Raw genomic sequence first — 230686 nt, 5'->3', positions numbered from 1 at the left:
AGGTGTATTCACCGGCGCTTATGCAATCAATCCCGTTAATGGCGCGAAACTGCCGATCTGGATTGCTGATTACGTTCTTGCAGGTTACGGTACAGGTGCGGTTATGGCTGTTCCGGGTCATGATGCACGTGACTGGGAATTTGCGAAGCAGTTCGGTCTGGATATCATCGAGGTTATTCAAGGTGGGGACGTTACACAAGAGGCGTACTCGGGTGATGGCGCGCATGTGAATTCCGATTTCCTCAACGGATTGAACAATGAAGAAGCGGTTGCCAAGATGATTGCTTGGTTGGAAGAGAACGGCAAAGGACAAGGGAAAGTGACCTATCGTCTGCGCGATTGGCTGTTCAGCCGTCAGCGTTACTGGGGTGAACCAATCCCGATTCTGCATCTGGAAGACGGAACGATGAAAACAGTACCGGAGGATCAACTTCCACTGCTGTTGCCTGATATCGACCAGATCAAACCTTCGGGTACTGGAGAATCACCACTGGCGAATGTTACGGATTGGGTAAATACAGTAGATCCGGAAACGGGAATGAAGGCACGTCGTGAGACCAACACTATGCCACAATGGGCGGGTAGCTGCTGGTATTACCTGCGCTTTATCGATCCGCACAATGACAAGGAACTGATCTCCAAGGAGAAACAGCAGCAATGGCTGCCAGTTGATCTGTACATTGGTGGAGCAGAGCACGCGGTGCTTCACTTGCTGTACGCTCGTTTCTGGCATAAAGTGCTGTATGATCTGGGTGTTGTGGAGACCAAAGAACCTTTCCACAAACTGGTGAACCAAGGTATGATCCTGGGCACGAATAATGAGAAAATGAGTAAATCCCGTGGTAATGTTATCAATCCCGATGAAATCGTCAATGAATTTGGTGCAGATACATTGCGTCTGTACGAGATGTTCATGGGACCATTGGAAGCGACAAAACCGTGGAATGCAAACGGGGTTGAAGGCATGCACCGCTTCCTGTCACGTGTATGGCGTCTCTTCATTAACGAAGACACAGGAGCCATCAATGACAAGATTACGGTGGACGGTGGAACGGATGAGTTCAAACGGACTGCCCACAAAACGATCAAAAAAGTTACGGAAGATCTGGAACACCTGCGCTTCAACACATCTATCAGCCAGCTGATGATTTTCATCAACGATGCATACAAAGCCGACACACTGCCTCGTGAAGCGATGGAGAACTTTGTGCAGTTGTTGTCACCACTGGCACCGCATATGGCAGAGGAACTGTGGAGCCGTTTGGGTCATGAAGGTGGCATCTCTTACGTGGCTTGGCCTGAATATGATGAGTCCATGACAGTGGATGCGGAAGTAGAAATCGTTGTTCAGGTAAACGGTAAAATCGTAACCCGTGCTACGATCGCGAAGGATCTGGATGCACAGGGTATGCAGGACTTTACGATGGAGCTGGCACCTGTTAAGCAGGCGCTGGAAGGCAAGACCATTCGCAAGGTCATTGCCGTTCCAGGCAAACTCGTTAATATTGTTGCCGGTTAATCTCACCGGCTCGGAATAGTTCATCCAGCTTTAACAAATCTTCATCATATTTGTCATGTGTCGTGTGGATCAGGCTGTCGAAAACACCGTCGAGACTAACCTTCAGCAGTGCAAGTGCCTGAGCGGTAATACCGCCAGGTACAGCGACACGAGCCTGAAGCTCTTGCGGCGTGTATCCTCCTTCGGTGAGCAGCTTGCCTGTTCCCAGAAGCATTTCGCCAGCCAGAGCACAGGCATCTGCCCTTTTGATACCTGTCAGCTTCACGGCGCTTTCGATCCACTGTTCCAAAAAGAACGATATGAATGCAGGTCCGCAGCTAGAGAAGTCGGATGTGATTCTTGTACAGGCTTCATCCACCTGGTACGGCCTGCCTATATGACTGAGCAGACTTTCCAACACAGCGCGGTCTTCACTGGTCATTCGTTCGCCATGTATGCAGAGGGACGCTCCACTGCCGACTTGGTGTGTGACGCTGGGAATTACCTTGGAGACTTTGCAAGGAAGTGAAGATTCCAGATGTCGCAGCTGCACGGGACTGGTGATCGAGACAATTATATGATTGGGATTCACGACAGGTAGGATGTCGTCAATGACATGTTTGAATTCAAGCGGCTTCACGCACAGGAAGATGATATTGCTTCGGATCACCGTTTCCCGATTGCTCTGGGATTCATGCAGACCGGGGTAACGGAGGGATAACTGACGTACTTTGGACGGGGTTCGATTGCTGGCGGCGATCTGCCGGGGCTCGAGTGCACCCGATTGGATCAGGGCATAGATCAACAGGCTGCCCATGCTGCCGGTTCCGATAAATCCAACCTTCATTGTTTCAGGCCTCCTTTCATGCTTTACGGTACTGGCGCAGTTCATTCCCTCTATTCTATGCGTGAGGACCTGTTTCACATGACATGAAAAATGCATAACTTGTTTCATCAGGAAAAGTTCAACGGTTCGGAAGCACCGCCCGTGTTCGAAATGAATAATTTTGAATTCAGGGAGAGGTGTGGAAGAATGAGATGGAATAAAGGAATGACCATTGCTGTTGCGGTGGTTGGAAGTATACTTATATTATGGTCGGGCAAAAGTGAACAACCACCTAGTGGCTGGGAACCCTTGCAGCTCGGCACCGAGAAGCCGACGATAGAGCAGGAACTCCCTGCTGTACTGTCGGCTACTTCGGTTCAGGGCAATACAGGAGCATCTTCTGGATCGGATGCAAGTGAGTTGCAGATTGGGAATGATGCAAAGGCAGATAAGTCTAAAGAGCTTGCGAGCGCTTCAGTTGAAGGTGATTCGGGAGTTCAAACTACAAGTCATGCAAATGATAATCCACCAGACACCTCAAATTCGATTGAACCAGTTGCGCAAGGTACGAATTTGAATTCTTCGGCTACCTCGGAGACAGGTTCGAGCAGTGATTCATCTGTAGTTCGTGAAGAATCTGGCGACAATGGCAAGATTGATGTGAATACCGCTCCTGTCTCCAAGCTTATAGAGCTTCCCGGAATCGGGGAGAAGAAAGCTCAAGCCATTGTGGACTATCGGAATGCACATGGTCCTTTTGCGAAAGTTAGTGATCTGACGAAGGTCAAAGGAATCGGCATGAAGATGCTGGAGAAGATGGCACCGTATGTGCAGATCCGGTAATATTAAAATAAAAATTGTGTTGAGCGGGAGGAAAGCAGCATGAGTACAGTAGAGGTACGCAAGGACTGGGACACGTATTTTATGGACATTGCATATATGGTCTCGACCCGTTCCCGCTGTTCGCGTCGTCACGTGGGTTCCGTTCTTGTTCAGGGAAAGAAACTGCTGGGAACAGCCTATAATGGTGCACCCACCGGCGTCCCGGATTGTTCTGAAGCAGGTTGCATGATTTCGGAAGAATATGAGTTGGTCGTGACCGATGGTCGGGAAGAAATGGTCAAAAAGCAACGCTGCATTCGCACAATCCATGCGGAGCAAAATTTGCTTTTATTCACAGACCGAATTGACCGCGAAGGCTCATCTGTGTATGTGACCGACGAACCTTGCTGGACATGTGCAAATATGCTGGCGAATAGTGGAATTACAGAAATCGTCTTTCATCGTTCTTATCCTAAAGATACCGGTAAGGTTACCAACATGATGCAACAGAAGGGCATAACGTTCCGCAGACTGGAGAATTACCAGCCCCCGCGGGAAACGATGATGACTGTGAGCAATTAATGTGAATATGGTCGAATACGCGAGGGAGAACCTCCGGCAAGCCTGAATTGGCTTTCCGGAGGTTTTTCTGCGTTCATCGGGTGAAATGAAGGAGACGGGATAAATGAAAGGTAGACCTTTGCTAAGCTTTACGATTTGCTGGTTATGCGGTAGCGGGATGGCATGTGCTTTAACAGGCTGGACATTGATCTGGGGAATGATTGGAGCGCTGGCGTGCCTGCCACTTCTACTTCGTTTCATAGATGTACGTGGTTGGTCCATTTTATTTTTACTCGCTGCCTTTATTGGAGGTGCTGCACATTGGGAATGGAATGACGCACGCAATCATAGCAGACTGCCTGAGACTACTCATATTTCTGCTAGAGAGTTGGACGGTTTGGCAGCCGAAATTCAGGGTGAGCTTGTGTCAGATGTACGCATTGATGGAGATCGGGCAGACTTTAAGATACAGATGTCTTCAATATTGCCCATATCGGATTCATCAGCAGATACAGATCTGACAGCATCATCTGTATTCAAAATAGATGAACAATTGATGGTGCAAGTCAGACTTATGGAGGAAGAGGAACAGCAAGTAGCAGCAGGTTGGAAGAGGGGCGATTCAATCACGCTTAATGGTTCTTTTGCCCTTCCTGGTGAAGCCAGGAACTTTGGCGGGTTTGATTATCGGAGTTATTTGCGAACATTGCATATCCACTGGTTGTTCAAAGTGAAGGGAGCCAGTTCAGTTACAGCAGCTCCCCCTGAAGGGCTTGGACTATTTAACGTACTACGATGGACGGATTGGACGAGGCATACGTTGGGTTCGGCGGTTGAGCAGTTATTTCCTGAACCTCATGCAGGATATATGAAGGGTCTTATTATCGGGATGGATAATGATATCGATCCAGGCACCTATGGTCAATTTTCACAACTGGGTCTAACGCATATTCTAGCAATCTCTGGAACCCATGTCGCTGTATATGTAGCTTCGCTGCTACTCATTCTATCTTGGTTAAGGCTTACCAGAGAGACGGCACTCACAATTGTTCTGATCCTGGTGCCAGCTTATGTACTGCTATCCGGTGGTTCACCTTCAGTGATTCGGGCAGGAATTATGTCCATGATTGGGTTGTATATGGCACGTCGTGGCCTCGCCAGAGACGGCCTTCAGATGATTAGTGCAGCAGCATTACTGATGATGTGGTGGGACCCGTACTTTTTGCTGAGCGTCAGCTTTCAGTTATCCTTTCTCGTGACCGCAGGTTTGATGATCTATATGCCATTGATTAATCGACTGTTCAGTAATTGGCCAAAATCTCTTGCCGCAACAGCATCGGTTACGGTGACCGCTCAGTTGATTTCGTTCCCAGTAACCATTCTGTATTTCAACCAGTTCTCACTGCTCTCATTTGTAGCTAACTTTCTTCTGGTTTCTTTGATCAGTGCCATTGTACTGCCTCTTGGGACGGTCGCCATGCTATTGTCATTCATATGGGTTCCCTTGGCGAGACCTCTGGCATGGATTGCGATTCAACTGAACCAACTGACATTTGTAAGCGTGGAGTGGATGAACAGCCTGCCAGGTTTTGTGCTGATCTGGGCGACACCTTCCCTGTTATGGATTGCCGCATACTATGCTGTGTTGTATGCCTTACTCTACCTATTGTATCGTGGCAATGGGGAGCAGCGAGAAACAGCGTTTATTGAGGAGGAGACGGCTCCTCTTGTGAGGCGACAACCTCCAGTTTCAATGGGAAATGTGGGCATTCGCTCTTCGATGTCTAGCGTGGCACAGGATCAAGGTAAGAACCGTGTAGGTGAAAAAGAAACTTGTATAACGACATTAGGAGCCAGTATTGCCTGGCCGGAGTATACAAGTGCGTTTACCGCACGAGGTGCCGGATATTATGCACATGAACGAATGAGTAAAGCTCAGCAATGGTTGTGTGGGTTGCTCGCGCTCAGCTTTATTGCTGGATTGTGGTGGGCATACCAGACTCCGAAGCCTGCTGGAGCTGGCATCGTGCAGTTTTTGGATATTGGGCAAGGGGACAGTACATTGATTACAACCCCGGAAGGCAAACACATTTTGGTGGATGGTGGGGGAACGGTGAGCTTTGGGAACAATGAACAGTCATGGAAAACAAGGCGTGATCCGTATGAGGTAGGAGCCAAGGTGGTTGTTCCTTTATTGAAAAAGAGAGGCATCCATCAACTGGACGCTGTCATTGTAACGCATGCCGATCAGGATCATGCCGGAGGACTACAGGCTGTGCTGGAACAGATTCCGGTTAAACGTTTCATGTTTAATGGCACAACCAGTGGTAAAGAAAACTTTGATAAATTACTGGACACAGCCATGGAACGCAAAATTCCTCTATACGCCATTCAGCAGGGCATGTCCTATAAGGCTGATAAGGAGACGAGTCTACATTTTATAGCTCCAGATCTGGCACATGTGGATGTAAATGTATCGGGTAGTTTGCCTGTGTCTGAACACCAAAATCATGAATCCGTTGTCTTTTTGCTAGACATGGCTGGGACTTCTATGTTGTTTACTGGCGATATGGATGCTGCTGCCGAACAGGACCTGCTCTATATGATTCAAGATGGCTCATTAGCGGCCCAGTTTGAACAGAAAGGTGTAGATCTTGGAGTTACAGAGGGAGTTGTACAAAGGGTACTTACACGCCCGTTGCAGGTTAATTTAAATGATGCTTCAGCGGTGGCGTCTGTCTCCATTGACGTTCTAAAGGTTGCTCATCATGTTATATTCACTTTGTTAACACTATTAAATAAAGCACAGAAATAACATTATACATATAGTAAATTTGTCAAAGATATAGTGAAAAAAATAATTAGTTTACTATAGAAAGAGGTGTAAATATTTGTTCAATGTGAAAAAAGCTATGGTGAAAATTAATAGTGAGTTAGTTTACCGTTACTTTATTCTAGATCAGAATATGCCTGTTAATGAAGTGAACTTTTATTTAGATTATAAAAGCTTTAGAAGTCTAAATACTGGAAGGCAGTATGCATATTACTTATGTAAGTATTTAAATTTCTTAGAAAAATCTAATAAAAACTATTTGAAAGCAACAGATAAAGATTTTAAAAGATTTCTTGATTATATATTGTGGGGAAATTCAAACCAAACTAATGTATCTTCAATAAATGGTGCTATATCCTATAACACTTTAAAAGAATATGTAGTTGTAGTAACTGGTTTCTATCGTTTTCTGAACGATGAAAGGTCAGATGAATTTTTGGATAAGCGACATAAAACGAAGATGCATAGGAGAATAGATCGATACCAAAAAATTTATTGTTTTAATTATGGGAACTATATTGATAGCAGATTACGAATTTTAAAGAAAAAGAGAGTTAAGATAAGGTGGCTTGATGATGAGTTAGTTGAAACAATATTAACAGGATTTAATACTTTAAGAGATAAAGCTATTTTTCTTATTACTGTGTTATGTGGGGCTAGAATTGGAGAAGTACTGAGCCTACATTATGATGATTTTGTAGAGTGTAGGCGTCAAAATTTAAGATTCATTAAGCCACACGAATCTAAAGGTTTATCAGAGGGGGAAGCTAGAGACCTTTTATTGCCAGAAAACTTATGTCGAATAATTGACTCGTATATATTATCAGAAAGAGCAATTGCAGAACAAGAATCAGGTGCATACTTTACAAAAGAGTTATTTATTACACTAAGGAAAGGAAACAATCAAGGTAATAAACTTACTTACAATTCCTATCGAAAGGCATTCAAACAAGCTGTAAAACGTAGCGGACTAGATTCAAGTTTATTTGCAACTCATGATGGTCGAAGAACTAAGGTTATGTCTCTATTAAAATATCAAAGTGAACATGGGGATCTAACAGATGAAATGATAAGACAAATCATGGGATGGACAAATCCCGCAACAATCAATTCTTATAAAAATATGAAAGATATGAGTTATATGAAAAGTATTCTAATGAAAGTTTCATCGTTTGAAAAATAAATGTATATCCAGCAGGAGTGAATATCAGTGGCTTTAATGATAAGTTGTGTGAAAGGGAGAATAGGTTTAAAGAGAGTAGAGTACAGAGGTATAGAAGTGATAATAAATTGGAATAAAATTAAATCTGTCGATGTTAAGAAAGTTGAGTTTAACTTTTATAAACTTTTGGAATGTTTGAATAAAGGAGAGAGTTTGAAAGAGGTTGTGAATTTTTTTAAGATAGGTAATACATTGAAATTAATATTTGCTTTTGCATCACTTCTAATGGATGAATATTTTGATGAAATAATAAAAAAACAAATAAAGGAAATGAACACAAGTAGTATAGATTTAATTACACAAGAGGTTTTTGGGCTTAGTAAATTAGGCATAAGAGAAAATAATAATAAGCCTGCGATTGAGCTGGAGAAGATCATGGAGAGACTACTATGTGCTAACGCTAGTGAAAATGTTGATTCAAAACATATCTATGTTTGCCTTAGTAATAAAGTTAGTGAATATTACATTTCTAACCAAGGTACAGTTGTACCCATAATCTTAATCAATTTTCCACACAAAGATGTTGCGAATAATATTAAATTTCTTGTCATGACAATACCCGCAATAGAAAAAAAGATTTTAAATTTCGAGGGTCTAACTGAACAAACACAAGTTTTAGGGCGTACGAATATATTTAATATTTTATTCGGTTTTTTTAAACATGAAACCTTTAAGTATTTTGAATATTGTGCATCGCTTTTTACTGAACAGAGAAGACGGATTACTCTCGTTAAACTGATTAAAGAAACTATTGATCCTTCTGTTAAGGGTTCATGGCAATCTTTCAAAGGAATAGAAGAAGATATAAAAGCAAGATTAGAGAATCTCGTTAATAACGAGTATGATAAACAACTTAAGATTCTTCCTTTAACAAATAATAGCCACATGGAGAGATCTAATTTAATTTGGAAGTATTACTGGAGAGAAAACCATATTTTAAGTTCAGTGTATTTTGATTTCTCATTTATAAAATACAAAAAAATTCGAGAAGGCTTTATGGCGTTTATGAAAAATTCTCTTCTCATTAATAATGTTCCGAATGCAAGGCATAAATTTTTCACAGTAGCAACCGGCATAAGAGGTTTAGAATTAGTTAAAACAAATTTCACCGATTTTAGTGAGATTCAGAAAAGTGATGTTCGATTACTAAAAATTCATTTAGAAACCTCATATAAAACTAAATCAGGAAAAAATGCTTCTATATCATTTATATCAAAAATCTTTACACATATGAGTCAGTTAATTGATTTTATAAAGGCTTATAATACTGAACAAAATGAGTTTAATCCAATAAAAGTACTTAATGTTCCACAACATAATTATTTTGATGACTTTAAATTTACAAATTTAAATAACATGAAAAATAATACAAAATTCATTCCAGAAGTAGTTATGGAAGCGTTAAATAAATACAAATACGAGATGAGTGATACTTACCGTCTTATTTTCGATATTTTCAATTCTACTGGTCTTCGGGCAAAAGAAGTAAGTTTACTAGAATATGATGCTTTGAAGTACGATACCAAAAATGAGATGTGGTATATGCTTGTCAAGAATTATAAAACTGAAAAAAGTAAAGTAAAAAAAGGTTTAGAGGAGAAGCGTATTGTTCCAATTCCTAATCAACTAGCTCAAAGAATAAATAAATATCAAGAAGAAACCCAAAAATTCCGCGATGAAGTTAAATCTATCTATCTGTTCATTAAGAAAGCAAAAGGGTTCGGTCATAATTATGGTATTGTCAATCCTTCAGATGTTATGAAAGCAATGAAAACTCTAATCAAGAATAAAAACATTATGGATGATAATGGTGATTTATGGAATATAACAACACGTCAAAGTCGAAAGACTTTTGCTGTTAATTTAGTTTCCAATGGTGCCTCCATGGAAGAAGTATCGACCGCACTTGATCATGCATGGCTTGAAACTACTGCTTTGTTTTACACAGAAGTAGATAAAATGAGAGTTGCTGATATGAATAGTGAGTTCTTTCAGAAAAAATTTGAAGTTCAGCTTACTGATGAACAGTGGAGTAAGTTCTCTGAAAAAGAGAGAAAGCAGTTGTATATTGACTTTTGCCTTGGGACTCGTACTGTAGAATTGGGACAATGTTCATTGCATATCTCTGAGGGGGTTTGTAATAAAATTGAATGTGCTACATGTAGTAATTTGTGTACTGGAAGGGATTATATTGATAAGTGGGAAGAGATGTTCCGAGATCAAAGTAATCAGTTAAATTCATTGAAAACGTTTTACGAAAAAAATCACATAACAGATTACAGTGAGTATGTTGAATATAAAAGAATGAAGTATCTAAGTGAGGTATATCGAGAAGTTATAAAAAATATTTCTTTATGATAGTTAGGAGAAATCATGAAAACTCAAAGTTCAAATATAACAGATATGCACCCAAATCATAAAGAAATTGATGTGTCTAAACTAAAAAAAGTTTTGCAGGTATACAGTTCTTTGAGTGAGTTTAAGGATAATACTTGGTATTTGAACATTGTACAAAAACCAGGGTCTTCATTAACTAACACAACCTTATATTTCAGTAAATGTCCCTCATCGTACAGATCTATGATTAAAAACTTTGCAATAATCTTACTTGCTGAAAAATATGCTTCAGCAAGAACTATTTCATCAGTAGTTTTCGAAACTATAACTTTCTGTAAATATCTTGAAAATTTTCACTCTTCAATCAAATTATCTAAAGTGAAAAAGAATCACGTTGCAGAGTATATAAGTTTCTTGGATAAAAAGTATGCTTATGAAACAAAAATAAAACTCTATAGATCTCTGAGAGTCTTCTTCAAGACTATGAGAGATTTCGAAGAAATGCCGTCTAATTCACCCTTACTGGTTATAAATCCCTATCCAAGATTAAGAAAGAATATTGTAAATAATACAGAAAAAATGATACCGGAATATGTTACTAATCAAGTTGATCAAATTTTCAGAAACGAAAAAATCCCTTTACATGTTCGTTTGGCATATTGGATTCTGCGTAGCATACCGTCGAGAATCTCTGAGATAACAGGGATGCAGTTAGACTGTATCTTGCCTGCATTAAGACCCAATTGTGCAATTTTAAAAATTCCAACTTGGAAACAAAATGGAGGTTATCTAGAGCCTGAAAATAGACTTATAGAAATCAAAAATGAAGGACATGGTGCTTATTTATTGAGCTTACTGAAACAACAACAATATATTGCTAAAGAATATCAAGAAGCAATTAGAAAAGTAGAAGATAAAGACTTATTATTCATCTATAAAGTAGAATATATGGAAAAATCAAATACCTTCCATTTGGATAAATCTACTCAATTAATTCAGCGCAAAACACCAATAGTATGTACAGAGAGAAATCTAACTTTACATTTTAATAAGGTATGTAAAGATTATGATGTGAAAACGGAAGACAACATAAGCTATAAGTTTAGTTCACATCAGTTAAGGCATAACGGTATTACTGATCGTATATATTTCGGCTTCAATTTAGACGATGTTAGAGAAATGACTAATCACAAAGGTTCTGAAATGCTAGTAAGAAACTATATACACATTAACAATGAAGAACTTCAAAAAAAACAAGATAAAATTTATGAGATAACAAATGATCTACAAGTTAGTCAAAATGTATTCTTCAAAGGTAATATTTTAAAAAGTGTAGATCAAGAACAACGTGTGTTAAAAAGTCCACGTGCAGGAAGACTTGGGGGGATAGGAATTTGTTCAGATATGCTTGGGTGTTCGAATCCTTCCGAGTGTCTTCAATGTCTTAACTTTATGCCTGATTCTACGCAGCAGGAGTACTTTGAAGCCCAAATAGAGTTGTGGTCAAAAAAGGCTCATTTATTTTGTCGAAATCCAATTTGGAAGGATCATGCTATAAATAATATTAATGCTTATCAGAATATTGTTAATAAAATAAAGATGAGGGAGAATTGATTTGAAAAAAAGAAGTTTACCCGAAGAACTTTTATTAAGACAAGAAATTGCTAGGCAGGAAACATTAACGAAATTGCAAAATGCCATAGATGACTTGAATTCTGAAGGAGCACTAGTAACTTTAAGTAAATTGGTAGTAAGGACAGGATTAAGTCGAAGTACCTTAAACAAGTCTCACGTTAAAAAATTCTTGATGAAGAACAAAATAGGAAAGTACAATTTGATGTCTGTGCCTAACGAAGAACTGACAGAAGATACCGAAGAGCTGAAAATGAGAATTGTTAAATTAACACAACAGCTAAAAAAAGAGACAGAAAGATATAAAATTATCAAAGAGGAGCAAAAACTCCTCTCTAAGAATTATGAATTTTTATTGGGGAAGTATCACCGTGCTGTAATGATTGCATTCAATCATGGTATTCCTATAGACATACCAGATATAGAAAGCGAAAAAGAGTACTAAGATCTGAAAAAAAAGTGAAAATATCTGTAGATATTATAATATAATTTAGGTTTTTTTGAAGGAGTTCATACTAGTTCAACACCATGTAAGGTGATGCTAGTAGAGTATGTTTGGAAAAACCATAGGGGTCTTTTAGAATCATTGATTAAGTGTCACACGGATTTAGTACATGAAAAGTTATCAAAAACTTATCTGTTCTCAACGAATAGTTATATGTGCCAACATTTATATGAATTGGATTAGGGCTGTTTTCTTTAAATTAGTGTATCAGCGTTTGGATTTATAGCTGAGGACAGCAACTGAGAAGCAGTCAACTAGTAGTAAAACAAAAAGGCGACTCTAATTTCGACAACCTAAGATAGTCCTAGGGAGCGAATGTGAAATCGTGTAACATTCATTGAGCTAATGAATGCTACACGATTGTGCTTCCGATAGTACACAATCTGCATTCAGGTCATCTAACGTTTAGCGCTGGTCATATGCTTCTATGACACTGTCAAAACAATCTTTCCTATGTGATTTCCGGCTTCAAGATAACGGTGAGCATCACTAATGTCTTCGAGTGGGAAGGTCCTGTCTATTATCGGTTTTAGGTCACCGGATTCGAGACCTTTACGGATGAAATCGACAGCCTCCATGCGGCGGTTATTGTCACTAGTGATCTCTACCATATCGTAGCCACGGATAGTGAGTTGTTTGAACAAGACTTGGCCGACATCCAAAGGTGCTGGATCAGGGTGAAGGCGGCCATAGAGCAAAATTTTTGCATGGCGAGCAGCTACTGTGATTAGATCCGCCAGCACTGGACCACCAACTGGGTCGAAAATCACTTCTGCACCCGAACCATTGGTGATTTTGCCAACTCGTTCTACGAGATTTTCTTCATTTGTTGCGATGACCTCGGCGGCACCAGCGGCTAACAAAGCCTTACGTTTAGTGCTGGTACGCGTTAGTGCAATTGGGCGTGCACCGACCATATTGGCAATCTGAATCGCTGCAAGTCCGACACTGCTAGAAGCTGCAGGGATTAGTACGGTTTGGCCTTGGCTAAGGCTACCAAATTCAATCAGTCCACCGTATGCGGTTGTAAACATCATCCATACTGCCGCTGCTTCTTTAAATGACAACTTATCTGAATGAGCTACGACAGCATAGGCGGGAGCCAGGACATGCTGACCATGTAGGGGGTATTCAGTAGCAGGGACACAAGGTATCACGCTTACCTTATCTCCGACATTAAAACCAGTAACCCCGTCTCCTATCGACTCAACTACTCCAGCAGCCTCTAATCCAATACCCGAAGGAAAGACAGGCTTCGCACCGTGCTCTCCTGAACGAAACATGGACTCCGCCCGGTTTAAACCTAGCGCATGAGTTTGGATTAATACTTCTCCCTTACCTGGAGAAGGGACGGGTACTTCTTCAAGCGCCAGCACTTCTGGACCGCCTGTTTGATGAAAACGGACAATTTTGTTCATCATATATCCTCCTCGATAATGTCTTGATCATACAGAATTTATTAACAGAGTGAATTTGTGAATCTAACACACTTTTATTCTGTACTTATATGATATCAAATCAATTTAACAAAAAACATAAGGTAACAATGGTATATCAATAATATTGCTTATGAATAAAATTTATTTATCATATAATGCATTTAATGTATAAGTTGAGTTTTGCATAATTAAAATATTGTAAATTACATAAGAAAACTTGATCATTGCTACAAAAATACCGATTGGGGAATCACTTTCGAAAAATAGAGTAATGGTGACGGTTGGTAGGCTAATAAAAATTCAATACTCTTTACATGTTATAAGTAGAGTTCATCATTGAATAGCAGACGTTTATGGGAGCCACAGAAGTTGTTAACTTGCTAGTAGGCACAACCAGTCCATTGGCAGAAAAGACATAATACGCCTCATAGCAACAAAACTACCGACTAAAGTCAGTAGGTAGCATAAGGTTAAATCTAGATATTGAAATTTGGTTTATAACGCGTTAGTATTGTGTATCCAAAAAACCAAAATACAATAGGAGGCACAGTATGAATGACATACTCGCTTTTTCAATCTTACTGATTTTCATTGTGATGTCACCGGGTGTCGATTTTGCATTAATAACAAAACGAACTTTGACCGATGGTAAGAAGGATGGTATTAAAATTGCATTAGGTCTAGCTAGCGGAGCCCTAGTGCACACAATGGCAGCAGCTCTAGGGCTTTCCATTATATTAATGAAATCGGCTGTAGCCTTTGAACTAATCAAATACGCTGGCGCTGCTTATTTGATTTACATGGGTTTTTCTTCCTTCATTACTAAGCGAAAGAGTGATCTAAATCAAGATGAGCCTGAGAATATAAAAAGATCAGCTTTTGTGCAAGGACTGGTTTCCAATGTTCTTAATCCAAAGGTAGCTATCTTTTTTCTTACTTTTCTACCTCAATTTGTGGCAGCTGACCTAAATGCGAGTCTACAATTCCTGATCATGGGTTCCTTTTATGCATTGCTTTCAATATTATGGTTTTCTACAATCGTATTTTTATTAAGTTATGTAAGGCAGTGGCTAATGTCGCCAAAGGTTCAAAGTATTATAGACAAAACCACCGGGATAGTCTTAATCGCATTCGGGCTAAATATGATTTTCAAAGTACAAAAAACAGGATAGTAAAGTTATGAAGAGGGGACTCTTGGAGCTGCCCTTTTTTTGTATGACAACATAGATTTAACATCATTATCTGCTTAAAAGGGTATTCACTTGCTTTGGCTTAAAGCGAGTGGATACCCTTTTTGATTTTTCTTAAGAAAATGGTTGAACGATGTTAATCATGAGTTACATCACCTGACGGCAACAATGGTTTATTTTCAATGGGCGATGATAAAGTAATGACAGTGGTAAAGTTCCCATACATGATACTTTCATTTTCAAATAACTCAAGTTCTTTAGTGGACTCAACGATGACTTTGATCAAATAATTATGTTCCCCACTAACCCGGTAACACTCCATGACTTGTGGAGATTTCTCACAATAGTCAACAAACTCAAGACATTGGTTAGTCCGGAAAAGCAAAAAGGCGGTCATCGGTTTTCCGACCTTTTCATTTGAAACAAGTGCTCTGTAACCCGTTATAACTCCTTGTTCTTCTAGTCTCTTCACCCTTTCAGTTACTGCAGGCTGGGATAATCCTATAAGTTTACCAATGGAAGTCATTGTTAAACGGGCATCTTCCTGTAAATGCATGATAATATCTTTGTCTATATTGTTCATAAATACACTCCTCACTCTATATTACGTTTTTCATTATAATACCTTGATTATAAAGAAGAAATTCCTGAAATCACATGTATCTTATCATAAATAGTCTAAATTACATTATAGTTTCTAAGTATGAAATCGGTTGCAAACACCGATATTATGATTCCAAAGTAAAATCAACTAAAAAAAATGGTTTCATCACGGAATGAGTGTATAAACCATGGTTTTGCCATGTAAAATTTTCGTTCAATTTATTAAAATTTTATGTGTAAAAAATATAAGTACACAATCATTGTGAATGAGGTCATGAGTATTCTCTTTCATAGTGAACTTGGAAACATAATCCTTAAGCTTAGTAACAGTTTAATGTGCTTATAGAAAAGTGCATCAACAAAGAAGAACTCATAACTCGTAAAGGGGATCGGTTGAAATGACTCAAAATAATGTGTGGTTTGTAACAGGTGCTTCAAAAGGTCTTGGGTTAGCTTTGGTGCAGAAATTGCTATCTCAAGGATTTAGTGTAGCCGCAACGTCAAGAAATAAAGACGATTTAATTGCAGCGGTAACAGTTGATACAGAAAACTTTTTGCCATTACAAATGGACCTAGTCGATGAATTGAGTATACAAAAGGCGATTAGTGAGGTTAAAGAACGGTTCAGAACGATTGATGTGGTAGTGAATAATGCCGGGTATGGACAACTCGGGGCCATTGAAGAAATATCCGACATGGAGGTTCGAAACTGCTTTGATGTGAATGTCTTCGGAACCATAAATGTTATTCGTGCAGTACTACCTATCATGCGTCAACAACAATCAGGCCATATTTTAAACGTAGCTTCTATAGCTGGTTTCCGAGCAGGTAATAGGAATGGTATTTATGCAGCAACAAAATTTGCAGTAGATGGTCTGACTGAATCGCTTGCAGCAGATGGAGCTCCTTTTGGAATAAAAGCAACTTGTGTACTACCAGGATATTTTAGAACAAAATTCTTAAGTGAAGGTTCATTGCGTCTTGCTGAGAATCCCTTGGATGCATATAAAGATGATGAATTCACGAAATTCCTAAATGGGCGCGATGGAGCACAAATGGGAGATCCAAATAAAGCGGCAGATGTGTTTATTGAATTGAGTCGTGCGGAAAACCCACCAGTTCATTTGTTTCTAGGAAATGATGCGCAAGTAGAATTTCATAAAAAAATGGAAGATTTGAATTCACAAGCAACTGCGTGGAAAGAGTTATCAACATCTACGGATTTCGAAGAGTAATATATATCCTTATATTGGTGAACGTTTTATCCTCGTAGATTTAAATGAAATACAACCAGCTTAAAACTACACGAAGGAGGCAATTCATATGATGCTAGAAGGAAAAAAAATCATCATTACCGGTGGAGTTACAGGATGTGGAAGGATATCAGCAATTGAGTGTGCTAGAGAAGGTGCTTCAGTGGTTACAATGTCTCGAGCGCGGCCGACCGATGAAAGAGCTGTTAAGGTCATCGAGGAATGCAAAAAAGTTGGATCAGGCTCCTATAAACATATCCAGGTTGATGTCAGCGACAAAAAGGCAGTCTTCAACGCTTTTGAAGAGGCTGTTGACTTTATGGGCGGCAGTTTGGATGCTACGGTGAGTTCCCATGCTATTGATGCTCATACTTCAAGTGAAGAAGTTGATGAAGAAGAACTCCTCAACGTGATTGCTGTAAATACATTCGGGACAATTTGGGTGGACCAAGCTTCCTTTAAGTATATGAAAGAAAATGGGGGTTCCATCATTAACTATGCTTCTGTCGCTGGTGTAACAGGCATTGAAGGTATGCCGGCTTATACAGTATCCAAAGGTGGCATTGTTTCTTATTCACGCCTGATTGCGAAAGAGTGGGGGAAATATGATATTCGGGTCAACATGATGTTACCTGTTGTTATGACCGAACTCGCGATGATTGGAAGAGATTCGCTTAAGCAAGATCCTGAGGCGTTATCTGGATTTGAAAAATGGCTCGATGATAACATCCATTTAGGTAAAGGCAAACGCGGGTTCGAAAAACAAGCCGACGCCATTAACGCCGCATATCTAACGGCATTCCTTTGTAGTGATAAAGCTAGTTTTATTACGGGACAGATGATTGGTGTGGATGGTGGTATGACATTCCCGCGTTAATAAATATCTAACTATCGATTGGGAGGTAGCGAACATGGAACAACGAAAACTTGGAGAATTGGAAGTCTCAGCACTCGGATTAGGATGTATGAGTATCAGTACCAACTATGGTCCCCCTGCGGATAAAGAGCAGGGTATTAAAACGATTCGTGAGGCCTATGAAAAAGGTGTTACATTCTTCGATACTGCGGAAGTTTACGGTCCCTATGTTAACGAGGAGTTGGTTGGAGAGGCGCTCGTCCCTTTTCGTGATAAAGTAGTTATCGCAAGTAAATTTGGGTTTGACATCAAAGGGCCTGAGGGCAGTTTAATCAGTCGGCCAGATCACATCAAGAAAGTAGTTGAGGACTCACTTCGACGACTTAGAACGGATCGCATTGATCTTTATTATCAGCACCGTGTAGATCCTCAAGTACCTATCGAAGAAGTAGCTGGTGCGGTAAAAGACCTTATCCAAGAGGGTAAAGTTTTACACTTCGGTCTCTCTGAGGCAAGTGTAAATACAATCCGACGAGCTCATGCAGTGCAGTCCGTTACTGCAATTCAGAGCGAATATTCATTTATGGAACGAACTCCAGAACACAATGGAGTGCTTGATGTGTGTGAGGAATTAGGAATCGGCTTCGTTCCATGGGGGCCAGTTGGTCTCGGTTATCTCACCGGAAAAATAGATGCACACACACAATTAGACGTTGAAACGGATGTGAGAGCTGGGTTCTGGCGCTTGAATTCTGAAAACATTACAGCAAATATGCCGATTATCGATATACTTAGAACGTTTGCAGAAAAGAAGAACGCTACACCTGCTCAGATTTCTCTTGCGTGGCTCCTTGCACAAAAATCATGGATTGTACCTATCCCAGGAACGCGTAGCATAGCTCACCTTGACGAAAACTTAGGAGCAGTGGAAGTTCAGTTAACGCCATCTGAAGTTCGTGAGCTTGAAACTGAATTCTCTAAAATTAAAGTTCATGGTGCTCGTATGTCTGAAAAGCACATGCGGACAGTAGAGCAATCGATTTAGGCAATTCATAGAACAACAATCAAATGGTTTATAATTTTGTAGCCCCATTGATGATGGGGCTGCATTTATATTGTTCTGTAGTTTGCAAATTGCTGATGGGGGATGCTTGTTCGATGAATTCAAAATTAGAATCTATCTCACATAAAAATAAGGTTATACAGCAATCAGATCGACTTCCATTGGCCGGATTAATCGCAATCGCTATGGCTGGGTTTATCTGTATGCTTACTGAAACGATTCCAGCTGGTTTGTTGATACCGCTTAGTCGTGACCTCGGCATTTCAGAATCCCTTGCTGGCCAACTCGTTACTGCATATGCGTTTGGCTCTCTAATCGCTGCTATCCCTTTAACCACAGCAACACAAGGATGGAACAGGAAACCGCTATTGCTTTCATGCATTTTCGGTTTTCTGGTATTTAATACGATTACAGCACTTTCCTCTATTTTCATCATCATGCTAATTGCTCGCTTTTTTGCCGGTGTAACTGCCGGAGTGCTATGGGGGATGTCTGCCGGGTACGCAAGGCAGATGGCACCGGAATCACTTAAGGGTAAGGCTATGGCAGTTGCAATGGTTAGCGTTCCCCTCGCACTAGCAGTAGGTGTTCCTCTTGGAACATTCCTTGGTTCATTCACAAGTTGGCGCCTTGTTTTTGGCATTTTGTCACTATTAGCATTGATGTTAATGGTTTGGATTCTTTGGAAGCTTCCAGACTATCCTGGACAAGCAGTTGAGAAGCGAATACCTCTTCTGAAAGTTCTTGTTACTCCAGGGGTGCGCTCTGTGTTATTGGTTCTTTTAGCATTGGGACTTTCCCATAACATTCTTTATACCTATATTGCACCATACCTTTCCGAAGTAGGGCTAGTTCAACGAGTGGATTTGGTTCTACTTATTTTTGGTGTTGCTTCGCTGGTTGGTGTTTGGATTATAGGCGTATTTATTGACCGTAAGCTACGCTTTTTGGTTCTGATCAGCCTGGGTGGATTCGCGTTAGCATCCACGACATTAGGTATAGGGAGTAGTCAACCCATCGTTGTTTATCTTGCCATAGCTATGTGGGGACTAACGTTTGGGGGCGCACCTACGCTTCTTCAAACGGCCATTGCAGATGCAGCAGGCGAAGGTGCAAATGTGGCTCAATCTATGTACGTTACAGTATGGAATTTAGCGATCGGTGGCGGGGGTGTGGTTGGGGCCATTCTTTTGATGACCGTTGGGGTAGGTTCTTTTCCATTGGCAATATGTATATTACTTCTTCTTGCCTTCATCGTTGTATATCGAGCGCATGAGCACGGATTCCCTTCTAAGAAATACTGAAAGAACAAGGTAAGTAATGAGATGTGCTGTACGAGTATTTAAATATCAGTTGATGAAATACGTTGAAGTCATAAAAAGAGATCATTATGTTTTAGATGGATCACAACGGAGAGGCGGAAGAACAATGAGTTTACAATTCCCAAAAGATTTTTTATGGGGGGGTGCAGTGGCAGCCAACCAATTAGAAGGAGCTTATGATATCGATGGAAAAGGTTGGTCGACCCAAGATGTTATGCCAAATGGGATTAAAACGCCACCTACAGAAGTTCCTACTGAAGATAACATGAAGCTCATTGGAATCGATTTTTATCATCGTTACAAAGAAGATGTCAAGCTATTCGCTGAGATGGGTTTTAAGGTGTTCCGGACATCTATTGCTTGGTCGCGGATTTTCCCTAAAGGTGACGAGCTGGAGCCTAACGAAAAGGGATTACAATTTTACGATGATTTATTTGATGAATGCCATAAATATGGCATTGAACCACTAGTAACCATCTCTCATTATGAAACGCCACTACATCTGGCCCGAGAATATGATGGATGGGTGAATCGTAAACTTATTGGTTTCTATGAGCGCTATGTGCGTACCATCTTTACTCGATACAAAAGCAAGGTTAAATATTGGCTCACCTTTAATGAGATTAATTCCATTTTGGAATTACCATTTATGAGTGGTGGCATTAACACACCAAGAGAAAAACTTAGTAAGCAGGATCTGTATCAGGCAATTCACCACGAGTTTGTTGCAAGTGCACTAGCGGTGAAGATTGGTCATGAAACTAACCCTGATTTTAAGATTGGTTGTATGGTACTCAGCATGCCGATATACCCTATGACTCCTCATCCAAACGATGTCATTAAAACGATGGAGAGTGATCACAAAAATACGTTCTTTGCTGATGTTCATGCACGAGGTTATTACCCGGGATATATGAAACGTTTCTTCAAGGAAAACGGCATTACCATTCATTTTGAACCAGGGGATGAAGAAATCCTAAAGCATACCGTCGATTTCATATCCTTTAGTTATTATATGAGTATTTGTGAAACCGCAGATCCGAAGTTACAAATTAGAGGGGAAGGGAACATGATCGGTGGGGTAGCCAATCCATATCTTGAAGCTAGTGATTGGGGTTGGCAGATTGATCCTCAAGGACTACGTTACATTCTTAACGCGTTTTATGATCGATATCAGAAGCCTCTATTTATTGTGGAAAACGGATTGGGAGCGATGGATCAGTTAGTTACAAATGAAAAAGGCGAAAAAACGGTTGAAGATGATTATCGGATTAATTACATTAAAGAACATTTAATTCAAGTTGCAGAGGCGATAGAAGATGGCGTGGATCTGATGGGTTACACGACATGGGGTTGTATTGATCTCGTTAGTGCTTCGAATGCGGAGCTGAAGAAACGCTATGGTTTTATTTATGTAGACCGTCATGATGATGGATCAGGAACGTTGGAACGATATCGTAAAAAGTCGTTTTACTGGTATAAGGATGTCATCTCTACCAATGGTAATAGTTTGTTCGAGTAGATTGATCTGGATATACCAAGGGGACTAAGGTGTAGCTGTTTGTTGTAGACGTTCGAAAAATTAGAGTAGACGAAAATTTAAACAAATGAAAAAGTGAGGAGATTTTTTATATGTCTAATATACAAGGTAAGGTAATCATTGTTACAGGCGCCTCTAGTGGGATTGGTGAAGCCACAGCAAAAGAACTTGCATTAAAAGGTGCGAAGCTAGTGCTAGCCGCTCGACGTGAAGATCGCTTGAAAACTCTACAACAAGAAATTCAAAAAAATGCGGGGAAAGCAATATACAAAGTTACTGATGTTTCATCTCAAGAAGACATGAAAGCATTGGCTAATTATGCGATTCAAGAGTTTGGCCAAATTGATGTTATGGTCAACAATGCAGGAATCATGCCATTGTCACCAATCTCTGAGCTCAAGGTAGATGAATGGGATAACATGGTTGATGTAAATATAAAGGGTGTACTTTATGGTATTGCAGCGGTCCTTCCAACCATGAGGGAGAGAAAAGAAGGACATATTATTAACGTTTCCTCCATCGCCGGTCACTTGGTTTTCCCTGCAAGTGCAGTGTATAGTGGAACAAAATTCGCTGTACGTGCGATTACAGAAGGTCTCCGTATCGAAGAGCACTCTAACCGAATCCGCACTACAATCATTTCACCAGGATCTATTGCCACAGAGTTAACAGAGGGAATTTCGGGTGAAGAGTTAAAGAGCGCAATTAATAAAAATATGAATATTGCCATTGAACCTGCTAGCATTGCACGTGCTATTGCCTTTGCAATTGAACAACCAGCCGATGTAGCAGTAAATGAGATGATTGTTCGCCCAACAGTTCAGCAACTCTAATTATTTTTGGAAGCAAACAATTAAGATATAAATCTTTCTAAATAAAGCAGCCTCACACTGGGGGCTGCTTCTATCTTGTTAACTTTAAAAGTAATATAACTGGCTGCATTTCACAAAAGCAATAGTGATTCAGGAATTGGATTAATGGAGACTGTATACCAAATAATTTGGAGGAGATACTCAATATTGATAAAAGTTAATTGATCACAAGAATTAGAATTCAAAAAAATACATTAGAGAAATGAAAGGAGAAATAATGGAGACGAAGGAGTTATATACGGAGGATAGTTATTTAAAAGAATGCTCGTCAGAAGTTGTTTTAATGCAAGATCAATTTATTACATTTAATAAAACTATTTTTTATCCTGGTGGCGGGGGCCAGCCTTGTGATATAGGAGTGATTAAGCAAGGTGATGAAATCTACCGGGTCTTAAATGTAAATAAAGTTGAGGGTAAAATTATTCATGAACTAGATCGCCCATTGCATGACATAAGTCAACCAGTAGTGATGCAGATTGATTGGGACTGGCGATTCAAGAACATGCAATACCATACATTGCTTCATGTTATTTCAGGTTATATGTATCAGCATTACAATGGTCTAGCTACAAGCAGTCAAATTGAAATGGATTATGCTAGACTAGAGCTATCTTTTTCTCCCGATATCATCGAGGAAATACCTTTTGATCGATTAGAAGAATCAATAAAAAAGATACTTTCAGACTCTCATGAAGTTATTATAAGAACAATTAGTAGGGTTGCAGCTGAGCAAAAGGAAGGAGCTATAAAGACGGTAATTAATTTACTACCAGCTTCTCTTAATGAGATTCGAGTTGTCCAAATAAAAGATATTGATGAACAAGCTTGTGGTGGGACTCATGTCAATAATACAACTGAAATTAATGATTTTTCTATTGTGAAAATTCAAAATAAAGGGCAGACAAAAAAAAGAATTCGAATTCAACTGACTAGCTAATGCTTTCTAAGCTGTTTTAGCTCAAGAGTATCTTTTATGACTTTGGGGAATTGTTTTATTAAGAAAAATGTGCGGTACATGATTTCGTTGGGGATACAGAAGAATTGAGTGCACGATCCCAAAGACTGTCAAAGGAAATTAGGAGAGGAGGAAAAAGTGATTTCATCACATGCTGCTTAACATTAAGCAACGTTAAAGAAGGGATATCAGCAAGTGGTAGCAGTAGGACTGTTGGAGTTATTCTTGTACCTGAGGTGCAATAAATAAGTGTTGAAAAATGGTATGTTTATATGAACTACTGTAGGTGGGTATTCTGTTCTCTCTTCGTAATAAATTTAATCGTTGACTGATATATCTGATTATAGATAGGCAAATAAGATATATTAATACATGTTATAATATTCCTATTGTGTGATCTGAAGAGAGATAGAGTATAGAATCACATGCATATAAAATTATGAACGAGCTATGTAGGATTGAAAATATAATAAATCAAATTGGAGGGGCGGAATGGTTAAAAATTCAAATGAATTACTCATGTTCGAAATAGAACAGCTTATCATGAGTAAACGAGAAGACGAATACTGGGATTTTAAACAATCACATCATTCGAATACAGCTAACTTATTACATGATATTATCTGTATGGCTAACAACAAAGCTGATCGCGATGCTTATATAATCTTTGGTGTAATGGATCAAACTGGAGAAATCATAGGTGTAGAGCGAGATGAACAGCGTAGAAATCAACAAGAACTTATTAATCAATTGAAAAGTAAAAAGTTTGCAGGTGGTGTAAGACCGAGAGTTGAATTACGTACTCTTTTCATAGATAAACATGAAATAGATGTTTTGATTATAATGAATTCAATGGAGACGCCTTATTATCTTACCGAAAGTTATGAAGATAAGAAAACAAAGAGATGTGTTAGGGCTAATCACATTTATACCAGGGTAGGGGATACAAATACGGATATTGATAAGAGTGCTGATATCAACGATATTGAGTATCTATGGAAGAAAAGATTTGGCCTACACCTGTCTCCTTATGAGAAACTAATGCACAAATTGAGATCTAAGGAAACTTGGATCGGAGATGAAGACCAGTTTTACAATCGGGAAAACCCAGAGTTTACTTTGTCTTTAACTGATGACAGTGATCTAAGAAATACCCCAGAGTTTTACGCGTATACCATGACAGACAGTTCAGTTTCATACAAAGTTATAACAGCAAATTACTATGGTACTACCCTTTATAGTAAAGGAATCGTTTATTTAGATGGAGCGAGATATTTTACTACGACTCCGGACTGGGGGTTTATAGATTTAGATGATTACCACCAGGACACTATCCCATATAAATATTTTATCAATAACGATATAAACTACCTTCTGCATAACTTTTTATTTCAAGAGGACCAACATGAGGCACACATAGCCAGAAGGAGATTTCTAGAAGTGATTTTAATTTTTCACGACGAGATTGAAAGAGTACAGTTTGAAGACTATGTCTTCAATAATAAAGATATCATGATCAATTATATAGGTTCAGATATCAATGAGTATGTATTAGATGAAAGCAGACCAGGGGAGGTTGCAGCAGAAAGAATTAAAGCCTCTATAGCATTAAAACGTATGCTTGAAGAGTACCGTGAACTGACTATATAAAACAAAGGGGTAGTTTGAATTGAAGAAAGTGTTAGCTACAATATTGATTTTTAGTATTACGTTTGTTCTATTCATACCTAATAACATCGTATCAGCAGCTAAACCGCATACTGTAAACACGAAGATCCATACGTATAAGGGTCAAAAATATGTCCAAATCACCGGTGGAAATCAACAAGTAAAGGACAAAATCAATAAGGTCTTGAAGATTTATGCTGTAAAAGCATCCCAAGAAAACGTAGAATTAAAGAAACAGCAAAATTACTTTTATAGACAAACGACATCCGAGACGAAATTTAATAATAATCAGCGATTATCCGTTGTATTTAAAGATTATTACTACAAGGGTGGGGTGCACGGATATGAAGAAGCGACTACATACAATTTTGATTTGAAAACAGGATCACAACTTTTTTTAAATAACGTTGCTAAGACGAACCAACAGAGTGTTAACCTTTTCGACGGTATTGAGTCTGGATTAAGGGTTAAGAAGGAAGTGTTCGACGATAAGATTAGAAATTTCCCGCTAAGTAAAAAATCCAGTTTTTATTATTATAATGATGGGATTGTCATAATTTTTGACCCGTATCAAGTAGGCCCTTATGTAGCTGGGTTTATAGAAGTAAAAGTACCCTACACAAGAATCCAGTCCAACAATACTTTGCCCTTTTTAGATTTAACAAAAGACTCGGTTAAATATTTAAAGCAGGGAAAATTACCTGGTTTCAAAGAAATAAGCTTTGGAAAAACCATAAAACAAGTATCTGATGCACTGAATAGCAAAGTGAGAGAATCCTATTATGAGAGTGGAGGACTATTCTGGATTTTTGAAGGATGGAACTATGCTTCTTTCAATTTCAGTGAAGAATCTGGGCGACTGGCTTATGTATATTTAAGTGCTAGGGCTTTTCCTATGAAAGGGTTCGATGATATCGAGAAGATCTTGGGCAAAGGCACAAGGTTTGAAAGTACAGAGTATGAAGGAGAATTTGTCCTCACGTATCAATTTGATAATGTATATCTTGAATTCACATCTGAATCTCCTAAAGAGTCCGTTAATGCAATTAAGATTTCAAAAAGATGAATTGGTTTGGTTTAAGCTGACTACTATGTATAAATCAATTTATTTAACTGGAAGGTGCTTACCAACTATTATTTACTAGATCAGGAGGATTGTCCGATCTTTTTATGAATTCTTGTTAGATTTGGAACCTACTGATGTGATCAGAAATATCCAGATCTAACAAGAATATTTTAAGGTTTCAATCTAAGGAGGATGAACTAGATGTTAATTGAATGGATTAAAATAAAGGGTCTTCGAAATTTTGGTGATGAGCTTATTAACTTCTCTAATCAAACTTTGATAATTGGAGCAAATGATGTGGGGAAATCTAATTTGATTTTTGCGCTTAGAATATTATTTGATCGAGGGTTGAGTGATAAAGATCTAGATTTACTGGATAGTGATTATAATGTTTATACAAAAGCTAACTCAATAGAAATTACAGTGAAGATCAGTAATGTAACGGAAGACTGTTTGATAAGCACATTTAAAGGTGATATCCAAAATGGAACTGTTTATGTTCAATATAGGAACTCCAAAAATGGCGAGTTCAGCACTTATGCTGGTCATTCAGTAGATGCATTGGAACTGAAGTCGCCTCGTTTTTATATCAAAAGACTTAATATGGAATGTGTTAATTCTAATAGAAATCTATCATCATTCATAAAAAGAGAAAAAAATCAAATATTAGAGAATGCGAAGTCACAACTCTCTGCGGAATTAGCAGAAGAAGATAAGATCTCCATTGATAAACTAAAAGTGGTACTAAACGATGTGAGTTCAGGAGTGGATGAGTTAAATTATATAAAAAAATCCTTGGCGAGTGTGAATCAAGAATTGAAAGATTTAGCTATACATAATGAGAATCAAGACTTGAGTTTTAAAAACGCAAACTCCGACGTAAAAACGATGCTTGAAAATTTAGAATTAACTTACGCATCTGAAGGTGAAACTCTCACATTAGGTGGAGATGGAAGAAATAACCAAATTTTCTTAGCCACTTGGGTAACTAAGCAAAAAAGTAAAATAACACTTGAGAGAGTTACCTTTTTTGCTATTGAGGAACCGGAGGCACATTTACATCCTCACCAACAGAGAAAACTCTCTAGCTATCTATTAGATAATTTCAAAGAACAAGTTTTTATAACTACTCATTCACCTCACATAGCTGCTGACTTCCGTCCGGATAAAATTGTTAAATTGAAAACAAATAATAAAAAAACTAGTGCTGCAAACGGAGGATGTAGTGAAGACATAAGCCTGAAATTTGATGATTTTGGGTATAGATTAGATGCTATTACTTCGGATATATTTTTTGTGAACGCCGTGTTTTTAGTTGAAGGTCCCTCAGAGAAACTTTTTTATACAGCTGTGTCTAAGAAGAAGGATATAGATCTTGATCGTCTCAATGCTTCAATAATTTCTGTAAATGGAGTTGGATTTAAACCATATATAAAAATATGCCAAGCATTGGATATACCATTCGTATTTAGGACTGATAATGATATTTTCAGTAAGAAAAAGACTATTGGAACTAAGCCTCAGGAGTTTTCGTTTCAAGCGGGTGTGTCACGAATAATGGGGATATTTAAGGAAGTGTTAGATAAAGACGAAAATGCTGTCCTTCTTGAATATTGGGGGAAAAATGAGTCATACAACGAATGGCCTAAGGACTCTAAGATTCCCCAAAAAGCAGTTGATATTCTAAATCATATTACACAGGAAGTAGAAAAAAAGAATATTTATTTGTCACATAAAGATTTAGAGAATGATTTAGTAGAAAGCAATCTATATAGTAACCTGAAAAGTTTCTATAACACGAGAGCAAAAAGTAGCACGGTTAAAATTATGCAAAAAGCTAAAGCAGAGAATATGTTTGAATTTTTGAAAAATAATTATGATGCTTTGGATTGCTTGGAAAAAGACGATATTGTTAAGCCCTTAAAAAAAATTAAAGAATTAGCTGAAAAGGTCGTGAAGGAGAATGGGTAATTCTTTTCCTCCCACTGATGAGCAAAATATAATCATTGAAGAAACTGGAAATCTAGTTGTTACTGCAAAACCTGGAAGTGGTAAAACATTTACGGTTGTAGAAAAGATAAGTGTGATTTCTAAGACGTTATTAAATTATCAAGGTGTAATTGCAATTTCATTTACGAACAAAGCAAGTGACGAATTAGAACTTCGATGCAGAAAAAAAGGGGTTAAAAAGAATAATAACTTCTTTGGAACAATTGATAAATTCTATATTTCCGAGATAATTATTCCTTTTGCAAAGTTGTTAATTGGAAAAAATGTTACATGGGAAGTAAAAAATTCGGTGGATGATTTTCCGAAGTATGCGAGACTAAAAGATCTTAATAAAAAATTTAATGATGAAGAATTATTGGAACTACTTCAAAAATCACTGAGTGAAGGGTATGTATTTTTAGAAATATGTGCTGAAACGGCTCAGTACATTTTAAATGTTGTTCCTGAATGCATATCATACTTGTTAGCGCGTTATACTCATATCTTTATAGATGAATATCAGGACTGTGGCAAATTTCAACATCATATTTTTCTGAAGTTAGTGGACGCTGGAATGGTTGGTATCGCTGTTGGAGATCTAAATCAAGCAATTTATGCATTTAGTCAGAGATACTCGAAGTTTTTATTTTCATTAATTTCAAACGAAGATTTCAGATATTTAGAAATAACTAAGAACCATAGGTGTCATAAAAGCATTTCAGATTATTCATTAGCTCTTATGGGAATTCCTAATATTAACTTATCGGATGATCCAAGAGTCTTCAAAACGTATATTCCAGGAACAGATCATAATATTTTTGAATCGATAGATTTTAATTTACCTTTACTAAAAGAGAGGTACAATCTTGAGAATAACAATGATTTTGCAATTCTATGTAGAGGGAATGAGACAGCAAAAAGAGCAGCAGAATTTCTTCGTACTCCGAATAAATTGTTTGTTGAGACTGCCTTAGATAGAAGCAATTCACATTGGGGAATTATATTTAATGATATGTTATCTTCTTATTTTATGTTTGGAGGTGGACTCACGACAAAATTAGATTTTGTACAGAGCTACTTTAATGAGGATTTAGATATGCGGAAATTTGAAAGAGCACTTAATGTAATTCATGCAATTTTTATATTAGGCGAAGAAGAATTAATCAGTAATATTGATTTATTTATATGTTTTGCAGAAATGGTTCATCCAGACGATAGAGATTTAGAAGTATGTAACGAATTAAAGCTTATTCTAGGAGATACTCAAAAACTAAATAGTTTTAAGCCGGCTACAGAGAATGAGGTTAATATAATGACGCTCCATAAATCAAAAGGATTAGAGTTCAAAGTTGTATTTCATTTGGATTTATACAGATGGATACTACCCTTTGAAGGAGCTAGGACGTCAGAAGAAGAGTATATCCAAGCACTTAATTTACATTATGTGGGTGTAACTAGAGCAGTTGAGGCTTGCTATATTATGCAAGCTACTCTCCGCTATCGCCCAGCGCAAGGAGATCTTTGGTCAGCGGAGGAATCACCCTTTTTACATCTACACAATACATCTAGTCTTAGGCAAGATATTTATTGTTCAATCCCTCAAGTTCCTTTTCATACTGCAATCAGTAAGATTCTAGTCAAATAGTTGCTTCAGACACGGAAGTATCAGAGTATCAAAGAGGTATCAAAAGTATAATTAGTATTTACGATATTATTGTTGTATTGGAGCGATACTATAGTATCATAAAATTTTTTGTCATGATGGAGAGACGCTTTGAAAAAAAATGAGTTCCATGTGTTTTAAAATGTAAGGAAGTTGGGATAACATGTTGAATTTCGAAATAACAAGTCAAATGGAGAAAGAAATTAAACAATGGGACTCTTGCAAACCTCTCGACGTATCAGGAGCAAAGTTTGCTTATACTTTCATTCCTACGGGGATTGGTTTGATTATTGAAATAGAGTGTGACGTTTGTAAAAGGAAAATTTCATTTAATGAGTTTTAAAACACAAAAGGAACCAGTGCACTAAAAAATGCAACTGGTTCTTTTACTTTTTACATTTGATAGTAAGATTGAAAGACAGCTTGGACTAGATCAATATATCGGGCTATCGGATATGCATTATGAAGTATCCTCAAGATTACACAAATTATCCTTAGGTTTTGTTAGTTGGCTTAATCCCATATTACAGAATGCCTTCAAATTGATAGGGTGTATTTGTATCAGATTTAGATGATTTTGATATCTTAAACCAGTGTTAATCGAGGCTAGAAGGAGCGTTGTAGGAGATATTACAGAAGATGTAATTCGGAAAAATGTAAAAGATAGACGGAAATAAATATCTGGAGAAGAGGAAGATCTCCTTTTGAGGCGATTTTTCATTTTATCCCCTTTTCTAAAATATAAATTTCCGTAGCAATTTTATGTAAGGCTTTTTTGCCAGCATGGCTTAATTGTTGATGTAATCTGATAAGAGAAGTACTTGCTTCGTCCTCTGGAGTCATCAGATGGCCAAATAAGATATAATCTGTACTCACTTCTAGAGTTAGAGCCATTTTAATAAGGAGGTCAATACTGGGTAAACCTTTACCACTTTCAATTCGTTTAATATTCTCATCCGAAGTTTGAAGAGCTTGGGCAAAAGATACACGGTTATGAAATCGTGTCTTTCGAAGTTCTTGTATTCGGTTTCCCGTATCTTTGAAATTCATGCGATAATCACCCCTTGCCCAATAATAGCCAAATTAAAATAAAACAAGAAGGGTATACAAAGTACCTATAATATAGGTATAATCAATATCGGATCTTCTCATTCCTAAAGGTAAAGGAGTAGCCATGTATGAGTAATAACAATAAGGCGAATATCCTTGTTTTAATGGATGAGCATAACTGTCGAAATGTGTATAGAATTGAAAAATTCATCTTATATCAGAAGTGTTATTTCATTTTGATAACGGACGAAGAGCGGTTCGAATTGCTGAAAGAAGAATTTACTCCGAGAGGAAAGGAATGGATTAGTGCGGTCCATGAAGAAATAATAGCCATATCTGCCGTGGCTCAATTACCTTTTCCAATCGTAAGCTCAGATAAGAGATATCGAACAGTAGGTCTTATGTTTACGGAGGATTTAAAGGCTAATGTTGCTAGATCGTATCAGTTCATTGTAGCAGGGGATGATGAAAACATTGATGTAATCCTCTATCTTCCACATATAATTGACCCCAATTTATAGGACAACCTGGACAAACAACAAGGAGTATGATGACAACTATGAATTCCAGTTTAGCTAGACCCATCGTGATAGAGAATGTTCTTTTAAATAAAATACGTGGGAAAATAACATATCAAAGTTCACTTTCCGCACATGATTCTTTTTTGTTAACTTTCGTAAAATCGTATGATGATCCATCGGGTAAGGGATATCAACGTCCAGTTGATATCAGAAGATGTAATGACTTTGCTTTTTATTTATCTAGGGGAGACGAAGCTCTATTCACTCCTTTATTATTAAACGCGTCCTCAAATTGGGAGTTTACAGCATATGACAAACAACGTCCAACATTTGGTCGTCTCATTTGTAAGGCCAAGGCGTCTCTAATGGATGGGCAACATCGATTAGGGGGAATAAAACGCTATATTGAGGAAACAAATTCCGATTTGGCTGTTCCTTTTGTAGCGTTTCATTATTTAGATGATGACGAAGAAATCCAATTGTTTAATATTATAAATACCAAAGCTAAAGGAATTGCCCCTTCTCTAAGTAAATACCTTACTAGAGCCTCAGATGATATTAGTTGGATTGCAACGGAATTACTCGTAAGAGCAGATAGTCCGTTTCATCATATTGGCAGCATCGTTGGTAAACGAAACAAGGGAAGACACATTACCCTTCAAAATTTGTACCGGACATTGAAGTATCTGACAAGGAAACCGCAATGTTCAGCTTTGACCAAAGAGGTCAAATTACATGTATCTTTGCTTTATTTCAACTCAATCAAAGAGAAGTTTTATCCACAGTGGATTGACTATAAAGGACAGCGATTAACTCATATTGTTTGTCTTGATGCTTTATCTATGGCAGGCTCGGATCTCATTGAAAGCTGTATCAATGAAGAGGGGAATATTGATTATAAGATGATTCCTAAAAAGATTGAAAAATTAAAGGGTATAGATTGGTCATCAGATGGTCATCTAAAGTATATCAAGGGGATTTCAGGCTCTAAAGCCCTTGCAGAGGATCTTACAGATCTGATGCTGGTTTAGGTCTCCACCTGATTAGATTTACACGGAAATGAACGGAGAAAACCATGGTTGGCGTGGAAGCTACATTAACAGTGAAGTACAGCCCAGCTATTGGGGCAATAGTGGATTGCTTCATGAGAAACCCAGACCACATATTTAAGTCTTTATACAGATAAATATAGTGCTCGCAACACGGAAAGTGACAGTATGATTCACTTATAAGGACATAAACTGGGAGACGCAGCTCTGGTAGTAACGTGACCTTCCAGAATTTATATACGCTTATTGAGTTATTAACAAAATCTGCAGCGAGCTGAACAAAGAATTGAAACTAACGCTGAGTCTGATGTATTTTGATGCTGTTAAAAAAGTAGATGCTTACATCCTAGCTGCTAACAAGCGGTATTCGAAATTTAATGAAATAATTATAATATAATTTTATAGTATCTCATAGATAGTCACTATTCCTAGTGGCTTTTTTGTTTTCCACACTTAGCAAGTTAGATACATGTATCCTTGTGGAAACCGGGAGGAGAGAAGACGCTAAAGATAAGTTACTTTGTAGTTCTGAAGAGTGATCAACTCTAAAAGTAATTAATACATACTATAATTGATGGTGAAGAAGCACTCGAGTAAAAACCATGTGTTATATGACAAGGGCATCTTAACAAGATGTGCTTTCAAAAATCTTTAGTGTCTTAGTAGAGTTGTATATATCAGTTGCTTTGAGCTGTCTTTTCAATTATTCCTTAAACGGAAAGATGAGCAGTAGGAACGTATATCAATTAAAACGGTCGTTGGTAAGATAATTATTTCAATTTAAGATAATACCTATTTAGTTTTTATTCTCAGATGTCGATATAAAAAATAAACTGGATTCTATGTTATAGAAATGGAGATTTTCAGGGGAGGCTGCTATAGTGTTGGTGAAAGTTGTTGGGAATGGAGGACATATACGAGCGAATCCAATAAACCAGTTTTATCTTGTGGAAGACGAATGGAATGACTGGTTTGAATTCAAGACTATGTATTCTTTACGATATGTTAATCATTCTGGTGAGGTTGAATATATCGGCAGTCTAAAAATTGGTCAAGTTAATATGTCTAGAGGTCAAAAAAGGCCTGACTTACCAGAGGAATTTGATCAATTAAACGATGAATTTTTCTCAGTAGGACAAGATGTATCTTACTACGAATATCTAAATAATCTTGGAGATGATATTCGGGAAGGTATTCTAAAATCATTAAATGACATGGCTCTATTGTCATCTGCATATGAGAGAGCGATGTCACAAAGAGTTACTGGACAATCTTTAATGAGAAGTGTGCAAAGAACTTCAGTACTAGGACAATATCGTCGATTGGCTAAAGGAGATGCAAGACTCACTCCGTATGAGTTTAAATATGTTGGCCCATATTATACAAACACTGAGCGTCTCGAATTGACTTTTGAAGTAGGGCCTAAATCAAACCCTCCAACCAATATTCATATCTTAATTGGTCGAAATGCTGTTGGGAAAACTTTCTTAATGAATAATATGATTGATTCTTTAATAGATAAAAAAAATCCTTCAAAAGTTGGGTATTTTAGTCCTATTTCTGAAGAAATAACCTCTGAGAATTTATTCGCAAACGTAGTTTCGGTATCATTCAGCGCGTTTGATCCAGCAGAGCCACTTCCAGAACGTAGAAATAAGTTAGAAGGTACCCCGTACTCTTATATCGGCTTAAAACAATTTAAGAAACCTCCTAAAAGTCCAGATAACTTGAAATATGAATTTGCAAATAGCTTAAATGCTATAGTCAGGAGTAGTAAAACAACTAGATGGCTCAGAGCAGTAGAGATGCTTTCATCCGATCCAATCTTCATGGAGTCAGATGTTCCAAGTATTCTACAGTCTGAAAACGAAGATGGAAGTCAAACAGAATTAGATGAAACAGATTTAATGGATCAGGGTACAGACGAGGAAAAAAAATTAAAATCTAGAGCCCAAAAGTTTTTCCATCGGTTAAGCTCTGGACACAAAATTGTGTTACTCACTCTAACTAGACTAGTTGAGACGGTAGAAGAAAGAACTATAGTTCTATTAGACGAACCCGAAGCTCATTTACACCCCCCCTTACTTTCGGCATTTGTTAGGGCTTTATCCGATCTATTGACTCGGAGAAATGCGGTAGCGATCATTGCGACGCATTCCCCAGTTATTCTGCAAGAAGTACCACGTAGTTGTGTTTGGAAGCTTCGCAGACAAGGAAAAACTCAATGGTCCAGCCGTACTGATATTGAGACTTTTGGTGAAGGGATTGGTGCATTAACGAGAGAAATTTTCGAACTAGAGGTATTTTACTCAGGATTCTACAAGATGTTAACTGAAGCAGTTAAAGAACATAGTGACTATGTTTCGATACTGGAACATTTTAATAATGAGTTGGGAATAGAGGCACGTGCAATTGTACGAGGACTTGTAGCTTCTATTGAAAAAGAGGAGGAATAAGTATATGCGTTCCCTCCCTAAGCCATCAATCAAAGTAGAAGATGTTTTTATTCAAACCATTAGTAAGGTGAAAGATAAATCATTGAAAAGAAGATTAGAGAGATGCTTGCCAGAGATCATTATAGATTCAAACGAATTTGATCTCAAAGCAAGTAATGCAAAACTACACGAAATTGCAGAGAAGTCCCATGTTAATGGTGATATTACTAAAGATGAAATGATTAAGGTTTATGATGGTAGGCTGGCTAAAAAAGATAGTCCTGGTAGAGAGTTTTATATGACATTAAGATATCCTAAAGGTATTGATAAATGTCCATTATGTGGGCAGTTGCCTATTAAAACTTTGGATCATTATTTGGCAAAAACTAAACATCCATCTTTGGCTATTGCCCCAAATAATTTAGTGCCTGCATGTAGTGATTGTAATAAAATTAAGGGTTCAGTGAATCCAATTAATAGTGAACAAGAAACCCTACATCCTTATTTTGATAACATTGATGGAGATCAGTGGCTATTTGCAGAGGTTATTCACACGGATCCAGTGTCGTTAATTTTTTTTATACGATCTCCTGACAATGCAACCAAACTTATGGAAAAACGGGTGAAGTACCATTTTGAACTGTATGAATTAAATAATTTGTATAGTTCTGAGGCTGCCTCTGAAATTTCAGATATTTCTTACCAGATTGGAAGGTTGTTCGATTTGGGTGGGGCAGAAGCGGTACGACTGCATCTAACTGAAACTGCAGATAGTTGTTTGAGTTCTCGTAAAAATTCTTGGAAATCAGCAAGTATCAAGCTCTCGCAGCAGATTCATGGTATTGTAGTCAACGTACATCTTCGTAGTTTTAATAGACTGTTGAAGGAATACCTTATATAAAAAGTATACAGAAAGATGCCTTTATATTAAATCATCTATAGAGGGTCTTTCTGTATTTTTATTTGTGAGTCCCTAAAAATCTAGTTTTCTAGTCACTGAGAATGATTTTATAACTATAGAATCACTAACATACCTTATTTATTATAGCTTGAAATAGTGTACATATTTTGTTGCTTTAGAAGTAGCACTATAAAAAGTATTGAACTGGTAAGGGGTAGATTATAGTGAAGTATTGACAAGACAATATAAACCACGGGAGTAAAACATCATCAACCGAAGCCTGGCTCCAATACTGGAATGCCAAAACCGCTGTGATATCTGCAGGAGTTAACAATACATATGGGCATCCCAATCCAGGAGTGATGGAACGTCTGGAAGCTACCGGGTCAGATATTTATCGGACGGATCAGATGGGTGAGGTCCAGATGAGAGTGAAAGATGGGAAGATTGATGTTCGATACAAGTTGTTTGGAGTTGAGTGACGGCACGCGATCTATTTATCGGTGTGAAGATGAGTGAAGAAAACTCCGATTTAATACCAACTGGGAAGTTAAAAAGACAAGAGAACATACAACAATGTGGATAGTCTGAGCGGAAAAAGTATTGAAGTTACGTGTAAATATCGAGTAGATGATTCCACCTATGAAACCTAATAGAGCATATGCGGCAATAGCAACGAGCAATCTCATATGCGTATTATCCTTTTTTCTGTATAAAAGTAACCCATCAACCAATATAGAAAGTGGTGTAATTAAGAAAAGTAAAATAGCGAGGTTAATCAATAAGCCAACCGTAAATTTATACCCGAATGAATAATAGTGAGTATTCTCTATTCTTTCATCCAAGGGAACGTAGTGATATATCCCCATTACAAGTGAAATTACAATTGCAGTTAATAAAGCTGCAAGTATTTTTCCGCGCGGCCTATTGATTCTATGGGTGTTTGTCATTTGAATATTGACCTCCATCTTGAATAACTATATTAACAAAAGATAGGTTAAGGTAGTTGATATAGTTTAACATACAGAGGTTGGAGGAAAATAAGTAAAACAATTTTTATTCTGATCGAGATGACAGGGATTCCTCACTTCATTTGATTGCAAAATACAGCACAGCAAAAAAAAGCCCGCTTTCCGTTACACTCCAGAAGGGAGAATATCGGAAAACGGGCCATTTTTTCAAAGTGTAGAAGAAATATAAGAACTACTCCACGCCATCCTTAAAGTGTTTGTTCCAGTGTTTGTCGCCTTTGTGCAACAGATCTTCTACTGTTTTCTCAAGAGTCATCAACAACTGTGCTCTGACATCAAGTACGGTTTCTCTGTACAAGCGTTCTTCCGATCCAACGATTTTATCGCCGTATAATGCCTGTGCAGCTACGTACTTCCGATGTTCCTCGACCAGAGTATCGATGGACTCCAATGCGTGTTCCACAAAGTGGGAAATGCTTTGGTATTCTTTGGGCATTTGTTCTTTTAAAGCTTGAATTTTCGCAAGAGCTGGCATGCTCATCACCTCGTGTTTATGAATGTAAATTTACAATACACTATTTTCATGAAAATTGCATTAAAAATAGCTTAAATTTGGACAAATTTCGACTTTTTTTTATTTTGAGGACCAAATAAGTGGTTAGCTATAATGTATGCCATTGCATTTGAATTGAGTCGTGTAAGTAATGGAATCCCTTTTAGACTCGTTTGGTGACTCGTTATGCGATTTCTGTTATTCTAAGAGAAGATTTCAGCGGCCCTAATACATACGCCGTTATTTTGTTATGGCAAATTAAAAAAATACTTAACTTTGCAACAATTTTATTGATGATCACGTCTGTAAGGTTGCAGGGAGAGGGGGATCCTTTGTGGTAGAGCCGGAACTCATCAGAGCCGCTCAATCGGGCGATCGCGACGCTCTAATTACCCTATTGCGGGAGATTGAACAACACGTCTATCGGACCGCATATTACATTCTAAATAATGAACAGGACGCTTTGGATGCTGCTCAGGAAGCGTTGATCCGAATTTACACCAAAATCAATTCATACGAAGAAAAGGCCCAATTCAAAACATGGGTACAACGCATCGTCACGAACATCTGTATTGATAAATTCAGAAGAACCAAGCCGTCCGTCTCCATTGACGAACATGACATGGTTTTTCAGGATAATCAGGATGTGGAGTACGAGGTCATGTCTACATACGTGGCCCAAGACATTCAGGATGCAATCAACAAGCTTCCCGAGCATCATCGTACCGTTATTGTTCTAAGATATTTGCAGGACTTATCCTACAATGAAATTGCGGATTGTCTCGATCTTCCGTTGAATACGGTGAAATCTTATTTATTTAGAGCCAGACAGCAATTACAGAATCTACTACAGGAATATCAGAAAGGTGGTGTGACAGGATGAAATGCGAAGAGGTGGTGGAATGGATGCACCGCTATCTGGATCATGATCTGGGCGAAGCGGAAACCGCGCAGATGCTACAGCATGTGGCCAAGTGTCCGGAGTGCGCCGAGAATTTTAGTTTACTCAGAGCTCTTTCCAGAGAACTGGAAGAATTACCGCAAGTAAGCCCGAAGTTTAGTCTGGTTGATGCGATTATGCCACAGCTTGATGCTATAGACGAAGCGCGTAGGGAGCAAAGTAGCACCATACAGGAAATGAATCCTGTCCCCGCTGCATTTGAGAATTTACAACGTTCAAGTGAGCGGAAAACGAAGCAGAAACAAAAATGGCTTAACTCGATGGCAGGACGAATGTCCATGGGGGCAGCGGCTGCGGCAGTTGTATTGGGATTCGCCATCTGGGGATATGAGCCTGAACAGATTGAGAATGCCGATTCTATGTTGCTGAGCTCTGGAGCTACTCAAGAGAGCGGTAATGTGGATCAGAATGCATTGAGCAAAAATATTGAGAATTATGATCCTTCAACTTCATCCCAACCAAGCAGCAACGATGTATTTGTGGATGATTCAAATGCTTCCTCATCGGAAGGAGATAACCTGGGATCTGAAACAATGCCTGAAGAGAATGGTGGAGATCAGGTGCAGGAGCCTGAAGTTCAGACAGATCCGACACCTCAACAACCGGCTACCGAATCGACGCCTGCTCCGAATAAAGGAACTCAGGATAATTCATCCAGTTCTCCTTCGACCGATAGTCAGAAGAGTCAGGGTCAGAGCCAAGACGCTGAGCAGAGAAATCAAGAATCAGGCAGTGCTCCTACATCTTCTACAGATGGTGAAGAGGATGGAACAACCGAACCAGAAAATGGAGATGCGAAATCCTTCGCTTCTCAAGATACAGCTCCGAACACAAATGAAGATGCTCCGGTTGAAGGCAATGCTGCCACTGATTCCGGTACAGGTGCAGATACCTCTGGAGGAAACAAAGGATTGGCAGGACCGGATCAAGGAATGGCTACAACGGCAGCACCAAAAGAATGGAATTCACCTGACGGCTCCTATGTAGTTATGCTTCTTGGTGATCAAATCAGCATATACTCCAAACCTGCCAATGAACCGGATGTTCTTAATCTGGTTGAGCAACGTAGTATAGAGGGGACGCTGAAGTCAGCAAGTTGGTCGAAGGATGGTACCCTATTCAACTACGAAACGGACAAGGACGGAACAACGGCGAAGAACTCGTTTAATGTAACTTCTGTTTCAGGTGGAGCTTCTGCGAAATAAGTGGAATTGGGATTCAACGCCACTAAATGAAAGAACATTTTCAGTATGACAAGCATATATTGGAAGTAACAAAACGTCCTATCTCAGTTCAAACAACTGACGTCGTATGACCGCGCACCGGCTTTTTCTAGAACTGCTGGTGTCTGCGTTTATATAGATGTAGGACAGGGGACCTTCATCCGTAAACTGGATGTAAGGTCCCTTTGTTGTCTTGCGTTTTTTCTGGTAGGATAAGAGGGATAAGGAGGCACCGTGAATGGATGTAAAGAGTGCAACAAAGGCAATACGTAGTGGAGAACCGGCTCCGATCTATGTGCTGTATGGAACGGAAAAGTATCAGATACAGCAGTTTACGGATATGTTAAAGGAACAGGTTATTGAAGAAGAACATCGTGATTTTGCGATTATTCCATATGATTTGTCTGAAACGGCTGTGGAGGTCGTTATTGAAGAAGCGGAGACTGTACCTTTTCTAGTTCCGCGCAAATTGATTATTGTAAGGGATGCTAGTCTGTTTACCGCAGGTAAAGAATCCAAGATTGAACACCAGGTTGATCGTCTGCTTACATATATGGAAAATCCGGCAGAGTACAGTACGATTGTTTTCCTGGCCCAAGGGGACAAGCTGGATGAGCGTAAGAAACTGGTGAAGGCTGTCAAGAAACAGGCGGTAGTTCTTGCTTTTGCTCCACTGAGTGGAGATGAGCTGTTGAATTGGATTGTGAAACTGGCGAAGCAGCGGGATGTCTCCTTTGAGACGGGAGCAGCGGACACGTTGATCAGCTACGCGGGAACAGGTCTGCAGACCCTGTCTGCTGAAGTAGACAAGTTATGTTTGTTTGCGGGTAATGGGGGGACAATTCGTCGCGCTGATATCGAGTCATTGGTTGCCCGTAGTACAGAGCAGAATGTATTTTCGCTGGTGGAAGAACTCGCTAATTTGCGACTGGAGAAAGCACTGGCTCTTTTCTATGAGTTGCTGAAACAACGGGAAGAACCGATTAAAATTGCAGCTTTAATCGCACGTCAGTTTCGGATCATGATTCAGGTGAAAGAGTTAGGCCAGCAAAGTTACTCCCAGCAGCAGATCGCCAGTCAGCTTGGTCTGCATCCATATGCCGTTAAGATTGCGGGTGAACAAGCGCGTAAATTTCAGCCGGATCGTCTGAGAATGATCTTGAGTCACCTTAGTGAACTGGATTACCAGATGAAAACAGGAGCGGTGGATAAAGTGCTGGGTCTGGAGCTTTTCTTATTAAGACTTGGTGCGTGAATGAGTACGTAAACGTAATAGAATACTATTATGATACAAACAAAGCGACCTTTGCTCCATGATGGTTAGATCATCGGATTAAAGGTCGCTTTATCTGTGTCTTATACTTAACGAATCAGATACTAAAAAATCCTGAAAGCCTATGCTGTTCAGGATTTTTCCATTGGATCGTATAAGTAACGCTTCTTACGCTTGTGCGGAAAGAGCGTTCAGTTTTTTCGCCAAGCGAGACTTTTTGCGTGCTGCAGCATTTTTATGAACCAGACCTTTAGTTACAGCCTTGTCCAGCTTTTTGGAAGCAGCTTGAATCGCAGCTTTTGCAGTATCAACTTCGTTACTTACCAGAGCAGCATCAGCAGCTTTAACAGCTGTACGGAGTGCAGACTTCTGGGAAGCGTTGAGTGCGCGGCGCTTGTCGCTCGTTTTTACGCGTTTAACAGCGGATTTGATGTTTGGCATTACATTCACCTCCTGTAAGGCATTTGCATGAATACAAACGTTTCACAACTTAAAATATTCTATCACGCTAGCATGTAAAATGCAACAGATATTCCTACGATGTTCGACATGCTGCATAAAGAAACTCTTTTTCCCACACAATATGCTCAAATGCGGTAAGGGAGGCAGGGACAGAATGACACTGGATTTGCAAAACTATACAGTTCGTACCGATTTGGCAATCGACTCCAAGGAAATGGCGCAAGGTGGACAGAAACAGACGATTCCCGGACTACGGGAAGACGTAGAGAAAAAAGAGGGTATTACGATCACACGTATTGATGTACTTAATGATGAAGCAGCCAAAGCCATTGGTCGGGTGAAAGGCCACTATGTCACTTTGGAGGTGCCGTCACTACGGAATGGGGATACGGAGTTACAGGAGCGCGTTGCCGCCGAGTTCACACGTGAGATGGAAGATTTTATGGTTAAGGCCGGAATCAACAAAACATCCAAGGTCTTGATTGTTGGCCTGGGCAACTTAAATGTTACCCCGGATTCACTCGGTCCACTTGTTGTGGAAAATCTGATGGTGACCCGTCAGTATTTCGAATTGGTGCCTGATCAGGTTGCACCAGGGTATAGGGAAGTCAGCGCGATCGCTCCCGGCGTATTAGGTACAACGGGCATTGAGTCCAGTGACATCGTACAGGGGATTGTAGACCGGACCAAGCCGGATGCGATTATTGCGATTGATGCTCTGGCCTCCCGTTCCTTGGAACGTGTAAACACAACGATTCAGGTAGCCGACATTGGTATCCACCCGGGTTCAGGTATTGGCAACAAACGACGTGGTTTGACCCGTGAAATATTGGGCGTTCCTTGCATCGCCATCGGCGTACCGACTGTATGTTATGCTTCCACCATTGTGAACAATGTCATTGAGATGATGCGCTCACACTTCCGCCAGGAAACGGATCAGACGAAACAGATCATGGGTATGCTGGACGACATCGGTGAGCAAGATCGACTAAGTCTGGTGAAAGAGGTACTGGAGCCACTGGGTCATGACCTCATTGTTACTCCCAAAGAAATTGATGAGTTTATTGAGGGAATCGCCAATGTTATCGCTACAGGACTTAACGCCGCACTCCATGATGCAGTGAATCCAGATAACGTAGCCGCCTATACACATTAAAACTTAAAATTGCTGAGAAGGCTGAGAAGAAGGTCCGAATCTATCGGACTTTCTTTTTTGTTCCCGGAATCTTTCATTTTCCTGTTCTATCAAATTGGGCGGGCTCATAGAGTTGAAGTATAAGAGTTGTCCAGCAGGGAAGGAGACAGCAGAATGAACAAGATATTGGCCTGGAATATTGGGAAGTGGAAAAAAAGATGTCTGCACGTGCTGGCCATGGGCCGTACGTTGTTGTTGCTTATGATCATATCTGCCTTGTTTTTTGTCGTACTTGGTCTCGGAGGAATAGCAGAGAAACGCTTAAATAATTCACCCGTTTCTTCCATGAAAGGATTTGCAAGCGCCGTATCAAGCCGCTTTTTCGTCGATATGCTTGGTATGGAGATGCCCCATCTCACCCAGAAAGAACAGACCTCTGCCATATCCGGTGAGAATCTCACCTCTTTTGTTTTCCAATTGCTGACGAATGTAAACCCTCAAGACCCCAAAAGCCTGATTGCGAGAGAAATGCCGGGCATGGGTTCGAACCAACCTGTACTGCTCCGGCCAGGCTCGGGTAACGAAAAGGCTGAGGCTCCCGAAGATTATCAGCCCGGTCCTGGTCTTACGGATACAGCTTCAGCGGATGGAGGAAAACCCGGTAGTGAGCTGCATGTTCCACCAGGTCAGGACAACACGGACCCACCTGATTCGAGCGAGCCTGGAGATGGAGAAGTTAAAGAAGATCCCCCAGCGAAGGATGGCGAGAAAGACAATAGCGGTTCACCGACAACAGGTAAAAAATCAGTTCTCATCTATCATTCTCATCCACGGGAAGGTTACAATCCACTGCTAGGTACGAAGAGTGATAACCCATCATCAGGCAAATCAACAGGAAATGTGTTTCAAGTGGGAACCTATCTCTCAGACAGTCTGGAGAAGCTGGGAATCGGCGTAGAGCACGCCAAGGATGATTACCCTACCAAAGTAAAGGATTATAACTGGAACTATTCCTATAAATATTCCCGTCAAACGGTAAAAGCGGCACTCGCTCAAAATGATGATTTGACGTATCTCATAGACATTCATCGTGATTCACAGCGTCATGGCAAAACAACGACTACTATTAATGACTTGGGCTACGCCAAAGTATATTTCATTATTGGACATGAAAATCCGAATTGGCGGCAGAATGAAGCTTTTGCTGCAAAAATTCATAAGAAACTGGAAGCCAAGTATCCTGGGGTATCCCGTGGTGTCTGGGGCAAGGACGGTGGAGGAGCCAACAACGGAGAGTATAACCAAACCCTTTCACCCAACAGCATTTTGATTGAGATTGGTGGGATCGATAATACAGGGGCGGAGTTACAACGGACATCCAAAATTCTCGCTGACATGATTGCCCAAGTGTATTGGGAAGATCAGAAGGTGGACAAAGCCAGTGCAGAAACGTCATCACAGGGTGGATAGGGACTATATATGTATGAAGACCAAAATAGTAGAGAGTGACAGGAGGCAAAGCATATGTCCAGATTCGGTAAAAGACTGTTATCCATCGCTGTATTAATGTTGCTGGGTGTGCTGTTTGGAATGCAGCTGGCTGGCAGCAACTTTCATATGGGTAATCCATCAGACGGCACGTCAACCGCTGTGACAACAGAGCCAACTTCACCGGTTACCGAATCTGTTCCGACTGCACCTGTCCAAAAGGAAGTCAAAGAACCAACGTTTGTACCTGTTCAGTCACCAAGCCAAGTGCTTGGGGCAGATCAGAGTAAGGCTCCGGTGGATGTGTTGGCAGACAAAACAGCTGGACTATTGCAAAATCTCTCTCATAGTGGAATCAAGTGGGTGGTCTCTCTTTTTAGCGGAGTTGCTGAATAAAATACCATGATTTAAAGGTACAATATAACCTCTGGGAGTTTCATGATCACACTTTATTATAAAGTTAAGACATCACGGGATTGATGCACTCTGCATCAACTGTTATAATGAAGTGATTGACACTAGGCTGTTTCTGGGGGTAAGGAATGACTGATATTCGGGCAAGACAACGTAAAATTCGTAACTTTTCTATTATTGCACATATAGATCACGGCAAATCAACACTTGCGGACCGGATCTTGGAGTACACAGGTGCGCTGACAACACGAGAAATGCAAGAACAAGTTTTGGATCAGATGGATCTCGAACGTGAACGTGGAATTACGATCAAGCTACAAGCAGTAGCCCTGACTTACAAAGCGGATGACGGTGAAGAGTATCTATTGAATTTGATCGATACACCGGGACACGTAGACTTCACGTATGAAGTATCACGGAGCCTCGCGGCATGTGAAGGCGCTCTACTCGTTGTGGATGCGGCTCAGGGAATTGAAGCCCAGACACTCGCCAACGTGTATCTGGCATTGGACAATAATCTTGAAATTTTACCGGTTATCAACAAAATTGACCTTCCAAGCGCTGATCCTGATCGGGTGAAGCAGGAAGTGGAAGATGTTATTGGTTTGGATACGAGCAACGCTGTTCTGGCTTCGGCTAAGGCAGGTATCGGAATCAAAGAAATTCTGGAGCAAGTTGTGCAAAGTGTTCCTGCACCGACTGGCGACCCGGATCAGCCGCTGAAAGCGCTGATTTTCGACTCACATTATGACCCGTACAAAGGTGTAATCGTATATGTACGTGTTGTTGACGGCAAAATCAAATCCGGTTCTAAAATCAAAATGATGGCAACAGGTAAAACCTTTGAAGTCATTGAAGTTGGAGCGTTCAAACCTCGCATGACCATCGTGGACGAGCTGAACGTGGGTGATGTTGGATTTATCGTTGCTGGTATTCGGCATGTAGGCGATACACAAGTCGGGGATACGGTAACGGATGCCAAAAATCCAACACCGGAACCTTTGCCGGGTTATCGCAAAATTAATCCAATGGTTTACTGCGGTCTCTATCCGATTGAAACATCGGACTATGTTGATCTGCGTGAAGCGTTGGAGAAATTGCAATTGAACGATGCTTCTCTCAGCTTTGAGCCGGAAACTTCCAGTGCCCTAGGTTTTGGATTCCGTTGCGGATTCCTTGGACTGCTTCACATGGATGTTATCCAGGAGCGTATTGAGCGTGAATTCAACATCCCGCTGATCACGACTGCACCAAGTGTAATCTATCACGTGACGCTGACCAATGGTGAAGTAATGCAAATTGACAACCCATCCAACTACCCTGAGGTAGGCCGGATTGATTATGTCGAGGAGCCATACGTGAAAGCAGCCATCATCGTACCGAATGATTATGTAGGTACCATTATGGAATTGTGTCAGAACAAGCGTGGCGAATATGTGAATATGGAATATTTGGACACAACCCGGGTTACGATTACGTATGAGATCCCGTTGTCCGAAATTGTATATGACTTCTTCGACCAGTTGAAATCCAGTACCAAAGGATATGCATCCTTTGACTACGAGCTGTCTGGATATCGTCAGTCCAATCTGGCTAAAATGGATATCTTGCTCAATGGCGAACAAGTCGATGCCTTGTCCTTTATCGTTCACCGTGACCGTGCGTATAACCGCGGACGTATTATCTGTGAGAAACTGCGCGAGCTGATTCCACGGCAAATGTTCGAGGTGCCAATTCAGGCATCTGTGGGTACTAAGGTTGTTGCTCGTGAAACGGTAAAAGCAATGCGTAAAAACGTACTTGCCAAGTGTTATGGTGGTGACATCTCGCGGAAACGGAAACTGCTTGAGAAGCAGAAGGAAGGTAAGAAGCGGATGAAGCAGGTTGGTAACGTTGAGGTGCCGCAAGAGGCATTCATGGCGGTACTGAAAATTGATGACTAGGACGTTTGCTTGCAAACGTCACGTGAATCCTTTTGGTACAGCAATAATTTGTGTATGAAAGGATAAACAAAAGTTTGTCTCGGGTACAACACAGAATGTGTGTATTCAAATTAGATTAGGACGTTTGTTTGCAAACATGGTACAACACAGAATATTAAATAACTAAGCTGAAAGGGAAGCCGGATGGCTTTCCTTTTTTCAAATAGAGGGGGACTTGCCATGACATTGGCAGCACACAGCCGGAAGACAGGTGCGCCCCAAGCGGTGTATCTTCACATTCCCTTTTGCACGAATAAATGTTTTTATTGCGACTTTAACTCCTACGTTTTGAAAGATCAGCCCGTGATGCAATATCTCGAAGCGCTGGAACGGGAGATGGAACATACAGTTAAGGCCAATCCACCGGGTGAGATCAAGACCATATTTGTAGGTGGTGGTACGCCAACGGCTTTGAAACCGGATGAGATGGCGGTGTTTCTTCGTTCAGTCAAAACGTATTTCCCGAATTGGGCGGACGATATTGAATTTTCGATGGAAGCCAACCCGGGAACAACGGATGCGGAGAAGCTCGCTGCCATGAAAGAAGGCGGCGTTAACCGCGTCAGCTTTGGCGTACAGGCTTTTCAGAATGATTTGCTGACAGGCATTGGGCGTATTCACAACACGGATGATGTATATCGTAGTTTGGAGAACGCTCGTAAAGCGGGCTTGAATAACCTGTCCATTGACCTGATGTTCGGGTTGCCGAACCAGACCGTAGAGATGTTGAATGAGAGTATCGACAAAGCGCTGGAACTGGATCTGCCGCATTACTCCATTTATAGCCTGAAAGTAGAAGAGAATACACTTTTCCATACCCTGTATCAGAAGAACCAGTTACCTCTTCCTCATGAAGATGACGAGCTGGAGATGTATCTTCTATTAATGAGACGTATGAAAGAAGCAGGCTACGGACAATACGAGATCAGTAACTTTGCCAAGCCAGGCTTCGAAAGTCGTCACAATATTACCTACTGGCGTAATGAGGACTACTATGGTCTGGGTGCAGGTGCACATGGATATGTGGGCCGCGAACGGCATATGAATATTAAAGGTATAAATCCTTATGTTGAAGCTTCACGCGCAGGGCTGCCTCGTCTGGATCATTTCGAGATTGCTCGCCCGGAGGCCATGGAAGATTATCTGATGGTTGGACTGAGAATGTTGGAGGGAGCTTCGGCCTCACGGTTTAGCGAACAGTTCGGAGAGTCCATGGAAGACGTGTTTGCGAAGCCTTTGGGCAAAATGCTTAACGCAGGACTGCTTGAGCGTACGGCAGACGGCTTCCGACTGAGCGAGCAGGGTATCCTGTTCGGAAATGACGTTTTTGCGGAGTTTATCGGGTCCATATCGCTGAATTCGTAGCTTGAAATTCTATACGCTTTGTTGTATATTTATTCATATTGATTTTACAGAGCGTGTTAATTTAACAACTACGAAGTCAGCTTTCCTCTGGAAAGCTTGGTAATAGGAGGAGAGCAGGATGTCGGTAATATGCAGAAAAGCCGTGCCGGAAGATGTTGAACCACTGTATGAAATGATTAAGGGCTATGCAGAGCGTGGGATCATGCTTCCGCGATCACGGGAAATACTGCACCGACAGCTGGAGCACTTTGTTGTAGCCGAAGTCGATGGTGAAGTCGTGGGTTGCGGATCGCTTTGTCGTCTGGGGAATGATTTGGTGGAAGTCAGATCACTCGGTATCTCGGAAGGACACAAAGGGCTCGGTATTGGCTCCCGATTGCTGGACCGACTGGTAGAAGAAGCGGAGAAACAACAAATCCCTAAGGTTATGGCGTTGACATACGAAGTGTCCTTCTTCCTCAAAAACGGCTTTGCCGTGGTGGAGAAAGAGATTTTCCCCGAGAAAGTATGGACCGACTGTGTTCATTGCAGCAAGCAGGATTGTTGTGATGAAATCGCGGTATTGAAAGAGCTTAACGTTTCGGCCTAACAACTGAATGGACTGCATGGATCGAGCCGAGTCAACCTCTGCCCTACATGCAGTCCTTTTTACTTCAAAGGATGTTCAATAAAGTTGTTAGTACTCGCCGACATTGGTCTATACTATAAATAGATGAGCCCACTCATCAAACTCACTTGACAATGATCACGTCAGTTTGGTATTTTTGTATTACCGCTTAGCACTCATCTAACCGGAGTGCTAACGACATGGGACAGTACAGTCAGAAGGAGGGAATACTCACCATGTTAACAGAGCGTCAACGAATGATTCTGAACGCTATAGTGGATGACTATATCCGTTCAGCTGAGCCCGTAGGGTCCCGGAGCATTTCCAAAAGGGGAGATGTTGGATACAGTCCGGCGACGATCCGTAATGAAATGGCGGACCTTGAAGATATGGGCTTTCTGGAGCAGCCGCATACATCAGCAGGACGCATTCCTTCCCATAAAGGTTATCGATATTATGTCGATCATTTGGTTCCCTGGAATCAGGTGGAGCCTCAAGAGTTAGATGATCTGAAGTCGTTCTTCGCCGAAAAGCTGAACGTCATGGAACAAGTTATTCAGCATGCATCCAATATTTTGTCACATATGACGAATTATACTTCGATCCTGCTTGGACCGGAAGTATTCCATACGTCCCTTCGTCACTTTCAATTGCTTCCGCTGAACGAGAGTGAAGCTGTGGCAATCATCGTGACCAACACAGGTCAGGTAGAGAATAAGACGGTCCAGATTCCACCAGAAATCTCGGTCGCCGAGATGGAGAATGTGGTTCGCCTGTTAAACACCAAGCTTGTGGGCGTACCAATTTACAAATTAAAATCCCGTCTCTATACCGAACTTGGGCAAGAGATGGAACGGCATATTACACGTTATGAGGAAGTTATGCAGGTGCTGAACAGTGCCTTTGACAACGAACATGACAATCGTCTGTTCCTCAGTGGTGCCACCAACATGTTGACTCAACCGGAGTTTAAAGATATCGAAAAGGTAAAAGATATTCTTGATCTGCTGGAAGAGACACCAACACTCATGAAATTGATGATGCCCGTGCCGGGTGGATCTGGTATTCAAGTGCGAATCGGCACTGAGAATGATCATGAAGCCTTTGCTAACTGCAGCCTGATTACAGCCTCCTATTCATTGGACGGCGAGGCTTTGGGTTCGATCGGTATTCTGGGACCCACGCGGATGGATTACGCACGTGTCATTCATATTTTAAATACACTATCCCGTGATTTGACGGCGATGCTGACGCATCGTTTCAAATAAGAGACGGGAATGAACCATTTCATTCGTATAAGGAGGTGAACATCTTGAAAGAGGAGCAATCATTTACAGAAGAACAAGAAGTAACAGCAGCTGAGCAGGAGCCTGTCAATGAAGCTGGCGCTGCAGAAGCACAAGCTGAAGAGATTGCTGATCAGGAGCAGGATGAGCTTGCACGTCTGAAGGCAGAAGCTGAGGAGCAACAGCAGCGTTATGTCCGTGCACAGGCTGATTTTGACAACTTCCGTCGTCGTACACAGAAGGAAAAAGAAGAATTGGCTAAATACGCTTCGATGAAGCTGGTCACCGAACTGGTACCGGTTATTGATAACTTCGAGCGCGCCATGGCTACTGTACCGGAAGGAACAGAGTCCGAATCTTTCTCCAAAGGCATCCAAATGATTTTCCGTCAATTGGAAACTGTGATGACGAATGAAGGACTGACAGCAATGGAATCGGTAGGACAACCGTTCAATCCTGAATTCCACCAAGCAATCATGCAAGTGGAGAGCGACGAATACGAAGAAGGTATCGTTGTTGAGGAAGTCCAAAAAGGCTACATGCTGAAAGATAAAGTGCTTCGTCCAGCTATGGTTAAAGTCAGCTCATAATTTCCGTATTGGAAGGAATGAGTCGGCTCCTTGGTTGAACAATGTGGGCGAAGTTTAATATAAAGGTTTGTACACATAGAGCACGATTAGCAACATGAACATCTAATAAGGGTCAGATCAGACCCATTCATTTTAAATTGTTGAGGGAGGAAATTTTCGGATGAGCAAAGTAATCGGTATTGACTTAGGAACAACAAACTCATGCGTAGCAGTAATGGAAGGCGGCGAGGCTGTCGTAATTCCAAATCCGGAGGGCGCACGTACAACTCCATCCGTAGTCGGTTTCAAAAAAGATGGAGAGCGCGTTGTTGGTGAAACAGCAAAACGTCAAGCCATCACAAATCCGGATCGTACCATCATGTCGATCAAACGTCACATGGGTACTTCCCACAAGGAAACAATCGATAGCAAAGACTACTCCGCACAAGAGATCTCTGCAATCATCCTGCAAAAATTGAAATCCGATGCTGAAGCTTATCTGGGTCAAACGGTAACTCAAGCAGTTATTACTGTACCAGCTTACTTCAATGACAGTCAGCGTCAAGCAACTAAAGATGCGGGTAAAATTGCAGGTCTGGAAGTTCTGCGTATCGTCAACGAGCCAACAGCAGCAGCTTTGGCATACGGTATGGAGAAATCCGAAGACCAAACGATCCTCGTATATGACCTGGGTGGCGGTACGTTCGACGTATCCATTCTTGAACTGGGTGATGGCTTCTTCGAAGTTAAAGCAACTAGCGGGGACAACCAATTGGGCGGCGATGACTTTGACCAAGTGATCATCGATTACCTCGTAAGTGAATTCAAAAAAGATCAAGGCATTGACTTGAGTAAAGATAAAGCAGCGGTTCAACGTTTGAAAGATGCAGCGGAAAAAGCGAAAAAAGAACTTTCCGGCGTATTGACTACAACGATCTCCTTGCCGTTCATCACAGTCGCTGATGGTGTTCCTCAGCATTTGGAGTTGAACCTGAGCCGTGCGAAATTTGAAGAAATCTCTGAAGGTCTGGTTGAGCGTACGCTTGAACCAACTCGTCGTGCATTGAGCGATGCGGGTATGACAGCTAACGATATCGACAAGATCGTATTGGTTGGTGGTTCCACACGTATTCCAGCTGTACAAGAAGCGATCAAAAAACTGACGGGTAAAGAGCCTCACAAAGGCGTTAACCCAGATGAAGTTGTAGCTTTGGGTGCTGCTGTACAAGCGGGCGTACTGACAGGTGATGTGAAAGACGTTGTATTGCTTGACGTAACTCCATTGTCCCTGGGTATCGAAACAGCGGGTGGCGTATTCACTAAAATGATCGAGCGTAACACAACGATCCCTACAAGCAAATCTCAAGTGTTCTCCACATATGCAGACAATCAACCAAGTGTTGAGATTCATGTTCTGCAAGGTGAGCGTGAGATGGCAGCGGGTAACAAATCGCTTGGACGTTTCATGTTGGGTGATATTCCACCAGCTCCACGTGGCGTTCCACAAATCGAGGTTAGCTTCGATATTGATGCCAACGGTATCGTTAACGTATCTGCAACAGATAAAGGTACAAACAAAACTCAAAAAATCACAATCACTTCTTCCAGCGGTTTGAGCGATGCTGAAGTTGAGCAAATGATGAAAGATGCTGAGTTGCATGCTGAAGAAGATAAAAAACGCAGAGAACTCGTTGAAGCGAAAAACAGTGCAGATCAACTGATCTATTCTGTTGACAAAACGATCAAAGATCTTGGCGAAAAAGCAGACGCAGGCGAAGTTGAAAAAGCGAATGCAGCCAAAGAAAAACTGCAAGGCGTTCTGGCTTCCGACAACCTGGAGGATATCAAAGCTGCTACTGAAGAACTGACAGAGATCGTTCAACAACTGTCTGTGAAACTGTATGAGCAAGCACAGGCGCAAGAGCAAGAAGCACAAGGCGCTGAAGAGCAACAAGGTTCCGCAAAACGTGACAACGTCGTAGACGCTGATTACGAAGTTGTGGACGAAGATAAAAAACAAAACTAATTCGTAGTTCTACGCGAATTAAACATCGGTGACGTTCGAATTAGAGGGAAAGTCATAGCCGGGGCTCCCGTGCTTTGGCTTTCCTTTTGTCACGATGTGCGATATGGTGAATGATATGGGGGTGGAAGAGTGGCTGAAAAGCGTGATTATTATGAGGTGCTTGGCGTTAGTAAAACGGCTAACGACGATGAGATTAAAAAGGCTTACCGTAAGCTTGCCCGTCAGTATCACCCTGACGTAAACAAGGCTGCTGATGCGGAAGCTAAATTTAAAGAAGTTAAAGAAGCTTACGATGTAGTGAGTGACGGTCAGAAGCGTGCCCAGTATGATCAATATGGTCATGTCGATCCGAATCAAGGTGGATTCGGTGGTGGCGGTGATTTTGGCGGCGGCGGATTTGGCGATATCTTCGACATGTTCTTTGGCGGCGGTGGCGGTGGACGACGTGATCCAAATGCTCCGCAACGGGGGAATGATCTGCAGTACACGATGACGATTGAGTTCAAGGAAGCGGTATTCGGCAAAGAAACCGATATTACGATTCCGCGTACCGAAGGCTGCGATACGTGTCATGGCTCAGGCGCCAAACCTGGAACGAAACCGGAAACCTGCTCGGTCTGCCAAGGTAGCGGTCAGCAGGAAGTCGTTCAAAATACACCGTTCGGTCGTATGGTTAATCGTCGTGCATGTTCGAACTGTAGCGGTTCGGGCCAAATTATCAAAGAAAAATGTACAACGTGCAGTGGCAGCGGTAAAGTCCGCAAGCAACGCAAAATCCATGTTCGCATTCCAGCGGGTGTAGATGATGGCGCGCAACTGCGTATGACAGGTGAAGGCGAGGGAGGCCTGCGTGGCGGACCAGCGGGAGATCTGTATATTGTCATTCGCGTGAAATCACATGATTTCTTCGAGCGTGAAGGCGACGATATTTATTGCGAAATCCCACTTACCTTTGCTCAGGCAGCTCTGGGAGATGAAGTTGAGATCCCGACATTGACTGAGAAAGTGAAGTTGAAAGTACCAGCTGGTACACAGACGGGAACGTATTTCCGACTCAAAGGCAAAGGCGTACCACGCCTGCGCGGTATGGGGCAAGGGGATCAACATGTGAAAGTGGTTGTGGTTACACCTAGTAAGCTGAATGACGAGCAGAAGGATCTGCTTCGCCAAATTGCTGCACTGGATGGAGAGCAAACACATGAGCATGAACAATCCTTCTTTGACAGAGTAAAACGCGCCTTCCGCGGCGACTGAGAATAAAATAAAGCAAGTCCCAAAGGACACCACACCGGTTTTTACCGTGGGGTGTCCTTTTTTTGTACGCTTTTTTACAGATTCAGTGGTTTTCGCAAAATCCATGGATTTATGCTGCGAAGAACGACAGCAATTTGTGGGAGCATTTCGGTATATTCTGAGCAAATTTGCGGAAAGATAGCATGGCGAGAATGATATGCATAGCTGATATGCGAGAAATTAGGGAAGCAGGTGAAGCGGATGACCGAGAAAAATATTTTGGCGTACTTTCATAGCCCGGAGCAGGCGCAAGGGGCAGCCAAAAAACTGGAGGCATTGCGAGTGGAAGACCTGTCAATTAATCGATTCAGCCGATATGCAGGTGTAGGACCAAGCGGGGCTTCCTACAAGCCGGGCGTTTCCGGCAGTTTTTCATCATGGGTGCCCGATTCGATGCAAACGAATGCGAGCGCTGGAATCATGGCTGCGGCGGACCCTTCTGCAAGCGGCATGAGTGATGGTGGACAAGGTGGACCTACGGGAAGGGATGTATTGCTAACGGTCATCGTAGATGAATCGGTACATCACCGTGCTATGTCCATAATCGAACAAGCCGGTGGAATGATCTAGTTTCAAGAAATCCATATAAGATGGACAGATAATTACACTTTAACGGAGAGTGTAGAACCAATCTGAAGAAGCGAAGCGTGCGCCTTTATCCCCGGATTTCTCCCTTTAAGGAGGGAGTTGAAGAAATCTGGGGATAACAGCGATCGGAGGATGGGACTACAATCGGAGTGTTACAGTGTACACGTATTAGTTCATTTTAATTTGAAGGAGGAGCATAACAATGGCAGAACATGAACGTCCAGGCAAGATTCTCACGAAAACGGAAAAGATGAAACGATTGCAGTCCGCTAAAAATGAGGACGTGGAATTCAGCGCTGAAGCTGCGGATCATGAGGATATCGAAGCACTACGCCGCAGTGAAGCGGCTGATCGACGTCAGGGACGGGAGCTTCATGACTGAAGATCGCTCGGCGGTTACCCTCGAAGCTGTATTTACAAGCTGGGCTGAGGCCGAGTCTGCACGCAGAGCCCTGGAATTGTTACACCCGAACCAATTGAGTATCGAGAGTCTCGGCAATGAAGCGTCTGCCTTAAACTCACACGATGTTACGGGCTCCGATAATTCTCCTACGGCTGTCGTCGGAGGATTTAGTGGCGAATTGAATGTACTTGCCCTGATTAGTGATGAAACGGAAATGTTATCCAATGGTCAGGTGTATGATACGCCCGAAGCGGATTCGGCCGACAGGATAAAACAAGAAATTTTGCTGACCGTGTCCATATCCAACGATTCGCTCCCGCAAGCCGCAGAGATGATCACGCAGAACGGTGGACGTTTTTGTTAAGTGAGATTCAAATTATGCAAAATGCTTAAGTAAATGATATAGATATGGTTGAATAGATGACAGGATATTCGAGCAGCTAGACTGCGGATATCCTGTTTTGTTTTTCTTTTCGTGGTCGGCTTTGTGCTCCGGCTCGCTTGTGTAGTACAATAGTTGGGATGTTTGAAAAATGAGGAGGAAAAACCAAGTATGTTATGGCATGAACTAACAATACATACCACAGAAGAAGCTGTGGAGATGATTTCGAATTTTTTACATGAAGCGGGTGCTGGAGGGGTTTCGATTGAAGAGTCCGGTACTTTAAATAAAAAACGGGACACAACGTATGGTGAGTTATACGATGTTCCTTTGAATGATATTCCTGAAGGCTTTGCGGTCATCAAAGGGTACTTCTCCGAAGGTACGGATATGGTTGCACTGCAGTCCGAAGTTCATCCGAGAATTGAGGAACTCTCTGAATTTGGAATTGATACAGGTGAGGTTCGTTATGAGACGCGTACAGTGGATGAAAATGACTGGGCAACAGCTTGGAAGCAATATTTCAAGCCGGTACGTGTATCGGAACGTCTGACGATCAAACCAACGTGGGAGGAGTATACGCCTGAAAGTCCGGATGAGAAAATCATTGAGCTTGATCCAGGTATGGCTTTTGGAACAGGAACACATCCAACGACCTCCCTCTGCTTGCGCACATTGGAAACGGTTATTCAGGGCGGCGAGGAAGTTATTGACGTAGGTACAGGTTCGGGTATTTTGGCTATCGGAGCGATCAAGCTTGGGGCAAAACATGTGCTGGCGCTCGATCTTGATCCGGTTGCGGTAATCAGTGCCAGGGAGAATGTGGAACTGAATGGGCTGGAGCAACAAATTACGGTTAAAGAGAGTGATCTGTTGTCCGTCCTCGGGAGTCAGGACCCTGCGCTTGGTGTGCAACTGCCAGTTAAGGTTGTCGTGGCGAACATTCTGGCTGAGATCATTTTGTTATTCGTAGATGATGTCTATAATGCGCTTGAGTCTGGTGGTACCTATATTGTATCGGGTATTTGGAAGAACAAAGAGCAGGTTGTACATGATGCACTGGTAGCCTCCGGGTTTGAAGTGAGTGCGATCCACCGTGATGAGGATTGGCTGGCGTTTGTAGCCAGAAAGGGGTAACCCATGGACTTTTGGAATTCGTTCTTTCGTTATCCGATCGATCAGCTTCCGTTTTTCCTGCTGACCATTCTGATCGCATTTACGGTGCATGAATTCGCGCATGCATATTTTGCAAACAAATTCGGTGATCCGACAGCCAAGCTGTTGGGTCGGGTTACACTGAATCCGGTTGTTCACTTTGATTTGTTTGGTGTGCTCCTGCTCATTATTGCCGGTTTTGGTTGGGCACGTCCGGTTCCGGTTAATCGGGCTAACTTCGACAAGCCTAGATTGATGGGCATCATCGTATCCGCAGCAGGGCCTCTAAGCAATTTATTACTCGCGATCATCGGTACAATCATCTATGCCTCACTGGTTGGTTCAGGAGCACTCGGCGGGATTGATAATGAGCGGCTGCTGACAGCAATTACGACGTTCTTCGCTATCTTTAACTTAACAAACTTTTTCCTGTTCCTGTTTAACTTGATTCCGTTGCCTCCGTTGGATGGTTATCGGATTCTAGAAGATGCACTGCCACCTTCAATCAGCCGCAAGCTGCAAGGTGTGGAGCAATGGTCCATTTTTATCTTCCTATTAATTCTAGTTATACCTCCTTTGCAAAATGTAACGATTCAACCTTTGTATGAGTTCGCGCAAACGATGTATGTGGATCTGGCAAAGGTGATTATTGAAATATATCGCTAAAAGCGTATCGTGTTTGGACGGATATACTGGTCAGAAACATGTAAAAGTTGTATGATCATCTGTGGCGATTGGATTCACGCCTGTCATTGGGCGGGGTGAATTCCAGTCATAACAGGACAGAATGGGTGGATTGACTTATGCAGCGATATTTTGTATCTGCAGAACAGTTTAATGAACACGCTGTGATCATCACAGGTGATGATGCACGCCATATCGGTAAGGTTATGCGTGGTAAGCCTGGAGATAAACTGATTGTCAGTGACGGAAACTCCAGAGAAGCACTCGTGGAGATTGAGACGATTGAAGCTGGCCAAGTGACGGCCAATATTGTAGAGTCACTGGTTATGGACCATGAAGCGCGGATTCGTGTAACCGTGGCACAGAGTTTGCCCAAAGGTGACAAGATGGAAACAGTCATCCAGAGATGTACTGAGATCGGGGCGGTATCATTTGTACCCTTCCTATCAGAACGTACGATTGTGCAATATGATGCCAAGAAAGAAGGCAAACGGTTGGAGCGGTGGCGAAAAATTGCCAAGGAAGCTGCCGAACAGAGTCACCGGAATCGCATTCCATCCGTTGAGCAGCCACTTTCCTGGAAAGGGCTGTTATCTTCTTTTGAGGGCTATAGCCTGGTATGTTATTGTTATGAGAAAGAAAACGGTAAACAGCTGAGAGATGCGCTGAAACCGTTTGTTGAACAGCTTGCACCTGGTGCGAGTGCAGAAGTATTGATCGTTGTTGGACCGGAAGGTGGATTTTCTGAGAAGGAGACGGCAGAAGCTGATCAGGCAGGTGCTGTATCTGTTGGACTGGGCAAACGCATTTTGCGTGCTGAGACAGCTGGAATGGCAGCACTAACTTGCGTGCTATATGAATCCGGAGAAATGGGAGGAATGTAATTATGCCATCCGTGGCGTTTTACACCTTAGGCTGCAAAGTTAATTTCTATGATACAGAGGCGATTTGGCAATTGTTCAAAAACGAAGGATACGATCAAGTGGACTTTGACGAACAGACAGCGGATGTATACTTGATTAATACTTGTACAGTAACCAATACCGGCGACAAAAAGAGCCGTCAAATTATTCGTCGTGCCATTCGGCGCAACCCAGAGGCGATTGTGGCCGTTACAGGCTGCTATGCGCAGACTTCTCCGGCAGAGATTCTGGACATCCCTGGCGTGGATCTGGTTATCGGTACACAGGACCGTGACAAGATTTTGCCATATGTCAATGAAATTCAGGAGTCACGTCAACCCGTTAACGCGGTGCGTAATATTATGAAAACCCGTGTATTTGAAGAGATGGACGTACCGGATTTTGCTGACCGTACCCGCGCTTTCCTGAAGATTCAGGATGGTTGCAATAACTTCTGTACATTCTGCATTATTCCGTGGTCTCGTGGTCTCTCACGCAGCCGGGAAGCGAACAGCATCGTTCAACAGGCGCATCAACTCGTACACGCCGGATACAAGGAGATTGTTCTGACTGGTATTCATACAGGTGGGTATGGGGATGACATGGAAAACTATGATCTGACCGATCTGCTGTGGGATTTGGATAAAGTAGAGGGTCTGGAGCGTATTCGAATCAGCTCGATTGAAGCGAGTCAGATCGATGACCGCATGCTCGACGTGATCAAACGTTCGGACAAACTCGTTCGTCACTTCCATATTCCGCTGCAAGCCGGGGATGATACAGTATTGAAACGCATGCGTCGCAAATATACGACAGAAGAGTTCTACAACAAAATGCTTCGCATTCGGGAAGCGATGCCAGATGTGGCGATTACGACTGACATTATTGTTGGATTTCCGGGTGAGACGGATGAGATGTACCGTAATGGCTATGAGTTGATGCGGAAAATCGGTTTCTCCGAAATGCACGTATTTCCTTATTCCAAGCGTACGGGTACACCAGCAGCACGAATGGAAGATCAGGTGGACGAAGAGGTCAAAAATGCACGTGTGCATGAACTGATTGACTTGTCCGAGCAGATGCAGCTGGAGTACGCTGAGCAGTTTGTCGGACAGGTACTGGATGTCATTCCTGAAGGCGAAGCCAAAGGCCGCGAGGGAAGCGGCAAGCTGCACGGTTATAGCGACAACTACATTCAGCTGGTCTTTGAAGGAACCATGGATATGGTCGGTAAAGTGTGCCGAGTCAAAGTGGTTGAAGCTGGCGTCAATGAGAGTCAGGCTACGCTGGTACGTGTGTTGGAAGAGAATCTTAAGTCCGCCGCGATGTGATCGAGGCGTCAGAAACAAGGATTTCATTTCCTTGGGGAGCTTACCCGGGAGATGAGGTCCTTCTTTTGCAAAAAAATAAGATATTGAAGTCGATGGGGGAGAGCACGATGAACAAAAAAGAAATTTCAGCAGGCGGAGTTGTCTATAGAACAGGGGAAGACGGACGTCTTCAAATTCAGCTTATCGTAGATCGTTATGGTAAAACGACTCTCGCCAAGGGCAAAATGGAAGATGGAGAAACAATTGAACAGACGGCATTGCGCGAGATTTTGGAAGAGACAGGTATGGTCGGTCGTATTGTGGAACCAGTCGATATCATTGCATATACGTACCAACATGCAGAGTTCGGTCCGGTAGATAAGGAAGTCCATTACTATCTTGTTGAAGCCGAGAGTGGTGATTTACAGCCTCAGATTGAAGAAATCAAGGGTGTGGATTGGTATGCTCCGGAAGAAGCATGGTCCAGACAGCAGCAGAGCGGATATGATAATAACGATGACATCTTGCGTGTAGCACTGAACAAGTTGGGCATTAACGTATAACGAGTGGCTGTCTTGTCCAGTTATCGCACACGTTCCTCAGGTCTGGATAGACAGATCATCAAGCCACGGGTGACTTCGCCGCGGGGGCGTGGACCGGTGGTTTTTTGTGCCAGATTGGCAAGTAACAGAACGGTAAGGCAAGCAGTGAACTGGTGATGTTAAAAAGGGTCTGGGCATGCGCAATCTGTGCCCCGTTGTCCGCTGACAGCCAGGCCGAAGCTGCATGCAGCTGGCCGATCAGCGGCATAAACAGCAGCGCTCCCGCAATGTTTAATACAACATGGGAGGCTGCGACAAATTTGCCTGCGGATGCTCCGCCCGCGGCAGCGATCACGGCGGTGATGCAGGTCCCCACGTTGGACCCGATCACAATGGCGATGCCGATCTCCACAGGCAATACCCCTGTGGCTGCGAGCGTAATCGCCATGCTAATGACAGCCGCGCTGCTGTGAATGAGCGCTGTCAGACAGGCACCTGCCAGGAAGCCCCACCACAAGCTGTCGGCCGAGCGGTCGAGAAACCATTGAAATACGCCCATGCTCCGTAAGGGTAAGGCAATGGATTGCATCACCTGAATGCCTGTCATAACAAGTGCAAATCCCGCAGCTGCGAGGAAGCTGTACTGGATGTTGAACAGAGTCCGGCGCGTGCGTTCAGGAGCGGCCAGATTGCGTTCACCAAGAACAACAAACATGGCCCAGCCCGTCAGCGACAGGACGAGTAGCGGTAGGGAAGCACGTCCGATCTGCAGTCCTACCAGCTCCGTCGTCAGACATGTCCCGATGTTGGTGCCAAGGATGATGCCGAGTGTGCGTCCATAGGTCAGCAATCTGGCGTTAGCCAGTCCAATGGTGAGTACAGTGACCGCAGTACTACTCTGCAACAGGGCCGTTGCACCCGCGCTGAAAGCCATGCCTTTCCATGGAGCAGAGGTAGCACGATTGAGCCAACCTGCCAGCATGGGCCCAGCCATGCGCTGCAAGGCAGTCTCCATCAGCTTCATGCCACCAAAAAAGATAATAAGCCCATAGAGTAGGGGCAATATCACATCTCTAAACATAGAAACATCATTCCTTCCGTCCGGTTCCTTAACTCATCCTATGAGTAAACAAAGACAACCATGACAAGCCTAAAGGAATTCAGAGGGAAGCGACCTAAATTACCCCACCGCAATTCGAAAGATACGGTGATTCGTGCAAGTGTAGCGAAGAAGACGAAATTGTTACCGAAGAAGCGAAGCGCTCGCCTTTATCCCCGGATTTTCCCTTTGAGAAAAGGGAGTTCAAAAAATCTGGGGATAACAGCGATCAGAGGAACAAGTCGTCGCCGTAGCGTCACTCATATAGCGCTTATAGTAACAACTTAGCGCCAACATGCTCTCAACTGCCCCATCTCAATTCGAAAGATACGGTGATTCGTGCAAACGTAGTGGAGGGGACGAAATCGAATCTGAAGAAGCGAAGCGTGCGCCTTTGTCTCCGGATTTTCCCTTTAAAAAAGGGAATCAAAAAAATCTGGAGACAACAGCGATCGGAAGATCGATTCGTAACCGAAACGCCATCTACGCGCCGCACCAAACCTATCTTTTGAACTATTAAAGTAAAGGAAGTGGATCTACCTTGCCATCAGTTACACTCGAACGCAGTCGCAAAAAGCGGCTTGAACATGCGCATCCATGGATATTTAACAATGAAATTGCCTCTGTTGACGGAAACCCGGAACCGGGAGATCTGGTCAATGTATTGAATCATCAAGGTCGCTATTTGGCGACAGGTTATTACAATCCTGCATCTCAGATCACTGTAAGGGTTGTATCGTATCAACCGCTGGAGTCCGAACAGATGGACACGGCGTTCTTTGCAGCTCGTTTCCGCGATTGCTTGCGTCATCGGGAACGCTTTATCCAGGATGGAGAGGCGTACCGTCTTGTATACGGAGAAGCTGATTTTCTGCCAGGATTGATCGTTGACCGGTTCGGCAGCATTCTCGTTGTACAGTTGCTTACACTCGGCATGGATCATTGCCGTGAAGCCATTGTACAAGCACTCATTGAAGTGATGCAGCCGGAAGGCATCTATGAGCGCAGTGATGTCTCGATTCGTGAACTGGAAGGTTTGGAGCAGACCAAAGGTCCGCTGTATGGAGAGTGTCCACGACATGTCACCGTTACAGAGAATGGACTACTCATTAAAGTGGATATCGTGGAAGGACAGAAGACAGGTTACTTCTTCGACCAACGCGAGAATCGTGCAGCGATCGAACCCCTCATGAAGGGTTGGGGCTATAAGAGTGGAATTACACTTCAACAGACCGAGCAGGATGGCACAGAGCAGCTCTTGCCTGTGAATAAAAGCGGTAAGGTGGTTACATTCCCTTATTGGGATGGTGCTACCGTACTGGAGTGCTTCTCACACACGGGCAGCTTCACGTTGAATGCTTGTAAGTATGGAGCCAAAAAAGTGACTTGTCTTGATATTTCGGAGCATGCCATTGAGAGTGCACGAACAAATGTGGAGCTGAACGGTTTCACTGACCGGGTCGAGTTCGTAGTTGCTGATGCATTCCAGTACTTGCGTGAACAAGTGAAGGGGCTGGATGAACGTACCGCACGTGCGCGTGCAGGCGAACAGAAAGTGGATACATCCAAAGCGCTGGCAGCTGGCGGTAAAACATTTGATGTGGTCATCCTTGATCCTCCTGCATTTGCCAAAACGAAATCAGCAGTCAAAGGTGCATGCCGTGGATATAAAGATATCAATCTGCAAGGAATGAAACTGGTCAATGAGGGTGGATATTTGGTAACAGCGAGCTGTTCATATCACATGCGTCCAGACCTCTTCCTGGATACGATTGCGGATGCAGCGGAAGATGCAGGCAAAGTGCTGCGTCTAATCGACTGGAAAGCAGCTGGTAAGGATCACCCGCAAATTTTGGGCGTGGATGAGGGACATTACCTGAAATTTGCTATTTTCGAAGTGCGTAGTAAAAAGAATTAGAAGAGTCTCTTTTCACTTTTTTTAATCTCTCGTAAGGTAAAGTAAAGTTTAAATGAATGATACTTTCAGTCAAAAGTCCACAGTGTGAACAGCTGCGGGCTTTTTGCCGTGTTAACGGAGATGTTCTCCGGTTTTACCGGATAGTGGCAAACGTATGTTCCGAACCAAGTCAGATATGTTATACTGGGAATTAAAATCTTGTACGTGTGGTTTGGAGGATTAGACATGTCCGTTCGTTTTGTTATTGGTCGGGCAGGCAGCGGCAAAAGCTCGCTGATTACCCGGGAAATTACATCCCTGCTGCAAAAGGAGCCGCAAGGTAAACCTTTGATTTTACTTGTTCCGGAACAGAGTTCTTTTCGAACGGAGCAAACATTGGTGTCTTCAGGAGCAATTAAAGGTACAATGCGCGCAGAAGTGCTTGGCTTTCGCCGGTTAGCCTACCGCGTAATGCAGGAAGCCGGCGGTTCTGCTCGTATTCCGATCGGAGCCGAAGGCAAGAAGATGCTGCTATACAAAGTCATCCAGCGCCGTAAGGAAGAATTGAAGCTGTTTGGTGCATCCGGCAGTCAGCTGGGTTTTATAGGCGAATTAAATGACTTATATAGTGAATTTAAACGTTATGAAGTTGATCCATCATTGCTGGAAGAAGGGCTGTCTGGAGGGAATACCTCATCCTCTTCGCCAATTCTGGAGGACAAGTTGCATGACTTGAATCTAATATATCGTGACTATGAACAGGAACTGACCCAATTATATATTGATGATGAAGACACGTTGACCGAGCTGACAGAGCGTTTGTCGGAAAGTGCATTGCTGCAGAATGCCCAGATCTGGATTGATGGTTTTCAGGGATTCACGCCACAGGAGATGAGTGTGATTGGTCGGCTCATGTTGCAATCCTCTTCCGTGACGATTGCACTGACATTGGATCGTCCTTATGATCACGGCGCACTGCCTGGAGAACTGGAACTGTTCTATCCCACGGCAAGTGCCTATGCGCGCCTGAAAGGGATGGCTGACGAACTGGGTGTAACGAGCGATATAACCGTGCTAGATTCGGAGATTCCACCGAGATACAAGGATCGTCCGGGACTTGCTCATCTGGAGGCTGGTTTCGACCGCCGAATCCGGTGGAAAAGTGATGGCTGTGATTCCGGAATCCGACTGGTTGCAGCGGAGAACCGACGAGCTGAGATGGAGGGAGCACTGCGTGAGATGCGGCGCCTGGCGCAAAACGAGGGTGCGCGTTATCGGGATATGGCGGTACTTGTCCGTCAGTTGGATACCTACGCTGATATAGCTGAACCGCTATTTAGGGATTATGGCGTACCCGTCTTTCTGGACCGCAGAAGAAATGAACTTCATCATCCATTATCTGAGTTTATCCGTTCCGCACTGGATATTGTTCGTCGCCACTGGCGTTACGAGGATGTATTTCGCTGTGTCAAAACGGATTTGTTGCTTCCGCGTGATGGTTCCATCACCCGAGAAGATATGGACCAGCTTGAGAATTATGCACTGGCCTGTGGTATTCATGGATATCGCTGGACTGACGGCAAACCGTGGAAGTATGTTCCTAGCTTATCACTGGAAGATAACGGTCAGGATGGCCGTAGTCGAGGACGGGACCAAATGCTTTCTTTAATGGAGAGTTGTCGAACGGTCATTACAGATTCCTTGGGTGCTTTTGAGAAACGAATGAAAAAGGCAAAGACAGCCAAAGCCCAATGCGAAGCATTATACAGACTGCTGGAAGATGCCGAAATTCCTTGGAAGTTGGAACATATGTCTGCTGAAGCTAAAGCTCAGGGAGATCCCGAACGTTCGAGAGAACATCGGCAGATGTGGGGAGCTGTGCTCGATCTATTGGATCAGATGGTAGATATGATGGGGAATGAACGGCTGGATATCACGCTGTTTGCCGGGATGATCGAGACCGGTTTGACCGAACTGAAGCTGGGTCTGGTACCACCAGCACTGGATCAGGTATTGGTCGGTTCCATGGACCGTACACGTCTTCAGGACATCAAATACGTATTTATCCTTGGTGCAGTTGATGGTGAATTGCCCGCCGTACCTCAGGATGATGGCGTATTAACGGAGCTGGAAAGATCGTTGCTGACAGAAAGAGGCGTGGCGCTTGGACCAGGTGCAACAAGGCAGATGCTGGATGAACGTTTTCTGATCTATACGGCACTTACAGCGGCAAGCAGCCAGTTGTGGCTGAGTTACCCGGTTGCTGATGATGAGGGGAAAGCACTGCTTCCTTCCGAGATTGTCCGCCATGTACGGAAAATGTTTGGTTTACAAGAACAGCCATTGCTTGCTCAACCACCGGTTGCGAACTCGGAAGAAGCTCATTGGTCCTATGTTACACATCCAGGGCAGAGTTTGTCTGCGCTCATTGGACAATTGCGCAAATGGCGCCGCGGAGAAGACATTCCTGAAATGTGGTGGGCAGTCTACAACTGGCATGCATCTAGGGAGACAAGCAGACCTCAGTTGGAGCAACTGCTGGGATCAATCTTTTATCGTAATCGGGCATTACCACTACGTACAGCTACCAGTCGCAGATTGTATGGCACAGAGGTGAGGACGAGTGTTTCGCGAATGGAGCGGTTCGTAGCTTGTCCGTTCTCCCATTTTGCTTCGCACGGGCTGCGTCTCAAAGAACGGCAATTGTATCGCCTTCAGGCTCCTGATATCGGACAACTGTTTCATGCTGCACTTAGCCAGCTGGCTATGCGGTTGCGTGAAGAAAATCGTAGTTGGGGCAGCTTGACTCCAGACCAATGCCGCCAGGAAGCCGAGCAAACCGTGGAGCAGATTGCACCACAGCTGCAAGGGGAGATTTTGCTCAGCACCAAGCGATACGGTTATATTTTCCGAAAATTAAAGGACATTGTTAGCCGGGCATCCGTTATTCTTGGTGAACAGTCCAGACGCGGAAGTTTTGAACCGATTGGGCTGGAGCTTGATTTTGGACCGGATAAACCGCTGCCCCCACTCCGTTTTGAACTGGAGAACGGCTGTGTGATGGAAATTGTGGGTCGTATTGACCGTGTGGATGTGGCAGAAGGCGAGAATGGTCTGCTCCTGCGTGTCATTGACTATAAATCAAGCCAGACGGACCTCAAGTTACATGAAGTGTACTATGGTCTGTCATTGCAGATGCTCACCTATCTGGAGGTGCTGCTTAGTGCTGCCGAGGAATGGCTTGGGGAAACGGCGATGCCGGGAGGAACGTTGTATTTCCATGTGCATAACCCGCTGTTGCAATCCGCAAACGGCATGACATCGGAGCAGGCAGGGCAAGAACTGCTGAAACGGTTCAAAATGAAAGGTTTGCTGCTGGCGGATCGGGACGCAATTGCTCAAATGGATAACACTCTGGATAAGGGGTATTCAGCCATTATTCCAGTTGCCCTTAAGGCAGACGGAAGCTTTTATAGCAGCGCCGCTGTAGCTACGCCAGAGCAATGGGATACGCTGCTTGCTTCGGTTCGCAGTAATATCCGTGAGATTGGTACCCGAATTACGGATGGGGATGTGGCCATTGAGCCTTATCGTATTCAGCAGGAAGTGGCGTGCACCTTCTGTCCGTATAAGCCTGTTTGTCAGTTTGATGAGAATATTGAAGGAAATGAATATAATCTGTTGTCCAAACCGGGCAAACAGCAAATCTGGGATATGTTATCTCACACCAAGGGAGGGGAAACATCATGACGAATATGCCAAAACCGGAAGGTAGCTTCTGGAGTGATGACCAATGGAGTGCTATCTCCGAAAGCGGAGAAGACATTCTGGTTGCCGCTGCGGCGGGATCGGGCAAGACAGCCGTATTGGTTGAACGAATTATTCGCAAGATCGCAGATCCCTCCCAAGGATTCAGTGTGGATCGTTTGCTAGTAGCTACGTTTACCAAAGCCGCCGCCGCCGAGATGAAACAACGTATTCGGGAAGCGCTGGAACGTGCGCTTGAAGAACAGCCTGGGGAAGAACATTTGCGTAAGCAGCTGTCCCTGCTTGGGCGGGCATCTATTACAACATTACATTCATTCTGTATGGAAGTCATTCGCCGGTACTATCAGCAAATTCCGTTGAACCCGGCTTTCCGTATCCTGAATGAAAATGAAGCGGAAATCATGCGCCAGGAACTACTTGAAGAACTATTTGAGGAAAAGTACGGTGAAGAAGATGAGGGTAGTACATTCCGCGAATTGGTGGACTGGTTCAGTGGAGAACGAAACGATGATGCCATGCACCGACTTGTGCAACGGTTGTATGATTTCTCCCGCAGTCACTCCTGGCCGGATCATTGGCTCTCAGAGATGGCATCCGCTTTTCAGGTGGAAAGTGTGGAGGCGCTTGGACATTCAGCATGGGTTCAGAGTATTTTGCGTGATGCGGCTCTTGCTTTAAGTGGTGCAGCAGGACTGCTCCGTCAAGGTATCCATATTTCCATGCAGCCTGAAGGTCCGGCACCTTATGCAGATACGTTAAAAGAAGACCTGGTGATGGTGGAAGAGCTATTGTCTGCGGTCCAGGTTATGCCATGGGAGAGGTTGCCTGAAGTGTTTCAACCCGCTGCATTTGGCAAACTGAAACCCTGCAAAAAGGATCAGACGGACCCGGCTTTACAGGATCAGGTGAAGGAACTCCGTGAGGCTGCGAAAAAGGCAGTTACGGACCTGAAAGGATCATTGTTCGGAAGAAGTGCGTTTTCGTTCTGGCAGGAGCTGGAGCAGGCGGCACCACTCATGCAAGAGTTGTCGAGATTGGTTAGTACATTTGGAGAACGTTATCGGCAGGCCAAACAGGAACGTGGGCAAGTTGACTTCAGTGATCTGGAGCATTACTGCCTTCACATTTTGCGACATGAGGATTCGACGCCTGAACTGTCGATGCCTTCCGACGCGGCTATGGAGTACCGTTCGCGATTTGATGAAGTGTTGCTTGATGAATATCAGGACACCAATACGGTTCAGGAAGATATCGTGAGACTGATCTCGAGAGAAAACCCGGGTAACCGATTCATGGTAGGTGATGTCAAACAGAGTATCTACCGTTTCCGGTTGGCAGAGCCGGGTCTGTTTATGAACAAGTATCGCCAGTATGGAGCGAATACGCGTGAGAGCGGAGATGATAAAGATCGCCTGAATCGAACAGGTCAACGTATTGATCTTGCACGGAATTTCCGCAGTCGTGCGGAAGTTGTGCATTCGGTCAACATGATATTCCGGCAACTGATGAACGAAGGCGTAGCAGAGATTGCTTACGATGAACGCGCTCAACTGGCATATGGAGCTACGTTCCCGTCAGAGACGCTTGGCGATGAGGCGTATACACCTGAACTCCTGCTGATCGATCGTCAGGGTGGTGGACCTGATCTGACAGAGAGTACGGATGAGAACGGGGATTCATCAGTCTCCGCAGAACTGGAGAGTGCCGAACTTGAAACAGCCCAGTTGGAAGCACGGGCGATCGCGAGGCGGATTCGTGAAATGGTTGGGGATACGGACAAACCTGCCCTTCATGTATATGACAAAGCCCTGAAAGCGATGCGACCGGCACGTTACGGTGACATGGTCATCTTGCTGCGTTCAACCTTGATGTGGGCTCCGCTCATGATTGAGGAATTCAGACAGCAGGGAATTCCTGCTGGAGGGGAGCAGAGCAAGGGCTACTTCCAGGCTACGGAAGTGGAAATCATGATGTCTCTGCTTCAGCTTGTTGATAATCCAAGGCAGGATATCCCGCTCGCTTCCGTGCTTCGTTCCCCGATTGTCGGACTGGATGAAGAAGAACTGGCACAGATTCGGCTCGGTGACAAAAGACAGTCATTCTACGATGCAGTTATATCGGCTGCTGGAGAATGGGGCGATACTTCCACTAATGCCGTACAACAATCCCGGCAGGATAATCATCCTGATTCCAATATCGTCCAGGTGCAGTGGCCGGAAGCTTGGTCAGAGATGGAACAAGGACAGCGGGAAACAGCAGCTTCTGTTGAGGCAGAGATTCTGGACGATGTACACGAATTCGATGTGCATAGAGATGGAGTTCAAGATGCTGGTTTTACTGGACAGGCAAGCGAAGATATGGACATAACGGAGATTTCAGGCTCGGAGCTGCAGCAAAAGTTAATTCGTTTTATGCGTCAATTGCAGCAGTGGAGACTTGAGGCAAGACAAGGCAGTTTAAGTGAACTGATCTGGCGTATGTATCGGGAAACCGGTTATTTGGACTGGGTTGGTGGTCTTCCAGGAGGACTGCAACGTCAAAGTAATCTTAAGGCATTGTACGATCGCGCACGACAATATGAGGAATCAACTGCGAATCGCGGCTTGTTCCGTTTCCTGACCTATGTTTCCAGACTGCGGGAAAACGGGGGAGACCTCGGGACTGTAGCAAGTAGCTCTGGTGAGCAGGACAACGCCGTACGGATCATGACGATTCACCGGAGTAAAGGTTTGGAGTTTCCAATTGTCTTTGTCGGTGGCATATCCAAGATGTTCAATCAGCAGGATCTGAACGCACCGTTTCTAATGCATAAGGAACTGGGATTTGGCCCGAGGTTTGTAGATCGTGAAAATCGGGTTGCCTATCCTACATTAGCCAATCTGGCGATTCGTCGTCGTGCGCAATTTGAACTGCTTGCTGAAGAGATGCGTGTGCTGTATGTTGCGTTGACCCGTCCCAAAGAGAAAATGATTCTGCTGGGTACCGTAAAAGATGCCTCGAAAAAAGCGCTGGCGTGGTCTCAGGTCAAGGACAGCCCTGAACTGGCATTGCCAGACTATCTGCTTGCTGCAGGGCGAAGCTACCTGGACTGGATTGGGCCATCCCTGATGAGACATCCAGATGCGGCTGTGCTGCGAGAACTTGCAGGAAGCAATGATTTGTTCTCAGCCTGTCTTGCAGATGATCAATCACGATGGGCGATTTCTATTGTTTCTGCCGATCAGGTGTCTCGTGACCATGTGGTGGATCAGACACTTGGGGAAGAAGACGGGATGACTGAGGTGCGGAAAGAACGAATTGCTGCACTAAAAGCAGTTCAGCCTGTAAAGTTGGTTATACCCGCAACTGTAGAAGAGCTGACGAAGATTGCACAAGATACGGCTAATCAAAACATTGGAGATGAAGGTGCAGATACAGCAGCTCTTCAACAAGAGGAGACACGGCTGATCAACGAGGTTGATCAACGGCTTTCCTGGACGTACCCCTATGAAGCAGCAACTCAAGTGGCCGCCAGCACATCTGTTACTGAGTTGAAAACGTTACTTGCGATGCAGGACATCCAGTCTGTAGAGGTGATGGAGGAACTGGGAGAACAATCCGAGACATTATTGAATCAGAACACCCCAGGAATCAATTACACCAAAGATGAAGCAGGTCATGCACTACGTGGCGTATCTGGTGAATCTAATGAGCGCGAGACTGGATCAGGGTCAGATTCAAACGGTACGGTTAATGTTTCGGATGCGGGATCTGCGGGTACGTCATTCAAATTGCATCTGCGTCGTCCCAAATTTATGGGAGAGAAGCAATTGACAGGGACAGAGCGGGGGACCGTGTATCATACGTTGATGCAACATCTTCCTGTAGATGGATCGGCGATTGATTCACAGCTTATTGAGCAGACCACTCAGCGATTGGTAGAGCTTCAGATTTTGCTGCCCCACCACGTGGAGGCTATCGAACTCGAAGAGCTGGTCGGATTTTTCGATACAGAACCAGGTAAAGAGCTATTGCGTGCAGCGTGGGTAAAACGGGAGATTCCGTTTGTGTATGGACTTCCGGCACATCAGTCCCCTGTGGAATGGCTACATGCGCAATCTACGAACTCAGAAATCCAGACTGTAGATGAAAAAAATAAAATGCAGGCCACCATAGAAAATGAAACGGTGTTGGTCCGGGGAATTATTGACTGTCTGTATGAGGTGGACGGTGAGCTTGTGTTGCTCGATTACAAGACGGATCGGGTGTTGGACCATCGAGGTGGGCTGCGTACACTTACGGAAAACTATGGCTTCCAGCTGGAGCTGTATGGACGGGCCATTGAAGATATATTGGGACGGAAAGTTGACCGGAAGTGGCTGTACTTTTTTGATGGTGGACATGCAGTGAAGTTATAAAAAGATCGGAATTCAAAACCATGTATATCAAATGGGAGAGGGGTGGAACGGACAATGCGTATTTTGCATACAGGGGACTGGCATTTGGGGAAAACACTGGAAGGACGAAGCCGATTGCGTGAACAGGAAGATTTCGTTGATGAACTCGTCAGGGTGGCTGATGAGCAGCAGGCGGATGCCATATTGATGGCCGGAGATGTGTATGATTCCGTGAATCCTCCCGCAGCGGCGGAACAACTTTTTTATGAAGCGGCAGCACGTCTGACGGAGCATGGAAGACCTCTCGTGGTGATTGCGGGGAATCATGATCAGCCAGAGCGAGTGGCTTCTGTAACTCCACTGGTGAACAGGCAGGGCATTACACTCGTAGGGATGCCGACTTCAGAAGCGGTAACCATCCATGCGAAGCGCACCGGAGAAACTGCACAGATAGCCGCATTACCTTATCCTTCTGAAGCGAGATTGAATGAATTGCTGACTACAGATGGGGACGAAAATGTGCTTCGTCAGGCATACAGTCACCGGGTGGGCATGTTAATGCAGCGTTTGGCAGCTTCTTTCCGCCCGGATACCGTGAACTTGGCCATGAGTCACATCTATGTGCTCGGTGGACTTGAGAGTGATTCGGAACGTCCGATTCAGATCGGTGGGGCATACACGGTAGACCCTTCTTCTTTATCGACTGGTGCGCAATACACAGCGCTTGGGCATCTTCATCGTGCACAGGCTGTCAAAGGAGACGGTGTGATTCGATATAGCGGCTCTCCCTTGGCCTACAGCTTCTCGGAAGCAGGGCAGAGCAAGTCTGTCACGATGGTTGATCTGGCACCGGGCGGAGTGGCACAGGTAGAGGAAGTTTTGTTAACGTCTGGGCGTCCGCTTGTGCGTTGGCAGGCGCGGGGTGGTCTCGCAGAAGTATATCGCTGGCTGGACGAGGGACGTGATCCGCAGGCTTTTATCGATATGGAAGTGTGGCTTGACGAGGCGATGTCGCTGAAGGAGATTCAGCAGCTGCGAAAATCACATGAGGGTATTATTCACATTCGCCCCGTGTACCCCGAGATGGCTGCAGCAGGGCTTTTGGAGCAACGATCCGAGCTACCTGTACACGAACTGTTCCGTAAATTCTATCAGCGCCAGACGGGTGGTGCACAACCTGAAGACAGCCTGGTACAGCTTTTCCTGGAACTTGTGGATGAAGACGAGCCGGGTGTGCGTGAGGAGGTCGAGGAAAGATGAAGCCCATTTTATTAAAAGTTGCCGGACTGCAAAGTTATCGGGAGATGCAGGAAATTGATTTTACCGTGCTGACGGAGACGGGTCTATTCGGTATTTTCGGTCCTACGGGCAGTGGTAAATCTTCCTTGCTCGATGCCATCACACTCGCCATGTACGGAAAAGTAGAACGTGCGGTGAACGGTACACAAGGAATTATGAATCATGCAGAAGATTCGCTGTCGGTTGCTTTTACATTCGAACTGATGTCAGCGGAGGGCACTCGAAGGTTTCGCGTAGAGCGACGTTTCAAACGGAATAATGAAGTGTCGGTGAGTAACACGATCAGCAAATTCATAGAGACGGTCAATGGCGAAGAACAGGTACTTGCCGACAAATTGGCAGATGTGAATCGCTGCGTTGAAGATGTGATCGGTTTGAAGATGGATGATTTTACACGTGCAGTGGTGCTTCCGCAAGGGAAGTTTGCCGAGTTTTTGTCACTCAAAGGCAGTGAACGCCGCCAGATGCTGCAACGATTGTTCCATCTGGAGAAGTATGGGGACCAGTTGGCCATCAAATTAAGTCGGCGGGTCAAGGATAACGATATGGTTCACCAATCTCTTGCTGCAGAGCAACAGGGACTTGGTAATGCCAGCAAAGAGACACTGGCAGAAACCAAACGTATTCTCCAAACCGCAGTTCAACAGTCTGAATTGTCTCGCAAAGCGCTGGATGAAGCTACGAAGGAAGTCGAACAGCTGGGTAAAATCCGTGAGCTAAGTAACGAACGGCAGGCCCGTACGGATGAACAGCAGAAGCTGAAAGCACTGGAACCACAGGTTGAGGCAGGCGAACAACGGTTGAAAAAATCCGTTGCGGCAGATGCAATACTGCCTGCGTTGCAGACGGTTCGAGACGCCAAGTCTACGCAGAAGCAGCGGCAGGATACCGCCGAGACAGCTCATCAGCAAGCATTGGAACATGAGCGTCTGGCTGTTCAGGAAGCGGAGAAGGCCGAGACGGCACGTTCGCAAATGGCCGAGGAAGAACCGAAACTGCTGTTGCGCCTCGAACAACTGGAACAAGCGAAAGAGCTGCAACGGGAACGGGACGGACTTCAAGCCGATTGCTCGCGCCTCGCGCAGCTGCTGGAACAGGGTCAGGGCGAACAGACTGCGCTGGGACAGCAGCTTGAGAAAGAAAAGGAATTGCAACAGCGTGGACGCAAACGGCGTGAGGAACTACAGGAGAGCCTCAAGCCAAATGAAGTGAAGTCAGAGGAGCGCAGACAGCTGCAGGCTGCGCTTGAACTGAAGCATCGTGTGGATACTGCCGCGGAGCAGCTGCAGCAAAACAAGGCTGACATGCAAGCCTATAAGCAGTCGGCAGAACAGGGAGCCGACAAGCTGAAGGCGGCGGCTGAGGAAGAAAAACGCCTGAGTGATCAGCGTCAGCATCTGGTAGAACAGGCGTCAGCAGGTCTTGAGGCCTTGCTTGCCTGTGAGCAGGACATCAGCCGCGAACAGAGCCTGCTGGCCCTTGCGGAGGAACAGCTGCGTGGCACGATGCGTGAGCAGGAGCTGCACCGGCTGTCCTCCGCCTTGCGTGCCGAACTGCGTGACGGCGAGCCATGCCCGGTGTGCGGCTCGCCGCATCACCCACTCCCGGCTGCGCCGCCGGGAGAAGGTCCGCACGCAGGCGATGCGGACCTGGAACTGCTGCGCAGCCTGCACGCGGAGCTGCAGGAGCTGCGCTTTGGGCTGCGCCAGCAGCTGCACGAACGTCGCAGCCTGCTGACGCAGCTTGGCGCTGCGGCCGGCGAAGCTCCTGCCGCAGCCGAGGCCGCGCCTGCGGCAGCGGAGACCGAGCCCGCCGGGGCGCCCGAACACGGGCGCTCCCCGGCAGGCTGGGCATCGCGTGCCGCTGCGCTGCGCGAAGCCGCGCAGGCGCTGGCTGCGGCAGCAGCGCCGCTTCAGGCCGAAGCCGCCGCGTTGCAGCAGGCGGCTGTGGGCGCGCAGCAGCGCCGCATGGAAGCGGCAGCTGCGCAAGAGGCCGGCCGTGCCGGGCTCGCCCAGGCGGAGCGCAAGCTGGCCGAGAGCGAGGCCGCAGCGGCTGCCTTGCAGGGCCGCTGGGCCACAGAACTGCCGGGCATCGCTCAGGAGGAGGCCAAGGCCCTCTATCAGGCGATGCAGGAGCGCGATGCGCGCGCCGAAGACATCAAGGAACGTCTGAACAAAAGCGTGACGTTCCTAGAGGAAAAAGATCAGATCATTCAATCTCTCCAGCAGAAGCTGGTGGAATTGGACAAACAACTGATCCAGTGGCAAACGCAGTGGCAGGGCAATAGCAAACAGCTGGCCGAGAAGGAAGAACGCTTGCGCCAGTGGGTTGGAGAGCAGCGGGTAGAAGATCTGATTGCTGCGGCTCAGGCTCGTCTGGATGGACTGCGAAAAGCAGCTGCGGACTCGGCACAACGCTTCAAACAAGCGGATAATCTGAAGCAGGAATCAGCCAAGAAAGATGTCATGGCTCAGCAGGCAGCCGCCTCGGCAACAGAACATCTGCAACAGGCACAGGAACGGTGGGAGCAATTGCTGGAAAAATCCCCGTTTGACTCGGATGATGCCGTTGTGTCCGCGGCGATTCCATCACAGGAAGCAGAACAACTGGCAGGCGAGATCCAGCAGCACCGTGAACGTGAGCGTGAACTGGTATCCCAATTGCGTGAACTGGAACAGAAGCTGGGTGGTGCAGTCGTATCGGAGGAACAGTGGTTAGCCTGTACCGAACGTTTGCAGCAGGTTCGGATTGAGGATGAAGCTGCCCTTCGTGCCAAAGCACGCGCTGAACGTGATCTGGAGGATGTGGAGCAGCGACATGTTCGCTGGACCGAACTGGAGAACAAGCGGGTGGAGGTAAGCCGTCAAGGTGAGCTGCTCAGCAAACTGCAATCCGCGTTCAGAGGCAATGCTTTTGTCGAGTATATTGCCGAAGAACAACTGATGCAGGTTAGTCACGCGGCATCTCAGCGTCTGCGCTTCCTGACCAAACAACGCTATTCACTGGAGGTAGACTCTGGTGGTGGTTTTGTGATCTGTGATGATGCTAACGGGGGAGTCAAACGACCGGTATCGACGTTGTCCGGTGGCGAGACGTTTTTGACCTCATTGTCACTGGCTTTGGCACTGTCGGCCCAGATTCAGCTGCGAGGTCAGTACCCGCTTCAATTCTTCTTCCTGGATGAAGGGTTTGGTACACTTGACCCGGAATTGTTGGATACCGTCATTACGTCGCTGGAAAAACTGCATGACGACCGATTGGCTGTCGGTGTAATCAGTCACGTGCCTGAACTGCGCGCACGCTTGCCACGCAAGCTTGTGGTGATCCCGGCAGGTGAAGCTGGAAACGGCTCACGGGTGGTCTTGGAGACCCTGTAGAGGGCAACGTGTAAGTAATATAAATGATAGAAGCGCCTCTTATAGTCCAAGCAACTGAATATTAGAGATTGTTCAAAAAGTCCGCTTTTGATTACGAAGGGTGCATAGCGGCATCATCAACATACCGCCCTTTTTGAACACGTACTATTACCGAATATTTTTGTAAAAATATTTCTTTTCTTGCTTTTATAACATAGCGGAGTGAGTTACATCACAGATACAGGTTCATCCCGCTGTTATACTACAGTTAAGCCGACAAACTTGTTTTAAGTACCCCGGCGGACATCTGATCAGGACGTTTCCTGAATAGATGTCCGCGCAGCAGCCTTCCAAGGAAGCCGCTCACGGGGTGCTTCTTTTTTTTGCTTTCTTCCCGTAGTGTCAATTCGCCCAGTCCTGAATACCATGAAAAGGTGATCAAGAGCAGAATCGAGGAGGCGTTGGCAAGTGGAAAAGGTGGAAGCGAAGAAAATATGTAAGGAACACATGCACCGTTATGTATGCGTACAGATGAATGATGGCATGCACTATGATGGCATTATGGAAAATGTGGATGATGAAATGATTTATCTGGCGGTTCCCGTTGGACCAGAAGCTATGGTGAATCATGCGAACTGGGCTCCAAATGCAATGCCTGGGGCGAACTATCCGATAGGTCATACTCGTGGATTTTATCCAGGTTACGGCTACCCTACACCTTATCCGTATTATGGTTATGGTCGTAGACGTTTTAACCGACTGGTGCTCCCGTTATTTGCGCTTACGGCGTTAACCCTTTTACCTTACTATTGAAATTAGAAAATCAGGTATAACGACAGTGATTCATTCTCATGCATCTTATAAAATCTCTGAAAAGAACAAGTTGAGGATGGATATGTTTCATTCATGGATACTGTAGAGTATGAAATATAGCGGTCTTATCACATATGGAGTCCAGCCTGATGTATTGCGACAGTCATTGTAATACAAGTGGCAACATACCGAACATCCAAAAGGTCATGCCTGTGCAGAAGCGAACTTCTGTAAGGCATGACCTTTTTTGAACCTGTGAGTGTAAGAATCGATTGATAGCCAGTATGGCCTCATTCAAAATGCCCTTAACTTAATGCAGATTTCAAATCATCAAGTAAATCTTCAACATCCTCGATCCCAATGGAGATACGAATCAAACCATCCGTAATCCCCAATTCTTGCCGACGTTCATAGGGAATGGAAGCATGTGTCATTCGGGCAGGGACAGAAATTAAACTTTCCACCGCGCCCAGACTTTCAGCCAATGTGAAATAACGGACTTTGCTTAACACCTCATCTACTTTTTCAGCGCTGCCTACATCAAAGGAAACCATACCGCCATATCCTCTCGCTTGCGTGGAAGCCAGCTTGTGCTGCGGATGGTCGGGCAACCCAGGATAATACACCTTGCTCACGGTCGGATGCTGATTCAAAAATGTCACAATCTGCTCTGTATTGCGTTCTTGCGCTTCCATCCGTAGTCCCAATGTTTTTAGACCTCGCATTAGCAACCATGAATCCATGGGTCCCAGAACAGCGCCAATGGCATTTTGAATAAAATGCAGGTCTTCTCCAAGCTGCTCGCTGTTGACAACCGCAAGTCCTGCCACAACATCGCTATGACCGCCGATATATTTCGTTGCAGAATGCAGTACAATATCTGCCCCCAGAGCCAGCGGGGTCTGCCAATAAGGCGTACTAAACGTGTTGTCCACAATGAACAGCAATTCATGTTGTTTCGACCATTTCGCTACAGCAGCAATATCGGTGACCTTCAGTAACGGATTGGTAGGTGTTTCTACATAAATGGCCTTCGTATTGGATTGCAAAGCTTGCTCCAGTGCCTTTAGTGAGGTGGTATCTACAAAGGTAGACTCGATCCCCAGACGATTCAGCACCTTGGTGAAAATGCGGTAAGTCCCGCCGTATACATCATCCGTCAGAATGACGTGATCTCCTGTTTTCAGCAGAGACAGTACAGCATGAATTGCAGCCATTCCCGAACTAAAAGCAAAACCGCGAACGCCATTCTCCAGCTCTTTAATGACTTCTTCCAACGCATGACGGGTAGGGTTGCCAGTACGTGAATACTCGTATCCCTTGTGTACACCAACCGATTCTTGCTCATACGTGCTTACTTGATAGATAGGGACACTCACTGCTCCGGTGTGTGGATCACCAACAATTCCTGCATGAATCAGCTTTGTTTTTGGTCTCATGTTATTGTCCTCCATGATAGATATTTTGGCTTAAATACCGTTCGCTGCTATCCGGGAAAATAACGACGATGTTACTTCCGGTAGCTGCGTGGCCGGCTTCGTTTAATGCGGCTTGCATAGCTGCACCTGATGAGCTTCCTACCAGTAAGCCTTCCAATAGGGCTAGATCCTTCACCCGCTCAAAGGCATCTTCATCTGAGATCGTATGAATGGCATCAAAGTAACTTACATCCATAAAAGAAGATAATGTTTCGACGCCTATTCCTTCTGTACGATGTGGTCCCGAGGGACCTCCTGCGAGAATCGAACCCTCAGGTTCGACGATACATGTTTTGATTAACGGGTTTTGCTCCTTCAAATAGCGGGATCCTCCCATAAAAGTACCGCCAGACCCGGCTCCAGCGATATATACATCCACCTGTCCGTTCAAATCACGCCAAATCTCAGGGCCCAGATGTTCATAATGTGCGAGTGGGTTATCCGGATTGGAGAACTGACCTGGGATATACGACCCCGGTATTTCTTTCGCCAGCGATTCCGCCTTGCGTATAGCACCCGTTATTCCTTCTGATGTGGGTGTGTTCACGACCGTAGCTCCAAGAGCTTTCATCAATTGCTGCTTCTCGATGCTGAACTTCTGAGGTACTGTGAAAATGACCTTTAAATTCAGGCCTACAGCCGCCATCGCAAGACCAATTCCTGTATTGCCTGCGGTAGCTTCAATGACTGTTCCACCTGGCTTAACGTCTCCTCTTGCCAAGGCCTGCTCCAATAAAAACTTGCCGATGCGGTCTTTCACACTTCCTCCAGGATTCATGAATTCCAGTTTGGCAAATAGACGGATTCCTTCAGGTAATGGATAACGGGTTAATTCAAGTAGAGGCGTATTGCCTATAAGTTCCTGTACATGCTGATAAATGGTCAAATTAACCAATCTCCTTTTGTGCGTTCATTAACCATACATATTTGTTTAATCGGGAAAAGTGCGTGATAAAACCATATTTCGATAAAATGGTTTGTAAAACATCCATTGTCGTATAGTATTCGGTCTGTAGATCTGTCAGCAGTTCGGTATAGCCTAGAGAAGCTACCTCATCCTCGATCTGATGACGACTCTCCTGATCCTGAAAGATGGTATCCGCAAACACGATTTTTCCATTAGGGCTGAGTAGCTTGGCATATATTGAAATCGCCTGTTCTTTCTCCGCATCGTTTAAATGATGGAAAGCATAGGTGCTCACGATGGCATCGATTGGCTCAGGTAGAGGAGGGAATTCCAGAAAGTCTCCTTCAAACAATTCGAAATTCAGATTCCGCTTCTGCACCTGATGGATCATCCCTTGTGAAGGTTCAACCCCGTATACTTTATGCCCTGCCGCTATCAACTTTTCTGTAAGATTTCCCGTTCCTACGCCAAATTCCAAAATTGTTCCGCTCACCTCTGAGACCACGGTATGAAGGATTTCTTCATAATGCTCAAATACTTCCTGATATTGTTGGTCATGTCCCATCACGGTTTGATCATAATCATTTGACCATTGGTCAAATAAAGCCACAAACTCTCTACCCATTACCTTAATATCCTCCTTGGATTGCCAAGAATAAAAGCAACTATATCAATGGGGATTATATACTATAAAAGTGTAATTTAAAAGAAAAATATGGAATTTTATGGCTTTAAATCATCAACTCTGTACCTCTTTACTTGACTGATTTCCATGAATTTCTTGAGTTGTTTCTTCACCTGAAAGCCCTGGATATGGATCGATGAAAGGAAGAGGAACGAAGAGTTTGTTTAGACTTGCTGGCTATGTGCCTAGAGATTGGACGTGGGTTTTTACTTCTAGTATGATAAGAGGGAATACATACATTGGTTTACAAAGGAGGGTATGAACTATGGATTGCTTATTTTGCAAAATTGTAGAGGGCAGCATTCCCTCCAATAAAGTATTGGAGAATGACCATGTTATCGTGTTTCATGATATCCAGCCCGCAGCACCGACACATGTGCTCGTCATTCCGAAGAAACATATTGCTTCCATGAATGAAGTGATTGCAGAAGATCTGCCTCTGATCGGCGAGATTCATCTGGCTGCTCAAGAGGCGGCCAAGCGTCTTGGCGTGGAGGAAACAGGATATCGCTTAATCAACAATTGTGGTAAGGATGGAGAACAAACCGTTCATCATCTGCATTATCATTTGCTGGGTGGTACAAGACTTGGCGCGTTGACAAGTTTGTCTGATTCTCACAAATAAACATGCAAACGTGTGCTAATATTGAGTCATTATGCATATGCATTTAATCCATGAATATGTGAACATGGCTCATATAAATAAGTGATCATTACATTGAGGTTGACACCTTTATTACCTTTCGCCTATAATGAAAGATGATGAACCGTGTTATTGCTCTTGGACGGTCTGGTCGGAGGGAGGGAAAACTGGTGTCTGAAACTAAAGTTCGCAAAAACGAGACTATTGATGCTGCACTTCGTCGTTTTAAACGCTCCATCGCTAAAGATGGCGTATTGGCTGAGGTGAAGAAACGTAAGCATTATGAGAAGCCAAGCGTAAAGCGCAAGAAAAAGTCCGAGGCTGCTCGTAAGAGAAAGTTTTAGGAGGATTTTAACTACATGAATCTTAGCGAACGATTGAACGAAGATATGAAGCAAGCGATGAAGAGTAAGGACAAGTTCAGACTCTCCAACATTCGGTTGATTCGTTCGACGATCAAGAATCTTGAAATAGATTTGAAAAGAGATTTGGATGACAACGAAGTGCTTGATATCCTGAGTCGTGAAATCAAACAGCGCAAAGATGCCCTCCAAGAATTTGACAAAGCGGGCCGTGAAGACCTCGCGGCAAATGCAAAAGCGGAAATTGAAGTACTCATCCAGTACCTTCCCGCACAGCTTTCCGAAGAAGAAATTAAAGTTATTGTACAGCAGACCATCCAGGAAACCGGTGCTTCTTCGAAAGCCGAGATGGGGAAAGTCATGGCGGCCCTTATGCCGAAAGTTAAAGGCAAAGCGGACGGCAAACTGGTAAATCAAGCAGTTCAACAATTTCTGCAATAAAGCAAATCAATAAACACCTCCTGACTTGTCAGGGGGTGTTTTTTCCTTATACAGCCGCTTGATTTCCTTTTGACAGGTGAGTTTTTCTTTTTAATGGTTAATATATATTATTATGGATTTATATTCTTGCAATTGAGCCTGTTTTCAAATATAATTTTAAGATTTTGAAACGAAATGTTGCATTGCACGTAATAAATACCATAAGCTGGACAGTATAACATTAATGGAAAAGGGGGGACTATTGTGAAGGGAAAGCGCCGGAAGAAGCTTACGGGGCCATTGATGCTCTTAATGCTGCTGACGCTGCTGCTTCCTGTCTGGATTGGATCACCGTCAGCGCATGCAGCTGAGAAGAGTGGCGCCGTATATATTATTCCGGTTGATAAACCAATCGAGCAGGGACTTGGCAAGTTCATGGAACGCGGGTTCAAGGAAGCGGAAAAGATGAACGCTGGCCTGATCGTTCTTGATATCAATACGCCGGGAGGCCGTGTCGACACTGCGGAAGCATTGGGTACCCTAATTAAGGACAGTCCGATTGAGACGGTTGCATTTGTCCGTGGAGATGCTGCTTCAGCCGGAAGTTTTCTGGCACTGAATGCAGATAAGATCGTAATGTCACCAGGCAGTATGATTGGTGCGGCGGCAATGGTGGACAGTTCGGGTAAACATGTTGATGATCCAAAGCTTGTTGCATTCTGGAAGAGCAAAATGCAGGGAGCGGCTGAAATCAGTGGCCGTGATGGCAAAATTGCAGCTGGAATGACGGATGTTAACATGGTTGTGGAGATGCCAGAGATCAATAAAACCAAGCAAAAAGGTGAAATTATTGCTCTCTCGGCTGAAGAAGCGCTGAAAGTCGGTTATGCCGACCACATCAGCAACACACCGGAAGAAGCGGCAACTTGGCTCGGTTACAGTCAGGATGATGTATTTAAGGTAGAACGGACGACAGCAGAGAACATTTCATCTTTTCTGACCAATCCTGTTGTCATGACTGTATTATTGTTCCTCGGAATCGCGGGTGTGATCATTGAATTGATTGTTCCTGGTTTTGGAGTTCCTGGTATTGTGGGTATCGTGTGTTTCGTCTTATATTTCTCAGGTAATTACATTGCGGGATTTGCCGGAGCGGAGACATGGGTACTATTTACTGTCGGACTCATCATGATGATTCTGGAGATGTTTATTCCGAGCTTCGGTATTTTGGGGATTTTGGGATCGATTGCGCTTGTGGCCGGTGTTGTAAGGGCTGCTTATGATACGAGTGACGCATTTGTATCTCTGGGTATCGCTTTTGGAGCAGCGTTGGTAGTCATTGCGATCATCTCAATCATCTTTAAGGATCGAGGGATCTGGAATCGGTTCATACTGAGTGACAGTATGTCTGCGGATCGTGGTTATTCATCAGCGACAGAACGCAAAGAGCTGGTGGGTCTGCAAGGAATCAGTCTGACACCGCTTCGTCCTTCTGGAACAGCGATGTTTGAAGGGGAACGAATTGACGTCGTGACCGACGGAGACTTCATTCCCATTGATACACCAATTATTGTGATTAAAGCGGAAGGTACCCGGATTGTGGTTCAGCAAGCATTGCCGGTGTAACTCGCTCTGTTGTCGAAGCGGATCAACGCTTCGGCAATGTACATAACCACGTAGCTGAAGCTGCCAGCGAGGTGGTGCATTCTTTAATTTAGCAGCGGACTTATGATTGTCTTTTCTAATATTTTTAACAAATTCAAATTGCAAATGGAGGAATTTAAACTATGGACACACCTATGATTACGATTTTGCTCATTGCGGTAGTAGGTATTATCGTATTGAGCGTATTCTTCAGCTTTTTCCCGGTTATGCTCTGGGTTTCAGCGATTGCATCCGGCGTACGCGTAAGTATTATTACACTGGTTGCGATGAGACTGAGACGTGTAACGCCTAGCCGTATCGTAAATCCAATGATTAAAGCAACTAAAGCGGGTCTTAAACTTTCAATGAACCAACTGGAGAGTCACTTCCTGGCAGGTGGTAACGTTGACCGTGTTGTAAACGCTCTGATTGCTGCACAACGTGCGAACATTCCGCTCGAATTTGAACGTGCTGCTGCCATTGACCTCGCAGGTCGTGACGTATTGCAAGCCGTACAAATGAGCGTTAACCCACGTGTTATCGAAACACCAATTGTCTCTGCGGTAGCTAAAGATGGTATTGAAGTTAAAGTTAGAGCACGGGTTACGGTTCGTGCCAATATTGACCGTCTCGTCGGTGGTGCTGGTGAAGAAACGATCATCGCCCGTGTCGGCGAAGGTATCGTAAGTACGAACGGTTCCTCCAATTCTCACAAAGACGTCCTGGAAAATCCGGATCTGATCTCCCGTACGGTATTGTCCAAAGGTCTGGATGCAGGTACTGCTTTTGAAATCCTGTCCATTGATATTGCGGACGTTGATGTAGGTAAAAACATTGGTGCATTCTTGCAAACAGAGCAAGCAGAAGCTGACAAACGAATCGCTCAAGCGAAAGCAGAAGAGCGTCGTGCAATGGCCGTAGCCCAAGAGCAAGAGATGAAAGCACGCGTAGTGGAAATGAGAGCGCGCGTTGTTGAATCCGAATCCCAAGTACCTTTGGCGATGTCCGAAGCACTGCGTAGTGGTAAAATTGGTGTCATGGATTACATGAACCTGAAGAATATTGAAGCAGATACTCAAATGCGTAACACATTGGGAAAACCTGGTGAAGGTTCGAATTCCAACGATCAGGGTGATTCCAAAAACGGAAGATAGGCGGTGAGTGCATATGGGCCTATTTGAATGGATTTTTGATAATCTGTATATTGTGGCCGTCATCGGTTTTGCGCTCTTCTCCTTCTTGGGGAAAGCTGCCAAATCGGCTGATCCGAACAAAAAGCGTCCTGCTAACGGGATGCCTACGTTTGGAGGCAGTGGTGATTCAGGCCGGGATGAACGCTCAAGAGATAACTCATCTCCGCAGCAGTCTTCCGGACCTGCCGATCCCCGCTATGATGAACAGTATGACGATCGGTATGATGACGAGCAATATGAGAATCAGTATGATCAGCCGTATTCGGAGCCTGCAGCATCTTCTCGCCCCGCAAGTGACTACAGAAGTGAGGGCACGATGAGTGCCATGGAAAATTCACTTGAGGAACAGATGAGAGGCATGGAACAGCAGCAGCGCTTGATTGAAGAACGCTTGAATCGTATCTCTTCTGCGAATCGGCCAGTTGTGTCTGATTCCAGCTGGGATGAGACTAGCACCGATGGATCGGGAGCGTCTCCACTTCGTCCTGCTGATATTCGTACAGGTGTACTGTGGGCAGAAGTACTCGGTTCTCCTCGTTCCAAACAGCCGTTTGGCACAAGAGGGAAACTGTAAACAAGTCATACTATTGGACGGAAATAGAGCCGTCTCTGGTGAGCATAAAGCCGCCGGAGACGGCTTTTTCTGTGTTCTATCCTTTTTTCTCAACATTCGTATCTAACACACCCCGGAATTTTCATAAATTCATGAATCTGCGCATAAGTTGAACTGTAGAGGAAGGGGGAAGACCTTCGAATGACCCGGATCAGCCGCAAGCTGCGCAGATGGACCAGTGAAGTGTTGGATCTGCCGCAGGATGTGCTTTATGATATGCCACGGTTAACCCTGATTGGCAGTAAGCAACTGTATATAGAGAATCATCGCGGTGTCATCCATTTCACGCCGGATCGCATCGTGCTGGCTCTTTCCCAAGGCCAGTTGGAGATCAAAGGGACTGCTTTGGTGATACGCAACATTTTGCCGGATGAAGTAGCTGTTGAAGGAACAATTCTGGATATTCATATGAATGGAGTGGAGGGGAACAGATGAAGCAGCCCAGTCTGTACAAACTGCGGGGAGCAGTCCGAATCACGGTCACTGGGGGAGACATTGAAGCATTGATCAACACGGTAGCAGAGCAGGGACTTGAAGTGTGGAACCTGCGTGCTCGCGATGGACGCGTGGCAGAGATGAACATTCTGCTGCCGCATTTTTTCAGGCTGCGTCCGATGTTGAAACGGACAGGCTGCAGAGTGAAAGTGACCCATCGCAGCGGTTTTCCTTTTTTTGCGGCCCGACTATTGCGAAGGAAGTTTTTTCTCGGGGGAATGTTGTTTTTTGTGGCAGCTCTATTTGCGTTGTCGTCTATGGTGTGGAATGTGGAGGTCAAGGGTAACGTTACCATTCCTACGGACGAGGTGCTCGCAGCAGCGAAGAAAGAGGGGGTATACCCTTTCCAGTGGGGGTTCCGCTTGCAAAGCCAAGACAAGCTCTCCAGACAGCTCGCACTCGCCCTGCCGGATGTAACCTGGATTGGTGTGAGCAAAGAGGGGACAACCATTACCATTCAGGTCGTGGAATCGGCGCAACCGAAGCGCGAGCCATTACTGAATCCCAGACATTTGATCAGCAAAGCAGATGCTGTTGTCACTCAAATCTATGCAGAGCAGGGACGTCCTGTTGTTCAGAAGGACATGCGTGTCAAAAAGGGTCAGGTATTGATCTCGGGTATTCTCGGGGATGAGGAGAACACCAAGACCATCGTTGCCAAAGGTGAAGTTCGTGGACTGGTATGGCGTGAGTATCAGGTAGAAGTCCCGCTTGTTCAAAAACATAACACGATGACAGGTGAGAGCAAAGAACGTTTTTACATGGTGTTGGGGAAATGGGCGATCCAACTATGGGGATATGGAAGTACACCGTTCAGTTCATTTGATACCGAGAGCAATCACAAACCATTGACCTGGCGATCCTTTACACTTCCCATGGGCTGGCTGACAGAGAAGGACCTGGAGACCCGAGAGCATGAGGAACAACAAACGATAGAATGGGCCAGAACAAAAGGATTGGAAGGAGCAAGGAACGATATTATCGCCAAAAACGGCAAAGGAACGAAAATTATAAGTGAAAAAATTTTGCATGAGAAGAAAGAGAATGGTAAAGTTTATATGAAAGTCTTATTTGAGGTAGAAGAAAGCATTGCGGAGGAACTTCCGCTAGTCCATAGTCAAGGAGAATGAGGATATTTGTCAGAGCAAACACGCAGCATACAAATCTCCCTCCAGAGTGCGGGAGAGGGCCAATCTCTTTTTGGACCCCAAGATACTTTTCTTAAATTGATTGAATCCGAGATTCCCGCCCAGATTGCATCCCGTGAAGCGGAGATTGTGATTTTCGGCAATGCACAACAGGTGGAATCGCTTGAACAATTATTTGATGTGTTACTGCAATTGATACGCAACGGATACGTGTTAACCGAAAGAGATGTGAAGTATGCGATTGAACTTGCCAAGGATATGCGGGCAGACCAGCTATTGGATCTGTTCAAGGGTGAGATTACGACGACATACCGAGGTAAACCAATCCGTGTTAAAACCATTGGACAGAAGCACTATGTAACTACAATTAAAAAACGTGATATTGTATTTGGCATTGGTCCTGCCGGTACGGGTAAAACCTACCTTGCTGTTGTACTGGCTGTTGCCGCAATTAAAGAAGGTAGCGTCAAACGTATCGTACTCACACGGCCTGCTGTTGAAGCGGGAGAGAGTCTTGGGTTTTTGCCAGGTGATCTTCAGGAGAAGGTAGACCCATATCTGCGACCGCTGTACGATGCCCTGTATGACGTTATGGGACAGGAACAGACCGCTAAGGCACTGGAGCGTGGGTTAATCGAAATTGCGCCACTCGCCTACATGCGGGGGCGTACACTGGATGACTCCTTCATCATTCTTGATGAAGCACAGAACACAACACCGGAACAGATGAAGATGTTCCTGACGCGTCTTGGTTTTGGCTCCAAAATGGTCATCACCGGAGACGTGACACAGATTGATTTACCGCGTGGTAAGAAATCCGGGCTTGTGGAAGCGAATACGATCTTGAACGAAGTTAACGAGATTGGATTTGTCTATTTTGCCGAGCAAGATGTTGTGCGGCATTCCCTCGTCCAGAAAATTATCGTGGCTTACAACCACGCCGCAGAAAATCAAGCATAGAAAGGGATTGTCTAAAGTGACCTCGAAGGAACCGTCAAAAGGCAAATCTTTTCAGAATAAGGCTACAGGATGGAAGTATAGCGTGTGGGCACGCTATCTTCTGTTTTTGTTTCTGGTGATTCTTTTCTACGTGAGTCTGGCTTCCAAGCTGCTCCCCGAGCGGTATGATATTCAGGAAGGTACACGGAGTGAAGTGGATATTGCTGCGCCCATGCAGATTCCGAATAACAAGGCCACACTCAAAGCACAGGAAGAAGCGGCTGAACGCGTACAGCCGATATTTCAGATCGTGCAGATGCGGAACGAAAATTTGATGACAACCTTGCTTGATCGTGTAGATCGATTGAACCAGGATGATCAGATTTCAAGTCAGGATAAGATTGATATTTATCGGGATGAAATTCCGCAACGCCAGAAGGATTTTGTGACCAACTATATCAATAATAATCGGAAAGCCGGTACATACTCCGAGACGCTGTTGGAAGAGATCAGAAATGTGGTACAGGAGCAAAGCTACCGTATTCCGGAAGAGACCTACATCAAAATCTCACGTCTGACATCGGATGATATCCAGGAGATGAAACCAGTTGCGAGGGACATTGTTGCACGGTTAATGACGGATCAGATTAGCGATGCAACCACTGCGCGTGCCAAAGTAGCCGAGATGGTGAGTGTCAGCTCTCTTAGTAAGCGCACGCAACGTGAGGTGGTGCAGGAGCTTGCTCGTCTCGTGGTGACCTCTAACCGCTTCTACGACGAAGAGGGAACCAAGGAAGCCAAAGTACAGGCGCGTGAGAACACGCAAACCGTCTTTATCAAGCAAGGGGATACATTAGTTGCCAAAGGTGAGATGATCACCCCGGAAATGTATGCTCTCCTGGATGAGAATGACTTGCTGAAAAATGAAGTGAACTACTGGCCACAGCTTGGACTTCTTATGTTTTCCTGCCTGTTGTCGGCAGCAATTCTGATGTATATTCAGCAATGCAGCGGAACGCATTTCAAATATAATAATGCGCAGCTGTTGATGCTTGTTCTCATTTTTATTATTACGATTGTAGTTATGCATGTCACGGCGATTATCCAGACCAATGAGAGGTCTTATGTTGGCTTCCTTGCACCAGTTGCGGTAGGGGCAATGTTAATTGCGCTGCTGCTGGATACGTCGCTTGCCTTTGTATGTTCAATATTGATCGGTATGTTGTCCAGCATCATTTTGAACACGCATCAGGGTCAGCTTTTTGACTTCGAATTAGGGTTCTTCGCCGTGCTAGTTTCGTTTGTTGCGATCTTCGCAACACATAAGGCTAGTCAGCGATCAACGATCCTGAAAGGGGCCATTATGGTCTGCCTGTTCGGGTCCATAGCCGTCTTCACACTGGCTTTGATTGACTCGGGAGATTGGAACCGAACCACAACACTGTATGGCGTTGGATTTGCATTTGCTGGAGGCGTATTGACGGCCATACTGGTCATCGGGCTGATGCCATTTTTCGAAACATCATTTGGTATCTTGTCAGCGCTCAAACTGGTGGAATTGTCTAATCCGAACCATCCGCTTCTTCGCAAGTTACTGACGGAGACCCCGGGTACCTATCATCACAGCGTTATGGTAGGGAATCTGTCTGAAGCAGCAGCAGAAGCCATAGGAGCTAACGGATTGCTCTGCCGAGTGGGTTCGTATTATCATGATATTGGCAAGACGAAACGACCCATCTATTTTATTGAAAATCAGAACAATATGGAGAATCCGCATGATTCCATTGATCCAAAACTGAGCAAATCTATTATTGTTGCCCATGCGCGCGATGGTGTGGAAATGCAGAAGGATTATAAGCTGCCCAGACCTATTCGGGATATTGCGGAACAGCATCATGGCACGACATTTCTCCACTATTTCTATCACAAAGCACTGCGACAGGCGGAAAAAGCAGGCGTTGAGCCTGATTTCACGGAAGAAGATTTCCGTTATCCTGGGCCGAAGGCTCAGTCGAAGGAATCTGCTATTGTTGGCATTGCCGATAGTGTGGAGGCTGCTGTGAGATCTTTGCGCAAACCGACAGTGGAGCAAGTGGAGTCCATGATTGAGAAGATTATTAAAGGAAGATTGGATGATCATCAATTCAATGATTGCGACCTTACGATGCGTGAACTGGATATCGTCGCCAGAACATTGAAAGAAACGGTGATGGGTATCTTCCACTCCCGGATAGAATATCCGGAGGAGATCAAGAAACCGAAGCCGACTTCACCCGAAGCAGGCTAATTCAATAGTTCGTGTTCAAAAAGGTTGGTTTTCAGTACCGAGAAGATGGGATGAAGTTAGAAATGGAGTAGCGGAGCGTAGGGAAAACTACGTGAGCAACGGACATTTCGGCTGAATTCCATATTCGATGCTGATGATGCCCTTAGGCATCATTCGTAATCAAAAGCGGGCTTTTTGAACAACCTCTAATATTAGCAGACAGGAGTTATGAAAGAATGAGTCTTAATCTGGCATGGAATAATGAACAACAGGATAAAGAAATTACAGAACCAATGATTGCAATGCTGGAACAGTTGCTGAATCTTGCTGGAGAAGCGGAAGGTGTTGCAGACGGGGAAGTGGCTCTGACTTTTGTGAATGATGAGCAGATCCATGAGTTGAACCGTGATTATCGCGGTATTGACCGTCCTACGGATGTATTGTCCTTTGCAATGAACGAGACGGTGGATGAAGAACTCGATATTATCTATGAGCTGGACGAAGATGAAGAAATGGAAGAAATGCCGGATGTTCTTGGAGACATCATCATTTCCGTTCCACGGACCATCCTGCAAAGTGAGGAGTATGGACATTCATTTGAACGTGAGCTTGGTTTTTTGTTTGTCCATGGTTTCTTGCACCTGCTCGGATATGACCATCAGGATGAAGCTAGTGAGGCTGAAATGATGGGCAAACAAGAGACGGTATTGGCCCAGGCCGGGTTGACACGATAATGAAAAGACGCTCCTGGGGTCTGGTATTCCGCAATGCTGCGGAAGGAATCGCATATGGGTTGCGGACTCAGCGTAATGTGAGAGTTCACACGGGAGTGGCTGTTTTGATGTGTGTAGCCGGCTTTTTTTTCAGAATCTCAAGAATAGATTGGATGTTTGTGCTAACCGCTGTCTTTTTGGTTCTGGTGACTGAATTGATGAACACGGCTGTAGAGGCAGCGGTTGACTTGGCACATCCCCATATCCATCCGCTGGCAAAAGCGGCAAAGGATACCGCGGCCGGGGCAGTTCTGCTGGCTGCGGTATTCGCCGTCATCATCGGTTGCATCGTTTTCATCAAGCCGGTGATGAGCTGGCTGGGTTTGATCTGATTTTGTATTAACTTTGTTTTGATTCGTTTTGTTTTGATTTTAATACTACACACAAATATAAATTTGCTTGATGCAAACACGATAACGGAGAGGTCAGAAGAAACCTGAAGAAACGAAGTGTGCGCCTTTATCCCCGGATTTTCCCTTATTAAAAGGGATCAAAAAAATCTGGGGATAACAGCGCTCGGAAGGTTGTTCTGACAGCGAAGTGTCCAGTGTAAATGCACTAGTTTGATTTTATATTGCACCCTAAGGGAGAGAATATTGATGGATAACGGTTTGTTAATGCAAGAGGCAATTAAGGCACGTACGAAGGCGTACACGCCTTACTCTCATTTTGGTGTAGGTGCAGCTTTGCTTGACAGTGAAGGGCATGTGCATCATGGTTGTAATATTGAGAATGCTGCGTATACCCCAGGTAACTGTGCTGAGCGTACAGCGATGTTCAGTGCCATTGCAGGTGGCCAGCAGCCTCGCAGCTTCAAAGCGATTGCCATTGTGGGAGACACGGATGGTCCGATTGCTCCATGTGGCGTATGTCGTCAGGTCATGTACGAACTGTGTGAACCCGATATGAAAGTCATCTTGGGGAACATGAAAGGTGATCTGCAAGAGACCACCGTTGCTGAACTGTTACCTTGGGCTTTTGGGCCTTCTGATCTGAATTCTGCTAAAAAATAAACCAATATTCCAGGCCTAGGCGCCTGAGGAGGAACATATGAAAAAACAAGCATTCAAATCCGGTTTTGTAGCCATTATTGGACGTCCAAACGTAGGTAAATCCACACTGATGAACCAGGTGATCGGACAGAAAATTGCGATCATGTCGGACAAGCCGCAAACGACACGTAATAAAATTCATGGTGTGTATACATCCGAACATCAGCAAATCGTTTTCCTGGACACACCGGGGATTCACAAACGTCAATCCAAACTTGGCGATTACATGAACCAGACTGCTCTGAACACACTTGGAGAAGTAGAAGCAGCGCTGTTCCTGATTGACGCTTCGGAGGGCATGGGTGGCGGTGACCGTTACATTGCGGAACAGTTGAAAAATATCCGTACGCCTGTCATTCTCGTCATGAATAAAATTGATAAAATTGAGCCGGAAGCTCTATTGCCTCTCATCGAGGAGTATCGCAAACTGCATGATTTCGCTGAAATCGTACCTGTATCTGCCATGCTGGGCAGCAATGTAAGCACCCTGCTGGAACAGCTCGGCAAGTATTTGCCTGAAGGTCCTCAGTACTATCCTGATGACCAGGTTACTGACCATCCGGAGCAGTTTGTATGTGCCGAGTTGATTCGTGAGAAGATTCTACAGATGACTCGTGAAGAGGTACCTCACTCCATTGCTGTAACGATTGAGGATATGAAAGTTCAGGATAACGGTGTCGTTTATATCTCAGCCGTCATTTTTGTGGAACGGGATTCGCAAAAAGGGATCATTATCGGGAAGCAAGGTGCGCTTCTGAAAGAAGTGGGCAAACGTGCTCGACATGACATTCAGAACCTGCTTGGTTCCAAAATTTTCATGGATCTGTGGGTTAAAGTGAAAAAAGACTGGAGAAATCAGGATCGAGTTCTGCGTGACCTTGGCTTTGGCCGCGACTGATCGTCGGAATTGTATCCAGTAATTGCAACACATAGTTTACCTTGCAAGACTCCATCCTATTTGGTAGATGCAGACGTCATTTCCGAAGAGAGGATGAAATTCCGATGCGAGATTTTTCGTGGAAGGTTTTTGCGATGACGGGGGACGTGGAGTCCTATTTGTTATATACCGAGGCGTGTAACTCGTTAGGACAGGAGTCGGAACCTGCAAGGGAAGTGATTGAAGATGAAGAAGCCGAGGTATAACTGGCTGATTCGGGAATGGTTAGGTGACGAGGCATGCTATACAGGGTGGAAGGGATTGTCATCCGCAGCATGGACTACGGCGAAGGGAACAAAATCATTACGCTTTGCACCGAAAGCGGCGGGAAAGTAGGCGTACTCGTCCGCGGTGCCAAAAAGCCCAAGAGCCGACATGCTGCACTGGTGCAGCCGTTTACGTATGGTCAATATGTATATTTTCGCAATACAGGTCTAGGTACACTGAATGCTGGAGAAATTGTTGAATCCTATCATGAGTTGCGTGAAGATCTGGTCAAGGCCTCTTATGCCTCTTATGCGTGTGAACTATTGGATCGCGTGCTTCAGGATGAAGAGACAGGTACTTTTTGGTTCAAACAGTTAAAGGCGTGTTTGCAGGCGTTGAAGGAAGAGAAAGATCCGGTTGTTATTACAAGTCTGTACGAAATGAAAATATTACAGGCATCCGGTTATGGTCCGCAGTTTGATGAATGTATCTCCTGTAACCAGGAGCGACCGGATGAGCAGTTGTTTATTAGTCCCAGACTTGGCGGCGTTCTGTGTCGTGCATGCAAACATTTCGATCCTCCGGCGATGTCAGTCAGTCCAAAGGCTCTGAAGTTGTTGCGTTTGTTCGCACAGTTGGATCTGCAGCGCTTGGGAAATATATCAGTGAGTGAATCTACCCGTGATGAGATCAAAAAACTGATGCGGGCCTTTATGGATCATCAGCTTGGTCTGAATCTTAAATCCCGTTCTTTCCTCGATCAGATGGAGAAGTACGGGATTTGAGGCGTTCTGCTGGAAGTGAAACTATATCTTGACTTCATACTAGATTTTATATATTATGAAATATAATTTCTCTTTATGAGACATGCATTGAACGAGAAAGTAAAAGACTGGATTTATTGCATTTGTGGGGGCAAGTTGTTGTAGTACACTTGTGAATCATGAATGAGCGAGCCGGGGATGGTGGAAGCCGGGCTAAATCGGTCTTTGAAACGGCACTCGGGAGCATGAATGGACACGGAAAAGTGGGCTGGAACGAACAGAGTCATCTGTTTGATCCAAGCCAAGTAGGGTGGAACCGCGGGAATAGCTCTCGTCCCTACGTCTGTACAACAGGCGTAGGACGGGGGCTATTTATTGTTGTCTGAACCGTTCTAAGCTTGCTAACAAACCATTGAAAAGGAGCATGATTATGAATTTTCAGCAGATGATTTTAACGCTGCAACAATTCTGGGCCGAGCATAACTGTATTATTGTCCAGCCATACGATACGGAAAAAGGGGCAGGTACGATGAACCCGATGACCTTTTTACGTTCGCTTGGACCGGAACCTTGGAAAGTGGCTTATGTAGAGCCTTCCCGTCGTCCTTCGGACGGACGTTATGGTGAGAACCCTAACCGGCTGTACCAGCATCATCAGTTCCAGGTGATCATCAAGCCTTCTCCGGATAATATTCAGGAAATTTACCTGGAAAGTCTGAAGCGTCTGGGCATTGATCCGCTCAAACATGATATTCGGTTTGTTGAAGATAACTGGGAGAACCCTTCCCTTGGTTGTGCAGGTCTTGGTTGGGAAGTATGGTTGGACGGAATGGAAATTACGCAATTCACGTATTTCCAACAGGTTGGTGGAATCGAGACGAATCCGGTAGCTGTTGAAATTACGTATGGTATGGAGCGTTTGGCTTCGTACATTCAGGATAAAGAGAATGTGTTTGATCTGGAATGGGTGGAAGGTATCACTTATGGTGATGTATTCCGTCAGCCAGAATTCGAACACTCCAAATATACGTTTGAAGTATCTGATGTCAAAATGCTGTTTACCCTCTTCAACATGCATGAAGAAGAAGCAAACAAAGCCATGGCGCAGCATCTGGTATTCCCGGCATATGACTATGTGCTGAAATGTTCCCACACGTTCAACCTGTTGGATGCACGTGGAGCCATCAGTGTAACGGAGCGTACGGGTTACATCACACGTGTGCGTAATCTGGCTCGCCAAGTCGCTGCAACATATATGGAAGAGCGTGAGAAGCTAGGCTTCCCGCTGATCAAGAAAGGGGGAACCGAGCATGTCTAAGGATCTGTTGTTTGAAATTGGGCTGGAAGAAGTACCTGCACGCTTCATGCGCGCAGCAATCGCACAGCTGCAAGAACGTGTTGTGAAATGGCTTGATGCATCCCGCATTGCTTATGGTGAAGTGAATGCATATGCCACACCACGCAGACTGGCTGTTTTGATTCAGAATGTAGCTGAAAAGCAGGAAGATATCGAGGAAGAAGTGAAAGGTCCTTCACGCAAAATTGCACTGGACGACAGTGGCAATTGGAGCAAAGCTGCACTGGGATTCGCCCGCAGTCAAGGTGTTGAACCAGACCAGTTCACGTTTAAGGAATTAAACGGAGTCGAATATATCTATGCTACGAAGAGCAGCAAAGGTGTGGAAACGGCTTCTGTGATTGGCGAAGGTCTGCTTTCTGTATTGCATGCCATGACGTTCCCGAAATTCATGCGTTGGGCTTCCTATGATTTCAAATTTGTACGTCCAATCCGCTGGATTGTGGCTATGCTCGGCAGTGATGTTATCGACCTGGAAGTAACAGGCGTCAAGTCTGGCAATGTAACTCGCGGACATCGTTTCCTCGGCAAGGAGGCCGTGATTTCCAATCCGTCTTCATACGTGGAAGTTTTGCGTTCGGAACATGTTATTGCAGATGTTCAGGAACGTGAACAGATGATCGTATCCCAAATTCAGGCACTGGCTGCTGAGAAAAAATGGGATATTGCGATTAAGGAAGACTTGCTGGAGGAAGTACTGTTCTTGGTTGAAACACCTACGGTATTGTTCGGTACATTCGACTCTTCATTTTTGAATATTCCACAAGAAGTGTTGATTACTTCCATGCGTGAGCATCAGCGTTATTTCCCTGTACTGGACAATGAGGGTCAATTGTTACCATTCTTCGTAACGGTACGTAACGGTGGAAGTGATTCACTGGATGTTATTGCCAAAGGGAATGAAAAAGTACTGCGTGCACGTCTGTCTGATGCCAAGTTCTTCTATGAGGAAGATCAGAAGCTACAGATTAAGGATGCATTGTCGAAGCTTGAAAGTATCGTCTTCCAGGAAGAGTTGGGAACGGTTGGAGATAAAGTACGTCGTATTCGCAAGATTGCCGATGGGCTTGCTGCCAAACTGCAAGTATCCGGTGATGTTGCCGAATCCGTTAGCCGCTCAGCAGATATCTGCAAATTCGATCTGGTGACACTGATGGTAGGTGAATTCCCGGAACTGCAAGGTGTGATGGGTGAAGATTACGCTCGTAAAGCTGGCGAAAAGGAAGAAGTGGCCAAAGCTGTATTCGAACACTATCAGCCACGTTTCGCCGGAGATCAATCCCCTGCTTCTCTTGTCGGTGCCATTGTGAGTGCTGCGGATAAAATGGATACAATCGTGGGTTGCTTCTCCATCAACATCATTCCAACAGGTTCTCAAGATCCGTATGCGCTGCGTCGTCAGGCTGCAGGTATTGTACAGATTTTGCTGGATCACAAGCTCCCGCTGACATTGTCAGATGTGTTCGGAGTGGCACTTCAAGTGCATGCCCAGATGAACCTGTTGAAACGTGCAGATGAAGAAGTTCGTAAAGATCTGCAAGACTTCTTCGGACTTCGTGTGAAAAAATTGTTGTCCGAAACCGTCCGTTACGACGTCGTGGATGCCGTAATTTCTTCCGGATTCGATGATATCAGCGCTGTGGTTCCAAAAGGTGAAGCGTTGATGGCAGCTGTTCTGACAGGAGACGCATTCAAAACAACGGTTGAATCGTTCAACCGTGTGGGTAATCTGGCTGCCAAAGCATCCAATGCTTCCGTACATCCGGAACTGTTCACAGAAGATGGAGAGCGTCAGTTACACGAGGCATGGAGCAGAACGAATGCAGAGTACCGTCAGGCGTTGACTCAGCACGATGCTGCTGAAGCGCTGGCTATTGCATCCGCTTGGAAGGATGGTATTACCTCATTCTTCGATTCGGTTATGGTTATGGCTGAAGATGATGCTGTTCGTGCGAACCGACTTGCACTGCTCGCGGCTATTGATCGTGACTTGAAAGGATTTGCTGATTTTTCCAAGTTGGTTTGGTAATTGGGCATATTTCATGAGTCCTTTTCCACAGTCTTGGAGCAATGCTAAAATTCAGTATTAAAGAAGGATATATGAGGGTATAAATATACGGAACGGGTTGTGAAATGTATTTTTGACAACCGCTCCGTATTTTAGCCTTTGATTTCCCTCGTTCCGGCAGAAGGATTTTGCCTGGCCGGGGTCGTATATTACAATATGCAGCTATTTTATGAAACCGGGTGGTCTGGGTTTGAGTGAGTTAAATATACGCCACATTGTTGTGGATGGTGATGCTTGTCCGGTCAAAACCGAGATTGCGCAAACCGCTCGCCTATTCAACGTCCCTGTACTGTTAGTCTCTTCATTTGATCATTTGCTTCAAGGAGGAGAAGGGGTGCGAACCGTGCAAGTGGATCGTAGTGATCAGAGCGCAGACCTGTATATTGCTAATCATATTAAGCCATACGATGTGGTTATCACTCAGGATTATGGACTTGCGGCACTTGCGCTTGGCAAACGTTGTTATGTTTTATCCTTTCGTGGTCGTGAGTTTAACGATCGTGACATTGATTTCATGTTGGATTCTCGTCATACTGCGGCCAAAGCACGAAAAAGAGGCCATTACGGAAAAGGCCCAAAGCCTTTCACAGAGCAGGATCGAGAAATTTTTCAACATAAACTGACAAAACTTTTAAAAGATTTGCAGGAGAATGTGTAAGTTTATCGAATTATATTTACGTGTTGAAGAGATGAAGGTGGCCAGAGATGAGTACCGGACAAGGCGGTATACCCGAAAGTATTATTGAATCGGTGTTACAGCAGAATGATATTGTCGATACGGTGAGCCGATTTGTGCATCTGACCAAACAGGGGAAGTATATGAAAGGCCTCTGTCCTTTTCATTCTGAGAAGACGCCTTCGTTCACCGTTACACCTGAGAAACAGATTTTCTACTGCTACGGTTGCGGCACGGGTGGAAATGCCATCAAATTCAGGATGGAAATCGAAGGGTTATCCTTTCCCGAGGCTGTCAAGACGATGGCGGAAGAAAGTCACATCTCTATGGGCGACTGGCAAGGGCGTGAATCTGCTCATGTGAATCCGGAGACGGAACGTCTGTTGGAGGCTTATGAGCTTACCGCGAAGCTGTATCATTTTTTGTTGAAAAATACAGAGCACGGCAAGTCAGCCATGGAGTATTTACGCTCAAGAGGTTTTGGCGACAAGTTGATCGACCAGTTCCAGATTGGGTTCGCACCAAATCGTTGGGACACCCTGGTACAATTTCTCGAAAAACGTAACTATCCGCTTGAAGAGATGGAAAAGGGTGGACTTCTGTCGCCGCGAAATGAAGGTCAGGGATATGTGGATCGATTCCGAGACCGGATTATGTTCCCGATCAATGGCAGGAGCGGTAAGCCGATTGCATTTGCAGGACGCATATTGGGAGACGGGCAACCGAAGTATCTAAATTCACCGGAAACCCGGTTATTTAACAAAAGCCGTGTCCTCTATAATCTGCATCATGCCAAAAATGCAATTCGCAAACAAAGACAAGCCATTTTGTTCGAGGGATACGGTGATGTCATCTCCGCATGGGATCAGGATATCCAGAACGGTGTAGCGGCAATGGGTACTGCGTTAACCGAGAATCAGGCACTGATGCTCAAAGGGATGTGCGACGAGGTCATCATATGTTATGACGGCGACCGAGCAGGACAGGCTGCTGCACTCAAAAACTTTCCCATTCTTGAGGAAGCCGGATTGCAGGTCAAAGTGGCTCTCATACCTGAGGGACTCGACCCGGATGATTTTATCCGGAAGCATGGTGGTGAGCGGTTCCGAAACCAGATTGTGGACGGCGCCGTGACAACTACAAAATTTAAACTTATAAACTTAAAAAAAAGCCATATACTGCTAGAGGGTGGCGGACAAATCGCCTATTCGAAAGAAGCGGTAAAATTGATTGCCCCCTTACCTTCTCCAACTGAGCGGGAAGTGTATCTTCGTGAACTGGCTGCAGAAGTGGACGTATCCTTCGAAACATTGAAGCAGGAGTGTAATGAAGAACGGGAGGCGATGAAAAATAACCTCCAGTTTGGGGATAATAACCCGAAAAGGTGGAATAATGGTAGGCAACAAAATAGGCAGGTGCCTACACCCAATCTGTTGCCGGCTTACCACGCTGCTGAACGCAAACTGATTGCCTGGATGTTGCAGGATGATGAGGCTGCCCAGTACGTGAATGAGCATCTTGGTGAAGCTTTTAACTTGGATGATCATGCAGCTATTGCTGCTTATCTATATGCCTACTATGCGCAAGGCAAACCGTCGGATACAAGCCGTTTTATGTCTTCACTGCATGACGATCGCCTGGAAAAGACGGTTAGTTCAATCTCGATGATGGATGGTCCAGGTGAATGGAGTATTCAAATGCTCGATGATTGCATCAGGGAAGTGCTGAAGCATCCGCGTAAGAAAGAGTACGATTTGAAAAAAGAAGAAATGATTGCTGCAGAGCGGGCAGGTGATTCTGTACGCGCGGCACAGATTGCAATTGAAATGATTGCCCTAGAGAGACAGTGAACGTCTGATTATTGGATGTTTCTAGGGAGGAGGGAGTCGAGTTATGGCGAATGATCAGCATACTGAACTAGAAACAGAATTGACACTGGATCAGGTTAAAGATCAATTGATTGAATCAGGTAAGAAAAGAGCTTCGCTGAATTACAAGGAAATTATAGAGAAACTCTCTCCTTTTGAGCAAGATGCAGAGCAAATGGATGAGTTCTATGAGCAACTGAGTGATCTGGGTATTGATGTAGTGAATGAAAATGATGAAGAGGTTACACTTCGTCCTAGTGAAGATTCCGAGAACAACACCAGAGAGGGAGAGGACGAATTCCACTTTGATGATGACCTGAGCTTGCCGCCAGGTATCAAAATCAATGACCCTGTCCGTATGTATCTCAAGGAAATTGGTCGTGTGCCATTGTTGTCGGCAGATGACGAAGTACAACTGGCCAAACGGATTGAGAACGGGGATGAAGAAGCCAAGCGTCGTCTGGCTGAAGCGAACTTACGGCTCGTTGTCAGTATCGCCAAGCGTTACGTTGGACGTGGAATGTTGTTCCTTGATTTGATTCAGGAAGGTAATATGGGTCTGATCAAAGCGGTTGAGAAGTTCGACCACAAAAAAGGATACAAGTTCAGTACGTATGCCACATGGTGGATTCGCCAAGCGATTACTCGTGCTATTGCTGACCAGGCGCGTACCATTCGTATCCCTGTGCACATGGTAGAGACGATTAATAAGCTGATCCGGGTATCCCGTCAGCTGTTGCAGGAACTTGGGCGTGAACCGACACCAGAAGAAATCGCTGCTGAGATGGATCTGAGTGTGGAGAAAGTTCGTGAAATTACGAAGATTGCACAGGAACCGGTTTCTCTGGAAACACCGATTGGTGAGGAAGATGATTCCCATCTGGGTGACTTCATTGAGGATCAGGAAGCACTTGCTCCGGCGGATGCTGCTGCGTATGAGTTGTTGAAAGAACAGCTCGAAGATGTACTTGATACATTGACTGAGCGTGAAGAGAATGTTCTTCGTCTACGTTTTGGTCTGGACGATGGACGGACAAGAACGCTGGAGGAAGTCGGCAAGGTATTTGGAGTTACGCGTGAGCGTATTCGTCAGATCGAAGCCAAGGCTCTTCGTAAATTGCGTCACCCGAGTCGTAGTAAACGACTCAAAGATTTCCTCGAATAATCGAACTATGGGAGACTTTCCGCAAGACGCTTTAGCGGCGGCGGGGTCTCCTTTATTTTTAATTTAAACATCTTGATTTCTTGGTTTTGGAAATTCATCCTTGAAATGTTTGATTGGATTTTATTTTATCGCTTTTCCTTGTTCAATGCAAATCAATAAATTAAATGAATGGTGTAGGTGCTTCATGAAACTTTCGAATCGATTACAACGAATACATGATCAAATTCCCGATGGCAGCCGCATGGCTGATATCGGTTCAGACCACGCGTTGCTGCCAGTAGCCGCGATCCGCAGTGGGAAAGCCGCAAGTGCAGTAGCCGGGGAAGTCAATCCTGGCCCTTATGATGCTGCATGTAAACAAGTCAGTGATGCTGGCCTGAAAGAGAAAATCACAGTGCGTCGTGGAGACGGGCTTGATGTGGTTTCTGCGGGAGAAGTGGAAGTCATCACCATTGCAGGCATGGGTGGTGCTCTTATTGCTTCTATTTTGGACCGAGGTTTATCCAAACTGGAAGGGGTCCAACTCCTGATTTTGCAACCGAATGTGGGAGAGGATATCCTCAGACGCTGGTTGTTGGAGCATAATTGGGTAGTTGTAGCAGAACAGTTGCTTGAAGAAGACGGTAAGCTCTATGAAATTATCACGGCGATGCCACAATCCGTAAGCCCGATTGCAAATATTGAGGTATATCGTGCACGTCCGCTTCAAGGCGGGGTAGAATTGACGGAAGATTTGCTGCTGCGGATGGGACCTTATTTGGTGGATCGTCCAACGGATGTGTTTTTTGCCAAATGGGAAAGTGAGATCGTCAAGCTGCAAGGGGTTGTTAACTCCATCTCCAAATCCGATCAGGATTCTTCCCGGGACAAGGCGGCTGAGGTCGAGCGTCTGATCGCAAACTTGAAGGAGGTTTTGGCATGTTTGCCAAAGGTCAAACTGTAATTCAACTGATGGAGCAGCTCGCTCCGAAACATCTGGCTGTGCCGGACGACCGCATTGGTCTGCAGCTGGGCAGTTTGCAAAAAGAAATTAGTCACGTTCTTGTGGCTTTGGATGTGACGGATGAAGTGGTGGACGAAGCGATTCGCATCGGAGCCAATCTGATTATCGCGCATCATGCCATCATTTTCCGACCGGTTAAGTCACTTAGTACGGATACCCCTATGGGTAAATTGTATGAAAAACTGATTAAGCATGATATCGCTGTCTATATCAGTCATACGAACCTGGACGTAGCCGAAGGTGGCATGAATGACTGGATGGCCGAGGCACTCGGCATCGAGAGTAAAGAATCGCTGGAGGATGTACACACAGATCATCTGTACAAGCTGGCTGTATTTGTACCTCGCACGCATCATGAACAGGTTCTTCAAGCCATTCTGGAAGCCGGAGCGGGGAGTATCGGTCAATACAACAAGTGCAGCTTCAACACAGAAGGTACAGGAACATTTGTACCAGGTGAAGGGACACAGCCGTTTATTGGTACCCAGGGGCAGATGGAACGTGTAGAAGAAATGCGGATTGAGACCATTGTGCCTCAAAGCCTGCGGAGTAAGGTTGTTCAGGCGATGCTTAAGGCTCACCCGTATGAAGAAGTGGCGTATGACCTCTATGCAATGGATTTAAAAGGGCGTACGCTCGGTCTGGGACGCTTGGGACCCCTTAGGGAGCCTAAGACATTAGGTGAGCTCGTGGAGGTCGTTAAGACCCAATTTAATGTTCCTCATGTGCGTGTAGTAGGGGATCTGAACAAACCAATCAAAAAAGCAGCGGTTCTTGGCGGCTCTGGCAGCCGTTACGCGCTTACGGCTCGCTTCAAAGGCGCGGATGTTATTGTGACGGGGGATATCGATTATCACACGGCTCATGATGCGTTGATGGCCGGCATGTGTATCATCGACCCGGGACATAATTCCGAAAAGATTATGAAACCGAAAACAGCCGATTGGCTTCGTTCCCGTTTGCAAGATAAACGATATGATACGCAAGTTACAGCTTCAGAGGTAAATACGGAAGTATTCCAGTTTATCTAAAAAGACAGTTGCTGTGCGATTCCCAGTAATATTAAGCTTGTCTGGGAACCCAAATGCCTGTATACTATGTAATGTTGTTCGGAAAGTTTGACAGACAATCGCTGGTGGCCTTTGTTGCCACGAGAGGAAAGTCCGGGCTCCACAGGGCAGGATGCTGGATAACGTCCAGTCAGCGCGAGTTGAAGGATAGTGCCACAGAAATGGACCGCCGATGGCCGGATTCTCCGGCACAGGCAAGGATGGAACCGAGGTGTAAGAGACCCCGAGGAACGCTGGTGACTTCGTTCCTGGTAAACCCCATCTGGAGCAAGACCTAATGGGACACAGCCGCCTTTTCGGAGGAGGCAACCTTAGCCCGAGGTGTGTCTAGGTTGGTCGCTTGAGCTGTACAGCAATGTATGGCCTAGATAGATGATTGTCGCTTCTGGTGGGAGGGTAGTTCCCGTATGAACCACGAAGAGCACAGAACCCGGCTTACGGTAAGCTTTCCTAACTGCAACAACACTAAAGCAACACAATGTAGTCCACCTATCAGTCGAGGACAACTCGTATGAATCATTCGATGGCCTGACTGATCAGAAGGACCCATGAACATCTGAAAAAAACATAACTCCTGTTGATAACAGGTTCTATAAAAATAAGGCGGCAGTTCCGAGATTCTCGGGCCTGCCGCCTTATTTTTGTTTCTCATATCAAGTTATTTAACCTTCATACGCTAATAAATAGCGAAACGTTCATGACAGTTCATTACAGTGTAACGACACTGTCCGATGTTAACGAAGCATGCCAGCGTTGAATGGCGCGATCCATTCGTTCTACAGCTTCCGGGAGTAGCTCGGGATCCGTATGCGTGAAGTTGATCCGCATGCGGTTTAGCTCCGGTGTACCCGCATAGAAGGAATCACCCGGGACAATGCACACTTTCTCCTGAATACCGTAAGTGAACAAATTGCTTGCAAGCATGCCTTCAGGCAATTGCAGCCACAAGAACATGCCACCTTGTGGTGAATTCCACGAGATGCCTTCCCATGCTTTGGCTGCCATAAGAGTCGTCAGTGTTTTCATGCGTTTTTCGTAATCCTCTGAAATCTGGCGGATATGCGCATCCAGATCGAAAGATTCAAGCAGTGCGTGAAGAGCTCTTTGGTCGATGCTGCTGGAATGCAAGTCGGCACCCTGTTTAGCCCGTGCTGCCATTTTGACAATATCGGGAGCTGCAAGAATCCAACCCGTACGAAGACCCGGTGCTACCGTTTTGGAGAACGTACTGGTGTAAACGACATTAGAAGGGCCTTCATAGGATGCCGCATCCAATTCTGCGAGAGCAGGGACATCCAATTGCTCCGGATTGAACCGAATTTCGCCATAGGGATCATCTTCGAGGATGAGTACACCATACTTGCGGCATAGGTCCACAGCCTGCTGACGTCTTTCTCGTGACCATACTTTACCCGTAGGATTGGAGAACGTTGGGTTGATATAGACGAGCTTTGGACGATGCAGCTGGAGCTGTTCCTCCAGAGATTCAGGCAACATGCCGTGATCATCACAGGCTACGCCGTGAGATTCAGCCTGATAGGAATGAATAACTTGCAGGGCAGCGAGGTAGGTAGGTGATTCAACCAGTACGCGGTCACCCGGATCAAGAAGGATGCGACAGACCAAGTCAATGGATTGCTGTGAACCCGTCGTGAGGAGCATGTGGTCGGGTGAAGCAGGAATGCCTTTGGATTCAAGACGCTCGGCGATTTTGGCGCGAAGAGGACGGTAACCTTCAGTCTCCGCATATTGAAGAGCGGCTGCTCCGCTCATAAATACTTTTTCATATGCAACGCGGATAGCTTCCAGCGGGAATGAAGTCTGCGCTGGTAATCCACCGGCTAGTGAGATCATTCCAGGTGCCTGAGCGGCCTGGAGCATGTCGCGAACGACAGAGGACGGGGTGTTTTGTGCCATTTTGGACCAAGGGATACTCATGTTATTCTCATCTCCTGTTATTCACTGTTATACTGATATTATAAACTATAATAGACGGACTGCACTATAACAGTAAAATGAAGATCATAACAGTTGGGGGGAGCACGCATGCATATTGAATTAAAAAGGGGAAGCAGTACCAAATTGTACGTGCAAATAGCGCTAACGATTGCGGATCGCATCCGGTCAGGACTGATTGAACCCGGAACCCGACTTCCTTCTGTTCGTAAAATGACCACGGATCTGGGTGTCAGCCTGGTCACCGTATCGAAGGCCTATGCTGAACTCGAAGCGATTCAATTGATTACCTGCTCCCAGGGTAAAGGTTGTTATGTCAGAGGGGCATTACACACGGATCAGAGGGAGGATGTGGACCGAGCGCAGCGGAAAAATAGCAATAGTGAATCCAGTACGCCATGGAATTGGCAAATGGCATTGGTAGACTATTTACCGCGAGCACAGCTCTGGAGACATTTTGATACGTCACCTCAAGTACGGTATGAACTTCATATGTCAGCGATTCAGCCTGAACTGTTACCTACACGCGAGATTATTGACAGTGCCTATCGGCTTTCCTCTGATCATGCAGAGCGTATGGCGGCATATGGATCTTTTCAGGGAGATCGGGAACTCAGACAGATCTTTGCGGAACATTTTGCCGAGCGTGGCCTACAGGTGACACCTGAACGCATGTTAATTACAAGCGGTGCTCAACAGGGGATTGATCTTGTGGCACGGACTTTTGTCGGACCCGGGGATGTAGTGTATATGGAAGCGCCAAGCTATACCGGAGCCATTGATGTGTTTACAAGCAGAGGTGCAAAGATCATTACGGTTCCGATGGACGACGAAGGCATGCGTATTGATCTGTTAACCCGCTTATGTGACACTTATCCGCCCAAGCTAATCTATACAATTCCGACCTATCACAATCCGACTGGGATTACGATGAGTGCAAGAAGGCGAGCACAGCTCCTGAATCTCGCGCAAAGCTATCATTGCCTCATTCTGGAGGATGACCCATTTGCCGATCTTTATTTTCGTGATCCTCCCCCGGCTTCCATTAAATCCATGGATGGGACAGGTCATGTGGTGTATATCAAAAGCTTCAGCAAGGTGCTGTCTCCCGGTTGCCGTATAGCCTGCGCCATTGCAGACGGAAGCGTACTGACTCGGCTTGTGGCTGCGAAATCTACGGCAGATTTGGGGAGCCCACTGCTTACACAGAAGGCACTGCAATCCTTTATTCAGAATCAGTATGGGGCCTATGTATCCCGCTTGAGGGATGAATTGTATTCTCGCTTGTGTGCGGCAGCTGAGGTGCTGGAAGAGCATGCTACTGAGGGTATACACTGGCGCTTGCCAGAGGGAGGACTCAATCTGTGGCTTCAACTTCCGAGTAGTCTGGATATGCGTGAGCTGCATCATCAGTCACTTGCCGCAGGGGTCTCATTCCTGCCGGGTTCCGCCTGTTATGTGGGGGAGACGGATACTTCAAGTCTGCGCATCTGCTTCACGGTAACGAGCGTTGAGCTTTTGTGTGAAGGGCTTCGTGTTCTCTGCGGAGTCATTAACAGAGTAACACCTGGGCAGGGTGGGGCAGTGGCGGACAGGCTACCGCTCATATAATTTTTCGGAGTATGGACATACATCCAATCCACTTTCGGCCTGATGCAATAGGTTATAGTATCACCAGAAAGGGAGTTGGTTTTGAATGAACCATTACTGTCCACCGCTTTGCCCGATTGTCTGTGACCCGATCCAGGTTGTTGAGGATTACTACATCCCGCAAATCGTACCTGTAATCCACCCGATTGAAGTTATCAAAAAACATCACTGTGTTCCGATTCACCACCACATGTACCCGGTTGTTGTTAAAGAAGAAGACCCTTGCTATGTATCCAGCCATAATCCGAAGAAAAAATCCGTGAAAAAATCAAGCAAAGCCCGCACAACTTCACGCAAACGTTAATCGCAGCGGGTGCCCCGGGGAATTTGGATATAAACCAAAGAGCAGCGTACGCCCCGGGGCGCAGCTGCTTTTGTGTTTTTACAGAATTGAGTCATGACGACTACTTGGTATACTTTTTCATCGTATTATCCATTTGTTGTCTGACATGCTGGGGCCAGAACTGTAAGGGTGCGCTGTTGCCTGATGCGGCTTGCAGTGCTTTGTAGACATCGATCTGCCCATAGCCGAAATACTTATCGTGACCCGGATCACCGAGGTCAATGACACTTTGGCGCATCAGATCCATCACTTCCGTGTTCGTTAAATCCGGGTTCAAGGAACGAATCAAACCTGCAAGTGCGGCTACATGCGGGCTAGCCATGGATGTGCCAGACAAAGCTGCGTACTGATTGTCCGGATACGTACTTGCGATACTGGACCCTGGAGCCATCACATCCACATAATCCCCGTAATTGGAATAGGACGCTTTGCTCATATCCGGGTCCGTAGCAGATACGGCGAATACTTCCGGATAGGCAGCAGGATAGCCTGGACGCTCCGTATTATCGTTCCCTGTTGCTGCAATCAGCACGATATCGCGGTCAAAAGCGTATTTAATGGCATCATGAAGAAATTGTGCATCAGCATAATTCCCGAGACTCATGTTGATGACTTTAGCTCCATGATCCGCTGCCCAGATGATGCCTTCGGCAACGGCATACGTGGTTCCAGACCCCGAGTTGTCCAGCACCTTCACAGGGAGTACCTTGTTATACCAACTCATGCCTGCCACGCCTTCATTATTGTTGACAATCGCGCCGATAATGCCTGCGACGTGTGTACCATGTCCCACATCGTCCATCGGCTGGCTTCCCGGCTCGACCACATTATAGCCCTCAAGGAGCTTGCCCTTCAGGTCAGGGTGATTCATATCCACACCTGTGTCGACCACTGCAACGATAACATCTTTGTTTCCTTTGGTAATATTCCAACCTCTGTTCGTCTCAATCGCAGGCAAGTTCCACTGATAATCGGAGAACAAAATGTCGTTGGGTATCGTTACATCGGTTTGTTCAGTTACGGTGTCATTGGTTAAATACATGTAGTGGGGTTCCATATAGAGTGGATTCCATTTACTTTCGAAATAGCTATGCAATTGCTTGTAATTCATGTGTTCTGACCGAAAAACATACGTGTATCCCAGCTTACGCGCAGATTGCGCTCTTAGATCAGATTTAATGATACGCATATCCCGTTCACCGGGATCCTGCCGAAAACGGATGACAATTTCATTTTCGTAGAAATGACTGGCGTTGGCATTATCATGCCCGGTTTTCACTGTGATTTCATTCAGCGTATCCGGGTGAACAGACTCAATTTTGAACTTGCCTTCACGCGGATAAGGGATCATACGCAGATTTTTGCGCTGATGTTGTTCAACAGCATTTAAGACGTTCTGACTGAACAAGGCAATCACAGCTCTTTTGCCATCTTTCGAGGGTTGCCCCATAACAAAGTACTTTTCTTTTCCCAAAGGGAAAGAAGAGGATTCGAAGCTTTGACGTTTATTTACCGCTTTTTTGGCAAGATTCAGCGCATGGTCAAGCTTCTGTCGCTCTAGTTTGCTGCCTTGCTGGGATGCCTGATCAAATGGCTTGTTGTACGAGCCATTGGTACCCATGAGATGAATGGATCTGATATGTTCATGTGAACTTTGTAGATCATTCACATAGCGATTAACCTGTGCGGCAGTCATTGTTGAGGTTTTCTCCAACATGATATTGAGATGTTGCTTGGCATCCATGCGAGTCAGGAGATCTGTTGCTTTGACATCCTGCACTTTCAGACGCTGCTTGTTCGTGTGCTCTTCATGAGCAGAATCGGACAGGGCACTTGGCTTAGGTTCGGGACGATTGGATGTTGGAAGCAGGAGCGTGAGGGCGAGTGCTCCCGCACCAGCTGCAAGGGCCCAGTTAATCCATTTCGGTCTGGACATGGTGGATGGAACCTCCTTCGTTCATTTTGGACAATCATTAACAGTGCTTCATCGTTGTCACTGGTTATATCTATCGTTAGAAAAAGCGGATATTTTTATGCAGGCGAGTTCGAGTCTAACTGCGTATAATAGGCATGTTTAATGACAGAAACGGAAAGCATGATTAAGGGATACCGCTCGTCATCTTTTTATGGTAGGATTATAGCTGAGAATTCAAAGGTCAGGGGAAAACCACCGTTGGCCGACCTATATGTAAGGACTTATTTAAGGGGGAGCTACCTTTATGTCAGCAGCCAATGTACAGAAAACATGTGAGTCAACTAGGGAAAAGTTAAAACCGGCTATCGATCGGATTGAAAAATTTTTGAATGAAAATGCCTTGCCTGAACTGGATCAGAATCAGACGGAAGAATCAACAGCCTTCTACAAAGGATTTCTTTCAGATCTCCGTCATTTGCTCGTTTTTTCTGAAGTTTCTTACGAAAAACTTGGCGTTGTGCTGCGTCGTGCCAACTTTGATGTCGATTTTGCCGAAAAGGCTCTTTATAATACGTATCACCAATGCGTAAACAGCTTTTTCTATCCCAAAAATGAATGTTATTCCGAAGATGGAAGATACGCTTACACAGGACAAGATGCCATTCGTTTCCGTGACAAGCCAATCCGTGCAGTACGGGATGTCATTCTTGAGGTTTCCAAAACGTACGAAGAATTGCGCGATGATCTGGCATATTATGAAAGTGACTACTTGACTCAGCGCCGTATGCAAAATCAACGTAATCACGCTTAATGAACGTTTAAACCTTAATATGAAATTGGACGAAACCGCCCTTGTGGCGGTTTTTTTGTGTCTTCAGGTGAGAATCAGACAAGGCGTGATCATGTCATCATCTGGCATTTGTGCGGGGAATATCGGGTTTGTGGCGGGGAGACAATAGTGTCGAGGTGATAAAAAATGAGCCAAGACAAACCAATAGTCAAATGCAGCGTCTCCAACTGCAACTTCTGGGGAGAAAACAACTTCTGCCAAGCTGATGCCATCATGATTGACATTGACCAACATGCCACCCGTCGTCTGCATGAGGAATTTGCCGGTGAGACATTTGACTCCGATCACCATGATCATGCACGCACATCCTCTGCAACATGCTGTCACACGTTCAAACCCAAGTGAGCAGTCATCCCTATTTATAACGGAGGTGCTTCCAAATGAAAAATGAGGATAATAAGTTTAATTTTCAAGATCGTCCTAAAATCAATGTTGACGGTGAAAAACAGCGTATGCGTGTCGATTATCCCAGAAAAGCACATCGGGAAGAATACGGGGCAGAGGTCGCTCCTCCGTCTGTTGTAAGAACTGGAGGTACCGAACGGGCAGAGCCTGTACCTGAGAAGCATGAGGCTGACCGGGTCATGGAATCAACAGGTAAGGTCGCGGGTTACATGGGACTTGCCTTCGGTATCGCGTCCTTGTTCATGTGGTCAATTGTACTTGGACCAGCCGCAGCCGTACTGGGTTACTATGCTTATGTGAATGGTCGTAAGACAGCGGGAGCTTGGTCCATTGGACTGGGTATTGTAGCTACGCTGAGTTATTTTTTCATGATTCCATTCGCTCGCTAAATTGTAAAATGATTTAGTCAAAAGCCTTCTGTTCTCACCCAAATGCGGTGAATAACAGAAGGTTTCTTTCGTATATGCGCAGGTTAAGTGGGAAGATTCATATATTTTTTTGAAAACAATGGAACCTTGCTGTAAAACGATGTAGAATAAGGTCATAATACGCTTAATTATACGGGAGTGGGTATAACTCATGCAGATTGATCCAAGCGGATCGCGGCAGTTGTTGGAACTGCAATTGTCCAATGTGAATAACCAAACCAGTGAATCACAATCGGATGCTGGTTCAACAGTGGATTTCGCCAATGTGATGGACGGGCTGTTAGGTACGGGTGCCAATTCGACGAGCAATACAGATTCCACCGCTACGGTCTCCAAAAGATCCAGTGATGGCCTGTTGTGGCTGCAACTCGGAAGCACGTACAATCCGGATATAAATACGGCAGGATCGTCCTCTGTCTCCAATAACATCGTTGAGTCTTTATTATCTTCATCCAATACAGGAATTGTGGATTCCGGTGCATCTGTACCTACGGATTATGAATCTTTGATTGCAGAGGCAAGTGCCAAGTATGGTGTTCCTGAATCATTGATCAAAGCCGTTATTGACACAGAATCCAACTTCAACCCGAATATAGTGTCCTCCGCAGGTGCCAAGGGGCTTATGCAATTAATGGATGGCACGGCTGCAGGGCTGGGTGTAAGTAATTCATTTGACCCTGCCCAGAACATTGATGCGGGTACGAAGTATCTTTCCCTTCAGCTCCAGCGTTTCGGTGGAGAAGTGAAGATGGCACTTGCTGCATATAATGCAGGACCGGGTCGTGTCTCACGTCTGGGCGTGTCTAGTGATAGTGAACTGATGAGTGCACTTAATCGTCTGCCTTCAGAAACTCAGAATTATATCTCCAAAGTAGAGAAGGCACAGTTGAAATATGTGATCTAGACTTACAGAAAGACATTTGCGTTAACACATCATTGCAAGATGAGATCAAAGGTGGGAGCAGTAGCGCTTGAAACGCCTGTTCCCGGTTGGTCTTTTTGTGTTGTATGCGTATCGTGTTACAATGCTCACTGTAGGTTTATGAACGAAGAGATAAGGGAGGTCTAACCTCATTGAAATATTTTGATTATGCTGCAACGACACCTCCTCATCCTGATGTGATTCGTACGATGGCCGAAATTATGGAAACACAATTCGGAAATCCGTCTTCCATTCACGGGTATGGGGAGCGTGCCGATCAATTGTTGCGTCGTGCTCGATCCGGATGTGCTACGGCAATAGGTGTTAAGCCTGAAGAGATTGTATTTACTTCCGGTGCGACCGAGAGTAATAATCTCGCAATAAAAGGTGCGGCATTACGTTATCAGTCACGAGGCAGACACATCATAACAACGGCTACCGAGCATGCTTCGGTGTATGAAAGTTTTATGCAATTGCAGCAGTGGGGATGGGACGTGACGCTAATTCCTGTCAATTCTGATGGTGTGGTAGACGCTCGGCAGGTTGTAGACGTGATCAGACCGGATACGGTGCTTGTGAGTCTGATGCATGTAAACAATGAAACAGGTGCCATCCATCCGATTGCAGAGATCGGAAAACAGCTCAAAAAGAAAGCACCACGCGTGCTTTTCCATGTGGATGGTGTTCAGGGCTTTGGGAAAATGAAGGCTACACCTGCCGCTTGGAGTGCAGATTTGTACAGTCTGTCTGCTCACAAGATCCGTGGACCGAAGGGAGCAGGTCTCCTGTATGTGCGAAGTGGAGTGGAGCTTACGCCACTATTGTCAGGGGGGGCACAGGAGCAGGGCCTAAGAGCAGGCACAGAGAACGTGGCTTTGCTGGTAGGCATGGCAAAGGCCATGCGAATGGCCGCAGAGGATCAGGTTGACTTTGCTCGACGTACAACGGTGCTTCGTGATCGGTTGATGGAAACGATACATTCCATTCCTGAATTTGAGTTGAACAGTCGCTTAGAGGGGGCCCCTCATATTGTGCACTTCTCCTATCCTGGGATGAAGGCAGAAGTGGCGCTGCACACCTTGGAGCAACTTGGCGTAACCATATCGACCCAATCTGCCTGTTCTTCGCGTTCGGCTGAACCGAGTCGGGCTCTACTTGCGATGGGCAGAGATGCAGCTTGTGCTGGTGGGGGATTGCGTATTAGTCTTGGAGATGAACATACAGAAAAAGATGTAGCCTTGCTTGAACAGGCTCTACATCAGATGGTGGCGCAGTTGCGGCCCCTCGAAAGGCGGATGTAATGGATATGAAATATGATATGCTGCTTCTCCGTTTCGGAGAGTTTATGTTAAAAGGCAAGAATCGTGCCCGATTTGAAAAAACGATCATTACACAGGTGAAGGCTTTGCTTAAACCTTATCCAGGAGCGAGCCTTCGCAAAGAATATGGCCGTGTCTATGTGGATCTTGGCGGTGAATCACATACTGAACTGATTAAGGTGCTGAAGCGGGTCTTCGGTGTAATGTCGATTAGTCCGGTTAAAGTTACTCCATCCGAGCTAGATGAGATTGTGAAAACAGCAGTTGCGTTTATGGACGAAAGGCAAGACGAATTCAAAGAAGGCACCACATTTAAGGTAAATGTAAGGCGGGTATGGAAAGAGTTCCCGAACTCTTCCCATGAAATGAATCATCTGGTTGGTTCACCAATCCTACGGAAGTTTCAGCAATTAAGTGTTGATGTTCGTCAACCTGATATTGAACTGCGAGTGGAAATTCGGGATCAGGGTACCTATATTTTCAACGAAACCATTCCGGCAGTAGGTGGGTTTCCGCTGGGTACGAATGGAAAAGCGATGGTACTGCTGTCAGGTGGAATAGATAGTCCCGTTGCAGCGTGGTCTTCCATGCGCCGTGGACTTGAAGTGGAATGTGTGCATTTCTACAGTTACCCGTTCACAAGCGAGCGTGCCAAAGAGAAAGTCATTGATTTGGCGCGTGCCCTTGCTGATCATGCAGGAACAATCAAGCTGCATCTAGTTCCGTTTACAGAGATTCAAACGGCATTTACCCAACTGGGTCAGGATAACCTGATTATTACCTTGATGAGACGTTCAATGCTGCGAATTGCCTCCAAACTTGCCGAGCGTGAACGTGCACTGGCACTAATTACAGGAGATAGCTTGGGCCAAGTAGCGAGTCAGACGCTTCCGAGTATGAATGTCATTGGTCGTGCGACGGATCTGCCGCTGCTACGGCCATTGGTTATGATGGATAAACAGGAGATCATCACCTTGTCCAAACAGATCGGAACGTATGACATATCTATTTTGCCATATGAGGATTGCTGCACTCTCTTCGTGCCAAAGTCGCCTTCAACCAATCCAAATCTTCGGATTGTGGATAAAATTGAATCGACAATGAGCCTGTTGCCGGAATGGCTGGATCAGGCGGTAGAGCAGACAGAAACGATCACACTGCATGCCGGTGAAACTTCCATGTTATCCAATCAGGCAGGCGACAATGGCATGAAGGATGACTGGTTCTAAACTAAATAAAAATTAGCATGGCTGACATAATAAGGGCTATGTTAACTGCAAAAAAGGACTGTCCGATGAAATATCGTTCAGTCCTTTGCTGTATTCAGAAGACATTTTAAGATTAGATTTTCCTATGAGTAAGAGCGCTGCTGCTCCCCGCCAGATCCCTTGTTGCTGGAGCTACTGGAGCGTTTGCGATAACCTGCAAATACTACGCCTGCAATAACGACAACGATGAAGAGAATGCGCAATGCCGGATGTTCAGTAAAGTAAGGCAAAAGTCGCTGCTCCTCAGTGATCATATTGGAAGCTGTATACCCGAGAACGATGGCTCCGACATAGATGATCCAAGGGAAATGATTGATCAGCTTGATAAACAAGGTGCTGCCCCACACGATAATCGGTACGCTGATCAGGAGTCCGAGAATGACAAGCACAAGATGCTGCTGCGCAGCTCCGGCGACTGCAATCACGTTATCGAGTCCCATGGCTGCATCCGCGATTACAATGGTTCGAATAGCGGTCCACAGGGAAGTACCTGCCTGGATATCATTGTGTTCATCTCCCTGATCCGCCAATAATTTATAGGCAATCCAGATCAGAAGTATGCCCCCAACAAGCAAGAGCCAAGGCACCTTAAGCAGCCATAAAACAACAACCGTTGCCAAAATTCGAATCAGTAATGCGCCGCCCGTTCCGTATAGAATCGCCTTTTTCTGCACGGAAGGGTGCAAATTTCGAGCTGCAAGGCCAATGACGATGGCATTGTCTCCAGCCAGAATGAGATCAATAAAGACAACGTTCAGCAAAGCCAGCCAGAAAGTGGGACTAAATAGCTCCATGTGATATGTCACTCCTTATATACGGTTCAATCATTAAGAATAGCATGGACAACTCTGACATACAAGTTAATGTGGGGGGATGAGGACATGGATACACTATGGCTGTTAACTGAAATTTTAATGATCAATCTGGTATTGAGTGGAGATAATGCGGTTGTTATTGCGCTTGCCAGCAAGGATCTGCCACCGATACAACGTAAAAAGGCGGTATGGTGGGGGGCTTTTGGTGCGGTTGTGTTACGCTGCGTACTAACCTTCGTAGCAGTATTATTGCTGGGAATTCCGTTTATCCAGGCCGCAGGTGGGTTACTGTTACTATGGATTGCAGTGAAGCTGCTGCTTCAAAATGAGGATGAAGTACATATTCGAGAAGCATCCACGACCTGGAAAGCCATTCAAACCATTCTGATTGCCGATTTTGTAATGAGTCTGGACAATGTCTTGGCCATAGCGGCATTGGCGGATGGAGACCTGGCTCTGATCGTCATCGGAATTGCAATCAGTATCCCTATTGTCGTATGGGGGAGTGGTTTAATTGTTGGTTTGTTGAAGCGATTTCCGATTCTGGTATTCGTCGGCTCAGGCATTCTGGCCTTCACAGCAGGTGAGATGGTGATAAAAGATCCCAAGTTAGGAGAATGGCTGGGAGGAATGGCATCAGAGGTGCATACGCTGCTACCCGCAGCAATGGCTTGTCTTGTGATCGCAGTTGGAGGCGCACACAAATTTGTGCGGAAGAACGCATAGTTTAGTTTCAAGTAAAAGCTTGGACATATGGCCGTCTGAACCGTCCGGTTTAGGCGGTTTTGTGTGGAGAGAAATCTTCTTGTCAATGCAACTCCCATGGGGGGAGTCATAAGTTGCGCATTTTAGGGTAATACAGGTAAAGGACACATGCAAAGTGCGACATAAAGTATAGTTTTTTGCAGAAACATCGGATACACTAGAAGCAGGATTACAGGTTTGGAAATCAACAGTCAGAATGGAATGCATATCGTTTATTAAGAAATAAAGTACATAGCCATGGTATAAGAGGTGATTGCAGATGAGGATGAGAAATGAAAAAGCGATTGGACTATTTATTGTAGCTGCGGGAATAATTATTCTGCTTGGAAAGTTTGGTGTGTTTGGCTTCATTGGTCGTAATTTCTGGCCTTTGCTGTTCTTGCTGCCAGGCATCGCCCTTCATGCGTTATACTATGCGCGTATTTCACCATCCTGGTCACTCGTTCCTGCAGGCATACTAACGGTGTATGGTGTTTTATTCAGTATAACGAACACATGGGGTGCAGGACTTATGAGCAGGTTGTGGCCAGCATTCTTGCTGGGGATCGCCATAGGGTTACTCGAATATGGAATGGCTGAGCGTCGAAGACCGGAATATGTGTTACCTGCAGCTTTGATCCTTGGTGCGGTATCGATCATATTATTCGGATTTACCTTGCTGCAAACGGGAATAATATATGTACTTGCTGTCCTTTTGATCTTGGGCGGAGTCTGGTTATTGCTTGGACGAGGACGTCAAGGGAGAGGCTGGTAACATTCCCAGTGGTCTTTTCGTGCGAAATATCTTGATTTTTACCTATAATAAACTATAATATAAGGGATATAGACATGCGTCGGGATATCACCGACGCTTATTTTGTGAGTAACCTGCGAAATTGCGGGAAGTTTAGTAGATAAGAATTGAAATTGGAAAGGATATGGATACAAACCATGCATTCAAGAGAACACATTCGCAATATTGCGATTATTGCCCACGTCGACCACGGGAAAACTACGCTCGTCGACAAGTTGCTCCAGCAATCCGGTACTTTCCGTGATCACGAAACGGTACAGGAGCGCGCAATGGACTCCAACGATTTGGAGCGTGAACGCGGTATTACGATTTTGGCCAAAAACACGGCTATAACTTATAAAGATTATCTGATCAACATTGTGGATACACCAGGACACGCCGACTTCGGTGGTGAAGTGGAACGTATCATGAAAATGGTTGACGGCGTATTGCTCGTTGTTGATGCATATGAAGGCTGTATGCCACAAACGAAGTTTGTACTTCGTAAAGCTCTGGAGCACAATCTGACACCAATCGTTGTTGTAAACAAAATTGACCGTCCAGCGGCTCGTCCGACTGAGGTTATTGATGAAGTACTGGACCTGTTCATTGAACTGGGTGCCAACGATGAACAACTTGAATTCCCTGTTGTATATGCTTCCGCATTGAACGGAACATCCAGCATGGATAATGATCCTGCAAAACAGGACGACAACATGATGGCGATCTACGATACGATCGTTAGTCATATCCCTCACCCAACAGAGAATGTTGAAGAGCCACTTCAATTCCTCGTTACTTTGATGGACTACAATGAATACCTTGGCCGTATTGCCATTGGTCGTGTTAACCGCGGTGTGATCCGTCAAGGACAATCGGTTACGGTTATTATGCGTGATGGTAAGAGCAAAACTGCACGTATCGAAAAACTGTTTGGTTTCCAAGGTCTCAAGCGTGTTGAGACAGAAGAAGCAGGAGCAGGCGACATCGTTGCGATTGCAGGAATCAAGGACATCAACATTGGTGAAACCATCGCTGATCCGAACAATCCCGAAGCGCTTCCAGTATTGAAAATTGATGAGCCTACACTGCAAATGACGTTCCTCGTGAACAACAGTCCTTTCGCAGGTCGTGAAGGTAAATGGGTAACTTCCCGTAAACTTCGTGAGCGTTTGTTGAAAGAATTGGAAACAGACGTTTCCCTTCGTGTTGATGAAACGGAAAGCCCTGATGCATTTATCGTTTCCGGTCGTGGTGAGCTTCACTTGGGTATCCTGATTGAAAATATGCGTCGTGAAGGATATGAGCTTCAAGTATCCAAGCCAGAAGTTATCATTAAAGAAGTTGACGGTAAGAAAATGGAACCTGTTGAGCGCTTGTTGATTGATATCCCTGAAGAGAGCATGGGTTCCGTAATGGAGAGCCTGGGTGCACGTAAAGCAGAGATGGTTAACATGGTTAACACAGGTAGTGGTCAAGTTCGTCTGGAGTTCCTGATTCCAGCACGTGGTTTGATCGGTTATAGCACAAACTTCCTGACATTGACTCGTGGTTACGGTGTAATGAACCATGCATTTGACAGCTACGCTCCAGTAGTATCCGGTCAAGTGGGTGGACGTCACCAAGGTGTACTGATCTCTACTGAAACGGGTACATCTACGTTCTATGGCATGATGGGCGTTGAGGATCGCGGTACGCTCTTCTTGGAGCCGGGTACTGAGATCTACGAAGGTATGATTGTTGGTGAACATACACGTGACAATGATATTGTTGTTAACATCTGCAAAGAAAAACAACTGACTAACGTTCGTTCTTCTGGTAAAGATGATACGGTTAAAATTAAAACTCCGATTATCTTCTCGTTGGAACAGGCGCTTGAATATCTGAATGAAGATGAATATTGTGAGATTACACCAAAATCTATTCGTCTTCGTAAGAAGATTCTGAACAAATCCGAGCGTGAACGTGCAGAAAAACAACGCAAAATGGCTTCTAAAGCCTAATAACAACAAAATAATTTATATAAGTTAGCATTTGATGGAACACATTTGCACCATCGGCGTTGATTACAACCCACTAAAGTAGTGGAGGATACGGAATCGATTCTGTAGGAGCGAAGCGTTCGCCTTTATCCCCGGATTTTACCATTGAAAAATGAATCAAAAAAATCTGGGGATAACAGCGACCAAAAGAACGATCCGAATCCGAAACGGTCACATGCAGAGCTTTGTAATTAATGTTGTTGGTGGTGCTCCATCAACTAGTTAACTTATATCCTAGCATGATAACGAAAGGAGCTGGCTGTGCATGCAAGCATGGTTCGCATCACACCCGATCGTAGCCTACATCGTCATCTTTGTATTGATTACTTACGTATATAACAAGGTGTTTCGGGTACGTCAGAAATTACCGCTTGGTAAGGAAATCGTTCTCTATATATTGATGGCGATGGGCACATTCATGCTTCTTATTTTTCAAATCGACAAGCTTCCCATCATTCAATGTTTGTTGGTAGCGGTTGGTTTGATGTTATTAGTGAGAGTGCGTTATTTTATTGAAGGTCGTCAAAAGAAAAAAGCGGAAGCTGCCGCTCGAAACTCATAAATCTTGTCTTGTACAGACCATCCGTTTTCCTTAGGGAAAGCGGTTGTCTTTTATTTAGACAAAAACAGATGTGATAAAGGTGTTGAAGATATGAACTCGAATTCGAACGGACTGCCTCCACGGAGACAGGCACCGACGCAATCCGGCGCTTCTGGATCGAAGAATGGCAAGGGCAAGAAGCCTAAGAAGAAAAAGAGAATGAATGCTTTTGGCAGAATCTTTTTAAGTCTATTGGTTATTGCTATTGTGGTAGGCGGCGGATATGCATATTGGGTATACAATCAAGTCGTGGATACAGGCATCGACAAACCGGTACCTCCGGGGATGTCAGCCACAACGAAACCAATCACGATGCTGTTGCTTGGAACAGATAACCGTCCGGAAACCGGCACATATCTCTCGGATGTGGTTATGGTAGCTTCGTTGAATCCGCAGACCAAGACGGCAACCATTGTATCATTGCCCCGAGACACGCGTATTCAATTGGATGGCTACAAATCCAACAAGCTAAACTCCTATTATCCAAGGTTCAAAGCACAGGAAAAGACCTCTGGCAAAAATGCAGAGGATCAGATGAAAGAAATGATGGGCAAGTATTTGGATGTAGATATTAATTATACAACCGTCCTGAATTTCCAAGCATTCCGTGATGCTGTCAATGCCGTAGGTGGCGTGGATGTAACTGTGGATAAAAATATGTGTTACAGAGATACAGCCGACGGTACCGATATCAATCTGGTCGCTGGCCCACAACATCTCGATGGTAAAGCGGCACTGGATTTTGTTCGTTACCGCAAATCCAATTGTAATCCAAAGACTGCTGAATCCAACGACTTTGATCGTAATAAACGCCAAAACCAAGTGTTGAACTCCATGCTGGATCAGATGAAATCTCTTGGGGGCATTACGAAGATTAGCAAAGTGATTGGTGCAGTTGACGATAACATGACGACAGATGTGGAATCGGAACAAATGAAAAACTTTATCTCGACGTATTGGAACATTTCTACTTCGGATGTACATTATACTCCGGTTACCGGAGAGTGGAGAAGTCCATATGTGTATATTAATGAGACTGAACTCGCCAATGCGAAGCAGGCTTTGCAAGATACACTTTCAGGTAAAGTAACGTCTTCACCTTCAGCCGAATAACCTCCATTCTTTTGGGATTGGAAGCACGTTAATTGGTATGCTATAATAACATAAACCAAGTTTAAGAATTGCATAAAGAAGGTTAGGGGGCTGGTTGAATGTCCGAAGCCGTCACACAATTAACTGAATCTCTTTTACAGCAATTCAAGAATGAGACCTTTGTGCTTCTGAGCACAGTGGATGTAGAATCTGGAGGTCCGACTTCAACAGCCATCTCCTGGATTTATGCGGAGAATGCTTCTACTTTTCGTGTAGCGATCGATCATCGTTCACGCTTAGTAAACAACATGATTACGAATCCGCTCATTACAATTACTATTTTTGGAGAAGAGACAGTGTACGCAGTGAATGGACGTGCCGCGGTACGACAAGATCCGCTGCAGGATGTTCCATTTAATATGTGCTGTTTCGACATTACAATTGAAGCGGTGAGGAATGCTCTGTTTTACGGCGCTCAACTGTCTTCTGTGCCTCAATATGTCAAAATATATGATCAGCGTGCTGCTGAGAAATTAGATGAGCAGGTTTTTGCTGCCATGAAAAAAGCCTAGTGAGAGATCACTGGGCTTTTTGTTGTCTTTTGTCCGATGAATGCAGCTGCTGCATTTGTTGTTCTTGATTTTCAGATTCATCCGGATTTTGACGGACTTTGACGTCCTTCGGGAGTTGGGGAATAATGCGTCCCACCATGTCAGCGAGTTCTGAAGCAAAACCGGATATCGGATGTCCTTGACGAATATGTTCACCTATTTCTTTAATTCGTTCAGTGACATCGGCATCTGCAGTAACGATGGAATCTACACCTTCGGGGTCTTTGCGAAGCGCTTCGGCAACAGAGTACTTAATGGTACCTACCCGAGCACGTTCCAATTCACCATCTACATCAATGCCAACTACAGCTGTATTACCGAGTATGACGCAGTTCGCATCTTCAACACCTTCTACTTGCTTGGCAAGGGCTTTAAGGTGATTAATCCGTTTTTCATTTGGCATCCGGCCACTTTCTGCATCATCTGAAATGTTGGTATCATGAACTTCACCTGTATTCTCATTGAGACGGTCCAGACGTGAAGGGTTCATCCGATCTTCCTGTGCATTGAGCATGTGAGATCCTTTCCTTTGATCTTGCTGAGTTGTTACATTTCCTCCGTAACCTTTCGCATGTGTACCCTGATTCGGCGAAGCGTTGCGTGTGGAAGTGTTGCAACCTGTAAGTATAAAGATCAGAAGCAGCGTGCATACCCATATTTTCATAAATGTTCATCCTTTCTTGGAGTTTTTCAGAATGGTTGACAATTATTTTGCCCTAGTCGAATACATTTATGTATGGGATCATGATTGTCCATGCCGCTGCTGAAAGATCACACTATCCATGCCTTTAACGACGCCGCTTTGGAGGGGATTGAATGAAAAAGATTTTTGTATTGGATACCAACGTGCTTCTGCATGACCCCAATGCCATATTTGCCTTTGAGGAACATGAGGTAATCATTCCCGCGGTTGTACTGGAGGAGATCGACTCCAAAAAAAGAAATGCCGATGAAATTGGGCGTAATGCCCGCAATGTATCCAGACTGTTGGATGGATTACGTGAACTGGGTCACCTGCACAGTGGGGTGCCTCTGGCTAATGGAGGTAATCTGAAAGTAGAACTGAATCATCGGAGTTTCGTGAAAGTTCAAGAAATGTTTGGTGAAGTGTCCAACGATAATCGCATTTTGGCTGTCGCTTTGAATTATCAGATTGAAGAGAATGAAAAGGAAGTAGTCGAACGTCAAGTGGTGCTTGTCAGTAAAGATGTGCTGGTGCGTATCAAAGCGGATGTACTTGGTCTGTTCACACAGGATTACTTATCAGATCGGACGGCAGGACTCAGTGAGTTATATCCAGGTTATACGGCCCTAAAAGTTCACCCGTCAGTGATTGATGAGTTTTACACATATCGTTTTCTACCGATCAAACCGTTACAGTTGTCTTATTCGCTGTATCCGAATGAATTCGTCATTCTCAAGGATGAGATGGGAACCAATAAATCGGCTTTGCTTAAAGTGAACACAGAGGGAACGAAGTTGGAGCCGCTTTTCCTCAGTAATGATAATGTCTGGGGCATTAGCGCCCGTAACGCGCAACAACGTATGGCACTGGAACTGCTTTTGAATGATGACATCCCGCTTGTTACCATCACAGGTAAAGCTGGAACAGGGAAAACCTTGCTGGCACTTGCAGCAGGTCTGCTTAAGGTAGAGGATGATCATAAATACAAAAAACTGTTGATCGCTCGTCCTGTCGTTCCGATGGGGAAAGATATCGGTTACTTGCCTGGTGAGAAGGAAGAAAAACTCCGTCCATGGATGCAACCGATTTATGATAATCTGGAATTCCTGTTTGATACCAAAAAAGCCGGAGATATCGATAAAATTCTAATGGGGCTTGGCAGTATTCAGGTGGAGGCTTTGACGTATATACGTGGAAGATCTATACCTGGACAGTTTATCATTATTGATGAAGCTCAAAACCTGTCTCGCCATGAAGTGAAAACGATCGTATCAAGGGTTGGTGAAGGAAGTAAAATTATTTTGATGGGAGACCCCGAACAAATAGACCATCCGTATCTCGATTCCGCCAGTAACGGTCTGACGTATATCGTTGAACGCTTCAAGCAAGAGGGGATTAGCGGACACATCATGCTCGAAAAAGGAGAACGCTCCAAGCTGGCACAGCTTGCAGCTGATTTATTGTAAATTCATGGGATTTATTTCCCGGAAAATGTTGCTATTGAAGCCGGCTCTTGGAGCCGGCTTTTTGCTGAAAAAATAAGAAAGCGTTATTGCACAGAACTCGATATGCTCTTATTATGCAAAAATCCGAAAAAGTGTTTTTCGGCAGGGTAGGACAAGAGCACTACTTATTTGTTACAATAATTGCTGCAGGAAAAAACTAGGTGAACAAGGAGGGGAGTTAATGAAGCGTAGACATCAGGTTGTTTTGTTCGCGGTATTGCTGCTTTCGTTAACGATCCTGTCTCCAAGTTTTGACTTCAGAGGTCCGCAGCTCAATCAGGAACGTGACCAGGAAAAGGATACCTTCCCGGGTTCTTCTTCGCGTAATGAAGATGCTCAAGCTCCGCTGGAGATTGTGGTCGCTATGTCGGATGAAGAGTTTCAAGCCTTTCAAAAGATAGCCAAAGAAGTTGCTGCTTCACAGTTAGTAGAGATTAATCTTCGGAATGAGAAGCCGGATACATATAAGCGTGTTTTGGATCTTGAGTTTTCACTAGGGGAGAACGGGGATGTGGTTCTGCTTGATAGTGAGGAAGTGCAATACTATGCCAAAAAAGGGCATTTGTATCCGTTGAACGGTACAACATTATCAAAGTCGCTTGGGGAGACCGTTGCCGAGCTGCGTGGGATGACGGAGTGGAATGGTTATCAATGGGGGATGCCTTTTGATTTTGACCCTTATATTCTGGCGGCACAATCTTCATTTCTGAAAAAAGCTGGTCTGGAGACGTTGCCTCATAGTAAAGATCAGTGGACCAAACTCACTCAACAATCCATAGCGGAAGGAATGCCGTTAATTGCAATGAACATGAATGATATGTACGGGACGAGTGCGTGGTTGAATCATTTTGAACCGGGGATGGCACCTGATCTAGTTAAACGATCGCAATTTTCCTCGCAAACGGGTGATCTTGAGCAGGGAATTCAGTTAATGGACCAGCTTCAGCCCCATATTAAGGTCCAGTCTACCGATCCGGAGTTCTCTCCGACTGCTGACCAGAACGGAACCCCGATAGTTGTATCATTGTTATCGCAATTATTAAGTGCAGTGCAAGTGAGTACAGGTGATCAAGATTCTTTAGAGCGCATTTCTTTCGAAACTTTGGAAACTGTGAAGTCCAGAAGTCTTGTCATTACTGCCGGTTCGATTGAAGCAGAGGAAGCAAGCAGATGGATTGAAGGCATGACGTCTGCTACGACACAGTTGAAATGGTACCAACAGACTAATCGGTTGCCTGCGAAGCAACAGGAATTAGATGTGGAGTCTGAAAAGCTCGCTGGGGATTATGACATGACAAAGGGACAATCCTGGTTTTCAACCGAAGATGTCCCCGCTGTAACGGCCGAAAGGCACGCTGTGATAAAACATTTTCATAAAAAAATGCAGCAATTCTTAAAGGGAGAAATCACGTCCAATCAATACGTAGATAGTATCAGAGCGACAAATTAACTTTAAGTTCATGTTCAAAAAGTCTGGTTTTCAGTACCAAGAAGATGGAATGAAGCTAGAAATGGAGTAGCGGAGCGTAGGAAAAACTACGTGAGCAACGGACATTTCGGCTGAATTTCATATTCGATGCTGATGATGCCACAAGGCATCCTTCGTAATCAAAAGTGGACTTTTTGAACAACCTCTTTAAAAAGATATAGCCAGTTTTACTTCCAGTACACCTTCACTTGTTGAAACATCGGTGGCTTTGACGAAGGACAGAATTTTCTGCGGATAGAAGCCAAGGTCAAACTCTCTTTCCAGCATTCGGCGAGTGGTGTCTGGTAATTCAAGCTGATTGAATACAAGTTTGTCCACATGAAAACGAATGGAATTTTGAGGTTCATTTTCTACCGTATAATGTCCTTCAATGCTTAATTGCAACTGATCCCGCTGACCGGAAGCTGTAATCTTATCCTGATTGAACTTAAAGGCAAAGTCATCAAAGATGGAATTCTGGGAACGTAGAAACGCATTAAGCTCATCTTGGCCAATCCGAATTGTATACGTTGTTCCTGTTGTGGATATACCTCCGTTTTGCTCTTGAATAAAGTCCGGAAGGTTCTGCATCGCAGATGCCAAAGCTTTAAAATATCGTTTCACCTCATAGATGCCGATATTCTCCCAATAGAGAGTCAGTTCGTCCATCAGTTTTTGAATCGCCGCCGCATCTCCGCTGGTGGCTATTTGGTCGTCCACTTCTTTTTGCAAGGCGACAACACGTTCTCGCTGGTTTTGAAGATTAGTTTTCATTTCAGATAATTCTGCTGTAGTCTGACGAATCTGAGTGGAAGTCTGTTGCAGGTCGCGATAACGGTCTTGATACTTGTCCAGCACAGCCTGATCCCGTCCTATAATAATCTGGTAATAATCATACAGTACAAACAGGTCTTTGAATGACCTGGCTCCCAGAACCGTCATGAGAAGACTGTCGCGTTCTCCCGTGTAGTAGGATCTAACTACAGCGCCGGCCCGATCTTGCTGAATATGTATCTGCTGTTCCTGTTCCTGAAGCTGGACGGATAATGTCTCGTATTGTTGAGCCAGCTGTTTCTGCCTTTCTGCGATGCGTTCGATTTCATGATCGATTTCAACGATGGATAGACTTTTTTGCAATATTTCACGTGTATCCTCGGGTGAAGACTCTCCATAGGCATAGGCTGATGGTAGCTGTAGGAATACAAATACAATGATGCATAATATAAAGGCGGTAATGCCGTAATGACGTTTCACCGATCATTCTCCTTTCCACTTCTTAAATGACAATAGTACAGGCTTGTTGTCTTCCAGACAATATATGAAACAAATACGTGAAATATCCTTAGTGGTTACATAACACCACGAACAATCATTTAATCTGAACACAACAAAAAAGCAACCCGACTGATGCCGGATCACTTTGATGCTGCAGGTGGATTAGAGCGGCAACCCCATTTCGAATACAGTCCAGTAGCTGAATCCCGTGAATGTCACGATCATATAACCCCAAAAGAGCAATATGTACGTTCTTTCAGTGAATTTCAAGTATCCCAAAATGACAAAAAACGCAGTCTGCAGGAAAAAAAGCAAAGCCATTTCGACCAGATCTCCCGCAAAAGCCATCAGGCCAATCGCAAGCGTGAAGAACCCGAGTACCCGAAACATGCGTGCCACGGTAAATCCTCCTCTCCTAAGTGCGATCATAGATTGTCTACACAACATTATACCGGGAAAGGAAAAACGTGTAAACAAAATTGGATATGAAAGCGAATTCTTTTTTTGCCCTTTAGCAAGTAAAGCGGGAGTAGTTTTACATATGTTACGTATGAGCAAGGCTAAATGTGGAAATACATTTTAGTATGAAATCAATTCTATGAACTCTATGAGAGGCATAAGAATGAATGAAGCAGCTTTTATACCTAATTCACATACCGGGCTTCCGGTAATGCGGACGGTTATTTTAGGATGTTGTTAGGAGGGTATTATAGCATGACTGCAGTGAGACAGGATGCTTGGAGTACAGAGGACGATTTGATATTGGCTGAGGTTACTTTGCGTCATATTCGGGAAGGTAGTACACAACTGGCCGCTTTTGAAGAGGTAGGCGAAAAAATAGGCAGAACTTCTGCCGCATGCGGTTTTCGCTGGAACAGCTGTGTACGTAAAAAGTATGAGTCTGCCATCAGTAACGCCAAGGCACAACGGCAAAAACGCAGTTATCTCAGAAAGCAGCCGGCTATGCTGGGACCGCAGGTTGCAGCTCTGTCTACACTGGATACCGAAGAACATCTGTACAAATCAGATGGGATCTCGGACGATTCATTATCAATGGATGCGGTAATTCGCTTCCTGCGACAATGGAAAGGGACAGTGCAGGAGAGCAGTCGTCAGCTCAAGATGCTGGAGAAGGAGCTTCGGGAGAAAGAAGATGAATTGCTGGAACTGCGCTGCGAGAATGACCGTCTCTCCAAAGAAGTGAATGAGGTGCAGACGGATTACCGTGTGGTAAATGACGATTACAAAGCTTTAATTCAGATTATGGATCGGGCTCGCAGACTCGCATTTCTGTCTGAAGAAGAAGAGGAACTCAAAACACGTTTCAAGATGGATGCCAACGGGAACCTGGAACGAATTGAATAGCAAGAACAGCCCTTTGATTTGCGAATGTCAGATATAAACCCGCCACACCTCCGTTACATAACGGCAGGTATGACGGGTTTTTAGTTTGGTGTTTTTGCTCTATTATAGATAAGAGAAGATTACCTACTGAAGCGGAGAGGAGTGCATCATATGATTATTGACATCGTAGGAGCAGGGGCACTGGGTCTATTATATGGCGGAAAACTGCTGGCGGCAGGTAACCAGGTTCGATTTTGGACCAGAACACCCGCTCATGCAGAGCTACTAAGCCGTGATGGAGTAACGATCGTGGAGCGAGACGGGAAGATACATATTATACCGGATCAGATACAGGCAAAACCGATCAACGAGCTGTCGGACACGTGGGAGCACACTCCTGGAGAATGGTTGCTGCTCATGGTTAAGCAGACAAGCATTGACGATTTCATTCATGAGATTAGTCCATTGAAGGATCATGTGCTGAACATGGCGTGTTTTCAAAATGGGATGGGCCATCTGGAAAAATTACAAGCTGCTTTGCCACATTCACTGCTATGTAGCGTGATTACAACAGAGGGTGCGAAGCGTGCCCAGTGTGAGGTCACTCGTGCGGGTGCAGGTGAAACCAGACTGGGGAGGCGTAACATACATATAGAAGCACCTTCCTCAATAGAGGAGAAGAGAACATTTACTCTATCGAAACTTCTGCAGCAGGCAGGATTTGACTGTACAGTGTCGAATGAAATCGATAAGCTGATATACAGAAAACTGTTGATCAACGCGGTCATTAACCCGCTTACGGCATTATGGCGAATTCCCAATGGTGAATTGATCACTAAGCAAGATCGCAAGAAGCTTATGCGCCAGTTATATGATGAAACATTGGTAATCTACTCAACCAGTGGAATAAGGCTAGATCAGGATATGTGGGAGCAACTGATCGATGTCTGTCGTTCCACAGCCACGAATACTTCCTCCATGCTTGCAGATGTTCTTCAAGGACGTGGTACAGAAGTCGGATCAATCAACGGACATATTGTAAGGATGGCACAAAAGTCAGGCCTTGCTGCACCTACACATGAAATACTGCTTCATCTGATTGAAGGAATGCAACCGGAAGGAGTGAGTTAATGGCACTTTTTATTGTATTGAGCATACTACCTTTTTTTCCGTTCTTTCTTGTGTATTGGGGAATGTACATTTGGAAAAAAGACAAACGCTCAGCATTGCGAATGGCAATGGATGTAACCACTTTTTTTCTCGTATTTTCAGTTTCAGCGTTATTCAACTTAACATTTGACTCGAATTTTGGTTTTTATCTGACATTAATACTCATACTAGTAGCACTTGGATTCATTGGGGGTGCGCAAAATCGACTAAAAGGGAAGGTCGATAGGGGTAGAATGTTCCGGGCCGTATGGCGCATGGCTTTCGTCATCATGAGTTTCGGGTATGTTTTGTTTACTTTATTTGGATTATTTAGATACTTCATGCAACAGATGTGAGGATACATAACGCAAAAGGGCTAAAAAATGTGTCGATTTTGTCGAAAACTGAAAAAAACATTACTTTCTGAAAAAGTAATGTAGATTTTTTTGACCGGTGGTTGTATAATCTATAAACATATAAACCATATCAATTTAGGGGGAACGTGTTAGATGAAAAGGAAAAGTCTATTAGTCCTTTTGACGCTGATTTTGGCGTTCGGTACCGTACTTGCAGCGTGCGGATCGAAAAACGAAGGCACAGGTAACACCGATACTGGTTCTGCAAACGAAGGAAATGGTCTTGCTAAAGATCAAATCCTGAAAATCAACCTGTCAGCTGAACCTCCTACGTTGGACCCGGCTCAAGCAAAAGACAGCCAAACCAACACAGTTCTGAAATTCTTGTATGAAGGTCTTGTACGCATCGATGCTGATGGTAAAGAACAACCAGGCGTAGCTACAGACTGGACAATCTCCGAAGATGGTTTGAAATATGTTTTCAACCTGAACCCGGAAGCTAAATGGAGCAATGGTGATGCAATCACTGCGGAAGACTTTGTTCGTTCTTGGGAACGTGCTTTGAAACCGGAAACAGCTTCTCCATATGCATACCAATTGTACTACATCAAAGGCGCTGAAGGTTACAACCTCAGCAAAGACGAAACATACACTGGTACTAAAATCACAGATTTCTCCCAAGTAGGCGTTAAAGCTACTGATGCAAACACGCTGGAAGTAACGTTGGAAAACCCAACACCTTACTTCTTGGGTCTGACAGCATTCTACACGTACTATCCAGTACATGCATCTGCTGACACAAATGATAAATTCTTCACAGACTACAAAAACATGATCGTTAACGGACCATTCGTAATGGATCAATACGCTAAAGGTCAAAAAATTGTTGTGAAGAAAAACGATGGTTACCATGCAGCTGCCGACATCAAGTTGGCTCAAATCGATATGTCCCTGACTAACAGCAGTGCTTCCGAATTGCAAGCTTACAAATCAGGACAATTGGACTACACTGGTGCACCTAACGGTGAAATTCCTTCCGACCAAATTCCTTCTGTAAAAGCGGAATTGCCGGACGAGTTCAAAGCTACTGGTATTGCAAGTACTTACTACTACCAGTTCAACGTAAACGAAGCACCATTTAACAACGTTAAAATCCGTAAAGCATTTGCAATGTCCATTCAACGTCAGTTGATCGTTGACAAAGTAACACAAGGTGGACAAATTCCAGCATTCGGCTTTGTACCTCCAGGTATCCGTGGTGAAAACGGCGAATTCCGTGATGAGCACAAAGACGATTACTTCACTGAAAATGTGGACGAAGCTAAAGCATTGCTTGCTGAAGGTATGAAAGAAGAAGGTTACACAACATTGCCAGCTGTTACTTTGATCTACAACACTAGTGATGGTCACGCGAAAATTGCTTTGGCGATTGCTGACATGTGGAAACAAAATCTTGGTGTTGATGTGAAAACAGAAAACCAAGAGTGGGGCGTATTCCTTGAGAACCGTCAAAACCAAAACTTCCAAGTAGCTCGTGCAGGTTGGTCTGCTGACTACAACGATCCATACAACTTCTTGGAAATGTGGACTACTGGAAACACAAACAATGATTCCAAATTCAGCAACGAACAGTATGACAAAGATGTTAAAGACACTGTAAAATCTGCTGATCCAGCTGCACGTATGGCTGCATTTGCTGACGCTGAGAAAATCCTGATTCAAGATGAAATGGGCGTTATGCCAATCTATTACTACACTAACGTATCTTTGACTAAGCCTTATCTGAAAGGCGTACAACTTGATTTCAGTGGAGCTATTGACTTCACTCGTGCATATCTGGAAGAGAAATAAGTTGTTCTGAAGTCTAATATGATTACTTCGGGATATATATGTGGAATTCCATATATATCCCGATTTTTTTGTATGTGCACCGATTTTCCTTATAATTCTTGAAATTTCCGATAAATGGATTGGACTTTATTTCTGTCTAATTCTACAATCGATTTGTATACAAAATATTGTTTGTGGAGGTGTGCAAGGGTTGGTTAAGTACGTTTTGAAAAAACTACTATTTATGCTGCTATCGCTTTTCATACTCGCATCGATGACTTTCTTCCTGATGAAGGCCATTCCTGGTGACCCTTTTACATCCGAGAAAAAAGTATCACCTGAGATCCGTGCACTCTTGGAAACCAAGTATGGACTGGACAAGCCGATGTATGAACAATACCTGAAGTATATGGGTGGAATTGTCAAAGGGGATTTCGGGGTTTCAATGAAATATTTGAATCGCGATGTATCCAGTATGATTGCTGAGACATTCACCGCTTCACTGAAGCTTGGAATCTTTGCGATCATTATCTCCATTATTGTTGGTGTGTTGCTGGGTCTTCTGGCAGCTGTTTATCACCGCAAATTGATTGATGATGTCACAATGGTCATAGCTGTCATAGGTATTGCTGTTCCGAGCTTCTTGCTCGCATCATTACTACAGTATCTATTTGCCTTCAAATTGGGATGGTTCAACGTTATGGGCTTCGACGGACCGCTTGACTATGTACTCCCAGTTGCAGCATTGTCTGCATCACCAATTGCCTTTATCGCACGTTTGACGCGTTCCAGCATGCTGGAAGTTTTACATGCAGATTATATCAAAACAGCTAAAGCCAAAGGTTTGAAATGGCCAGCGATTATGTTTAAACACGTTGTAAGAAACGGTATTCTACCGGTAGTAACTTATGTTGGTCCAATGACAGCGAATATCATCACAGGTTCCGTTGTAATTGAACAGATCTTTAACATCGGGGGAATTGGTAAAGTATTCGTAGAAAGTATCACAAACCGGGATTACACCATGATTATGGGAATCACGATTTTCTATGGTATTCTCCTCATGTTGGCACGTTTCCTAACAGATATTGCTTACGTGCTGATCGATCCTAGAATTAAGCTGGAAAGCCGGAAGGGGGCATAACGTTGTCTGGCACGAATAATAAAAAGAATGAAACGGCGAACACTAACCTGACTAGTCAGGCAGCGGTTAAACCGCAAGAAAGTGTATCCCTTTTTAAAGATGCCATGTACAGACTTGCAACCAATAAGGCTGCTATGATAAGTCTGGGTGTATTGGTTCTTGTCGTGATTTTCTCTTTGATTGGTCCAACTTCTTTGTTCACAAGTTATAATTATTATTCAAATGATTTGATGAATGCCAACGCAGCGCCTAGTGCCGAGCATTGGTTCGGTACAGATGAACTTGGTCGTGATGTATGGGTAAGAACATGGGTTGGTGCTCGTGTATCCCTTACTGTAGGTTTGGCAGCAGCTCTGATTGACCTTGTTATTGGTGTAATCTATGGTGCAATTATGGGTTACTATGGCGGACGTGTTGATGGTATCATGAACAAGTTCTCCGAAATCCTGTATTCCCTGCCTTACATGCTCGTTGTTATCTTGTTGCTGGTTGTATTGGAACCAAGTCTGACAACCATCATCATTGCCCTCACCATTACAGGCTGGATCAGTATGTCGTGGATTGTACGTGGTGAGATTATGCAACTCAAAAACAGAGATTTCATTCTCGCGGCTCGCTCCATGGGTGCAAGTACAGGACGTCAATTGTTCCGTCACTTGTTGCCAAATGCAGTTGGTCCGATTATCGTAACTTTGACATTGTCCATTCCTAACGCGATCTTTGCTGAGGCGTTTCTGAGCTTCCTCGGACTTGGTGTATCTGCACCGAGATCATCCCTGGGATCCATGATCAATGACGCACTCACAGGCTGGACGCTGTATCCTTGGCGGATGTGGTTCCCGGCAGGTCTGATGGTTCTGACTATGCTTGCATTTAACTTGCTCGGTGACGGTTTGCGCGACGCGCTCGATCCGAAATTACGTAAATAGAAATAGGAGGTGGGATTATGGAGCCGATTTTAACAGTCAAGGACTTGAGCGTGTCATTCTCAACGCGCTCTGGTGAATTTGATGCCGTTAAAAATGTGAGTTTTGAAATTGGCAAAGGAGAGACGCTGGGGATCGTAGGTGAATCCGGTAGTGGTAAGAGTGTTACCGCCCAAACCATCATGAAATTGATTCCCTCCCCGCCTTCGAAGGTCAAAAGCGGAGAAATTACTTTTCACGGGCAAGACCTGCTGAATAAGACAGACAAACAAATGGAAGCGATTCGTGGTAAAGATATCGGTATGATCTTCCAAGATCCAATGACTTCTTTGAATCCTACCATTAAAATTGGTAAACAAATTACCGAAGTATTGCGCAAGCATCAGAACATGTCCAAACAAGCGGCGGATAAAGCTGCTTTGGAAATGCTGGAACTTGTAGGTATCAAAAATGCAGCTATTCGCATGAATCATTATCCACACCAATTCTCTGGTGGTATGCGTCAGCGTGCCATGATCGCGATTGCGCTTGCATGTCGTCCATCCCTTCTGATTGCGGATGAGCCGACAACTGCACTTGACGTTACAATCCAGGCTCAAATCCTGGATGTAATGAAAGACATGCAGCAAAAGCTTGGAACATCGATCATGCTGATTACGCATGACCTTGGTGTAGTAGCGGGTATGTGTGACCGAGTTGTTGTTATGAAAGAAGGCGAAGTTGTTGAAACAGGAACAACTGCTGAAATCTTTAGTAACCCTCAACATCCATATACGATTAAATTGCTGAATGCTTTGCCTCGTCTGGACGAGCCCAAAAAGGAAAAACCAACTCCGGCTGGTATTATCAAAGGCAGCAACAAGCCTCTGGTACAAGTGAAAAACTTGAAACAGTACTTTAATCTGGGTAAAGGTAACATTCTTAAAGCGGTTAATGACGTAAGCTTTGATATCTTTGAAGGAGAAACACTTGGCGTTGTAGGTGAGTCAGGCTGTGGTAAATCCACAACAGGTCGTACCATTTTGCGTCTTTATGAGCCAACTGGCGGAAGTGTTAACTTTAACGGAACGGATATCTACAAGTTGTCCCCGCGTAAAATGAAAGAAATGCGTAAAGATATGCAGATGATCTTCCAAGATCCATATGCATCCCTTAACCCGCGTTTCAACGTTATGGATATTATCGGAGAGTCCCTTGATATTCATGGTCTGGCTTCCAGCTCTAAAGAGCGTAAGAGACGAGTGGAAGAGTTGCTTGATCTGGTAGGTTTGAATCCAAGTCATGCACTTCGTTATCCACATGAATTCTCTGGTGGTCAAAGACAACGGATCGGGATTGCGCGTGCACTTGCTGTAGACCCTAAATTCATCATCTGTGATGAGCCATTGTCTGCACTGGATGTATCCATTCAGGCTCAGGTCGTTAAATTGCTTGAAGAACTTCAGCAACGTCTCGGCTTGACATACCTCTTTATTGCGCATGACTTGTCCATGGTTAAACATATCAGTGACCGTGTAGCTGTAATGTACATGGGTAAAGTGGTTGAACTCGCAGAAAGTGAAGAACTATATGCGAACCCTGTCCACCCTTATACCAAAACATTGCTCTCCGCGATCCCTGTGCCTGATCCGGAAGTGGAAGCGAACAAACGTCGCATCTTGCTGCCGGAAGAGCATATGAGCCCGATTCAAAATGGATCTGGCGGTCCTGCAAATGACCCGTACAACCTGGAAAATGCTCAATTGATTGAGGTTTCCAAAGGTCACTGGGTTGCAGAGCCTTACGTATAATAGAAATATAAAAGTGATATGCTATTATTGATGTATTATGTGCCGCCGACTCGTTCGGCGGTTTTTTTCGTTTTTTAATGACTTTCTTTTGACGAAGCGGCCCTGAATTCGGTACAATCAAGAAAGGCTCTTTGAAGCAGAATAGGAGGCAGACCTCATGAACGGTATTACCGAGGCACTCCGCAGCGGATCAAGACTTGCAGAAGATTATATCTGTTCAAGAGATGCTGCGCGTGTCCTTTACGAGTATGACATTCGCTGGGAATCAGGACTTCAGACGCGTGCCGAGTGGTTGGACCAATCGGAAAACACACGTATTGATCGTCGTGACCTGGCAGAGTATTTACGTATATATAATAAACGGGTGAACGACCATGAAGAGGTTCATGCGTCCATCACACGTCTTGCAGAACAAGGCGCATTGGTGGTTACAGGAGGACAGCAGAGCGGTTTGCTTACCGGACCATTGTTCGTCATATACAAAGCCGCTAGCGTAGTGGCAGCTGCCCGTGAAGCCGAAGAAAGACTTCAACGCCCGGTAGTTCCAGTATTTTGGATCGCTGGTGAAGACCATGACTGGGATGAGGTTAACCATACCTACCTGCCTAATCACCAGGGAGACATGAAGAAAGTCAAGTTGCAGGGACGATTCGCAGGAAGGGATTCTGTGAGTAATGTTCATGTAGATACGCAGCAGTGGATGAGTGTACTCGAGCAGGTGGAGCGTCTGTTACCTGATACGATACATAAACCAGGATTGATGAAATGCATTACTGAGATCCATCAATCCAGTTCGAATCTGAGTGATGCATTTGCCCGCATGATATCCGCTTTGTTTGCCGGCACTGGACTTATACTAATGGACGCATCAGATCCGGACTTGCGCAGATTGGAACGGCCCGTGTTTGAACAGCTAATCCGACGAAATGAAGTGTTGCGTAACGCTTACGCACAAGGAGCTTCGTTGGTGGAACAAGCTGGTTATGCTATGCCTGCCGAAGTGGCTGAGGATGGAGCCAATCTGTTCTACATCCATGAAGGCACACGTTTGCTTTTGATGCTTAAGGATGGCTTGTATAGCGATCGCAAAGGCCTGGTTTCTTTCACAGAGGAGCGTTTGCTTCAGGAACTGGAAGAGCATCCGGAGCGCTTCAGTAACAACGTATTGACTCGGCCATTAATGCAGGATTCGGTTCTGCCTGTAGCCGCTGTTATTTTGGGTCAAGGTGAAATTGCATATTGGGGTTTGACTCGCGAAGCATTCCAGCAGTTCGGACTGCAAATGCCTATTTTATTGCCGCGGTTGTCCTTCACTATCATGGAAGATATTCATCATAAACATATGAAACAATATGGACTTTCTTTTCAGGATGTTCAATATCATATGGAAGACAAGAAGGAACAGTGGCTAGCTCAGCAGGAGACGTTCCAGGTAGAAGAACAATTTGACAAGGTCCAGGAAGCGTTTTTGGATCTGTATGGTCCCTTGTTAGATGAAATTGCGGAGATTCATCCTGGGCTGGAACGAATTGGAGATACCAACTTGAGTAAAATTAACGAGCAAATGCAGTATCTCAAGCAGCAGACTCACAAAGCCATTGAAGATAAACATAATGTAAGTTTAAGGCATTGGAACGGCATTCAAAACTCTCTTTTCCCGGCGGGCAAACCGCAGGAACGAGTACATAATGCACTCTTTTACCTGAATCGTTATGGCACCGAGTGGATCGATGAGCTGATTAAGGCTTCAAGCGAATTCCATGGAGAGCACAAGGTTATTGCACTGTAGAGACCTTTATAATAGAAGAAACACATAAACGAGGAGGACGTGAAATGACTACACCTGCATTGCAAAACAGTATTGTTAAAGATATGGGACTCGCTTCAGAGGGGCATTTGAAAATTGATTGGGTAGAGGCGCACATGCCGGTACTGAACCGCATTCGTCGCCAGTTCGAACAGGATCTGCCTTTCAAAGGATTGAAGGTTGCCATTTGTCTTCATCTGGAAGCAAAAACAGCTTATTTGGCAAAAGTGATCCAAGCCGGCGGCGCAGAAGTAACGATTACGCACAGCAACCCATTGTCTACACAAGATGATGTCTGCGCTGCATTGGTAGAAGATGGCGTTACCGTATATGCGAAGTACAACCCGGAACCTGCGGAATTCAAATCATTGCAACTTCGTGCGCTTGAGGTGAAACCTGATCTCATTATTGATGATGGCGGAGACTTCGCAACTATTATTGCATCCGAGCGTCCTGATCTTGCAGCGACAATTCGCGGAGGAGCAGAAGAAACGACAACGGGCATTATTCGTTTGAAAGCATTGGCGAAAGAAGGCCAATTGAAATTCCCGATGGTGGCAGTTAATGACGCATACTGCAAATATCTGTTTGATAATCGTTATGGCACAGGTCAATCCGCATTTGACGGTATCATCCGTACAACCAATCTGGTTGTAGCAGGTAAGAATGTAGTCGTAGCCGGATATGGCTGGTGTGGTAAAGGTGTAGCGATGCGCGCCAAAGGTCTTGGAGCGAATGTGATCGTAACTGAGATTGATCCAATCAAAGCAGTAGAAGCACACATGGACGGATTCCGGGTCATGACGATGGTGGAAGCTGCTAAATTGGGCGATTTCTTTATCGCAGTTACAGGTAATAAGGATGTTATTACGGGTGAGCATTACGATGTAATGAAGGACGGAGCAATCCTGAGCAATGCAGGTCACTTTGATGTTGAAGTGAATAAGCCTGAACTAGCTAAACGTTCGGAATCGATTCGTACAGTTCGCCGCAACATTGAGGAATATCGCTTTAAAGATGGTCGTAAAATGTACCTTCTTGCAGAGGGGCGTCTTGTAAACCTGGGTGCAGCGGATGGTCACCCGGCCGAAATCATGGATACAACGTTTGCTCTTCAAGCGCTTGGTCTGCGTTATGTAAGTGAGAATTATGAAAACTTGGGTAAAAACGTGGTTAACGTACCTTACGATATCGACCAACAGGTTGCCAGCTATAAACTTGAAAGCTTGAATATTGGCATTGACTCCTTGTCAGCAGAACAGGAAAAATACCTGGATAGCTGGAAATTTTAAGCTTTATCCATTAATTACAAGCTGATGAAATGATTCAAAGGGTATAGAATGGTTTATTGATGATATGGCTCATGTGCGGGTAGACATACGATTGCCCGTTTACGGGAAACGTCTTTGATCCTGAGTGACAGGATCAAAGACGTTTTTTTATGTTGAAAAATCAAAAAATCAAGTATTGCAAGAAGGGTTTTGATTTTTTTGTGCGAATCTATTATGCTTAGGTGGTGGAAAGTGGGGCAAAGTGGGAGAAACGGGTGAGGAGTGAGTGGGCCAATGTTTATGGGGGAGTTCCAACATAGCATTGATGATAAGGGTCGGGTTATCATTCCGGCTAAATTCCGCGAATCTCTGGGACCGTCTTTCGTTGTCACACGGGGTTTGGACCAGTGTCTTTTCGTGTACCCCATGGAGGAGTGGGGGGTCATGGAACAGAAGCTCAAAGCACTGCCATTGATGAAATCTGATGCACGTGCGTTTACCCGGTTTTTTTTCTCGGGTGCAACCGAATGTGAACTGGACAAACAGGGCAGGGTAAATCTGCCGGGCAATTTAAGAGAGTATGCCAAGCTGGACAAGGATTGTGTTGTTCTTGGCGTGTCGAACCGGGTGGAGATTTGGAGCAAAGGCATATGGGAGAGTTATTTCAATCAATCCGAAGAAGCATTCAACGACATTGCCGAAAAGCTGGTCGATTTTAATTTTGATTTATAAAGTCAGGAGGGGTGCAGGTTGTTTCACCACATAACCGTACTCAAAGAAGAGGCAACAGAGGGATTAAACATCAAGCAGGACGGTATATACGTGGACTGCACTTTAGGCGGTGGCGGACATAGCTCCGTGATTGCTTCCAAGCTTGGTCCAGGGGGACGTCTGATCGCACTTGATCAGGATGATTGGGCTTTGGATAATGCTCGCGAGAAGCTCGCTGCCTATGGAGAACGTGTAACATTGGTGAAAACCAATTTTAGAGATCTGGAACAGGTGCTCAAGGATCTGGATGTACCAATGAAGGATGGCGTACCACAGGTAGATGGTATCTTGTACGACTTGGGTGTGTCATCTCCGCAATTTGATGAAGGAGAACGTGGATTCAGCTACAATCACGATGCTCCGCTCGATATGCGAATGGACCAGGATGCAATGCTGACGGCCAAAGAGATTGTGAATGAATGGCCAGAAGAAGAGATTGCCCGAATTTTGTATCGCTATGGTGAAGAGAAGTTTTCCAGAAGAATTGCCCGTGTTATCGTCGGAAAACGAGCTCAGTCTACCATTGAGACCACTGGTGAACTAGTGGAACTGATCAAGGAAGGCATTCCGGCGGCGGCTCGCCGTACCGGTGGACATCCTGCCAAACGCAGCTTCCAGGCATTACGAATTACCGTCAACGATGAGTTGGGTGCGTTTGAAGAAGGACTACATCAGGCTGTTCGTTGTCTTGCACCAGGAGGACGTGTATCTGTTATTACCTTCCACTCCCTTGAGGATCGGATATGTAAACAGATTTTAAGCAGTTATCTGGAGAAATGTACATGTCCACCCGATTTTCCGTTGTGTGTATGTGGGGGCAAGGGGTCCCTGCGTTTAATTAACAGAAAACCGCTGATTCCAACGGAAACGGAATTGGCCGAAAATTCACGTGCTCGTTCAGCCAAGCTGCGCGTAGCCGAGAAATTGTAGATCAAGAGTGGAGGAGAGAATCGGAGTATGGCATATACACGTGGTAATCTCGCCGTAAAAGAAAAAGCGTCCCAGGAACGTGTGACCCAGCAACGATACAAAGAAACCACCAAAGTGGTGACCCGTCGTACGGGTCTTCCGGCACGCGAGAAGATTTTGTATCTGATTACCCTGGTTGCAGTGATCCTTGTTGGAGGAGCCTTGATGTCTCGTTATGCTCAAATCTATGATCTGAACAAGCAGGCACAGTCCACTATTTCGGATATCAAGGGGTATGAGAAGACGATTGCAGACCTGCAAGTGGAAAAAGAAACATTGAACAATCAGGTCATCGAAAATGCAAAACAGCTTGGTTATGTTGAAGCTTCCGGTAAGGATGTCATTTTTGTACCTCGCTCCACAAGTACGAAATCAACAGGTGCTGAATCGTCCTCGAATACAAGCAGTAAGTAAAGAGGTGTTCCGATGATAAAAAGAATAAAGATGCGCACGTTGCTAATAGGGGGATGTATTACCCTCTTTTTTCTTGTACTCGTAACCCGAATCTTTTTCATTCAAGTTGTGAATGGCGGTGTATGGCAGGAACGGGCGGCCGGTTTAGTAGAGCGGGAACAGACCATTAAGGCTGCACGTGGAACAATTACAGATCGAAATGGTAACGTTCTGGCTACCGATGCGCCTGCGTATACGGTTTCGGTCAATCCCCTCTTGATCGATGAACTGGGCATTCAGGATATTGTCACGGAGAAACTCTCTACTCTTCTAGGGAAAAATGAGAGTGAGATGCGCGCTCTTGTCACAGCCAAAAATAAAGATGGAAATTTCTATCAGCAGCGGGAAGTACGCAGTGAAGGATATAAGATCAGTCCTGAGCTTGCCGCAAAAGTCAATGAGTTGCGTGAAGAATTGCAAGAGGAATATAAGGCGCGTAATGCAATCGTAATGGCTCAAGAGTCCAAGCGTTTTTACCCTGAAGAAACACTTGCTTCTCACCTCTTGGGATATATGAGCCGTGACGGAAAGGCTGTCAATGGACTTGAAGTCTCATATGATGAAGCACTGACAGGTACAGACGGGTATCTGAATTATCAGAAGGATGCCAAAGGCATCAAACTTCCGGATTCACAGGATAACTATCTGCCACCTCAGAACGGGAAAAACCTCACGCTGACGATCGATGATACGATCCAGTTCTACATTGAGGATGCAATGAAAGAAGCCGTTGCCAAGTATAACCCACTGAGCATGACGGTCATTGCTGCAGACCCGAGCACAATGGAGATTCTGGGGATGGCGAACTGGCCAACCTTTAATCCTAATACGTACGGCAGTACGCCTGATCAAAAGAACTTTATTAATCATGCGACGCAATCCATCTATGAGCCAGGGTCTACATTCAAAATCGTTACACTGGCAGGAGCTGTGGAAGAAAAACTCTTCGATCCGAATGCAAGTTTTGAATCCAAACGCATGTATATCGGTGGATTCCCGATTAGCGATAATGGTCATTCCTATGGTTGGATCTCTTATCTCGAAGGTGTCAAACGGTCAAGTAACATTGCCTTTGTTAACTTGGGTTACAACATGCTTGGTGGTGAACGTCTGCGTCATTACATAGACGAATTCGGTTTTGGTAAAAAGACAGGTATTGATCTGCCGAGTGAGGCAGCTTCACCGATCAAGCCGTTGGTTTACAAATCCGAGATTGCTACTGCTGCTTACGGTCACGGTCTCGTACAGGTAACACCAATTCAACAGGTCGCAGCGATCTCGGCGATTGCTAATGGCGGCAAATTACTGGAGCCGCATCTGGTGAGGGAGATCAAGAACCCGAATGACGGGACTACGGAAGTGATCAAACCTAAAGTGGTTCGTCAGGTGATTTCCAAGGAGTCTTCCAAACTGGTGAGCGGTTATCTGGAACAAGTGGTTGCAGACCAAACGATTGGTACCGGTCGTAACGCTTATATCGAGGGTTACCGTGTAGCTGGTAAGACAGGTACAGCAAGAAAGGTTGTTAACGGGGAATACAGCAAGTCGAAAGACGTTGTATCGTTTATTGGATTTGCACCTGTGAATAATCCGAAGATTGCTATACTTGTTGTCATTGACCAACCGGATGGAACCAACATTGGGGGAGGAACTGCAGCTGCCCCAGTATTCAAAAAAATTGTGAGCCAAACGCTTCAGTATATGGGAGTTCCCAAAGATACAGCCAAAACCGCTGACAAAAAGTCAAAAGAAGTTCCTGTTGTGCAAGCCAAGGCACCGGACCTGAGTGGTAAGACAGCCAAACAGGCCAGAAGCCAGCTTCTAAGCGCGGGTATTGCTTATGTGACGCTTGGTCAAGGGGATAATGTAATTCGGCAGTATCCGGTTGCTGGGGCATCCATGAATCCAGGCCAACGAATCTATCTGCTTACGGAAGAAAGCAGCAAGATGAAGATTCCAGATCTAACAGGTGAATCTCTCCGGGATGCTCTGGAAGTACTTTCTCTCATGAAAGTGGGAGTTACGGTCAAGGGTGAAGGGTATGTCGTGAAGCAAACTGAGCAGGTGGCAGGTGAGCAGAGAACCGTACAGCTGAATTTACAGACTGCCAAAGCCGCAGTTACCGGCATAGCAGATGAGGCTCCAATCTCTTCTGATCCGTCGTCAGAAACCGAAGGGAAGGAACAAGACACTTCGGGAGCAGAAGGTAAAACCGACGGAAAAGACGAAACGGATAACAATGAGGCTCCTGCCAATGAATCCGAATCCTCTGAAGATCCAGCAACAAACGGGGCTTCACTACCATAGGGAGCTCTGACAGCTTGTTCTAACCCCCGGTTGTCCTGAATATTCATGAATGGAACGAGATCATGATTTTGGGACGAGTGGGGGGATCTTTTCGTGAAGGGATCAAGCGTAAATCTGCGTCGCAGGTTGCTATGGAGTTTAGTGATTTTAGTTTTGTTATTTTCGGCCTTGGTGATCAGGCTTGCTTATGTACAGCTCGGGCAAGGCCCTGAATTGTCAGCAAAAGCAGAAGAATCCTGGCGGCGTAATATTCCTTACTCAGCCAAGCGAGGGGAAATCCTAGATCGAAATGGAACCTCTCTGGCCTATAATGTGACAACACCGACCATTATGGCTATCCCGGCACAAGTCAAGGAAGCTGAAACGACAGCTAGAGCGCTTGCTCCACTGCTGGGGATGACGGAAGAGAAAGTGCTGGCAACCATCAAGAAACGTGAACTCATTGTACGATTACAACCCGGCGGCCGCAAAATTACGATGGAGAAAGCTCAGCGCATCCGTGATTTGAAGCTTCCGGGTATCGTTGTTGCTGAGGACAATAAACGTTTTTATCCCTATGATGATCTGGCTGCCCATATTCTCGGATTTACGGGGATTGATAATCAGGGCTTAACGGGCGTCGAGAAGAAATATGATGATAAGCTGAATGGTTTGAATGGCAGTGTGTCCTACTTGTCCGATGCGGCCGGAAGGCTAATGCCGGGCTCATCCGAGAAGTATGTGGAACCGAAGGACGGTCTTAACCTCAAGCTGACCATTGATAAATCGATTCAGTCCATCATGGAGAGAGAACTGGACCAGGCCATGGTGAAGTTCCAGGCGAACTCAGCACTGGCTATAGCGATGAATCCCAAAACGGGTGAAATTTTGGGTATGTCGAGCAGACCGGGATACGAACCGGCCGATTATCAGCAATATCCCGCGGAGATATACAATCGGAATTTACCGATCTGGATGACGTACGAACCAGGCTCTACATTCAAGATCATTACCTTGGCAGCAGCGCTTGAAGAGAAAAAGGTCAATCTGCAACAGGATCAATTTTTTGATCCCGGATATGTTGAGGTGGGTGGAGCCCGTCTGCGTTGCTGGAAAAAGGGCGGCCACGGAAGTCAGACCTTTCTGCAAGTGGTGGAGAACTCATGCAACCCGGGATTTGTAGCTCTGGGGCAGAGACTGGGAAAAGAATCGCTCTTCTCTTATATTAAAAACTTTGGCTTTGGTACTAAAACGGGTATTGACCTCAGTGGAGAAGCCAGTGGAATTCTGTTCAAACTGTCGAGAGTAGGACCTGTCGAGCTTGCAACAACTGCTTTTGGTCAAGGTGTATCCGTTACGCCTATTCAGCAAGTAGCAGCTGTGTCAGCGGCCATCAATGGGGGTAAACTTTACAAGCCATATGTTACGAAAGCATGGGTCCATCCGGTAACGGGAGAAGTCATGGAAGAAGCCAAGCCGGAGCTGGTTCGTCAGGTGATCTCGGAGAATACATCCAAGCAAGTACGTGAAGCGCTCGAGAGTGTTGTTGCGAAAGGAACCGGACGTCCAGCGTTCATTGATGGATACCGGGTCGGTGGAAAGACAGGTACAGCTCAGAAAGTCATCAACGGACGTTATTCCTCTACCGAGCATATCGTATCCTTTATCGGATTTGCACCCGCTGATGATCCTCAGATTGTGGTCTATACCGCAGTGGATAATCCCAAAGGAATTCAATTCGGAGGTGTGGTTGCCGCCCCGATTGTACAGAACATCCTTGAAGATGCGCTGCATTACATGAATGTCCCTGTTCGGAAGGATCAGGTTGCCAAAGAATACAAATATGGTGAGACCAAAATCGTGACGGTTCCAGATCTGACAGGTGCTACTGTCGAAGATCTGTACGAAGACCTGAACATGAATTTTATGCTGGCGAAGTCCGGCAGTGGCAAATACGTGATTAATCAGGCGCCTAAGCCTGGGGCAAGGGTAGAGCAGGGTTCAACCATCCGCATTTACATGGGGGATGTTCTGAACGATGCGCATGACCACACTAAGGATGAATAATGGGGCTTTGGAGCAGTTTGTGTCTTCAAGCGCAACAAAATTCATCCAAGCGCGTTTCATTATTTGGTTGTATTGACGATATTAATAAATACAGACATATGCTAAAACAGAAGTATAATTGGAAAAGTGAGGTTATTCATGTGCTTTTAAAACAATTTGCATCGATGCTGACCACCGCCCGCCTCGTGGGCGAATCGAATACAGAATGCCAAAACCTTCAGACAGATTCCCGGCAGGTAAAACCGGGTGATCTGTTTATCTGTCTTCCGGGACATACGGTAGATGGTCATGATTATGCAGAAAAAGCTGTCCATGCCGGTGCAGTCGCATTGGTGGTTGAACGTCAGCTGGATCTGCCTGTACCACAATTGCTGGTGAAGGACAGCCGGTTTGCGATGGCTGTTCTGGCAGATTTCTTTTTTGACTCGCCAAGCCAGAAGATGAATATGATTGGTGTAACGGGAACGAACGGAAAAACGACCACTACCTATTTGATTGAAAAAATCATGAGCGATTTTGGGCGTAAAACGGGATTGATCGGTACCATTCAAATGCGGTATGACGGTCGGACCTACCCGATGTCAGGAACGACACCAGAGGCGCTTGATCTACAGCGTAGCCTGCATGATATGGTTCAGAAGGGGACGGACTGCTGTGTTATGGAAGTTTCTTCTCACGCATTGGAACAAGGGCGCGTAAAGGGAACGAATTTCCGTACTGCGGTATTCACTAATCTGACGCAGGATCATCTGGACTACCACCATTCCATGGAGGAATATCGCGGGGCCAAAGGGTTGTTCTTTGCACGACTGGGTAACGGGTATACCGAAGATGCTTCACAGCGTAAATTCGCTGTCATCAATGCAGATGATCCGGCTGCGGCTTATTTCATCTCTGTGACTGCAGCTGAAGTGATTACATATGGCATGGGTGAAGAGGCGGATGTACGCGCATCCCAAATCTCGATCACATCTCAGGGAACTTCTTTCCACGTAAATACATTTGCAGGCAGCACGGATATTCGCTTGCGCATGGTAGGTAAATTCAATGTGTACAATGCGATGGCAGCAATCTCAGCAGCGCTGGTGGAAGGCGTTCCATTGGAAGAGATCAAGCGCAGTCTGGAGACGGTTCCGGGTGTGGATGGACGTGTTGAAGGAGTGGACGAAGGGCAGCCATTTGCTGTTATTGTCGACTATGCTCATACACCGGATGGACTGGAGAATGTACTGCGGACGGTGAAGGAATTTGCTGAAGGACGTGTGATCTGTGTGTTTGGCTGTGGTGGTGACAGAGATCGTACCAAACGACCTCTCATGGGTAAGATTGCTGCGAAGTATAGCGATTTTGTACTCGTCACTTCTGATAATCCACGGACAGAAGATCCGGATCTGATTCTCAAAGACATTGAACAGGGCCTGATTGAAGAATCCGTTCCTGCTGAACGTTATACGATGATTGTGGATCGGCGCCAGGCGATTCATGAAGCTATTGAAATGGCAAGCCCAGCCGATGTAGTATTGATTGCGGGCAAGGGTCACGAGACCTATCAGATTATCGGCACCACCAAAACCGATTTTGATGACCGAATCATAGCCAAAGAAGCGATAAGGGGCAAATCCAATTGATAAAAAGAACATTGGCACAATTGGCCGAGATGTGTGGAGGAACATTAAGTGACGTTGCTGCTCATGGCAATGTAATGGTCGAAGGGGTGTTTACCGATTCGCGTAAACCCCTGGAAGGCAGTTTGTTTATCCCGCTAGTGGGTGAAAGGTTTGACGGACACGAATTTGTGCAAGCCTGTCTAGAGAAGGGTGCTGCAGGGGCGATCTGGCAAAAGGATCATGGTATTCCGCCACAAGGCGCTGTCATTGTTGTTGACGACACACTTGTCGCACTGCAAGCACTCGCATCTGCTTATCTAACAGAGAATAAAGCTGCTATTGTTGGCATTACAGGCAGCAACGGCAAGACGACAACGAAGGACATCGTGGATGCCATTCTCTCAACGACGTTCAAAGTGCACAAGACACAAGGAAACTTCAATAACCATATTGGTTTACCACTGACTGTACTAAGCATGGACCCGGATACTGAGATTATGATTTTGGAGATGGGCATGAGTGGTCGCGGGGAAATTAACGATTTGTCGGTTATTGCGCAGCCTGATGTAGCGGTCATCACCAATATTGGGGAATCTCATCTGCTGCAACTGGGGTCGAGATTGGAGATTGCTAGAGCCAAAGCCGAGATTGCAGCGGGAATGAAAGCGGACGGGTTACTGATCTACAACGGAGACGAGCCTTTAATTGCACAAGTCCTTGAAGAACCCGCAACGAAACAACCAAAGGGATTGCAGCGGTTTACATTTGGTCTGGAAACCGATAATGATGACTATCCTACCGGACTCATGAATGCGCAGAACGGGGTTGTTTTCACTACCAAACAGTATGGAGATCATGCATTTACGCTCCCTCTGCTGGGAACGCATAATGTCGTTAACTGTCTGGCTGCCCTCGCTGTAGCCCGTCATTTTGGAGTGACTACAGAACAGATTGCTGCGGGATTGTCCCGCTTGAAACTGACAGGCATGCGCATTGAGGTTACGCAAGGTGTTAGTGGTCTGACCCTGCTGAATGATGCATACAATGCAAGTCCAACCTCCATGAAGGCCGCAATCGATGTATTGGAAGGTCTGAAAGGATACCGTATGAAAGTGGCTGTGCTTGGTGATATGCTTGAACTTGGTCCTCAGGAGCAGGATCTGCATTATGGAATCGGAGAGTATATCACACCTGCCAAAATGGACATGGTGCTGGTATATGGTCCGCTATCAGCTAATATTGCTGAAGGAGCAAGAAAGCAAATGCCGGCAGAGGCTGTGCATGCTTTTATAGATAAAGAAGAAATGACCCGTTATCTACTGGAGAAACTACATCCCAGAGACGTTGTCTTGTTCAAAGCCTCAAGGGGCATGAAGCTGGAGGACGTGGTCGAAGCACTACAAATAGCACCATTACAGAATCGAGTAGACTAGAGGGGTGAACCCATGGATTTTCAGGTATTACTGTTAACAATCGGCGTTTCATTTATTCTGGCGGTGATTGCCGCACCGCTCCTGATTCCGCTGTTACGGCGCATGAAATTCGGACAGCAGGTTAGGGAAGATGGGCCTCAGAGCCATTTGAAAAAAAGCGGAACACCTACAATGGGTGGAGTCGTTATTTTAGTTGCGTTCACATTGGCCTTTTTGAAATTTTCGGCAGTCAAGAATACAGACTTTTATGTCTTGCTCGTGGCTACGCTGGGATTCGGGCTGATTGGCTTCCTGGATGATTACATCAAAATTGTGTTCAAACGTTCGCTCGGACTGACGGCCAGACAAAAAATGCTGGGCCAATTGTTCTTCAGTGCAGTGATGTGTTTCTTGCTGATCCAGAATGGACATAGCACAGCCATTTCTATTCCGGGTACGTCATTCTCGTTCGACTGGACCGGATGGTTCTATTATCCGTTTGTCGTATTCATGATGCTTGCCATCACCAATGCGGTTAACTTTACCGATGGTTTGGATGGTTTACTATCCGGGGTAAGCGCAATTGCTTTTGGGGCGTTTGCTATTGTGGCGATGCAAGCCACGTCGATGCCGGCTGCAGTGTGTGCAGCAGCGATGATCGGAGCCGTGCTTGGTTTTCTGGTATATAACGCACATCCGGCCAAAGTGTTTATGGGAGACACAGGTTCTCTGGGGATTGGCGGTGCAATTGGTGCGGTAGCGATTGTAACCAAAACAGAGCTTCTATTTGTCATCATTGGCGGTATTTTTGTCATCGAGATCCTGTCTGTCATCATTCAAGTGGTATCATTCAAGACTCGCGGCAAGCGTGTATTCAAAATGAGCCCTATTCACCATCACTTTGAATTAAGTGGTTGGTCAGAATGGCGGGTTGTTATTACCTTTTGGGCGGTAGGCGCAATTTTGGCCGCTCTTGGACTTTATCTCAACAAGGGGTTGTAGATCATGAACCATCCTGAATCATATCGCGGACAACAAGTAGTTGTGCTCGGATTGGCCAAAAGCGGCGTACAAGTCGCCAAAGTGCTGGATCGTGCCGGAGCGAAGGTTACAGTAAATGATAAAAAAGAGAGAGAACAGTGTCCCGAAGCTTCCGAATTGGAGGCTTTGGGAATTTCTGTTGTATGCGGAGGACATCCGGATGATCTGATTCACAGTGATGTGAAGCTGGTCGTCAAAAATCCCGGCATCCCATACCATGCTGCTCCAGTGCAGCAAGCTCTGGCGTTAGGCATTGAAGTAGTGACAGAGGTAGAGGTCGCTTATCATCTATGTGCTGCACCCATGATCGGTATTACCGGCTCCAATGGCAAAACAACAACGACCACTTGGGTGGGTAAAATGTTGGAACATGCCGGCCTCAAGCCGATTGTTGCCGGCAATATTGGAACACCTCTCTGTGAAGCGGCAGAGCAAGCTTCTCCAGATCACTGGATGGTTGTTGAGCTTAGCAGTTTCCAGCTCAAAGGAACGGTTGATTTCCGTCCTCGGATTGCCAGCTTACTTAACGTTGCAGAGACGCATCTGGACTATCACGGGAACATGGATGATTATGTGGCTTCCAAAGCTAAACTGTTTGCCAATCAGCAGTCTGACGACGTAGCCATTCTAAATTGGGATGATGCGGTATGTCGTGGTCTGGTTCCTTACATCAAAGGCAGATTGATCCCCTTCTCTGTGACAGAGAAATTGGATACAGGTGTGTATGCAGATCCTCCTTATGTGGATGGAGAAGAGGATGATGTGAAGCGTCAGGTAATTTACGCGGATGAAAACGGAGATCACCACAACATTATCGACGTTGAGGACATTGGCCTTCCTGGGCGATTTAATGTTGAAAATGCACTAGCTGCTGTGGCCATTGCTGTAGCGGCAGGAGCTGATCCTGCGGTGCTAGCTGCTCCGCTTGCAGACTTCAAGGGAGTTGAACACCGACTTGAATACGTTCTGGAGCATAATGGCTCTGCATACTACAACAACTCCAAAGCGACCAATTCGAAGGCTACGGTCATGGCCCTGAATTCGTTCAAGGAACCGGTCGTGTTAATTGCCGGAGGGCTGGATCGTGGATCAGACATGATGGAGTTGTTACCCTTGTTCCAGGAACGAGTGAAAGCTGTCGTTGCAATTGGAGAGACACGGACAAAAATTGCCAAGGTCGCGGAACTTGCCGGATTAAAGCAAATTAAGGTCGTCGATAATGAGGAGGACGCTGCCCGGACGTTAACCGTTGCTGTGCAGGAAGCATCGAAGCTTGCTACTGCCGGTGATGTCGTTTTGTTGTCCCCGGCATGTGCAAGTTGGGATATGTTTGCTTCCTATGAAGAGCGGGGACGCATTTTTAAAGAGGCGGCGCATAACTTGTAAGTAGGGGGGTGGAAAAGCCCCTACTTCCATGCAAGGGGTGGCCTCCTGATGAAACAGACGCGACCGGCACCAGATATTTGGTTGCTGATTTGTATTTTGGCATTGCTTGCCATCGGCATCATAATGGTATATAGCGCAGGCTCGGTGCTTGCCTTTCATGATTATGGCGATTCATTTTATTTTGTAAAAAGACAGGCCTTGTTTGCGGTGCTTGGGCTTGTGGCCATGTTCGTAACTGCTAATGTAGACTACCGGGTGTGGAGAAAATATGCCAAGCCAATATTGATTGCCTGTTTTATTATGCTCATTGCGGTGCTCATTCCTGGAATTGGAGTAGTTCGGGGCGGGGCACGAAGTTGGCTTGGTATAGGTTCGTTCGGTATCCAGCCCTCGGAATTCATGAAGCTGGGTATGATTTTGTTTCTTGCTCACTGGCTGAGCAAGGAGCCAGGCAAAATCAAGACCTTCACAACGGGGCTTCTGCCACCGCTGGGATTGATCGGTTTGGCTTTTGGTATTATTATGCTGCAACCTGATTTGGGGACAGGCACCGTGATGATGGGCGCGTCGATGCTTATTATCTTTACAGCCGGAGCACGAATGAAACATCTAAGCTTGCTTGCTCTTGGCGGCGTAGCCGGATTTGCAGCGTTGATCGCAGCAGCTCCCTATCGGTTGCAGCGTATCACAGCGTTTTTGGACCCATGGTCCGATCCATTGGGTGCCGGTTATCAGATCATTCAATCGTTATACGCGATTGGTCCTGGTGGACTGGCGGGATTGGGACTGGGCATGAGCCGGCAGAAGTACAGTTATGTGCCTGAACCGCAAACGGACTTTATTTTTAGTATTTTGGCCGAAGAACTCGGCTTTATAGGTGGAATGATTGTATTATTGTTGTTTCTGGTGCTGGTGTGGAGAGGAATGCGTGTAGCGATGACCGTCCCGGATGCCTTCGGCAGCCTGCTTGGTGTAGGTATCGTAGGTATGGTCGCCGTACAGGTCATTATTAACATTGGTGTTGTCATTGGAATGATGCCAGTTACGGGTATTACCCTACCTCTGATTAGTTACGGCGGATCATCATTGACCCTCATGCTCACAGCACTGGGCATTTTAGTGAACTTATCCCGTTATGCGAGGTGACTATGCGATGCGAGTCGTTCTAAGCGGCGGCGGTACGGGTGGACATATCTATCCGGCCGTTGCCATAGCAAGACAATGTGAGGCGGAGAACCCGGACTCGACATTTCTATATATTGGCGGAACCAGAGGGCTGGAAAGCAAACTGGTCCCCCAGGAAAATATTCCTTTTAAATCGATTGATATTACCGGTTTTCGGCGCAAATTGTCCATCGACAACCTGAAAACGGTTATGCGTTTCATTCAAGGTGTACGCAAGTCCAAAAAAATGCTGAAGGAATTCAAACCGGATGTTGTAATTGGTACGGGTGGATATGTGTGTGGACCTGTGGTGTATGCAGCAACAAAACTGGGGATTCCGAGTATAATTCATGAACAGAACGCCATCCCGGGTCTAACTAACAAATTTTTGATGCGTTATGTGGACACGGTTGCCGTTAGCTTTGAAGGTCTTGAAAAATCGTTTTCAGGTGCGAAAAATGTGATCTACACCGGTAATCCGCGAGCGACTACGGTAGCTCAGGCTAGCCGTGATCGTGGTTTTGCCACATTAGGTGTCCCGATGAACAGCCGTGTTGTTCTTGTGGTCGGTGGCAGTCGTGGAGCGAAAGCAATCAATAAAGCGATGGTGGACATGGCTCCTATGCTGGAGCAACTGGATGATGTTCATGTGGTTTACGTGACAGGGGATACCTATTTTGATGAAACGCGTGAAGCCATTCGCAGTTCATTGGGTACAATGCCAAACCACTTGCATGTTCTGCCTTACGTACACAATATGCCTGAGGTACTTGCTTGTACATCCTTGATTGTAAATCGCGCTGGGGCATCATTCCTTGCGGAGATTACATCACTGGGCATTCCTTCGATCCTGATTCCGTCACCCAACGTGACCAACAATCATCAGGAAGCCAATGCACGCAAGCTTGAAGGTGGAGGCGCGTCGCTCACGATGCTGGAGAAGGATCTTACAGGCAAAGTGCTGTATGAAGCCATCGCCGGGATTATGAATGATGAACTCGGGCGTAAACGAATGGCTGAAGCCTCTCGGAAACTGGGGAAACCGGATGCAGCTGAAGTGCTTGTGCGTGAAATTCAGCGTCTTGCTGCACGCCGATAAAGTGCGTTTGTGGGCGATTGTCACACACAAGACGGGACTGACATAAGATACCGTATAAATCGTGACCATCGTTCCATGGCGCCAGAACACGGTCTGTAGCAACAGAACATACCATGTTCATCGGCTTTGAAGCAAAGGAGGATGCACACATGCACCAGTGGATATCGATACTGTCCCAGCACAATGTGGGCAGAGTTCTTGAAAACGAATCGCTAGCCAAATACACCACATGGAAGATCGGCGGTCCTGCGGATGCACTGGTCATTCCGGAGAATAAAGAGCAGATGATACATCTCGTTCAATTGCTTCACAAGCATCAGATTCCGTGGATGCAACTTGGACGGGGTTCAAACATGCTGGTGTCAGACAAAGGAATACGTGGTGTTGTTGTGAAACCAGGCGAAGGCTTTGATTATGCCGAGTTTCACGAAGGCGGCGTAACCGCTGGAGCAGCGCATTCTTTTGTTAAACTCAGTGTGGTTGCTGCGAAAAAGGAATGGACCGGTCTGGAATTCGGCAGCGGTATCCCCGGCACTGTCGGTGGAGCCGTATATATGAACGCGGGTGCCCATGGATCGGATGTGTCACGGATATTCAAATTCGCTGAGATTGTACTGGAGACAGGGGAATTGGTACGTTACAGCAAGGAGGACATGGATTTTGCCTACCGCCACTCTGTTCTGCATGACCGGAGAGGCATCGTGCTGGAAGCTGCATTTGAACTTCAGCAGGGAGAGCGCAAAGTCATTTCGGAAGCCATGGCGGCTTACAAAGATCGCCGGCGCCGCACACAGCCACTGCAGATGGCATGTGCAGGCAGTGTGTTCCGAAATCCCCCGGGTGATCATGCAGCCCGTCTGATTGAAGCAGCAGGGCTGAAAGGGTTGACCCAGGGAGGCGCACAGGTATCCACCATGCATGCCAATTTCATTGTCAATACAGGGCAAGCAACAGCAGAGGACGTTATCACCCTAATGCAGCAGATTCAGAGCACTATATCATCTCAAAACGGTATTAACCTGGTACCGGAAGTCTTCGTAGTGGGTGAGCGGTAAACCCCGGAGGTGATACATTGGACAAATTGGTGATTGAAGGCGGGAAACCCCTCTCAGGATCCATACGCATCCATGGAGCAAAAAATGCCGCTTTACCGATTATGGCCGCAAGTTTGTTGGCAGATGGAGAAGTTACACTGCATAACGTTCCACACTTGCTGGACATTGAAGTGATGCTGTATATCCTGGAACGGCTTGGATGCACGTGTCGGCATGAACAGGGAACAGTGACGATTAATACCTCGTCGATCCGGTCATATGATGTGCCAGAAGATCTAATGAAGCAGATGCGCTCTTCCATTTTTTTGATGGGACCATTGCTGGCTAAGTTTGGGCAAGTGTCAGTGTACCAGCCAGGGGGCTGTGCCATTGGAGAACGCAAAATTGATCTTCACCTCCGGGGCCTGGAAGCGCTCGGAGCTTTGATTGAAGAGCAGGACCAACAGATTATCTGTCATGGGAAGAATCTGGTGGGTACAGATATTCATTTGGATTTCCCGAGTGTGGGAGCGACCGAGAATATCATGATGGCAGCCGTTATGGCTAAAGGCACGACAACCATTTGCAACGCCGCAAGAGAACCTGAAATACAAGATCTGCAGCACTTCCTGAATGCTATGGGTGCAAGCATCATTGGTGCAGGAACGGATACGATTACGATTAATGGCGTTGAGAAATTGAAGCCTTGTTCGTATGAGATTATACCGGATCGAATCGTTGCTGGGACCGTGATGATCGCAGCTGCAGCAACGCGTGGCAATGTTACGCTTACACATTGCAATCCTGCTCATCTTACTTCACTTATACATGTGTTGAAGCGCACTGGTGTTCAAATCACAGTCTGCAATGATATAATGACGGTGAGCTGTATGAGCCGTCCAAAATCAGTAGACCGTATTGTGACTTCTCCGTATCCTTCGTTTCCGACAGATCTGCAATCACAAATCATGGTGTTGCTCAGTCTAGCAGACGGATTCAGTGTGATGAAGGAAACGGTATTCGAGGGTCGATTCAAACATGTGGATGAGCTGAATGTGATGGGGGCTGATATTTCAGTCGATCTGAACGCAGCATTTATCCGTGGTGTTCCCCGTCTGTACGGGGCTACAGTAGAAGCAACCGATCTTCGTGCAGGTGCAGCTCTGGTTATTGCAGGTCTGGCTGCTCAAGGCAAAACGGTTGTGGAGCAAGTGCATCATATTGACCGGGGATACGATCAGATCGAGAAGTTATTCCAGAGTCTTGGAGCATCGGTTGAGCGACAGTCGCCCGTTTCGAAAGAGTTGGATTTTGCCAATTAACGTCCTTGGCGTCCCCTTCTTGAAGGGAGGGGACCTGAGGCTTTGTGGAGCGCTACTTATGCCTAAAAGTCAAATTCCGGTTCTGAAGAAGAATCGGCCAAAAGGAAACACAAGCCGCAAAATTGTAATTATTCTGTTATTACTATTTATTGTATTGCTCGCTGTATTATTCTTTCGTTCTTCCATGAGTCGGATTTCGGCAGTTGAAATTACGGGTAATGTATACACAGCGACTTCAGAACTGCTGGAGAAAAGCGGTCTGAAAGAAGGCGATCAATTTTTTGGGACAAGTGCTGCGGAGGTTATCGAGCGTCTCAAGAGTATCAAGGCGATCTCAACTGTTACCGTGGACAAGCAATTTCCAGGCATTATTCATATCAAAGTTCAGGAATATGCCACGGTTGCGTATGAACTTGGTACGGATGGTACGTTAAAAGCGATATTGGCCAGCGGGACAAGCTTGACAGTGCCAGCAACAATCGGTGTTGCTGTAGAGAAGCCGATATTGACCCAATGGAAGGCGGATGATCCGCTCAAAGCTGAACTGAGCGAGACCCTGGCTAAAATTCCAAACGAATTGACGACGGATATTTCGGAGATTATTCCGAACCCTACGCCTTCGTTTCCGGATCAGATTCGGATGTATACCAAATCACAGTTTGAAGTGATTACAACCGTCTCTCTTTTATCGGATAAAGTGGAGTATCTGAATCAAGTGATTGAGACCGAACGCCCTGGGAAAATCACCATGCTTGAAGCAGATACTTATGTTCCTTTCATCCCGGATGACCCGGAAGATGATGCTGAACCGGGAGCAACCCCCTGATCTTTGCCATCTTCGAGGCTGAACTTAATATGAAAGCCTAGGCGGGTCGGGGTTTGGCCCCGTCAGAGCAATGAAACTTGTTCTTTCTGAGATGAAGAAAAAATGATACACTTGAACTTATGGCACATGAGTTGCCTCCTTCTTTTTTCTTCAAGGTTTTATGTCTCGCAACCAGATTTTGACACCCAAAAACATTGTAGAAAAAAGAGGGAAAGCCTGAAGTGTGTTGAATATGTTTTAAGAGTGTTTAAACCCGAACGTATCTTACTATTGGAGTCAGGAGGTGCCACAGACTTGAGCAACAATGACATCATTGTTAGTTTGGACATCGGTACATCCAAAATTCGCGCTATTATTGGGGAAATTAATAATGGAACCTTTAATATTATAGGAGTTGGATCTGCCGACTCGGAGGGAATTCGCAAAGGTGTAATCGTAGATATCGATCAGACGGTGCAATCGATTCGCAACGCAGTGGATCATGCAGAACGTATGGTAGGTATTCAAATATCCGAAGTGTATGTTGGAATCTCAGGAAATCATATCGGACTGATGAGCAGTCACGGCGTCGTGGCTGTGTCTAACGAGGATCGTGAGATCGGAGAAGAAGACATGGAGCGGGTGTTGAAAGCAGCCGAAGTGATTGCAGTTCCGCCGGAACGGGAAATTATTGATGTTGTCGCCAAGCAATATGTTGTAGATGGCTTGGAGGGCATACAGGACCCCCGTGGTATGATTGGTGTTCGTCTGGAAGTTGAAGCAACGATCATTACGGGTGCAAAAACCGCGATACATAATCTTTTGCGCTGCGTGGAAAAAGCGGGTCTGAAAGTAAGCGATCTGGTTCTCATGTCGCTTGGAGCGGGTCAACTGGCTTTGTCCAAAGATGAAAAAACGATGGGTTCCGTTCTTGTTGATATTGGGGCAGGTGCAACAACCATCGCCATTTTTGAAGAAGACAGTCTTGTCGCAACATCAACGTTGCCTATTGGCGGGGAGTTTGTAACGAATGATATCGCCTATGGCCTACGCACATTAACCGATCAAGCGGAGAAAGTGAAACTGAAATATGGCTGCGCCTGGTTGGATGATGCTGCTGCGGATGTTATGTTCAAAGTAACCCGAATCGGCAGTAATGTAGACAAGGAATTTTCACAGGAGGATCTGGCGGCTATTATTGAACCTCGGGTTCAGGAAATATTCCAGATGATCTCTCAAGAAGTGAAACGCCTTGGTTACAACGAGCTTCCTGGAGGTTATATACTAACGGGAGGTACGGTCTCTATGCCGGGGGTTCTGCAGGTCGCTCAGCATGAGCTTGCTGCTTCGGTACGAGTTGCAGTTCCGGATTATATTGGTGTGCGTGACCCTGGTTTCACAAGCGGAGTCGGCATATTGCACAGTGTAATTCGCAGTTTGCGTATTCGTCCCTCGATCAATAACGGCGGTGGAAATAACAACAATAATAATAACAACAAGAAACCGACCAACCGTCCGAAGCCGAATGCGGCACAGGAATCGGAGCAAAAACCCGGTCTGTTCGAACGGCTGAAGAATATGTTCAGTGAATTTATATAACAGGTTGGATCCATTTCATACATTCTTGAAGCCGTCTGAATGCGCCGGTACTAAAATAAACGCTTTCGTTCGTCGATATATGAAATTGATTCGGTTCAAATCAAAAATTGGACGGGCCATCCATGCACATTGAGGGGGAGATGGAATAATATGTTGGAATTTGATTTCGAGATGGAGAGCTTGGCTCAAATTAAAGTCATCGGTGTAGGCGGCGGCGGAAGCAATGCAGTCAACCGTATGATTGAAAATGGTGTACAAGGTGTTGAATTTATTACGGTGAATACGGATGCTCAGGCGTTACACCTGGCGAAATCCGAGCATAAATTGCAAATCGGTGATAAATTGACTCGTGGTCTTGGGGCGGGTGCCAACCCGGATGTAGGTAAAAAAGCAGCGGAAGAATCTCGCGATCTGATCATGAATACGTTGAAAGGTGCAGATATGGTATTTGTTACAGCCGGTATGGGCGGCGGTACAGGTACAGGTGCGGCTCCGGTTATTGCCGAAATCGCTAAAGAGTGTGGTGCACTTACCGTTGGTGTCGTGACTCGTCCATTTACATTCGAAGGACGCAAGCGTTCCAGCCATGCAGAGCAAGGTATTGAAGCTCTCAAAGAAAAAGTCGACACACTGATCGTGATTCCTAATGATCGTTTGCTCGAAATCGTAGACAAAAAGACTCCGATGCTTGAAGCATTCCGTCAAGCGGATAACGTACTTCGTCAAGCTGTACAAGGTATCTCTGATTTGATCGCTGTACCGGGTCTGATCAACCTTGACTTTGCTGACGTCAAAACGATTATGCATGAACGTGGTTCTGCGCTTATGGGAATTGGTGAATCAACTGGTGAGAATCGTGCCGCAGAAGCAGCGCGGAAAGCCATTATGAGTCCTTTGCTTGAAACTTCTATTGAAGGTGCTCGCGGCGTAATCATGAACATTACGGGTGGCGTTAATCTGTCCCTGTATGAAGTGAACGAAGCGGCAGAGATCGTAACGTCTGCTTCCGACCCGGAAGTGAATATGATCTTTGGTGCCATCATTGACGAAGACCTGAAAGAGGAGATTAAGGTTACGGTTATTGCAACCGGTTTTGAAGATAAACCTGCTCCACCACCACCAGGACGTAAGCCAGCTCCAGCAACAGCGGAGACAACGGATACGCGTTCGCCGAACCTGCGTCCTTTCGGAAATCAGCCGAGCAATGATCAGCTGGATATTCCGACATTTTTACGCAATCGTTCACGCAATAATAACAACGATTAATACACATTTCGATTTATCTAAAACCCGGTGCTCCTGATGGAGTGACCGGGTTTTTCTGTTTTTTTAGATATCATAGCATACAGCATTGAATAAATTCTGAACAACGGGCCTGAGCAATTCCGACAAAAAAAGTTGGAAACACACCCCCATGATTAGACAGACTTTGAACAGGGGGCTCCGTATACTTGTGAATATGCTCAGGAATATCGGAATACCGGGATACTGATATTTCGATATGTTACGCGCAGGCAGGTGAAGAGTTTGATTGTGTATGTGGATCTTATTTTTTTGACAAACCTGTGTATTGACGGTGCACTCATCGGACTGACCGCCTGGATGCGCAAAACAAAGCTGGTCTGGTGGAGATGGTTGCTATCAGCCATTGTGGGCGCATTATACGTGGTCATGATGTTTGTACCGGAGTTTGATTTTATGTTCACCTTTTTGATCAAGTTCGGGTTCTCGCTGGTCATGCTTACAATTGCTTTTGGTTTTAAGGGTTTGCAGGCTTTTGCGAGGACGCTCGGTACCTTCTATGTGATTAATTTTGTCGCTGCCGGAGGTATTCTGGGTGTGCATTACATGCTTCAGAGCTCCGGAGAGCTGTTTAACGGCATTTGGTTCACAGCTTCAGGCGGCATGTCGTTTGATCTGAAGATTGCCTTCTGGTTCACGTTTATCGTATTTTTCGCTGTCCTGTTATTATTCAAAGCTGTGCAAAGCTCGAAACGTAAAACGGATCGCATGACGACCTATTTGGGCAAAGTTGAGGTCTGCATCGATGAGGTAGTCATTTCTTGTACAGGCCTTCTGGATACGGGCAATCAACTCACAGATCCCTTATCGCGCATGCCGGTCATGGTGATGGAGGTTTCGTTATGGCAAGACATGCTGCCGGCTTCATGGAAGGGCAGACTCAAGGACGAGGCGCCGGACAACCTTATTATGGAGCTTGATCAGGAAAGTTTTCAGTGGCAGGATCGACTGCGGCTTGTGCCCTATCGGGGCATTAACAAAGGGACTGCGTTTATGCTGGCGATGAAACCGGACCGGGTGAAGGTAACGATGGAGGAAACATGTTATGAGACGACAAGGGTATTAATTGGGCTGGATGGAGGTGTGTTGTCGTCGGATGGGAAATACCAGGCCGTGATTCATCCTGAACTTGTGCAAGACGCTGCTTCTGCGCAGTCTACGGCTCTCTCTGCGGGAGCAACAGAAAAGCCGCTGAATGTGGTATAGGAGGAACGTACATGCTTGTGAAATGGAAACTGGTGGCGCAGCTGCAATATTACCGTCTGTTATTTTTGTTGGGGCTCAAAAGTGAAGAGATTTATTATATTGGGGGAAGTGAGGCGCTTCCGCCACCATTGACACGTGAAGAGGAAGAATTTTTACTGCAAAAATTATCCTCGGGAGACTCGGCTATTCGCGCGATGCTCATTGAGCGCAACCTGCGTCTGGTGGTATACATCGCACGAAAATTTGAGAATACAGGAATCAATATTGAAGATCTGGTCTCCATTGGAGCAATCGGATTGATTAAGGCAGTCAATACATTTGACCCCGAAAAGAAAATCAAACTGGCAACATATGCTTCCCGTTGCATCGAAAATGAAATTTTGATGTACCTTCGACGCAATAGTAAGATCCGAACTGAAGTTTCTTTTGACGAACCGCTCAACATTGATTGGGATGGAAATGAACTATTATTATCCGATGTACTGGGTACAGAAAACGATACAATCTATCGGAATATTGAAGAGCAGGTAGACCGGAAGCTTTTGCACAAAGCACTGGAAAAATTAACGGAGCGCGAGCGAATGATTATGGAGCTTCGTTTTGGCTTGACGGATGGGGAAGAAAAGACTCAAAAAGATGTGGCGGATCTACTTGGAATCTCCCAATCCTACATCTCTCGACTCGAAAAAAGAATCATTAAAAGACTCCGCAAGGAGTTCAATAAAATGGTCTGAAATACATCGCTGGTCAGAATGGGTATTACTGGCAAGGATGCCAAGTACGAATAAAAAAGCCTGCCCCGGAGATAATGTACATTAATGTTTCTCCTTGGGAGGTAAATCACGATGACCCGAAACAAAGTCGAGATTTGTGGCGTGGACACCGCAAAATTGCCTGTCCTCACCAACACTGAAATGCGGGAATTGTTTCATTCCCTTCAGCAACACCATGATCGCTCAGCAAGAGAGAAATTAGTGAATGGCAACCTGCGTCTGGTACTCAGTGTCATTCAGCGTTTTAACAATCGGGGGGAGTTTGTCGATGATCTGTTCCAGGTTGGTTGCATCGGCCTGATGAAAGCCATTGATAATTTTGATTTATCCCAGAATGTCAAATTTTCAACCTACGCGGTGCCGATGATTATCGGTGAAATCCGTCGATACCTGCGTGATAATAACCCGATTCGGGTATCTCGCTCCTTGAGGGACATTGCTTACAAAGCACTTCAGGTCCGTGACAGCCTGACGAATAAAAATTCCCGGGAACCGACGATATTCGAAATTGCGGAAGTACTGAATGTGCCGAAGGAAGATGTTGTTTTTGCATTGGACGCCATTCAGGATCCGGTCTCGCTCTTCGAACCGATCTATCATGATGGTGGAGATCCGATCTATGTCATGGATCAGATCAGTGATGACAGAAACAAGGATGTGTCGTGGATCGAGGAAATAGCGCTCCGGGAAGCAATGCATCGTCTTGGTCAGCGGGAAAAAATGATTCTGTCGATGCGGTTTTTCGAAGGAAAAACCCAGATGGAAGTGGCTGATGAAATTGGCATTTCTCAGGCTCAGGTATCACGTCTGGAGAAATCAGCGATACAGCAGATGCAAAAACATGTAAAGTCGTAACACGATGCAAGGGCAGGAGGACGATCAATCGGGGCAATGTATACCGTTGGTCGTCTTTTTGCTTTGGTCCTTTCCACATTCGATGAAAAACAGGACATTTTTCGCCCCTGAAACATATATTGTATAGAAGCGTGAGGAACGGGCAGAAGAGGACTAACAGGGGGCGGAAATGAATGAAAGTAAATACGAGCGAAGTAGCGGCACGAGGAATGAAAATCTCTGACTTTCAGACAAAGGATGTTATTAACATTACGGATGGTAAACGTCTGGGGCAGATCAGTGACCTGGAGCTTGATCTGAAGCAGGGACGAATTGAAGCGATTGTTGTACCAGGGTATAGCCGTTTTATGGGGCTCTTTGGCGGGGGAACGGATCTGGTGATTCCCTGGAGAAATATTGTAAAGATTGGTTCAGATGTGATTTTGGTTAAGATGGATGAAGTAAAGGAGAATACGTATGATGAGCGTGATCGGGAAGCACGTCTGTATGATGAACAGCAACATAACCGTACAGAACGTGTGGAACGCCTTGAGCGTTCGGAACGTAATCAGCGTCGAACGATATAAATGAGACAGAATGTGGCTCATTTGGTACACTGGAAGTGGTGAGGTGAGAGAATGGAACCCTTTGTATTGAATAAGGAATTACTTGAACGGACAGAGAATCCTAACTCAGATTTCGGTTCTGACCCGTTATTATTATATGTTGAGCCTTGGAGACAGCAGTTTGAAAAGTTGACGGTCGGGTTTACGACAAGACATGGTGGAGTCGGCAATGCTCCCTATGCTACGCTCAATTGTGCTTATCATGTGGGGGATGATCAGGAAGTTGTACTTAACAATCGCAGGCTTGTAACCGAGAAGCTTGGCTTTGCAGCAGAAGCATGGACCTGTGGAGAGCAGGTGCATGGCAAACATGTGGCTGTAATTACCGCTGAAGATCGGAGCAGAGGATTACTTGATCGTCACTCTGCGCTGCAGGATACGGATGGATTGGTCACGAATGTGCCCGGGGTGCTGCTGACTTCTTTCTATGCAGACTGTGTTCCACTTTATTTCTACGACCCTGTACAGCAGGCTGTTGGCCTTGCTCATGCGGGCTGGAAAGGTACAGTCGCGGGTATAGCTGTATCCATGGTGGAGACGATGGAACGGGAGTATGGAAGCCGTAGACAGGATATCCGGGCTGCTATCGGTCCGTCCATTGGGGATTGCTGTTATGAAGTGGATGAGGCGGTTATGCAGCATGTGCGGGTTTGGTTTGAGGATTCCCCGGTTAATGATAAATACGAGGATTCTGCTTCTAAACAAGCATATCGACCCGTGAATAACGGCAAAACGATGTTAAACTTGAAAGAATGTAATCGACACATTATGATGAAAGCAGGAATAATGCCGGATCATATCGAATGTACAACATGGTGTACAAGTTGTCATCCCGAACTATTTTTCTCCTATCGGAAGGAAAATGGGATTACAGGGCGGATGGCGAGCTGGATTGGGCTGGAAGAGAGGTGACCCTCTGTGTCTTTGGAGGAGCGTATACAACAGGTGAATCAGAAGATTGAAGATGCATGTCGGCGCAGTAACCGTCAACGTGATGATGTGAACGTGATTGCGGTCACGAAGTACGTCTCACTTGAAACAACGGGATCGGTGCTGGAGCATGGTCTTGAGCATATTGGAGAAAATCGGTGGCAGGATGCACAGGCCAAATGGGAAGCATTTGGTCAACAGGGCACCTGGCACTTTATCGGTCATTTGCAGACGAACAAGGTGAAAGACGTGATAGGCAAGTTTCGTTACATACATTCACTGGATCGTTTGTCATTGGCGAAGGAGTTGGATAAGAAAGCAGCTTCACTTGGCATCCAGGTGGAAACGTTTTTGCAGGTGAATATTTCGGGTGAAGAGAGCAAGTATGGTTTACAGCCTGAACAGGCAAGTTCATTTTTGCGTGATATTCGTTCGTTCAACAATCTCAAGGTCGTCGGCCTGATGACCATGGCACCTCATGAGGAAAATCCGGAGCTGACGCGTCCCGTATTTCGTGGATTGCGTGAGCTGAGAGATCAACTGAATGGACAAGCCCTTACAGCAGAACCATTGACTGAACTGTCGATGGGGATGTCCAATGATTTTGAAGTGGCCATTGAAGAAGGGGCAACCTGGGTACGGCTAGGATCGATTCTCGTAGGAAAAGAGGAGGGTTCACGATGGGCGTAATGAATAAATTTATGAATTTCCTCGGACTTCAGGAAGAGGAAGAGATTGTGGAACGTGAACGGATGGCTGCGCAGGAGGAAAATGAACCTGAACAGCAGGAAGCTGAAACCTCCAGTCTCGATAAACGTAGAAACCAAAGGGGGAATAATGTGGTGAGCATTCATTCCCAGAAAAATGTTAAAGTTGTCCTGTATGAACCACGTTCTTATGACGAGGCTCAGGAAATTGCCGACCATCTGCGTTCGCATCGTACCGTTGTGGTGAACTTGCAACGAATACGTCAGGACCAAGCGCTGCGCGTTATTGATTTTTTGAGTGGCACAGTATACGCATTGGGTGGCGGTATTTCCAAAATCGGCGGAAACATTTTTCTCTGTACGCCAGATACGGTTGAAATTCAGGGCTCAATTACGGAAATACTGGCTGACAGCGAGCAAGATTATAACAGAATGAGGTGAGCCACTTTTGTATCAGATTGAAAGCGTGTTGTACACGTTATACCAGATTTACTTTTACATGGTCATTGTCTACATATTGATGTCTTGGCTTCCCAATGCGCGGGAAAGCTTCATCGGTGAATGGATAGGCAAATTTGTGGAGCCTTACCTAAGACCTTTCCGTCGATTTATCCCGCCTTTGTTCGGAGTGCTGGATATTTCCCCAATTGTGGCGCTGATCGTTCTACAACTCGCGCTTAATGGATTGATCTCCATACTTCGGTATTTTGTATATTAGAGGTTGTTCAAAAAAGTCCGCTTTTGATTACGAAGGATGCCTAGTGGCATCGTCAGCATCGAATATGGAATTCAGCCGAAATGTCCGTTGCTCACGTAGTTTTCTCTACGCTCCGCTACTCCATTTCTAGCTTTATCCCATCTTCTCGGTACTGAAAACCGGTCTTTTTGAACACGGACTATTAGGGTAGGGTGACATAGATGAGCGGTGAAATTTACGAACATTTTAGCCATGATGAGCGGGATTTCGTAGATAAAGCTTCGGATTGGGTTGAGCGGGCAGGCAAGTATCATGATATGAAGCTAACTGACTTTCTTGACCCAAGACAGGTTTTTATTTTACAAACTCTTGCCAATCGACGTAATGATGTTCAGATTCGTCTGGATGGTGGTTACGAGGCTGCTGAGCGCAAGCGTGCGTTGGTTGCACCTGATTATATGTATCTGGATGATGAGGATATGGGTATGCAGGTGCTAAGTATCACGTCTGATAATCAGAAAATCTCGGAGCTGGAGCATGGGGACTACATGGGTTCCCTGCTCGGGCTTGGGATGAAACGTGGAAAGATCGGGGATATCCAAGTGCTGGAGGACGGTTGCCATACAGTGGTGGCGGCGGAAACCGGCGCTTTTTTATCGCTTCAACTGAATCAGGTGCATCGGTTACATGTGTTCACGGAGTTGCTTCCTTTGGATCAGATGCGATGGTCAGAGAGTAAACTGGAGACGATGGACATTACGGTCGCTTCGCTTCGTTTGGATGGAATCTGTGCAGATGTGTATCGGCTTAGTCGCAGTAAAGTGCTGGTGCCGATCAAAGCTGGTCGCTGCCGTGTGAACTGGAAAGTTGAGGAAGACCCCTCCAAATCGCTAAAAGCGGGTGATGTCGTATCCATACAGGGATTTGGCCGTTTCAAGGTTATGGAACAGGATGGGATGACTAAAAAAGGGCGTTGCCGAGTGAAAATCGGCAAATTTGCCTGATTCTGTTGCAGGAAAATTGGCTTTCTTGTCGAAATGTTTATCATAAAGGTGTAAAAATTACGAGGTGTATCCGATATACATTAAGTCAAAGCTTTATGCTGCAAACCTTCTCTGGACGGGAAGGAACTTTTACAGGAGGTGGACAGCATGCCATTAACGCCGCTGGACATACACAACAAGGAATTTTCCCGACGTTTGCGCGGGTATGACGAGGATGAAGTCAATGAATTCCTGGATCAAGTCATCAAAGATTACGAAGGCGTCATTCGCGAGAACAAAGAGCTGAGCAATCAGTTGCTGTCCGTTCAGGAAAAGCTGGATCATTTTGCCACGATTGAAGAAACGCTTAGCAAAACGATCATCATTGCGCAGGAAGCTGCTGATGATGTGAAGAATAATGCGAAGAAAGAAGCGCAGTTGATCGTGAAGGAAGCAGAGAAAAATGCAGACCGGATCGTGAACGAATCGTTGGGCAAATCACGTAAAATTGCTTTGGAAGTGGAAGAACTGAAAAAGCAGGCATCGATTTATCGTGCCCGTTTCCGCACGCTTGTTGAAGCGCAGCTTGAACTGTTGACTCAGGATGGTTGGGAAGTGCTTGAGAGCCGGGAGCAGGAAGTGCGTGACCGTGAGCGGGAGATGAAAGAAATTTATTAGTCTGTCGCCTGGTTGACTTTTGTCTGCAAAGAGGCTATAACTATATTCATAATGAATAGTGATTCCATGACGGGTTCAGTACGTTATGATCTCATCCCTCAGAGAGTTGGTGGTTGGTGCAAACCAATGGATGAGTTATAGCCGAATATCTCCCCGGAGAAGTGACGCTGAAGCGGTGATCGTGGTTGCCGTGTGTAAGCCGAACCGTAAGCCGTACGTTATAACGGCACCCTGCGGTAGTATAGCGGGGCATAAGCGCTGTTGATGACAGAGCATACCCAGGCTTGCCTGGATGTGGTTTGTGATGAACAGAATTAGGGTGGTATCGCGAGTATAGCCTCGTCCCTTTCCAGGGACGGGGCTTTTTTGTGTCCAAAAAAGGCGAACGCCCATGAGGCCCGAAGGGACCTCAAGGGGAGAGCCGCCCGCCGGGGAAGCAAAGCGCCCGGCACACGGGTTTCGCTAAGGCGAACGCCCATGAGGGCCGCAGGGACCTCAAGGAGAGAGCCCACCCGCCGGGAGAGCGAAGCGCCCGGCAACACCCGCCTCGCGGTAAGGCCATGCGGCGTTCACGCAGGGAACAGCCGCAAAATGGCCGCCACTACGCACATAAACCCTCGCCCATAAGCGCGCCACCGATCCCCAACGACAACCCATCCCGGGTGTCCAGAGGGCGGAGCGCCTATGGGGTCCCCCTTGGCAAGGGGGATTTAGGGGGATTGAAACGCTTTTTGTGGACGGTCCACAATCTAACCAAAGAAAGGGAAGATAATCATCATGCAACGAGTTGACGTCAAAGAGAAGGCACGCGCCAGAGAATTACGTGTGTTAGATAAGTGGAAAACGGAGAATACATTCAAACGATCCATCGAAAACCGGGAGGGCAAGCCAAACTTCGTATTTTATGAAGGGCCGCCTACAGCGAACGGAAAACCGCATATCGGTCACGTACTGGGACGCGTAATCAAGGATTTCGTTGGACGGTATAACACGATGAAGGGTTACCGTGTCGTTCGTAAAGCGGGCTGGGATACACATGGTCTGCCTGTAGAACTTGGTGTGCAGAAGAAGCTCGGCATCTCCCACAAGTGGGAAATCGAAGATTACGGCGTGGAGAAATTCATTAACGAATGTAAAGCGAGCGTATTCGAATATGAGCAACAATGGCGTGATCTGACCGAAGGTATCGGATATTGGACGGATATGGATAACCCGTATATCACCCTTGATAACAACTACATCGAGAGTGTATGGAACATCCTGGCGACGATCCACGAGAAAGGACTGCTGTATCGGGGTCACCGTGTGAGCCCGTATTGTCCTTCTTGTCAGACGACACTGAGTTCCCATGAAGTTGCACAAGGGTACAAAGACGTCAAAGACTTGAGTGCTACAGCGAAATTCAAACTGAATGACAGCGGTGAGTTTGTACTCGCTTGGACGACAACACCTTGGACACTGCCTTCACACGTTGCACTTGCGGTGAATCCTGATATGGACTATTCTCGTGTTCGTCAAGGTGATGAAGTGTACATCATGGCAACCAATCTGGTTGAGAAAGTCATGAAAGATGCCAAAGGTGAGTATGAGATCATTGGAGCACTGAAAGGTGCCGACCTCGTCGGCAAAACGTATGATCCTCCGTTCAACTACGTACAGGCTGAGAAAGCCAACATCATCCTGGGTGCAGGCTTTGTAACGGATGCAAGTGGTACTGGTATCGTACACATGGCTCCTGCCCATGGTGAAGATGACTATCGTGTATGCCGTGAGAATGGAATCAGCTTTGTGAACATGGTGGACCTGGAAGGTAAATTTGTGGCTGAGGTTACTGATTTTGCCGGACGTTTCGTGAAGGATTGTGATATTGATATCGTGAGATATCTTTCCGAGAATGGACGGTTGTTCAGCAAAGAAAAATATGAGCACAGCTATCCATTCTGCTGGCGTTGTGATACACCGCTTCTGTACTATGCAATGGACAGCTGGTTTATCCAAACGACAGCCATCAAGGACCAACTGATTGCTAACAATAGTGAAGTGGATTGGTACCCGGGTCATGTTCGTGAAGGTCGCTTCGGGAAGTTCCTTGAGGATCTGGTGGATTGGAACATCAGCCGTGATCGTTATTGGGGAACACCGCTGAACATTTGGGTGTGTGAGGAGACTGGCGAACAATTTGCTCCACACAGCATTGCTGAATTGCGTGCTCGTGCGGTAGGCGACGTGCCTGAGAATCTTGAATTGCATAAACCATATGTGGATGACGTTAAAGTCATGAGCTCTTGTGGCAAATATGAAATGAAACGTACACCGGAAGTAATCGATGTCTGGTTCGACAGCGGCTCCATGCCGTTTGCCCAGCAACACTATCCGTTTGAAAATAAAGAAGTATTTGAACAGCAATATCCTGCAGATATGATCTGTGAGGGGATTGACCAGACACGTGGCTGGTTCTACAGCTTGCTGGCGGTTTCTACCCTTTTGACAGGCAAAGCGCCTTACAAAGCGGTTATGGCTACAGGTCACGTTCTCGACGAGAACGGACAGAAGATGTCCAAATCCAAAGGTAACGTTATCGATCCTTGGGAAGTAATTGAAGAATACGGTACTGATGCATTCCGCTGGGCTTTGTTGTCTGACAGTGCACCGTGGAACAGCAAACGTTTCTCCAAAGGCATCGTAGGCGAAGCCAAATCCAAAATGGTGGATACGCTGGTCAACACCCATGCATTCCTGACACTTTACGCCACCATTGATGGATTTGATCCACAGGAGCACCCGTTCCAACTGTCCGCACACAAGCTGGATCGCTGGATTCTGTCGAGACTGAACAGTCTGATTCTGGTTGTGGAAAAAGCGCTGTTGGTTAATGACTATCTGAACTCTTCCAAAGCGATTGAAGCATTTGTCGATGAGTTGAGTAACTGGTATATCCGTCGTTCCCGTGACCGTTTCTGGGGAAGTGGCCTGACAGAGGATAAACTGGATGCTTACCGTACGTTGACTGAGGTACTGGTGACTACTGCGAAGCTGGTTGCTCCGTTCACACCGATGCTGGCAGAAGACATCTATCTGAACCTTTCAACAGGTGAGAGTGTGCACATGGAAGACTATCCGGTAGCGAATGAAGCGCTGATTGATGCAGGACTGGAACAGGATATGGAGACGGCTCGCCGCGTGGTCGAACTTGCTCGTAACGTTCGTAACGAAACAGGCATCAAGACACGTCAGCCGCTGTCCGAATTGATCGTTTCTCTGGATAAAGGCTTTGACCTGGCAAGTTACGAAGAGATCATCAAGGAAGAGATCAATGTAAAAGGAATTCGTACGGAGCATAACGATGCAGAATTCGTTGACTTTACATTGAAGCTGAACCTGAAGGTCGCAGGTAAGAAATACGGTAAAAACGTAGGATTCCTGCAAAACTTCTTCAAGGGAATGTCGGCCGATGAGACGCGTAAAGTGGTTTCGGAGAGTGTGCTGAACATCGTTTCTCCTGAAGGCGAAGAGCTGCAAGTGACGAGCGAAGAATTATTGGTTGATAAACAGGCCAAGTCAGGTTTTGCTTCAGCATCAGGTTACGGTCTGACGGTGGCGCTCAATACCGAAATCACGCCAGCATTGGAACAGGAAGGCTGGGTTCGTGAAGTGGTTCGTGCTGTGCAGGATACCCGGAAACGACTGGACTTGCCGATTGAGAAAAGAGTACGTTTGACGCTGGATGTGGATGTATCCCTTCAGGAAGCTATTCAGGCGTTTGATGATGTATTGCGTGAAAATGTTCTCGTAACCGAAGTTACATTCGGCTCGAATGAGTCCATGGAACGTGTTGAAGCCGGAGGCAAATCGATCGGTATTTACATCGAAGCGTAATTCGAAGTATGTAACATTCAATATTTACAGAATATAGCGTATAAACAAACGAGCCGCAGAGGCAGGGACATATTCCCTGGTTCTGGGCTCGTTTGTTTTTCAGGCAAAAGGGCAATGATTTTATAGTGCAGTCAATCTATATTGATCAAAGGAACTGACCAAAACATGAGCGAACAAGACAAGCAATCCGCATCCACTTCACCATCAACATCAGATGATCTGAATTCACATGACAAAATCGAAGAGCTACATGCCCTGACTAATCGTCTGGCTAATGAACTGGAACGTTCCCGCATTGCGCAATACACGGAATTGCTGAACAGGCCATGGAAACTGATCGGATTGAACCTGTTGTCTGGAGCCGCAAGAGGTGTAGGGATCGCAATTGGGTTTACCTTTTTCGCAGCAACGATCATTTATGTTTTACAGCTGCTTGGGGCGCTCAATCTTCCTATTGTTGGAGACTACATCGCTGATATTGTGCGCATTGTGCAGCGTCAGCTAGATATGAACACCTACTAAGCGATTAAGTGGAAAAAGCAAATGATATCAAAATGCAATTAATACGTGTCATCCATATCCGGTTCTAACAGACCATCGCCTTCACGGTTTTCCAGGTACTGGCGATATTGTCGATTACGCACGATGGAGACGTCATGACCGTAGATATCCGTTGCTACAAAGCTTTCGTACGCTTCAACGCAGCCTTCCACTTCATCTGTGGCTTCAATGGCCATAACGTCATAGCTGTCGATATCACGTCCTTCAGCCATCGCTGGCGAATTCGATGTACCCCAGCTCTCAACGATCTGCCAGGTGTCCTCACCATCGAAGCCATTTTGGTCATTCCGTTCATCCAGACTCGTTCGGCCAAATGCCGGGGCAAGGAATTCTTCCTCTACAGGGCGGTTTTCAGAGACGACGGTTTCCGGCTGATGTTTTTTGCAATATTTCGTGTAGGGAACAGCTTCCATGCGTTCATAAGGGATGGGTTGCTGGCAGACTGCACATGTACCATAATGCCCTTCTTCGATGGAGTGCAGTGCAGAATCGATACGCTCCAATTGGAATTCATCGTGTTCCAGCAGGGAAATATCCTTCTCGCGTTCATACACCTCGGTGGCGATGTCACCAGGATGGTTATCAATCGGTGATAATTCACCTGTCTGTAGCTTGAGGGAGTCTCCAAGGCCATAATGTTCGTTCTCCGACAGTCTATGTTCAATATCGCGCTTATCACTTATCAGTTGGGAACGTAAAAATTGCAGTTGTTTAGCAGTAAAATGTGACATGGTTTTCCCCTTTCTGCTTTCGTCTGGAATCCGGATTTTAACTCTATTGTAGGATGTGCCATTAAGGGCTAGATTACAGAAGGGAAATGTTATCGTTTTTGCCATGAGGATTGCGATGTAGCGCGTCGTGGACGATTTCCAAACAGCTGTGCTACAATAAACAAGTCTGGCGTAAGCCTGGTATCGTTTGGAAAAGACAAGAACGGAGTGACAAACAAACGTGGTGTATTATATCCTCGCTTTTATCGTATTTCTATTGGATCAGGGAACCAAGTTCCTGATTGCAACCCGGATGGAACTCAGAGAAGAAATTCCGGTTATCGGCAATTTCTTTGTCATCACATCACATCGTAACTCAGGTGCAGCTTTTGGCATTCTGCAAGACCAGCGTTGGTTCTTTATTGTGGTTACGGTGATTGTGGTCGTTGCCTTGATTTGGTATTTGCAAAAGGTAAAAGATACCCCGCACAAATTGCTGCCTGTGGCACTTAGCTTGGTGCTCGGTGGAGCAATTGGCAACTTCCTTGACCGGGCACTGACCGGAGAAGTTGTAGATTTTGTACAGCTTAATTTCGGAAGTTACACGTTCCCCATTTTCAACATCGCCGACTCGGCAATCTGCATCGGTGTAGCGTTGATCATTGTGGAGACGTTGCTTGAAGGACGGCGCGAAAAAGCAGCCGCTAAGATTGAAGGGAATGAACATCATGAGTAACCCGAATGAGGAACAGATTAACGATGAAGAACTAATGAATGGCAATGAGCGTATGGAATGGACCGTTGCCGCTGAACATAAGAAAGAACGAATCGATAAATATATTACGGAAGCTGTGGATAATGTATCTCGCTCCCAAGTTCAATTGTGGATTGGAGACGGATTAGTTACGGTAAATGGCGCTGTCGTCAAAGCCAATGCCAAGTTATCCGAAGGTGATCTGATTGAACTACAGATTCCTGAACCGGCTGCCGTCGAGATCATTGCCGAAGATATTCCGCTGGAAGTGGTATATGAAGATAGCGATTTGATCGTAATCAATAAACAGCGTGGCCTTGTCGTGCATCCTGCACCAGGACATACGTCTGGCACACTCGTCAATGCGCTCATGTACCACTGTAAAGACCTTTCGGGTATCAATGGAGAGTTGCGCCCGGGTATTGTGCATCGCATCGATAAGGATACGTCCGGCCTAATTATGGCTGCTAAGAATGATCGTGCGCATGCATCACTGGCTGCTCAGTTGAAGGACCATACGGTGAACAGACGGTATATCGCGCTCGTTCATGGTCATCTTAACCATGATCAAGGGACCGTTGATGCACCGATTGGACGTGATACCAATGACCGCAAAATGTATACAGTCACGGATCGCAACAGTAAACATGCCGTTACGCATTTTACCGTTACAGAGCGCATCAATGACTATACCTTGCTGGAGTTGAAACTGGAGACAGGACGTACCCACCAGATCCGGGTTCATATGAAATTTATCGGTCACCCACTTGTAGGAGATCCAACTTATGGACGGAATAAAGGCATCAAAATGCAAGGACAGGCTCTTCATGCGGCCATTCTTGGATTTGTGCATCCAACAACGGGAGAATACCTTGAATTTTCAGCTCCGATTCCGCAAGATATGGAAGACGTGCTTGCTTCGCTACGCAGTCGTTAACAGCTCCAAGAAAGTACAAATGTTCGGATACTTTGTCCATGGCTTTGATCACGCAAATGCTTCATATTAAAGTGTAGAAATTTGCGTCAAATGAGGAGATGAACAACGTTATGAGTATCGATAAATATCAAGAAACTTACATTCAGACTAATTTTGCCGACCGTATCGGTGGCTCCAACTATGGTAAAGACACGAACATTTATAAATTCGAGAAAATCAAACGTGCCAAAGCTTCGGCCAAAAAAGATTTTCCCGATGTGGAACTGATCGACCTTGGTGTAGGTGAACCAGACGAGATGGCGGATGCAGGTATTGTAGCTGCACTTGCAGAAGAAGCTTCCAGACCTGAGAACCGTGGTTATGCCGATAACGGTATTCCTGAATTCAAGGCTGCTGCTGCTTCCTACCTGAAAAACGTATTTAACGTAGAAGGCATCGATGCAGATACTGAAATCGTACACTCCATTGGTTCCAAACCGGCTTTGGCGATGATGCCTTCATGCTTCATCAATCCAGGTGATGTGACCATCATGACCGTTCCAGGTTATCCGGTTATGGGTACACATACCAAGTACCTGGGTGGAGAAGTGTTCAACATTCAATTGACGAAAGAGAACAACTTCCTGCCTGATCTGACGGCTATTCCGGAAGACATCGCAAAACGTGCGAAATTGCTCTACCTGAACTATCCGAACAACCCTACAGGCGCAAGTGCGACAGTGGAGTTCTTTACTGAAGTGGTGGAGTGGGCGAAGAAATACAACGTAGTTGTTGTCCATGATGCTCCTTATGCGGCATTGACGTATGATGGCAAAAAACCGTTCAGCTTCCTGTCGGTACCTGGTGCGAAGGATGTCGGCGTAGAGCTGCACTCTCTGTCCAAGTCCTACAACATGACAGGATGGAGAATCGGGTTCGTAGCCGGTAACCCGCTTGTAGTGAAAGCATTCAGCGACGTGAAGGACAACAATGACTCCGGTCAGTTCATCGCGATTCAGAAAGCAGCTGCTTATGGATTGAATCACCCTGAGATCACGGAAAAAATTGCTGAGAAATATTCTCGTCGTCACGACATGCTCGTTGCCGCATTGAACGAACTGGGCTTCCAGGCTGAAAAACCTAAAGGTTCCTTCTTCCTGTATGTTGAAGCACCAAAAGGTGTGGTTGGCGGACGTCGATTCGAATCCGGCGAAGATTTCTCCCAATTCCTGATCCGTGAGAAATTGATCTCGTCCGTACCTTGGGATGATGCGGGTAACTTTGTTCGTTTCTCCGTTACCTTTGAAGCTAAGGGTGAAGAGGAAGAGAAACGTGTTATCGCTGAGATCAAACGTCGTCTGAGCGATGTGCAATTCGAATTTTAATTGAATTACCCAATAATTAAATTATGTACTAACCAAGAGAGACCGGAAACGGTCTCTTTTTTTATGTTCATATTAGATTTTTTCATTTACTCCCTTTACAAATTTATACAAGCAACATATGATTAGATCTTTACGTTATTTGTTATATACAGAAGTTGTTGTTGAAGGGAGTTATTGCAATTGTTATCATCACGAACCAGTACGGTGTCTTCACCGGCTACAGGAACAGGAAGTGCAGTGTCAGGATTAGTCAGATTGTTAAGACCCAAACAGTGGACCAAAAATCTCTTGTTATTTGCTGCTTTACTATTCTCCTTTGAGGAGATTCGGACCGAAACCATTCTTGCGACATTGCTTGGTTTTATTCTAATTAGCCTCGTTGCAGGCTGTGTTTATATTTTGAATGACTATGTAGACCGGGATAGAGATCGGCAGCATCCGGTGAAAAAGTTTCGTCCCATGGCTTCAGGGCAGGTGAATCCGACTCATGCTTTGTTGTTCGGTATTATTCTGTTGACCCTTTCCGTAGGAACGGCTTTTGTGATGAACCCGCTATTTGGCGTATTGTGTGTCGTCTACTTCCTGTTGAATGTCTCGTATTCCTTTGTACTGAAACATCTCGTTATCCTGGATATGATGACCATTGCAGCCGGCTTTGTACTTCGTGCCATTGCAGGCGGTGTGCTGATCCATGTGCCATTCACACCGTGGTTTTTGATCTGTACGATGTTGTTGTCGTTGTTTCTGGCCATTGGCAAACGCAGAAATGAACTTACGCTGCTTGAGGGAAATACGGGATCACACCGCAAGGTTTTGGATAACTATTCCATTACGTTGCTGGATCAATTCAATACGATTGTGACGACAGCTACGATTATCAGTTATTCCTTGTTCACATTTACTTCAGATCGGTCCATCCATCTGATGTGGACGATTCCATTGGTCATTTACGGCATGTTCCGTTACCTGTATCTGATCCACATGAAGAATCAGGGCGGCTCGCCAGATCGTGTGCTGTTTGAGGACAAGCCCATATTAATTACGGTTACTTTGTATGTGATAAGTGTTGTTACAATCTTTGCTATCTTTGAATAAAAGGCTGAGGGGGATCAGGGTGAAAAGCACGAAAGTCGCGATTTTTGATATTGATAAAACGATTATACGCAGTGATTCCATGTTTCAATTTGTGCATTATGGTGTTCGGCGTTACCCTTGGCAGGTGTGGAGATTGCCTGTCATTGCATTACATACGGTTTTATTTAAGGCGGGATTCATGACGGTTGAACAAGTCAAACGATCCTACTTTCAAGAAATTGAGCGCATGTCTGAAAAAGATCTCGAACATTTCTTTGATACCCGCTTGCGTACGTCCATTTTTGCCGAGGCCAGTGTAGAGATGCAACATCGCAAGGAAGCAGGCTATCATGTCTTGCTCGTGACCGCATCACCACATGCCTATATGAAATACTTTAAAAACTTTCCCTGGGTGGATCATGTGATCGGGACTGAACTGGTCCGTCATGAGAATGGTTACACATGCAGAATTGATGGCAGCAATTGCAAAGGGGAAGAGAAGGTACGCCGAATTCAGGCTTATCTGAGTGAGAAAAACATGGTCATTGATTATGATCAATCATGTTCCTACTCGGACTCCTTATCCGACCTTCCAGTCATGCAGCTGGTGAGTCAACGATACTTTATTAACAAGCGTGTTCCGGACATGGAGGCATTAACGTGGGGGAAATAAAATCGCGTCATACGGGTAAATGGTTGATGCTCGTCTCCGCTTTTCTGACAGCAACGGGTCAATTGTTCTGGAAATGGGGACTTACCGAGTGGATCTACCTGGGTGTTGGTTTTCTGTGTTATGGAGTTGGAGCGATTTTGATGATCAAAGCTTTTGCTCTGGAGAAACTCTCTGTTGCTTATCCCCTGATGTGTGCCAGCTATGTATTTGCGTTAATCTATGGATATTTTTTGCTTGGGGAAGAAATTACGGTGCAGAAGCTGGCAGCAGTTGTGTTGCTTGGAATCGGGGTGACATTAACCAGTGTTGATCGATAGCTGGATGGTTGCCGTATTAATTGTCATGACGTTGTGTGGTGCACTGGGCGGGGCCGGACTGAAAGCTTATGCCACTAGTCGCAATCGTCTGCATGTACTCATGGGACTTGGATTCTACGGAACGGGTGCGTTGCTGAATATTGTATTGCTGAAGTTTCTTCCATTAACCGTAGTGTTGCCTTCGAACGCATTAACATATGTGTGGACTCTCATCATAGCGCGGCTGGTATTTAAAGAGACAGTGGGCCCTTTACGCTGGATCGGTGTGGCATGTATTATGGGTGGCCTATGTTTATTGGTGTTATAAGTTGAACTAAAGATTAATAACACGAGCACTCAAATTATATATTTTTTTTTATAAAATTTATTGGATGTGAAATGAAAGCATGAAATTTTTGGATTACTTATTTTATAATTCCAGAGTCAACGGGACTGCCTTTTTTCTGTTTGCGGGATTTGCTTTGTTCTATGGTTTAATGAACGGCTCGTATGTTCTGTATATTGAAAATAATGCAGATATGCTTGGGAAATATAGCCCATTCAATACGACGCTGTTTCCAATCAATTTATTCAACTTTGATCCTTCCATGTATTATGGGGACAACAGTTCTTCCGTTATTCATCCGCTGATTTCCTTTCTTGCAGTCACCCTTGCGGCTGTAGCGAAGCTGCTGGGAGGCAACTGGTTCTTCCTGGTCCTGCAATCGCTGGTGAATGCGGGTTCGGTGGTGCTGGCGTTTCTGTTCTTGAGTCAAAAAGAAGACAAGCCGACCATTACACCGCTGCTGTTCGCTTTGTTGTTTGGTTTCAGTTCCTACTTAATGTATACTGCATTGATTCCAGACTCGTATCCGTATGTTCAGTTCGTTATAATGCTCTCTGTGGTTTACATGCAGTATACTCGTGAGCGTCAGGACGTCCGTTATGTACCCAATGCATTGCTTGCGTCCATTAACTTCGGACTAACCTCGACGAATATCGTACCGTTTGCTGCTGCCACTTTCTTCAATATGCATGCATGGCGCAATAAGGCGAAACTGAAGAAGTACATTGGAATCATGGCACTGGCGGTTCTGATTATCGCCGTAGTTACCGGTATTCAGTATGTTGCCTTTGGAGGCCGCAGCTGGGTTAGTAACTGGCTATTGGGCATTCAAAATGGTGGAACCAGCTATGCAACACCATTCCAGTTCGCTGTTCACTGGAAAGCATTGATCATGCTGACCATCAATCCGATGCTGACACCGAAGATGCATTTATTGGACCCAGGCATGGCAGCCTTTGTTACGGATCTATCCCGTTCCAATCCAATCTATGTGCAGATTACAGGTATCTTTATTTTACTATTGGCACTCGTGGGCTTCATTAAGGGCATTCGTGAAAGGGAAGTATGGACCCTTATGCCATATATTCTGTTTGCCTTTTTGCTTCATGTCGTCGTGGGCTTTGGATTGGCTGTATTTCAATATGATATGTACCTGTATGCGGGGCATTATCTGTTTGCGTTCTTCCTGTTGGGTGGAGGTTTCGTCATTAGCCTTCGTCCAGGACTGGGGAAAAAAGTGATTATAGGCTTGATCATGTTATGTATTATCGTTACGGCAAGTAACAACATCTATCGCCATGTCGAAACATTAACAACAATCAAGCAATCCTATAATCAGTTGGAACAGGAACGCGCAGTGAAATAATAAAAATGTATCGATGTATATAAGAAAATAAGAAAAGACCATGGGATGTAAAGTCCAATGGCCTTTCTTTATTTAGTGTCCAGCAAAAGAGTTAAGCAATAATTTTGGTCTTCTTGGCATTCTCGGCTGAACGTTTGGTGAGACTGCTGAGTGGACGTTTCAAAGCGAGAGCAACAATGAGACTCAGCGCGATGAACATACACAACCACAAAATATCCTTGATGGCAGTAGACCACAAGATGCCGCCAACCGACTCACGCAGCAGGCTGATCGCATATGTGAAGGGCATGAACGGGTTCAATGCTTGGAAAAAGGGTGATGTCATGCTGATCGGGAACGTACCGCCGGAGCTGGAGAACTGGAACACCATGAAGATGATGGCGATCCCTTTTCCGATATTCCCAAATACGGATAGCAGGGTGTACGTTATGGTGACAAATACGGCACTCACCAGCATGGCAAACAGGACAAACCACAGTTTATCTGCGACATAGGTACCAAGGATTAAGATATCTCCCAAGGTGACGCATACGGCCTGGAGCAATCCAATAGTTAGAAAAGTAGCAAGACGTCCGAGATACAACTCGTATCCCCGGAACCTGCCATCCGGATTCTCGGCTTCAGCACGAAGCAGAGAGATTAGCAGCGTTGAACCGACCCATAAGGACAACACGCCATAAAATGGCGACATGGCCGATCCATAATTCGGAATCGGGTAAAGTTGCTGTTCCTTGATTTGCACCGGACTCGAAAGGAAAGCACTCTCTTCCTCAATGTCGCCGCGCAGCAGCTTGGCAAGTTCGGCAAACTGGTTATTACCTTCGACTTCCCTGAGCTTGTCCGCAGCCTTGCTGATGGCACTTTCCAATGCTGGCAGATCATCACGTACAAGCGCGGCAACGCGGTGTACTCCTTTTTCGACCTCCGGCAGCTGGTTCTGTACAAATTCAGATGCCTTGCCTATTTGTTTTTCGGCATTAGGCAGATCATGACGAACAAAATCAGCGGCTTCGTTCAGTTTGGTTCCCAGCTTGGGCAGATCATTTCGAATTAATGAAGATACGGTGTTCAAAGCTTGGATAAAACCTTCACTTTTGTTCGCGAGTGTCTCTGATATCTCATGGATCTTGGATTGTATTTCAGGCAGTTCGCTCTGGATTTTCGTTAACTCGGTCTGCCCAAACGTAATCGCTTCTTTGGCTGATGCAAGAATGTCGGCAATATCTGGAATGCGATCCTTTGCTCCTTGTAGAGTTTCTGCTGAAGTGGAGAGGATAGACCTGAGCTTATCTGCACCAACTGCAAGCGCAGGTGATATTTCACTTTCATAGGTGTTTAAGGTATTGCCTATCCCGCTGCTAATGTCTTTGGAGAGCGTATTTAACTGCACGATGACTTCTGCGGGCAGCGTTGTATTGCGACGCATGGCATCACTGATGATGTCAGCCAAGCGGATTTGCAACTGAAGTTTGTCTGATACGGTGTTCAGTTGTGTAATTTTATCAGCAAGTGGTTGGCTTGGAAGCAAGTTATTGATGTTGCCCAGTAGTTCTGCCATGCTGTCGATGAGTTTTACCGCGATTCCCAAGCGAGCAGCGATCCGGTCTAGATCTTCTGCTGTCGGCAGGTTATTGAGATCCGAATTTTGCAATTGTGCAAATACGTCTCCTGCAGCGTTAGTAATCTGTTGCACCAGCATTAGATTTTGACGGATCGCAGGGCCAATGGCCTGAAACGCTTCTTCACTGGAATCCACAAATTGATTCAAGCCTTCGGTGAGCTCAATCCCGTTGCCAGCGATTTGTGATACTTTGTCCAGATCTTGCTCTGCGGCCGTTACGATAGACAGAGCTTTGTCGGTTTTATCCAGCGCCGTTTGGATGACACTTGATACCTGACCAAAGTTTTCATCCACTTCTCGAATGCGTGCTACGGCTTTTTGTATATCCGGTATTCGCCCCTGAATAGCCAGTACTTCGGAAGCCGCATCATTAATTTGTGGCCAATACTCCTGCACCTTGAGCACATACTGTGCCGCTTCATTGATTTCAGGCAGTTTTTTTTCGATTTCAACGATCTTTTGAGCATCTTTTACAATATCAGGCATCGCTTTTTCTACTTCCAGAACCTTTTGACCAGCGGCTTGTATAGCCGGAAGGTTTTTCTCCAGCGTGAAAATGCCATTCTCCATCTTGCGTAATGTTGGAAGCTGCGCATTAATTTCAACCCCGGCTTCTTTCAGCTTGGTTAGAACTGCCTCACTAACAGCTTCAGTGAAATTCTCATTGATTTGCGTTGTTATTGCAGATACACCGGAGCCTGTGATTTTTGGAGCAATGGCATTCACCTTCTCATTGACGGTGTAGATTACTTCCGGTCGCTCCAGCTTCCCATCAACGATACCTGTAATTTTGGATGAAAAGTCCCCCGGAATGAGCAGGCTTGCATAATACTCTCCAGTTTGCACACCCCGATTAGCCTCAGCCTGGTCCACAAAAGTCCAGCCCAGCTTTTCGTTCTGCTTCAGGCTCGATACCAATTCATCTCCGATATTAACGTTGGTTCCTTCAACAGTCGCCCCCTTGTCCTCAGTTGTCACCGCAATTTTGATCCCTTGGGTGTTACTGTACGGGTCCCATACGGACTTTACGTTGACCCAGTCATACACCCCGGGCAGTAAAATAATAGCCACAATTAGAAATATACCTGTGGGAACCTTCAGAATGTGCAACCAGTCTGTTTTGTAAACGTGCCAAATGTGACGCATGACTTCCTCCTAAATGTACATGAATGTAGGGATTAACTTCTTTCTATGACTCATATTTGTGAATCGTATGTATATCGGCTTTATTTAAGCATCTATGAATGGGATCGTGTTTATAAACTGTACCCATTTCACTTGGAGCTAATGCAGAGCCTTCATATATTCCGTAAGATGAAACGCACCGATTGTTCTAAAAAGAAGGGATATATCTCAACTTTGAATATAGTCAAAGGGTTATTTTGGCTATATCGGATTTCTCATTTGCCTATGGATAAATATACAGAAATGTTGTATAATTATGAATAGCCAATGAGATGTAATGTGCATGGATGTTTTTAGGCCTAACTGCTGATTCTAAGAAGAACGTAGCAGAGGATTTTCACCTGCGATGGTGAGGTGTTGACAGGGGGTTGTCTTTCTGTCATAATTCATGAAGACAAACGGACATATTGACTACAGAACCCTGTGAGGTCCTGCAATATGAACGACATGAATAGCACCTTTAAATCAGTCCCGTGAGACTGGCAAGGTAACGTGAACGATACATCGTTTTTTGCTGCGGCAAATGAAGCGATGCATCCCCGAGAGTAAACTTTCTTCAGAGCGGTCTGAAGTTCGGAGACTCCTTGCCAATAAACACGGCAAGGAGTCTTTTTTGTTCTCCTCGTCACGGGGCCACGATGCTGAAGGGAAATCCTGAGGAGGCTGAACGCATGAGCACAGAGACACATGTCATTATGGATGAGACGGCGATCCGCCGCGCATTAACACGGATTGCCCATGAGATATTGGAGAAAAACAAAGGAATCGACGATTGTGTGTTGGTCGGTATCCGTACACGCGGGGTCTACCTGGCAGAACGGATCGCGGCCAAGATTGAAGAAATCGAAGGCGCCAAAGTACCCTGGGGAGAACTGGATGTGACTCCTTACCGCGATGACCGCTTGGATGAAAATAAAGCGAATCGCAAGGAAATGTTGATTATGACACCTGAATCACTTTCAATTCATAACAAAAAAGTGATTTTGTTCGATGATGTGCTCTATACCGGACGTACCATTCGCGCAGCAATGGATGCCCTGATGGACTGTGGAAGACCGCAGAACATTCAGCTGGCTGTACTCGCAGACCGCGGACACCGGGAACTTCCGATTCGACCTGATTTTATCGGCAAGAATGTGCCGACTTCCAAATCAGAGGAGATCGAGGTTGCACTCATGGAAACGGATGGACAGGACGAAGTCAAAATCACTCAGAACCGGGGGGAGCAAGCATGATGATTACACAACCAGCATTGAGAGACCGGAGCTTGCTTGGACTGAAGGAACTAAGCCGAGGAGAGATCGAGTCGATTCTGAACAGGGCAGCTCACTGGGAAGCACAGAAAGAAAAACTCGTTCCTGTACTGGAATCACGCTTCGTTGCGAACATGTTCTTCGAGAACAGCACACGTACCCGTTTCTCCTTCGAAATGGCAGAGAAACGACTGGGCGCACAAGTGCTGAACTTTACGGCAGCCGCATCCAGTGTGGAAAAAGGAGAGTCCATCTACGATACGGTACGCACACTTGAGTCGATGGGCATTGATGCAGGGGTGATCCGGTTGAAACCGGCAGGCGTTCTGCAACAACTGGCTCAGAAAGTGAGTGTTCCGCTCGTGAACGCCGGAGACGGCAACAATGAGCATCCTACACAGGCACTGCTGGACCTCTACACGATGAGGAAAGCATTTGGCGAACTGAAGGGCTTGCGTGTCTCCATCATTGGCGACATTCTGCATAGCCGCGTAGCGCGCTCCAACCTGTGGGCACTGCAAAAGTTTGGCGCAGATGTACGCTTCTGTGCACCACAAACGATGCAGGCACCTGAACTCGCAGAGCATGCTCCTTATGTCGGTCTTGAAGAAGCGCTGGATGCAGATGTAGTCATGATGCTCCGTGTTCAACTGGAACGTCATCAACATGGCTTAATTACTTCAGCTGAGGATTATCGCGAACACTACGGATTGACGGAAGAACGGGCATCACGTCTAAAACCTAGCACCATTATCATGCACCCTGCTCCTGTGAATCGCAACGTCGAGGTAGATGACGCGGTTGTGGAGAGTGAAGCATCGCGGATCTTCCCGCAGATGGCAAACGGCGTTCCCATCCGCATGGCGGTTATGGAACGTGCGATGAAACTGTAACAGGGTCTGGCTGTGGGTCATAGGCTGACGGTACGGTAGTTCTTATAGAGCAATAAGAGAGTACACGATAAAGAAAATCATCCGGCTTGCCTGGTAAGCCGGACAGAACCGAAGCGGAGGGCAATTATGCTACAGATTATAAAGAATGCGAACGTCTTGAACCAAAAAGGGGAACTTGAACGGAAAACCATCATTATAGATGAAGGTAAAATTAAAAAAATCGCTGGTCTGGAAGACCAAGCCGTACTGGATGCCGAAAAGTCAGCGCATAGTGTGACAGACGCATCAGGCAAACTGGTCATTCCGGGATTGATCGATATGCACGTGCATCTGCGTGAACCTGGATTCGAACACAAAGAGACGATCGAGACAGGTGCCCGTTCAGCAGCACAAGGCGGTTTTACAACGATCGCTTGCATGCCGAACACGAGACCAGTTACAGACACAGCGGAAGTTGTGAAACTGGTGTTGGATAAAGCCAAAGAAGCTGATCTGGTTAAAGTGCTGCCTTATGCAGCCATTACGAAAAACGAACTGGGTCGTGAACTTACCGACTTTGCCGCATTAAAAGAAGCAGGGGCTATCGGATTCACGGATGACGGTGTAGGCGTACAAAACGCTCAAATGATGAAAGATGCCATGAGCCTCGCCGCTAGCATGGATATGCCCGTGATCGCACATTGTGAAGATGACTCACTGGTTGTCGGTGGATATGTGACGGAAGGCGAGTTTTCGAAGCGTCACGGCATCAAAGGGATTCCAAATGAATCCGAGGCCATCCACGTTGGCCGTGATATCCTGCTTGCAGAAGCAACGGGAGTTCATTACCACGTCTGCCACGTAAGTACAGAACAGTCGGTTCGCCTGATCCGTCTGGCGAAGTCCATCGGCATTAAAGTAACTGCTGAGGTGTGTCCACACCATCTGGTGTTGTCGGATGAAGATATCCCGGGTATGGACGCCAACTGGAAAATGAACCCGCCACTACGTTCACCACGTGATGTGCAGGCGTGTATCGAAGGTTTGCTGGACGGTACGCTGGACATGATCGTAACCGATCACGCGCCACACAGTGAAGAAGAGAAAGCTAGAGGCATGGAGTTGGCACCATTCGGAATCGTTGGATTCGAAACAGCCTTCCCGCTGCTGTATACGAAGTTTGTAGAAACAGGACTTTGGAGCTTGGACTTCTTGGTGAAACGCATGACTGCTGATCCGGCACGTGTATTCCGACTAGATACAGGTAAACTGGAAGAGGGAGCACCAGCGGATATCACGATGATTGACCTGAACGAGGAAAAAGCAGTTGATCCTGCAACGTTTGCCACCAAAGGAAGAAACACACCATTCACAGGCTGGAAGCTGAAAGGCTGGGCCGTACAAACTTGGGTGGATGGCAAAAGCGTATGGCAAAACACGGTACAACAATAAAACGGTAATTTAGTAAATTAATAAATCAGTACACCAGTAACATCAACTAACTCGAGGCAGATTATGCCGAGAGTCCAATATACGAAACAAGCAAAGTTGAATGTCATGATTTTGAACTTGGACACCAACGTAACTGCGGAGCGGACAGAAAAGACCCGAAGAAGCAAAGCGTTCGCCTTTATCACCGGATTACATCATTTGAAAAATGATAAAAAGTAATCCGGGGATAACAGCGATCAAAGGGTTTTCTGTCAGCGGAGCCGCACGAAGTTTCCAGAAAGTTCAACCCCAATGCATTCAACGTTGATAAACACAGAGGAGTGAAATGGGATGCAGGCACAGGCGAGATTATTGTTGGAAGACGGCACACTGTTCACCGGGAAAGCATTTGGTGCTGAAGGTGAAACGACAGGTGAGGTCGTTTTTAATACGGGAATTACAGGCTATCAAGAGGTGCTTTCGGATCCTTCCTATTGCGGTCAAATCGTAACCATGACGTATCCGCTGATCGGAAACTACGGTATTACGCGTGATGACTTCGAGTCGATTCGTCCATACGTACACGGTTTCGTCGTGCGTCGTCATGAGCCAACGCCAAGCAACTGGCGTGCGGAATATAGCGTAGACAATCTGCTCAAGGAATACGGCATCGTAGGAATCAGCGAAATTGATACACGCATGTTGACTCGCCGGATTCGTCACCACGGCACAATGAAGGGAATTCTCACAACAGGATCGAAGCCTGTGGAAGAACTGCTGGAGATGATGGGAGATACCACAATCGCCGAGCTGCGTAACCAGGTGCCTATGACTTCTACGGAACATGTCTACAACAGCCCGGGAACGGCTGAACGTATTGTGCTTGTGGATTATGGTGCGAAAACAGGAATCTTGCGCGAACTCAGCAAACGTAACTGTGACGTTGTTGTTGTTCCACACGATGTAACAGCAGACGAGATTCGTCGCCTGAACCCGGACGGCATTCAACTGTCCAACGGCCCTGGGGACCCGAAAGACGTACCTCACGCAGTTAAAATGATCAGTGAACTGCTTGGTGAATATCCGATCTTCGGCATCTGCCTGGGTCACCAATTGTTCGCACTTGCGGCAGGAGCAGACACCGAAAAACTTAAGTTTGGACATCGCGGAGGAAACCACCCGGTGAAAGAACTCGAGAGCGGACGTTGCTTCATCACATCCCAGAACCATGGATTTACCGTAAACGAAGAGTCTGTGAAGAGTACAGACCTGGAAGTTACACATATCAACAATAACGATAAGACCATTGAAGGTCTGAAACATAAATCATTCCCGGCATTCTCGGTTCAATATCACCCTGAAGCAGCCCCGGGTCCTTACGACAACAGCTATCTGTTTGACCGCTTCATCGAGATGATTCGCGAGCACAAGATCACTAACCCGCAAAAGCCGCGTCAAGCCGTATTGGCAGCCGCAGTGAAAGGAGCACAATAACATGCCGATTAACAAAGATCTCAAAAAAATCCTGGTGATTGGTTCCGGTCCAATCGTCATCGGTCAAGCGGCCGAGTTCGACTATGCCGGCACACAAGCTTGCCAGGCTCTGAAAGAAGAAGGCGTGGAAGTTGTACTTATCAACAGCAACCCGGCTACCATTATGACGGATACAAACATGGCTGACAAAGTATACATTGAGCCCATCACACTGGATTTTGTAACCCAAATCATTCGTCAAGAGCGTCCAGACGGCTTGCTGCCAACACTGGGTGGTCAGACAGGTCTGAACATGGCGGTAGAACTGGCACGTGCAGGCGTGCTGGAACGTGAAAATGTGAAATTGCTCGGAACACAGCTGACTTCCATCGAGAAAGCGGAAGATCGTGATCTGTTCCGTGACCTGATGCGAGAATTGGAACAGCCTGTACCTGAGAGTGTGATCGTGACGACACTTGAAGAATCACTTGAATTTGCAAATGAGATTGGTTATCCAATCATCGTACGTCCAGCCTATACGCTGGGCGGCACAGGCGGCGGAATCTGTGCGAACGAAGAAGAGCTGCGCGAGACTGTGGTAGCGGGAATTCGTTACAGCCCGATTGGGCAATGTCTGGTCGAGAAGAGCATTGCAGGCATGAAAGAAGTCGAGTACGAGGTTATGCGGGACAAAAACGATAACTGTATCGTTGTCTGCAACATGGAAAACTTTGACCCGGTAGGGGTTCATACAGGCGACAGTATCGTTGTGGCACCAAGCCAAACATTGTCGGACCGTGAATATCAAATGCTGCGTTCAGCTTCCCTGAAAATCATCCGTGCCCTGAACATCGAGGGTGGATGTAACGTACAGTTTGCACTGGACCCACACAGCTTCCAATACTATGTTATCGAAGTAAATCCACGGGTAAGCCGTTCATCGGCCCTGGCTTCCAAAGCAACGGGTTATCCGATTGCCAAAATGGCTGCCAAAATCGCCATGGGTTACACATTGGATGAAATCGTGAACCCGGTAACTGGCCAAACGTATGCTTGCTTCGAGCCTACACTGGATTATATCGTGAGCAAAATCCCTCGCTGGCCGTTCGACAAGTTCATCTCAGCGAACCGTAAACTGGGAACTCAGATGAAAGCAACAGGCGAAGTTATGGCGATTGGCCGGACATTCGAAGAGTCGATTCACAAAGCAGTTCGTTCCCTGGAAATTGGCGTACATCGCCTCTACCTGAAGGATGCCGAAACGCTGGACGAAGCTACCCTGAACGAGCGTCTGATCAAAGCAGATGATGAGCGTATCTTCCTGATTGCCGAGGCATTCCGTAGAGGTTATACGCTGCAACAGCTACAGGATCTGACCAAGATTGACTGGTGGTTCCTGGACAAAATCGAAGGTCTGATCGCATTCGAAGATCGCATTCGTGAAGAATCCGAATTGTCTTCTGACATTCTGTATCAAGCGAAACGCCTTGGATTCACAGACCGTGCGATTGCGGAACTGCGTGCGCAAGGTCAACCTGGAGGCACATTAACAACTGAAGCGGAAGTTAGAACTCGCCGGGAAGCAGAGAACCTGCGCCCAGTGTACAAAATGGTAGATACATGTGCGGCTGAGTTCGAAGCAACAACGCCATATTACTACTCAACTTACGAGACAGAGAATGAAGTTATCCCTTCAGACAAGCAAAAAGTTGTGGTGCTGGGTTCAGGACCAATCCGGATCGGTCAAGGGATCGAGTTCGACTACTCAACTGTACACGCAGTATGGGCATTGCAAAAAGCAGGATATGAAGCAGTCATTATCAATAATAACCCGGAGACGGTGTCTACGGACTTTAATACATCCGATCGCCTGTACTTTGAACCGCTCTTCTTCGAAGATGTCATGAACGTGATTGAACAGGAGAAACCAGTAGGGGTTATCGTGCAGTTCGGTGGTCAAACGGCCATCAACCTGGCAGCACCACTGCGTAATGCAGGCGTAACCATTCTCGGAACGGATCTGGAAAGCATCGATGAGGCGGAGGACCGCAAGAAGTTCGAGCGTCTGCTCTCCCGTCTGGAGATTGCACAGCCGAAAGGTAAAACGGTCATTTCCGTTGATGATGCGGTAGAAACAGCTCAAAGCCTGGGCTACCCGGTACTGGTTCGTCCTTCCTATGTGCTCGGTGGTCGTGCGATGGAGATTGTATACTCCGATGCAGAATTGCTGACATACATGGAACAGGCGGTTAAAATCAATCCGGAGCATCCGGTCCTGATCGACCGTTATATGATGGGTAAAGAAGTTGAGGTTGACGCCATCTGTGATGGTGAAACGGTATTGATTCCAGGAATCATGGAACATATCGAGCGTGCAGGGGTTCACTCGGGTGACTCCATCGCGGTATATCCTCCTCAACACCTGTCCCAGGATATGAAAGAGAAAATTGTAGAGATTACAATCAAAATTGCAAAAGAACTGAAAACGGTAGGTTTGGTCAACATCCAGTTTGTTATCCATGATGGCCAAGTGTACATTATCGAGGTGAACCCGCGTTCATCCCGTACCGTACCATTCTTGAGCAAAGTAACCAACATTCCGATGGCGAACTTGGCAACACAAGCCATTCTGGGTGTGAAACTGAAAGATCTTGGCTATGTCGATGGACTGTGGCCTGAATCGGATCATGTATCTGTCAAAGTTCCGGTCTTCTCCTTCGCGAAGCTGCGTCGTGTAGAACCAACCCTCGGACCTGAGATGAAATCCACAGGTGAGGTTATGGGCCGTGACCCAAATTACGCTAAAGCGTTGTTCAAAGGTCTCATCGGCGCAGGAATGAAAATTCCGGCAACCGGAGCGATTGTTGTGACTGTAGCAGACAAAGACAAGGACGAAGCGGTTCCTTTGCTCGAAGGTTTCTACAGACTGGGTTACAAAATCATGGCTACCGGCGGAACAGCAGCTGCGCTTGAAGCGGCGAACATTCCGGTAACGACTGTGAACAAATTAAGTGAAGGTTCGCCGAACATTCTCGATATGATCCGTAGCGGCGAAGCAAACTTTGTCTTCAACACACTCACCAAAGGCAAAACACCGCAGCGTGATGGATTCCGTATCCGTCGTGAAGCGGTAGAAAACGGCATTGTATGTATGACTTCATTGGATACGATTCGTGCGCTGCTGATCATGCTGCAAACGATCAACTTCTCTTCGGAAGCAATGCCTGTCTTTGTAAAATAAATAACTCTCTGATGAAGGACATCAGTCAGCCTGCGGGCTGGCGGGATGTCCTTTATATCGGGCAAAAACGGAAAAAATGAGCAAGTGGAGGGGAGCGCTGGTGATGAATCACACGAATTTCAATGAAATGGCTGGCCGTCTGATGGTGGCACTGGATTATCCTGGAGCTGAAGAAGCAAAAGCATTGGTACAAGCTCTTGAAGGCATTCCCTGTTATCTGAAGGTGGGCATGCAGCTGTTCTACGCAGCAGGACCGGACTTTATTCGGGAGCTGAAATCCAAAGGCTACTCCGTTTTTCTGGATGTGAAAATGCATGACATTCCGAACACCGTTCGTGGCGGTGCTGAGAGTATCACACGTCTTGGGGTAGACATGTTCAATGTACATGCAGCGGGGGGAACCATCATGATGCGTGCTGCACGTGAAGGTGCTGAGGCAGCAATCGCCGCCGATCCTTCCTTAAGCAAGCCAGAGATCATTGCAGTGACCCAATTGACCAGTACAAGCCTGGAAACAATGAATACCGAGATTGGCATTCCGGGAAGTGTGGAAGCTGCTGTGGTTCGATATGCAGGACTAGCCCAAGAGGCCGGACTGGATGGGGTTGTTGCTTCTCCACTGGAAGTGCCCGCAATTCGGGCAGCGTGCGGCAGTGCTTTTCACACCGTTACTCCAGGAATTCGTCCAGCGGGTAGTGGTCTGGGAGATCAGACACGTGTCTTGACGCCGGGTGAAGCTATTGCCAGAGGCAGTCATTACATTGTTGTAGGCAGACCCATTACAGGCGCTCCCAATCCGCGTGAAGCGGCAGAAACCATTTTGAAGGAGATGTTGAACGCATGATCGAACTGAATGAGATTCCAAATCATATTGCTTCCCAACTGTTGAAAATTAAAGCCGTGGCGTTGCGTCCGCAACAACCATTTACATGGACATCCGGCATCAAATCACCAATTTATTGCGATAACCGCTTAACGATGTCCTACCCCGAGATTCGCAACGATATCGCTGAAGCTTTTGCAACAATCATTCGTAACCAGTATCCAGATGCAGAAGTCATCGCAGGTACGGCAACCGCAGGTATTCCGCATGCTGCATGGGTAGCTCAGAAGTTGAATCTGCCAATGGCTTACATTCGTGATAAAGCGAAAGGACATGGTAAGGAGAACCTGATTGAAGGTCTGATTACCGAAGGACAGAAAGTGGTTGTCATTGAAGATCTGATCTCCACAGGTGGAAGCTCGATCAAAGCAGCCGAAGCTGTACGCGTAGCAGGTGCAACACCTCTCGCCGTGCTTGCGATCTTCAGCTATCAGCTGGACAAAGGTGTTAAAGCATTCGAAGATGCTGGAATTCCACTTCAGACGCTGTCCAATTATACGGCTCTGATGGATGTGGCTCTGGCGCAAGGAACGATTCAGGAGAGTGATTTTGAATTGCTTAAATCCTGGCGTGAAGATCCTTCTTCATTTGGTAAATAATATCATTGATACCCCGAAATAATGTTCAGGAATGAACGGTATCAAAATTGTAATGATTGCCGTCATAGCGGCAAAACCATCGAATATACAAGAGGCACCCCACACTTTGGGGTGCTTTTTTCGTTTGTTCATCAAAATATTAACTTTTTCCCTCTGCCGTTGTAAAAAGCTTGTAACTTTTAGTTGTGATCGGTCGTTTATAATTCAGTGTAGGATGGAACAGATTTCTAATTTTAGGTTTTTTGAAGAAGTGAACGGGATATCAAGAAAGGATGAGCGTGATTGCTGGCATGAAGAATTTATTTCTCAGAAAAAGACCTGCCAAGAGCCAGTCAGGCGATGAACATCAACAGGGGGAAACACCGCTGGAGGCATCGACAGAATCGGGAGAAAATACATACAACAATGAGAACGTTCCCCCGACGAGTGAACCTCGTTCACCTGAAAGTGAAATCGTTTCGGATGAAGTGGCTGCAGCTGCTGACATCACCGTTGATGAACCACAGAAAAAGATCAAACCAAAGAAGGATATGCTGCCTCCATATGATGGACCTGTACTAGAGGTGCGTAACGTACATCGCAGTTTCCAGACAGGCAGTCGTATCATCCATGTGCTCAAAGGCATTGATATGGAAGTGAATCCGCAACAACTGGTCATGCTGAAGGGGCGATCAGGCTCAGGCAAAACAACGCTGCTGAATATGCTCGGTGGATTGGATCAGCCTTCAAGCGGAGACATCCTGTTCTCCGGTCAGCCTCTACAGGATTGGGGAGATCGGCGGCGAACCGCTTTGCGGCGCAAGGAGATCGGTTTTATTTTTCAGGCGTATGCACTTATGCCCTTATTATCTGCTTGGGAAAATGTAGAACTATCGTTGCGCATGGCGGACGTTCCGCGAGCGGAGTGGAAGGACAGGGTTGGTCACTGTCTGGACCTGGTTGGACTATCCAAACGGGTGAAGCACCGACCTTTCGAAATGTCCGGGGGAGAGCAACAGCGGGTGGCTATAGCCAAGGCGATTGCCCATAGACCCAGATTGTTGCTTGCGGATGAACCTACGGCGGAACTGGATTCCAAGATGGGCGCACAGGTCATGGCGGTATTCCGCAATATTATTGAAGTAGAACAAGTAACGATATGTATGACTACACACGATCCTACAATTTTGGAGGTTGCGGACCATGTTTATGAAATGGCGGACGGCAGATTTATCAAGTAAAGGGGCCGCTCCGAAGAGGGGGAAACGCGCAGCAGTTATTGTACTTGGTGCGATAATGGTTGCAACGATGTCCGGCTGCTCATTGCTGCCGTCAGAAACAGAGGAAGAAGTGCTTCCGCCAATTACGCCGCCAACGATCTCCAAGAAACCGGAATATGAGGTTCGGACAGAGACGTTGGAGAAAAAAGTAAGTGGTAGCGGCAAGATGATGAGTCAGCGGGAAGAGAAGGTGTACTTCACGCTCGATGGCATGCATGTCAAAGAGCTAAATGTTAAACCGGGGGATAAAGTGAAAAAGGGTCAACTGCTCGCCGTGCTCGATGTGGAGAGTGTAGAGAAGGAGATCCGTGGTAAGAAACTTGCTATTCGCAAGTCCGAAGTTCAAATGAAGGAAACACTCCGCAAGAAGGATGAGATGGACCCGGTGGAGTTCGAAGAAGCAACGATTGCGTTTGAAGAACTGCGTCAGGAACTCGCTGATCTGGAGGAACAATTGGGCAAAGCCACACTGACTGCTCCATTTGGGGGCGCCGTTATTGCTGTGCAGGTAGAGAAGGGTGCAGCGGTGAAAGCGTATGATCCGATTGCTACGATTGCAGATACATCGAATCTGGTTGTGGCCGCCACTTTTGCGAAGGAAGATCTGGAGAAGTTTTCAGCGGGTATGAAGGCAGAAGTAGACATTAATGGGGCGGGTAAAGTCGCTGGTAAAATTAAAGTCATGCCTATCGCTGAAGCATCGGAAAGCGGCAGTGGAGGAGGATCGGGAGAAGGAGCAACACCTCCTGTCAAAGAATCGCTGGATCAATATGTTATCGTTACACTTGCGAAAATGCCGAAAGGCGTGGAACGTGGAACACCTCTATCGGTCTCCATCGTAACGCAGCGTACCGAGAACGCGATTGTGATTCCTGTATCCGCTTTACGCTCCATTGGTTCAAGAACGTATGTGCAAGTGGTGGAGAGTGATGGCAGCAAGCGTGAAGTGGACGTTGAAGTTGGACAGCAGACGTCGACGGATGTCGAGATTCTGAAAGGTCTGACCGTAGGCCAGAAAGTAGTGGGACGCTAATGGGGCTGCCATTGCTTCGGCTGCTGTTCCGCAAAATGTGGAACACGCGCTGGATGACCTTCAGCACACTGATCGGATTGATTGTGGCGGTTGCGTTCACCGTCAGTATTCCAATGTATGCCGATGGTGCGCTGAAACGGGTCGTCGCGCAGACGCTACAGGATAACAGTGAAGGGTTGCCAGCGGGTTCGTTGCTCATGAGTTATCAGGCACCTGGTGGTGTGAAAACAGACACAAGGGGTCTGGACGAAGTAGATCGTTATATTCGTGAGGATGTCCCTCGCGACATCGGGTTTCCTTTCCATACGTATGTGAATTCCAGATCTATTCGCAGCACAGAGGTGAGTCCCGAAGATCCAACCAAAGTGGATGCCAGCCGGGTGCGCAGTATGAGTATGGGTACGATGAGTGGACTGGATGCACAGGTGAATTACTCTGCCGGGGTGAAACCTGGCAATCAGGTCAAGGACGATATTATCGAGGCAGTTATGCTGGAAGAGGGCATGTACCGAAACGATCTGCATATCGGCGATATTCTGGAATATCCGGTGTATAGCGGCCTTGATATTACGTTACGTGTGAAGATTACGGGTTCCTTCAAGGCAGATGATCCGAACAGTCCTTATTGGGTGCAGGGATTTGACGGCATGATGAACGGACTTTATGTGGATGAATCGGTTTTTAATGATGTTTTACTGAAGGAAAAAGGGATTCCACTTCAAAATTCACGCTGGTATTATGCCTTTGATCTGAAAGAAATTCAAACCAGCCAGTTGTCGGGTCTGACTTCCATGCTGGAAAGGCTGGATATCGATCTGTATCAGCGGCTGAAAGATACGAAAGTGGATATTACCTTCGGTGATCTGCTCAAGCAGTTCCGCAGTCAGAGTCTGCAATTACAGACCATGCTGTTTACTTTGGCAGCACCGATGATTGCGATGGTCTTTTATTTTATCGCGATGAACGCCAGACAGTCATTACAGAAGCAAGAGAGTGATATTGCAGTACTGCGCAGCCGTGGAGCTTCAGCTCGGCAGATCTTCTCTCTCTACCTGCTTGAAGGCATATTCCTGGGCGTTATTGCGCTCATTATTGGACCGTTTCTCGGTTGGTTTATGGCTAAGAGTATCGGTTCAGCAAGCGGATTCCTGTCATTCGTAGATCGGAAATCCATTCCGATCGGTATATCGAAAGAAGCTATTTTGCTGGGCGTAGCAGCGGTCCTTGTTGCAATTATCGCATCACTTATCCCTGCGATAACCTATGCACGGGCAACCATTGTATCAGCCAAGCGGCGACAAGCGCGTACAGACCGCGCTCCGGTATGGCAACGCTGGTTCCTGGATGTTGTGTTGCTGGGTCTGGCTGGATATGGATACTACCTGTTCTATGAACGTCAGATGTTGACCTTCCAGACCGGTATGACAACCGATCAGCTGCAGGTACAGCCGTTTCTGTTCTTTGTACCCGCACTCGCGATCTTTGCGTTAGGATTATTCTTCCTGCGTTTGTTCCCGTGGATATTGAAGCTTATTCAGCTAATCGGTCGCAAGTTTCTCCCTGTCCCATTGTATCTGACATTAACGCAGCTATCGCGTTCATCTTCTTCCTATTATCCGTTGATGATCCTGCTCGTATTGACACTGGGACTTGGGGTGTACAACTCGGCTGCGGCCCGGACCATTGATCTGAATTCCACCGAGCGTACGCTGTACCGTTATGGTTCTGATGTAATCATGCAGACCGTATGGGAAGGAACGCCTGAGATTAAGCCTGGTTCCGGACAGAATGGCGGTTCAGGTGGAGGTCAAGAAGGCGGAGGCGGCGGTTCTGGTGGTGGTGGCGCTCCTGGCGGAGGAAATGGCGGTGGAGGTGCTCCAGGTGGAGGCGGTGGATCTTCTCAGCCATCGAAAGTCATCTACTCTGAACCTCCATTCGAAGTATTCCGCAGATTAGATGGTGTGGAGCATGCAGCAAGAGTGCTGCAGACCAAGGGCAATATTATCGTCTCTGGTAAATCGGGTGGACAGGGAATGCTGGTCGGGATTGATAATGTGGACTTTGCTCAAGTGGCTTGGTTCCGCAACGATCTGTTCCCGGCACATCCCTACAAGTACCTTGACTTGCTTGGTAAATACGAAGGGGCTGTATTGATCTCTTCCAAATTTGCTGACAAATTTAAACTAAAAACTGGAGATCTCGTCTCCATGGGTGTACAGGGACAGGCGATTGAATTCGTCGTGTTCGGGATCATTCCTTACTGGCCGGCCCAGTATCCGGATCAGATGCCATTCTTCGTGGCCAATCTGGATTATATCTATGATCAGGTGCCTCTGATTCCTTATGAGGTCTGGCTGAAAATGGAACCAGATGCCAAAGTGGCTCCATTAATGGAGAAACTCGCAGCAGAAGGCATTGAGTTATCGTCTGTACGTGACGTACGGACCGAATTGGTATCTCAGGGTAAACATCCGTCAAGAGGTGGCGTATTCGGGATTCTGAGCCTTGGTTTCCTGGTTTCGGTTATTATCTCGTTGATTGGATACGTGCTGTACTGGTTCTTCAACCTGTCTGGACGTGTTGTGCAGTTTGGTGTGCTACGAGCCATGGGGTTATCCCGGGCACAACTGAGCGGCATGCTGCTGCTGGAGCAGGTGTTCACAGCGGGACTGTCGATCCTGTTAGGTATTGGTATTGGTCAGGTATCCAGTCGTTTATTCCTGCCATTCCTGCAAACGACAGATAATGTATCTGCTCAGGTACCTCCGTTCCGCATTGTGTTTGAACAGCAGGATATGTTGCAACTGTATGGGGTCACCGTGGTGATGCTGGTCATTGGTGCAACGATGTTGCTCTGGCAAATTCGCAGGCTGCGGGTTCACCAGGCGGTCAAAATGGGAGAGGAGAGGTAAACGTGATCCAATGCGAAGGACTTGTCAAAATTTTTAAATCCAGCGATGTGGAAGTCGTTGCCCTTCAGGGTCTCAACCTGACTGTCAATCAAGGTGAAATGATGGCCATCATCGGTAACAGCGGTAGCGGTAAATCCACGCTGCTGAACATTCTGGGCGGACTTGATCGTCCTACTGCCGGTACGGCTGTTGTGGGAGACTGGGATCTGCTGAAGATGACAGATGCCCAACTTGTCGAGTACAAACGTCATACCGTAGGTTTTATCTGGCAAAATAACGGTCGTAACCTGCTGCCTTATCTCACGGCACTCGAAAATGTGGAGACACCCATGATTCTGGGGGGCAAACGTGATCGTGCTTATGCAAAACAATTGCTCGAATGGGTAGGCCTTAAGGATCGGATGCATAACAAATTGCATCAATTGTCCGGAGGAGAGCAGCAACGGGTAGCGATTGCGATCTCCTTATCCAATCGTCCCAAAATCCTGCTTGCAGATGAACCAACAGGATCGGTCGATTCCGAGACATGTGATACGATCATGGGCATTTTCAGAAGAATGAATAAGGAACTCGGCGTTACCATTGTCATTGTTACGCATGACTTGACGCTTGCTGGCAAGGTGGACCGGATCGTTGCGATTCGGGATGGCTTGACCAGTACCGAGTTTGTGAAGCGTAACCCGAATCTGGATGATGAACATAGCTTGTCCGATGCGGGTATGCCGGACATTCACGAAGCATTTGTCATTATTGACCGTGCCGGACGGCTTCAGGTGCCAAAAGAGTATCTGGAGGCCTTATCCATTGATAACCGGGCTACATTGGAGTTTGACGGTGAACGAATTGTCATTACACCGCCAAGATAATTAAGAGGGGGAACTGGGAAATGAAGAATAGTATGTGGGGAAAACGTGTGCTGGCTGTCATCGTTACTGCAACGCTAGCACTGCCGCTGATTGCCGGTTGTACGGCAAGTGAGGCCAAGGATACGGAGCAGCGTGTATTACGTGTGGCTACGTTGTGGGGAGGACAGGATGACAGTTACTTCCGTCAGCAATTCACCGATGCTTTTGAACTGACACACCCCAATGTAACGATCGAAATTGTAGCTGCTGTTGATCAGAGCAGCATGTATGGGTATGGTAACACCGAAGAACAGCCGGAAGTCCCGGATACGATGGAAAGTCTGAAGAAGATTATGACTGGGGATAACCCGGTTGACGTCATCGTGGCGGATACCGCAACAGTCAAATCATTAATTCAGGAGAATCTCGTGAAACAGCTGGACCCATTGATGCAGGAAGACAAGTTTGATACCACTGATATTGTGCCTAGTGTGCTGGAGGGAATTAAGGACCTTGGGGATCAGAGTATCTATGCATTGACACCAACGTTCTCCTCCTCTGCTTTGTTCTATAACAAGGGTTTGTTTGAAAAAGCAGGCGTGGAACCACCAACGGACAACATGACTTGGGATGATATCTTCAATCTGGGTACCCGTCTTACGAAAGGGGAGGGTAAAGACCATGTATTTGGTTTCTCCTTCACGACATATCAGGGCGGTTCGCCGTACTACTCCATGCAACAGTATTACAGTTCTTTGCAGCTGAAGACGTTTGACGATAAAGCTGAAAAAATGACTGTGGATTCTCCTCAATGGGAGAAAGTATGGAGCACGATCAGTAAACTTGCGATTGACAAAGTTATCCCTAAAGGCGACGAACCACAGGATCAGGATCCGAGTGGACGTTATGATCCAGTTCAGGGTGACCTGTTCCTGAGCGGCAAATCAGCCATGGTTATTGGTGATTACAGCTATATTAATCAATTAATTGATGCGAATAAAAATGCGGATAAGATGAAAGATTTTACAAAGGTAGATTGGGATGTCGTCACACCTCCGGTTCACCCGGAAGCGCCTGAAATCGGAGGTAACATCTATCTGAGCAACCTGATGGCAATCAACAGTGCGGCTCAGAATCCAGATGACGCGTGGGAACTGATCAAGTACATGAACAGTGAAGATTGGGCGAAAATCAAGGCTCGTAGCAGCTATGAGATGGTATCCCGTAAGAGCTTCATCAAGCCAAAAGATGGCCTGGATTACAACATTCAAGCATTCTATTCTTTGAAGCCAATCCCACCAACGAATACCAACCTGGATAAACTCTATCAAAAATCTCCAGGCTTATGGCAAGTAAACGAAAAAGGCATGGAATATTTCAACCAGGTACTTGAGAACAAAAAGACACCAAAAAAAGCGCTTGGCGAATGGGCAGCTAAAGGTAACGAGATGTTAGAGAAATTGAAAAAGGATCCTAAAGCTACGTTTCAATGAGATTTGATGATGTAGTCATATCATCATTTTAAGGATAGCCGCTGAAGATTTTAATCTTTGGCGGCTATTTTTATGGAAATGGGGTATTCTACAAAAAGCAGGAATAAATGACGACTCCGGAAAGGACGAGCTGTATGCACTGGGTATATTTCAGCAAGTTGTATGCAACCAAATTTCAAGCAGGATGTCTGGCGAAACGAATGGAGCAGGATGGGTGGATCTACGGTCATAATGAACCGGCAGAAGTCGAAGTGTATCGTTCACGCAAAGGTCGTTACGGTGTTCGATTTATTCCCTGACATTACCCCTTGACTTATTAGGATAGAATGGTGTATATTAATTAAGTCGCTGTTTTAATATTTTTTACTGACGCGGGGTGGAGCAGCCCGGTAGCTCGTCGGGCTCATAACCCGAAGGCCGCAGGTTCAAATCCTGCCCCCGCAATTTAGTTTCACTTGGATGATTCACAGCCATCATCTGCACGTTATACATTATGTCTAGGGCCCTTAGCTCAGTTGGTTAGAGCGGTCGGCTCATAACCGATTGGTCACAGGTTCGAGTCCTGTAGGGCCCATACTCTTAAAACCCTTGCCTAGCAAGGGTTTTTTTCTGTCTTCATTTAGGTGCTAGAGCCAAAAAGGTAATTTGTTAATAGAGTGTTTCTAATATGCCCTTTTTTGCGCAATTCAGTGTATGTCCACGCCGTACACCAAATCTCGCATATACTATCCTATCCCACACATAGGAGGTAGATTTCATGAGTCAATTTATTGATGCAAGAACATCGCAGAATGCGAGTTTGGCTAACTCAATCGCCATACCAATCCTTGTAATTAACACGCCACAATTATTTGGACAAATCGGTTTGATAACCACTGCTGGCATTGGAGCAAACCCGCGGGTACAATTCAAAGGAACGGTGTCTGTGCAACTTCCTTTGGCACTCGTTGGTATCACCATCACAATTGTCAGAGGTACTGCGCCAACAGATCCTGTTATTTATTCTGCAACTTCCACATTTAGCTTGAGCATTCTGGCACCTCAGATTATTACCTTCTCCGCCGATGACTTCAACCCACCAATTACACCTCAATTGACGTACACTGCATTTGTGAGCTCCAACTTGTTGGGTACGATCCGTGTAGGTCCTGAGAACTTCGACGGAGTGTTGTATTCCGACTAATATTGAGTGTCCTAGCCTAAGTAAAACTAGATCAATATTCTTCTTAAATGAAGAACATCATAGACCTGCCCTCAAAAGCAGGTTTTTTTCTTGTTGAGGGGGAAGACTGAACTCCATCGAGTAGACAGGGTTCTATGATATAATGCATTACAGAGATTGAATGGTATTCGAAATAAAGTATTCCGTGAACATCTGAGAATCTTATGAAATTAGTTACAGAAAGCAGGGTTCTATTTTAATGACGTCAAATGAAAGTCAACGTTTTCGTTACAGCGAAGCTCCGGTCTGGGATTGGCAGAGAGCTTATTATGAACAAAAGGGGCTAGAGGCTTGGACAGAGAATCAGGTCCCTCAATATATTACCAGTAATCCGCTGATTGCCACGGCTTATGCAGAGATGATTTTTGGATTTCTTCAGGACCTCGCAAACAAGGGACAGATTACCGAGACCGTGACCATTCTGGAGCTTGGGGCGGGTGTAGGGCGTTTGGCACACCAAATCCTGCTTAAACTGATTGAATTAAAGGATTTTGCAGGAATAGATTTACCTCCTTTCAGATATGTATTGACAGATCTCGTAGCGGAGAATGTACGGGGTTGGAGAGAGCATCCATCCATGCAATCCTTTATTCAAGAAGGTATAGTGGATTTTGCACGTTTTGACGCTGTAGCAGATACGGAGCTAAAACTGGTCGTTGCGGGTACAGTTATTCGGCCGGGTGATCTGAAACAACCGTTGTTGTTGATTGCCAATTACTTTTTTGACAGCATTCCGCAGGAATTAATCTATATTGGGGATGGCGAGATCTATGAGTGTGATCTGCTTGTTCAGTCTCCGGATCGTCGTCATGATCTTGAACCCGCCGAGATGCTGAAGAATATGACGCTGAGTTATGAGTATCGCCGGGCGCCCGAATACAGTGCAGATAACTATCCGTATTCAGAACTGATCACATTGTATAAGGCGGAGCTGGAGGATTCACACATCCTTTTCCCCGCTATTGGATTGTCCTGTCTCGAACGGTTGAACAAGCTGTCACAGTCTGGTTATGTGTTGATAACCGCTGATAAAGGAGATCATCGACTGGATAACTGGAAGTTCGCAGAGCCACCTGAATTCGTTCTGCACGGGAGTTTTTCTTTAACGGCTAATTACCATGCGATTCAATACGTCTTGGAACAACAGGGAGCACATACGCGATTCACAACACATCATTATAAAGATCTGAACGTTGGGTGCATGTTAATGGTGAACGAACCGATCGGTTATGTGAACACGCGACTGGCCTACCATCGATTTGTTGAACGTTTTGGACCGGATGACTTTTTCAGTATGAAACAATGGGTAGACTCTCAAATAGAGAGTATGGAGTTGAAGCATATTTTGCCGTTTTGGCGTCTGGGTGGATATGATGCTGAGTTCTTGATTCACAGTGCTACGCATATTTCCAGTCTTCTTCCTGATGCAAGTGATGAGGAAATGCTTGATATTCAGTCTGGCATTCATACGATGTGGTCGTCCTACTATGTGATGGAGCAGCAAGGGGGACTCGCATTTCTGGCAGGACAGTTATTATATGAAATGTATATGTATGAGGATGCGAAACGGTTTCTGGAGATATCGTTGGTTGCAGATCCGAGTAACCATAATCCGGCAGTCTTGTACGACTTGGCTGTGTGCTGTTATGAACTTGAACTGGAAGAAGAAACCTTGTCCTATACCCATAAAGTACTTGCCCTGGAACCCGATCACGAAGAGGCAGCAGCGTTACTCCAGAGTTTCGAGTTGATCTGAACGGAATAATTGAAGTCCTGTCTCCTATATGTCTAGAAATAGTGATGGTTGTATATAAAATTGAAACCTAATTGGGTTGTAATCGTATTAATGGGATATTCAACCAATCATCTGTTTGAGCAGAAAAGGAGACAAAGATATGAAAAAAGTCTTATCCGTTGCATTATATCCGTTGATGTGGGTTGTGGGTGCAGTTAGCTTTCTGTCTGTAAATGCAAATAGTGCAGCAGGCAGCGCCCTCTTTGTAAAAGATATCGCTACAGATCGAAGCTATGATGGACAGGCCATCTATGATAGTATTGAACGTAGAAATGCCTAACTACATACCATTGAACTGTAAAGGTAATTGTTTCACCGAGCAATAACATGAGAACAATTACTCTTGAAGCGAAGTACGATGAGCAGTGTTCTGTCCGTACAACCTTTAAGCCGGTTTCGTACCTTATTCAGGTATGAACCGGCTTTTATTTATGAATGGGGGATACCAGATGAAGATTATCATTGGACAACCGAGGCTGGAACAGCATTTGCTGCAGCTTGAAGCTGAACTCAAGCAACATCCTGATGCAGATGTATTATTTTTTCCTGAAGGATATCTGAACCAGAATGTTGAGGAAGCTTGCAGGTTGGCGGCTGAAAATGGAACCATGATTGCATCAGGCCATCGCAGACTGGATGAACGTCCAAAGGACAGATCAATTATCATCAGTAAGGCCGGAGAGATTGTATTGGAGAAAGCCAAATATACACCTGCTGAGACGGTTGAGGAACAGGGGTGGGTAATAAGCACTTTGTTGTGTGATGAGTTGGTCCTGCAAGGATTTCGCAACGAGAATATAGAAAGTGTGGATATCATTATGCATTCCATTGGTGTGGGCATGTTCAGTGAAGAGCAGTATAGTGAATGGGTCGAAGAGGCTCGGCAGATTGCCTTGCAGCATCAATGTATTGTCATGGGAACAAGCCATGCGGATGGTTCGTACCGTGATAGCGACATCTCCATTCCAATCGCTTATTGTATAACACCTGATGGAGAAGTTGTTTTGGCATCCCGAAGTGATACACGTACTCGTACAATCCTTTTGGGCAGAGGGAGTACAGACCCATCATCTCAGAAGTCGCTACAAAACCGAGTGAATATTACCATCGTTCCATACGGTTAAGTTACCGGGCATGAATCCAAGATGAATGGGCTGCTGAACTTGCCGATTCGCCCGGTCACTTCCAGGGAATACGCATATGTTATGGCATACCTTGAAATTCAAAGGAGGCCAATCAAATGAGTCAAGTTGGATACGGTTGTTGTAATGTTGGTGGCGGCGGATGGACTTCCACAAGTGCAATTCTCGTGCTTTTCATTCTGCTCGTAATCATCACAAAATCTTTCTGGCTGTAAGTCGCGTATAGAATCGTGCAGGCAATGGCTCCGCTGAGACTTCAGCGGGGCTTTCCCTAGTATATGAAGCAACAGATACCTTCAATGACATTTGACAACTGAAAACAATGTGCTTAAAATCACATAAGAGACTATTAACAGAGATTGAAGGGATAGCAATGCCGTTTATTCGCTTTAAAGGATTCACAGGTCCTCAGCTAGAGGAAGTTGTACCCCAAATTACAGAGAAGATGGCCCTAATTACTCATATTCCACAGGAGAGAATGAAGGCAGAGCGTCATGATGTACAAGCGCTAACGCCTTCTCCAGCTTCTATAGAGATTTTGATGTTTCAACGTGATCAGGAGATTCATAATCGGATTGCATCGTCGTTGCAGGCTATTCTGGAAGAAGCGTACATGCCGGATGTGCATATTTTCTTCAATATATTGTCACCCACTTTGTATTATAAACAAGGCAAGCCGCTGACAGATTATCGATTGGATTGAGGGTGTGAGGGACGAGCAGATGCTGCTCGTCTTTTTGATTTACATATTTTTCGTATGCTTAACAATATGCTCGTTCCTGTGCACCCGGTTCAACGATATAGAGCATATCGCTGACACGATAAACAAGGCTCCACCGATAAGGTATACCCATCGAACGTCTAGTTGATCGACGACTAGACCGAAAATGACGATGGATACACTCATAACCGTGGAGATCAGGACGCCCTGTGCGGCGTATACCTGGGACAAGGATTCAGCGGGCACACTTCTCTGAAACGCTGTCTGTTGAGCCATATCACGAATCTGGTAGACAGGGCCCATAAGTATACATAACGCCAGTGCGAGCCATGGCAGGCTGTTGAGACCATAAACGATGGTCATCAGGCTGAGGAGAAGAGAACCCATGGTCATGCTGGCGATCAAGTGCTTCTGAATCCGTTTGGCCAGAGCCAGAGCCAGAATACCTCCAAGCATGGTTCCGGCAGCGTAACTCGAGTTCATGAGTCCCCACCAACCTTCTCCTCGTGCCAGAGCTTCTTTCGCAAAGGCCAGCGTAATCGCTCCGATCCAGATGGACCCCGCAAGAGCTTGGGTGACGTCCATAAGTGTAATTAGTCGTAAGGATGGAATTGTCCAAAGCATGCTCCAGCCTTTTCGCAGTACTTTTCGTGTGACGATCAATTTCTCGGGTTGTTCTATATCCCGTGTGAGCGATCCAAGGGCAATCAGGAAGATCAGAACAGCCCAGGACAGGCTTGTAGCTGCCCAGAAGGTCTGTGACGCTCCCCAGTTCATCACGGCAAATCCCGTCATGGCGAACCCGACGATGGTCACCGTCTGATTGGAGAAAGAGAGGAGACTATTGGTCTTCGCCAAATCTTCTCCCTGAACCAACCGTGGCGTTAAAGTATCCAGTAATGGAGATTCCCAGCCTTCCAAAAAGGATAGAATGACAACCCCGATTAATAGAAGTGGCAGTTGTGTGGTCAAGTGGTTCAACGAAATCGCTATCCCAGTCATGAGGAATGCTTTGGCTACGGGAATGGTGATCAGTAGTTTGGAGAATGAGAAACGCTTCACAAGTAATGGTAAAGTAAATCCTGATGTTATGTGTGCGATGATCCGAATGAACGGAAACATGGCAGCATAGAGTACCGATCCAGTCTGACTATAAATAAACGTAGTAATAACCATGATATATATGACATTAATGAGCGAGAGCAGCGTTTTGGCAGCCCAGTACGGATAAAATGCGATGTTCATGCCAATGATGTCCTTTCCGAAACGATATGTCTATATTACGGGCATTGTCATCTTTGCACCACAAACAAAGTTATCATTTTCCCGTCATTTCATCACAAAAAAAAGAAACTGCCCAATAGGACAGTTGTCTTCGGATGTCTATAGTTCATGCCATAGCGAGTGTGAAGGCGATAAGCAACATCAACAGGCTGGTCATTCTGACCATAGCCATATAAGGTCTGCTGGGCTCGGATTCACCCCGGGAAATCCAGCCATACCGCAGATACCAGCCGAATTTTGGGAAACAGAGATTGATGATACACAGTACCATGAATATAAAAAAGAGGGTTCTCATACCCATCTTCCTTTCCTAACTTACATAAAGGATCTCATCTTAACGCTTGCGTCTGGAAAAAATGACTACAATCAGAATAATAATGATGATAATTAACAGAAATTTCATGTGTGTTCCTCCTGATGACAGTTAGGTTATTGTCGGATGTTAGTTATCAACTATTACCCATAAACCACATGACTTGAATAACTGTGTTACAATTAAAATATATTGTTTCTATATCAACACATACCATCTGGTCAGTTGTATCTCCATATAAAGTACAGAATGCAGAATATATAAACATTAATATGTGTGAGATGAAGGAGGAAGGCATGAGCCAACATAATCAACTCTCATTACAATGGGAATTTATCATCTCGAAAGTGAAATCCTCCGTTACGGTGGTCGATGCTACCTTGCCTGAGTTTCCGCTCATGTATGTAAATGAACATTTTACCCGACTGACAGGATATACGTATGAAGAGTCTGTCGGACAGAATTGTCGGTTTTTGCAAGGACAGGATACAGACCCCGAGACGGTAATGCAGATTCGTGATGCATTAAAAAAACAACAGTCCATTAAGATTGATATCTTAAATTATACAAAAAGTGGTCAGAAGTTCTGGAATGAACTGAATATTGATCCGATCTTCAATGAATCAGGCGAGTGTCTGTATTTTGTAGGTATTCAATACGATATTTCAGAACGGAAGTATGCCGAGCAGCAGTTGAAGTTCGCGACTTCCATGGCTGAGATGAACAGCAGAGGGCAATTGGAATTCATCGGCAAGCTGAATCACGAGCTTCGTACCCCGCTTAACGGCATTATGGGCATGATCGAACTTGCCAGCATGGGTGAGACCACGGATGAGCAGAAAGAGTATCTTGAGCTTGCGCGTCAGTCTGGTGAGGCTCTTCTGAATATTATTAACAATAGTCTGGATATGGCGAAGCTGGGCAGAGGCAAAATGGATGTCGAAAACATTGAATTTCAGCCGTTGAAGCTGATTCAACAAATTGTGAAGACACATGAGCCTGCGGCGCAGAATAAACAAATACGTTTGCTCTGCCATGCTGATCTGAGTGTTCCTGATGTGCTTATGGGTGATCCGCTAAGACTTCGGCAGGTACTGGATAACTTACTGAGTAATGCGATCAAGTTCACGGAGCAGGGTGAAGTGCAGTTACAGGTGGACGTGAGGCAACAACTGATGGATACCGTTGTATTGGTATTCTCTGTGCGTGATACAGGGATTGGTATTCCTCAGCATCAGATCGAACAATTGTTTGATGCATTTACCCAGACGGATATCTCCCATGCACGCCGATTTGGTGGAAGCGGACTTGGTCTGACCATCTGCAAAGAACTGCTGGAACTGATGAATGGTCAGATTTCGGTAGAGAGTATCGAAGGGAAAGGTACACAGTTTGAGGTGACACTGCCACTGCTGCGCCAACAGGCCATTCCCAATGTAGGATAATCACTCAAGCATGACAGCCGGGCGTTCTCGGCTGTTTTTTTATTTTATTGGATTGTTTTACGAACGGGCGTTCTGTTATAATGCAAGTGTTGAATGGGGGAGACACAGCATGAGTAAGAGACGCACAAGACGAAAGCGCAAAGGTAAACAAGGCTTCAAAAAACAGGTACTGACGCTGGTAGCGATGCTGCTGATAGCCCTCTATGCCTGGGCTGGGGGAGAATGGCCGGAGGAGATACCCTCTCCATTCGGGAACACTAACAAGAGTGTAGACCATACCATTACGTTCCCTTCAGAGCGCTATCCCGAAACCGCCAACCATATCAAGGCTGCTATCAAGGCAGGGCATTCGGATGTATGCACCATTGATCGTGGTGGTGCCGAGGGAAATCGGGATTTATCACTCAAAGGTGTGCCAGTCAAAAAGGGTAAGGATCGGGACGAGTGGCCTATGGCGATGTGTGCTGAGGGAGGCACAGGTGCAGATATCCAGTACATTACCCCGAAGGATAATCGCGGTGCAGGTTCATGGGTAGGGAATCAGTTAAGTACATATCCGGATGGAACACGAGTGAAGTTTGTAGTGAAGTAACAAGAAGAGAAAAACCAGACGTTCATGCGTCTGGTTTTTTTGGTATGAAGTGCTGGCATAAATAGATGTTGTTGACGTAAATATACGAGAACTGATTTCTATGATTACAGATCCGACTTAAACGAGCTGCATTCCGCTTAAATGATGAGACCGGATGCTTAACAGACGCGTAACCTGTTCGACCTCATCGAACGGTATCCACAGACTTCCGTGAACGGTACGTAAGGAGAGAATGGATGTATCGGCGGTACGCTCGGGAAATCCGGTTACCGTCTGACCGCTTGTATTACGAACCATGATCTGTTGTTTGCGTTGGATAGCAATTTCTACCTCTTTTTTCATAAGTCATTGCTCCTGATTATGAGATGTTAAATCCATATGTCAATGTTTTCAATGGTTAATTTGTCTTCTTTATCTAGTCTATCAGAACTAGGTATAGATTTCCAGAAGAGAAATCAACAATCTTCTAGGTGATTTGTCTTAGCTAGGCTTTATCCGTTTTTGAATGGGGATTACGGGGTTATATTAGTGTAAAAGGAGGGGAACGGAATGACACAATTGATTATTGGGCTGGCCCGTACCGAGAACGAGGCTATATTGATGCTGAATCAGGTGAAAGAGGAAGGCATCAAGGACAAATATTTGGGAGCGGTGGCGAAGGAACAACTCAATCTGGAGTTGGTGAGCGAGAAGACGGGGCTGCCCAAACCGTTGAAAGGTGCCGGAACGGACGGTGCCTTTGGGGCCCTGAAAGGTATATTGGCTAGTCTGGGGAAGCGGATGGATCAGACGATGTCGATCGGAAATGCAGTACGCAGGCTCGCTGGAAATGAGATTGGGAGTGATACCGATGATTTGGTGCTTACACTGACTGAAGCAGGGATCTCGCAGGGGGATGCGCGGTATTACGAAGATTGGCTACTACAGGATCATATCTTGGTTATTGTGGAATGCAGTGAGGAAGAAGCTGCTCGCGTTCGGCCTATTCTACTTTTTTAGTTTAATTTAAGGCTGATTTTAGGTTTCTTTAATGTTGGGGAGGTATTCTTATCTCACACCTCCCTTAATATAGATTGGTTTACCGGAAGTCCGGGACCGCAACTCGGACTTTCTAGGCACTGTGAGCTAACGCTTGCAGTGCCTGTTTCATTTATATAAGGTTAACTAAAGATTATTTACACTAGCACTCCGATGACAGAATAACTTCTAATCGCTGTTATCCCCAGATTTTTTCGATTCCCTTTTCTCAAGGGAAAATCCGGTGATAAAGGGGAACGCTTCGCTTTTTCAGTTTTTTCTGTCCTTTCCGTTATCGTGTAAATCATTAGTTAAACTTATATAGTTAGATTATTTTTATAAAAAGTGTTGCAAAGTTAATTAGTTCATGGTAAGATATTTCTTGTCGCCAAGAAATACATAATCCTGCCGGGGTGGCGGAATTGGCAGACGCACAGGACTTAAAATCCTGCGGTAGGTGACTACCGTACCGGTTCGATCCCGGTCCTCGGCATCTTAAAAAAGAAAGATCGTATGACGCTTGTTAACCAAGCTGCATACGATCTTTTTTTATGTTCTTTAATATCAATGTCACTTCATTTCAGACCACATCACCATGCAGCTCATAAACATAAACCCTGCATAATACATATCAGAAGGTACATTTATCTGACTTTTATGAAGAGACGGAACAATGGTGTATACTATCCATAGGCATATATTACCTTTACCTTGCTGAACGATATAAGTTCAACTACACATTTACACGATAACGTAGAGGACGGAGGTTATTCTGTCATCGGAGTGCCCGTGTAAATAACCATATTTGAACTTATGTAGAGTCACAAAACCAATAAAACAATCTTATGGACGGAGGACTCAAGTTTATGTTGAAACAGCTTAAGCCATACAAGGTGTTGCAGGAGCGCAGAATCGAAGAATTGAAATCGGATGCGTATCTGTTGGAACACCAGAAATCCGGAGCCAAAATTGTACTTTTGTCCAATCAGGACGACAACAAAGTATTCAGTATCGGTTTCCGCACACCTCCGGAAGATGATACAGGGGTAGCCCATATCCTCGAACACTCCGTGCTCTGTGGGTCCAAGAAATTTCCGGCCAAGGATTCTTTTGTTGAGTTGCTGAAAGGTTCTTTGAATACATTCCTTAACGCCATGACGTATCCGGATAAGACGATCTACCCGATCGCGAGTCGTAATGACCACGATTTCCATAACCTGATGGATATATATCTGGATGCGGTATTGAATACGAATATTTACGAGAATGAAAAGATATTTCTACAGGAAGGTTGGAACTACAACCTGACCTCTGCAGATGATGAGTTAACTTACAACGGAGTTGTATATAACGAGATGAAGGGGGCCTTTTCTTCACCGGAACGAATGGTGCGCAGAGAAGTGCTGAACTCCCTTTTCCCGGATACCACATACTCCTCCGAGTCTGGCGGATTCCCGGAAGCTATCCTGGATCTAACCTATCAGGGGCTGCTGGATTTCCACACGAGATACTATCATCCTTCCAACAGTTACATCTATCTGTACGGAGATATGGATATGGAAGAGAAGCTACAATGGCTGGATGAAAACTATCTGAGCGCATATGATCGAATCGAGATTGATTCTGCCATTCAACTGCAACCTGCTTTTGCAGAACGGGTAGACACGGTTAAGACTTACTCTGCCGGAAGTACGGAATCGGAAGTGGATAACAGCTTTTTGACCTATAACGCGGTAATCGGCACAAGTCTGGATAAGGAACTGAACATCTCGTTTCAAATTTTGTTATACGCCCTGTTGAACGCTCCGGGAGCGGTATTGAAACAGGCTTTGCTGGATAAAGGAATTGCGAAGGATGTCTACGGTTCGTATGATGACAGCCTGTATCAGCCTGTGTTCACTGTCGGACTGAAGAAGAGCAATCTGGCGAGCAAAGAGGATTTCCTGGGAACGGTCAAAGAAGTGCTTGAGCGTGTGGTGAAAGAAGGCTTTGATCCGAAAGCGCTGCTTGCAGGAATTAACTCCTATGAGTTCAATCACAGGGAAGCGGACTATGGCAGAATGCCGAAGGGCCTGATCTACGGATTCTCCTCCCTGCAAAGCTGGTTGTACGATGAAGAGGCACCTTTCACCCATTTGGAGGCGAATGACGTATTTGCTGAGCTGCGTACGAAAATGAACGAAGGTTACTTCGAGCAACTCATTGAGAAGTATATATTGCAGAACACACATACTTCCTTTGTGGCGCTTACCCCGGATAAGGGGCTGAACTCACGCAAGGAGGAGGCGTTGAAAGCACGTCTGAAAACCATTCAGGCCGGTCTTAGCGAGGAAGAAGTTCAAACGTTGATTCAGAAAACGGAAGCACTCGCCGAGTATCAGAATACACCTTCAACCAAAGAGCAGCAGCAGGTCATCCCTACGTTATCGATTGAAGATATTGAACCGAAGGCCTCTACGTTGCATCAAACGGTGAACCAGGTCGATGGCACAACCATTCTGCATCATAACCTCTACACGAACGGAATTGGTTATCTGAGACTGTTGTTTGATATCAAAGAAGTGCCACGTCATCTCCTGCCGTATGCAGGATTGCTCAAGAATGTACTGGGTTACGTGGATACTCAAAACTACTCGTTCAATGAACTGTCCAATGAAATCCACATCCATTCGGGTGGTATTCATAGCGGGATTGGATCTTATGCTAACGCGCATAAGCACAATGAATTCAAGGCTACTTACGAGTTTAACGCTAAAGTGTTGTACGACAAGCTTGGATTTGCCTTTGATATGATCAAAGAAATCGTGTTCACGTCCCAATTCGATAATTCGAAGCGATTGTACGAGATTATCTCTCAGATGAAAGGCAACCTGCAACGTAATCTGATCAATAGCGGACACTCTGCGGGAATTGGCCGGTCTTCGTCCAAACATTCAGCGGTTGCGGATTTCAGAGAAGCTGTGAGTGGCATTGCCTTTTACCAGTGGCTTGAGGATCTTCAGGCGAACTTTGAGGCTAGAAAAGAAGAGTTATCTTCCAGTCTGCAAGAGTTGACGGGGTATATTTTCAGACCGGAGAACTTGCTTGTCAGTTACACTGCCGATGAACAGGGATATGAAGGATTGGAGCAACAGGTGTCTGATCTGAAAGCGAAGCTGTTCACACATGAGGTTGCCAAAGAAGAGTTTACGTTCACACCGTCTACTCATAAGGAAGGATTCCGATCCCCGTCAGAGGTGCAGTATGTGGTGCAAACGGGTAATTATATCGACAAAGGATATCAATACACGGGTTCACTGCGGGTCTTGCAGGGCATTCTGTCTCTGGATTACTTGTGGACCAATATCCGGGCCAAAGGAGGAGCTTATGGCTGCATGTCAGGCTTCCGACGGAACGGGGACAGCTACGTTGCATCGTACCGTGATCCAAATCTCGATAAAACGTACAAAGTATATGAAGAGATACCGCAATATTTGACCGACTTCCGGGCAGACGAGCGGGAAATGACGCGTTATATCATTGGTGCGATTCAGGATCTCGATACGCCGCGAACACCTTATGGCGAAGGGGCATTCTCCCTGGAATGTTATCTGTCGAATGTGACTGAAGCGGATCTGCAACAGGAACGTGACGAAGTGTTAAGCACGAAGGAAAGCGACATTATCGGTTTTGCTGAGCTCTTATCGGCCATACTTGAGCAGCAGCAGCGCTGCGTGATCGGTAATGAGAACAAGATTGAGGAACAGAAGCAAATGTTTGACGAAACGCTGGATTTAATTAAAAACTAAGCGTTAGTCGCTTATTCCCGATCGAATAGGCAAAGCGAAAGGCACTTTTATGAGCTGGTTCAACAGCTTATAGAAGTGCCTTTTCTAATGGGGAGGAGCTGTCTCCATCCCATATGAGAATGTGTGACACACTGCGTTGTTCAAGTGACGGCGAGCATATTGTATATTTTCAGGGTGCGCAGATCTTCCTTTGAGATTTTCAATTCATTATATAACTCCTGATTCTCGGGTAGCGGTGTTCTGGAGAATAACATTTTGAGCGCGATCGGCATGAAAGGTCTGAAGGAGACACCAGCCATCAGTCCCCACTTTTTCTCCGATTCCTGAAAAGACGCCAAAATATTAATATATAGGTTCTCCAGCGGCGTGGCCTGATTTTTCAAAATTAGAGTCGTGAGTGTATCATAATGCTCGGTGTGGCCCCAATACATATTCTCGCACTCCTGGTAGTTCTCAAAATCCTTCACATTCATATACATCACGGTGCGATAACGGTTGGCATCCGATTGAGCCATCATGTCAATGACACAACGAATGAGACTGTTGTTACGCCCATCATAGAAGTAGGAATAGAAACGTGTGGAGTTTTTGAAAAAGCTGGACGGGACCGCATTCATCAGGGGAGAAGCGTGTCTGGGTTCTTGATACAAGAGTTGCTCCACCTGAATGTTGAGTGCGTTCGCAATATGATGTAACGTGACCAGATCAAGTGTAATATCTCCGCTCTCATATTTGGATAACGTGCCCTTGCTCTTGAAGATCTGATCCGCAAGCTGTTGAATGGTCAGTCCCCGCCACTTCCGAAAGTTTCGTATCTTCTTGCCAACTTCCTGATTGATATTGTTCATAAACGGTTCTCCTTATGTCATGTTTCTTGAGAGTACGTGAAAATGATGAAAGTCATTCATAAAAATGATGTTACATGAGAAATATATCACTTTTTCACGGAAATACCTATTTTGGAGAAACAATAAACTTCATTTGTTTCGTCAGAATAGATTGTATTGCATTTGATGCAATTCCTGCGTCATGAAATAATAGATGTAATACGACATGAAACGACAATGAAAAAGTAAAGCAGATAGAGGAGTAGAAGCTATGAAATATGACTTTGATGAGATTATTGATCGCACAGGAACGAATGCCATGAATACGGATGGTTTCCGTCAATATATTTTTAATGCCACAGAAGATATGACTTTTCCATTCAAGGATGAAGAATTTATTCGCATGTGGATTGCAGATATGGAATTTGCCACACCTCCCGAGATTCTGGATGCAGTCAAGCAGCGTCTGGACCGTAGAATTATGGGTTACTCCCAGGTATTTGATCCCGCATACTATGAAGCTGTTTCGAATTGGATGAAGAGATACTATGATTGGTCCTTCCCGAAGGAGCATTTGGAGACCTCGAACGGGATCATTCCCGCTTTATATGAATTGGTGGAATATATCTGTCAATCGGATGAGAAAGTACTGATCGTGACCCCGTCTTATGGTTTCTTCAAGTCAGCAGCGGAGCATAACAATCTTGAACTGGTATGTTCGGATATGATCAACGAGCAGGGGCATTACTCGATTGATTTTGAGGATTTTGAAGCCAAGGCCAAGGATGAGAAGGTAAGGGTATGTATTTTCTGTAACCCCCATAATCCGTCTGGACGTGTCTGGACAACCGAAGAGTTACAACGTGTGGGTGAGATCTGCCTGCGGAACAATGTATGGGTCATTTCGGATGAAATTCATTGTGATCTGCTGCGTACTGGTAAGAGACATACGCCCCTCGCGAAGCTGTTCCCGGATACGGATCGAATCATTACATGCATGTCTCCGAGCAAAACATTCAACATGGCTGGTCTGATGTTCTCCAATGTCATCATTCCGAACAAGGGACTTCGAGACATCTGGCAGGCACGCCATTATGGTTTCAAAAACCCACTGAGCATCGCCGCCACTCAAGCGGCTTACGAAACGGGTGATGAATGGCTGAAGCAATTAAAAGGTTATCTCGATGCCAATTTTGCCTACGTAGAACATTATGTGAAACAGCATCTGCCACTGGCTGTCTTTCACATTCCAGAAGCAACGTATCTTGCGTGGATTGATATCTCGGCATATGCTCCAGAGCATGTAAGTCTACCTTTATTCTTCGCGGAGCAAGCGGGTGTGTTGCTGGAAGATGGTCATATGTTTGTAGCGAATGGTGCGGGTTGTATTCGGCTGAATCTGGCTTGTCCCCGTTCGGTGCTTGAGGAAGGATTACGGAGAATCGGTAGTGTGCTTGTGAAAGAAGTCGAAGAGTTACCCGTTCAAGTATAAATTTATCAAGTCATCACGCAATAGCGTGGTGGCTTTTTCGGATGAGTATACGGAATGTAGCAAGAACACGGTTTATTTCGAGGTGAACTTATACCCTGATGTACAATTCTGGCCTGCCGTCCCCGGTTATGTTAAAATGGTGGATAGTCTATGAGTCGCATGACATGCGGCTCTCAGAATGAAGAGCCCTGTAGTGGGGCTACACGAATTTGCATTCATCAGGGGAAAGGAGTCTATACATATGTTTGGAAACGACTGGGACAAGGTGCTTCAGGAAGAAACGGAAGCCGAATATTTCAACAAGATTCGATACACCCTCGCTGCCGAGTATAAAACGCAAACGGTCTTTCCGCCCAAAGAAGACCTGTTCTCCGCACTCAAGCTGACTCCGTATCATCAGGTTAAGGCCGTTATTATTGGTCAAGACCCTTATCACGGAGCGGGTCAGGCTCACGGATTAAGCTTTTCGGTTAGACCGGGGGTGCGCGTACCTCCTTCTCTGAAAAATATATACAAGGAGCTTCAGGCCGATCTGGACCTGTCGATTCCGAATCATGGATCTTTGGTCCATTGGGCACAGCAGGGAGTCCTGCTATTAAATGCTGTCCTGACGGTCCGTGAAGGTCAGCCGAACTCGCATCAGGCACTGGGCTGGCAGACGTTTACGGATGCAGTCATTCGTGCGCTGAATGAACGTTCAGAGCCGATGGTATATATGCTGTGGGGCAGTCATGCCCAGAAGAAAGGTGCATTTATTAATCGGGACAAGCATCTGGTACTGGAGTCTACACATCCCAGTCCGTTAGCTGCACATCGTGGATTCCTCGGCAGTCGTCCCTTTTCCAAAGCCAATGACTTCTTGACCTCCAAAGGTATTGAACCGATCGATTGGAAGATACCTGAAAACTAGACAGATGGAGGTGAGAGCATTGCGACATTGGATAGGACGAAAAGTAGCGGTATATCGTGCAACAGGCATACGGGAGCCATTAAAGGGAACGCTGGTCGAGTGGGACGAAGAAGCGGAATGTGTACGGATCGGACCGAAACGAATTAAGGTATCGTTTGACAATATCGCAATGATCAGACCTCTTCCCGAAGAGAGTCTTCCCTTAAAGAAAGCACGTTCTGAAGTACACAAGGTTGGATATGTGATGAAAAAGGCGATTCAGTTTGAAAATGCCATCTATTTCAAGTCACAGGTTATGATCTGGCGCCGGGCCAAAATTGTAGCGTTATCCACGACGATTCTGCGTCATGATGAAGATCAGGTCGAACTTGCAGATGGCCGGGTTCTGCGTAAAGACAAGCATATGTTTGTCGTGCGTTCACGCCGTGGGATACGTTAGTACCACGAAGATTTAATATTCATTTCATGCAAAGATCATACGGATTTAATGTTCGGTCAGTATATTAGATAGTAACAACCCCTTCTAAATTGATGTGTACTGAAATGGGAGCCCGGCCGGCTGCAAACGGTCGGGTATTTTTTTGTCCATTGGTTCTGTTAACCTGTTGTACATACCCATAACATTCATGTTGTATACTATTAAAATAGATCATGAGAAGGAGTGAAACCCAATGAAACGTATAGCTGTTTTTGCAGGCTCGAACCCGGGAAATCACCCCGAATATACAGAGAAGGCTGTTCAACTGGGCAAACAGATTGCCGATCGCGGATATGCACTGGTTTATGGTGGTTCTTGCATGGGCTTAATGGGCGCCGTTGCCGATGCGGCTCTGAAGCAAGGTGGAGAAGTGATCGGTGTTATGCCTACCGGATTGTTCCGGGGTGAGGTTGTTCATGGAGGGCTTACACAGCTGATTGAAGTGGGAACGATGCATGAACGGAAGGCTACAATGGCGGAATTATCCGATGGATTCATTGCACTTCCCGGAGGCATGGGTACATTTGAAGAACTATTCGAGGTGTTGTGCTGGGCACAGATCGGCATTCATCGCAAGCCTGTCGGCTTATTGAATGTCAACGGATATTATGGCCCGCTAATGAAGATGGTAGAGCATAGTGTACAGGAAGGGTTCTCTAACACGTCGCATCTCAGTCTGTGGAGTCTGGAATCTGATCCGGCTGAACTGCTAGGCCAGATGTCATCCTATGTTCCGGCAGAGTTGACCCAGAAGTGGTCACAGCTGAACGGACAATGATTTTACAAGAATAGAGGCCTGTAACCAATCGCTCTTGAGGAGAATTTTCGATCTGCCCAAGCAAGTTTCGCTATCGGACATAGTCTATAGTGTACTTCGATGAAGAGGGGAGTGTCATTGATGAGCGAACTCAAAGGTACAGGTTACGGATATTGCGGAGGCTTCGGTGGTGGAGCATGGACATCAACAGGTGCAATTCTGGTATTGTTCATTCTATTGGTTATCATCTCTCGTACATTTATTCTGTAATTCGGTCCACATTCCGAGATGAGGGATCGTGCTGCAGAGGCAGCCGCCCGAATACAAAATGACCTTTCCAAAGAGACGCCGGTACATGCCGGCGTTTCAGGGGAACGGTTTTTTGACGTTTTCAGAACACATGAGTAGCGATTGAAAAAGCAAAAACCTGCCCCTGAATAAGGTCAGAAGCAGGAGAGAGCCTCCTGAGCCAATAGCTGCGTATCAAGCAGCTTACACCACAACAGCAGTTTGATCCGGATTACTTAACGATTTCCAGGCGATATATAGCCCGATGGCGGCAGCAATTAAGGAAAGTATAGCTGCAACAATAGCCAGCTGATCCAGTGTGTTGGGTGAACTGGAGTTAAAGGAACGCTGATTAGCCGTCTTGCCGGATTTGTTTTTGATATGGACAGATGATCTGGAAAGCCTGGAAGCCGACTGTAACTGGGATGTGCGAGGGCGCGTAGGTGTCGATTTTTTCTTTGAGGGATTCAATAGTCAACCTCCTTATAACGGAGTGCAGTGCTTCCATCGTTCGTTCATACTATATTATGTCGATTTTCAGATTGAGTTCGCAAAAATGAGTGAATCCCCAGCCCGTTGGATGTTCAACTATAACGCATGTATTGGCAAAGAAAACAACCAATTAAACGTTCTGTTAATACAGGTCTAACAAACGGTGTTTATAGTGAAGATCATAGAGTTAACGTTGAACGCAGGAGGCGCTGGAATGAGGAACTTTGAAATTATTGCCCATCGCGGTGCATCTGCCGTATGCCCGGAGAATACAATGAGTGCTTTTGAACGTTGTCTGGAGCTTGGAGCGACAGGCATTGAAACTGATGTGCAGATGACGAGTGATGGCCGATTGGTCCTGATTCATGATGAAACGTTAAGCCGGACTGCGGCTGCAGAGGGCTGGGTTAAGGATATAACGTACGATCAATTGCGCACATATGATGCGGGGTCCTGGTTTCATGCCGATTTTGCCGAGGAACGTATTCCTTCTCTGGAGGACTTATTCAGGCTCGTACAGGGGAAAGGAACCTTGCTTAATCTGGAGTTGAAAAATGGTATTGTGAGTTACAAGGGAATGGAAGAGAAGATTGTACAGGCGATCCGAGACTGGAAGCTGGAACAACAGGTCGTTCTGTCCAGTTTCAATCATGCTTCCCTGGTAAGATGCAAGCGTCTTGCCCCGGAGATTCGTACAGCGCTTCTATATATGGAAAAGCTGTATCGTCCCTATGACTATGCCGTCAAACTTGAAGCTTCAGGCCTTCATCCCTACAAGCTGGCAGTTACGAACGAAGACGTTGCGGCAGCCCTGGCACATGGCGTTGTTACCTACCCATTTACAGTGAATGATCCTGCCGAGATGCAGGCCATGATTGACACGGGTGTGCAAGGAATTATTACCGATGTTCCTGATGTCCTGGCATCATTAATTAATGTACCTGCCCGTTAATTGAGTTTGTATTTTACAGGTGTTCTACATATACAATGACAAGGCTGTGTTCGAGCTTTTTGGCTCCTGCACAGCCTTTTTGCGTGCAAAATTGTGTGCAAATCTTCATATATGCAATAAACATGTCCCATTTGTCCATTGCCAGAGACCGTGGATTCACTTACAATGGTCTATGGGAATGAGAATCAATATCATTAAAGTTCGGTATTTATAGAGAGGTGATTGTTATGTACATAAGTTCGAACAGCTCCACTCATAACGAGGGTGGGCGCGTATGAGTTCAAAAGCTTCACCAGCAAATCATAATCCGGAATCACCCACAGCGAAGATACACACTCGTCCGTGGGCAGCCACACTTATTCTTACAGGGGGAATTTTACTACTCGCTCTGGGTATGGCATTGTCCATTTCTTTTGGCGCTGCTGATATTAAGCTTGGTGTCGTCTGGAAGGCCATCTTCGATTTCAATCCTGAGCTAACTCCGCATCAGATCATATGGGAGATTCGGTTGCCGCGTATTCTTGGCGGGGCGATGGTCGGTGCATGCTTCGCTGTAGCTGGTGCGATCATGCAAGGCATGACCCGTAACCCGCTGGCCGATTCGGGTCTGCTTGGGCTGAATGCGGGCGCTGGATTTGCGCTTGCGATCTGTTTTGCCTTTTTCCCGGGCTTGCCGTTTATGTACATCATTATGTATTCATTCATTGGAGCAGGGCTTGGTGTTCTGTTGGTGTATGGTTTTGGTGCAGCTTCCAAATCGGGTCTTACACCTCTACGACTTGTGCTTGCGGGTGCGGCTGTATCTGCGATGTTGTCAGCACTCAGTGAAGGAATTGCATTGTATTTCAGAATTGGACAAGATCTGGCTTTCTGGACAGCCGGAGGTGTAGCCGGAACGAAGTGGTCTCAGCTGGAGGTCATGTTCCCATGGGTACTCGCTGCGCTGATTGCAGGTCTTCTCATCTCCCGTTCCATTACGCTGCTTAGTCTTGGAGAAGATATTGCCGTTGGCTTAGGCCAACGTACGGGGCTGATCAAGCTCGTGGGTCTGATTGTTGTACTGATCCTCGCGGGTACGGCTGTGTCCGTTGTGGGTGCGGTTGGTTTTGTTGGACTCATTATTCCCCATCTTACGCGAAAAATAGTTGGGGTGGATTATCGTTGGATTATTCCATGCTCCGCTGTAATGGGCAGTCTGTTGCTTGTATTTGCGGATCTGGCTGCACGTATGATCAACCCGCCGTACGAGACGCCAATTGGCGCATTGGTTGCCCTCATCGGGGTACCGTTCTTCCTGTATCTGGCGCGTAAAGAAAGGAGGACTCTGTAACGATGGAATCCTCAACACTAGTTGGAGCAGAGCGCAAAAAGAGAGCCAAGAGCACGATTGTCCTCATTGTGCTTGGCCTATTAATTATTACGGCTTTTGTGGTGAGCATGAACACAGGTTTTACCAAGCTTTCGCCGCTTGAGGTGATGCGTACCTTGTTTGGCGGAGGTACGGCGAAACAGGAATTGATCCTGTTTGAATTCCGTCTGCCACGTATCGTTATTTCGGTGCTAGTCGGGGCCGGACTTGCGTTATCTGGTTGTATTTTGCAGGGGGTTTCTCGCAATGCGCTGGCAGATCCGGGTATCCTCGGGATTAATGCAGGCGCTGGATTGGTTGTTATGTTATTCGTTTCCTTTTTCCCGACAACGACAGCAGCACCGGTATTTCTTTTGCCAATTCTGGCCTTGATCGGTTCCGGTTTTGCCGCATTTCTGATCTACATTCTCTCTTACAAAAAAGGAGAGGGCATCCTGCCTACGCGTATGTTGCTTACGGGGATCGGGGTAGCGGCGGGAATCAGTTCTGCCATGATCGTGCTGACGTTGCGGCTTAGTCCGGAAAAGTATCAATTTGTAGCTACCTGGATGGCAGGCAGCATCTGGGGTTCGAACTGGAAATTTGTTACGGCATTACTGCCGTTTCTTATCATTCTTGTACCGCTTGTTCTGTATAAGGCACGTGTACTGAACGTACTGAATCTGGGTGACCAGACTGCGAGTGGACTCGGGGCTCCGGTTGAGCGTGAGCGGCTGATTTTGCTTGCGGCTGCGGTTGGGCTTGCCGGCTCATGTGTATCTGTGAGTGGGGGGATCGGTTTTGTCGGTCTGATCGGACCGCATCTGGCACGTCGTCTGGTGGGTCCAAAACATCAGTTTCTGTTACCCGCATCTGCATTGATCGGTTCATTGCTCGTGCTGGTTGCAGATACGCTGGGCCGTGTCATCCTACAGCCTTCGGAGATACCTGCGGGTATCCTGGTTGCCATTATTGGTGCGCCATACTTCCTGTACCTCTTAAGCAAGACGAAATAGAACGTAATCATCATTGTGTGGTTGCATAAGGAGGACATTAGTCCATGCTTCGCCGTTTCTTTGCCTATTACAGGCCTTACAAAAAGCTCTTTATTCTTGACTTCAGCTGTGCGATTCTGGTTGCGCTGCTGGAGCTGGCTTTTCCACTGGCGGTCAACCGGGTAGTCGATGATCTGCTGCCAGGCGGCCGCTGGGACTGGATTCTGTGGGCGTGTCTGGCATTGCTGGGCATCTACTTATTGAATTCATTCCTGAACTTCGTGGTTACCTATTGGGGACACAAGCTCGGCATTAACATTGAGACGGATATGCGTAAAAGTCTGTTCAATCATGTGCAGAAGCTATCATTCCGTTTCTTCGATAATACAAAAACAGGACACCTCGTGTCCCGTATGACTAACGATCTGATGGATATCGGCGAGATTGCCCATCACGGTCCAGAGGATGTATTTATCGCGGTGATGACACTGATTGGTGCATTCAGCATCATGATGAGCATTAACGGGAATCTGGCGGTGTTAACCTTTATCATCGTGCCGTTGATTATTTATCTGTCGCTCTACTTTGGTAGCAAAATGTCCAAGGCATTCAGCCGAATGTTCGGAGATATTGCGGACTTCAATGCTCGCGTAGAGAACAATATTACAGGTATTCGTGTTGTTCAGGCTTTTGCTAATGAAGAGCATGAAAAAGCACAATTCGCTGTGAACAACGGTCGTTTCCGTCAAACGAAGCTGATCGCATACAAAATTATGGCCTGGAACTCCTCTGTCAGTTATATGCTGATGAAGCTTGTATCCCTCTTTGTCCTGGTATGCGGAACGTGGTTTGTCATTAACGGCAGTATGACCTACGGTCAGTTCATTGCATTTATTATGCTGTCCAATGTGTTTCTGACACCGATTCAGAAGATCAATTCGGTTATTGAGACGTATCCCAAAGGGATTGCAGGCTTCAAACGTTATACGGAGCTTCTCGATATGGAACCGGATGTGGAAGATCGTCCAGGTGCCGTTACGGTATCACACCTGCGTGGAGATATTCGTTATGAGAAAGTCACCTTTGGTTATTCGGATCAGGAACCTGTCCTTAAAGGTATCGATCTCAACGTACAAGCCGGTGAAACTGTAGCTCTTGTCGGTCCATCGGGGGCTGGTAAAACCACATTGTGCAGTCTGTTGCCACGGTTCTATGATGTGCTGGAAGGTCGCATCACGATCGATGGACAGGAGATACAGGATATGACGCTCGATTCCTTGCGTAGTCATATCGGAATTGTACAACAGGACGTCTTCCTCTTCGATGGAACCATTCGGGAGAATATTGCCTACGGCAAGTTGGATGCGTCCGAAGAAGAAATCTGGATGGCCGCCAGACGTGCCCAGATGGAACCTTTGATCCAATCGATGCCGGAAGGATTAGATACGTTAATTGGTGAACGCGGCGTGAAGCTGTCCGGTGGACAGAAACAGCGTTTGTCCATTGCCCGTATGTTCCTGAAAAACCCACCAATTCTGATCCTGGATGAAGCCACATCCGCGCTGGATACAGAAACGGAAGCGGCGATTCAGCAATCCCTTGCTGAGCTGTCCGAGGGCCGGACCACACTGGTTATTGCTCACCGATTGGCTACGATCAAAAATGCAGACCGCATTATTGTCGTTGCTGAACAGGGCATTACGGAGCAGGGACGTCATGAAGAATTACTCGCAGCAGGTGGGGTATACAGCCGCCTTCACTATGCGCAATTTGGCGCGTAACCTATTCTATCCTATGTAGATGTAACAATGTAAATATGGGAAGTAACGCTATCGTTCTTGACTTGGAAGGGGTCAGGACGGTGGCGTTATTTTCTTTTTCATGATTATGGTTTGAGTCAAGGGTGCTAAGCTGTTGTCTGCCTGTGATCATGGGCATAGAATCGGGTAATGATAGTTAAGTCTTCAACTTCAATGAGTTAATATGTTCATCATTATATATGACGTAGGAGGCGAACGAGATGCAACTGAGCGATATGCAAAAAATTCTTATGACCTGTTTATTATTTATTCTGATTTTGTGGTTTCTGATTCAAGGAATTCGCAAGCATACCAGTAATGGCGCGGGTTCCAGTTTCCGACATTGGGGTCGATGGTTCATTGGACTTTTCATTGTTGGCGCCGTGCCACTCGGTTTTGCGTTGTATACGGAGATCTTTGATAAGCGCCTGGATGCCAACATCGGCTTGGGGCTTGCCATGTTTTTTGTGTGGGCCTATTGTGTGATCTTGTTGTGTACAGCGTTGGTGGTATGGGGCAGGTATCTGTATAAGAGAAACATCAAGAAGTGAAGTATTCTGATTACTATAGACGAGCCATGTGAGAGATGAGGATGAGTTGAAGGCTGTGTTTGCAACAATAACTGGGTAGTGGACGTTAGCATTAGAAAGGGAATATAGTTAAGGAGGACGGACATATGCCCAATCTTCGTACAGCCTTCATATATATCACTTTCAATCTTGCAATCTTGCAAAATGGTTCTCCAATGCGCCTGATTCGCAGATCGGCTCCTATGTTGAAATCTGGACGGATGGAGGCCCGGAAAATCAGCTCTATCCCGGGCAGGCCAGAGCAGAAATGATGGCGGTATCTTGTCCAATACTCCAGATGGTGCTCATTTAAGTGAGGCGGATGCAATTCGGGGCGGATTGTACACACCAGATGGAGAAAAGGTACGTATTCCTGTCATTGAAGATGTACAATTTTCAGGATGCAGGAACGTGGACGATTCGTATGAGAGATACGATGTCAACGACGAAGAATCAAGATGAGATTGAGATCAGAGTAAAGGATGTAGAGCCTGTCGAGTAATGGTGGGGAGTTTATGATTTTGCACATTGAGATGAGGAAGGAATTTTAAAATGGATATTAGAGAGTGCCTTCCCCGCGATAAGTTTGATTATAAAGCGGTGCGTAAGTTAAGTAAGTTCAGTGATGTCGAATTAAAAGTTATCATCCCAGAGCTGCTGGAGTGGTTGCAAGACGGGAATTGGCCTATCTCAAAGCCGGTAGAGGATCTACTATTGAGACTGGGCGAAGACTTAATTCCTCATATTAAAGATGTATTGCAAACCCAAGATCCACAGTGGGAATATTTCATTTTGGTCGGATTAATTGATCGATTACCTATATCTCATCTAAGTATGCTACAGACGGATTTGGTAAGGATACTGGAGTCTCCTACACATGATGAAATACTAGAGGAGTTGGATGAGGTTATCGTGGAGCTTTTAGAAAAGATGAAGGGAGACCAATGAGATATAGGTGGAGATGGAAGTTTGGATACATAGAAACTGGTAATTAGCGTTCTAAGAAAATGGAATATGCTATGCAGCACTTTAACAAGAAAAATAGAGATTAATGGAAGCACTAGATACCTAAGAGGTGTAAAACGTGATTAAGCCGATCTTAAAAGATCTTATTATTACTGGAAATCCGAATATTCATGGCAAGTTACAATTCACGGAGACTGAAGATATCGGAGACGATTTTTACTTGTCCGGTACAGCCTGTATTGGAACGGAAGATTCTGAAGGTGAGGATAATTTTGATTTTACAATCATAACTCCGAAAGCATTAGAAAGAGAACTGAAAAACGAGATTAACGTAGTCTTGGGTATGAGGCATTTTATTGTTAATAAGTTAGATTTTGAATTGATTACGGAAACCATTAAGCAAATTCTGACGCAGCATCAGGGGGAGACTTGGGAAGAAATAGCCAAAGACCTGGCTCCTTATTTTAGTTGGGAATATACGAATTCTATACGTTTGAATAGTGAAGAAGAGCTCTGGGAGATGATTAAGAAACATTCGGATAACGATATTTAATTGAATATAAGATTAATGGTGAGTTTTCAGATGATTGTTTCGGTATATTGTAGCAAAGTGAAATATTCAAATCCTGTTACAACTGTAATAAGCCCAAACCTTTGAAGGTTGGGCTTATTTTGTTACTTAGCTGAATTAATCCGCAATATTCCCTGCCATCTTCAGACGGCGAGCAATTTCCTTGAATTCTTCCTGAGAGATGCCTGGTGCGAACTCTTCCTCCACGGCAGGAGATTCCGGAATCGGGAATCCTTCAGGTATCCCTTGGATGACTTCCAGGGGTTGTCCATCTTCGGGGTGAGTTCCTTTCCAGATCTGACCGATCGTGTTGAAGTCTTTATCACTATAGGTATACAGCTTGGTGTGTACCCCTTTTTCTTCATATTTACGAGCCTCATTGAAGGCTTTGTTGTTCAGTGAAGGGATAGGAACCAGCTTGGTTACATTTACGCCAGTTGCAATCTCGAGTGCTTTTGCATATGCCACGACATGCACGCCGCCACGCACCAACAGGTAACCGACAACTTCCCGGGCTGCGGGGTGATCGGTCATTTCGTATACTTTCATTTTATGGGTACGCGCTCCGCATTCAAGGAAAAAGTTGTGGAGCAGATCCTCGACCAGGTTACCACTATTAAAGACGTGTGCTCCTGTCCACGGATTACCCATGGAGTCGAAAGGCATCGCTCCCTGCGCACCTGCCAGAAAATGATACGACAGACGAGCATCCTTCACGGAGCCAAGTGGTGTATCGTCGGGTTCTTTGTACTCGGTTGATCCTCTGAGGCATTTGTTAATACCATGAGATACGAGCTCAACATGACCCAATTCTTCGGCCGTAATACTCATGACCAGGTCGTAGAAGGGCTTCAGCTTTTCTTTGGAACGAAAATTAAACGATTGATAGAGGTAGTTGTTCAACGTTGACATTTCTCCGAATTTGCCACCGAGCAATTCTTGTATGGCTGCCGCAGCATTCGGATCTGGCTTCTCGACATTGGGAATCTCAATCAGGATTTCATCCAAGCGTTTGAACATTCGGGTGTAACCTCCTCAAAGTGGTATTGCAGATCGTGTAGGTTTCAGATCGTGAAGTCACTCTGTCATGGCCTATTACACGACAATTGGGTTTTTTAAACAAAAAATCAACCAAATGGGACTTAAGCGTCGCATAACGCATGCCACATATCTTCCTTTTTGTTATTTCCAATACGGTGAATTTTATGTATAATCAAACATTCGAACGAATCTTCACGTTACAAGAGAAAAGAGTCATGAATCCATAAAGGAGTAAGAGATGAATAAGCGTTGGATACAAATAGTTGGGATTGTAATGTTTCTAATGATTCTGATGTACATAAGCAGCGAGCCTGCCACAGCATATGACGTTACGAACGAGGTTCAGGTGGATGAAACAACGAGGCAGTTACTTGAGAAGAAGTACGGGTTGGAACGTCCTGAGGAGCCGAAGACACAAGAACACTTTTTCTCGGGTGACTGGGGAATGAGCTTCCGGACGGAGCCTACTGATTCGTTTGACCGGCTTGTTCATGTGGTTCCTTTCTCCCTACGGCCACTGGCCTGGATCTTTCATTTATTCGTGTAAAATAAAACCCGGACGGGCAATATAACAGAAACATATTGTCCCAAGGAGTGAGTGAAATGAGAATGCTCATCGTTACCGTCATGACGGTAGTCCTGAGTTTAGCTGGAATTACATCAGGCACAGGTGCTGCAATCCCTGATTATGCGAAATGGGGAATTATTGCGGTCAAAGAAACACAAACCAAATACAATGTGGATATTTTGGACTACAAGCATATCGGTCGTACCTCTCTAACAGCGGATCAATCACGGGAACAGTTCAAGTTATGGGTTCGTGCAAAAGACGGCAAGCAATTCGCAGTCTATGTAAATGTTGATTTTAATCCGTCAACACAGCAATTGAAAAAAGTACAATTTTCGGAATCGGATCGACACTGATCCGCTATAGAATGTAGTGATTACAACACAAGGTTTTCATATTAGCTACATTATGGATTGAACCAGACTCCCTTGATCGTTAAGGTGAAAGTCTGGTTTTTTTATTTTACAAAACCCTTTTTTTACTATTGAATAAAGAACTTATGTTCGCATATAATAAGAAATACAAACAAACGTTCTTATCGGAGGGATGATTATGCTAGGGAAATATATTGGCCAGATGGTGGAGCTTGTCTACATGGATCGTGCAGGGCAGATTACGCAGCGACAGATTCGAATTAACAGTGTACGTGGCGGGATGATTAGGGCATCTGCAGGAAAAGAAGGCTCACCCCGAACATTTCTGGAGCAAGGTATTCTGGCATGGCGTCCTGTTACGGATCTGAACGGGGAGGTAAAGTATGCTGAACGACTTTGAACGCAAGATTTTGCGAATTATGGTGAACTATGCAGGGCAACGGCGTCGGCTGCCGCGTATGGATGAACTGGAGAACAAGACGGGACGAAGCAAAGCATTCATTCATGAGTCATTGCTGGAGCTTGAACGCACTGGGCATATCGCGTGGGATAACCGGTCTACTCTCGAAGGGATACAGATTTTGCAGGCATGGGAACAGGTACAACAGCCGATTCGCAAAAGCCAGCCTTCCGGGGACTCCGTAAAATATTTTACGGACTACTAGTCATAATAAGAAAACGCCAACCCGGGTAACCGGATCGGCGCTTACTGTGTCACACGTACGACGTGTGCATCTATTTTAGAAATGGGGAAGTTGGTCTAGGTTATTGGTTGGGTCGCCGTCGGCATCGCCGCGAATGTACATTTCTCCATCCTTGCCTTTAAATACATTCACGCCGGCAATAGCCCCAGCTTTTACTTCTGCAAGTGCCTGTTGGTAATCCAGTACACGTCCTGCTGAAGTCTGAAATGCTGTCAGGTCACCGTCGCCATTTTTCTGTACGGCTGTGAAACTCTCGCGTGTTGTTTGATCCATGATGTCACACTCTCCTTATATGACGAGATAGGAATCTGCTTACCTGATTAGCCTATCCGAATTCCTCGGAAGTATGCACCATATGCTGATAAAGACCTGCCAACGCCGAGGGTTTACAAGCTCTTTCTCATACGAACATGCAGAATATCTGCATCATAAAAAGGTTCTTCCGAAATCACTTCATAACCCAGTTTTTCATAAAATTTCTGAGCCTGACATTGTGCATCCAGTACAGAATAGGTTAAGCCAAGTTCACGTGCCCGCTCTTCCATGGCCAACAGAAGCACTCGTCCATAACCAAATGAACGATGAGACTCAAGCACCGCGATCCGCTGCATTTTGGCTGTATCCTTGCTGTAATAGATCAGACGTCCCGTGGCAACAGCCTGCCCATCCGTACTTAACAATACATGATGTACATCAGGACTGATGACATCATATTGATCAATTTCAATCTCGGCAGGCACCTGTTGCTCGATCACAAAAACGTGATGGCGAATCCCCAAGGCTTGCTCCAGTTGTTCTTCCGTCGTTACATAACTAATCTCAGCTGCCAATTCCATTCCTTCTTTCTGCTCTTGCGCGACATATCAGACTGAATTATACAAAAAAATGCTTTTCCTGTATAGTTAAGTCTGGAACATATTGGGAGAGGAGGAACTAGCGATGGGCATGGCAGGCATCATGGTAATTACATTGCTAATGTCGGCGGGAATGATTGCTCTGTTGTATTACGTGACCAAGAAAGCATACTCACGGAAGTGGGATGAAGATGAGTAATTCACCTGTTAACCTTCACGGTAGGACTTCACTGCTCCCTCGTGGAGAATATACATCTTGAATCACAGATTTGGAGTACACGTCTAGCCAGACAGGCAGAGAATCACCATTTTCATTGGGCTGGTGTAATTGTTGAAATTGTACTGTATGTTCATCCCGCTCCAAGCCGCAACCAGTAACGGTTGTAATGAGAATCACAAGCCCAGCAAAGAGAAAGAAGCATTTGGTAAATGTATGTTTATTGGACTTTGACCGTTTTGTTGAGTTTCTCATAGGGAATTCACCTCGTTGTATAAATGGGAATCTTTCCTTTATTGTGCACCATTTCGGGTGAATTATAACCAAATAAATGATTGACAATGAACACGGTTACTTGATATGATACTGTTACTTGATTGGGAAACAATTATATATCATGATCTGTTAGCTCAGCTGGGAGAGCACTATCTTGACAGGGTAGGGGTCAGTGGTTCGAGCCCACTACAGATCATACACGAGAAGCCTTACGATGTAAGGCTTCTTTTCTTTTTTTATGAACTGTGAAGAAGGCGTAAAATAAGTTTTGGGGACAGATGGGGGACGAAATGAAAAATTCCTCATTACCTCAGCGCCACAGACAATTCACCTTACTCTTACTTAGATAAATGATTTAGTTTTGGTCACTAAAAACGGTAAGGCTTTTTCTATATATTGTTCTGCCGGAGGAGACCCATGATTTAAACAATCCAAGGACGCTGCGTAAATTCCTGCACTTAATATAACTGCACCGATCTTTAAAGCTTTTGAATCAAGATTAGCGTGTTGTTTTAGTAATAGAGAATAGAAAAAGTTTTCCAAATTTCTATTCATTTTTTGTTCGGCGATTGTTCTAAATGATTCATAGCTCACTTTGGAATATTAGGCTGCAAGATGGGCATGATGCTTTAACAGAAAGGCAACTTCATGAATATACTTATCGGGAGAAAACAATAGGAGGGATTAATATGAAGGATCAACATTATCCGGGCGTACCCATGAAAAGGAGATTTGCTGATCACCATGGCAAGGGAAGTAAAGAAATCAACAAAATGAAAGCGTATTCATATAATAATGACATTCGCCCTATCATTCGTATTACTCAGGAGCCGGCTGCGAATGTGGGTAATGTTGTTGATTTTTCAATCCTATTAAAGGACACTTCGGATAGTTTATATTCGTCACCGGTAAAAGGTAATATCCTGCTCACGAAGGAGTTGAGTTCCATGTCCATGGCTGAAAATATTGCTCAGGCAGCACTCGATGCAGCGATGAAGGCGAACAGGGCCATTGCGCCATACGATTATTGCGATGCAGAATCCAGACGGATGTACACACCTCAATTTGATAAAAAAATGGACAATCCCATATATACCGCTGCAATGGCGGGTCTTCAATCGATCTATTGGTTTCGGGCGATCAAGGTAAAGGGGCTTATCCCTGATGCAAAAGCAGATTATTATGCCACGTATTCTACCAATCATAATAACATCGGAGGAATTGGACTAGCCTACTCGAACAATCCGACAGGACCATGGACGAAACATGGACAGGTATATCTGGATACCGTGGTTGGGAATTCGACAGAAACGCCATTTGTAATCTGGAACGATGTTGAACAATTATTTTTTATGTACTATCAACAAAACGGACTGGGGATCAATCAATCGACGGCACTTGCAACCTCTGTAGACATGATTAACTGGACAAGAGTGGGTTTGATTCTGGACAAACCTCCTGGTTTCCCAGGTGATGGTCATACCGGATACTTCTCGTGCTTTAGAAATGGTGGCAAATGGATCGGTTTCTCGGTGATGGGCGGCGGTGACTTCGGCCGTAAATGTATCTGGCATTCTCATGATGGGCGCAGCTGGCTAGCTGATCCTAGACCATTAATGGGTGGTAATGATGCCACTTTAAACGCGGGTGAAAACATTTCGAGACCCAATGCTGGTGTATTTATGTACAAAGGGAGCATGTGGTGGCTCGGCATGTTATCGGTTTATGCTTCCGGTGGGGTTACGACCGTAGCTCGGCCTGCTATTGCCAAGATCAGCGCAGACTTTCGTCAACTGCTGGACAAACCTTCAGATATACATTTTCCGGCATTGAATTGGGAAACGACAAACATGCAATCCATGATGGTGTCCGTTATGGACGGAGTAGTGTACGTGTATTACAATACCGATCATAATATCGGTGTAGCCTATTCGGTGGGGGTGTAGAGATGGTTATACGTGATGCAGCGGGTCAGATCGTGCCATTTGGAAAAGTTCACAAACAGCTTGTGGCCGATTTTCTTCATGGAACGTTACCGGATTGGCTTGAGGTGGTGGGTACACCTACGTTTGAGCCTTTGCCCGATAGAGGGACCATTACAGTTACAACACCGGCAACGGCAGGAGCCTCAGCCGAGTTGAAAATGAAGCATCTGATTGACAGCTCGAAAGTAACAGCCATTGCAGTCACTTTGGAAGCGTTACAATTGAACGGGAACATTGGTATTTCAGTTCAGCTTGGCATTAAATCGAAAGATAGTAAAGCCGGAATCACGTTTTTTCAGAACGTCAATCAGAAGTATGGTATGGTTCGTGCCTATAAAGCAGATGGAACGTATACCGATTTCAAGCAAAACATGGTGTTCTTCACCACACATGGCGTAGCAGGAGATGAGGCACAGAACCGTAAGAACCTGACTGTGCTGCTCTGCACCGGATTACAGTTCTCAGCTGGGTTCGAGAGACCGTCCGTATGGCTTGGTGCGGATGACCAGTATGGCGGTGTTGCTGCTGATCTCAGTGGTGGGATATTCCAACATGGAAACTTGCAATGTCTGTTGAAACTGACTACAAGCCCCGCAGAGGCCAAGTATTTCAAATGTGCACAGATGAAAGTGGATATCTGGAGTAACTGATTGGAATGCTGAAGAGTATAAATCAATTAACTGCATGGATTGGTAAAAAGACATACTTTGAAGGAATGAGGTACCTAAGCACGGACACTTTGAAAAAGAAGTGCAGTGTTCGGGTACCTTTTTATTTAGGGAAGATTCATGATTGTACCGCCTGCTGCACCAGCAACGACAACGATCCACGGTGGTACTTTCCAGAAAACGAGCATTAGAAACAATATGCATACGAGTGCAAAATCAACAGGAGTCAGGATTGCAGTTGTCCAGAGCGGATCGTATAACGACGCCAACAAAATACCTACAACGGCTGCATTAATGCCGATTAATGTTCCTTGAATTTTCGAGCTTTTACATAAAGAATTCCAGAAGGGCAATGCGCCTACGATCAGAAGGAATGCTGGCAAAAAGATAGCGATCGTTGCAACGAAAGCACCTGGGACCCCGCGCATCATCGCACCTAAATAACTGGCAAAGGTGAACAATGGTCCAGGTACAGCTTGTGCTGCTCCATATCCCGCCAAAAAGTCGGACTTGTTCATCAGACCTGCAGGGACGAATTCACGTTCCAGTAACGGAAGTACAACATGCCCTCCACCAAATACAAGTGAACCTGAACGGTAGAAGCTATCAAAGAATAACAGCCATCCCGAACGATCAAATGGTGCGAGTACAGGGAGAAGAATCAGGATTCCAAAGAACGTAGCCAAACAGAATATTGCCAAGTTACGACTCACAGGAATAGACAAGTCTACTGTCTGAATGCCTGTCATTTTTCTAAAATGGATCATGCCTACCATGCCTGCAATAACAATAAAAAGGATTGGAGTGAACGCAGTCTGCCACACAAGGGTCGCCGCTGCAGTAAATATAGCGATGGTTGCCCTGTAACGGTCAGGAGTTAGTTTTTGCCCCATGCCCAATATCGCTTGAGCAACAATAGCTACTGCAACAATCTTAAGGCCGTGAATCCAGCCAGTACGGCTGATATCAAATCCTTGTAGAAGGAAAGCGAACAAAACTAACGCAATGACAGAAGGAAGTGTAAAACCAAGCCAAGCTATCAGTCCCCCTAGAAAACCGCCCCGGATGATGCCAATTCCAATCCCGACTTGACTGCTGGCAGGACCGGGCAAAAATTGACATAGCGCAACTAAATCTGCATAGCTTCGTTCATCCATCCATTTTCTACGACGAACATATTCTTCATGAAAGTAACCGAGATGAGCGATCGGTCCTCCAAATGAAGTCAGGCCGAGTCTGGTGGATACAGCCAACACCTCAGAAAGTGCCCTGACTTTATTAGGTTTGGGCTTGTCCGGGGTTAGGAATGAATTATTCTCCAAACGTGTTATTCCTCCTTAACGGTTCGACTTAGATTATCTGATGGATGAAAGTTAAAGAAAAATACATTTCCTCTACCGATAACTACATTATAATTCTCCTCATCGCTATTCATTTAAACGCAGCATTAAACTATATTATTTTTATATTAACTATTTACATACACAATTTAATTGTGTACAATGTAATTGTTAGCGATAAAAAAGAGATCGAAATGTAGTCAAAATAAATCTAAAAAACTAAAGGAGTTTTCAAACATGAAAACATTATATGAAACAACAGTCATCAATACAGGCGGACGTCAAGGAATCGTACAATCGCCAGATAACGTGTTTATGTTGGATGTTGCTGCACCACCTGAACTCGGAGGACAAGTGACGACAGCTACCAATCCGGAGCAGTTGTTTGCAGCGGGATATAGTGCTTGTTTTAACTCCGCACTGGAGTTTCAATTGAAGAAACACAAAGTTGAAATTGAAAGAAGTACCGTAGCTGCTACTGTAATGTTGGTGACGGACTCTGAGGACAATGGCGTGAAGCTTCAAGTCGATTTGGAAGTTAAGATTCTCGGTCTGGATGAGGAAACAGCACAGAAATTTGTGAAACTTGCCCATGACTACTGCCCATATTCCAAAGGAATCAAAGGGAACGTGAATGTTAACGTGGAACTGGCGTAATCATTGAAACTAATTGTTGTTATAAGAAGCCTCCGAGAAATCGGAGGTTTTTTGTATTGTTTTGCTCTGCTGTAAGAAGTGCTTTGCCCGTAAAAAGCAATCATAATGATTGTTATATACCCATAGGGGGTATAATGAAGGGTATAACTGGAATTAAAGGAGTGCAAAACATGAAAAAATATTTACTGACCCTATCGACTATATTGATTACAAGCAGTTTGATTTTGAGTGGATGTGGCAAGGAGACTCGGCAAACTATTGAAAGTAACGATGACAGTCATACAGGTGCCGCAGGTGAGATGCACCATTCTGAATCGGGAGAGCTACCGGAAGGACTGCGGGAAAAAAACAACTCCACCTTCCCAGTAGGAAGTCAGGCGCTGATGAGTGCCGACCACATGTCAGGCATGAAGGGTGCGAAAGCAAAGATTGTTGGAGCCTATGAAACTACGGTATATGCAGTTACGTATACGCCAACAACAGGCGGAGATCCCGTGCAAAATCATAAATGGGTTATCCATGAGGAAATACAGGACCATAA

At 45.3% G+C, this 230686-nt stretch carries 210 protein-coding genes, 4 tRNA genes, 1 other RNA gene and 1 other annotated feature (2 of these 216 running past the window's edge); of the genes, 187 read left to right on the top strand and 28 right to left on the bottom strand.

The window, feature by feature from the left end; translation table 11 throughout:
- On the top strand, nt 1-1519 hold the 3' portion of the coding sequence (gene leuS / locus PAHA3_RS15840) for a leucine--tRNA ligase (protein WP_062835559.1). It extends 926 nt beyond the left edge of the window; 1519 of the gene's 2445 nt are visible here — the last part of the coding sequence; its start codon lies beyond the left edge, outside the window; it ends in the stop codon at nt 1517-1519.
- Here leuS and comER read toward each other — a convergent pair.
- Complete coding sequence (gene comER / locus PAHA3_RS15835) at nt 1500-2345, bottom strand: late competence protein ComER (RefSeq protein WP_036615122.1); 846 nt, start codon at nt 2343-2345, stop codon at nt 1500-1502. The genes leuS and comER overlap by 20 nt on opposite strands.
- Nucleotides 2346-2531: 186 nt before the next feature.
- On the opposite strand from comER, the gene PAHA3_RS15830 reads away from it, so the two are divergent.
- The 7 genes from PAHA3_RS15830 to PAHA3_RS15800 all read left to right on the top strand — a co-directional run bounded on the left by PAHA3_RS15830 (nt 2532) and on the right by PAHA3_RS15800 (nt 12176).
- Nucleotides 2532-3167, top strand: a complete 636-nt coding sequence (locus tag PAHA3_RS15830) for a ComEA family DNA-binding protein (RefSeq protein WP_062835558.1) — start codon at nt 2532-2534, stop codon at nt 3165-3167.
- Nucleotides 3168-3206: 39 nt separating this feature from the next.
- Nucleotides 3207-3728 (top strand): deoxycytidylate deaminase, encoded by a 522-nt coding sequence (locus PAHA3_RS15825; RefSeq protein ID WP_062835557.1) that lies wholly within the window; start codon nt 3207-3209, stop codon nt 3726-3728.
- 103 nt (nt 3729-3831) lie between these two features.
- The gene (locus PAHA3_RS15820; protein WP_062835556.1) at nt 3832-6522 is read left to right on the top strand and encodes a ComEC/Rec2 family competence protein; all 2691 of its coding nucleotides are present in this window, start codon (nt 3832-3834) and stop codon (nt 6520-6522) included.
- An 85-nt stretch (nt 6523-6607) separates the two neighbouring features.
- Complete coding sequence (locus PAHA3_RS15815; protein ID WP_153028218.1) at nt 6608-7723, top strand: tyrosine-type recombinase/integrase; 1116 nt, start codon at nt 6608-6610, stop codon at nt 7721-7723.
- Nucleotides 7724-7759: 36 nt separating this feature from the next.
- Nucleotides 7760-10120: a site-specific integrase gene (locus PAHA3_RS15810; RefSeq protein ID WP_235599493.1), complete on the top strand. Its 2361-nt coding sequence runs from the start codon at nt 7760-7762 to the stop codon at nt 10118-10120.
- A gap of 15 nt (nt 10121-10135) precedes the next feature.
- Nucleotides 10136-11713 (top strand): tyrosine-type recombinase/integrase, encoded by a 1578-nt coding sequence (locus PAHA3_RS15805; protein WP_062835553.1) that lies wholly within the window; start codon nt 10136-10138, stop codon nt 11711-11713.
- Nucleotide 11714: 1 nt separating this feature from the next.
- Complete coding sequence (locus PAHA3_RS15800) at nt 11715-12176, top strand: DUF6262 family protein (RefSeq protein WP_062835552.1); 462 nt, start codon at nt 11715-11717, stop codon at nt 12174-12176.
- 485 nt (nt 12177-12661) lie between these two features.
- Here the strand turns inward: PAHA3_RS15800 and PAHA3_RS15795 are convergent, their stop codons facing one another.
- The gene (locus tag PAHA3_RS15795; protein ID WP_062835551.1) at nt 12662-13654 is read right to left on the bottom strand and encodes a zinc-dependent alcohol dehydrogenase family protein; all 993 of its coding nucleotides are present in this window, start codon (nt 13652-13654) and stop codon (nt 12662-12664) included.
- Nucleotides 13655-14226: 572 nt separating this feature from the next.
- Between PAHA3_RS15795 and PAHA3_RS15790 the strand changes: the two genes are divergently transcribed.
- Nucleotides 14227-14847 carry a LysE family translocator gene (locus PAHA3_RS15790; RefSeq protein WP_062835550.1) on the top strand — a complete coding sequence of 207 codons (621 nt, stop codon included), beginning with the start codon at nt 14227-14229 and terminating at the stop codon, nt 14845-14847.
- 154 nt (nt 14848-15001) lie between these two features.
- On the opposite strand, the gene PAHA3_RS15785 is transcribed toward PAHA3_RS15790, so the two are convergent.
- The gene (locus tag PAHA3_RS15785) at nt 15002-15448 is read right to left on the bottom strand and encodes an Lrp/AsnC family transcriptional regulator (RefSeq protein ID WP_062835549.1); all 447 of its coding nucleotides are present in this window, start codon (nt 15446-15448) and stop codon (nt 15002-15004) included.
- A 418-nt stretch (nt 15449-15866) separates the two neighbouring features.
- On the opposite strand from PAHA3_RS15785, the gene PAHA3_RS15780 reads away from it, so the two are divergent.
- From PAHA3_RS15780 to PAHA3_RS15730, 11 genes are all read left to right on the top strand, one after another.
- Nucleotides 15867-16703: an SDR family oxidoreductase gene (locus PAHA3_RS15780; RefSeq protein WP_062835548.1), complete on the top strand. Its 837-nt coding sequence runs from the start codon at nt 15867-15869 to the stop codon at nt 16701-16703.
- A gap of 88 nt (nt 16704-16791) precedes the next feature.
- Nucleotides 16792-17598, top strand: a complete 807-nt coding sequence (locus tag PAHA3_RS15775) for an SDR family NAD(P)-dependent oxidoreductase (RefSeq protein ID WP_062835547.1) — start codon at nt 16792-16794, stop codon at nt 17596-17598.
- A gap of 34 nt (nt 17599-17632) precedes the next feature.
- Nucleotides 17633-18622, top strand: coding sequence for an aldo/keto reductase (locus PAHA3_RS15770; RefSeq protein ID WP_062835546.1), 990 nt, complete (start codon nt 17633-17635; stop codon nt 18620-18622).
- Nucleotides 18623-18735: 113 nt separating this feature from the next.
- On the top strand, nt 18736-19944 hold the full coding sequence (locus PAHA3_RS15765) for an MFS transporter (protein WP_062835545.1): 1209 nt from the start codon (nt 18736-18738) through the stop codon (nt 19942-19944).
- 124 nt (nt 19945-20068) lie between these two features.
- The gene (locus tag PAHA3_RS15760; protein WP_062835544.1) at nt 20069-21484 is read left to right on the top strand and encodes a glycoside hydrolase family 1 protein; all 1416 of its coding nucleotides are present in this window, start codon (nt 20069-20071) and stop codon (nt 21482-21484) included.
- Nucleotides 21485-21594: 110 nt separating this feature from the next.
- Nucleotides 21595-22335: an SDR family oxidoreductase gene (locus PAHA3_RS15755; protein WP_062835543.1), complete on the top strand. Its 741-nt coding sequence runs from the start codon at nt 21595-21597 to the stop codon at nt 22333-22335.
- 256 nt (nt 22336-22591) lie between these two features.
- On the top strand, nt 22592-23311 hold the full coding sequence (locus tag PAHA3_RS15750) for an alanyl-tRNA editing protein (protein WP_062835542.1): 720 nt from the start codon (nt 22592-22594) through the stop codon (nt 23309-23311).
- 510 nt (nt 23312-23821) lie between these two features.
- On the top strand, nt 23822-24979 hold the full coding sequence (locus PAHA3_RS15745) for an ATP-binding protein (RefSeq protein ID WP_082762816.1): 1158 nt from the start codon (nt 23822-23824) through the stop codon (nt 24977-24979).
- 28 nt (nt 24980-25007) lie between these two features.
- On the top strand, nt 25008-26063 hold the full coding sequence (locus tag PAHA3_RS15740; protein WP_235599492.1) for a DUF3298 and DUF4163 domain-containing protein: 1056 nt from the start codon (nt 25008-25010) through the stop codon (nt 26061-26063).
- Nucleotides 26064-26264: 201 nt separating this feature from the next.
- On the top strand, nt 26265-28034 hold the full coding sequence (locus PAHA3_RS15735) for an ATP-dependent nuclease (RefSeq protein ID WP_062835540.1): 1770 nt from the start codon (nt 26265-26267) through the stop codon (nt 28032-28034).
- A complete protein-coding gene (locus tag PAHA3_RS15730) occupies nt 28027-29697 on the top strand; it encodes a UvrD-helicase domain-containing protein (protein WP_062835539.1) in 1671 nt (556 codons plus the stop codon). Before PAHA3_RS15735 ends, PAHA3_RS15730 begins: the two co-directional genes overlap by 8 nt.
- 735 nt (nt 29698-30432) lie before the next feature.
- On the opposite strand, the gene PAHA3_RS15720 is transcribed toward PAHA3_RS15730, so the two are convergent.
- Nucleotides 30433-30765 carry a helix-turn-helix domain-containing protein gene (locus tag PAHA3_RS15720; protein WP_062835537.1) on the bottom strand — a complete coding sequence of 111 codons (333 nt, stop codon included), beginning with the start codon at nt 30763-30765 and terminating at the stop codon, nt 30433-30435.
- A 128-nt stretch (nt 30766-30893) separates the two neighbouring features.
- Here PAHA3_RS15720 and PAHA3_RS15715 point away from each other — a divergent pair, with 128 nt between their 5' ends.
- The 5 genes from PAHA3_RS15715 (at nt 30894) to PAHA3_RS30490 (ending at nt 36153) form a co-directional block, all read left to right on the top strand.
- The gene (locus PAHA3_RS15715) at nt 30894-31286 is read left to right on the top strand and encodes a hypothetical protein (protein WP_062835536.1); all 393 of its coding nucleotides are present in this window, start codon (nt 30894-30896) and stop codon (nt 31284-31286) included.
- Nucleotides 31287-31324: 38 nt separating this feature from the next.
- The gene (locus PAHA3_RS15710) at nt 31325-32317 is read left to right on the top strand and encodes a DGQHR domain-containing protein (protein WP_062835535.1); all 993 of its coding nucleotides are present in this window, start codon (nt 31325-31327) and stop codon (nt 32315-32317) included.
- An 899-nt stretch (nt 32318-33216) separates the two neighbouring features.
- A complete protein-coding gene (locus tag PAHA3_RS15705) occupies nt 33217-34791 on the top strand; it encodes an AAA family ATPase (RefSeq protein WP_062835534.1) in 1575 nt (524 codons plus the stop codon).
- Nucleotides 34792-34795: 4 nt separating this feature from the next.
- On the top strand, nt 34796-35671 hold the full coding sequence (locus PAHA3_RS15700; protein WP_062835533.1) for an HNH endonuclease: 876 nt from the start codon (nt 34796-34798) through the stop codon (nt 35669-35671).
- 311 nt (nt 35672-35982) lie between these two features.
- On the top strand, nt 35983-36153 hold the full coding sequence (locus tag PAHA3_RS30490) for a hypothetical protein (RefSeq protein ID WP_167350893.1): 171 nt from the start codon (nt 35983-35985) through the stop codon (nt 36151-36153).
- 721 nt (nt 36154-36874) lie between these two features.
- Here the strand turns inward: PAHA3_RS30490 and PAHA3_RS15690 are convergent.
- Nucleotides 36875-37177, bottom strand: a complete 303-nt coding sequence (locus tag PAHA3_RS15690; RefSeq protein WP_062835531.1) for a hypothetical protein — start codon at nt 37175-37177, stop codon at nt 36875-36877.
- A gap of 352 nt (nt 37178-37529) precedes the next feature.
- On the opposite strand from PAHA3_RS15690, the gene PAHA3_RS15685 reads away from it, so the two are divergent.
- The 3 genes from PAHA3_RS15685 to holA all read left to right on the top strand — a co-directional run bounded on the left by PAHA3_RS15685 (nt 37530) and on the right by holA (nt 40634).
- A complete protein-coding gene (locus PAHA3_RS15685) occupies nt 37530-38078 on the top strand; it encodes an RNA polymerase sigma factor (RefSeq protein WP_017687205.1) in 549 nt (182 codons plus the stop codon).
- Nucleotides 38075-39361 carry an anti-sigma factor family protein gene (locus tag PAHA3_RS15680; protein WP_062835530.1) on the top strand — a complete coding sequence of 429 codons (1287 nt, stop codon included), beginning with the start codon at nt 38075-38077 and terminating at the stop codon, nt 39359-39361. The genes PAHA3_RS15685 and PAHA3_RS15680 overlap by 4 nt, the downstream gene beginning before the upstream one ends.
- 256 nt (nt 39362-39617) lie before the next feature.
- Nucleotides 39618-40634: a DNA polymerase III subunit delta gene (gene holA, locus PAHA3_RS15675; protein WP_062835529.1), complete on the top strand. Its 1017-nt coding sequence runs from the start codon at nt 39618-39620 to the stop codon at nt 40632-40634.
- A 186-nt stretch (nt 40635-40820) separates the two neighbouring features.
- On the opposite strand, the gene rpsT is transcribed toward holA, so the two are convergent.
- Nucleotides 40821-41093, bottom strand: a complete 273-nt coding sequence (rpsT, locus tag PAHA3_RS15670; protein ID WP_024628504.1) for a 30S ribosomal protein S20 — start codon at nt 41091-41093, stop codon at nt 40821-40823.
- Nucleotides 41094-41268: 175 nt separating this feature from the next.
- On the opposite strand from rpsT, the gene gpr reads away from it, so the two are divergent.
- The 18 genes from gpr to PAHA3_RS15580 all read left to right on the top strand — a co-directional run bounded on the left by gpr (nt 41269) and on the right by PAHA3_RS15580 (nt 59266).
- Nucleotides 41269-42270 (top strand): GPR endopeptidase, encoded by a 1002-nt coding sequence (gene gpr / locus PAHA3_RS15665; RefSeq protein WP_062835528.1) that lies wholly within the window; start codon nt 41269-41271, stop codon nt 42268-42270.
- Between the two features lie 153 nt (nt 42271-42423).
- A complete protein-coding gene (locus PAHA3_RS15660) occupies nt 42424-43719 on the top strand; it encodes a stage II sporulation protein P (protein WP_062835527.1) in 1296 nt (431 codons plus the stop codon).
- 54 nt (nt 43720-43773) lie between these two features.
- Nucleotides 43774-44133, top strand: a complete 360-nt coding sequence (locus PAHA3_RS15655) for a hypothetical protein (RefSeq protein WP_062835526.1) — start codon at nt 43774-43776, stop codon at nt 44131-44133.
- A 146-nt stretch (nt 44134-44279) separates the two neighbouring features.
- Nucleotides 44280-46094, top strand: a complete 1815-nt coding sequence (lepA, locus tag PAHA3_RS15650; protein WP_062835525.1) for a translation elongation factor 4 — start codon at nt 44280-44282, stop codon at nt 46092-46094.
- Between the two features lie 219 nt (nt 46095-46313).
- Nucleotides 46314-47498 (top strand): radical SAM family heme chaperone HemW, encoded by a 1185-nt coding sequence (hemW, locus tag PAHA3_RS15645; RefSeq protein WP_062835524.1) that lies wholly within the window; start codon nt 46314-46316, stop codon nt 47496-47498.
- Between the two features lie 118 nt (nt 47499-47616).
- Nucleotides 47617-48087, top strand: a complete 471-nt coding sequence (locus tag PAHA3_RS15640; protein WP_017687214.1) for an N-acetyltransferase — start codon at nt 47617-47619, stop codon at nt 48085-48087.
- Nucleotides 48088-48341: 254 nt separating this feature from the next.
- Nucleotides 48342-49373, top strand: a complete 1032-nt coding sequence (gene hrcA / locus PAHA3_RS15635) for a heat-inducible transcriptional repressor HrcA (RefSeq protein ID WP_036615092.1) — start codon at nt 48342-48344, stop codon at nt 49371-49373.
- Nucleotides 49374-49408: 35 nt separating this feature from the next.
- Entirely contained in the window at nt 49409-49981 is a 573-nt protein-coding gene (gene grpE / locus PAHA3_RS15630) for a nucleotide exchange factor GrpE (protein WP_371327915.1), read from the top strand.
- A gap of 160 nt (nt 49982-50141) precedes the next feature.
- Entirely contained in the window at nt 50142-51986 is a 1845-nt protein-coding gene (gene dnaK, locus PAHA3_RS15625) for a molecular chaperone DnaK (RefSeq protein WP_062835522.1), read from the top strand.
- Between the two features lie 129 nt (nt 51987-52115).
- Nucleotides 52116-53240, top strand: coding sequence for a molecular chaperone DnaJ (dnaJ, locus tag PAHA3_RS15620; protein ID WP_062835521.1), 1125 nt, complete (start codon nt 52116-52118; stop codon nt 53238-53240).
- Between the two features lie 240 nt (nt 53241-53480).
- Nucleotides 53481-53849 (top strand): hypothetical protein, encoded by a 369-nt coding sequence (locus PAHA3_RS15615; RefSeq protein WP_017687219.1) that lies wholly within the window; start codon nt 53481-53483, stop codon nt 53847-53849.
- Nucleotides 53850-54069: 220 nt separating this feature from the next.
- Nucleotides 54070-54249: a YfhD family protein gene (locus PAHA3_RS15610; protein WP_062835520.1), complete on the top strand. Its 180-nt coding sequence runs from the start codon at nt 54070-54072 to the stop codon at nt 54247-54249.
- Nucleotides 54242-54634 carry a hypothetical protein gene (locus tag PAHA3_RS15605; RefSeq protein WP_062835519.1) on the top strand — a complete coding sequence of 131 codons (393 nt, stop codon included), beginning with the start codon at nt 54242-54244 and terminating at the stop codon, nt 54632-54634. Before PAHA3_RS15610 ends, PAHA3_RS15605 begins: the two co-directional genes overlap by 8 nt.
- A 189-nt stretch (nt 54635-54823) precedes the next feature.
- Nucleotides 54824-55789 carry a 50S ribosomal protein L11 methyltransferase gene (prmA, locus tag PAHA3_RS15600; protein WP_062835518.1) on the top strand — a complete coding sequence of 322 codons (966 nt, stop codon included), beginning with the start codon at nt 54824-54826 and terminating at the stop codon, nt 55787-55789.
- Between the two features lie 3 nt (nt 55790-55792).
- A complete protein-coding gene (locus PAHA3_RS15595) occupies nt 55793-56473 on the top strand; it encodes a site-2 protease family protein (RefSeq protein WP_062835517.1) in 681 nt (226 codons plus the stop codon).
- Between the two features lie 137 nt (nt 56474-56610).
- Nucleotides 56611-57375, top strand: coding sequence for an RsmE family RNA methyltransferase (locus PAHA3_RS15590; RefSeq protein WP_062835516.1), 765 nt, complete (start codon nt 56611-56613; stop codon nt 57373-57375).
- Nucleotides 57376-57377: 2 nt separating this feature from the next.
- Nucleotides 57378-58724, top strand: coding sequence for a tRNA (N(6)-L-threonylcarbamoyladenosine(37)-C(2))-methylthiotransferase MtaB (mtaB, locus tag PAHA3_RS15585; RefSeq protein WP_062835515.1), 1347 nt, complete (start codon nt 57378-57380; stop codon nt 58722-58724).
- A gap of 107 nt (nt 58725-58831) precedes the next feature.
- Nucleotides 58832-59266: an NUDIX hydrolase gene (locus PAHA3_RS15580; RefSeq protein ID WP_062835514.1), complete on the top strand. Its 435-nt coding sequence runs from the start codon at nt 58832-58834 to the stop codon at nt 59264-59266.
- A gap of 58 nt (nt 59267-59324) precedes the next feature.
- Here PAHA3_RS15580 and PAHA3_RS15575 read toward each other — a convergent pair whose 3' ends face one another.
- Nucleotides 59325-60326, bottom strand: coding sequence for a Na/Pi cotransporter family protein (locus PAHA3_RS15575; protein ID WP_062835513.1), 1002 nt, complete (start codon nt 60324-60326; stop codon nt 59325-59327).
- A gap of 559 nt (nt 60327-60885) precedes the next feature.
- Here PAHA3_RS15575 and PAHA3_RS15570 point away from each other — a divergent pair.
- The 6 genes from PAHA3_RS15570 (at nt 60886) to PAHA3_RS15545 (ending at nt 75853) form a co-directional block, all read left to right on the top strand.
- Nucleotides 60886-62262 (top strand): class I SAM-dependent rRNA methyltransferase, encoded by a 1377-nt coding sequence (locus PAHA3_RS15570; RefSeq protein ID WP_062835512.1) that lies wholly within the window; start codon nt 60886-60888, stop codon nt 62260-62262.
- A gap of 225 nt (nt 62263-62487) precedes the next feature.
- A complete protein-coding gene (gene addB, locus PAHA3_RS15565) occupies nt 62488-65991 on the top strand; it encodes a helicase-exonuclease AddAB subunit AddB (protein ID WP_062835511.1) in 3504 nt (1167 codons plus the stop codon).
- Nucleotides 65988-70406, top strand: coding sequence for a helicase-exonuclease AddAB subunit AddA (gene addA / locus PAHA3_RS15560; RefSeq protein ID WP_062835510.1), 4419 nt, complete (start codon nt 65988-65990; stop codon nt 70404-70406). The genes addB and addA overlap by 4 nt, the downstream gene beginning before the upstream one ends.
- A gap of 54 nt (nt 70407-70460) precedes the next feature.
- The gene (locus PAHA3_RS15555; protein WP_062835509.1) at nt 70461-71645 is read left to right on the top strand and encodes an exonuclease SbcCD subunit D; all 1185 of its coding nucleotides are present in this window, start codon (nt 70461-70463) and stop codon (nt 71643-71645) included.
- The gene (locus PAHA3_RS15550; RefSeq protein WP_062835508.1) at nt 71642-75061 is read left to right on the top strand and encodes an SbcC/MukB-like Walker B domain-containing protein; all 3420 of its coding nucleotides are present in this window, start codon (nt 71642-71644) and stop codon (nt 75059-75061) included. Before PAHA3_RS15555 ends, PAHA3_RS15550 begins: the two co-directional genes overlap by 4 nt.
- Before the next feature lie 447 nt (nt 75062-75508).
- Nucleotides 75509-75853 (top strand): hypothetical protein, encoded by a 345-nt coding sequence (locus PAHA3_RS15545; RefSeq protein ID WP_036674796.1) that lies wholly within the window; start codon nt 75509-75511, stop codon nt 75851-75853.
- A gap of 305 nt (nt 75854-76158) precedes the next feature.
- Here PAHA3_RS15545 and PAHA3_RS15540 read toward each other — a convergent pair whose 3' ends face one another.
- The 3 genes from PAHA3_RS15540 to PAHA3_RS15530 are packed head-to-tail and all read right to left on the bottom strand — an operon-like array spanning nt 76159 to nt 78863.
- A complete protein-coding gene (locus tag PAHA3_RS15540) occupies nt 76159-77292 on the bottom strand; it encodes a bifunctional cystathionine gamma-lyase/homocysteine desulfhydrase (RefSeq protein WP_062835507.1) in 1134 nt (377 codons plus the stop codon).
- A gap of 1 nt (nt 77293) precedes the next feature.
- Nucleotides 77294-78217 (bottom strand): PLP-dependent cysteine synthase family protein, encoded by a 924-nt coding sequence (locus tag PAHA3_RS15535; protein ID WP_062835506.1) that lies wholly within the window; start codon nt 78215-78217, stop codon nt 77294-77296.
- A gap of 1 nt (nt 78218) precedes the next feature.
- On the bottom strand, nt 78219-78863 hold the full coding sequence (locus tag PAHA3_RS15530) for a class I SAM-dependent DNA methyltransferase (RefSeq protein ID WP_062835505.1): 645 nt from the start codon (nt 78861-78863) through the stop codon (nt 78219-78221).
- A 325-nt stretch (nt 78864-79188) separates the two neighbouring features.
- On the opposite strand from PAHA3_RS15530, the gene PAHA3_RS15525 reads away from it, so the two are divergent.
- The 25 genes from PAHA3_RS15525 to rnpB all read left to right on the top strand — a co-directional run bounded on the left by PAHA3_RS15525 (nt 79189) and on the right by rnpB (nt 102039).
- Nucleotides 79189-79548: a histidine triad nucleotide-binding protein gene (locus PAHA3_RS15525; protein ID WP_062835504.1), complete on the top strand. Its 360-nt coding sequence runs from the start codon at nt 79189-79191 to the stop codon at nt 79546-79548.
- A gap of 188 nt (nt 79549-79736) precedes the next feature.
- Nucleotides 79737-79910, top strand: coding sequence for a 30S ribosomal protein S21 (gene rpsU / locus PAHA3_RS15520; protein ID WP_005547957.1), 174 nt, complete (start codon nt 79737-79739; stop codon nt 79908-79910).
- A gap of 15 nt (nt 79911-79925) precedes the next feature.
- Nucleotides 79926-80369 (top strand): GatB/YqeY domain-containing protein, encoded by a 444-nt coding sequence (locus PAHA3_RS15515; RefSeq protein ID WP_062835503.1) that lies wholly within the window; start codon nt 79926-79928, stop codon nt 80367-80369.
- Nucleotides 80370-80651: 282 nt separating this feature from the next.
- Nucleotides 80652-81974: an NfeD family protein gene (locus PAHA3_RS15510; protein WP_062836129.1), complete on the top strand. Its 1323-nt coding sequence runs from the start codon at nt 80652-80654 to the stop codon at nt 81972-81974.
- 161 nt (nt 81975-82135) lie between these two features.
- On the top strand, nt 82136-83146 hold the full coding sequence (gene floA, locus PAHA3_RS15505; protein ID WP_062835502.1) for a flotillin-like protein FloA: 1011 nt from the start codon (nt 82136-82138) through the stop codon (nt 83144-83146).
- A gap of 13 nt (nt 83147-83159) precedes the next feature.
- Entirely contained in the window at nt 83160-83759 is a 600-nt protein-coding gene (locus PAHA3_RS15500; protein WP_062835501.1) for a hypothetical protein, read from the top strand.
- A gap of 180 nt (nt 83760-83939) precedes the next feature.
- Nucleotides 83940-84233 (top strand): sporulation protein YqfC, encoded by a 294-nt coding sequence (gene yqfC / locus PAHA3_RS15495; RefSeq protein ID WP_062835500.1) that lies wholly within the window; start codon nt 83940-83942, stop codon nt 84231-84233.
- Complete coding sequence (gene yqfD, locus PAHA3_RS15490; RefSeq protein ID WP_062835499.1) at nt 84230-85423, top strand: sporulation protein YqfD; 1194 nt, start codon at nt 84230-84232, stop codon at nt 85421-85423. The genes yqfC and yqfD overlap by 4 nt, the downstream gene beginning before the upstream one ends.
- A 6-nt stretch (nt 85424-85429) precedes the next feature.
- Complete coding sequence (locus tag PAHA3_RS15485; RefSeq protein ID WP_017687243.1) at nt 85430-86401, top strand: PhoH family protein; 972 nt, start codon at nt 85430-85432, stop codon at nt 86399-86401.
- A gap of 16 nt (nt 86402-86417) precedes the next feature.
- Nucleotides 86418-88667: an HD family phosphohydrolase gene (locus PAHA3_RS15480; RefSeq protein WP_062835498.1), complete on the top strand. Its 2250-nt coding sequence runs from the start codon at nt 86418-86420 to the stop codon at nt 88665-88667.
- Between the two features lie 215 nt (nt 88668-88882).
- Nucleotides 88883-89380: an rRNA maturation RNase YbeY gene (gene ybeY, locus PAHA3_RS15475; protein WP_062835497.1), complete on the top strand. Its 498-nt coding sequence runs from the start codon at nt 88883-88885 to the stop codon at nt 89378-89380.
- Complete coding sequence (locus tag PAHA3_RS15470) at nt 89380-89751, top strand: diacylglycerol kinase family protein (protein ID WP_062835496.1); 372 nt, start codon at nt 89380-89382, stop codon at nt 89749-89751. The genes ybeY and PAHA3_RS15470 overlap by 1 nt, the downstream gene beginning before the upstream one ends.
- A gap of 267 nt (nt 89752-90018) precedes the next feature.
- Entirely contained in the window at nt 90019-90432 is a 414-nt protein-coding gene (locus PAHA3_RS15465; protein ID WP_062835495.1) for a cytidine deaminase, read from the top strand.
- Between the two features lie 37 nt (nt 90433-90469).
- Complete coding sequence (gene era / locus PAHA3_RS15460) at nt 90470-91369, top strand: GTPase Era (protein WP_062835494.1); 900 nt, start codon at nt 90470-90472, stop codon at nt 91367-91369.
- 104 nt (nt 91370-91473) lie between these two features.
- A complete protein-coding gene (locus PAHA3_RS29885) occupies nt 91474-91614 on the top strand; it encodes a YqzL family protein (RefSeq protein ID WP_076332313.1) in 141 nt (46 codons plus the stop codon).
- Between the two features lie 33 nt (nt 91615-91647).
- Nucleotides 91648-92400 (top strand): DNA repair protein RecO, encoded by a 753-nt coding sequence (gene recO / locus PAHA3_RS15455; RefSeq protein ID WP_047843778.1) that lies wholly within the window; start codon nt 91648-91650, stop codon nt 92398-92400.
- 158 nt (nt 92401-92558) lie between these two features.
- Nucleotides 92559-92765, top strand: coding sequence for a hypothetical protein (locus PAHA3_RS30225; protein WP_145151055.1), 207 nt, complete (start codon nt 92559-92561; stop codon nt 92763-92765).
- A gap of 44 nt (nt 92766-92809) precedes the next feature.
- Entirely contained in the window at nt 92810-93697 is an 888-nt protein-coding gene (gene glyQ, locus PAHA3_RS15450; RefSeq protein WP_062835493.1) for a glycine--tRNA ligase subunit alpha, read from the top strand.
- A complete protein-coding gene (gene glyS / locus PAHA3_RS15445; RefSeq protein WP_062835492.1) occupies nt 93690-95765 on the top strand; it encodes a glycine--tRNA ligase subunit beta in 2076 nt (691 codons plus the stop codon). The genes glyQ and glyS overlap by 8 nt, the downstream gene beginning before the upstream one ends.
- A gap of 229 nt (nt 95766-95994) precedes the next feature.
- Nucleotides 95995-96462, top strand: a complete 468-nt coding sequence (locus tag PAHA3_RS15440; protein WP_371327914.1) for a YaiI/YqxD family protein — start codon at nt 95995-95997, stop codon at nt 96460-96462.
- Between the two features lie 47 nt (nt 96463-96509).
- The gene (gene dnaG / locus PAHA3_RS15435) at nt 96510-98330 is read left to right on the top strand and encodes a DNA primase (protein WP_036615029.1); all 1821 of its coding nucleotides are present in this window, start codon (nt 96510-96512) and stop codon (nt 98328-98330) included.
- 43 nt (nt 98331-98373) lie between these two features.
- Nucleotides 98374-99513, top strand: coding sequence for an RNA polymerase sigma factor RpoD (rpoD, locus tag PAHA3_RS15430; protein WP_062835490.1), 1140 nt, complete (start codon nt 98374-98376; stop codon nt 99511-99513).
- A gap of 184 nt (nt 99514-99697) precedes the next feature.
- Nucleotides 99698-100456, top strand: a complete 759-nt coding sequence (locus PAHA3_RS15425) for a tRNA (adenine(22)-N(1))-methyltransferase (protein ID WP_062835489.1) — start codon at nt 99698-99700, stop codon at nt 100454-100456.
- Nucleotides 100432-101547: a Nif3-like dinuclear metal center hexameric protein gene (locus tag PAHA3_RS15420; RefSeq protein WP_062835488.1), complete on the top strand. Its 1116-nt coding sequence runs from the start codon at nt 100432-100434 to the stop codon at nt 101545-101547. Before PAHA3_RS15425 ends, PAHA3_RS15420 begins: the two co-directional genes overlap by 25 nt.
- Nucleotides 101548-101629: 82 nt before the next feature.
- An RNA gene (gene rnpB, locus PAHA3_RS15415) (RNase P RNA component class A) lies at nt 101630-102039 on the top strand.
- Nucleotides 102040-102294: 255 nt separating this feature from the next.
- On the opposite strand, the gene PAHA3_RS15410 is transcribed toward rnpB, so the two are convergent.
- A complete protein-coding gene (locus PAHA3_RS15410; protein ID WP_062835487.1) occupies nt 102295-103524 on the bottom strand; it encodes an aminotransferase-like domain-containing protein in 1230 nt (409 codons plus the stop codon).
- 108 nt (nt 103525-103632) lie between these two features.
- Here PAHA3_RS15410 and pdxR point away from each other — a divergent pair, with 108 nt between their 5' ends.
- Together pdxR and PAHA3_RS15400 are read left to right on the top strand one after the other, a co-directional pair.
- Nucleotides 103633-105153 carry a MocR-like pyridoxine biosynthesis transcription factor PdxR gene (pdxR, locus tag PAHA3_RS15405; RefSeq protein ID WP_062835486.1) on the top strand — a complete coding sequence of 507 codons (1521 nt, stop codon included), beginning with the start codon at nt 103633-103635 and terminating at the stop codon, nt 105151-105153.
- 85 nt (nt 105154-105238) lie between these two features.
- On the top strand, nt 105239-105496 hold the full coding sequence (locus tag PAHA3_RS15400; protein ID WP_036615016.1) for a hypothetical protein: 258 nt from the start codon (nt 105239-105241) through the stop codon (nt 105494-105496).
- A gap of 100 nt (nt 105497-105596) precedes the next feature.
- Here PAHA3_RS15400 and PAHA3_RS15395 read toward each other — a convergent pair whose 3' ends face one another.
- On the bottom strand, nt 105597-107471 hold the full coding sequence (locus PAHA3_RS15395) for a S8 family peptidase (protein ID WP_062835485.1): 1875 nt from the start codon (nt 107469-107471) through the stop codon (nt 105597-105599).
- Nucleotides 107472-107754: 283 nt separating this feature from the next.
- On the opposite strand from PAHA3_RS15395, the gene PAHA3_RS15390 reads away from it, so the two are divergent.
- From PAHA3_RS15390 to thiI, 6 genes are all read left to right on the top strand, one after another.
- On the top strand, nt 107755-108261 hold the full coding sequence (locus PAHA3_RS15390; protein ID WP_062835484.1) for a YpuI family protein: 507 nt from the start codon (nt 107755-107757) through the stop codon (nt 108259-108261).
- A 165-nt stretch (nt 108262-108426) separates the two neighbouring features.
- Complete coding sequence (locus PAHA3_RS29880) at nt 108427-108645, top strand: DUF1540 domain-containing protein (protein ID WP_076211597.1); 219 nt, start codon at nt 108427-108429, stop codon at nt 108643-108645.
- A 35-nt stretch (nt 108646-108680) separates the two neighbouring features.
- Complete coding sequence (locus PAHA3_RS15380; protein ID WP_062835482.1) at nt 108681-109094, top strand: hypothetical protein; 414 nt, start codon at nt 108681-108683, stop codon at nt 109092-109094.
- Nucleotides 109095-109284: 190 nt separating this feature from the next.
- Complete coding sequence (locus tag PAHA3_RS15375) at nt 109285-110037, top strand: lytic transglycosylase domain-containing protein (protein WP_062835481.1); 753 nt, start codon at nt 109285-109287, stop codon at nt 110035-110037.
- A gap of 170 nt (nt 110038-110207) precedes the next feature.
- Nucleotides 110208-111356, top strand: coding sequence for a cysteine desulfurase family protein (locus tag PAHA3_RS15370; protein ID WP_062835480.1), 1149 nt, complete (start codon nt 110208-110210; stop codon nt 111354-111356).
- Between the two features lie 5 nt (nt 111357-111361).
- Nucleotides 111362-112603, top strand: coding sequence for a tRNA uracil 4-sulfurtransferase ThiI (gene thiI, locus PAHA3_RS15365; RefSeq protein WP_062836128.1), 1242 nt, complete (start codon nt 111362-111364; stop codon nt 112601-112603).
- 122 nt (nt 112604-112725) lie between these two features.
- On the opposite strand, the gene PAHA3_RS15360 is transcribed toward thiI, so the two are convergent.
- The gene (locus PAHA3_RS15360; protein WP_062835479.1) at nt 112726-113436 is read right to left on the bottom strand and encodes a TerC family protein; all 711 of its coding nucleotides are present in this window, start codon (nt 113434-113436) and stop codon (nt 112726-112728) included.
- An 87-nt stretch (nt 113437-113523) separates the two neighbouring features.
- Here PAHA3_RS15360 and PAHA3_RS15355 point away from each other — a divergent pair, with 87 nt between their 5' ends.
- The 6 genes from PAHA3_RS15355 (at nt 113524) to PAHA3_RS15330 (ending at nt 119301) form a co-directional block, all read left to right on the top strand.
- The gene (locus PAHA3_RS15355; protein WP_062835478.1) at nt 113524-114183 is read left to right on the top strand and encodes a TerC family protein; all 660 of its coding nucleotides are present in this window, start codon (nt 113524-113526) and stop codon (nt 114181-114183) included.
- Nucleotides 114184-114481: 298 nt separating this feature from the next.
- Nucleotides 114482-114976 carry a hypothetical protein gene (locus PAHA3_RS15350; protein ID WP_062835477.1) on the top strand — a complete coding sequence of 165 codons (495 nt, stop codon included), beginning with the start codon at nt 114482-114484 and terminating at the stop codon, nt 114974-114976.
- A 176-nt stretch (nt 114977-115152) separates the two neighbouring features.
- The gene (gene typA / locus PAHA3_RS15345; protein ID WP_062835476.1) at nt 115153-116997 is read left to right on the top strand and encodes a translational GTPase TypA; all 1845 of its coding nucleotides are present in this window, start codon (nt 115153-115155) and stop codon (nt 116995-116997) included.
- A gap of 304 nt (nt 116998-117301) precedes the next feature.
- The gene (locus PAHA3_RS15340; protein ID WP_036614990.1) at nt 117302-117598 is read left to right on the top strand and encodes a YlaH-like family protein; all 297 of its coding nucleotides are present in this window, start codon (nt 117302-117304) and stop codon (nt 117596-117598) included.
- Nucleotides 117599-117688: 90 nt separating this feature from the next.
- On the top strand, nt 117689-118750 hold the full coding sequence (locus PAHA3_RS15335; protein WP_062835475.1) for an LCP family protein: 1062 nt from the start codon (nt 117689-117691) through the stop codon (nt 118748-118750).
- Nucleotides 118751-118848: 98 nt separating this feature from the next.
- The gene (locus PAHA3_RS15330) at nt 118849-119301 is read left to right on the top strand and encodes a pyridoxamine 5'-phosphate oxidase family protein (protein ID WP_062835474.1); all 453 of its coding nucleotides are present in this window, start codon (nt 118849-118851) and stop codon (nt 119299-119301) included.
- A 7-nt stretch (nt 119302-119308) separates the two neighbouring features.
- Here the strand turns inward: PAHA3_RS15330 and PAHA3_RS15325 are convergent, their stop codons facing one another.
- Nucleotides 119309-120004 carry a YhcN/YlaJ family sporulation lipoprotein gene (locus tag PAHA3_RS15325; RefSeq protein ID WP_062835473.1) on the bottom strand — a complete coding sequence of 232 codons (696 nt, stop codon included), beginning with the start codon at nt 120002-120004 and terminating at the stop codon, nt 119309-119311.
- Nucleotides 120005-120156: 152 nt separating this feature from the next.
- Between PAHA3_RS15325 and PAHA3_RS15320 the strand changes: the two genes are divergently transcribed.
- Nucleotides 120157-121491, top strand: coding sequence for a PhoH family protein (locus PAHA3_RS15320; protein WP_024628438.1), 1335 nt, complete (start codon nt 120157-120159; stop codon nt 121489-121491).
- Between the two features lie 220 nt (nt 121492-121711).
- The gene (locus tag PAHA3_RS15315) at nt 121712-122980 is read left to right on the top strand and encodes an ABC transporter substrate-binding protein (protein WP_062835472.1); all 1269 of its coding nucleotides are present in this window, start codon (nt 121712-121714) and stop codon (nt 122978-122980) included.
- Nucleotides 122981-123166: 186 nt separating this feature from the next.
- Here PAHA3_RS15315 and PAHA3_RS15310 read toward each other — a convergent pair whose 3' ends face one another.
- Both PAHA3_RS15310 and PAHA3_RS15305 read right to left on the bottom strand, forming a co-directional pair.
- Nucleotides 123167-124252: a hypothetical protein gene (locus PAHA3_RS15310; protein WP_062835471.1), complete on the bottom strand. Its 1086-nt coding sequence runs from the start codon at nt 124250-124252 to the stop codon at nt 123167-123169.
- A gap of 183 nt (nt 124253-124435) precedes the next feature.
- Nucleotides 124436-124672, bottom strand: coding sequence for a DUF2626 domain-containing protein (locus tag PAHA3_RS15305; RefSeq protein ID WP_017687281.1), 237 nt, complete (start codon nt 124670-124672; stop codon nt 124436-124438).
- Between the two features lie 315 nt (nt 124673-124987).
- On the opposite strand from PAHA3_RS15305, the gene PAHA3_RS15300 reads away from it, so the two are divergent.
- From PAHA3_RS15300 to PAHA3_RS15120, 37 genes are all read left to right on the top strand, one after another.
- Complete coding sequence (locus tag PAHA3_RS15300; RefSeq protein ID WP_017687282.1) at nt 124988-125638, top strand: RsfA family transcriptional regulator; 651 nt, start codon at nt 124988-124990, stop codon at nt 125636-125638.
- A 150-nt stretch (nt 125639-125788) separates the two neighbouring features.
- A complete protein-coding gene (locus tag PAHA3_RS15295; RefSeq protein ID WP_062835470.1) occupies nt 125789-126748 on the top strand; it encodes a ketopantoate reductase family protein in 960 nt (319 codons plus the stop codon).
- Entirely contained in the window at nt 126748-127122 is a 375-nt protein-coding gene (locus tag PAHA3_RS15290; protein WP_062835469.1) for a DUF3397 domain-containing protein, read from the top strand. The genes PAHA3_RS15295 and PAHA3_RS15290 overlap by 1 nt, the downstream gene beginning before the upstream one ends.
- Before the next feature lie 153 nt (nt 127123-127275).
- Nucleotides 127276-128973 (top strand): peptide ABC transporter substrate-binding protein, encoded by a 1698-nt coding sequence (locus PAHA3_RS15285; RefSeq protein WP_062835468.1) that lies wholly within the window; start codon nt 127276-127278, stop codon nt 128971-128973.
- A gap of 190 nt (nt 128974-129163) precedes the next feature.
- Nucleotides 129164-130096: an ABC transporter permease gene (locus PAHA3_RS15280; protein WP_062835467.1), complete on the top strand. Its 933-nt coding sequence runs from the start codon at nt 129164-129166 to the stop codon at nt 130094-130096.
- A gap of 47 nt (nt 130097-130143) precedes the next feature.
- Nucleotides 130144-131025, top strand: a complete 882-nt coding sequence (locus tag PAHA3_RS15275) for an ABC transporter permease (protein ID WP_371327939.1) — start codon at nt 130144-130146, stop codon at nt 131023-131025.
- Nucleotides 131026-131042: 17 nt separating this feature from the next.
- Complete coding sequence (locus tag PAHA3_RS31150; protein ID WP_062835465.1) at nt 131043-132812, top strand: ABC transporter ATP-binding protein; 1770 nt, start codon at nt 131043-131045, stop codon at nt 132810-132812.
- A gap of 157 nt (nt 132813-132969) precedes the next feature.
- Nucleotides 132970-134601, top strand: a complete 1632-nt coding sequence (bshC, locus tag PAHA3_RS15265) for a bacillithiol biosynthesis cysteine-adding enzyme BshC (RefSeq protein WP_062835464.1) — start codon at nt 132970-132972, stop codon at nt 134599-134601.
- A 44-nt stretch (nt 134602-134645) separates the two neighbouring features.
- The gene (locus PAHA3_RS15260; protein ID WP_062835463.1) at nt 134646-135911 is read left to right on the top strand and encodes an adenosylhomocysteinase; all 1266 of its coding nucleotides are present in this window, start codon (nt 134646-134648) and stop codon (nt 135909-135911) included.
- A 273-nt stretch (nt 135912-136184) separates the two neighbouring features.
- The gene (gene mraZ / locus PAHA3_RS15255) at nt 136185-136622 is read left to right on the top strand and encodes a division/cell wall cluster transcriptional repressor MraZ (RefSeq protein ID WP_017687291.1); all 438 of its coding nucleotides are present in this window, start codon (nt 136185-136187) and stop codon (nt 136620-136622) included.
- A gap of 18 nt (nt 136623-136640) precedes the next feature.
- On the top strand, nt 136641-137591 hold the full coding sequence (gene rsmH, locus PAHA3_RS15250; protein ID WP_062835462.1) for a 16S rRNA (cytosine(1402)-N(4))-methyltransferase RsmH: 951 nt from the start codon (nt 136641-136643) through the stop codon (nt 137589-137591).
- 27 nt (nt 137592-137618) lie between these two features.
- Nucleotides 137619-138044: a hypothetical protein gene (locus tag PAHA3_RS15245; protein WP_062835461.1), complete on the top strand. Its 426-nt coding sequence runs from the start codon at nt 137619-137621 to the stop codon at nt 138042-138044.
- A 12-nt stretch (nt 138045-138056) separates the two neighbouring features.
- The gene (locus PAHA3_RS15240; RefSeq protein ID WP_062835460.1) at nt 138057-140390 is read left to right on the top strand and encodes a penicillin-binding transpeptidase domain-containing protein; all 2334 of its coding nucleotides are present in this window, start codon (nt 138057-138059) and stop codon (nt 140388-140390) included.
- 93 nt (nt 140391-140483) lie between these two features.
- Entirely contained in the window at nt 140484-142436 is a 1953-nt protein-coding gene (locus PAHA3_RS15235) for a stage V sporulation protein D (RefSeq protein ID WP_062835459.1), read from the top strand.
- Between the two features lie 140 nt (nt 142437-142576).
- Nucleotides 142577-144064, top strand: coding sequence for a UDP-N-acetylmuramoyl-L-alanyl-D-glutamate--2,6-diaminopimelate ligase (locus PAHA3_RS15230; RefSeq protein ID WP_062836126.1), 1488 nt, complete (start codon nt 142577-142579; stop codon nt 144062-144064).
- Nucleotides 144064-145476 carry a UDP-N-acetylmuramoyl-tripeptide--D-alanyl-D-alanine ligase gene (locus PAHA3_RS15225; RefSeq protein ID WP_062836127.1) on the top strand — a complete coding sequence of 471 codons (1413 nt, stop codon included), beginning with the start codon at nt 144064-144066 and terminating at the stop codon, nt 145474-145476. Before PAHA3_RS15230 ends, PAHA3_RS15225 begins: the two co-directional genes overlap by 1 nt.
- A 12-nt stretch (nt 145477-145488) precedes the next feature.
- A complete protein-coding gene (mraY, locus tag PAHA3_RS15220; protein ID WP_047843751.1) occupies nt 145489-146457 on the top strand; it encodes a phospho-N-acetylmuramoyl-pentapeptide-transferase in 969 nt (322 codons plus the stop codon).
- 3 nt (nt 146458-146460) lie between these two features.
- A complete protein-coding gene (gene murD / locus PAHA3_RS15215) occupies nt 146461-147882 on the top strand; it encodes a UDP-N-acetylmuramoyl-L-alanine--D-glutamate ligase (RefSeq protein ID WP_062835458.1) in 1422 nt (473 codons plus the stop codon).
- A gap of 48 nt (nt 147883-147930) precedes the next feature.
- A complete protein-coding gene (gene spoVE, locus PAHA3_RS15210; RefSeq protein ID WP_062835457.1) occupies nt 147931-149028 on the top strand; it encodes a stage V sporulation protein E in 1098 nt (365 codons plus the stop codon).
- Between the two features lie 7 nt (nt 149029-149035).
- Entirely contained in the window at nt 149036-150145 is a 1110-nt protein-coding gene (gene murG, locus PAHA3_RS15205; RefSeq protein ID WP_062835456.1) for an undecaprenyldiphospho-muramoylpentapeptide beta-N-acetylglucosaminyltransferase, read from the top strand.
- A 149-nt stretch (nt 150146-150294) separates the two neighbouring features.
- Complete coding sequence (murB, locus tag PAHA3_RS15200) at nt 150295-151200, top strand: UDP-N-acetylmuramate dehydrogenase (RefSeq protein WP_062835455.1); 906 nt, start codon at nt 150295-150297, stop codon at nt 151198-151200.
- A gap of 17 nt (nt 151201-151217) precedes the next feature.
- Complete coding sequence (murA, locus tag PAHA3_RS15195; protein WP_062835454.1) at nt 151218-152501, top strand: UDP-N-acetylglucosamine 1-carboxyvinyltransferase; 1284 nt, start codon at nt 151218-151220, stop codon at nt 152499-152501.
- 58 nt (nt 152502-152559) lie between these two features.
- Entirely contained in the window at nt 152560-153327 is a 768-nt protein-coding gene (locus PAHA3_RS15190) for a cell division protein FtsQ/DivIB (protein ID WP_062835453.1), read from the top strand.
- A gap of 294 nt (nt 153328-153621) precedes the next feature.
- Nucleotides 153622-154905: a cell division protein FtsA gene (gene ftsA, locus PAHA3_RS15185; RefSeq protein WP_062835452.1), complete on the top strand. Its 1284-nt coding sequence runs from the start codon at nt 153622-153624 to the stop codon at nt 154903-154905.
- Nucleotides 154906-155055: 150 nt separating this feature from the next.
- Entirely contained in the window at nt 155056-156171 is a 1116-nt protein-coding gene (gene ftsZ / locus PAHA3_RS15180; RefSeq protein WP_017687306.1) for a cell division protein FtsZ, read from the top strand.
- Between the two features lie 261 nt (nt 156172-156432).
- Nucleotides 156433-157413: a sigma-E processing peptidase SpoIIGA gene (spoIIGA, locus tag PAHA3_RS15175; RefSeq protein ID WP_062835451.1), complete on the top strand. Its 981-nt coding sequence runs from the start codon at nt 156433-156435 to the stop codon at nt 157411-157413.
- An 11-nt stretch (nt 157414-157424) separates the two neighbouring features.
- A complete protein-coding gene (sigE, locus tag PAHA3_RS15170) occupies nt 157425-158147 on the top strand; it encodes an RNA polymerase sporulation sigma factor SigE (protein WP_017687308.1) in 723 nt (240 codons plus the stop codon).
- 111 nt (nt 158148-158258) lie between these two features.
- Entirely contained in the window at nt 158259-159041 is a 783-nt protein-coding gene (gene sigG, locus PAHA3_RS15165; RefSeq protein WP_017687309.1) for an RNA polymerase sporulation sigma factor SigG, read from the top strand.
- Between the two features lie 173 nt (nt 159042-159214).
- Entirely contained in the window at nt 159215-159607 is a 393-nt protein-coding gene (locus PAHA3_RS15160; RefSeq protein WP_062835450.1) for a YlmC/YmxH family sporulation protein, read from the top strand.
- A 51-nt stretch (nt 159608-159658) separates the two neighbouring features.
- Entirely contained in the window at nt 159659-160558 is a 900-nt protein-coding gene (gene pgeF, locus PAHA3_RS15155; protein ID WP_062835449.1) for a peptidoglycan editing factor PgeF, read from the top strand.
- Between the two features lie 6 nt (nt 160559-160564).
- Complete coding sequence (locus PAHA3_RS15150; RefSeq protein ID WP_062835448.1) at nt 160565-161266, top strand: YggS family pyridoxal phosphate-dependent enzyme; 702 nt, start codon at nt 160565-160567, stop codon at nt 161264-161266.
- Nucleotides 161257-161724, top strand: coding sequence for a cell division protein SepF (locus PAHA3_RS15145; RefSeq protein ID WP_062835447.1), 468 nt, complete (start codon nt 161257-161259; stop codon nt 161722-161724). The genes PAHA3_RS15150 and PAHA3_RS15145 overlap by 10 nt, the downstream gene beginning before the upstream one ends.
- A gap of 7 nt (nt 161725-161731) precedes the next feature.
- Nucleotides 161732-162001: a YggT family protein gene (locus tag PAHA3_RS15140; protein ID WP_371327913.1), complete on the top strand. Its 270-nt coding sequence runs from the start codon at nt 161732-161734 to the stop codon at nt 161999-162001.
- Between the two features lie 200 nt (nt 162002-162201).
- Nucleotides 162202-162984, top strand: coding sequence for a YlmH family RNA-binding protein (locus PAHA3_RS15135; protein WP_062835446.1), 783 nt, complete (start codon nt 162202-162204; stop codon nt 162982-162984).
- Nucleotides 162985-163131: 147 nt separating this feature from the next.
- Nucleotides 163132-163641 carry a DivIVA domain-containing protein gene (locus PAHA3_RS15130; RefSeq protein WP_062835445.1) on the top strand — a complete coding sequence of 170 codons (510 nt, stop codon included), beginning with the start codon at nt 163132-163134 and terminating at the stop codon, nt 163639-163641.
- A gap of 57 nt (nt 163642-163698) precedes the next feature.
- Nucleotides 163699-163991, top strand: a binding site (T-box leader).
- A 427-nt stretch (nt 163992-164418) separates the two neighbouring features.
- Nucleotides 164419-167517 carry an isoleucine--tRNA ligase gene (gene ileS / locus PAHA3_RS15125; RefSeq protein ID WP_062835444.1) on the top strand — a complete coding sequence of 1033 codons (3099 nt, stop codon included), beginning with the start codon at nt 164419-164421 and terminating at the stop codon, nt 167515-167517.
- A gap of 165 nt (nt 167518-167682) precedes the next feature.
- Complete coding sequence (locus PAHA3_RS15120) at nt 167683-168039, top strand: DUF5665 domain-containing protein (protein WP_062835443.1); 357 nt, start codon at nt 167683-167685, stop codon at nt 168037-168039.
- Between the two features lie 38 nt (nt 168040-168077).
- Here PAHA3_RS15120 and PAHA3_RS15115 read toward each other — a convergent pair whose 3' ends face one another.
- Complete coding sequence (locus PAHA3_RS15115; protein WP_062835442.1) at nt 168078-168809, bottom strand: TraR/DksA C4-type zinc finger protein; 732 nt, start codon at nt 168807-168809, stop codon at nt 168078-168080.
- A 220-nt stretch (nt 168810-169029) separates the two neighbouring features.
- On the opposite strand from PAHA3_RS15115, the gene lspA reads away from it, so the two are divergent.
- The 8 genes from lspA to PAHA3_RS15075 all read left to right on the top strand — a co-directional run bounded on the left by lspA (nt 169030) and on the right by PAHA3_RS15075 (nt 175598).
- Nucleotides 169030-169524: a signal peptidase II gene (lspA, locus tag PAHA3_RS15110; protein ID WP_062835441.1), complete on the top strand. Its 495-nt coding sequence runs from the start codon at nt 169030-169032 to the stop codon at nt 169522-169524.
- Complete coding sequence (locus tag PAHA3_RS15105) at nt 169517-170479, top strand: RluA family pseudouridine synthase (protein ID WP_371327912.1); 963 nt, start codon at nt 169517-169519, stop codon at nt 170477-170479. Before lspA ends, PAHA3_RS15105 begins: the two co-directional genes overlap by 8 nt.
- A 110-nt stretch (nt 170480-170589) precedes the next feature.
- On the top strand, nt 170590-171843 hold the full coding sequence (locus PAHA3_RS15100) for an LL-diaminopimelate aminotransferase (protein ID WP_036674844.1): 1254 nt from the start codon (nt 170590-170592) through the stop codon (nt 171841-171843).
- 204 nt (nt 171844-172047) lie between these two features.
- A complete protein-coding gene (locus PAHA3_RS15095; RefSeq protein WP_062836124.1) occupies nt 172048-172938 on the top strand; it encodes a decaprenyl-phosphate phosphoribosyltransferase in 891 nt (296 codons plus the stop codon).
- Between the two features lie 19 nt (nt 172939-172957).
- Nucleotides 172958-173590, top strand: a complete 633-nt coding sequence (locus PAHA3_RS15090; protein WP_082762814.1) for an HAD family hydrolase — start codon at nt 172958-172960, stop codon at nt 173588-173590.
- A 26-nt stretch (nt 173591-173616) separates the two neighbouring features.
- Nucleotides 173617-173907: an EamA family transporter gene (locus PAHA3_RS15085; RefSeq protein ID WP_211175697.1), complete on the top strand. Its 291-nt coding sequence runs from the start codon at nt 173617-173619 to the stop codon at nt 173905-173907.
- The gene (locus tag PAHA3_RS15080) at nt 173894-174214 is read left to right on the top strand and encodes an EamA family transporter (RefSeq protein ID WP_235599447.1); all 321 of its coding nucleotides are present in this window, start codon (nt 173894-173896) and stop codon (nt 174212-174214) included. Before PAHA3_RS15085 ends, PAHA3_RS15080 begins: the two co-directional genes overlap by 14 nt.
- Nucleotides 174215-174293: 79 nt before the next feature.
- Nucleotides 174294-175598 (top strand): DUF6080 domain-containing protein, encoded by a 1305-nt coding sequence (locus PAHA3_RS15075; protein WP_062835438.1) that lies wholly within the window; start codon nt 174294-174296, stop codon nt 175596-175598.
- Nucleotides 175599-175689: 91 nt separating this feature from the next.
- Here the strand turns inward: PAHA3_RS15075 and PAHA3_RS15070 are convergent, their stop codons facing one another.
- A complete protein-coding gene (locus tag PAHA3_RS15070) occupies nt 175690-178365 on the bottom strand; it encodes a YhgE/Pip domain-containing protein (protein WP_062835437.1) in 2676 nt (891 codons plus the stop codon).
- 710 nt (nt 178366-179075) lie between these two features.
- Here PAHA3_RS15070 and pyrR point away from each other — a divergent pair.
- The 21 genes from pyrR (at nt 179076) to PAHA3_RS14975 (ending at nt 200560) form a co-directional block, all read left to right on the top strand.
- Entirely contained in the window at nt 179076-179639 is a 564-nt protein-coding gene (gene pyrR / locus PAHA3_RS15065) for a bifunctional pyr operon transcriptional regulator/uracil phosphoribosyltransferase PyrR (RefSeq protein ID WP_017687330.1), read from the top strand.
- On the top strand, nt 179639-180550 hold the full coding sequence (locus tag PAHA3_RS15060; RefSeq protein ID WP_139331913.1) for an aspartate carbamoyltransferase catalytic subunit: 912 nt from the start codon (nt 179639-179641) through the stop codon (nt 180548-180550). Before pyrR ends, PAHA3_RS15060 begins: the two co-directional genes overlap by 1 nt.
- A gap of 126 nt (nt 180551-180676) precedes the next feature.
- Nucleotides 180677-181981, top strand: coding sequence for a dihydroorotase (locus PAHA3_RS15055; protein ID WP_062835435.1), 1305 nt, complete (start codon nt 180677-180679; stop codon nt 181979-181981).
- 330 nt (nt 181982-182311) lie between these two features.
- A complete protein-coding gene (carA, locus tag PAHA3_RS15050; RefSeq protein ID WP_062835434.1) occupies nt 182312-183454 on the top strand; it encodes a glutamine-hydrolyzing carbamoyl-phosphate synthase small subunit in 1143 nt (380 codons plus the stop codon).
- 1 nt (nt 183455) lies between these two features.
- Entirely contained in the window at nt 183456-186674 is a 3219-nt protein-coding gene (carB, locus tag PAHA3_RS15045) for a carbamoyl-phosphate synthase large subunit (protein ID WP_062835433.1), read from the top strand.
- A gap of 103 nt (nt 186675-186777) precedes the next feature.
- Nucleotides 186778-187518 carry an orotidine-5'-phosphate decarboxylase gene (gene pyrF, locus PAHA3_RS15040; RefSeq protein WP_062835432.1) on the top strand — a complete coding sequence of 247 codons (741 nt, stop codon included), beginning with the start codon at nt 186778-186780 and terminating at the stop codon, nt 187516-187518.
- Nucleotides 187515-188156, top strand: coding sequence for an orotate phosphoribosyltransferase (pyrE, locus tag PAHA3_RS15035; protein WP_036674850.1), 642 nt, complete (start codon nt 187515-187517; stop codon nt 188154-188156). The genes pyrF and pyrE overlap by 4 nt, the downstream gene beginning before the upstream one ends.
- A gap of 272 nt (nt 188157-188428) precedes the next feature.
- Complete coding sequence (locus PAHA3_RS15030; RefSeq protein ID WP_082762813.1) at nt 188429-189376, top strand: ABC transporter ATP-binding protein; 948 nt, start codon at nt 188429-188431, stop codon at nt 189374-189376.
- A complete protein-coding gene (locus tag PAHA3_RS15025) occupies nt 189339-190448 on the top strand; it encodes an efflux RND transporter periplasmic adaptor subunit (protein WP_062835431.1) in 1110 nt (369 codons plus the stop codon). The genes PAHA3_RS15030 and PAHA3_RS15025 overlap by 38 nt, the downstream gene beginning before the upstream one ends.
- On the top strand, nt 190448-193360 hold the full coding sequence (locus PAHA3_RS15020) for an ABC transporter permease (protein ID WP_062835430.1): 2913 nt from the start codon (nt 190448-190450) through the stop codon (nt 193358-193360). Before PAHA3_RS15025 ends, PAHA3_RS15020 begins: the two co-directional genes overlap by 1 nt.
- A 2-nt stretch (nt 193361-193362) precedes the next feature.
- Nucleotides 193363-194226: an ABC transporter ATP-binding protein gene (locus PAHA3_RS15015; protein ID WP_062835429.1), complete on the top strand. Its 864-nt coding sequence runs from the start codon at nt 193363-193365 to the stop codon at nt 194224-194226.
- Nucleotides 194227-194246: 20 nt separating this feature from the next.
- Nucleotides 194247-195698 (top strand): ABC transporter substrate-binding protein, encoded by a 1452-nt coding sequence (locus tag PAHA3_RS15010; RefSeq protein ID WP_062835428.1) that lies wholly within the window; start codon nt 194247-194249, stop codon nt 195696-195698.
- A 134-nt stretch (nt 195699-195832) separates the two neighbouring features.
- The gene (locus PAHA3_RS30485) at nt 195833-195997 is read left to right on the top strand and encodes a hypothetical protein (protein WP_017687342.1); all 165 of its coding nucleotides are present in this window, start codon (nt 195833-195835) and stop codon (nt 195995-195997) included.
- A gap of 71 nt (nt 195998-196068) precedes the next feature.
- Nucleotides 196069-196142: transfer RNA gene (locus PAHA3_RS15005), tRNA-Met, on the top strand.
- A gap of 56 nt (nt 196143-196198) precedes the next feature.
- Nucleotides 196199-196272: transfer RNA gene (locus PAHA3_RS15000), tRNA-Ile, on the top strand.
- Nucleotides 196273-196455: 183 nt separating this feature from the next.
- A complete protein-coding gene (locus tag PAHA3_RS14995; protein WP_062835427.1) occupies nt 196456-196881 on the top strand; it encodes a hypothetical protein in 426 nt (141 codons plus the stop codon).
- 238 nt (nt 196882-197119) lie between these two features.
- The gene (locus PAHA3_RS14990; RefSeq protein WP_062835426.1) at nt 197120-198676 is read left to right on the top strand and encodes a hypothetical protein; all 1557 of its coding nucleotides are present in this window, start codon (nt 197120-197122) and stop codon (nt 198674-198676) included.
- Between the two features lie 139 nt (nt 198677-198815).
- The gene (locus PAHA3_RS14985) at nt 198816-198995 is read left to right on the top strand and encodes a hypothetical protein (protein WP_062835425.1); all 180 of its coding nucleotides are present in this window, start codon (nt 198816-198818) and stop codon (nt 198993-198995) included.
- Nucleotides 198996-199164: 169 nt separating this feature from the next.
- Nucleotides 199165-199839, top strand: a complete 675-nt coding sequence (locus PAHA3_RS14980) for a hypothetical protein (protein ID WP_062835424.1) — start codon at nt 199165-199167, stop codon at nt 199837-199839.
- A 116-nt stretch (nt 199840-199955) separates the two neighbouring features.
- Nucleotides 199956-200072 carry a YjcZ family sporulation protein gene (locus tag PAHA3_RS29875; RefSeq protein ID WP_017687347.1) on the top strand — a complete coding sequence of 39 codons (117 nt, stop codon included), beginning with the start codon at nt 199956-199958 and terminating at the stop codon, nt 200070-200072.
- 158 nt (nt 200073-200230) lie between these two features.
- Complete coding sequence (locus tag PAHA3_RS14975) at nt 200231-200560, top strand: DUF1904 family protein (protein WP_062835423.1); 330 nt, start codon at nt 200231-200233, stop codon at nt 200558-200560.
- A 39-nt stretch (nt 200561-200599) separates the two neighbouring features.
- Here the strand turns inward: PAHA3_RS14975 and PAHA3_RS14970 are convergent, their stop codons facing one another.
- Nucleotides 200600-201823, bottom strand: a complete 1224-nt coding sequence (locus tag PAHA3_RS14970) for an MFS transporter (protein WP_062835422.1) — start codon at nt 201821-201823, stop codon at nt 200600-200602.
- A gap of 145 nt (nt 201824-201968) precedes the next feature.
- The gene (locus PAHA3_RS29870) at nt 201969-202157 is read right to left on the bottom strand and encodes a DUF6199 family natural product biosynthesis protein (protein ID WP_082762812.1); all 189 of its coding nucleotides are present in this window, start codon (nt 202155-202157) and stop codon (nt 201969-201971) included.
- 314 nt (nt 202158-202471) lie between these two features.
- On the opposite strand from PAHA3_RS29870, the gene PAHA3_RS14960 reads away from it, so the two are divergent.
- Nucleotides 202472-203620 carry a sensor histidine kinase gene (locus PAHA3_RS14960; RefSeq protein WP_062835420.1) on the top strand — a complete coding sequence of 383 codons (1149 nt, stop codon included), beginning with the start codon at nt 202472-202474 and terminating at the stop codon, nt 203618-203620.
- Nucleotides 203621-203729: 109 nt separating this feature from the next.
- Nucleotides 203730-204212: a NucA/NucB deoxyribonuclease domain-containing protein gene (locus tag PAHA3_RS14955; protein WP_062835419.1), complete on the top strand. Its 483-nt coding sequence runs from the start codon at nt 203730-203732 to the stop codon at nt 204210-204212.
- 117 nt (nt 204213-204329) lie between these two features.
- On the opposite strand, the gene PAHA3_RS14950 is transcribed toward PAHA3_RS14955, so the two are convergent.
- Nucleotides 204330-204554, bottom strand: coding sequence for a hypothetical protein (locus PAHA3_RS14950; RefSeq protein WP_062835418.1), 225 nt, complete (start codon nt 204552-204554; stop codon nt 204330-204332).
- Nucleotides 204555-204761: 207 nt separating this feature from the next.
- Here PAHA3_RS14950 and PAHA3_RS14945 point away from each other — a divergent pair, with 207 nt between their 5' ends.
- The 3 genes from PAHA3_RS14945 (at nt 204762) to PAHA3_RS14935 (ending at nt 209017) form a co-directional block, all read left to right on the top strand.
- On the top strand, nt 204762-205211 hold the full coding sequence (locus tag PAHA3_RS14945; RefSeq protein WP_062835417.1) for a general stress protein: 450 nt from the start codon (nt 204762-204764) through the stop codon (nt 205209-205211).
- Between the two features lie 425 nt (nt 205212-205636).
- A tRNA-Leu gene (locus tag PAHA3_RS14940) sits at nt 205637-205722 on the top strand.
- A gap of 373 nt (nt 205723-206095) precedes the next feature.
- On the top strand, nt 206096-209017 hold the full coding sequence (locus PAHA3_RS14935; protein WP_062835416.1) for an insulinase family protein: 2922 nt from the start codon (nt 206096-206098) through the stop codon (nt 209015-209017).
- 140 nt (nt 209018-209157) lie between these two features.
- On the opposite strand, the gene PAHA3_RS14930 is transcribed toward PAHA3_RS14935, so the two are convergent.
- Nucleotides 209158-209865 (bottom strand): helix-turn-helix domain-containing protein, encoded by a 708-nt coding sequence (locus PAHA3_RS14930; protein WP_017687366.1) that lies wholly within the window; start codon nt 209863-209865, stop codon nt 209158-209160.
- A gap of 250 nt (nt 209866-210115) precedes the next feature.
- Here PAHA3_RS14930 and PAHA3_RS14925 point away from each other — a divergent pair, with 250 nt between their 5' ends.
- The 5 genes from PAHA3_RS14925 to PAHA3_RS31090 all read left to right on the top strand — a co-directional run bounded on the left by PAHA3_RS14925 (nt 210116) and on the right by PAHA3_RS31090 (nt 213751).
- The gene (locus PAHA3_RS14925) at nt 210116-211336 is read left to right on the top strand and encodes a MalY/PatB family protein (protein ID WP_062835415.1); all 1221 of its coding nucleotides are present in this window, start codon (nt 210116-210118) and stop codon (nt 211334-211336) included.
- A gap of 241 nt (nt 211337-211577) precedes the next feature.
- Nucleotides 211578-212246, top strand: coding sequence for a uracil-DNA glycosylase (gene ung / locus PAHA3_RS14920; protein ID WP_062835414.1), 669 nt, complete (start codon nt 211578-211580; stop codon nt 212244-212246).
- 19 nt (nt 212247-212265) lie between these two features.
- Entirely contained in the window at nt 212266-212685 is a 420-nt protein-coding gene (locus PAHA3_RS14915) for a hypothetical protein (protein ID WP_017687369.1), read from the top strand.
- A 232-nt stretch (nt 212686-212917) separates the two neighbouring features.
- On the top strand, nt 212918-213502 hold the full coding sequence (locus PAHA3_RS14910) for a TIGR00730 family Rossman fold protein (protein ID WP_062835413.1): 585 nt from the start codon (nt 212918-212920) through the stop codon (nt 213500-213502).
- 120 nt (nt 213503-213622) lie between these two features.
- Nucleotides 213623-213751, top strand: coding sequence for a hypothetical protein (locus tag PAHA3_RS31090; protein WP_255319930.1), 129 nt, complete (start codon nt 213623-213625; stop codon nt 213749-213751).
- A gap of 222 nt (nt 213752-213973) precedes the next feature.
- Here the strand turns inward: PAHA3_RS31090 and PAHA3_RS14905 are convergent, their stop codons facing one another.
- A complete protein-coding gene (locus tag PAHA3_RS14905; RefSeq protein ID WP_062835412.1) occupies nt 213974-214240 on the bottom strand; it encodes a hypothetical protein in 267 nt (88 codons plus the stop codon).
- Nucleotides 214241-214475: 235 nt separating this feature from the next.
- Here PAHA3_RS14905 and PAHA3_RS14900 point away from each other — a divergent pair, with 235 nt between their 5' ends.
- The 9 genes from PAHA3_RS14900 to PAHA3_RS14865 all read left to right on the top strand — a co-directional run bounded on the left by PAHA3_RS14900 (nt 214476) and on the right by PAHA3_RS14865 (nt 221443).
- Nucleotides 214476-215213 carry a glycerophosphodiester phosphodiesterase gene (locus tag PAHA3_RS14900; protein WP_062835411.1) on the top strand — a complete coding sequence of 246 codons (738 nt, stop codon included), beginning with the start codon at nt 214476-214478 and terminating at the stop codon, nt 215211-215213.
- A 274-nt stretch (nt 215214-215487) separates the two neighbouring features.
- Nucleotides 215488-216543, top strand: a complete 1056-nt coding sequence (locus PAHA3_RS14895; RefSeq protein ID WP_062835410.1) for a FecCD family ABC transporter permease — start codon at nt 215488-215490, stop codon at nt 216541-216543.
- A 2-nt stretch (nt 216544-216545) separates the two neighbouring features.
- The gene (locus tag PAHA3_RS14890; protein ID WP_062835409.1) at nt 216546-217577 is read left to right on the top strand and encodes a FecCD family ABC transporter permease; all 1032 of its coding nucleotides are present in this window, start codon (nt 216546-216548) and stop codon (nt 217575-217577) included.
- 44 nt (nt 217578-217621) lie between these two features.
- Nucleotides 217622-219337 (top strand): ABC transporter ATP-binding protein, encoded by a 1716-nt coding sequence (locus tag PAHA3_RS14885; protein ID WP_062835408.1) that lies wholly within the window; start codon nt 217622-217624, stop codon nt 219335-219337.
- Nucleotides 219338-219576: 239 nt separating this feature from the next.
- Entirely contained in the window at nt 219577-219906 is a 330-nt protein-coding gene (locus PAHA3_RS14880) for a hypothetical protein (protein WP_062835407.1), read from the top strand.
- A gap of 125 nt (nt 219907-220031) precedes the next feature.
- The gene (locus tag PAHA3_RS30480) at nt 220032-220196 is read left to right on the top strand and encodes a hypothetical protein (protein WP_167350892.1); all 165 of its coding nucleotides are present in this window, start codon (nt 220032-220034) and stop codon (nt 220194-220196) included.
- An 80-nt stretch (nt 220197-220276) separates the two neighbouring features.
- Nucleotides 220277-220426 (top strand): hypothetical protein, encoded by a 150-nt coding sequence (locus tag PAHA3_RS30475; RefSeq protein ID WP_167350891.1) that lies wholly within the window; start codon nt 220277-220279, stop codon nt 220424-220426.
- Nucleotides 220427-220476: 50 nt separating this feature from the next.
- Nucleotides 220477-220872 carry a DUF5071 domain-containing protein gene (locus PAHA3_RS14870; RefSeq protein ID WP_062835405.1) on the top strand — a complete coding sequence of 132 codons (396 nt, stop codon included), beginning with the start codon at nt 220477-220479 and terminating at the stop codon, nt 220870-220872.
- 136 nt (nt 220873-221008) lie between these two features.
- Nucleotides 221009-221443: an Imm8 family immunity protein gene (locus PAHA3_RS14865; RefSeq protein WP_062835404.1), complete on the top strand. Its 435-nt coding sequence runs from the start codon at nt 221009-221011 to the stop codon at nt 221441-221443.
- Between the two features lie 135 nt (nt 221444-221578).
- Here the strand turns inward: PAHA3_RS14865 and PAHA3_RS14860 are convergent, their stop codons facing one another.
- Nucleotides 221579-222481: a manganese catalase family protein gene (locus tag PAHA3_RS14860; protein ID WP_062835403.1), complete on the bottom strand. Its 903-nt coding sequence runs from the start codon at nt 222479-222481 to the stop codon at nt 221579-221581.
- Between the two features lie 259 nt (nt 222482-222740).
- On the opposite strand from PAHA3_RS14860, the gene PAHA3_RS14855 reads away from it, so the two are divergent.
- From PAHA3_RS14855 to PAHA3_RS14840, 4 genes are all read left to right on the top strand, one after another.
- Nucleotides 222741-223049 carry a hypothetical protein gene (locus tag PAHA3_RS14855; RefSeq protein ID WP_062835402.1) on the top strand — a complete coding sequence of 103 codons (309 nt, stop codon included), beginning with the start codon at nt 222741-222743 and terminating at the stop codon, nt 223047-223049.
- 56 nt (nt 223050-223105) lie between these two features.
- A complete protein-coding gene (locus PAHA3_RS14850) occupies nt 223106-223426 on the top strand; it encodes a DUF3889 domain-containing protein (protein WP_062835401.1) in 321 nt (106 codons plus the stop codon).
- A 196-nt stretch (nt 223427-223622) separates the two neighbouring features.
- Entirely contained in the window at nt 223623-223844 is a 222-nt protein-coding gene (locus PAHA3_RS14845) for a hypothetical protein (RefSeq protein WP_017687387.1), read from the top strand.
- Entirely contained in the window at nt 223828-224109 is a 282-nt protein-coding gene (locus tag PAHA3_RS14840) for a hypothetical protein (protein ID WP_186333752.1), read from the top strand. Before PAHA3_RS14845 ends, PAHA3_RS14840 begins: the two co-directional genes overlap by 17 nt.
- Nucleotides 224110-224184: 75 nt before the next feature.
- Here PAHA3_RS14840 and PAHA3_RS14835 read toward each other — a convergent pair whose 3' ends face one another.
- Nucleotides 224185-224421, bottom strand: coding sequence for a DUF3892 domain-containing protein (locus PAHA3_RS14835; protein ID WP_017687389.1), 237 nt, complete (start codon nt 224419-224421; stop codon nt 224185-224187).
- A gap of 113 nt (nt 224422-224534) precedes the next feature.
- Nucleotides 224535-224978 (bottom strand): GNAT family N-acetyltransferase, encoded by a 444-nt coding sequence (locus PAHA3_RS14830; protein WP_062836121.1) that lies wholly within the window; start codon nt 224976-224978, stop codon nt 224535-224537.
- Nucleotides 224979-225618: 640 nt separating this feature from the next.
- Between PAHA3_RS14830 and PAHA3_RS14825 the strand changes: the two genes are divergently transcribed.
- Nucleotides 225619-225691, top strand: a tRNA-Val gene (locus PAHA3_RS14825).
- Nucleotides 225692-225837: 146 nt separating this feature from the next.
- Here the strand turns inward: PAHA3_RS14825 and PAHA3_RS30470 are convergent.
- Complete coding sequence (locus PAHA3_RS30470) at nt 225838-226050, bottom strand: hypothetical protein (protein ID WP_167350890.1); 213 nt, start codon at nt 226048-226050, stop codon at nt 225838-225840.
- Nucleotides 226051-226184: 134 nt separating this feature from the next.
- Between PAHA3_RS30470 and PAHA3_RS14820 the strand changes: the two genes are divergently transcribed.
- Nucleotides 226185-227441 (top strand): hypothetical protein, encoded by a 1257-nt coding sequence (locus tag PAHA3_RS14820; RefSeq protein WP_062835400.1) that lies wholly within the window; start codon nt 226185-226187, stop codon nt 227439-227441.
- Between the two features lie 2 nt (nt 227442-227443).
- Nucleotides 227444-228130 (top strand): hypothetical protein, encoded by a 687-nt coding sequence (locus tag PAHA3_RS14815; protein WP_062835399.1) that lies wholly within the window; start codon nt 227444-227446, stop codon nt 228128-228130.
- A 125-nt stretch (nt 228131-228255) separates the two neighbouring features.
- On the opposite strand, the gene PAHA3_RS14810 is transcribed toward PAHA3_RS14815, so the two are convergent.
- Complete coding sequence (locus PAHA3_RS14810) at nt 228256-229470, bottom strand: chromate transporter (protein WP_062835398.1); 1215 nt, start codon at nt 229468-229470, stop codon at nt 228256-228258.
- 255 nt (nt 229471-229725) lie between these two features.
- Between PAHA3_RS14810 and PAHA3_RS14805 the strand changes: the two genes are divergently transcribed.
- Complete coding sequence (locus tag PAHA3_RS14805; RefSeq protein ID WP_017687397.1) at nt 229726-230145, top strand: organic hydroperoxide resistance protein; 420 nt, start codon at nt 229726-229728, stop codon at nt 230143-230145.
- 170 nt (nt 230146-230315) lie between these two features.
- Nucleotides 230316-230686, top strand: the 5' portion of a protein-coding gene (locus PAHA3_RS14800; protein WP_062835397.1) for a YdhK family protein. It continues 196 nt past the right edge of the window; 371 of the gene's 567 nt are visible here — the first part of the coding sequence; it begins with the start codon at nt 230316-230318; its stop codon lies off the right edge, out of view.

This window comes from Paenibacillus amylolyticus (assembly GCF_001570725.1).
Taxonomy (GTDB): domain Bacteria; phylum Bacillota; class Bacilli; order Paenibacillales; family Paenibacillaceae; genus Paenibacillus; species Paenibacillus amylolyticus_A.
Note: the sequence above shows the minus strand (reverse complement) of the source record. Positions and strands in the feature narration are given on the sequence as shown.

Coding starts and splice junctions, on each gene's coding strand:
- comER (WP_036615122.1), bottom strand. CDS start 2,345: ATGAAGGTTGGATTTATCGGAACCGGCAGCATGGGCAGCCTGTTGATC.
- PAHA3_RS15830 (WP_062835558.1), top strand. CDS start 2,532: ATGAGATGGAATAAAGGAATGACCATTGCTGTTGCGGTGGTTGGAAGT.
- PAHA3_RS15825 (WP_062835557.1), top strand. CDS start 3,207: ATGAGTACAGTAGAGGTACGCAAGGACTGGGACACGTATTTTATGGAC.
- PAHA3_RS15820 (WP_062835556.1), top strand. CDS start 3,832: ATGAAAGGTAGACCTTTGCTAAGCTTTACGATTTGCTGGTTATGCGGT.
- PAHA3_RS15810 (WP_235599493.1), top strand. CDS start 7,760: ATGATAAGTTGTGTGAAAGGGAGAATAGGTTTAAAGAGAGTAGAGTAC.
- PAHA3_RS15805 (WP_062835553.1), top strand. CDS start 10,136: ATGAAAACTCAAAGTTCAAATATAACAGATATGCACCCAAATCATAAA.
- PAHA3_RS15795 (WP_062835551.1), bottom strand. CDS start 13,654: ATGAACAAAATTGTCCGTTTTCATCAAACAGGCGGTCCAGAAGTGCTG.
- PAHA3_RS15790 (WP_062835550.1), top strand. CDS start 14,227: ATGAATGACATACTCGCTTTTTCAATCTTACTGATTTTCATTGTGATG.
- PAHA3_RS15785 (WP_062835549.1), bottom strand. CDS start 15,448: ATGAACAATATAGACAAAGATATTATCATGCATTTACAGGAAGATGCC.
- PAHA3_RS15780 (WP_062835548.1), top strand. CDS start 15,867: ATGACTCAAAATAATGTGTGGTTTGTAACAGGTGCTTCAAAAGGTCTT.
- PAHA3_RS15775 (WP_062835547.1), top strand. CDS start 16,792: ATGATGCTAGAAGGAAAAAAAATCATCATTACCGGTGGAGTTACAGGA.
- PAHA3_RS15770 (WP_062835546.1), top strand. CDS start 17,633: ATGGAACAACGAAAACTTGGAGAATTGGAAGTCTCAGCACTCGGATTA.
- PAHA3_RS15765 (WP_062835545.1), top strand. CDS start 18,736: ATGAATTCAAAATTAGAATCTATCTCACATAAAAATAAGGTTATACAG.
- PAHA3_RS15760 (WP_062835544.1), top strand. CDS start 20,069: ATGAGTTTACAATTCCCAAAAGATTTTTTATGGGGGGGTGCAGTGGCA.
- PAHA3_RS15755 (WP_062835543.1), top strand. CDS start 21,595: ATGTCTAATATACAAGGTAAGGTAATCATTGTTACAGGCGCCTCTAGT.
- PAHA3_RS15750 (WP_062835542.1), top strand. CDS start 22,592: ATGGAGACGAAGGAGTTATATACGGAGGATAGTTATTTAAAAGAATGC.
- PAHA3_RS15745 (WP_082762816.1), top strand. CDS start 23,822: ATGGTTAAAAATTCAAATGAATTACTCATGTTCGAAATAGAACAGCTT.
- PAHA3_RS15735 (WP_062835540.1), top strand. CDS start 26,265: ATGTTAATTGAATGGATTAAAATAAAGGGTCTTCGAAATTTTGGTGAT.
- PAHA3_RS15730 (WP_062835539.1), top strand. CDS start 28,027: ATGGGTAATTCTTTTCCTCCCACTGATGAGCAAAATATAATCATTGAA.
- PAHA3_RS15720 (WP_062835537.1), bottom strand. CDS start 30,765: ATGAATTTCAAAGATACGGGAAACCGAATACAAGAACTTCGAAAGACA.
- PAHA3_RS15715 (WP_062835536.1), top strand. CDS start 30,894: ATGAGTAATAACAATAAGGCGAATATCCTTGTTTTAATGGATGAGCAT.
- PAHA3_RS15710 (WP_062835535.1), top strand. CDS start 31,325: ATGAATTCCAGTTTAGCTAGACCCATCGTGATAGAGAATGTTCTTTTA.
- PAHA3_RS15700 (WP_062835533.1), top strand. CDS start 34,796: ATGCGTTCCCTCCCTAAGCCATCAATCAAAGTAGAAGATGTTTTTATT.
- PAHA3_RS15690 (WP_062835531.1), bottom strand. CDS start 37,177: ATGCCAGCTCTTGCGAAAATTCAAGCTTTAAAAGAACAAATGCCCAAA.
- PAHA3_RS15680 (WP_062835530.1), top strand. CDS start 38,075: ATGAAATGCGAAGAGGTGGTGGAATGGATGCACCGCTATCTGGATCAT.
- holA (WP_062835529.1), top strand. CDS start 39,618: ATGGATGTAAAGAGTGCAACAAAGGCAATACGTAGTGGAGAACCGGCT.
- rpsT (WP_024628504.1), bottom strand. CDS start 41,093: ATGCCAAACATCAAATCCGCTGTTAAACGCGTAAAAACGAGCGACAAG.
- gpr (WP_062835528.1), top strand. CDS start 41,269: ATGACACTGGATTTGCAAAACTATACAGTTCGTACCGATTTGGCAATC.
- PAHA3_RS15660 (WP_062835527.1), top strand. CDS start 42,424: ATGAACAAGATATTGGCCTGGAATATTGGGAAGTGGAAAAAAAGATGT.
- PAHA3_RS15655 (WP_062835526.1), top strand. CDS start 43,774: ATGTCCAGATTCGGTAAAAGACTGTTATCCATCGCTGTATTAATGTTG.
- lepA (WP_062835525.1), top strand. CDS start 44,280: ATGACTGATATTCGGGCAAGACAACGTAAAATTCGTAACTTTTCTATT.
- hemW (WP_062835524.1), top strand. CDS start 46,314: ATGACATTGGCAGCACACAGCCGGAAGACAGGTGCGCCCCAAGCGGTG.
- PAHA3_RS15640 (WP_017687214.1), top strand. CDS start 47,617: ATGTCGGTAATATGCAGAAAAGCCGTGCCGGAAGATGTTGAACCACTG.
- hrcA (WP_036615092.1), top strand. CDS start 48,342: ATGTTAACAGAGCGTCAACGAATGATTCTGAACGCTATAGTGGATGAC.
- dnaK (WP_062835522.1), top strand. CDS start 50,142: ATGAGCAAAGTAATCGGTATTGACTTAGGAACAACAAACTCATGCGTA.
- PAHA3_RS15615 (WP_017687219.1), top strand. CDS start 53,481: ATGACCGAGAAAAATATTTTGGCGTACTTTCATAGCCCGGAGCAGGCG.
- PAHA3_RS15610 (WP_062835520.1), top strand. CDS start 54,070: ATGGCAGAACATGAACGTCCAGGCAAGATTCTCACGAAAACGGAAAAG.
- PAHA3_RS15605 (WP_062835519.1), top strand. CDS start 54,242: ATGACTGAAGATCGCTCGGCGGTTACCCTCGAAGCTGTATTTACAAGC.
- prmA (WP_062835518.1), top strand. CDS start 54,824: ATGTTATGGCATGAACTAACAATACATACCACAGAAGAAGCTGTGGAG.
- PAHA3_RS15595 (WP_062835517.1), top strand. CDS start 55,793: ATGGACTTTTGGAATTCGTTCTTTCGTTATCCGATCGATCAGCTTCCG.
- PAHA3_RS15590 (WP_062835516.1), top strand. CDS start 56,611: ATGCAGCGATATTTTGTATCTGCAGAACAGTTTAATGAACACGCTGTG.
- mtaB (WP_062835515.1), top strand. CDS start 57,378: ATGCCATCCGTGGCGTTTTACACCTTAGGCTGCAAAGTTAATTTCTAT.
- PAHA3_RS15580 (WP_062835514.1), top strand. CDS start 58,832: ATGAACAAAAAAGAAATTTCAGCAGGCGGAGTTGTCTATAGAACAGGG.
- PAHA3_RS15575 (WP_062835513.1), bottom strand. CDS start 60,326: ATGTTTAGAGATGTGATATTGCCCCTACTCTATGGGCTTATTATCTTT.
- addB (WP_062835511.1), top strand. CDS start 62,488: ATGTCCGTTCGTTTTGTTATTGGTCGGGCAGGCAGCGGCAAAAGCTCG.
- addA (WP_062835510.1), top strand. CDS start 65,988: ATGACGAATATGCCAAAACCGGAAGGTAGCTTCTGGAGTGATGACCAA.
- PAHA3_RS15555 (WP_062835509.1), top strand. CDS start 70,461: ATGCGTATTTTGCATACAGGGGACTGGCATTTGGGGAAAACACTGGAA.
- PAHA3_RS15550 (WP_062835508.1), top strand. CDS start 71,642: ATGAAGCCCATTTTATTAAAAGTTGCCGGACTGCAAAGTTATCGGGAG.
- PAHA3_RS15540 (WP_062835507.1), bottom strand. CDS start 77,292: ATGAGACCAAAAACAAAGCTGATTCATGCAGGAATTGTTGGTGATCCA.
- PAHA3_RS15530 (WP_062835505.1), bottom strand. CDS start 78,863: ATGGGTAGAGAGTTTGTGGCTTTATTTGACCAATGGTCAAATGATTAT.
- PAHA3_RS15525 (WP_062835504.1), top strand. CDS start 79,189: ATGGATTGCTTATTTTGCAAAATTGTAGAGGGCAGCATTCCCTCCAAT.
- PAHA3_RS15515 (WP_062835503.1), top strand. CDS start 79,926: ATGAATCTTAGCGAACGATTGAACGAAGATATGAAGCAAGCGATGAAG.
- PAHA3_RS15510 (WP_062836129.1), top strand. CDS start 80,652: ATGCTCTTAATGCTGCTGACGCTGCTGCTTCCTGTCTGGATTGGATCA.
- floA (WP_062835502.1), top strand. CDS start 82,136: ATGGACACACCTATGATTACGATTTTGCTCATTGCGGTAGTAGGTATT.
- PAHA3_RS15500 (WP_062835501.1), top strand. CDS start 83,160: ATGGGCCTATTTGAATGGATTTTTGATAATCTGTATATTGTGGCCGTC.
- yqfC (WP_062835500.1), top strand. CDS start 83,940: ATGACCCGGATCAGCCGCAAGCTGCGCAGATGGACCAGTGAAGTGTTG.
- yqfD (WP_062835499.1), top strand. CDS start 84,230: ATGAAGCAGCCCAGTCTGTACAAACTGCGGGGAGCAGTCCGAATCACG.
- ybeY (WP_062835497.1), top strand. CDS start 88,883: ATGAGTCTTAATCTGGCATGGAATAATGAACAACAGGATAAAGAAATT.
- PAHA3_RS15470 (WP_062835496.1), top strand. CDS start 89,380: ATGAAAAGACGCTCCTGGGGTCTGGTATTCCGCAATGCTGCGGAAGGA.
- PAHA3_RS15465 (WP_062835495.1), top strand. CDS start 90,019: ATGGATAACGGTTTGTTAATGCAAGAGGCAATTAAGGCACGTACGAAG.
- era (WP_062835494.1), top strand. CDS start 90,470: ATGAAAAAACAAGCATTCAAATCCGGTTTTGTAGCCATTATTGGACGT.
- PAHA3_RS29885 (WP_076332313.1), top strand. CDS start 91,474: ATGCGAGATTTTTCGTGGAAGGTTTTTGCGATGACGGGGGACGTGGAG.
- recO (WP_047843778.1), top strand. CDS start 91,648: ATGCTATACAGGGTGGAAGGGATTGTCATCCGCAGCATGGACTACGGC.
- PAHA3_RS30225 (WP_145151055.1), top strand. CDS start 92,559: ATGAATGAGCGAGCCGGGGATGGTGGAAGCCGGGCTAAATCGGTCTTT.
- glyQ (WP_062835493.1), top strand. CDS start 92,810: ATGAATTTTCAGCAGATGATTTTAACGCTGCAACAATTCTGGGCCGAG.
- glyS (WP_062835492.1), top strand. CDS start 93,690: ATGTCTAAGGATCTGTTGTTTGAAATTGGGCTGGAAGAAGTACCTGCA.
- dnaG (WP_036615029.1), top strand. CDS start 96,510: ATGAGTACCGGACAAGGCGGTATACCCGAAAGTATTATTGAATCGGTG.
- rpoD (WP_062835490.1), top strand. CDS start 98,374: ATGGCGAATGATCAGCATACTGAACTAGAAACAGAATTGACACTGGAT.
- PAHA3_RS15425 (WP_062835489.1), top strand. CDS start 99,698: ATGAAACTTTCGAATCGATTACAACGAATACATGATCAAATTCCCGAT.
- PAHA3_RS15420 (WP_062835488.1), top strand. CDS start 100,432: ATGTTTGCCAAAGGTCAAACTGTAATTCAACTGATGGAGCAGCTCGCT.
- PAHA3_RS15410 (WP_062835487.1), bottom strand. CDS start 103,524: ATGAGTATCCCTTGGTCCAAAATGGCACAAAACACCCCGTCCTCTGTC.
- pdxR (WP_062835486.1), top strand. CDS start 103,633: ATGCATATTGAATTAAAAAGGGGAAGCAGTACCAAATTGTACGTGCAA.
- PAHA3_RS15400 (WP_036615016.1), top strand. CDS start 105,239: ATGAACCATTACTGTCCACCGCTTTGCCCGATTGTCTGTGACCCGATC.
- PAHA3_RS15395 (WP_062835485.1), bottom strand. CDS start 107,471: ATGTCCAGACCGAAATGGATTAACTGGGCCCTTGCAGCTGGTGCGGGA.
- PAHA3_RS15390 (WP_062835484.1), top strand. CDS start 107,755: ATGTCAGCAGCCAATGTACAGAAAACATGTGAGTCAACTAGGGAAAAG.
- PAHA3_RS29880 (WP_076211597.1), top strand. CDS start 108,427: ATGAGCCAAGACAAACCAATAGTCAAATGCAGCGTCTCCAACTGCAAC.
- PAHA3_RS15380 (WP_062835482.1), top strand. CDS start 108,681: ATGAAAAATGAGGATAATAAGTTTAATTTTCAAGATCGTCCTAAAATC.
- PAHA3_RS15375 (WP_062835481.1), top strand. CDS start 109,285: ATGCAGATTGATCCAAGCGGATCGCGGCAGTTGTTGGAACTGCAATTG.
- thiI (WP_062836128.1), top strand. CDS start 111,362: ATGAAATATGATATGCTGCTTCTCCGTTTCGGAGAGTTTATGTTAAAA.
- PAHA3_RS15360 (WP_062835479.1), bottom strand. CDS start 113,436: ATGGAGCTATTTAGTCCCACTTTCTGGCTGGCTTTGCTGAACGTTGTC.
- PAHA3_RS15355 (WP_062835478.1), top strand. CDS start 113,524: ATGGATACACTATGGCTGTTAACTGAAATTTTAATGATCAATCTGGTA.
- PAHA3_RS15350 (WP_062835477.1), top strand. CDS start 114,482: ATGAGGATGAGAAATGAAAAAGCGATTGGACTATTTATTGTAGCTGCG.
- typA (WP_062835476.1), top strand. CDS start 115,153: ATGCATTCAAGAGAACACATTCGCAATATTGCGATTATTGCCCACGTC.
- PAHA3_RS15340 (WP_036614990.1), top strand. CDS start 117,302: ATGCAAGCATGGTTCGCATCACACCCGATCGTAGCCTACATCGTCATC.
- PAHA3_RS15335 (WP_062835475.1), top strand. CDS start 117,689: ATGAACTCGAATTCGAACGGACTGCCTCCACGGAGACAGGCACCGACG.
- PAHA3_RS15330 (WP_062835474.1), top strand. CDS start 118,849: ATGTCCGAAGCCGTCACACAATTAACTGAATCTCTTTTACAGCAATTC.
- PAHA3_RS15325 (WP_062835473.1), bottom strand. CDS start 120,004: ATGAAAATATGGGTATGCACGCTGCTTCTGATCTTTATACTTACAGGT.
- PAHA3_RS15320 (WP_024628438.1), top strand. CDS start 120,157: ATGAAAAAGATTTTTGTATTGGATACCAACGTGCTTCTGCATGACCCC.
- PAHA3_RS15315 (WP_062835472.1), top strand. CDS start 121,712: ATGAAGCGTAGACATCAGGTTGTTTTGTTCGCGGTATTGCTGCTTTCG.
- PAHA3_RS15300 (WP_017687282.1), top strand. CDS start 124,988: ATGACTGCAGTGAGACAGGATGCTTGGAGTACAGAGGACGATTTGATA.
- PAHA3_RS15295 (WP_062835470.1), top strand. CDS start 125,789: ATGATTATTGACATCGTAGGAGCAGGGGCACTGGGTCTATTATATGGC.
- PAHA3_RS15290 (WP_062835469.1), top strand. CDS start 126,748: ATGGCACTTTTTATTGTATTGAGCATACTACCTTTTTTTCCGTTCTTT.
- PAHA3_RS15285 (WP_062835468.1), top strand. CDS start 127,276: ATGAAAAGGAAAAGTCTATTAGTCCTTTTGACGCTGATTTTGGCGTTC.
- PAHA3_RS31150 (WP_062835465.1), top strand. CDS start 131,043: ATGGAGCCGATTTTAACAGTCAAGGACTTGAGCGTGTCATTCTCAACG.
- bshC (WP_062835464.1), top strand. CDS start 132,970: ATGAACGGTATTACCGAGGCACTCCGCAGCGGATCAAGACTTGCAGAA.
- PAHA3_RS15260 (WP_062835463.1), top strand. CDS start 134,646: ATGACTACACCTGCATTGCAAAACAGTATTGTTAAAGATATGGGACTC.
- mraZ (WP_017687291.1), top strand. CDS start 136,185: ATGTTTATGGGGGAGTTCCAACATAGCATTGATGATAAGGGTCGGGTT.
- PAHA3_RS15245 (WP_062835461.1), top strand. CDS start 137,619: ATGGCATATACACGTGGTAATCTCGCCGTAAAAGAAAAAGCGTCCCAG.
- PAHA3_RS15240 (WP_062835460.1), top strand. CDS start 138,057: ATGATAAAAAGAATAAAGATGCGCACGTTGCTAATAGGGGGATGTATT.
- mraY (WP_047843751.1), top strand. CDS start 145,489: ATGGATTTTCAGGTATTACTGTTAACAATCGGCGTTTCATTTATTCTG.
- murD (WP_062835458.1), top strand. CDS start 146,461: ATGAACCATCCTGAATCATATCGCGGACAACAAGTAGTTGTGCTCGGA.
- spoVE (WP_062835457.1), top strand. CDS start 147,931: ATGAAACAGACGCGACCGGCACCAGATATTTGGTTGCTGATTTGTATT.
- murG (WP_062835456.1), top strand. CDS start 149,036: ATGCGAGTCGTTCTAAGCGGCGGCGGTACGGGTGGACATATCTATCCG.
- murB (WP_062835455.1), top strand. CDS start 150,295: ATGCACCAGTGGATATCGATACTGTCCCAGCACAATGTGGGCAGAGTT.
- PAHA3_RS15190 (WP_062835453.1), top strand. CDS start 152,560: ATGCCTAAAAGTCAAATTCCGGTTCTGAAGAAGAATCGGCCAAAAGGA.
- ftsZ (WP_017687306.1), top strand. CDS start 155,056: ATGTTGGAATTTGATTTCGAGATGGAGAGCTTGGCTCAAATTAAAGTC.
- sigE (WP_017687308.1), top strand. CDS start 157,425: ATGCTTGTGAAATGGAAACTGGTGGCGCAGCTGCAATATTACCGTCTG.
- sigG (WP_017687309.1), top strand. CDS start 158,259: ATGACCCGAAACAAAGTCGAGATTTGTGGCGTGGACACCGCAAAATTG.
- PAHA3_RS15160 (WP_062835450.1), top strand. CDS start 159,215: ATGAAAGTAAATACGAGCGAAGTAGCGGCACGAGGAATGAAAATCTCT.
- pgeF (WP_062835449.1), top strand. CDS start 159,659: ATGGAACCCTTTGTATTGAATAAGGAATTACTTGAACGGACAGAGAAT.
- PAHA3_RS15145 (WP_062835447.1), top strand. CDS start 161,257: ATGGGCGTAATGAATAAATTTATGAATTTCCTCGGACTTCAGGAAGAG.
- PAHA3_RS15135 (WP_062835446.1), top strand. CDS start 162,202: ATGAGCGGTGAAATTTACGAACATTTTAGCCATGATGAGCGGGATTTC.
- PAHA3_RS15130 (WP_062835445.1), top strand. CDS start 163,132: ATGCCATTAACGCCGCTGGACATACACAACAAGGAATTTTCCCGACGT.
- ileS (WP_062835444.1), top strand. CDS start 164,419: ATGCAACGAGTTGACGTCAAAGAGAAGGCACGCGCCAGAGAATTACGT.
- PAHA3_RS15120 (WP_062835443.1), top strand. CDS start 167,683: ATGAGCGAACAAGACAAGCAATCCGCATCCACTTCACCATCAACATCA.
- PAHA3_RS15115 (WP_062835442.1), bottom strand. CDS start 168,809: ATGTCACATTTTACTGCTAAACAACTGCAATTTTTACGTTCCCAACTG.
- PAHA3_RS15105 (WP_371327912.1), top strand. CDS start 169,517: ATGAGTAACCCGAATGAGGAACAGATTAACGATGAAGAACTAATGAAT.
- PAHA3_RS15100 (WP_036674844.1), top strand. CDS start 170,590: ATGAGTATCGATAAATATCAAGAAACTTACATTCAGACTAATTTTGCC.
- PAHA3_RS15085 (WP_211175697.1), top strand. CDS start 173,617: ATGCTCGTCTCCGCTTTTCTGACAGCAACGGGTCAATTGTTCTGGAAA.
- PAHA3_RS15075 (WP_062835438.1), top strand. CDS start 174,294: ATGAAATTTTTGGATTACTTATTTTATAATTCCAGAGTCAACGGGACT.
- PAHA3_RS15070 (WP_062835437.1), bottom strand. CDS start 178,365: ATGCGTCACATTTGGCACGTTTACAAAACAGACTGGTTGCACATTCTG.
- pyrR (WP_017687330.1), top strand. CDS start 179,076: ATGAGCACAGAGACACATGTCATTATGGATGAGACGGCGATCCGCCGC.
- PAHA3_RS15060 (WP_139331913.1), top strand. CDS start 179,639: ATGATTACACAACCAGCATTGAGAGACCGGAGCTTGCTTGGACTGAAG.
- PAHA3_RS15055 (WP_062835435.1), top strand. CDS start 180,677: ATGCTACAGATTATAAAGAATGCGAACGTCTTGAACCAAAAAGGGGAA.
- carA (WP_062835434.1), top strand. CDS start 182,312: ATGCAGGCACAGGCGAGATTATTGTTGGAAGACGGCACACTGTTCACC.
- carB (WP_062835433.1), top strand. CDS start 183,456: ATGCCGATTAACAAAGATCTCAAAAAAATCCTGGTGATTGGTTCCGGT.
- pyrF (WP_062835432.1), top strand. CDS start 186,778: ATGAATCACACGAATTTCAATGAAATGGCTGGCCGTCTGATGGTGGCA.
- pyrE (WP_036674850.1), top strand. CDS start 187,515: ATGATCGAACTGAATGAGATTCCAAATCATATTGCTTCCCAACTGTTG.
- PAHA3_RS15030 (WP_082762813.1), top strand. CDS start 188,429: ATGAGCGTGATTGCTGGCATGAAGAATTTATTTCTCAGAAAAAGACCT.
- PAHA3_RS15025 (WP_062835431.1), top strand. CDS start 189,339: ATGTTTATGAAATGGCGGACGGCAGATTTATCAAGTAAAGGGGCCGCT.
- PAHA3_RS15020 (WP_062835430.1), top strand. CDS start 190,448: ATGGGGCTGCCATTGCTTCGGCTGCTGTTCCGCAAAATGTGGAACACG.
- PAHA3_RS15010 (WP_062835428.1), top strand. CDS start 194,247: ATGAAGAATAGTATGTGGGGAAAACGTGTGCTGGCTGTCATCGTTACT.
- PAHA3_RS30485 (WP_017687342.1), top strand. CDS start 195,833: ATGCACTGGGTATATTTCAGCAAGTTGTATGCAACCAAATTTCAAGCA.
- PAHA3_RS14995 (WP_062835427.1), top strand. CDS start 196,456: ATGAGTCAATTTATTGATGCAAGAACATCGCAGAATGCGAGTTTGGCT.
- PAHA3_RS14990 (WP_062835426.1), top strand. CDS start 197,120: ATGACGTCAAATGAAAGTCAACGTTTTCGTTACAGCGAAGCTCCGGTC.
- PAHA3_RS14985 (WP_062835425.1), top strand. CDS start 198,816: ATGAAAAAAGTCTTATCCGTTGCATTATATCCGTTGATGTGGGTTGTG.
- PAHA3_RS14980 (WP_062835424.1), top strand. CDS start 199,165: ATGAAGATTATCATTGGACAACCGAGGCTGGAACAGCATTTGCTGCAG.
- PAHA3_RS29875 (WP_017687347.1), top strand. CDS start 199,956: ATGAGTCAAGTTGGATACGGTTGTTGTAATGTTGGTGGCGGCGGATGG.
- PAHA3_RS14975 (WP_062835423.1), top strand. CDS start 200,231: ATGCCGTTTATTCGCTTTAAAGGATTCACAGGTCCTCAGCTAGAGGAA.
- PAHA3_RS14970 (WP_062835422.1), bottom strand. CDS start 201,823: ATGAACATCGCATTTTATCCGTACTGGGCTGCCAAAACGCTGCTCTCG.
- PAHA3_RS29870 (WP_082762812.1), bottom strand. CDS start 202,157: ATGAGAACCCTCTTTTTTATATTCATGGTACTGTGTATCATCAATCTC.
- PAHA3_RS14960 (WP_062835420.1), top strand. CDS start 202,472: ATGAGCCAACATAATCAACTCTCATTACAATGGGAATTTATCATCTCG.
- PAHA3_RS14955 (WP_062835419.1), top strand. CDS start 203,730: ATGAGTAAGAGACGCACAAGACGAAAGCGCAAAGGTAAACAAGGCTTC.
- PAHA3_RS14950 (WP_062835418.1), bottom strand. CDS start 204,554: ATGAAAAAAGAGGTAGAAATTGCTATCCAACGCAAACAACAGATCATG.
- PAHA3_RS14945 (WP_062835417.1), top strand. CDS start 204,762: ATGACACAATTGATTATTGGGCTGGCCCGTACCGAGAACGAGGCTATA.
- PAHA3_RS14935 (WP_062835416.1), top strand. CDS start 206,096: ATGTTGAAACAGCTTAAGCCATACAAGGTGTTGCAGGAGCGCAGAATC.
- PAHA3_RS14930 (WP_017687366.1), bottom strand. CDS start 209,865: ATGAACAATATCAATCAGGAAGTTGGCAAGAAGATACGAAACTTTCGG.
- PAHA3_RS14925 (WP_062835415.1), top strand. CDS start 210,116: ATGAAATATGACTTTGATGAGATTATTGATCGCACAGGAACGAATGCC.
- ung (WP_062835414.1), top strand. CDS start 211,578: ATGTTTGGAAACGACTGGGACAAGGTGCTTCAGGAAGAAACGGAAGCC.
- PAHA3_RS14910 (WP_062835413.1), top strand. CDS start 212,918: ATGAAACGTATAGCTGTTTTTGCAGGCTCGAACCCGGGAAATCACCCC.
- PAHA3_RS31090 (WP_255319930.1), top strand. CDS start 213,623: ATGAGCGAACTCAAAGGTACAGGTTACGGATATTGCGGAGGCTTCGGT.
- PAHA3_RS14900 (WP_062835411.1), top strand. CDS start 214,476: ATGAGGAACTTTGAAATTATTGCCCATCGCGGTGCATCTGCCGTATGC.
- PAHA3_RS14895 (WP_062835410.1), top strand. CDS start 215,488: ATGAGTTCAAAAGCTTCACCAGCAAATCATAATCCGGAATCACCCACA.
- PAHA3_RS14890 (WP_062835409.1), top strand. CDS start 216,546: ATGGAATCCTCAACACTAGTTGGAGCAGAGCGCAAAAAGAGAGCCAAG.
- PAHA3_RS14885 (WP_062835408.1), top strand. CDS start 217,622: ATGCTTCGCCGTTTCTTTGCCTATTACAGGCCTTACAAAAAGCTCTTT.
- PAHA3_RS14880 (WP_062835407.1), top strand. CDS start 219,577: ATGCAACTGAGCGATATGCAAAAAATTCTTATGACCTGTTTATTATTT.
- PAHA3_RS30480 (WP_167350892.1), top strand. CDS start 220,032: ATGCCCAATCTTCGTACAGCCTTCATATATATCACTTTCAATCTTGCA.
- PAHA3_RS30475 (WP_167350891.1), top strand. CDS start 220,277: ATGGAGAAAAGGTACGTATTCCTGTCATTGAAGATGTACAATTTTCAG.
- PAHA3_RS14870 (WP_062835405.1), top strand. CDS start 220,477: ATGGATATTAGAGAGTGCCTTCCCCGCGATAAGTTTGATTATAAAGCG.
- PAHA3_RS14860 (WP_062835403.1), bottom strand. CDS start 222,481: ATGTTCAAACGCTTGGATGAAATCCTGATTGAGATTCCCAATGTCGAG.
- PAHA3_RS14855 (WP_062835402.1), top strand. CDS start 222,741: ATGAATAAGCGTTGGATACAAATAGTTGGGATTGTAATGTTTCTAATG.
- PAHA3_RS14850 (WP_062835401.1), top strand. CDS start 223,106: ATGAGAATGCTCATCGTTACCGTCATGACGGTAGTCCTGAGTTTAGCT.
- PAHA3_RS14845 (WP_017687387.1), top strand. CDS start 223,623: ATGCTAGGGAAATATATTGGCCAGATGGTGGAGCTTGTCTACATGGAT.
- PAHA3_RS14840 (WP_186333752.1), top strand. CDS start 223,828: ATGCTGAACGACTTTGAACGCAAGATTTTGCGAATTATGGTGAACTAT.
- PAHA3_RS14835 (WP_017687389.1), bottom strand. CDS start 224,421: ATGGATCAAACAACACGCGAGAGTTTCACAGCCGTACAGAAAAATGGC.
- PAHA3_RS30470 (WP_167350890.1), bottom strand. CDS start 226,050: ATGAATAGAAATTTGGAAAACTTTTTCTATTCTCTATTACTAAAACAA.
- PAHA3_RS14820 (WP_062835400.1), top strand. CDS start 226,185: ATGAAGGATCAACATTATCCGGGCGTACCCATGAAAAGGAGATTTGCT.
- PAHA3_RS14815 (WP_062835399.1), top strand. CDS start 227,444: ATGGTTATACGTGATGCAGCGGGTCAGATCGTGCCATTTGGAAAAGTT.
- PAHA3_RS14805 (WP_017687397.1), top strand. CDS start 229,726: ATGAAAACATTATATGAAACAACAGTCATCAATACAGGCGGACGTCAA.